Raw genomic sequence first — 230,686 nt, 5'->3', positions numbered from 1 at the left:
GTGCAGAGCGGCGCGCTCCAGTTTGTGCTTTCTTCTGATTTTTCGGGTCCAAACGATCGCCGCAAAACCCACGAGTACGAGGGTCACTACGAGCACGACGGTTTTCAATATCCAGATATACTCTTCTTGTTCCAATTGTCGGAGGCGTTGTTCTTGTATGATTTGTGCTTGGCGCTCTTGCTCTTCGCGGTATTTGTCTTTGATTTCCAATAGGAAGTGATTGTTGGGACTTTTGGCACTGTAGAGCCATTGGTCGAGTGCATACGCTGTCTGCATGTAGGTGTTGGCTGCTGTGGGGTTTTGCAGGACGGTCATGACCTTGGACAATTTGAAATAGGTGTCGGGGACAAAATTAAGGTGTGCCAAATGGGTTTTGGCGGAGTTGAGTGCCAGATGGTAGTGCGTCTGTGCTTTGGCGAAAGCCTCCCACGCAACGTACAAGTCGCCAAGTAGTGAGTGATAGATCACCAGATAGGAAGGAAGGAAGTCTGTGAGCTCTGCTTGGAGAGTAAGCAACAGTGCTTCTGCTTCTGGATAGTGGTGCGATTGGATCAGGAGGTAGGCCCGTTCGGCTTTGACTAGGGTATTGGCATAAGGACTTTTTAGAGGGATACTTTCACAACTGTCAAGGTAGGCATTGGCAAGAGACACTTCGTTTTGATATCTAAAATGGATCGCTAAAGCGAAATAGTTGTCTCGCAATTTGAGAGAGTCAATTTCACCCGCAGCGAGTAATCGCTTGTTGATGGTGAGGGATTGGAGGTAGCTGTCCAGAGCGGCGTCTCTTCGTTCGTAGAGACTGTAGAGGATTCCCAGTCCGTTGTAGGAGTCTGCTTGGGTACGTTTGTCACCGACCTGTTCTGCCAGCAGGAGCGCTTGCCAGTAGCAGTCATAGGCCTGACTGTAGTCTACACGGTTGCTATAGCGCATGGCGAGCTTATTGAGAGCAGGTATGGCTTGCAGGGTGTCCCCTTTTTTTAGCCATTCACGTATCTGGTTTTCTTGTTGGGTAGTGGTGCTGTCTCCCATTTGACTTTGAATGAATCTGGGCGTGATCAGAAAGGGTAAATCTGTAGCAGTTGTACTGCTGCTGGACTGTGCAGACCTACATCCTATTGCTAACAAAAAAATCAAGCAGAGTCTATGTGTTATTTGTCTTGTCATTTGGTCTTTTCGAGTGAAAACCTTTTCAAAACTGCATGAAATGCATTTTTGAAGCAATATAGATAGATTAAAATTTGCTTCTGTCTATATGGAGTCTATATCGAATATTAGGCTTGGTAGGCTGATGATGTCATCTTTGGGATAGTCAAATTGTAAAAGTGAAAAGTGAATTTTCAAAGCATGAAGAGGACAAATACATTACAAAACCTATGGCGTACGATGTGTAGGTATATCTTGGTGATCATCGGGTTGTCAGCTTGTCAGCCAGACTTGCCCGAAGAAGTCGCCGTAGCTTATCAAAGCCTGCCCCAAGAGTTGGATTTTAACGTTCATGTCAAGCCTATTTTGTCGGACAAGTGTTTTGCTTGTCACGGACCAGACAAGGGGAAGATAGTAGCAGGGCTACAATTGCATGAAGCAACGACAGCCTATGCGGAACTCCCAGAGTCACCAGGCAAGTATGCCATCGTGCCAAGGAATTTGGCCAAGAGTGAGGTGGCTCATCGTATTTTGAGTTCAGATCCAGAAGTGATCATGCCCAACCCCGAATCTAACCTGAAACTGACGGCTTATGAAAAGGCAATTTTGGTCAAATGGATAGAAGAGGGCGCAGTGTACAAACCACATTGGGCATTTGAGGCACCGAAGGAAGTAGCGTTACCTGCCGCGGGACAACAGTGGGCGACCAATGCCATCGATCGTTTCATCAGTGCTAGATTGGAGCAGAAAGGCTTGACCCCTTCTCCGCAAGCGGACAAGGAGTTGCTCTTGCGCAGAGTATCGCTTGATTTGACAGGTTTACCACCCACACCACAAGAGATAAAGGCATTTTTGAGCGATGAGCGACCCGATGCTTATGAAAAACAAGTCGATAGGTTGTTGGCCTCTCCGCACTATGGTGAGAAGATGGCGGTGGACTGGCTTGATTTGGCTCGCTATGCAGATACGCATGGCTACCAGATCGACCGATACCGTGACATGAGTCCGTGGCGTGATTGGGTGATCGAGTCATTCAATGCCAACATGCCTTACGATCAGTTCTTGACTTGGCAGTTGGCTGGGGACTTGTTCCCTGATGCATCGCGCGAACAGATTATCGCGACGGGTTTCAACCGTCTGCATCCTCAAAATGCCGAAGGAGGTATCGTGGATGAGGAGTTTCGAGTGGAGTATGTGGCGGATCGTACTGCCGTATTGAGTACTGGCGTGATGGGACTCACCGTGGCTTGTGCCAGGTGCCATGATCACAAGTACGATCCGATTTCCCAAAAGAACCATTACGAATTGTTTGCCTTCTTCAACAATATCAATGAAACGGGACAAATCTCGTGGGACGCTGATGATATTCCTGTACCCAACATACTTGTACCTACCAAAGAACAAGAAGAGATCATTAGTTACGTAGAGTCATTGATTGATCAATCCGAAGAGGGTTTGGCAGAGGCCAAAGAAAAGGAACTTGGAGAGGTCAATGCTTGGATAGCGGAAGGGAAATACACTCAGCTGAGCAAGAAGGAGTTGCTAGAAGGGGCTGTGGCCAAGTTTGATTTGGATCACAACCTGATGGATCAAATCAGTGGACAGTCGGGCAAGATGGGATTGATGTATCAGCAGGCAGGGCCAGCGACATTCGCAGCGGGCAAGCGAGGCAAGGCCATCGATCTGGATGGGGATGCTTGGTTGGATCTGAAACCCGTAGGCATTTACGACCGCAGCGAACCTTTTAGCATTGGGTTGTGGGTATATGTGCCAGACTCTGTGAAGGAGGGCGTGATTTTTCACAAAAACATCGCCGTGATGCTGCACAGCAAGAAGGGCTATCATTTGTATCTCAAAGACAACAAACTTGAAATGGTGATGGCACATACATGGCCAGACAATGCCATCGAGGAAGTAAGTCAAATGGAGCTGCCCAAGGAGGAGTGGGTACAATTGACCATGACTTACGATGGATCGAGTCAGGCAGAGGGATTGCGTCTCTACATGAATGGGAGGGAGTTGGTCACCCAAGTGAACATTGATAATCTCTACAAGGACATCCTGTTTCATGACTATGAAGACCAAATCTATGCTGAGCCGATGGAGCCAGGTTTGATGATCGGTGCACGTTGGCGGGGGATTGGGTTGAGAAAGGGTCGTGCAGATGAAGTGACTGTATTTGACCGTACGCTTTCTGCTTTGGAAGTAGCGGCACTGGCGGAGAGCGATCAGTTGGGTCAAATACTGAGCAAGGCTCCTGCAGACCTGTTGGCGGAGGAAAAGGCCATCCTACAAGAATATTACCTTTATAGAAAATCAAAGGCATATCGAGCCAAACAGACGGAATTGATGGCTCAGCGTAGCAGACTCAACGAGGAGGTAGAACCCGTCAAGCAGGTCATGGTGATGAAGGAAATGGAAACACCTCGTCAAGCCTATGTTCTGGAGCGGGGACAGTATAGCGCGTATGGTGAGGAGGTATTTCCCAATACACCCGAGAGCATCTTGCCGTTCCCAGATAGTCTGCCGCGCAACCGTCTGGGCTTGGCCAAGTGGCTTTTCTTGCCTGAGCATCCACTGACGGCACGCGTAGCTGTCAACCGTTATTGGCAGAACTACTTTGGGCGAGGAATTGTCCGTACGACGGAGGATTTTGGCAATCAAGGTGAGATGCCGAGTCACATGGAACTGCTGGATTGGTTGGCTTTGGATTTTATGCACAGTGGATGGGATGTCAAGGCGTTGCAAAAGAAAATCGTGATGTCGTCCACTTACCGCCAAAGTTCCTACTGTGATGCCCAGCTACGTGAGCGAGACCCGTCCAATGTCCTCTTGGCTCGCGGGCCTAATGCGAGGCTGACCAGCGAAATGATGCGGGACAATGCCCTACTGGCGAGTGCGCTACTCAATGATACGATAGGTGGCCCGAGTGTCAAACCCTATCAGCCAGAGGGCCTCTGGCAAATGAATGCCAATACCTATGTGCCTGACAGTGGTAGTGACATGTACAGGCGAAGTTTGTACACCTTCTGGAAGCGTAGTGTGCCGCTTCCGACGCAGGGGACTTTTGATCAGCCCGATCGAAACGAATGCACGGTGAGACGACAAAAAACCAATACGCCACTGCAGGCTTTGGTACTGCTCAACGATCCAGCTTATGTAGAAATGTCTAAAAAAATAGGTGCAGAGATCTCACAAGCAGACAGTGCAGAGCAGGGGATACGATCCGCTTTTGTCTCGTTGACGGGACGAGAAATCAAGGAAGAAGAACTCGCCATTTTGCTCCGTCTCAGAGAGCACGAATTGGAGAAGTTTTCTCAGAATCCAGACAAGATGAAAGGTTGGTTGGAAGCAGGGCAATATGTCGTGCAGACCGATTTGGATCAGCCTACAGTGGTTGCCAATGCGGTGGTAGCCAGTGCGATTATTAATTCAGATGCAGCGATAACAAAAAGATAAAACCATGTGTGATCATAAACCAATACGATCCAATAACAAGGATTTACAAAAAGTAGAAAGAAAAATGGACCGTCGCAATTTCCTGACCAAGACTTCCATGGGGTTGGGAGCTGCGGCACTCGGGTCACTGTTGGGAGCTGAAAGGCTTTTTGCCAATGCTACATCTCCTACTTTTGATGGGGGATTGGGCGATTTGCCACATTTCTTTCCCAAAGCCAAGCGAGTGGTTTACCTCTTTCAGAGTGGAGGTCCCTCGCAGTTTGAGACTTTCGATTACAAGCCCAAATTGGTCGATATGTTTGGCAAAGAACTCCCTGCATCCGTACGCCAGGGCCAGCGATTGACAGCCATGAGTGCGCAGCAGTCGTCTTTGCCTATTGCTCCGTCAGCCTACAAGTTTGATCAATATGGGGAGTCTCGTGCTTGGGTCAGTGAGTTGATGCCACATACCGCAGAAGTGGTCGATGATCTTTGTTTCATCAAATCGATGTACACCGAGCAGATCAATCATGATCCTGCGATTACGTTTTTTCAAACGGGCCATCAATTGCCTGGGCGACCATCGATTGGTTCGTGGATGAGTTATGGATTGGGTTCGGACAACAAGAACCTGCCTTCGTTCATCGTATTGGTGTCCAAAAATAGTGGAGGGCAGCCGCTCTACTCTCGCCTTTGGGGCAATGGGTTCCTTCCTACAGAGCATCAAGGGGTGCAGTTTCGCTCAGGCAAAGACCCTGTGCTCTACTTGACCAACCCTGAAAACTATGACCAACAGGATCGCGGGGAGATGCTCAAGTACCTCAAAGAACTCAACGAAGTGCAACATTCGGCGTATGCCGATCCAGAAATTAGCGCACGTATCGCACAGTACGAGATGGCCTTCCGTATGCAGACTTCTGTGCCCGAAGTGACGGACATGTCGGACGAACCAGATCATATCTTTGAGATGTATGGCAAAGACAGTCGTGATCCTGGAACCTATGCCGCCAATTGCCTGATGGCGCGTCGCTTGCTAGAGAAGGACGTCAAATTTGTACAACTCTATCACAGAGGGTGGGACCAGCACCTCAATCTGCCCGGTGGAATCAAACATCAGTGTCAGACCACAGATCAAGCGACAGCAGCCCTGATCAAAGACCTCAAGCAACGAGGAATGCTAGAGGATACCTTAGTGGTATGGGGAGGCGAGTTCGGTCGTACGGTCTATTCACAGGGACAGCTGACTCCCAACAATTATGGGCGTGACCACCACCCAAAGTGCTTTACCATGTGGATGGCTGGAGCAGGAGTCAAAGCAGGATATACGCATGGAGAGACGGACGATTTTAGCTACAACGTAGTGAAAGACCCAGTACATGTACACGATTTTCATGCGACGATGATGCACCTGATGGGAGTGGATCACGAGCGATTGACCTACAAGCATCAGGGTCGCCGTTTCCGCTTGACGGATGTGCACGGCCATGTGGTCAAAGATATTTTGAGTTAGATAACTAACCCTCTAAGGGTTTTGAACCCTTGGAGGGATGTTGATACATATACATGAAAACAAGACGAAACTTCATCAAGAAGACTTCACTGGTGGCTGGACTGGCAGCGGCCCTGCCGTCGATGAGCTTCAACGTGATCACCAAGCGCGCCGAACCGGAGCTGATCCTGGGGCACGGAGATTACCAATACAAACTCGTACGCGATTGGGCGCAGCTCAGTGCCGTGCGCAATCCTCTGCTCAACTGCCATGAGATGGTGATGGACAGCAAGGGCCGATTGATCATGATGGGCGATCATCCTAAGAACAACATCCTGATTTTTGACAAGTCAGGCAAACTGCTGGATTATTGGGGTACAGCCTATCCTGGAGGGCATGGATTGACCTTGTCACAGGAGGGCGAGGAGGATTTTCTCTACCTGACGGACTCAGGCTGGTTTCTCAACAAGGAGGGGCAGTGGACGCCTCACAATGGTCGGGTAGCCAAGACGACTGTCGATGGTAAAGTCATCTTCGATATCGGGCATCCGCAGACGATCGGGGTTTACAAGGAAGGAGATCCATTCCGTCCCACGGAGGTGGCCGTCGCACCCAATGGCGACATCTATGTAGCGGACGGCTATGGCATGGACTACATCATCCAGTACAACAGCCGTGGCGAGTACATCCGCCACTGGGGTGGGCATGGCAACAAAGATCCGAATTACAACCTGAAAAATGCCCACGGGGTGACCCTCGACCTACGCGACCCGAAGCAGCCCATGGTGGTGTGCTCGTCACGCAACGAAAGCACCTACAAGTGGTACACCCTTGATGGAAAATTCGTGAAGAAGGTCTATTTGAACAACATGTTTATGTGCCGAGCCGTGATCGATGACGACAACCTGTACGCTGGCGTCTGCTGGTCGTCACCAGAGGCCAATGGCTATTACAATTGGCTCCTACACACGGGATTTGTGACGGTACTGGAGGGCGACAAGGTGGTGTCCAATCCCGGCGGTACCGCACCGGAGTACAAAAAGGGAGCACTGCAGCCTAGTTTTCAGTTGCCCGAAAAGCCAATATTGCATGGCCATGACGTGTGCATCGACGAGGACAAAAACCTCTACATCTGCCAATGGAATGCAAATAAATCTGCACCGCTAAAACTAGAGCGGGTGTAGTTGGATGAAGTAAGCATAGCATAAAGAACAATGGAAGAATCAAACTTAATACTCTTTTTCGGGCGGTTTCACCCGCTGATCGTACACCTGCCGATTGGTTTTTTGATGATCGGAGCACTGATGGAGGTCGCCGAGCGACTCGGCTGGCTGACCAACGTTCGCCCCGCCATTATATTCTCATTGCTGCTCGGGGTAGCCAGTGCGGTAGCGGCCAGTGTGCTGGGCTACATGCTCGGCACGAGCGGCGACTATGCACCCGATATGCTCGACGCACACATGTGGGCGGGGATCATCACTACGGTGGTTGCTGCAGCGGCACTGTTGCTCAAGACGCGTTGGGTGGATTTTACCAAAGTGCAGACTCAGCTCTACCTCGGCCTGCTGGCGGTGATGATGATCGCCATGAGTGCCACCGGGCATCTGGGCGGAAACATGACCCACGGCTCGGACTATCTGACCAAATATGCGCCTTTCATCCCTAAGCCAGTAGATCCACTGGCCAGGCCGAAGGTGACCGACATCCAACAAGCGCAGCTCTTTGGTGATGTAATACACCCAATCATGCGGGATCGTTGCATGAGTTGCCACAGCAGTGAAAAGCAGAAGGGCAAACTTTCTTTTTCCTCCATAGAGGAATACCTGAAAGGCGGAGAAAGCGGTCATCTGATCGTGGCGGGCGATGCCTCAGCCAGTGAACTTTTCAAGCGGATCAGTCTGCCTGCGGGTCATGACGACATCATGCCGCCAGAGGGCAAAGAGCCCTTGACCGAGGAGCAACAGTTATTGATTAAATTTTGGATCGATGGGGCAGGAGCCAACTTCGACACCCTGCTTTCTCAGGTGGAAGTACCCGAGGAGGTGATGACGGCTGCCAGTCACTACCTGGGCTTATCGGGTGATGGAGAACAAATGTTGGCGTTGGATTCCATTGCGCCCAAGGACTTGGAGCAACTGCGCTTGATGGGATTTGAGGTGCGCGAACTGGCGGCTGGTAGTTATGCGCTAGATGTGACTTTGCCGTCTGGCAAAGCCAACCCTTCTGATATCATGCGCTATCTCGATGCACTCGATAAGGTCAGGGAGCATGTCATTTGGCTGGCTATGGACGACAGTGGACTCAGCGATGAATATTTGGTGCACTTTGCGGGGTACCCGAATTTGCGAAGTTTAAAATTGAGTAACAATGCAATCACTGATGCAGGAATAAAACAACTCTCAGGGCTCCCTGTTTTGGAAAAACTCAATCTGTATGGTACGGGAGTCACGGTGAGTAGTATGGATCACTTGCGCAGACTACCTGCACTTCAGGTCGTGTACGTATGGCAGACGGGTATAGACGAAGAGGCAATTCACGAGTGGCATTCGGAACATGAAAAACCGAGATTGGTCTCAGGATCATAAATACAGACGCGAGCAACTCACCCCAATTAGACAACTAGCCTAGTTTTAGTTTTATATATTGTTGTTTATCACCTACTGGATTCCTTGATTCTATGAATTATTAAATATATAGATGGAATATTTATATTTAATAAAATGACTTATGTGTCTAGTTGTCTGTCGGTCAGAGCGATATGGATGTACTTGCTACAAGTTGTCTTTTTTTAGCGTATAGCCATGATTTTGATCTGATTCGAAAAAGTCCAAGTAGCAAATCTGTCGTGTCATATTCTTGTTGTCCAGTTGTAGCTATTCAGTTTTTGTCTAGTGTGTTTGTTAGGAAATGGGGCAGAGATAGATCAATTTGACTTTGATTATTTTGAGAAAGACTAACATGACTGTACCCCTCATACCGTATGCCCTATGGTGTCCTTTGGACACGGGCTATCAGGAGACTTTGAATCATGCGTCTCTCTTTTCACTAATCTGTAAAAAACATAAGGCCCACCAAGTAATGACCGGAAAATCAAAATCATTGGTAGACCTATGTCTAGAAATTAACTGTAACTTCTAAACCGCGAATATCTATGATTCTATAATTACTCACGCACACTTTCTGCTTTAATCTCTTGAAGTAGTCAAAGACCATCTGTCCCCTAAAGTCCAAATAAAATGTGGGTTGGTTTGCACACATAGGAACATCCTGTTCCTAGCTATCACTGGTATGCCCTTTTGGGTAGCCTGTTGCATGAAAAATGATTATAAAAACTAAATGACTAAACATGAAATATTCATACTGGAAGAAGTGTGCGCTTCTTCTACTTACAATACCTATACTGGAGCAGTTGTCTGCTCAAAACGTTGAAGTAGATGTCAACGTCAACATCAAACATGAAGTAGGTGGTGTCTCTGATTTTGGGCGAGAACGCCATATTACATTGCACGCAGCATTGTCAGAGAGTGACTGGGCGGGGGAAGAAGAAAAAATGGAATACCTTCTCAATGACCTGGATGTCTACCTCGGTAGGGACAACGGTTCCTCTACTTGGAAGTTTCAGTATTCTGCCGAAGACCCCGACAACAGGAGCCATCATGACCCGGATAGTTTGTCGAGTTTTGCAGGTTGGTGGCTAGAAGAGTACGAAAACATCATAGAAACTAATGGTACCAAACAGTACGAAAACCGATCTACAGGAAAGATCTGTGGAACCAATCCGCACCCGACCTATCCGACCTTGTCGTACTGGCACATGTGTGGATCTGAGTGGGGTAGAGCCAATGGATACGCTTGGCTGCCTCAGGATATCGAGACGTCTGCCGACTGGGTGACTCAGTATTTGGATGAGTTTTTTGTAGATGATCTGGCCTCAGAGGGTGAGTTGATGCCAGAGTATTGGGAAGTGATCAATGAGCCTGATATGCTCATGAATACTGGTGCTTTCATGGTGACGAGCTGGGAGGATATCTGGGAGTATCACAATCTCGTCGCAGAGGGAGTACGAAACCGACTCGGCAATCGGGCTCCTAAAATTGGCGGGATGACTTGGGGACTCCATGACTTCTTCGCCGATGATCTACACCGGTCACGTACGGTAGGGTATTCGGATGCCTACTACGGCAATACTCCTGGTGATGAAATCGCCAAGGCCTATGCTCGTGAGCAAACAGAGTCTGCTTACCTCAATCAAACGGGTCCTTGGACACAATGGGATGTCCTTTGGAAAGGCTTCATGGACAATGCGGGGGACAACATGGATTTTTACTCTGTTCATATGTACGATTGGCCGACCTATGGATCAAGTGGTGGAGCGACACGTTCTGGAGGTCATGTAGAAGCTATGCTGGAGATGATCGAGTGGTATGATGTTACAAAAAATGGAGTGAACAACCGCAAGCCTTTGGTCATCTCCGAATATGGAGCGGTACAGGGTGCATGGACTTACCTCCCTCATGATGCGAGATATGACTGGGAGAGCTTGAAGCCCTTCAACGCCATGATGATGCAGTTTCTGGAGCGACCAGATTACATCGAAAAGACGATGCCTTTTACTCCTATCAAAGCCCAATGGGGAGATGTAGATCAAAACGGTGATGGTACGCCAGAGTATGTCTACCAGTACAAGATGATGCGAGATGATGACCATGACGGCAACTGGGAGTGGAGTGACTACATCAAGTGGTTTGAGCTATGGGCAGAAGTCAAAGGAACAAGAGTGGACACCAAGTCAAGTGATCCTGATATTCAGGTGGATTCTTATATCGATGGCAGAGACATGTATCTCATCCTCAACAACCTCGAAGGTGTAGCGAAGAGCATCAACTTGAATATGTTTGGCAACAGACCGACTCTTCAAAATGTCAACACCAAGCACTTGTATCTGCAAGGAACTAGCACAGTGAAGCTGGATGATACCAATGCCAGTTCGGCTCCTTCCGCTGTACAATTGGCGGCTGATGGTACCATGATATTGAAATACACGTATGCCAACAACGTCACAATCAACCAACAGTCTGTGGAGAAGAAGTTCTACGGAGAAGCAGTCAGCAGCAACGAGCGAGTAGATATCCAGTCGGGTATGAATACGTTCTATGTCAACGATGTAGCAGTACCTCAGGATGCCAGCAAGGCAGAAGCCATGCTACGCATCACGGTCAATTTGTTTGACGCTGAGGATGACCAAGTGGGCTTCTTATCGATCGATGAACTTAGAGTCAACGGGGTGGCAGTAGAAGCGCCACTTGATTGGAGAGGAGGGAGCCAAAACAGAAGCCGATGGTTTGGTACTTTGGAAATTCCCGTTCCAGTCAATTTGCTTCAAGCCAACAACCAAATCGATGTGGATTTTCATCATTCGGGAGAAGTGTGCGTCGTGAACCTCTCTACGTGGGAATTCACAACTGCCCCTGGTCGTACGATCGGTACAGACCCAGGTCCGTCTGTCGCTGTGACGGGAGTCAGTGTATCTCCGACTCAGGTTACCCTGACGAGTGTGGGAGCTACGCAGGCACTTACTGCCACGGTCGCACCGACCAACGCCACCAACAAATCGGTAAATTGGTCATCTAGCAACAGCAACGTCGCTACTGTCAATGCCAACGGTGTGGTCACTGCAGTAGCCAACGGGACGGCCACCATCACGGTGACTACCGTCGATGGTGCCAAGATCGCAACAAGTCAAGTGACGGTAAATACTTTTAGTCAGACGATTGCAGTCACGGGAGTATCTGTTTCGCCTACCTCACTTTCTCTCAATGTCGGGCAGAGTACGGACTTGTCCGAGACGGTGAGTCCTGCCAATGCGAGCAACAAGGCTGTTTCTTGGGTATCAAGCAATACCAACGTAGCTACTGTCAATGCCAACGGGTTGGTGTCAGCTGTGGGAGTAGGGAATGCGACCGTTACAGTGACTACTGTGGATGGAAACAAAACAGCCACTACTGCTGTGACCGTTTCTGCGGGTACGCCATCGGGTACTACGATCGTGATCGAAGCAGAGTCGTTTGCCAGCACTGGAGGCACGTACAACGACGGTCATGTGCCCAATGGTGTGAATCAAGCGACAGGGTTGGGTATCAACTATGTGAATGCAGGCGATTGGGCAGAGTATAGCATCAATGTAGGGGAGGCTGGAGTGTACAGTATCGTGTACCAAATCTCTACTCCTATGACCAATGCGCAGATTCAGATAGCCATAGATGGCGACAATGTCTCGACAGACAATGTCGCCAACAATGGGCAGTGGGATAGCTATCAGGGACTCACTGCGTCCAACAATGCTACACTGACAGCAGGTGTACATACCGTGCGAATCACAGCCTCGGGAACCAATGCTTGGCAGTGGAACCTGGATAAAATTACTTTGACGAAAGTCGGAGAGTTGCCAGGTACTGGAGGAGGAAACCCTGTTTCCTTGACCATCCAGGCCGAGGATTTTGCAACGACAGGAGGGACATACTCTGGCTTCTTGACCTATACTGTCGGGAGCGTGATGGCCATCAACTACAACCAGACGGGTGATTGGGCAGATTACAATGTCAATATCCCCGAGACTGGAGATTACAATGTCGAGTATTTCATGGGGACGACTGTCAACGGCGCAGCGGTAGAGCTGTCAGTGGACGGGGTAGCTCAGCGTACCGATGCTGTGCCTAGCAATGGCAATTGGGATGCATTTGCCTCTGTCGTAGCAGGGGGGACGATTCATCTGAGTGCAGGATCACATACGATTCGCCTCAAAGGAGCCGGTACCCATGGCTGGGAATGGAACATGGACCGCTTCATCTTGTCCAAAGGCGGAGCAAGTGCTAGAACTATTGCGTCAAAGCTGACTTCACAGCAAGAGTCTTTGGCGCTACAGGTTTATCCAAATCCAGCGGCCGATCAACTCAACCTGAAGGGATTGACGCCTGGGCACTATCAAGTCGTGTTGTACAACTTGACTGGTGGAGTGGTGATGGATCAGCAAATCGATTTTGGTTACAACCATCAGGTCAATGTAGCCTCACTTCAGTCTGGTCTTTACCTCTTGCGAGTAAAGGGAGAAGGAGTGGATGAAAAAGTAAAAGTGAAAATACAATAAACAAAGGGGGAGGCTGTCTTTGCAAACAGCTTCCCCTTTATTCTATAAAATACTACAAGCATGATGAAAAAAGTACTATACAGCGTATTGGCCAACATGGTCTGTTTTGTGGCCGTATGCCAGGAATGGAGCGGAGTGGCTATCCCTGCCAATGCAGGATCAGGAAAAGAATGGCAGCTACAAACGGCACCTTCAGATGATTTCAATTATACCTTCAATGCGACCAACCAACTGTCCAATTTTGGCAACAACAAGTGGTACAATTTTTACCACAATTCTTGGAATGGCCCTGGATCAACCTACTGGCAGTACAATCACACCGCGGTGGACGGTGACAACTTGGTGATTCGTGCTTCGAGAAATCCGAGCACTTCCAAAATGGGGGTGCCAGGCATCAATTCGGGCTGTATCACTTCCAACAACAAAGTGAAATATCCCGTGTTCATCGAAGCAGCAGTGAGTGTAGCCAATATTTCCTTGGCATCTGACGTGTGGTTGTTGAGCCCAGACGATACGCAGGAAATCGACATGATCGAGTGCTACGGTGGGGCAGACAATGGCAATGCTTTTTTTGCCAAGGACATCCACTTGAGTCATCACTCTTTCGTGAGAAATCCGTTTCAGGACTACCAACCCCGAGGACACAACAGCTGGTGGACACGCAGCGACATCACGACTTCTTGGGGGGATTATTGTTGGAACAACGGCAACCGAAAGTATGTAAGAATCGGTGTGAACTGGATCGGTCCCAAGCATTTTGAATACTACGTCGACGGAGAACTGGTGCGGGTACTGTACGACAAGGCATGTGCCACCAAGAATGGAAACACGTGGTACTATACCTATCCTAGCATGACCAATGGTCAGTTGGATTTTGATAGTGATGGCTATCAGACCGAAAATGCCTTTGCGACCAGCGCAAATTTCACGTTTGCGACTTTGCAAAATGCCAGCAATACATCGAGCGTCAGCGTGATCGACCCGTACAATTTTCAGGGCGGAGTGGGATTCACCAAAGAACTAGACATCATCATCAATGTCGAATCACAGGACTGGCATGTGGCAGCTGGACGTACACCTGGAGATGCTGAACTCAACGATGCTACTAAAAATCAGATGAAAGTGGATTGGATTCGTGTGTACAAGCCAGTAGCTACAGGCGATACAGGAGGAGGTAGCACTGGAGGCGGAACGTCTACAGGTGGGACTGAGATCATCATCGAGGCGGAGAGTTTTGGCAGCACAGGCGGGACATACAGCGACGGCTTGGTTCCCTATGGATTCAACAATGCGGGTACGATCGTCAATTATGTCAATACGGGTGACTGGGCCGAATATGCCATCAATGCAACGGAAGCAGGGGAGTTTGAGATCAAATACAGCATCGCCACGCCTTCGGACAATGCACAAGTACGCATCAAAGTAGACGGGCAAACGGTATCGACCGACAATGTTCCCAACAATGGGTCTTGGGGTGGTTTTGCAACACTCAGTGCATCACAAAATGTGTCGCTTACAGCGGGTAGCCATACCGTACGTATCGAAGCTTCTGGAACGAATGCATGGCAATGGAATCTAGACAAGGTGATCTTGACCAAAGTCATTTCGAGCGGAGGAGGCACAGGTAGCGATGTGTCTGTTGTCGTGCAAGCCGAAAATTTCACCACGACAGGAGGAACCTACAACGACGCTTCGTCTGGAGGCCCAGGTTTAGGAGCCAATACATCAGGTACGATCATTAACTTCGTCAACGGAGGAGACTACATGGACTATGTGGTATCGATCCCCGAAGCAGGGGCTTACGAAGTAGTGTACAACTATGCGACTCCATTGTCTGGTACATCGGTAGATTTTGCGGTGTCTGGGACCTACTATTTCAGTACCAACTTTGTCAGTACGGGTGGATGGGGGACTTATCAAAGCCAATCTGCCACTCAGACCGCCAACTTCACTGCAGGGAATCATACGATCCGATTGACTGCAGGAGCAGCAGATTGGCAGTGGAATTTGGATCACATCACCTTGACACGTGTTGGCAACCCATCGTCACGCACCCGAACCGAGGTGGATGAAAAGTTGTCCTCCGAGTCTATCGTGACTTATCCTGTGCCGGCGAGTACACAAGTACGATTTGCGGGGTTGACAGAGGAGGCCTATCAGGTGTCAGTATATGATATGCGTGGCAAAAAAGTCATCAGGGGTATGGTTCATGCATCCGAGGACTATGTATTGGATGTGAGACACCTAGAAGCAGGGATTTATGTCACAAGGCTGTATGCTCAAGGACAAATACAGACGATGAAAATCAATGTGAGAAGATAACACGAATTTGCTCATGTATCTTTAGGCCAAGAGGTGTGATGCCTCTTGGTTTTTTAGTACAAACAAAGTGTGTTTCTGTTTACGATGGAGCGAGCAGATGGACTGGTTTCAAGTCGGTTGATAGCTCTACGAGTTTTTGTTTGTCGACTTTTACGCCTTCCTTGATAAACTTCGTACCGATCACATACGCTTTGGCGTTGTTGATCGCATCGACAGCCAGTAGCTGATCGCCACGAAAGTACCAGGCAGAGAACTTGCGTTCACCTTCTTCCTCACGGATCAAAAGCTCGTCGTACCCTTCGGACAATCCTACCATTTGTAGTTTGACATCAAACTGATCCGACCAAAACCACGGGAGACTGTTGTAGCTTGCCTGCTTGCCAGCGATCACTGCAGCGGCTACTTTGGCCTGATCCACAGCATTTTGTACCGACTCCAGACGCACCCAACGGTCGTAAAGCGGATTGTGGTGAAAGCTACAATCGCCTATTGCGTAAATGGCAGGATCACTGGTCTGTGTCTGCGCGTTGACTTTGATGCCGTTTTCAATCTCCAACCCCGCATCCTTGGCCAGCTCCAGATTGACACGAATGCCAACCCCTACCACGATCAGGTCTGCTGGGTATTGACTGCCATCTGAGCAATGTACGATGTTGCTTTCGTCAGCTTTTGCGATGGATACCACATTTTTATTCGTCAGTACATTCACATCCTGCTCCGCATGCAATTGCTGAAAGAATGCGGACATCTCAGGTGCCGTCACACGTGCCAGTACGCGCGCTTCGCGCTCGAGTACGGTGACCTCAGCGCCCAGTTTCTTCATCGATGCAGCGATCTCCAGACCGATGTACCCACCGCCGATGATCACTGCACGTTTGCCCTTACCGTCGCCCAGTGCTGCTTTGATTTGCTGCACATCATGGGCCGTTCTTAACGGATAGAGCTGATGTGCTGTGTCCATGCCGGGGATCGGGGGCATGAGGGGACGTGCTCCTGTCGCCAAAACCAGCTGATCGTACACCTGGGTTTCACCAGTATCCGGTGTGATGGTTTTGGTGTCACGGTTGATGGAGATGATGCCTACACCCAGGCATAGTTCGATATGCTCTTTTTCGTAGCTTTCCGCTGACTTGAGTGAGTGCTTTTCGATGGGATCGTCGCTGGTCAAGTAGGCCTTGGAGAGCGGTGGGCGGTGATAGGGCAGTACAGGGTCTTTGTCGAAAAGCACGATACGGCCTTCCCAGCCTTCTTTGCGCAGCGCAAAGGCAAAGTTGACGCCCGCATGGCTCGCCCCGATCACGAGACAGGTTTTATCTTTTGTAGACATAGTTTGAGAGACGAACCCTCCAAGGGTTTAGAACCCTTGGAGGGTTGTTATGTTGATATAAATTTTAATTCACTACATGGAGCGTCACTCCGTCGATCGCATCGCTGATGTCGATCTGACAGCAGAGGCGACTGTGCTCGTTGTAGTTGTCTTCGAGCTCCAGCATGTCTGCCTCGATCTCTCCGGGAGCTCCTACTTTGTCAAAATCCCCTGCCGCTACATGCACATGACAGGTCGCACAGGAGCAAACGCCCCCACAGTCTCCGTCTATGCCGTTGACGTTGTTATCCTTGGCCAGCTCCATCACAGAGCCGCTGTTGGCTTCTGCTACGATCGTTTCGTTATCGCTAGTGATAAATGTAATTTTTGCCATTGTTGTATTTTTTAATGTTGATTGAACTTCCTCCCCCTATCCCCCTCCTGAGGAGGATAGGATTATACCTTTGGCTAAGGAAGGTTAGTCCTTTCCATGAAATTTTACCTGAATACTGTCGTACCCCACTTTTCGTTGGAATTCGCCCCAGTCCTCGATATTGTCCTTTTGCTCTAGGATGTCGATGGATTTCACTTTTTGCGCAAGCACACCGAGTAAAACTCTCAATACCTGACGGGCGTGGGTAGCGCCTAGGCATTTGTGTATCCCAAAACCAAAGCCTACATGAGGATTCATTTTGCGATCGATGACTATTTCGTTGGGGTTTTCAAACGTCGAGGCATCTCTATTGGCGGAAGCCCAGCAAAGCGACACTCTAGTATCTGCTTTGGCGGCATGTTCGCAGACCTGGGTGTCTTCGGTCACCACTCGACCCATGTGGGTGAGTGGAGAGAAGTAGCGCACGAGTTCCTCCACGGCGTGAGCAGTGATCTCAGGCTCATTGTCCAGTCGGGTGAGTGATTCGGGATGCTCTGCGAAGTAGGCAATGGAGTTGGTCACCGCATTGATGACGGTGTCTCTGCCACCCGCAAAGGTCAGGATCATCACACCTTTGACTTCCTCTTTGGTCAGCTTGCGGCCTTCAATTTCGGAATCTAGCAGCACTGAGTAGAGGTCATCTCCCGGGTGCTCGATGGCCTTGTCGATTTGCGCATCGATGTAGTCGTAGAGAATGGCCGCCTTGTCTCCGTCTAGCGCAGATTCTTCACTTCTGAATACATGCATCCCCCAACCAATCCAGGTTTCGGATTCTTCGTACGGGATGTTGAGTAGCAGTGTCAGCGCACGTGACTGTAGCTTCAGTGCAAATTGCTCCATCACCTCGAGGCTGTCCGTTTGCAGCGCTTCGTCTACCAATTCAGTGATGATCTCTTCCAAACACTCGCGATAATCTGGCTGCTCGGGTCGCTTGAACCAGTCTTCCAACAAAGCCCGGTACTCACCGTGCATCGGTGGATCTACCTCGAAAGGAATCTGTCGGGTATCGCGTATGCTTACCTCCGACGGCACCACGATACGCCCCGGAGCAGCACCAGACTGAAATGTCTTCGTGTCTTTGGCTGTCTTACGGACGTCTTTGAGGCGGAGTAGCATGGTGACGGGATCGTTTTGATCCTCTACTGTGCCATAGCCTTTGGCTTCTCGGGCTTGTGCGAATGGATCGGGCAGTGCGCTTTTTTTCATGTCAGCTCTTGTTTACTCAGTTGTGTAGATCGATGCCTTCTAGACACCTTCTATCTTACTAGCAAATTACGCGAGTGGCACCTGATTAATCTTCCTTTATTTTGATGTATTTATATGCTATTGTGTTGATGCAATTTAGTTAATCGATATTATTTTGTTCAAATAGTGTATAAATCAAAAAGTAGCTGCTAAAATCAGTGCGTGGTTGATTTGTACGCATGTTTGAATTTTTCAGTATCTTTGATACATGAGGCTTGAAGAAGTAATATTGAGCAACCACGATATTTTTAAATCCATTTGCCAGCAATATGGGGTTAAATCACTTTATGCTTTTGGTTCATCCATTACAGACAAGTTTAACAACGAAACGAGTGATATTGACCTATTGGTAGAGGTTGACGCAAATGACCCAATTGAAAAAGGTGAGGCGCTGATGTCTCTGTGGGATTCGCTAGAAGTTTTCTTTCAACGTAAAGTTGATTTGCTTACCAACGAGTCTTTGACAAATCCCATTCTGCGTTCTTCTATTGACTCGACAAAAAAACTTATATATGACGGAACAGACGAAAAAGTACTTGTCTGACATATCCCACTGCTTAAGTATGAAATAGTGAAATTATCTCCTTAAGACCAATCTACGAACATACAATTTCAAATCCTCCGATACATCTTCCTAAACTCCAGTGGCGTGTAGCCTTTGAATTTTTTGAACTGCTTGTAGAAGAAAGGCAGGCTTTCATAGCCGCATTGGTAGGCGATCTCTGCCATCTGTAGGTCGGTCTCCAGGATGAGTCGGCTGGAGATATTCACCCGGTATTCGTTGAGAAAGACGAAGAAGGGCTTGTTCATCGTCTTGCTGAAAAAACGCGAAAAGGACTGCTCACTCATGCTTAGCTTATCGGCAATATCGGCCAATTTGATTTTCTCCTTGAAGTGTGTTTTGACGTAGGATTGCACCACTTCGAGGCGGTTCGTAGTGGCGCTGGTACCGTCGTACGAATAGGAGGCGCCAGCGATATAGTCGTAGTGCGCATGGCGTGCGATGTAGTCCAGAAGCTCCACAAAACCAAGATATTGCTCAACCCCCGTACAGTCTGTCAAGGCATGCATACGACTAGCGATCTCAGACCGATCTTTGGGGTGAATGAACAAGCCTCTCTGCGCACGATGCATCAGTTCATGGATTTGGTCGAAAATCGGCAGATGGCTGATGATCTCCTGGCGCCACTGGATCACCAGCGATTCGCTAGGGCCGGTTTTATCATCGATATTTTTCCAACAATGCGGCAGGTTACTGCCCAGCAGCACCAAATCACCTTCGTTGAAATCTGAAATATTGTTGCCCACGTAGCGGATGCCAGCACTTCGGAGGATGAGGGTCAATTCATACTCGGGATGAAAATGCCAAGGCGCATCAAAAACCTTTTTGGAATAGCGAAAGGCACGAATACTGTCCTGTTCGGCAATGGCTACTTGCTCTAGTACGGCTTTCATTTGTATTCTATTTCCTTATGTATTGAATTCATTTGAATATTTTGATTACAAAATAGCATATTTTTCAATCAAAATAAGCAACTAGAGCGACTCTGATTCTCGTCATATTTGTATTCTGTACTATTTAAGTCAATAAGGAAGTAAGAGATATGGCCATTCAATCCAAAGCGGCAATAGCCAAGGGAGACGGGAGTTTCGTCATCGATACGGTATCGGTCGCTGATCCCCGAGCCGATGAAATACTAATAAGAGTGAAAGCAGCGGGACTCTGCCACACCGATCATGACTCCCTCAACTGGGGCAAACCCATTGTCATGGGGCACGAAGGTGCAGGAATCATCGAGAAATTGGGAAGTGAAGTAGCCGATTTCCAAGTCGGAGACCAAGTCATTCTCAACTGGGCGACACCTTGTATGCGATGCTTTCAGTGCGAGGAGGGCAACCAGCACATCTGCGAAAACAACTCGCCTGTGACTGCCGGAGGCAATGGCTATACGCCTGGTCACGCCCACCTCGATGGCACGAAGTGGAATGACAAAGCCATCGAGCGCTCCTTCAACATCGGGACGCTCTCAGAGTACACGTTGGTCAAAGCCTCTGCCTGTGTGAAACTGTCCAGCGACATGCCCATGCCCTCGGCGAGTATTATCAGCTGCGGCGTGATGACGGGCTACGGCTCGGTCGTCAACTCCGCCAAACTCTCTGCTGGCAGTTCGGCTGTGGTACTCGGTACTGGCGGGGTAGGTCTCAACGTCATCCAAGGGGCTCGCATCTCGGGTGCAGCCATGATCATCGCGATCGATATCAAACCTGAGCGACTGGAAATGGCCAAGGCCTTTGGGGCAACCCATACGATACTGGCTGATAAGGAAGACAAAGGGCTGATGAAAGCCGCCGAACAAGTCAAAGCCATGACCAAGGGACGCGGGGCGGACTATGCCTTTGAGTGTACAGCTATACCCGCGCTGGGCGCAGCACCGCTGGCGATGATTCGCAATGCCGGTACTGCCGTGCAGGTCAGTGGAATCGAAGAAGAAATAACTATCGATATGCGGCTCTTCGAATGGGACAAAATTTACATCAATCCCCTTTACGGAAAATGCCGTCCGCAGATAGATTTTCCTAAATTGGTGAGTCTGTATGACAAGGGCGACTTGATGCTCGATCAGATGATCACCCGCACCTATCCGCTCGATGACCTGCAGCAGGCCTTCGACGACATGCTGGGTGGTCGCAATGCTAAAGGCGTAATTGTATTTGACTGATGAGTAAATTCAAAACAACCGAACTATCCGATCCGCAGTTTGAGATTGGAGGCCTACGCTTCATCACTGTGAAGACACCGAACCTAAAGGGGCGCGGCGATATCTGCGTTTTTGTCCCTGAGGGCGAAGACCTCCATGACCTACCCATTGTCACGTTGATGCACGGCGTGTACGGCAGTGCTTGGATCTGGGCGATGAAGGGCGGTGCAGCACAGACAGCCGAGCGACTGATCCGCGAGAACCAAATCCGCCCAATGGTACTGGCCATGCCCTCCGATGGACTGTGGGGCGACGGCTCGGCCTATATGGCGCACGATGGCTGTGATTTTGAAAAATGGATCGCGGAGGATGTGCCAGCTGCAGTGCGAGAACTGATCCCCCAGACTTCTGACCAATCACCGCTGTTCATCTCGGGGTTGTCGATGGGTGGATTTGGCGCTTTGCGAGTAGGTGCCAAGCATGCGAAGCAATACGCGGGTATCTCGGCACACAGCTCCATCACAGAGGTCGGACAGATGAAACTGTTTGTGGAAGAAGCCCTTGAACACTATCGACAGCCTTCACGCCTCGATGAGGATGCCTTTACCGCTATGGCGGAAAATCGAAATGACCTGCCCCCACTTCGCTTTGACTGTGGCAGCAGCGACTTGCTGATCGAGTACAATCGCCAGTTGCATGCCGACCTGGACAAGGCAGGCATTGCCCATACCTATGAAGAATTTGAAGGTGGTCACCAGTGGGAATATTGGCAGGAGCATTTGGTGGATACATTGCTGTTTTTTGATCGACAGATTTAGGATAAGATTAACAAATTGTTTGGCCTTGAAGAAAAGGCGTCAAGAAACTGGATTCCTTGGAAGAAAAGAAAATTATACTGTTTGAGAAGTGAAGTACGAGCTTCGAGTTTATAATTTCCCCGACAAGGGAGTAAGTTTTAATAATTTTCTTCACAGCCTTGATTTCTTTGCTTACTTTCTTCCTTAATGAAGAAAGTAAGGCTCTGCCGGTGAGGCAAAAAGAACTTGACAAGCGGAAACAGAATATCATGACCAAAAAACAAAGCATCTCCATCATCGGACCCAAAAACCTCAGTGACCTCCGGCTGACAGCTCCACAGCAATACGCCGCAGGCATCCCCGCCGTGAAAGTGGCCCTCGATCACGCCATGAAGGAAATGGGACTCACTCGCTCCTTTACCACCCTATCCAAGCTCAATCAGGAGGAAGGCATTGACTGCCCGGGCTGCGCCTGGCCTGATCCCAAGAAGCGCTCTTCGCTAGGGGAGTATTGTGAAAATGGCGTCAAGGCCATTGCCGAAGAGGCCACCACCCATCGGGTGACGCCTGACTTTTTCGCAGAGCATACGGTAACCGAGATGTCACATTGGACGGACTACAAGATTGGCAAAAGCGGCCGACTCACACACCCAATGGTGCTGCGAGAAGGCAGCGAACATTATGAAAAAATCTCTTGGGAAGAGGCATTCACCCTGATTGGCAAGCAATTACAGGCGTTGGATGATCCTAACGAAGCGATCTTTTATACCTCGGGTCGGTCGAGCAACGAAGCGGCCTTTCTCTATGGACTCTTCATCCGCGCCTTTGGCACCAACAACATGCCTGACTGCTCCAACATGTGCCATGAGTCGAGTGGAGTCGCTCTAGGCGAAACACTGGGGATTGGCAAAGGATCTGTCACATTGGAGGATTTTGGGGATGCAGAAGTGGTCATGGTCATCGGTCAAAACCCGGGCACCAATCACCCGCGCATGCTCTCCGCGCTGGAGAAGTGCAAAAGCCATGGCGGCAAAGTCATTGCGATCAATCCGCTCGAAGAAGCAGGATTGATCCGTTTCAAAAATCCGCAGGAGATCAAAGGCATCATGGGCGGTACTGAGCTCACCGACATTCACCTACAAGTCAAAATCAACCAGGATGTGGCATTGCTCAAGCTCATCATGAAGCGACTCGCCGAGCGAGAAGAGCGTGAAAGTGGTGTTTTTGATTGGGAATTCATCAACCAAAAAACAAACGGAGTAGAAGCGCTATTGGCAGATTTGAAGCGACAAGACGAAGCACAGCTTTTGGCGCAATGCGGCATCTCTGAGGAGAAAATCAACGAAACCGTGGAGCTGCTCGCTCAGCGTAAACGAATCATCATCTGCTGGGCGATGGGACTTACCCAACACAAAAACGGGGTAGAAAATATCAAAGAATGCGTCAATCTACTCCTGCTCAAAGGCAGCCTCGGCATCAAAGGAGGCGGCACCTGTCCCGTCCGCGGACATAGCAACGTACAGGGAGACCGCACCGTGGGCATCATGCACCATGTATCGCCCAAACTCAATGCCTCCTTGGAACGAGTATTTGGCTTTACCCCACCTGATCAGGAAGGGTTGGATACGGTGCATGCCATCCAAGCCATGCACGAGGGGCGTGCCAAGGTCTTCATTGCCTTGGGGGGCAACTTCCTATCGGCGGCATCTGATACTGCCTATACAGGTGAGGCCTTGCAGCGATGCGACTTGACGGTATCCATCAGTACCAAGCTCAACCGTACCCATTTGATCACAGGCAAGACGGCGTTGATATTGCCGACTTTGGGACGTACCGAGAAGGACCACAAAGCAGGGAAAGACCGATTTGTGACGGTAGAAAACAGCATGGGAAGAGTCCATCAATCACATGGGAGATTGGCACCAGCCTCGGATCAGCTCATGAGTGAGCCCGAGATCGTGGCGCGCATGGCGCAAGCCTATTTTGGGGTGGATGCCAAGATTCCATGGCAGCAGCTAGGTACGGATTACGACCTGGTGCGTCAAAAAATATCAGAGGTATTCGACGGTTTTGACAACTACACCAAGCGATCTCAGCAAGCAGGTTTTGATCTGCCCAATCACACACGTGTGTGGGACGAATCCAAATTGCCAGGAGGCAAGGCACAGTTCACCGTGTGTGGACTGCCACAGCACGACTTGGCCGCAGATGAGTTTCTATTGATGACGATCCGATCACATGATCAGTTCAATACCACGATCTATGGCATGGACGATCGCTACCGCGGCATCTACAACGAGCGCCGAGTGGTTCTGATCAACGCCAAGGATGCTGAAATGATGGGATTAGAAAAGTTTGATAGAGTAGACTTAGTCAGTAGATACGCTGGCATTGAGCGCAAGGCAGAAAACTTCCTCATCATCCCCTACAACATCCCTAAGGGCAATCTGGCCGCTTACTTTCCAGAAACCAATGTACTGATCCCTCACGATCAATATGCTGACAAAAGCCACACGCCGATCAGCAAGTCGGTTCGGGTGAGGATTGATGTGAAACGCTAATTTTTGGCTTGTCTAGTGGCAAAATCCCTCAACATAGCGAAAGCCACCAAGCAGCAAACCCGTGACATAGAAAGCATCGTCGAGACAATCCAGTCCATCGTGGTGATTGCCGAAGAAACGGCCGCAGGCACGGAGCAGATTGCGAGCTCCGCTGAGTCCCTCTCGGAGGGGATGGAGAAATATTCCAGCAAGAGCAAAAACGTACTGGGTATTGTCAATCAGCTCACTCAAAAGGTGGAACGATTCAAATTGAGTTAAAGAAGAAAGGAAGAATGAGACTCCAAAAGAGGAGGGGGTACAAGACGGATCGACTGATCATGGGGCATCTGGCCAGTGCAGTAGGTGGAGACGATAGGTTCACGATATTTGTCACCCCACGAAAATACCCACGACTGGTGACGTGGGCAGGGGATTGAGCGGAGTTCAGCTATTTGCTTCTCGTCTTACTACTTAAAAGTACACCGGGCACAACCCGTCACGGCGATTGGTTTTGAGTTTGATGCGGTAGTTGAGGAAGATCTCATGCGAACCTGCCGTGTAACCGTAGAGATCACTCGTAGGGATATCATAGGCATATCCGATGCGGAAGTTCTCGTTGAGGACCAGTTGAGTCATCAGTGAAAATGAATCTTGGAATCGATAGGAGACCCCTGCATAGACAATCTCGTTGATGATCAAGTTGACATTGACATCAAAGGCAAAAGGTGAATCGTCTTGCAACCTCAAGAGGACCGAAGGATTGATCTTCAAGTGACGATTGAGGTCCTTGACGAATCCTGCATTGATGTAGTAGTAACGAGAAGCTTTGGCTTGGGAGGTCACATTATCCACTTCCTTGAATACCGAAGGAGCCAAAATATAAGGGATCGATGCGCCAATGAAGTAATCTCGGTTGGCATAATACAGCCCTACACCGAAGTTGGGATTGAAATCCTTGACGTAAGCTGTAGTATATGGACCGTTTTGGTCAAACCAATCCAGTTCGTTGAAGTTGGAAGTGCGTTGGTCAAATCCTGCTTGCAAGCCCATCGATAGGATGGCTTTCTGCATGCGGATTTTGTAAGCAAAACTCCCGTACAAACTATACTGTTCATGCACTCCGACTTGGTCACGGACCACGTTGATACCCGTACCTACTTGATTCTCCTTGAATACCGTGTGAGCAGTCAGTGATTGATACACGGGAGCTCCATCGATATTTACCCATTGGTTTCGGTTTGTGAAGATGGCCGAAAACAAGTTCAAACTACCCGCATAGGCTGGGTTGAGTGACAAACCATTGTACGGGTATGTAGAAAAGACAGGCCGCTGCTGTGCAGCGGCTGTCAAGCTCATACATATGACTAGGGTTACTAGAAGTATTCTAAGTCTGTTCATTCGTTTTTATCTTACCAGTTCGAGGTAGCCCTGCTGGACATCTCCCTCTTCGCCTGTTCCTTTGTCAAAAATATAGAAATAAGTACCCGCTGGCAAACCATCGCCACCTCCACCTACACCGGCGTTGCTCTTTCCTGTAAATACTCGGCCGTTGACGTTGTCTTCATAGTGATCTGCTTGGTAGACCAAAGTACCCGCACGGTTGAAGATCTTCACGCTGTTGTTCGGGAACTTGTCCGCACACGTGATACGGAAGTAGTCGTTGAACGAATCGCCATTGTCAGAGACACCGTTGAAAATTTTGATGTCTGTACTGATTGTGAAAGTACGCTCGTAGGTACACTGATTGTCGTCTACGACGAGGACACGGTAAGTGTCCGGTGTCATACCCGAGAACCTTTCGTCTCTGCTGAGGTGACTACCTATATCCGTAGTATCGATTTCAGCTCCTGTGTTGAACGTCCAGTAGGTCTCTTCCACAATCACGTTGTTTTGGAAGACAAGATCCGCAGTACCGTTGCCCACGTACTCTTGTGTGCCGAGCTGTAGTTCTGTACACTGTGAGTCAGTAGTTTCCACTCTGAAGAGTGGCAACACACGGTTGTCAACGATGGTTTCTGTGACAGGGTCAGAGACACATCCTGTATTGATATCTGTCGCTGTGACTTGATAGTCACCCATATCTAGTCCAGAAGCTACGTTGGTGCTACTGATGGTATTGTCATCGATATCCAACCACTCAAAGGTGTATCCGCTGATCTCATTGTTGATGGTAGCAGACAAGATTCCATTTGGTGTCACACAGTTGGTGCGATCGTTGACCAAGGCAATCACTGGCAATGGCACCTCTTCGGCCTCATTGTCGATGGTGATTTGCTCGGTGATCGTACAGCCTGTGTAGCGGTCTACCATCTGTACCGTATAGGTCTTGTCGATCAGTTGATGTACCGTGATCGTCGAGTCCATCAACGGATCAGAGAGGCTTGGCCCATCGTACCAATAGAAGGTATATCTCGAAGGCTCATCAGGAATCGACACGACTGTCGCTTGTCCATCTGCTCTGGTCAAATCACACTTGGTCAGCGGGTGATCTTGTGTGATCAACATGTCCATAGAGTTGGTGTTGGTCATGTCGCTGATGTCGATGAAATTCGGATCAGAGCTACAACCTCCATCTGTATCAAGTACCATGATCGTGTATCTTCCCATATCGAGGTTCGATGCAGTGTTGCCGTTGATGTTGTTGGCTGCTGCTGTGATGGTCGCTTCGTCCGTGATTTCTCCAGCTACCAAGTAGTATTCAAATACCGCGGTAGTATTGGTGGAGTTGAGTACAGTGATCGCCAATCGTCCATTCGGATCGATACAGTTTTCGTTGCCTACTGTAGAGATACCCAATTCGATCGGTTCGGCAGCTTCAGATGCCATACCATAGGTCTCAGTAGTGATACATCCAGTGGTCAAATCTGTGACAGTCACTGTATAGTCACCTGGTCCGATGCCTGCATAAGTTGCGGTCGCTGGACCACCTGTCCATTGGAAGCTGTAGCTGGTGAGATCACTTGACCCATCAGCCAATACACTCAGCATACCGTTTGGATTGCTCGCATCACAGTTGGTTTGGAGCGCAAAGCTGTCCAAGGTCACTACTGGAGCGACACTTTCATCAAGTACTTCTACTTCGAAGACTTGTGATGTACATCCTGAAATGCTACTGATCGCTTCGATGTAGTAGGTATTGGCATCTAGCGAAGAGAATAGGGTAGTTGCACCCATGTCTGTACCGCCACCTGCTGTGTAGCTGCCTGTGTGCAGCGTGAACGTGTAGTCCGTCAAAGCGTCTGGTGTAATGCCCGTAATCTCGATGCTGCCGTTGGCTGGCGTACAAGTGGTCATATTCGTCACGGTGATTTCTGTATCCATGTCGATGAGTATATCCTCAGGCATGAACGGGATCACATAGTCGCTGGTGACCGTACATCCAGTCACTCCATCGACAACAGTGACCGTATAGGTCGCGTCATCCAAACCTGTGATCGTAGCAGTCGTAGCACCAGTGGTCGTAGCAGCTCCTGTAAAGGTCGCTGTACTGCTCCATGTGATGGTTGGGTTCGATGCATTAGTCGATACCGTCAAGCTACCGTTTCCACCTGTACACCACTGGTTGGCCTGGTTCAAGGTGAAGGTCACTGTAGGATCTACTTTGGTATCTCCAATCACCACGTCTTGTCCATTGCCATCGCACATGCTGCTGTTGTGACTGATGAATACCTCATAACTACCCGGTGCCAGACCACTGAAGGTAGTACCTGTACCTGTCGGCGTATAGACCGTACCTGCTGCATCTGTAGCAGAGAAAGTGAAGTCAGTCAATACATCTGCCACACCGTCCGTCGTGACGCCTGTGATTTCGATTTCACCGTCATTGCCTACACAGTAGGTGTTGGGTGTGTTGGTGAAAGTAGTGATGGCATAGACTGGGATCTCTTCGTCCAACATGTCTGGGTTGCCACTGCCGTCGAGTAGGGTTGCCTCTACAAAACAGCTGTTGCCTGGGGTAGCCAAATCTGTCACAAGTAGGACATAAGCTCCTCCGTCGATTCCTGATAGGGTGCCGCTTGTGATGGTACCCGAACCAGAAGCTCCAGTGATGGTACCATTGTCTACAAGCGCTGTACCTGCCGCTACCGTAGTCCCTGCGTACCATTGGTACGAGTAGTTGCCTGCGTCTGCATTGGTGATGCTCCAATCCAGGGCACCGTTTCCTTCGTGTAGATCTGGATCACAACTCGTATCGATGACGTTGACAGAGATCGTAACCTCTGGTGCGACAGATTGATCTTCAATCTCGACGAGTACCTGTCCTGTATTACATCCAGTAGCGATGTTGGTCGCTTGGACGTAGTAGACACCTGCCTCTAGACTAGATAGTGTAGCACCTGCTGCCCCCACTACATTTGTCATGCCTGCGATGGCTACTGTAGGATTGGATGTATACCATGTGAAGCTATAGTCTGCGACATTGCCCGCACTCAAGTCAGCATCTGATATCGTCACTGCACCATTGTTTCCTCCACAATCCGTCACGTGTGTCAAGCTTGCTGGATCGATAGTAAGTGTATTGACCACCGGAATGTTGTTGATGGTGAAAGTCTTCGTAGACGTACATCCATCGTTGCTGTCGTCTCCATTGGTATCGGTGACGATGACTGTGTACGTACCTGGAGCAAGATTTGTCAAGCTTTCACCGTTTGTACTGATTATGGCTGAGCCTTTGTTTGCCCCAGCGGACAATTCATTGTCTGCTATGGATGTATCTGTACCTCTGTACCACTCGAACGTGTAGTCTGTCACAGCAGCACCTCCTTGGAGGGCGATCGTCAGCGTACCGTTGCCTTCGTAGACAGCTGCCGTACAATTGGTGTCAGGCGTTTTGTTACTCAAGATGGCTACAGGATCTACAGTCACTTCTTCTACTTCGAAGAAGTAAGTTCCGCTTGTACAACTGGTCGTTGTACTGGTGATGATCACTTGGTACTCACCTGCACCAAGGCCACTCGCGACAGCTCCTGTTGCAGAAGCTCCTCCATCTAGTACTGCACCACCCTTTTTCGCAAAGGCGAAGGTGTATCCTGCTGTGCCTCCATTGGAGACACCGTCTACAAGTACATCGTCGATGGTGATCGTCCCGTTGTTGCTGTCACAGTTGGTGTCATTGGTGACGGTATATTCTGTTTCGTTGAGCGTGATCGAAGCTTCTTCATTTGGCACTTCAAATACTGCTATTGAATTACAGTTATTACCAGGGCTATTAGTGTCTAATACTTCAAGAGTATAAAAACCAGCAGAAATGTTTGCCAAAGTACCACCTGTGGTTAGGACATTGGTTGCTGAGATTCCCGTGATTCCAGCCCCACTAACTTCATTTCCAGTAGTTGCAGTTTTGCCTGAATACCACTGATAACTATAGTTTCCACTTGGGATAGTCCAATCAAGAGCTCCGCTACCTCTATCTTCATCAGATATACAATAAGTGTCTGCAGCATTTAAAGTAATAGTTATGTCTGGTTCTACAGCATTGTCTAGAATCTCAAATCTGATATCTGAAGAGACACAAAGTGTAGCATTATTAGTAATTCTGACATAATAGACTCCAGAAGGTTGACCTTCAATAGTTTCATCGGTATCTGCTAATGGAGACCCAAAGTTTACATCATCATCCCATACAATGGTGTATCCACTAGGGAAGCTGCTATCAGTAGTGCCATTGATTAAGAGATCTGTGATTATAACAGAACCGTCCAAAGGATTACAATCTTCAATATGTGTGATGTCCAAGGTTGCAGAAATGGTTTGCTCAACATTGTCGAGTACTCTAGTAGCAGTAGTCTCACATCCGAGGTTGTCATCTCCTCCGTCATTGTCTGTAACAACCACGAAATAAGTATTGGCGGCAATACCAGAAAGTGTAGCGGAGTTTGTTCCTACTTCATTTCCAGCAGCAACTGCTGTGTGATACCATTGGAAGTCAAATCCAGTAGCGACTCCACCGTTTACGACAGCTTGTAGTTCACCGTTTGGTGTTCCACCACAAGAAGAGTCATCTTCAATAATGTTTATTGAAACGGTCGGAGCTACGGAATTGTCGAGAATTTCTACCTCATAGAATGTAGTAGGGCAATCGGATAATTTACCTGTTGCTTGTATGTAATATATGCCTGCATCTAGTTGATCAAATACCATAGAAGTAGTAGCCGTTGTTTGAGCATCTTCAATTTTATCTGAAGGATCAGTTCCATTCAAATACAAATCAAATTCCCAGTTAGAAACATCTCCGTCTGCTATATCTGCATCATTGATAGTAATAGATCCATTTAATGGATAACAATCAAGCTTATGTTGTGGTGTAGCTAAACTAACCTCCGGTGTTTCTGGCTCATCATCAATCGTATACGTTGCTGTAAACACACAAGTATTAGAAGTTGGTCCAGGTAGACCTACTCTGATGACTTCTACCGTGTAATCTCCACCTTCTAGATCTTCAATGGTGGATGTTAATGTATTGTCATCGTCATCTTTAATGGGTGAGCCTGATACGGAACTCCCTGCATACCAGTTAATGTCAAAATCATTGGGTTGCAGAGAATCATCAATATCCTTAGTAACCGTCACTGAAATAGATCCATTTCCAGCACTAGATGAACAATACGAGTCCGATATGATATCTACGTCATTGGGATCAATATATCCAGCATATCCTTCTTGATCTACTGTCCCTGTTTCATAATCTGTCCAACAACTGGTTCCAAAGATGCCAATTTTTTGCTGGGCAATTGCTGTGTATTCTCCAGCAGGTAGCCCAGTGAATGTAACAAACCCATCTTCAGGATCAGATGCTAAATTCCCATCTATTTCATCAAAGTAATTACTGAAATCAGCTGGAATTCCTGTTCCTGTATATAGGTAGAATACATAGTTGTCTGCGTTATCATTATCTGTAGATGGGTCTGAGTCAGCACCCAAAATACCTACTTCAGCTGTTCCATTATTAGGATCACACATTGTACTTGGAGTAATGTTCAGTGAAGTAGCCTCTCTTTGGTCGTTGTAAGGCATATTAAATGTATATTGGAACCTACATCCAGTTGGTGTTCCTCCATCCATATCAATCGCTACCACAGTATAGATAGTAGCAGCAATATTCTCTATAGTTGTTGAAGTTCCAGTACTAGATATCTGAGGGTTACTAGATAGACCAGAAGGAGTTAAAGAGCCAGAGACCAGTTCAGTGCCATACCCAGGGATATACGCACTATCGGCATAGTTTTTTGATCCCTCATACCATTCAAAGTCCCAGTTTCCTCCATCGGTAATACTAATAGTAACTTGTCCAACTTCATCAGCACAACTTGCAGGGGTTACGATAACATTTTCGTCCCATGTAGGTTCAGCCGGGAGATCATCATCTACTAGTGTGATGGTCAATACGTTGTTTGAGATACACGCACTTTTTGTGTCGGTAACTCTGACAGTATAACTTCCTGGAGGTATACCTGCCAACACATCTGTATCTGCTCCTGAAACTGTCGATCCATAAGAAAGTACATCCCCATTGCTAATAGGTGTTGAAAAATCATTCCCTACAAACCATTCGTAAGCATAACTAGGAGGAGCTGGATAGCCTATACCCCCACTTGTAAAGTTAGGACCTGTTACGTCTACTTCGGCTGTGCCATTCGAGGCGTCACAATCATCCGGATCGAATACTGTACCTTGTGTCAGATCGAAAGTTGGTATATCATCGATGACTTCAATGAATGTTGTGCTGAAACACTTCGTAGTATTGTTCTCTACTTTTATAGTGTAGAAACCAGCAGCTAAAGAGGCAGGTGTTGATAGACCAGTTGTTCCAACAACGGCAGGATCTGTAATCAATGGAGTGCCGCTTGTTGTTTTTCCTTCATACCAGCTGAAAGTATAGTCAGAAGCAGGTTCTCCACCAGCAGTTGATGCGGTGGCAGAAACTTGGCCTTTTGGATTAGCAAAATCACAAGAGTACTGATTAGCCACTATAGTTGGAACAATTACAGGTAAATCAAGTGTTTCACCAACAGTAACAGTAACGGCAGCAGAGACACATCCTCTATCGGTATCCGTGACTATTAATGTGTAATCACCTGATTCGACATTGTTTAGCAGTATATCTGTATCAATAGCAGCTACGGTAGTGTTTGTGCCTGCGTACCAAGCATAAGAATAATTTGCAGATCCACCAGAGACAGTAGTGGTGGCATCAGCCTCTCCATCAAAAGGAGCACCGCATTGAGTATTGTCTGAAGTAGCAGCTTGTAGAGCTGTTTCGTCAATGACAGGAATATCGGTTTTATCTTCAGTTACCTCAATTTCTTGGGTACTTGTACACTTTGTATCATTATTAATTACTTCAATGGTGTATATGCCTTTACTTAGATTAGCAGTTGTAGCCAAACCTGTCGTTCCAATTATACTGGAAGTAGTAGCAATTGGTGTACCAGATGTAGTTTGTCCCTGGTACCAGTTGAACGTGTAATTTAGTGTAGGTTCCCCTCCACTAGTAGAGGCCGTGGCTGATACTTGACCATTGCTAAGTGCAGGTGTACAAGCTGTTTGGATTGCGTCGAGGTTTGTTACAATTACAGGAGCATTCAAATCTTCACCAACAGTTACAGTGATTGCATTAGAAGTACACCCTGATAAAGAGTCTAATATAACGACAGTATAATTTCCGTCATTTAACCCCGTAATGTTATTCGTATTCGCTCCATTTATTAGGCTGTTTGCTATTCCGGTAATTCCCTTTTGGTTGAAGATGTCATCTCCATCATTTAATAGTTTCGCGGGATCTACAGAGTTACCATAGTACCAATAGTAACCTAAAGCTCCGGTAGGAGCAGAACCGTCTACAGTAGCATTCGCAAGAGTAACGCCTCCGTTTGGATATGATGCAGCATCTTCACACACTGAGAGAGGTGTAGAGATTACGTTACCAGCTACTGATACATTTAAATTAATAGTTTGTACATCATCCACTATGCTATAAGTCTCCACTGCTTCACAACCAGTGGTAGTATTGGTGACTTGTACCGTGTAGTCTCCACCTGGGATGTTTTCCAGTACATTGTCTGATTCGGTAGCTGTGGTGAGTACAGTCGCTATTTCTTGTCCCGCTACAGCGTCGGTACCGGCGTACCACACCCAAGTGTAGTCGCTTACGGCAGTGCCAGTAGGAGGGTTCAATGTGATCTTGCCATCGTGGGCACTGGTTGTGTTGACTGTAATGTCACATACACTGTTGTTGAGAGTGTTGGCAGCATCAAGTGTAGCGTCCAGCACGATAGGTGTGGCTTCTACTTCGATGGTGACTGGATCTGACTCACAACCTGTATAAGACCTGACAGCTACTACAGTATAGAATCCTGCATCCAATCCCGTGATATGATGAGTTGTCGCACCTGTGATTGTTTGCGAAGCAGCAGGAGTTTTTCCTTTCAATGTAGCGATGTCTTCTCCATCATTGATTGGAGTTCCCGTGTCAGATGAACCAATGTACCATCGGTACACAAAGTCCGTGAGCACTGAGCTACTTGCATCAGCCACATCGACCAATTCGATACCTCCATCGGCATAGGTTGGGCTGCCTTCACATACCGAGAGGTCAGTGATTACCGCAGTGGTTTCTACCACTACGGGGTCTGAAGGATTGTTATCCAAAGTGATGGTTGCGGTATTGACACAGTTGCCCGGGTCCGTCACACGCAATGTATAGGTTGCATTGGATACTGGAGCGTTCAAACCAGTGATGGTTTGGTTGCTTGCGCCAGAAAATCCGACATTGGAGCCGTTGCCTGCATCGTCACCTGCCGCAAGCGGAGTGCCTGAATCATCCGTGCCGACGAACCACTCGAATGTATACCCGTCCGTGACGTTGGTACCGGTAGAGGATACATAGACATCTGCAGTCAATGAACCATTGGCAATGCTACAACCTGTGTTTTCCGCCGCTTGTGTCAAGTTGATTTGAGGAGCGTCAGGTTCGTCTCCTACGGTGATTTCTAAAGTAGGAGTAGCACAACCCGATAGGGTGTGAACTGCCGAGACGAAGTAAGTGCCGGGAGCGACCTCTATCATGGTGTTGGCGTCACTATGGACGCTACCATCGAGGTTTTTCTTGTGTGCGATGGAGTCCATACTACTGTCAAACCAGGTCCAGGTATAGTCCTCCTTGCTGTCTCCAAATACATTGATAGAGAGGAAGCCATTGGGCGTACCGCTACAGGTTGTATTGGGTGAATTGATCGGAGAGGAGAAGTTCGGAGAGTCCGAATTGTCCAAGATCGTAATGGACGTTTGTTCACTACAACCATTGTCAAGGTTGGTAACTGTGGCAGTGTAGCTGCCTTCGGAGAGACCGCTGAAGGTATAATCTCCAGAAGCTTGTACAAAAGGTCCTCCGTATGGAGTCGCTGTGAGGTCTGTGCCTGTGTAGATATTGAACTCATAACCTGCTGCAGGTTCGCTCAAATCTGAGCTTGTCGTCGCGGTGATGCGCTGTGTACCACTACCACCGATACAATACTCATCCGCTGTTTTCAGTTGACGAACGATGAGTGGTTCTTGGTCCGCTTCTTTGACGACTACTGTGATGTCGTTCATCGGACAGCCTGAAATGTTGTTGAAGATGGCAATGGTATACGTGCCTGCATCCAAATTTTCAAATACAGCTGTTGTGTTTTCTTCAACTAGTTTGCTTGGGTCACTGCTGTTGCTACCTTCGTAGAGTTGGTAGTAGTATTCGGCTACTTCGAAGACGATACCATCCAGTAGGTTACCTACAACGTTGCTTCCGTTTTCAGAAGAAACAGCTTCAAACGCGAAACGAGTAGCAGTTTGTCCTGCTGGTATGACGTATTCACCTTCGTAATAAGCCCAGTTGTTATGTCCTGAATTGTTGAGTTCGGAACATTGACTACTAATGACGAGTCCATTTTCCCCTTCAGAAATATCGTCTATTTTGAGCGCAATACAGTCAGTACCACTCACCCGTGACCTGTGAGCAAAGCCCCATTTCATACGAATACCGGGTTTGGTGACCACATCGAAGTACAGTGTACTAGGATAGTGAGCATTGAGTTCTGCCCATTGCTGTCCTTCATACGGCTGTTTGCCTTCAAATCCCGCTGGGTGGATTTCAATCACGTTGCTATACGTTTCTCCCGCATGGTTGTTGTAGGTGCTCCATCCATCAGTACTTGCCTGATCTATGTAAAACCAGTTGGTAGCACCGATGCCTCCACCAGCTACGACAATACTAGAATTTGCTGCGTCTTTTGTGTCAGGGACTTCAAAACTACCGTTCTCGACTACTTCATACTCATGCGTATCGACAGGGTCCAAAGTTAGTACTGAGGCATCTATTGAGCCTTTGTTGATTTCTGTACCGTTGCAGGTCGTCACATGCTGGATAATGATGTCATCTTCAGGATTGACTGGATCGGTAGGGTAGGAGATGTTGTCTGCGATCGTAAACTGCTTTCTTCCTTTACATCCTGTGCTGATTTCTTCGGCAATCACGAGGTATTGTCCAGCGGATAGTAGGAGTGCACTTTGTCCGTTGCCACCAGATACGGTGGTGATTATGTTGGAACTTATTGCACTGCTTCCTGAGTAATAAGTAAAGTTGTAGAATGAACTGGCAGATCCTGAAACTGTAGCGGTCGCACTACCACTGCCATTTTCACTACATGATTCGTTGTCTCGAGTAGAGACATTGACCACAGGAGCTGTCGATTGGTCTTCTACTTCTACCGTGATAGGAGCAGAGAGACATTTGGTTTTTTTGTTTTGTACCTCTACGGTATAAAAGCCTGGTTCTAGATTTTGTCTTCTTTGTCCAGATACGCCAGAGCCATTGTTTCCAGAGGCACTCCAGTCTGGGACGGCCTTGATGGACGTACCGTCGTACCAGTTGAAGGTGTATTCGGAGTTGGCTTCATCAGAGGATACGGTGATTTCTCCTGAGTTGGTGTCGGTACAATCTGTGATATGTACGATGTTGTCCACACTGATGCCCGGGGTAGCCAAGGAAGTACCCACGGTTGCAGAGAGTATAGATTCACAACCAGAAAGCTTGTCTTTGACAACTACTGAGTAGGTACGGTCCAGGAGACCAGTTGCTGTAGCGGTCGCACTTTGTACGAAAGTGAAATCATTGCCAATGTACCAGGTGAAGTCATATCCTTCGGTAACTTCCACACCTGCTTCGTCCACGTAAGCTCTCAATTCTCCGTCAGGAGTCTCACAGTTTGTCAAATCACTCTCATTGACGATGACAACTGTAGGGAGTACTTCTTCTTTGAGTATGGTGATTTCTTCTGGTGCGGACTGGCAAGAGTTGGTCTGGGAGGACGCGATGACTTGATAGGTTCCCTCAGCGAGTGACGCGATACGGTTGCCGGTGTAGAGCGTATCTGTGTAGTTGTTGTTTTTGAACCAGTGGAAGTCAAATCCTGCGGTGATTTCGCCGGTTTGTTCGTCTGTGATGCCCTCGATGAGTACATTGTCGATGTAGTAGAATTCATCGTCACTGTTGTTGTTGGCTCTGGCGATGATTTTGAGCGTGGACCCTGTGATGCCCGTAGCGGTGGCAGTAATTGCCCCAGTGTTGCCATTGTGTATGCCATTGGTGAGGCCAAGTTCTGCTCCACCATCCAATACGTAATATACTTTTATGTAGTCATCGGCATTCTCGTTGGTGGCACTGGAGTTGAGGTCAATCGATAGATTGACTGATTCTTGACCTGAGATATCGAGCGTTTCAGTTTCCCATACAGCTTCACCGTCGGTATCGGCGAAGAGAATTTTTTTGGAGGTACCCGTAGAGGATACTCCTAAAAAGTCTGCTCCAGAAGGGGATGTAGTGAAACTCCATGCGGTAGCACCTGTGTCTTCGTGATCTCCTGCAGAGAGGTCTTCAAAGTCTTCGTCCCATAGATCCGTGATGGTAGAGGAAATTGTGCCAAAGTAATACACTTTAGCGTCTCCATTGTCTGGGAAGGTCGGGTCACAATTTTCGTTGTGACTGATGATCTCACTCGTCAAATCAAAGGCCAGAGAGGTGACTGGAGTAGAGACTATGTTGTTTATATCGTTACATTCTGGGATAGGTCGGATGAAGTTGGTGACGGGCGTTTCTTGTGATCCGTCATCGTTGACCGAAATGTATAATTCAAAATCACCACCTTGGCCAATGACTTCCGCAGTGATGTCCATTGTTTCGCCAATCTCGAAACCAGCGATGGGTGTCACCACCGTGTTTAGTTTTGTAGAAGTAGCCTCTGTAGGGGTGCCGTTGTAAAAGGTGATGGGGAGCAATCCTGCCAAGACGACGTCTCCTGCGTTTTGGATGGTGACGGTGACGTTGAAGTTCACTTCTGGACATTGTGCTTCTCCGATAGCACTGATATTCGTGACCTCTATGTCAGGAGTGACAAACGACGGACACCCATCCTCGTTGAGGTAGGGCGCTTGGTTCAAGAAGGTGTTGAGGGGACGGTTGTCTCCAGCGGTACACACGTTGCTTGAGAATATCTTGGAAGGGTTTTGTTGAATCGTAGGGATGGTCAAGTCATCATTGACGTTGACGTTGAAATATCCGTGTTGGTTCCAGACAGCACGGGAAGGCTGCCAGTTTTCTCCTCCATCTGCTTCGAAGACACGAATCTGACCCCATTTCCCGTTAGAGTAAGGACTGAACGGGGTGTTGTCATCAGTCGAACAAGCGACACAAATCTCACTTGCTCCATCTCCATCGACATCTGCGACGACTGGGTATTCTTCAAAAGTTCTTGAGGTACATTTGATTTGTTTCAAAGATTGGTGCGTCACTCCATCGATGATGTGGACATAGTTTTCTCCCCGGTAGATGATCTCCGCAGCTTTGTCGTCGTTGAAGTCAAATACGGTACAGCCTGTGAATCCAGACGAGCCTTCGTTGACGTCTTTGTACCATAGCTGATTCATGTTTTCGTCTAGGGCATACAGTCGTTGTTTAGAGACGAAAGTACAGTTGAGTTGACCATCACCATCGATATCTGCGATATTGATTCTACCCGTGGCATTGCCATGGTTTTGTGGTACGGTAAATATCTTTGCACTGTTGTTGGTGACATCCCAAAAGAACGCCGAGGTCTTGAGGCTACCACTGATGTATTGTCCACCACTGAAGAGTACATCGATGTTGCCGTCTAGGTTGTAATCGGCAACAGCCGCTGCATTGAAGTTCCATGAACTGTACTTGATGGCATATTGACCATCAGCAGGTAGGATGTCATTTATTTCTTTGACGAGTGTTCTTGTCCCTACAGGAGTGACTGTGTTGTCTGTCTGCATAGGGATGTTGACGGAGTATATTTTGCCTCCATCTACGATTTCCAATCCTGCACAATCTGCACAGGCTGCATCCGGTAGGATGTCGATAGCTAGTGTTCCGTGGGTGACATCTGTTTCGAAATCACCCAATCCTGCTACGATGACTTCTCCTGTGTGTGCATTCCTGATTTCATTACCATGAAGGAGTTCAACGACACCATCTCCATTGAAATCTGCCAAAGAGATGATTCCTACTTTTCCTCCTGTACTTGTTTTCTTCGCCCATATCTGATTTAGGTCGCAATCATACATTTTGATGTTGTTGTTGCGGAAACCTCGAACAAATATCTCTGCACAATCGTCATCATTGAGGTTGGCTATTGCTACTGTCTTGGCGATATCAAATCCTACATTGAAAGGTCCTTTTTCTGCAAATCCTGTAGCTCCATCCAGCACAGTGAGGGTGTTGTTCTCCCTGTTGGTGCTGACTACTTCTGGTGTGCCGTCTCCGTCGATGTCTCCGATAGCAGGAGTGACCGAGTTGAAAGCCGTTTCATTGTCAGAAGCCCATTGTAGCTTGATATTGAACGCAGGATTCTGAGTCGCAGCATCCTTACATTTGACCGAGTTGCCAAAATAGAAGTCGCGACACTGATCGTCACCGGAGCATTCTCCGTCATAACAGTCAATGAAGCCATCTCCATCATTGTCTATTCCATCGTCGCATATTTCTTGCGCTGACGCGAATAGGGAGGCCAAAAGTAGTGGAAGGATAAGGATTATCTTTCTATAGCTATTCATAGGATTGAAAAAAGTGTTCTAGTTTGTATGCTTGAACTGGCACAAAAGTAACCAGCTCCATTTCTCTCTACTGCTTGTAGAGAATCTCCATTATACACATAATGTAACAGTATCACAGGGCTAAAATATACAATGTGTACTATTTCTATATTGAATATGACAAATAGAAGTGTGGTTTTCGATGAATTTACGGTTTTTGCTTACCAACTAGGTGATATCCCTATATCAAATTAGCGAGCTAAAAAAATCGCTCCTGCGCTCTGATTTTCACTGTTTTCGCAGCTCATCATGTAGTAATAATTGCCGTTGGGTAGATCTCGTCCACTGGAGGTTTTGCCGTCCCAAACACAGTCGTCTCGGCTCTCACTCGGAGAGTAGCTGAGTTCTCTGATGCGTCGACCTTTGGTGTCGAAAATGATGATGCTACAGTTCGTGTCGTTGATGTTGGAGATTTGCCAACAGTCATTGATGCCATCACCATTTGGTGTGAAACTTTTGTCTGCTTGTACACCAGATTTGATGAGTGTGACACTGTCTGATTCTTGGCACCCGAGGATATCAATTCCTATTACCTCGATGAGCTGTTTGGCATTCTCTGGTGTGGCGACTACCGTGTTGGCTGTTGGGTTGTCGAGGTATAGCGAGGGCTCCCAAGTAGGACTAGTCGCATCTACGCTAAGTGTGACCGCATATTGATCGTCTTGCAATTCGATGATCTTGCCGAGTACAGCATCTTCTGTGACCTGGTTGGGACTCGTCGTAGTGATGGAAATCCCTCCGTTGGTGTAATTGGTGACCAGGACGGGGTTGGCCTCAAAGGCACACTGTAGATCATCCGTCAGTGAGACGGTTACACTTTCTTCTGCACCTACTGAAGCGGTCGTGGTGGTAGAGAGAACAGTACCTGTAGTGGTTTTCCACTCGTAGCTTGTGTACGGGTCTTGCACACGCAAGAGCAAACTTGATTCTGCACATTTTTCATAGTTCTGCGGGTCTGTATTGTCCGATCGAATCAAGTCTAGTTGTGTCCCAGTAGGAGTGGCTGTGATGGTCATCGTCTTGGTGTCTGGCGTGTAGCTGCAGTTGTCGACACCTACATAGGAGGCCGTGAGTGATGCCGTGTAGCTGCCTGATGCAGGGTAGGCGTAACTGACACTGTTGCCTGTCTGTGTGGTGCTGCCATCTCCAAAATCCCAAGTGTTGACTATGTTAAAAGCACCTGTAGAGGTAGCGGTGAAGTCGATGACGGCTTCTTCACACAGTGTAGTGGCAGAGACGGTAAACGAAGAGACCGGCGGATCGACTGTTGTCAAGAGACGAGGTTCGCTGGTGTGGCTACATCCACTGCCCAAGATGGTGACCGTATAGGAACCTGCTACAGTAGCGTTTAGTTGTGAGGGGTCTGTCTGCGCGGGTGAGAAGCTTGCTCCGTCGAGTTTCCATTCGTAGGCGTACCCTGCAAACGTACTGGTAGACAGTGCGACAGTGGTTCCAGTACAAAATTCATCTGGCAAGGGGTTGTTGACCGTTACGGTGGGGAGTACCGTCACTGATAGCGCAACCGGTACAGAGGATTTGGCGCACCCGACTCCACCAGAGGTAGTCGTCAAGGTGTAGTCTCCAGAGTGACTCGCATCTACTGCATCGATTTTGAGATCAGAGAGGGATGTAGTACTGATGAGGAAACCGTTGGGACCTGTCAGTTCATAACTGGCTGTACTCGGGTCTGCAGTCACTTGGAGCACGACATCTCCCCCCACACAAGGGGCTGATATGTCAAAAGTGAAGCTAGGTTGTGCATAGGTCTCACTCAGTGATTGTACGACGATAGGAGCAGAGTCTGTAGCGCATACATCATTGGCAGCTACAGTATAGCTGCCTGCCTCGCTTCCAGAGATAGTGAGGATGTGACTTGTTTCGCTTATAGCTACATTGTTTTTTTTCCAGATATAGGTCATGCCAGTGATGGGAGCGACCAGATCGACTGTTTCACTATCACACAATTTCAAACTACCCGTTGCGGTGATTTCTGGAACGAAACAGATTTCATTGAATTTGACGGCCATGGAGCCAGGCAGTCCAGAGCCTGAGTTGTGCGTAAAGACAAAATCTGCTTTTGCGTCACCATCCATGTCTGCCAATTTGATGTTTCGACTGTTTTGAGAGATGACTACATTGCTGATGTCAAAGCTAGCTGCCGCAAAAGTTCCTGGATTGTTGTTCATCGCAACATAAAAATTGTTACTACCAAAGGAGGCTACCGAGATGTCTAAGTCTCCGTCTCCATCGATATCTCCTAAATCCAACCCCCAACTGGTACTGACTCCAGGGAGTTGAATAGGGCTGCCAAGTGAGATGTCACTTCCTATGTCGGCTGTGGTATTTTGTACGATTTCGATCAAATCTATGGTCACGTCCGAATTGGTCAAGACCAAGTCCATGTATCCGTCATTGTCTAGGTCGCCTGCTTTCAGCATACGAATGCTCGCATTGGTGGTGAAGTACGCGGCATCTTTGAAACCGTAGGAGCCAGGTTCACTGTCGTTGTGAAAGATGTAAAAACCTGCTTCTGTGTAGTTGGAGGTTATGATTTCAGGGAATCCGTCGTTGTTGAGGTCCGCTACTTCTAAGCCTCCCAAGCCTGACGTGCCAGAGTTGATGCTGGCGGCAAGTTCGCTAGGCGTCGGGTCGAAACTGATTACGTCTGGTGTCGTACCCCGGTCAGAGGTGTTTGAGAAATAAAAAACCAAATTTTCCCCTTCAATAGCAGTGAGTACTTCGGGATGACCGTCGAGATCAAGGTCTCCCATAGCAATACGTGTGGGCTTACGGAAGGTGCCATCGCTTTGATTGGGGATGAGAAGTGACTGCAGGGCATCAAAGGATATGTTGTCCGTAGCGCCAGCGGTTGCTGTATTGTTTCGGTACACGTAGAGAGTACCTTCATTGCCGACTTGATTGGCAACTAAATCGGCATATCCATCTCCATCCAGGTCTCCACAGATTACATTCGCTACTGGAAAACTATTGGTGATGGTGCTTCGACTGAAATCTACATCCGCACTTTCAGTGCTGGTACTGATATTGGTAAATACTGCAAGATTACTAGAACCTACGCTCGATACAATCACATCTAAGTCCCCATCCTTGTCAAAATCACAGGTGCAGAGGTCTTGTGCCTGTGTCGTGCTAGTGGCAAAAGTGAGTTTGTCACCGAGGTGACTGTTGATGTCGGCAGCAGTTGTACTTTGCCCATCAAAGGAAGGAATAAACTTCTCACTAGAGTAGGCAGTCTCTCCAGTTGCTGTATTGATCACGGTGATCTGCTCTGTGGTAGCCCCCAAAGGAACGGTAGCCTTGATCAGTGAACTGCTGGCTTCTACGTTTGTAGAGATGGCTCCTCCAAAAAATACCACCACATTGGTCGTAGGGAAATTGCTTCCAGAGATATTGACCACTTCTCCTGGAGCGGCATAGCTTGGTAAGATACCGTTGATGTAAGGGGCCTGTGCTGAGGCTACCAGAGCCAGGGCAGTCAGTGCCAGTGTCAGTGCTAGACTTTTACTTTGGATATATATATGATTCAGCATGTTGTTTTTAATTCAATACATTCAAAATGTAAACGTGATCGAGATTGTGTCGAGAACTCCAAACCTTTTGTTCTTCTTCGGCTTGTCTCATGGTCGCTCCTTTGTGTACGACGACTACATATTGCTTCATAGAAGATACATAGCCTACGATAGCGCCATGGTATCCCATCTCGAAGATTTCGTCACTGTAATCTTCGGCCGCTTGAAAATCGTCAAATTCTCCTGCCACAACGTGGTGTCCAGCAGGCAATTCGAGGAAGTGCTTTCCTTTTTTGACAGTGTTTTCGGGCAATTGGGCTTCTGAGTCAGGGGTTTCAGTCAAGGCATGGTGCCATTTGACTGTAGACTGAGTCGTACTGTCTTTCATGGTTTGAATGTAGGTCGCGCCTAGTTCCCATTCGCCTCCGGAATTGGTGCGGTGCTTGAGAGGGATGCTCTCATCGATAGTTTCGCTAACGACAACTTCACTGGCAGGGAGAGCCTCTTCGATGGTTGCAGGTGCAGTGGCTACTGGCATCTCTTCTTCGACAGGAGCTTCTTCTTCTACAGGTGCAGTTTCGGTAGGGGCAGCTGCTACTGCAGCGGCTTCTGCTTCTGCAGCGCGTTGAGCAGCACGCTGCTCGGCAAGTTGTTGTCTACGTTGTGCTGCACGTTGTTCTTGCGCTCTTGTTTTCTTGAAGTTTTGAATGAACGATTGTGCTTGTTTTTGGTCTTTCTTTTTGTCTCCAAGGTTGAAGCCAAGACTGACCTCTATGGTGCCAGAGGAGTATCCTTCGAGTTCTGTTTTTCCATATTCATAGGAGAAGCCTACTGCCCATTTTTCTTGGACCTTGAAGCCTGCCAATAAAGCCATGCCGTATTGCTCACGGTAGTTGAGTCCTGCCCAGACGATGTGACCGATGTGGGCGATGGCCGCTATTTCATATTGAGGCATGTTGACTGTCGAAAAACGATAGAGCACATGAGGTTCAATGGCAAAATTCTTGTCGATCAAAAATCGATAGCTCCCTTGCAAAAGCAGGTTTTCATAAGGTTTGAGTTGTATTTCACTGAAGCTGTCCGTACTGACGACATCTCTGCCTATCAAGTTGGGGACTGCTAGCCCTAGGGTGAAGTTGTTGTAAAAGTATGCAATGCCTAAATCAGCGGTAACAAAAGAGGTGTTGGCATCTGCAAGTGCAGCTAGGGTAGGATCTATTCCAGCGTCTACATCATATCCAGTGTAGCCCCCACCTATAGATAAGCCAAATCGTAAGAATTGCTTCCTGTCAAGTTGGAGGAGATAGCCACCAGATACTTTGGCTCCAGACGTGCTGATTGCATTGGCTTTGCCATTGTAGGCCATGGCTCCTATCGAAAGGTTGTTTTTGAGTGGGGTATTGAAGCTGACGTGTGAGTCCATCGGTGCGCCATCTAGTCCAACCCATTGTTGGCGGTGCACACCAAAGATGGTGGTATACCCCGTAGAGCCAGCATAGGCGGCATTGAGGACATACGGATTCATAAAAAATTGGCTGTACACACGTTGATCTTGAGCAACGAGCTTAAATGTCGCCAATAGGACAATCAGCGACAGTGATAATATCTTCTTCTTCATACAAAACACCTGACTATAGAAAACAAAATATTCGCGGTGGCTTATATTTTGTTTTAAACACACATAGTTATCAAATCTAATTCAAAATTCATAAAGATGAAGGGAGGAGTCGTGTGTCTTGGGGTTGAAATAATTAAATTTTATGGTGAAAAAATACAAAATCAGAGAGTTGGTTATGAAATTGAGATTTATATGTATTTTTTTGTACTTTGCTTTTTGAAGAACAACAGTTGTAGAATGAGATATAGATTGGTAGTGTTGGTGTGCGTGATGATGTGGTCTACATCGTCTTACGCACAATTTTGGTTTGGTCCAAAGTTTGGAGGACAGTTGATTACACCGCAATACGAGCATAAGGCGCATGCGGACAGTTTCAATACCTCGTCAAAAATAAATTGGCACGCGGGGGTAGCTTTTGATTATTCCACCAAGAGCAATTTTGAAGTACATACCGAACTGGTATACATGCGGGTCAATAATAGGAGTGTGAGTACTTCGAAATATGAAACGCCTATCGATGATGGAGGTCTGGGAGGACAGGTCGTAGATAGCAAGACAGTCAATCACTACCTGTCTGCGCCGCTGATGGCGAGATTGGTGTTTTTAAAGGATAGAAACATCCAGTTGATGGCCCAAATGGGTCCGAGGCTGAGTTATTGGCTGGGAGGCACGGGGACACTGAGTACCGATGAGTTGGAGAGTTTTGGTGAAGATCAGATTGATTACCAAGTCAAGTTTATGGATTTGACCGAAGAAGAATTGGAAGAGATCAACGAGCCAGGGACTTTTATTATTTCCAAACCCAACCGTTTGCAGTATGCTTTAGACTTTGGGTTTGGGATGATCATCGAACCGTCCCCGATGAGTCGTATCATCCTAGATGTCAAGTATAGCTTTGGACATTCGTTCTTGGCGTTCAATGAGGGCAACAAGATGTCGGATGCCTTGTTGTACCAAGAGGATACAGAGTACCGTACCAACATGCTTGTCCTGTCTGCGGCCTATATGTTTGGGTATGATTCTAGACTGAGTAAGAAAGGAAAGAGTACCTCAAAGGTCAAAACCAAGAGGAAGTAGTAAGCCCAAGTATGTTTGTCCTAGTCAAGAGCTAGTTGCGAGGGATCAGATGTTCGTCGGCAATGCTTCGGAGAAAGTTTCGGTTGGTGCTGATGTTTGGGTCACTGTATACATAGGCAGACAAATCAGCAATTACTCCTGGCTTGTAGCCCAATTTGATTGCGATTCGTTCACAGAAATCGATTTCGGATTGGAATACCTTGCCGTCTACTTTCATCAATTGTACAATGTTGAAGAGGTATTCAAATTTTACCTCTGGTTGCAAATTGCTCAGGTCTGCTATGGGCAGAGGATTGTCTATGATCGTTTCGATATCGTCTTCGGTCAGTCCGTGGAGCGACCCGATGTAGTGGATCATTTTGGTCTCGGGCTCTGCGATGAAATTGTCGACTTTCGAGAGATGCACGAGTAAACTAAGGTGCTCTTTGACATTAGCCATAGGGATAGGTTTAGTGTTTGGTTTGTATTGCCTCTCGCTCTCTAGTTCAAGCAGGGCAATAGCATGGGTCGTGTATGAAATCTACGTATTACGTATGGTCTAATTTATACAACTTCTCAAAAATGTGACGTATGATAAATGAAATATCTTCATATGATTTTGACCTTGGTCTGTAGGAAATGTAGAAGGAGAGGGTAAAAATAGAGGAGAAAATTTTGCGCTTTGGTCGGACTGAGATATAATTGCAACAATGAAAATGGTAAACAAAAATATGACTTGGTGGTGGTGCATTTCTAATCAGAAGTGAACACAACGAGTGTGTATTTTAAAAGATATAACATTAGCCTTGACGTTCACAGTCAGGGCTTTTTTTTTGCTAAAAATTGATGAAAGAAGTTAAAATCTATTCCAAAACCAAAGAGATACTTGGAGATCTGGTCACCCCAGTGAGTATCTACCTTAGAGTCAGAGAAGCCTACCCCAATTCTTTTCTGCTAGAGAGTTCAGATTATCATGCCAAGGAGGGGAGTATTTCCTATATCGGGTTTCAGCCTGTTGCGGAATTTCGGGTAGAAAACGAACACCTCTACAAGAGATTTCCTGAAGAGGAAGAGCAGTCCGAGCGGCTTGGAGAGGTTGATTTACGTGATGAGTTCATTGCGTTCTCAGAGTGCTTCAAACCTCAGGATGATAAACAGTATTTTACCAAGTCAGGTTTGTTTGGCTTTACGAGTTATGAGGCGGTACAGTATTTTGAAGATATTTCTTTCAATCCTGCCAAACCAAAGAATTTTGAGACACCTCTGATGCAGTATTTCTGTTTCAAGTATGTCATTGCCTTCGACCATTTTCGTAACAAGCTATTCATTACCGAAAATAGTGGCGACCCAGTAGTCAGCTATGCAGGGATCGAAAGCGTAGAGGAACTGATCTTTTCGTCCAAGACGCCTCAATTTGAGTTCTCTTCATCAGGGGAAATCGAGTCTGATATGACAGATGAGGAATTTCGAGCCAATGTCCTCAAAGCCATCGAACACAGTCAGCTGGGAGATACTTTTCAAATGGTGCTCTCACGAAGCTTCAAGACCGATTACCAAGGGGATGATTTCTTCTTGTACAGGGCTTTGCGCAGTGTCAACCCCTCACCATATTTGTTTTATTTCGATTATGGCAAGTTCCGCATCTTTGGCTCCTCACCAGAGGCACAGTTGGAGGTCAATGACGGAGAAGCGGCGATCTTTCCGATCGCTGGGACCTACAGGCGTACAGGCAATGACGAAGAGGATACTCTTGCTGCCAAAGCGCTCTCCGAAGACGAAAAAGAAACCTCAGAGCACGTCATGCTTGTTGATCTCGCTCGGAATGATTTGAGTATTTCGGGGGACAAAGTGAAGGTAGAGAAGTTCAAAGAGATTCAATTCTTTTCACATGTCATTCATTTGGTATCTAAGGTGACTACTGTGTTGCGCAGTGGGAAATCAGCCATAGATTTGGCTGCAGATACTTTTCCAGCGGGAACACTTTCTGGCGCTCCCAAGTACAAAGCTATGGGATTGATCGATGGGTATGAAGCGACAGTACGTGGGTACTACGGCGGCATGATTGGCTTGATGGATTTCTACGGTAATTTTAACCACGCCATATTGATTCGGTCTTTTCTTAGTCAAGACAATGAGCTGCATTTTCGCGCAGGGGCGGGGGTAGTCGCCAAATCCAATCCAGATAGTGAAGTGCAAGAAGTATACAATAAAATAGGGGCTTTGCGTACAGCCATAGAGAGAGCCAATAGTTTGAATAAAGCCCAAATCATAGCAAAATGAAGACCTTAGTTTTAGATAATTACGATTCGTTTACCTACAATCTTGTGCACATTATTCGTGAACTCGAAGGAGACGAGAACTTAGATGTATACCGCAATGATCAGATTGCTTTGGCAGATGTTGCCAAGTATGATCGTATCTTGTTGTCTCCAGGTCCTGGTTTGCCCAAAGACAGTGGGATCTTGATGGATACAATTCGCACCTACGCTCCTGATAAGAATATCTTAGGGGTGTGTTTGGGGCATCAAGCCATCGCCGAGTGCTTTGGCGGAGTGCTTTACAACTTGCCCGATGTTCTTCATGGTATTGCTACCAATGTAAATGTGATGTCGGATGATGCTTTGTTTGCTGGCTTGCCACAGCAGTTCAAAATCTGTCGCTACCACAGTTGGGCAGTAGACCCAAAGCAGACTGGAGAGGTAGAAGTGACAGCGGTAGATGATAGCAACGAGGTGATGGCGCTCGTGCACAAAAAGTATGACGTCAGGGGGGTGCAGTTTCATCCCGAATCCATTCTGACTGAGCATGGAGTCCAGATGATGGAAAACTGGATGAAGCTTTAGGCTGTCGTCAAAGCAAAGAAAACAAGAAGTGGTGCTCATGTACGAGTGTCACAGTAAAGTCTAAATCCAGCGAGGTGCTGGGGAGAATACAATCGCAATGAAAGAAGTATTACAAAAACTCACAGAGGGCTATGTGTTGAGCAAAGAGGAAGCACATGCAGCACTCAAACAATTGGCATCAGGAGAGTGTAATCAGAGTCAATTGGCAGCATTTCTTACCATATATTTGATGCGAGACATCCATGCGCACGAGTTGGCAGGTTTCAAAAATGCCATGCTTGAATTGTGCCGTCCCATAGATCTGAGTGCCTATGATGCCATGGATATGTGTGGTACAGGTGGAGATGGCAAGGATACCTTCAATATCTCGACCACTTCCTCATTTGTAGTGGCAGGTGCAGGGCAAAGGATCGCCAAGCACGGCAACAATGGGGTGTCCTCCAATTGTGGCTCTTCTAATTTACTAAGTCATTTTGGCTATGTGTTTCCTTCGGATGAGGGCGTGCTGCAGCGTAGCATGGAGAAAGCCGGTATTTGTTTCTTGCATGCGCCGCTCTTTCATCCTGCGATGAAGAATGTAGCTCCAGTGCGGAAAGAAATGGGTTTGAAGACCTTCTTCAACATGCTTGGCCCTTTGGTCAATCCTAGCAAGCCGGCCAAGCAATTGATGGGGGTGTATAGCTTGGAAGTGGCACAGCTCTATCAGGACTTGCACAAGGCAGAGGGACGGGATTGTGCCGTCGTACATGCAATGGATGGCTATGATGAGGTTTCGTTGACGGGAGATTTCAAAGTGTATACTCGTGATGGCATTCAGACGTATTCGCCAGAGCAAATTGGACTGGGAGTAGTGCAGCCAGAGGAGATATATGGAGGAGAAACTGTGGAAGATTCGGCGAAGATATTTGAGCAAGTACTCAAAGGAGAAGCAACAATGGCTCAAACAAACGTGGTGTTGGCTAATGCGGGATTGGCACTCTACATGGGGCAAAAATTGGAGAGCTACGAAGCAGGTATCGCTCAAGCGAAAGAGTCGATCGATTCGGGAGCCGCATATCATTGTTTTAAGAAGTTTATCGAAGAAGTATCATGAATGTATTGGATAAAATAGTTGCGGAAAAGCACAAGGAAGTCGCCGCACAAAAGGAATTGTTTAGCATCGATCAGTTGATCAAGATGCCTGGGTTTGCTAGGACGGGGATTTCTACTGCCGAACGGCTGAAGCGATCGGTGTTGCCGGGGATTATTTCCGAATTCAAGCGCCAGTCACCATCCAAAGGGGTCATCAATGACCAGGTAGATGTGGTGAAGGTGACAAAAGGGTACTGTGAAGCGGGTGCTTCCGCTGTGTCCATCTTGACGGACGAGCCGTTTTTTGGGGGGACGATAGAGGATTTACAACGTGCGAGACCGCATGTGACTTGCCCGATATTGCGCAAGGACTTCATCATCGATGAATACCAGATCTATAAGACCAAAGCAGTAGGCGCAGACCTGATGCTGTTGATCGCGGCGATCCTGACCAAAGAAGAGATAGTGCATTTCACGAAAGTGGCGCATGATTTGGGCTTGGAAGTGCTGCTGGAGATTCACAATGAAGAGGAATTTCGACAGGCTTATATTTCTGAAGTGGATATTTTGGGGGTGAACAATCGTGATCTGAAACGGTTCAAAACAACGATCCAAAACTCCATAGATCTATCAGCAATATTGCCCAAAGAGCAGCTGAAAATTTCAGAAAGTGGAATCTCCACTACCCAAGATATGGTACAGCTTACTGCAGCAGGCTACAAGGGGTTTCTCATCGGTGAGCAGTTCATGAAGCACGAAGACCCTGCTGCTGAGTTGAAGAAGTTTATGACCGAAGAACTAGTGTGATGCAAGTCAAAGTATGTGGGATACGAACACAATCCAATCTGTCTGAGTTGAAAGCTTCAGAGGTGGATTATGTGGGTTTTATCTTTTATCGCAAGTCCAAGCGTTTTTTTTCGGATGGGGACCTGTCACAGGATGCTCTACATGCTCTAGACAAACGAAAGGTAGGGGTGTTCGTCAATGAAGCCGTGGATGAAATACGATCCATCGCTGAGGCTTATCGTCTCGATGTGTTGCAATTGCATGGTGAGGAATCGCCAGAGGATTGTGCGGCACTGAAGAAGGGAGGTTTTGCAGTATGGAAGGCATTTCCAGTGTATGATGCATTGCCGGCTCAGTTGGGAATGTATGCAGACTGTGTCGATGCGTATTTGTTTGACACCAAAGGAGTAGACCATGGTGGCAATGGAGTCAAATTCGATTGGAGCGTATTGAGTCAGTACCGTGGGGAAGTGCCGCTGGTTTTGAGTGGTGGAATTGGCCCTGAAGACGTAGCGCGCCTGCGTGACTTGAATATAGAACAACTGATAGCAATAGATGTCAATAGCCGGTTTGAGATTGAGCCGGGGCTAAAGGACGTGGATTTGCTCAATAAATTTATAAGCGAAACGAAGAAGCAATAGAAATATGAAAACTAATTTGAACCCAGACGAACGGGGTTATTTTGGGAGTTTTGGTGGGGCGTTCATTCCTGAGATGATGCAGGCCAATGTAGCAGAGCTTCAAGAGAAATACGTGGAGATCATGGAATCTCCTGAGTTTAAGGCGGAGTTTGACGTGCTGCTGAGAGATTATGTGGGACGACCGAGTCCTTTGTATCTCGCGACACGTCTTTCGGAGAAGTATGAGACCAATGTATACCTCAAAAGAGAGGATCTAAATCATACTGGTGCACATAAAATCAACAACTCACTTGGGCAGATTATCTTGGCAAAAAAACTTGGTAAGAAACGCATCATTGCGGAGACAGGAGCAGGGCAACATGGAGTGGCTACTGCGACGGCTTGTGCGCTGATGGGATTGGAGTGTACGGTGTTTATGGGGGAGTTGGATGTGCAGCGCCAGGCTCCAAATGTCGGGAGGATGAAGATGCTCGGAGCGACGGTTGTGCCGGTGTCTTCTGGGTCCAAAACACTCAAGGATGCGACCAACGAAGCAATGCGTTATTGGATTGCGAATCCCTTTGATACCCACTATATAATCGGCTCTGTCGTAGGGCCTCACCCGTATCCTGATATGGTAGCCAAATTCCAATCCGTGATCAGCGAAGAGATCCGGAAACAGCTCAAAGAAAAGACCGGGTCTGAACTGCCAGATGTGGTCATTGCATGTGTCGGCGGTGGGAGCAATGCAACGGGTGCGTTCTATCATTTTTTGGAGGACGAGAAGGTTCGTTTGATTGCAGCAGAAGCGGCAGGAAAAGGGCTCGAATCAGGATTCACTGCAGCAGCTACTTTCAAAGGAGTAAGTGGAATATTGCATGGCAGCAAGACGCTCTTTATGCAAACTGAAGACGGTCAAGTGGTAGAGCCACATTCGATATCTGCAGGGTTGGATTACCCTGGTATTGGTCCAGCGTTGGCGCATTGGTTTGAGACGGGGCGTGTCGAATATCAGGCTATTACAGATGATGATGCGATGAGGGCTGGATTGGAATTGTGCAAATTGGAAGGGATTATTCCTGCAGTAGAATCGTCGCATGCCTTGGCCGTTTTGGACCAGACAAAGTTCGGCAAAGACCAATCGGTCGTTGTGAATCTGTCCGGTCGAGGAGACAAGGATCTAGAGACCTATATGAAATATTTATAATCCTAACGAAGCAAAGAAAGATGAGTAATAGAATAAATACAGTGTTGGATTATAAAGATAATATCCTTTCGATATACTTTACAGCAGGCTATCCAAAATTGGATGATACCGTGAAGATTCTTCAGCAATTGGAGCGGAGTGGAGCGGATATGATCGAGGTAGGAGTGCCTTTCTCTGATCCGATAGCAGATGGCCCTACCATACAGCATAGCAATACCGTGGCACTAGAAAATGGGATGTCTGTACAGTTGCTTTTTGATCAGTTGACAGGAGTGAGAGAGACGGTGAAGGTTCCTTTGATTATGATGAGTTCACTCAATCCGATCATTCAATATGGCTTTGAACGATTCTGTCAAAAATGTCAAGAGGTTGGAGCCGATGGCTTGATCATTCCAGATCTGCCGGTCGAAGAATATATCAGTGAATACAAAGCCATCGTAGAGCAGTATGGCTTGCGCAATATTATCTTGATTACTCCCTCTTCTACAGATGCCAGGATTCGCCTGATTGATGAGCACACGGATAGCTTTATCTATATGGTTTCGTCTGCTGCTACGACAGGAGTCAATAAGAATTTTAGTCAAGATTTCGAGGCGTTTGCATCGAGACTTCAAGCGATGAATTTGAAGAATCCATTGGTGACTGGATTTGGGATCAAGGACAAAGAATCCTTTGATCAAGTGACAAAGTTTTCCAAAGGAGGGATCATTGGAAGTGCCTTTGTCAAGGCAGTGGCAGAAGTAGGGGATGCTGGGAAGGCTACAGCTGATTTTATGCGCCAATTTGCTTGATATATAAATTTAGGTTTGTCTAAAAATGGATGAGTATATTATTTAAAATCAGTGAGTTAAATTGTTTTGATGTTAGTAATAATTTAGTTGTATTTTAAAGAAAATGTCTTGACAAAATGAAACATGCTTTGCAGCGTTTTTTTACCTACTTGAAAGGGGTGTCGGCTCTTGATCTTCGGTCCTTGGCTCTCTTTCGTGTCTGCTTAGGTGTATTGGTCTTGATCGATATGTTTGTTCGGTTTCAAGACTTTACCATGTTCTATACAGAGGGCGGAGTACTGTCATTGGAACAACTGCACAAAGGGTATGGTTCGTTGTATACTTGGTGGGCATCGGAAGAGTGGTCAATGTTTTTGTTTGGCTTCACAGCGTGGTGTGCGTTTCTGCTTTTGATAGGTTGTTGGACGCGTGTTGTGACGGTGTTGTTGTACGTGTTGATGGTGTCGGTACAGTTGCGTGTTTCGTTGGTCAATAATGCTGGAGATTTGTTGCTTTCTTGTGTGCTGTTTATAGCTATTTTTCTCCCGTTGTCTGCAGTGTGGTCGGTAGATGCTTGTCGCGAAAAAGGAAGTTCCTGTCGCTTGGTTTCTGAACGGTATGCTTATAGTTCTCCATGGACCTTAGTTTATTTGATACAGCTCATTGTGCTCTATGCGATGGCTGGATTTTCTAAAAACAATGGAACATGGAATTATGATGGTCTTGGGATCTATTATGCTTTGAATTTGCATACCTATGCCAAAAGTAGTGCGTCATGGTTGTTGGATTATTCTGTGTTGTTGTGGGTTGGTAATTATCTCACTTTGATTCTGGAACGCTTCCTTTGGATGGGGTTGATGATCCCTGTACGCAAGGATGTGATTCGTACTGTATTGGTCCTTTCTTTTGTCGGTTTTCACTTTGGGTTGTTTTTGTTTATGGAGCTTGGGACTTTTCCTTGGTTAGGTATGATTGTCTGGTTGGCCGTGATTCCAAGTGGACTGTGGAACCGTGTCCAGTCAAGAGGTGAGTTGGTGCGTGTCTTAGATAAGTGCAAAATGGATATGTCCGCTTGGGAAAGGAAATGGGTACTCGTTGGGGCCACTTTGTTTTTGGTACTGATGACGTGGAGTGGCCTGCGTGCGAACAAATTGATTGGCTACAATAGTTACTTGGGGAATGTAGTGAGCGCAACTCGATTGCGCCAAAGTTGGAAATTGTTTAGTGGGCCGAAAAAAGAAGACGGATGGTTGGTAGTAGCGGCCGAACTACAAGACGGGACATGGGTAGATTTGCTGCGAGAGGGTGAGTCATTGAATTGGGATAAACCTGCTGTTTTTTCGGCACAGTTTCCGAACCACAGACAACGGAAATATTTCAAAAACATTCGAACATCCTACGTTAGCCATCGAGGGTATTACTTGGATTGGGTCGTGAAAAAGTGGAATCAAAACAACACAGAAAATCCCGTGAAGAGTGCCACTTTTTACTACATGAAAGAAGGGGTTTTGCCAGGGGGGGGATTCGCACCAATAGAGAAGGAAGAATTGAGGGTTTGGAAAATCAAACCTGAGAAATGACCGCTGGTCAGAATTGATACTTCTATTCTGTGATTTATTGTTATTTTGGCATTTGAAATGATAATTTGAATTAACCCAAAATAGAGATGAGTACGGTAGTAAAGAATGAAAAGGAATTGTTTGGACACCCGAGGGGGTTGGCTGTATTGTTTTTCACAGAGATGTGGGAGCGGTTTAGTTACTACGGGATGCGAGGGTTACTTGTGCTCTATTTGGTTGATGATATTGCCAAAGGTGGGTTTGGATGGAGTCAGGTAGAAGCTCTGTCTTTATACGGTACTTATACGATGATGGTCTACATCATGGGGATACCAGGAGGAATACTGGCTGATAAGTACGTCGGGCAAAAGAAAGCCGTGATGATTGGTGGGGTTTTGTTGGTAGTGGGGCATGGAGTCATGGCTTTGCCAGGGGAGATGATGTTTTATCTCGCCATCACCTTGATAGTCCTCGGCGTGGGTGCGCTCAAAGCAAATATCTCTACTATGGTTGGGCAATTGTACAAGCAAGGTGACCCTAGACGGGACAAAGGATTTACTATTTTCTACATGGGAATCAATATGGGGTCGGCGTTGTCTTCGTTGATTGTAGGTTATGTAGGGCAAGTATACGGATGGCATTGGGGATTTGGCTTAGCGGGTGTAGGGATGCTCTTCGGGCAAATCCAGTTCATGTTTGGAGGTAAGTATCTCCAGGGAATCGGAGAGTTCAAGAAATCAGAAGCGAATGAAGACGCGTCATCAGATTCGTCGATTCATCTTTCGCGACTCAAGAAAAACCCATTGTCTTGGGTGGTGATTGCATTTGTGGCTGCTTTGGGAGTTTATGTCTTTGTGAATGCCAGTTACCTTTTTGGTGCGATGATTATCATCTCGTCGGTGTTTTTGGGAGTAGGTATCAATATTTATAAATACGAGCTCAATAGTATTGAGCGAGATAGAGTTGTGGTTCTTTTGATTTCCTTTTTGATGGTTATTGCTTTCTTTGGCGCCTTTGAGCAGGCAGGAGGCTTGATGAATCTCTATACAGATCAAAAAACAGATAAAAGTGTATTTGGTTGGTTTGAAATGACTGCAGCTCAATTTCAATTTTTCAACCCTGGTTTTATCCTGTTGTTCGGTATTCCTGTGGCGAGTTTTTGGGCATGGATGACCAATCGAGGCAAGGAGAATTCAGCTTTGTTCAAAATGGCTACAGGCAATATGATCATGGGGCTGGGCTTTGTGCTCATGGTCGGTGCTACGATTCAAGCAGCAGGGGGAGATCTTGCGAGCATGTGGTGGATTGTCGGTGCTTATTTGCTTCATACGATCGGGGAGCTGTGTTTGTCCCCTGTTTCGCTATCCTTTGTGACCAAGTTGGCACCAGTCAAGTACGGATCGATTATGATGGGATTGTATTTTGCCATGACTGGTTTAGGCAACAAGGTCGCAGGGCTTTTGGGAGAGTCAGCTTCTCACTTTGGTGAGTACGAGGTATTTGCAGGGATTGGTATCTTTTCGGTAGCCTTTGGATTGTTGCTCATTGTGTTTTTGAAAAAGCTCAAAAAGCTCACCCATGGGGCAGAGGATATTGTATTAGAGTCCTAATTTCTATTGGATTCTTTCTATTAAATCCGATGGGATGACTAGTTTTGTTTGTAATTAATTCACTTAATAAAAATCAATCATGAAAAAATTATTAGTTGCAATAGCTTTAGTAGTAACAACCGGAATGAGTGTGCAAGCACAAGAAATAGGTCTTAGAACGGGCATCGCAGGAGGGAATCATGCGGCTGTAGATGCGCTATTTTCTGTAGGGGAATTTAGTAGACTTCATGCTGATGTATCTTTTGGCGGAGGTGTAGGAGCTGATTTACTTTGGGACTTTTTCTACCGCCCGTTTGATGTGAGTGGAGAAGAAGGTTTTGGTTGGTACATGGGGGCTGGACCTTCGCTTTATGCTGGAAACAGATGGGGACATTGGGATGATGATATTGACAATGACAATATTTTCTTGCTTGGTGCCAGCTTCGAAATAGGTATTGACTACCATTTTAAGTTTCCATTGGCTCTAGCGATAGATTATAGACCTACCTTCTGGATTATAGAAGAAACTGATTTTGATGCAGGTGGATTTGGTGTCATGGCTAGATACGTATTTGGTCAATAGAAATTCGAGACAAGAAATGAATGAAAGCCCGAAGGGATCCAATCTCTTCGGGCTTTTTTGTACATTCCAAACAATGAATAAATGAGGAAGCAATGCATGTTGTCCGTGGTTGTGGTGTTGTGCTTGACTTGGGCTGCTCAGGCGCAGGAATTGGGGATACGTCTCTCTCCATCCAATAGTGTGTCGTCTGCTGTAGAAGGTGCATTGAATATAGGAGAGGCCATGCGTCTGCATGGCGATGTAGCGTTCAGCAATGATGTCGTGGGATTTGATGTACTGTACGACTTTTTTTATAGTCCTTTTCGTATAGGAGACTGTGCAAATTTCATGTGGTATGCGGGAGTAGGAGGGGCCTTGTACGTGTCCAATGATTCAGAATTTGGCATCAGTATGGAAATTGGTGTGGATTACCGGTTTGATTTTCCTCTTGTCGTGGGAGTGGATTATCGTCCGACCTATTGGGTGGATGAGTATGACAATGTGTTCAATATCGGTGGTTTTTCGCTCATGGCGAGGTATGTCATGAGGAAGAGGTGAGTGCTGTATTGATAGTTTTTCAACAAAGGTAAAAACAACAAAGCGGCAGCCCTGAACCCAGAGCTGCCGCTTTGTTTACAATGATTTGTGTTTTTTAGAATCCGAATTCTACTTCGCCTGTCGACAAGCTGTAGTACCCAGATACGATTTCTAAGCCGTCATTATTGACTGCATTTTTGATGATGTCTGATTGTTCCAAGAGTGTAGTGATCGAGTGGTTGGCGTTCTCTTTGATGATGTCTGCGATCGGAGCATCCTTACCTAGCTTGTCTACGGACGGCTGGATGTAGCTTACTAGTTTGTTGAGATTCGGGCCATTGTCTCCTCCTGCTACTGCAGCTCCAACTGCTCCACAGCTTTCGTGTCCCATCGATACGATGAGTTTGGAACCTAAGTGTGCTACAGCATACTCGATACTAGCAATGGTCGAAGTATTGGCGACATTGCCGGCGACTCTGAGGACAAACAATTCTCCAAGACCCGCGTCGAAAGCTAGCTCAGGGGCTACACGACTATCGGCACACGAGAGGATGATCGCGTAAGGACTTTGACCTTTTGTCAAAGGTTGTCTTGCGTCTTGGTTTTGAGCAGTTGTCGTCGGTTGACCTGCTACGAATCGGCTGTTGCCTTCTTTTAGTCTTGTTAATGCTTCTTGTGAATTCATGTGTCTAAGATTTCGATTATTCCTTTACTACGATTAAAATTAAACCACAGGATGGGAAATACCCTCTCCTTTGGCTTAAAATCCCGAAATCTAATCAGATTCTAATCCTATGAAGTAATGATTGAGTTTTTTACCCATCAGAGCGTTTAGGTTAGCCTTGTCGGAGGGAGTCCACGGGGCTTTTGAGTGAGGCACGAATGGTTTGCAAACAGATGGTCAAGGAGCCAATCACAAAGACGATGAAAGTCGCGAGTACATATACCCATAGGCTGACGGTCCATCTGCTGGCAAAGTTTTCCAACCAATAATTGGTAGCGAGATATGCGATAGGCCAAGCCAGTAGGGTAGCCCACATGATCCATTTGATCACTTCGATCGAGAGCATACTGACCAAGGAGCGTGTGCTTGCTCCTAGAATTTTTCTTATACCGATTTCTTTTTTGCGAATAGCGAGAGTGTAGGTGATGAGTCCTATCAACCCAAGGCAAGCGATAAATATCGACAGAAAGGCAAACAGCATGAAAACACGACCTGTGGTGGATTCGGATCGATAGAGGTTTTGGTAGTCCTCATCGAAGAAAAAATACTGCATGGGTTTGCCATGGCTGTATTGTTTCCAACTCGACTGGATGTAGTCTATAGTTTCGGGGATGTTTTCAGTATGGTTGACTTTGACACAGGCATAGCCTTCATAGTTGTGTGGCATATGCATGAGTAGGGTGGGTTGGATTTGTCGGTGCAAGGATTCGAAATGATAATCATTCACTACACCAATGATAGTTAAGTAGGAGAGGTGTCCATCCTTGTTTTTGGGTTGAATGAATCGCTTTCCGATCGGATTGTCATAGCCGAGGGCCTGGGCGGCAGAAGCGTTGATGACGATTGCACTGGAGTCGCTCGGGATGTCTGGTGAGAAAAAGCGCCCCTGGATCAGTTGGAGTCCTAGCAATTCTGCATAGCCAAAACTGACCGTGTTTTGATAGAAGGAGTAGGGCCTGTCAGGGTAGTCTTCGGTGAAGAAGGCATTGTTGCCGTATCGGTCTTTGCCAGGGATGGATACAGAATTGGCTACTGCGACGATATTTGGGTTTTGCAGGAGTCTATTTTTGAATGCCTCCAGGTTGTCTTTGAGCACGTCGGGCCGTCGGATGATGATCATTTGATCTTTGTCAAACCCGAGGTTTTTGGTGATCATGTATTGCGTCTGGTAGTAGACCACCAAGGTGACAATGATGATCACGATGGATGCTGTGAACTGTATAGTGACCAGGAGGTTTCTAAGCCAGCTCGACTGAACTCCACTACGAAAGGTGCCATTGAGTACTTTGATAGGTTGAAAATCAGCCAGGACAAAGGCTGGGTAAAAGCCTGCCAAGATGCCGATCACAAGTGACAAAACCAACATGCCCCCCCAAGCGAAGTAGTTGGTGCGAATGTCTATGCAGAGGCTTTTGCCAATCAACTCCGAAAAGTAGGGAGTCAAAAAGATGACCAGTATGTAGGCCAGTGCGGTAGAAATCATCGAGACGATGATGGATTCAAGGATGAATTGGTAGATGAGTTCTTGACGAGAGGAGCCAGAAACTTTTCGGATGCCGACTTCCTTGGCACGAGAGGAGGATTGGGCAGTCGCCAAATTGATAAAATTGATCATGGCAATGAATAGTAGTGCCAAGCCTGTCGCGCCATAGATATAGATGTAAGATATACTGCTGTTGTGCTCTAGCTCGGCTTCTACGTCGGAGTATAGATGTATGTCTGCGAGGGGCATCAGATAGTAATGAAACGAATTTCCTGATTGTTCATAGGCTGCCATGGTTGTGCCGAGCGAAGATTCCAGTTGTGGGCCTATGTATCGAGTGATCATTTCTTGAATTTTGGTTTCAAAATCCCACCGGTCGACCTCTGGATGGAGTGTGATGTAAGTGTAGATGTTGTGGGAGATCCAGTGCTGGTTGTTCCAGAAAGGGTAGGAACTGATAGAGCCGAGCATGTCAAAGTGCAGATGTGAGTGGTCGGGTATATCTGCCATGACTCCAGTGATGGTGTACAATAAGGTGTCGTATTCTACGGTGATTTGTTTGCCTAGTGGGTCTTGATCGCCAAAGTACTTTTTGACATAACTCTCCGTCAGGATCATCGAGCGAGGGAGGGACAGTGCGGTGGTTGGGTCGCCAGCTAGCAATTCAAAATCGAACACATCAAAAAAATTGGAGTCTGCGAAGAGTACTCCGTCCTCGTTGAATTTTTGATCACCATAGCCAATGTACCATGCGCCACTTTCTTTGATTCGTGTGACATGTTTGATTTCTGGGTAGTCACGCAGCATGGTCTCTGCCATGGGAGAAGCGGTCACAGCCATGTCCATGTTTTGACCATTCATTGTACCCGAGACGTGGACTCTGTAGGTGTTTTGGTAGTTGTAGTGAAATCGGTCATAGCGGAGTTCGCCGTAGACATACAGTGCGATGAATATGAAACTGGCTATGCCAATGGCCAAGCCACTGATGTTGAGCAGGAAGTAGCTCCTGTGCTTGAGTAGGTTGCGTATGGCAGTGATGTAGTAGTTTCTTAGCATGTCGCTGCGTATGGAGTATGTTTTGGATTTTGATGACTGTGTATTGGACGCAGATTTTAGTGCTTTTATTACAGCTGATTTCAAATATAATCCCTTAGGGTGATATCTTAGCAGTCTGATGACAAATGCAAAACACTGGAATATACTGGTACCCAATGGAGGGGGGAAAGAGGAGTTGATCAAAGCACTCATGACAGATTCGTCTGGATTGGATGATATCAAAGGGAAATCAATAGTGCTATATTCTGCGATTGTTTTGGGAATGTATATCCGTGAGGAAGAGGTACATGATGTTTTCGTAGTGACTAACGAACGAGGGCAGACGCTCCAGTCCATGTCTAGTGGGGAACGCAAAAAGGCTTTGCTCCATCATACATTAAAACAGCACCCAGAAGTGATTGTTTTGGACAACCCTTTGGATAGCTTGGATGTCGAGGGACGAGAAGATTTGCTCGCGCGACTGGAAAACCTCTCGGACCAAGTGTCATTGGTCAACGTGGTGAGTCGGGCAAGAGATTTTCTGCCTTTTGCAGAGTCACTCAAGTATCTCGACAAGCAGCTGATCAAGCAAGAGCATAGTGAGTCGTCGGCTCTGGTACGGTTTGATGGTGGGATCCCTGCACCCATCCATGAGGATGAGTTGGCAGAAGAGACCTTGATTCATATGAGAAACGTGCAGGTGTCATATGGTGAGCGATGCATTTTGAAACACATTTCTTGGCAAATCAAGAAAGGAGAGTTTTGGCAACTCAAAGGACCAAATGGAGCGGGGAAGACGACATTGCTCACGATGATTACCGGGGACAACCCGAAGGCCTTTGGCCAAGATATTCGCCTATTTGGTTATCAAAAGGGTAGTGGGGAATCGGTATGGGATATCAAACGGCACATCGGATACTATACTTCGACGATGACGCATGATTTTTGGCGCAATCAGAGCATCGAGTACATGATCATTTCAGGGTACTACGATTCGGTGGGCTTGTATGATCGCCCGACTGAGTTGCAGCGCAAGCGTACCGAAGCGTGGTTGGATTTGATTGGTCTCAAGGACAAACGGGACAAGCCATTCGTCGATCTGCCGATAGGCTGGCGTAGACTCGTTTTGATCGTAAGAGCAATGGTCAAGCATCCTGCACTATTGATCCTTGATGAACCTACTTCGGATCTCGACGATGAAAATACACTGTTGGTGACGACTCTAATCAATAAGATAGCTTCAGAAAGTCACTCGGCGATACTCTATGTGTCGCATCAAGACGAGCCTGGCTTGAAACCGGACATGGTCTATGAGCTCTTGCCAAGTCAGGGCGGATCAATCGGTCACAAACGGTGAAGCTTGGAAGGGTAGCTGAATCCACAGCTTCATCTCTATATGCTTTCTTTTTTGCCCAATCATGTAGTGCTGTAGAGGAGTGTGCTTTCATTCTCCTCTCAACGTGTGTTGCTTTCAGTCTATTGTGTTTTAGTTTTGTCTCATGTCTGAATCCAAAGGAATACCTATATATAGCCTGGATAAGTTCAAGCCCGTGGCGGGTTCGGCCTTGCCCTTTCAGGTAGAGGTGTTTGATGCCAATCGCCACTTTGAGGTGCAGTACCCGCACCGTCATGATTTTTTTGAAGTGCTGTTTTTGACACAGGGCTCAGGGATTCATGTGATCGATAGCAACGAGTACGAGATCAAGCCTCCTTGTGTGTTTTTTCTGAGCCCGGGACAGACACATAAGCTGGAGTTGTCCAAGGATGTCGATGGCTATATTTTTCTCTTTACCGCTGAGTTTTATCTCCTAGATCGCAGCAACAAGAACAAGCTGCTGGAGTTTCCCTTTTTTTTCAATCTCAAACAAGAGAACCCTCCCTTGCTTTTAGTAGAGGAGAGTGATACGCAGTTTCTCAAGGGGCTTTTTCGGCAAGGGGCTAAGGTCATGGAAGAGGAGAAGAGCCAGGAGTTTGCCAACTCCCTACTCGATCTGATCCTCAATACTTGCGAACGCCTCTACCCACGAGAGCAACGTGCCATCGCAAAAGGAAAAGGTCATCTCATGGTCAAACGTTTTCGTGAGTTGATCGAGGAAAAATACCAGTTGAATCTCAGTATCAAACAGTATGCTGAAGAACTGAATGTAACCGAAAATCACCTTACACATACGGTAAAAGAGTTGACGGGTAAGACTTCTAAGGAATTGGTTTTTGACAAGCAAGTGCTTGAAATTAAGCGTCTTTTGAAGCATTCAGATTTGTCTGTCTCAGAGATATCTATGCAGTTGGGATTCAAGGATCAATCCTATTTCAGTAAATTTTTCAAGAAGTTTACCGGGCAGACTCCCAATGCCTACCGAGAGGAATCGTTGAAAAGTACCTAAACTTTTCTCATTATCACCATAAGGATACAAATCGGATGATACACCTTTGTGTTATCGATATTTGATAGCATTATAAAAACATTAGATAAATGGGAAATTATTTCAACACACTACCGCTTAGAGAGCAACTCAATCAGCTCGGCGTATGTGAATTCATGGATGGTTCGGAGTTCAACGATGGCGTTGAGGCTTTGAAAGGGAAGAAAATTGTCATCGTAGGTGCTGGTGCACAAGGCCTCAATCAAGGGCTCAACATGAGAGATTCTGGATTGGATATCTCTTATGCATTGCGTCAAGCAGCGATCGATGAGAAGAGAGCTTCTTTCGTCAACACTTCTGAAGCAGGGTTTACAGTTGGTACGTATGATGACTTGATCCCTACGGCTGATTTGGTGATCAACTTGACACCAGACAAGCAGCACACCGCTGTAGTGAAGGCTGTGATGCCATTGATGAAAAAAGGTTCTGCGCTTTCATACTCTCACGGGTTCAACATCGTGGAAGAAGGTACAATCATCAGAGAAGATATCACCGTGATCATGGTGGCGCCTAAGTCTCCTGGATCAGAAGTAAGACACGAATACCAAAGAGGATTTGGTGTACCGACATTGATCGCAGTGCACCCAGAAAACGATCCAGAAGGTAAAGGTTGGGCGTATGCCAAAGCGTATGCTGCTGCAACTGGTGGACACAGAGCGGGATGTTTGAAATCATCATTCGTCGCAGAAGTAAAATCTGATTTGATGGGAGAGCAGACGATTCTTTGTGGTCTGTTGCAGACTGGATCTATCCTATGCTTTGACAAGATGACCGAGAAAGGTGTAGACGCGGGTTGGGCATCTAAATTCATCCAATACGGATGGGAAGTGATCACCGAATCACTCAAGCACGGTGGCGTGTCTGGTATGGTAGATAGATTGTCTAACCCAGCCAAAATCAAGTGTTTTGAGATCTCTGAGGAGTTGAAAGACATCATGAGACCGCTATTCCAAAAGCACCAAGACGATATCATGTCAGGTGAGTTTTCATCTACGATGATGAAAGATTGGTCTGAGGATGACAAGAACCTATTGAACTGGAGAGCTTTGACAGGTGAGACCAATTTCGAGAAAACCGCAGCTGCGGACGTAGAGATCACTGAGCAAGAGTTCTATGACAAAGGTCTATTGATGGTTGCTATGGTGAGAGCAGGTGTAGAGTTGGCTTATGAGACGATGACTGAAGCAGGAATCAAAGGTGAGTCTGCATACTACGAGTCACTACATGAGACGCCATTGATCGCCAACACGATCGCTAGAAAGAAATTGTTCGAGATGAACAGAGTGATCTCTGATACTGCGGAGTATGGATGTTACTTATTCGATCACGCATGTAAGCCACTATTGGGAGACTTCATGAAGTCAGTAGATACGGATGTCATCGGCAAGGATTACAACGAGACTGTAGATGGTCAGGTAGATAATGTGACTTTGATCCAAATCAATGAGAAGTTGAGGTCACATGATATCGAGAAAGTAGGGGCAAGATTGCGTAAGGCAATGACCTCTATGAAGCAAATTGCTTTGGGATAATCTGATTTGGATTGTTCAAAGAAGACTTTTAGTTAAAACTTGGAAGCTCATACCGATTCGGTATGAGCTTCTTTTTTTGCTCACTTTGTCGACAGAGAGGAATCAGGTGGTGGGGTCGATCCCAGCATCTTTGACCAGCATTTCGATGAATTCATCTAGGCCTTCGTGATGTATCGAATGTTCCAAACTTTCTTGTGCGGCTTGTTGTAGTTTACGTATGTTGTCTGGGCTGGCGTCAGCCATGTCTGATGAGTAGCTGTTGCGCAGGTCGTTGGGGACATCAACCCTTAGGTATTGCTTTTGTCCCTTTTTACTGAGGGTATTGAAGATGCTCTGTATCTGATAGGCTACCGTATCCGCACTGCCGTCCATCATGATGTTGGGCACGTTTTCGGCCCATTTGAGGATCCCCCATTCTTTGCTGCGACTGACTCCTCCGATTTTGAGATTGCCACCTCCTGTGCCTACGGAGAGGATCATCATGTCTTGGGCGGAAGGGGCTTGTATCGGACCTTCTTTGGTGTCTCGTACTTCTGCATAGGCACACATGGTAGGATTATTGGCAAACACCCCTCCATCGAGATTGATCATGTTGTGAGCAGGGTCTACGAGGTTTTTTATTTTGGCTGGAGGAAAGTAAGTGGGAGCGGCAGAAGTAGATCTTGCCACGTCACGGACATAGAATTCCCGTTTTTTGGATTCTGGTTCTCGGCTAGAGAAGAAGAAGGTGCTTTCCGTCTGTAGGTTGTAGGTGGTGATCATGGCAGGTTTGAGCAACTGGCGGAGCTTGAGGTCTCCAAAAGTTTCTTTGGCCACTTTTTCTAGGTACTTAGGACTGTACTGTGTTGCGTTGAAGAGTCGTTTGATGCTGTAGTTTTTGACTTTGGACTGATTGAAGATACCATAGCCGTGCTCTAGGTAGAAGTTGAGTGCATCTGCGGCGGAGTACTTGGCTGAGACCCCATCGGTATCAGGGGTGAGGTAGATACACGACAAGATGCCCCCAGTACTGGTACCTGAGATGAAATCAAACAAGTCCGAAACACGTAGTTTGGGGTTGTTGGTGATCTCCTGTGCTTTTTCTTCGACATACTTGATGAAGGTCGCCGGGATGATTCCTCGGATTCCGCCTCCATCTAGACTGAGTACTTTTACTTTTTTCATGCGGATTAGGTGGGTTGGTGATGATTGTGTTTTTATCAACTAATCTAAGGCAATTGATATGCAAGTCAAATGATTGATAGGATTTATGTGTTCTGAGTGCCTGTGTCGTGTGTCTAGCCCACAGTCTTGTTCATGTCTTTGAATACCTTCCATACCCGAAATTTGAGAATCACAATGGCACAGAGCATGCCTGAGAGCATCGCCCCAGCTACACCTACGAGAGTGATATCCTGACCGACGAGTTTGAGTCCTTTGATTTTGGTTTGGGGTCGTAGGTAAGGTAGCTCGAACCGCTCAGGAGTGTGGGCTAGTCCGTAGATCTCTCCGGTCTGGTAGCCAGTGAAGTGTCTTGTGGATAGCGGAGTACTGACCTCTGCATAGGTCACGTGTCCTTTGATTTGTGGGACGAGCTCGTAGAGTTTTTCCAACATGGTGGTTTTGAAGTGCTCCTTTTTTTGCTGGTATTTTTCTTCTCTGTTGCGCCAGGGCTGTTGGTCGTAGGCCTGGAACCATTCGTATCGGCCTACGGAGATCGCTTGGATCGTGGCAGTGTTGGGGTGTTTTTTGCCCCACCGAGGGTCTTTGGCCGACGGGAAGGAGACATAGGAAAATTTCTTAGCGGTGTTGTTTTCAGTGATACTGTTGATGTCTGCAGAGTAGATTTGGGTTTCGTAGCTCCAGATATTGTGTTTAGGAAGATTCAGTTGTTCGTCCGATTGATCGAGACCTATATAGAGGCATAGATGTGCACTCGAAGCTTTGGTTTCGTTCGGGGCAATGACTTGTTGTTTTCGAGCCTCTTCGTTGAGGAGTTTTCCGAAGGTGTTTTTGATGCCCACATTGCTAATCACACTGCGACAAGGGATGAATTTGTCTTTGATGCGGATGCCGGAGACTCGTCCTTTGGTAGTGATGATTTCTGTTACGGGGGCGTTGATGAAGGTTTTTCCGCCAAGTCGGCGAAAAGTCTCCAATGCACAATTGGCGATCTCTTCGCTCCCTCCGTGAGGATAGTAGCCCCCCTCCATGAAATGACCAGTCACCATAGCGTGTGCGGCGAAACTACTCTCTTTTGGAGGAAGACCGTAATTGCCACATTGCCCGCAGAGCACGGCAATCAATCGTCGGTTGGTTGTGAGTGTTTGGAGTGTCTCGAGAGTAGTCTTACGGTAGTATTGGGCGTATACTCCTCGAAACAGTCTGCCCAGTGTTTGACTCAAAAATGGTTCGAAACTTTTTTCAAAGAAAAAAGCACTACCCCATGCATTGGCTTTTTTGATCAAAGAAAGGTACGCGTCGATGGCTTGATGCTCGTCTGGGAAGTACTCCTTCATTCGTTGACGAAAATTCTCTTCACCTGCGGGGATCTCGTATCGATCTTTTCCGATGATGACTACATCGTAGATCTCTCCCATGGATGCCCAGTCGAGTTGACGATTGGTGAGGAAGTCCATGAGTTTGCGCAGACCGTGCCCCTTGTGCATGTTGCCCATGTAGTGGACTCCCACATCCCATTTCATACCGTCTTTTCGTTTGAAGGCATGCGTGAACCCACCGGGCACATAGTGCTGCTCGAAGATGGCGACTTTTTTTCCTGCTTTGGCGAGCCAAGTACCGAGCGTCATAGCTCCCATACCCGAACCGATGATGAGGTGATCGAATCCCGTATGGTCATCGGTGATGGAGAAGGAAGCGTATGGTTTATTTTGCATAGATGTCAGTACTTCGAAGGTGGTAGATGCCTGTCCCTGAAGTTCGTTCCAAGATAGGGGCTAGCGCACCGATATGCTACACTTGCACCAAATAGTTCTAAGACTGGTTTCCGAGAGATGAACTTTTAGTCTATGCAGTTGAATGTTTTTTTGATCGTTATGGGTTGGGAACCAACGAATTTTGGAGTGGTTTCAACAGGTTATATTTCTTCATGGGGCTTTATTTATTCTAGTTTTTACAGTTTGAAATTGGGCACAGCATTCAAACCATAGGCTAGAGGTATATAGGCTAATTGCTTGAGTTGGAGACAAAAGCGATTTTCTTGCTGTCAGGAGACCAGCTCGGTACGTTGATAGTACCTTGCCCGCCATAGAGGTAACCGATGACTCTCGGTTTGCCACCCTCGTAGGGTATGATCCTGAGTAGACAATGCTGGTAGAAGGGGTGGTCGTTGGGATCTATCCCTTTGGGGAAGGAGATGAATACTATCCATTGCATGTCTGGACTGATGTGAGGGAACCAGTCGTTGTATTCGTCATAGGTAAGTTGTGTTTGATTTTTACCTTTGGCATCCATTCTCCATAGTTGCATGGTACCTGTACGCACTGAGTTGAAGAAGATATATCGGCCATCAGGGCTGTATTCAGAGCCGTCATCGAGTGTTTTTTGATTGGTGAGCTGTTTCTCTTTTCCAGACAAGACTTCTACTTCATAAATATCGTATTGTCCGTTTCGATCTCCTGTGAAGAGAATTTTTTGTTTGTCTGGTGACCAGCCATGTAGATAGGATGCACCTCGGCCTGACTGGGTGACTTGAGTCGGTGTATCACTGCCAGTGGTGGGGAGGTAGTAGATGGTCGAGTTGCCTTGGTCTGCATCGTTGTGATGACTGATACCGATCAGACTACCGTCGAAGGTCAGTACGTGATCGTTGTTGTTGCGCGTTGCAAATCCAGTGTTGAGCACTTCGATTTGTTTGGAGGCTAGCTCGTAGGTATAGAGACGGCCTTTGGAGTTGAAAACTAATTTTTCGCCATCAGGAGTCCAATTAGGGGCTTGTATGGAGTGGGCAGATTCGTAGATGATCTCGCGATGACCCGTAGCGACATCCATGAGCTCTAGACGACTACCGAGGTAGTCTTGGTAGGGGACGAGACTGGCGGGGGCAGGCTTTACGATACGTACGTTTCGGAATGTTGCAGTTTCTACGATATCGGAGTTGTGAGAGCAGACATATAGTCCTACATATACCTCTTGATCCATGACCATCTCGTCCAGGCGGACGGTAGTGAATGGCTCACCAAACCTTGCTGTAGATACAAGGAAGGTGTTGCCGCGTCGTTCTAGTTGGATGACTTGTGGGTGTGAATCGGTAGAAACGATCTCTTGTGTGTCTCCAGTATCAGTAGGGCGGTATTGAAGCGAGGTGAGTCCGTCACCGTGTAGGCTAGCGTTGACATGTTTGGTGTGAGGGAGGAGGTCGTTTTTGATGATCCATCCTGCTTTGCGATGTGGGTCTACGCCGTATCCATGGAATGAAACTTCTGCCCGAAGGATGAAATCCCCCTGGAGGGTTGTCCATAGATAATGAAACTGATCAGTATTCCCCCACATGTTGACTCCTGACCCTCCGATCGTGTAAGTTTGGTTGGCTGGGCTGTAAGAGGCGAACCCTTTGTTTTGGCATGTCCCAATGTCCGTACTTTGGTCAAATAGGCCCAGCATGCTTTGCCCAAAGGACAGTGTGGCCAGCAGGAGGCTGAGTAGGAAGAGTGTCAGATGTTTCATTGTTTCGAAATTGCTCAGTATCAAAGATCGGTGAGTATACTAAGATTAGGGAGGAGAAATAGCACAAATAGCGAGGCGTAGTAATTCAACCGCTACAAGTTGATAGTGTCATCATATGTCAGAGAGTTGACGATGAGGTGATCGTCAGAGAAATTGCAAGAACTACGTAGACGGTATCAGGCCATCTGAGATGATTGTATATATTAGCAAATCCAAAAAAATGATAAAGATTATGAACGAGGCGAACGTACAAGAAACACCCCAACTGATGGGACATCCCAAAGGACTTTTCTATCTCTTTTTTGCTGAGTTATGGGAGCGATTTAGTTTCTATGGCATGCGGGCTTTATTGATGGTGTACATGACCGAAGAAGTGTATCGTTCGCTCGTCGAGCGTGATGCCATAGCATCTACGATCTATGCGGCCTATGGGGCGCTGGTGTACGCAACCCCTGTCATCGGAGGGATGCTCGCTGATCGCTTGCTGGGTTATCGTAGGGCGATATTGTTGGGAGGTGTTGCGATGGCACTGGGGCATTTTGTCTTGGCTTTCGACAACCAAATCTGTTTTTTCTTGGCGTTAGCCTTGTTGATCGTAGGCAATGGCCTTTTCAAGCCGAACATTTCATCTTTTGTCGGGGCACTCTATCCAGAGGGAGACAAACGCCGTGATTCAGGGTTTACGATTTTCTACATGGGGATCAATATTGGTGCTTTCGTAGCACCACTGATGTGTGGCTGGTTGGGTATGGCCTATGGCTGGCACTATGGTTTTGGTGCAGCAGGTATCGGTATGTTGGCTGGATTGGTTGTGTTTCAGTCTGGTTTGAAGACAGGTGTGTTTGGCTCGCATGGCTATGCACCTGACGAAGACTATTTGAATCAAAAGTTCGTAGGGGTCGCGATCAAACGATGGGTTCCCATCGTAGCGATTGTGCTCGTACCTACGATCGCTGCGATCATGTATTATGGAGAGATGACCTTGCCATGGTTGGGGACTTTTCACTATGAGGGACAGATTGTTGAGTATATTTTCTATGTGATTTTGATTGTGATCTTGGGGGTGATTTTCAGTACGATGGCTCAGGTCAGTAGACCAGAGAAACAAAAGCTGTTGGTGATCGTGCTACTCACGATGTTTATGACAATGTTTTGGGGCGGGTATGAATTATCGGGTAGCACACTGACTCTTTTTGCTCTTCGCAATGTTGACCTAATAGGAATCAATGCCTCTCAGACCAATTCGATTACAGGGTTGTACATTATCATGATGGCAGTGCCATTTTCATGGGTATGGGTGAAGCTATCCAAGATGAAAGCCAATCCTTTTACTCCGTTCAAATTTGCTTTTGGGCTATTGCTGCTGGGAGGAGGATTTGCCGTGTTTGCATGGAGTGGTAGCTTTGCCAATGAATTGGGCAAAGTGCCAATGATTTTTATGATGTTGGGTTATTTGTTGTTCTCTACGGGAGAACTATTCATGTCTCCTGTAGGTTTGTCCAAAGTCACCGAGTTGTCACCCAAGAAAGTCGTGGGTTTCATGATGGGGGTATGGTTTCTCTCTTCTGCATTTGCTTTTCGAATCGTCGGTGCGGTGGGCAAACTCTTGGCTGTGGGGGGGGCTGCCGAAGATGCCGATCCATTGGTGTCGCTGCAGGTCTATACCGATGGGTTTGAGAGTATTGCTTTCATTGTCCTCAGTGCGGCGGTACTGGCTTTTGTTTTGGCTCCTTTGATGAAGAAAATGATGCATGGCATTCATTGATGCTTGTTTTTGGTATGATATTTTCTAGGGATGTTAAGGAAAGGTTTCTATTGGACCAAACCCTGTGAATGATGCCCTATTTTAGAACAACACTCTTTTCATTTGTACAATTCCATATTTTTTTAGCTGCACTGTTTCTGATGACTATGTTGTCGGGGAGTGCTTTTGCACAAATGAAGCCTGGGTTTGCTCCAGACGAAGCGAGGGACCTTGTCGCTTTGTGCAATAGTTTCGGTTTTTTGGAGATGTATGATAGCGATGCAGACATCATTCCGGTCGGTTACCAGAGGGTGTTTAGTTCGGGGGTATTCGGGATGGACAACATGTATCAAGTCTACATCAAGGGGCAAACAGGGGTGATCAATTTCAGAGGGTCAACCGATGATCAAAAAAGCTGGTTGGCCAACTTTACGTCGGCCATGATTCCTGCCCAGGGAGAAATGATGTTGCGAGACCGTGTGTTTGCTTATCACATGTCCGAGGACACCACAGCTGCTATACATTCAGGATATGCAGTCGGGTTGGGCTTTTTGCAGGAGTCTTTGTTAGGTCAAGTCCAAGCGCTAAATGCCCGAGGGATTTATGATATTTATATCACAGGGCATAGTCAGGGAGGAGCGTTGGCTATTTTGACCATGGCTTACTTGCATGGACTTCCAGAAGCCACACTTTCTTCCCAAAACCGATTCAAGACCTATGCTTTTGCCAACCCAATGGTGGGAAATAAGAGTTTCTCGATCGATTACAACAGACGGTTTGCTGATACAGGATGGAGTTTTAGTGTCGTCAATTTGGCTGATCCAGTACCTAAACTACCCGTGAGTTATATGGAAGAAAAGGCTTTGTCTAGACAGGGGATTTCCTCTCTTCTAGGAGCCGAAGAAGGCTTTGATACGGGTGAATTACTCAAGAGTGCTTTTTTACAAACTTTTGAGCGCAAAGCCACTCAGTATCTGCAATCCTTCAGTTCGCATGCCAATCAGCGCATTGCAAAGGATTTGGGAGAGGTGATACTGCCTCCCTATGTGGACGACATCAACTACTACGTGACAGGGGTACGCAAAGAATTGTACCCTTTTGAGTACCCCAAGATACTTCGAGATTCGACGATTCTTGAGAACGATTCGTTGATGGCCGTGCTGCCTAGAGACAAGCAGGGCTATTTTGTGGACGAGAGTCTGTATCAAAAATCACCAACTTTTTACCAACACAAGCCACATAATTACTACGTGGCTGTATTGAAAGCCTATTTCCCAGAAGACTATCAGACCTTGTCTGTGAAGTGTCTTCCTGAAAACCTGTAGCGGCTATTTTTTTCGTTTGACTCCACGTATGGCCTGTTCTTGCCATGGGTCTTCGGGCCAGACGTGTTTAGGGTAGCGGCCTCTGAGGTCTTTGCGTACGTCGAAGTAGGCGTTGTTCCAGAAACTATTGAGGTCACCTGTGATCTGCACAGGCTTGTATCCGGGAGACAATAGATGCATCAAGACACTGGTTTTCCCCTCGTTAATTTTAGGTGTGTCAGCCAGCCCAAACACCTCCTGTAGGCGTACTGCCAATATCGGTGCACTGCCATCAGCAGCATAGTCCAATTTGATCTGCGAACCACTTGGTACACTGATCTTCATGGGTGCCAGTGTGTCGAGTTTGCCCTGGAGTGCATAGTCCAACGAATGCTTTAGTACCAATTTTAAATCTATTTTTTTGAGTGCCTCGGGTTTTTTGATGCCATCGAGGTAGGGTGCGAGCCATTCGTGGGTGGTGACGAGTAGGGTAGGTGTACTGACGTCAGGCCATGCTTGGCTAGGGTTCCATTTGCGTAGACTGAGTACACGATTTTGCCATTGGGTTACGCTTTCATCCCAGTTGAGGAGGCGTTCACCTTCTTTTTTGAGTGCGTCGCAGATCGCTTCTACTAGGCGAGACTCGTCGGGATCTGGCAGGGGAGTAGAGCGCAAAGTGATGCTTCCTATACGCATGTCCAGAGAGGCGATCAATCCCCCTTGGCGCGTGTCCCATGTGATGATTTCCTTTTCCTTGACGAGAGGCATCAGATCTCTCGGGTTGAGCGGTGATGCCATGAATATCTTGCCCATGCCGTCACGAGCATCCATGTGCGCTATGGCTAGCCAAGGTTCATTGGCTAGATCGTCGCGGTGACCGAGCATGGCATATTTTCCATTGGATAACTGAAACTGCGCATTGTTGCCTGGTCGGGCAAATGCGATACGTTCAGGATAGGCGTAGGAGAGCAATATACCGGTCTCATAGGAGTCGTGAGGTTCATTCTGTGCTTCTAGATCAAAGAGCTGTCGATATTGGTTGGCGATTTTTTCGATACGGGAAAACTTCCTACTTAGACGGTTTTCTCCACGTAATCTTCGTAGGACGTTGATGCGTTCGTTGATGTCCGTACCAGCTTCACGCCCGAGTGGATCACGCTCGTCTAGGAGTGCCGCAATATCACAGGCGAGAGGTACTAGCTCTTGTTCTTCTGCCATGAGTAGCATGTGTGCGATCCGCGGATGGCAGGGTAGCTCATGGAGACGTTTGCCATGGTCAGTGATCTTGTTATCTTGGAGTGCTTCGAGCTGATGCAGAAGGTCTTGGGCCTGGAGGACTGCGGCTTTAGGAGGAGGTGTGAGCCAAGTCATCTCGTGGATGTTGCTGATACCCCACTGCGCCATGTCGAGTACGAGGTTGGCGAGATCGGCTTCCATGATCTCTGGGGTGAGGTGCTTTTGGAGCCGATCTTGTGTGGCTTTGCTCCACATGCGGTAGCAGACGCCGGGACTGAGTCGTCCTGCACGTCCCGCGCGTTGATCGGCAGAGTCTTGGCTGATGTGTACCGTTTCGAGTTTGGACAGCCCGGATTTGATGTCAAACTTGGATGTACGTCCAAAGCCCGTATCTACGACGATTTTGATGCCTTCGATGGTCAAGCTTGTCTCAGCAATGGAGGTGGCTAGGACGATCTTGCGTTTGCCATCTCGGTTGGGCAGGATGGCGGCCATCTGTTTGCCGTGTGGCAAAGAACCATAGAGGGGCAGGATGGCAAAATCCCGCATGTCTTTGCGGAGGATTTCTTCACACTTCATGATTTCTCCCTGTCCAGGGAAAAAAGCAAGTACATCTCCCTCGTGTTTTTTGGTTGCTTTGCTGATGACTCGTGCGGCGAGCTCGGCCATCATCCATTCGTCCTGCTGGTCTTCATAGTAAACTTCAACAGGGTATTGCCGGCCTTTACTCTCCACGAGAGGGGCTTGGAGTAGCTCTGTGAGTTCGGTGGTGTTGAGCGTAGCGGACATGATCATGATCTTGAGATCTGGGCGTAGCACGTTTTGTGCTTCGCGACAGAGAGCAAGTGCTACATCCGCATGGATACTGCGCTCGTGAAATTCATCGAAAATCACCAAGGCCACATCTTCGATGGCATTGTCACTGTGTAGCATACGCGTGAGGATACCCTCCGTGACTACTTCGATCTTGGTGTGTTCACTGACTTTGTTGTCAAATCGAATGCGGTAGCCTACTGTTTTGCCGACAGGCTCCCCGATCAGCTCCGACATGCGTACAGCGATGGAGCGTGCGGCGAGTCGTCTTGGCTCTAGCATGATGATTTTTTTGCCTGTGAGCCACGACTCTTCTAGCAGTGCAAGTGGTAGCAAGGTACTCTTGCCTGCTCCTGGAGGTGCATGTACGATGAGGGTGTTTTCTTGAGCAAGGTGCTGCTGGGTAGGGGCTATGACCTCTGTGATGGGGAGGTCGATTTGGTATGGGTCAAAAGACATGTTGTTCGCTTAGCTATGAAGCTGCGAAATTACACAGACTGGGGTACAAAAGGTAACAACTCTTAGGAAGAGTGCGATGGAGAGTTGTGATGGGATCGATGGGCTGGCGCTGGAGTGATGTCAGTTGATGGTGCAGCTTGTAGTGAGATAAAAAAACGCCACTCGAAAGGAGTAGCGTTGTATGAAATATCGTTTGATCTATGTGCTTAGTGTTGGTGTCCACCCTCACCGTGTACGTGACCGTGATCTAGCTCTTCGGCTGTTGCTTCTCTCACTTCGATCACTTCGCCAGTGAAATAAAGGTCAACGCCAGCCATTGGGTGATTGAAGTCCATTTTCACATTTTCTTCATTGATCTCTAATACGAGCCCTTGCATGGGATTGCCTTCTTGGTCGTTCATAGGTAGGAAGGTTCCTACTTGCACTGCGTCAGCAATTTTGCCGTCTTCTCCTTGGAAGATATTGATGGGTAGGTCAACGATTGCATCAGGATTGGGGTCTCCGTATCCGTCTTCACTCTTGATGCCAAACTCAAAGCTAGCACCTATTTCTTGGTCGATAAGGTTTTCTTCGAATTGTGGCAATACTTGATTTGCACCGAACAGGAATACGAATGGCTCCTTGTTGTCGACTTCTTGGATGATTTCACCTTCTTTGTTACTCTCTTTTAATTGGTAAGTGATCGTTACCACTGAATTTTTTGAAATTTTCATGACGCGAAGTTAGGCTCTTTGGCTACAAATACCTTCCAAAATGAGTTTTTATGCCCTCATGTGCAAAATGGGCATAATACCTATGGGGTCTGGCACATCTCTTGGTAACTGCCTCACGTATTAATCACTGACTTAAATAATAAATACCATGAATGTGACAACAAATAGAGAAATAGAAAGATTGGCGATCCACAACATCGTCAAATGGGTAGGTGAAATTGATGAAAGAGAAGAGATCCTCCCACTCGGTAACCGAGAAGAAATGATGGCTTTGCTTGAAAATGCGAAAGGGCATGAGCTCAACAACGAAGAACGAATGATCGCAGCAGAGATGTTGGTCAACTCGGTAGTCAACTGAAGCAAGGGGCCGCTGGCTACACCTTGTCCACTCTATATAGACAAAAGGTGCGTTAATCCTTCCTGAATCAGGTGGATGGACGCACCTTTTTTATTGGCTACTAACTGGTCGTATGAAAAATTGGCCAGTGTGTATGGAGCTAGGGAGACTGGATCGAGATTGGTAAAACTTTTTTGAAAGATAGCAGTATGTAGTTAGGTGGCTGCATGTGGGGTCACCTTTATTCTTACATTTCTTTTCGTTTATACAGATACATTTCATGAGTAAAAGCTTCAAAAAAATTCCCTTGTCTGTTTTGGATTTGGCCGTGATCCGAGAGGGGTATGGACCAGCCGATTCGTTCCGTTTGGGATTGGATATAGCGCAGCGCGCCGAGCAATTAGGGTATCATCGGTATTGGCTTGCAGAGCATCACAATATGCCGAGTATTGCGAGTTCGGCTACTTCGGTGCTGATCGGTCACATAGCAGGAGGTACATCTTCGATTCGGGTAGGGTCTGGGGGAATCATGCTGCCCAATCATGCGCCGCTGATGGTGGCAGAGCAGTTTGGGACTTTGGCGTCTTTGTATCCAGACCGGATTGATTTAGGACTTGGTAGAGCGCCAGGAACGGATCAGCACACCGCAGCAGCCCTACAGCGAGATGACCAGGCGGCTTACAAGTTTCCTCAATCAGTGAGAGAGTTGCAAAACTACTTTTCTATCGATAACCAGCATGGTCAAGTGAGGGCCATACCAGGCGAAGGAGTAGATGTGCCTATGTGGATTTTAGGCTCAAGTACAGATAGTGCACATTTGGCGGCCTCTTTTGGTTTGCCTTACGCTTTTGCAAGTCATTTTTCCCCGACACAATTGCATCAGGCACTCAAAATCTACCGTGATAGTTTCAAACCCTCAGAGTACTTGAGCGAGCCCTATGCCATGGCTTGTGTCAATGTCATCGCAGCGGATCGTACCGAAGAGGCACAACTGATCGCTACTTCTATGCAGAAGGTATTTATGGGGATTTTGACTAGAGACCGTAGACCGTTGCAAGCTCCCGACCCAGGGTTTGTCTTGCCTACTGAATTTGAGTCGGTTTTGCAGCAGTTTTTGACCTATAGTTTTGTAGGAGATGCTACAGGAGTAGCACGAGATTTAGAGGAGTTTGTGCAGGCGACTCAGGTGGATGAGCTCATGGTAGTGTCGCACATATATGATCATGCAGCCAAAATACGGTCGCACGAAATCCTAATTGAAATCCAAGAAAAATTGTAGTATAAATCTTGGATCAATTTCTATCAAAAGGCTCAACAATACTGCGGCTTCCACGTAACTTCGCTTGGACGCATATTAGCCATTGATTGTATGAAACAAGCCATAGAAAATGTAGAGCTGCAATACCTCACACTTGACGATTATCAGGAACTGAAACGGGCCATGATAGAGGCCTATTCCAACTTGCCCAATTCATATTGGCAAGAAGAGCATATCAAGATTCTTATCAATAAGTTTCCAGAAGGACAGGTGGTCATCAAGGTCAACGGGCATTTGGCTGGTTGTGCATTATCGATCATCGTCAATTATGACAAGTTTGATGAGCATCATACGTATAGAGAGATTACGGACGATTATTCGTTCAAGACGCACACGAGTAAGGGAGATGTACTGTACGGGATCGATGTATTCATCAAATCAGAGTTTAGGGGCTTACGGTTGGGGCGCAGGCTATATGATTACCGCAAAGAACTCTGCGAACGGCTCAACCTGAGAAGTATCGTGTTTGGGGGACGTATCCCCAACTATCATAAGTATGCCAAGGAGCTTTCTCCCAAACAGTACATCGAGAAGGTGAAGCGCAAAGAGATTCAAGACCCTGTCTTGAATTTTCAGATATCGAATGATTTTCACCCCTCGAAAATCCTCAAAGGTTATCTCGAAGGAGATGAGGATTCCAATGAATTTGCTGTGCTTCTTGAATGGGACAATATCTACTATGAAAAAAAATCCAAGGTCGCGACTTCTCAAAAGAAAATCGTACGACTGGGATTGATTCAGTGGCAGATGCGTCCATACAAAAACCTAGAGGAGGTGATGCAGCAAGCAGAATACTTCATTGACGCAGTATCTGGGTATCGCTCGGACTTTGCCTTGTTTCCTGAGTTTTTTAATGCCCCGCTCATGGCGGAAAACAACCATCTCTCTGAATCAGAAGCGATTCGCGAGTTGTCTAAGCATACTGAGAAAATCGTTGAGAGATTTTCGGAGTTGGCAATATCCTACAATATCAACGTGATTACAGGCAGTATGCCCGAGATAAAGAACGATTTGCTCTACAATGTAGGATATCTCTGCAAACGAGACGGAAGTACAGAACGCTATGAAAAGCTGCACGTCACGCCTGATGAAGCGAAGGTTTGGGGTATGCAAGGTGGGAGTCAGTTGAGGACTTTTGATACAGACTGTGGGAAAATTGGCATTTTGATCTGCTATGACTCAGAGTTTCCAGAACTAAGTCGCATTCTTGCAGATCAGGGAATGGACATCTTGTTTGTGCCGTTTTTGACCGATACACAAAACGGCTACTCACGGGTGAGGCATTGTGCCCAAGCACGAGCCATCGAAAACGAATGCTATGTCGCTATTGCAGGAAGTGTAGGCAACTTGCCCAAGGTGCACAACATGGATATTCAGTATGCTCAGTCTATGGTGTTTACACCCTGTGACTTTTCGTTTCCAGCCAATGGCATCAAGGCAGAAGCAACCGCCAATACAGAGATGATTTTGATCGCAGATGTCGATATCGATCTCCTAAGAGAGCTCAATCAGTTTGGTAGTGTGCGCAACTTGCGCGACAGACGAAAGGATGTGTTTGATCTGAAACTGAAATAAGGGAGCTGTAAAATTATCGCTAAACACGTGTGTGAATTCAAGAATAAAAATTGAATACATGCACGTGTTTTTTTGAATAGCCCATCCGAAGATACTCATCTACCTTAGTGGATATAAATTCTACGGATATGAATGTAAAATTGAAACTTTCCTTGCTTCTAATTGTATTGGTATTGGGTTTGACCGCTGCGGTACGTCAACCCAAAACTGTGACGGTCTACCTCATTGGGGACTCGACCATGGCGGATTATAATCTCTACGAGGGGGATTACATGACTACACGGTATCCCCTCACGGGGTGGGGGCAGGTGTTTCAGCCTTTTTTTGTCTCAGATAGCTTGTCGCTAGTGCGTGGACTGATCTCCGCGGATAGTGTCAGGATAGATGATCGAGCCCGTGGGGGACGAAGCACGCGGACTTTTTTCCAAGAGGGAAGGTGGCGTGGCGTGTACGAAAGTCTGCAACAGGAGGATGTGGTACTGATGCAATTTGGTCACAACGATGCAGCAGTTGATAAAACGGAACGCTACGTGGATGTAGAAGGCTACAAGGAGTTTTTGCGCTTGTATATCAGTCAGACACTTGCCAAAGGTGCTATTCCGGTCGTTTTGACACCCGTCGCGCGCAATTATCCGTGGGAAAACGAACACCTCGAAAACGTACATGGCGATTACCCTCAGGCAGCCAAAGATGTCGCTGCTGAATATGGAGTGGAGCTGATCGATCTCAACCAACTGTCCATGGATGCTTTCAGTAGCAAAGGAAAAGTGTATGTCACGGAGAATTATTTTATGAATTTGTCTGCAGGACAATACGGCAATTACCCAGAAGGTAAGAGTGACAATACACACTTTCAACCAGAGGGAGCGCAAGCTGTCGCTCAATTGGTCTTCGACGCACTACAAGGGATCACTCGATGAGCACTCATCGTTCATCTCGACGTTGGTAGCTCATGGTGATACAGTATCTTGTCTGAATTGCCAGATTTGGAGGAGTGATCAAATAGCTGTTTAAACAGTTTAAAGTGCTTTTTTTGATTTTGTTCCGTATTAATACGGAGGATTATTTACCGTTATTCTCAGATTACTATTGAGGGGTGAGGGGGCTATCATTGTAAGAAAAATGAAACATTATGCACTTATTTGATGTCGTTGCTTTCCTGATCTTCCTGTCCGGTTTGTTTATTTTTTTAAACACCTTTTATCTCAAGATGCCTACTTCTGTTGGGTTGATGATTTTGACCTTGTTGCTGTCACTGACAGTGATGGTGCTGGGACATATGTTTCCCGAATATCACATCGCCGAACATGTCAAGGCTTTTGATTTTCGAGATGTCCTCAACCAGATTGTGATCAGTGTGATTCTATTTGCAGGAGGTCTTAAGATGAACATGAAGAAACTCGGTTCGCTCAAATTGACAGTGATTTTGTTGTCGATCGTCAGTGCCTTGATCTCAACTTTTGTGATTGGTTCGATTCTCTACGTTGTTCTTCATCAGCTAGGACTGGGAGTGAGTTACATGTACAGCTTGGTTTTTGGTGCGGTCATTTCATCTACTGATCCTATTTCGTCTGCCAATATCACGGGCAACTTCTATTTGCCCAAAAAACTGGAAACGAAAGTGGAGGGAGAGTCACTTTTCAACGGAGCTTTTTCGGTGGTGTTGGCTTTTGTTCTTTACCATGTCATGATGGTCTCAGAAGGGCACGATATGATTTTTACAGAGGTGACTCGTGTCGTATCCATCGAGATCTTGGGTGGTGTAGGGATTGGTATCGGGATGGGCTACATTGGATACTTGATTCTCAACTATATCGACAATGACGAAATGCATATCGAGGTGTTGATTACTATCGCATTGGTGATGGTTGGATCATTTATTTCGGAATACTTTGCGATCTACTCCAAACTTGTGGCCCTCATCATGGGATTGATGATAGGTAATCTCGGTCGTGTCGATCAAAAGAATCCCGATGCAAAGGGAGTAGTCAATGCCTATGTTTACAAGTTTTGGAACTTGATGGAGCAAACCATGGCTGTCATGCTCTTTGTATTGATGGGTTTGGAAATGCTCGTCATCGAGTGGCGGATGGATTGGTTTGCCATGGGGTTTCTGGCCGTCAATATTGTGCTGTTTGGCCGATGGTTGAGTATTTTTATACCAGTCAAGATCATGTCGATGACCGTGTCGTTTGATAAGGATACCGTGTCGGTGATGACTTGGGGGGCATTCAGGGGAGGTTTGCCGATTGCCTTGATTTTGGCTTTGGGAGATTTTGCGGGCAAAGAACTCATGATCACTATGACCTATGTGGTGGTGGTCTGTTCGATTCTTTTTCAAGGCTTCACTCTGCCTATCATGATGAAGGAAAAATTCTTGGGTCGTCGAGGCTTTGCCACCAAGGGACCACATATCAAAAAATACTTTTCATAGCCTATCAGAACCATCAAATACTGCGCAGAATTTTGCGCATACTACTCTAGGATAGTTCTATAGTGATGGAGGACCGTTTCACAAGCGTTTGAATCTTTCTAGTCCAAAGATTGCTTATGAAACGGCCTCTTTTTTTGTGAGTCAACTCTGGTTAGAGGTTTTCTTCTTCCAAATTGTCGAAACTTTCTTCGCCATGGTACCCTATATCCATACCTTGATCTTCAAGGGCACCTTCGATACGTCCGCCTCCTGTGATCAATGTAGTGAACCAAAACAGAAGGGCTGAACCTAAGCCCGAAAAGACAATGGTAGTGCCTACGGCGACCAATTGAGGAATGACTTGGCCAGGATTCCCGTAGAACAGTCCAGTCTCTCCGTTGATATCAGGGTTGGCTAGTAAGCCTGTGGCAAGCGCTCCAAAAATTCCGACGAGCCCATGGATTCCAAACACGTCCAAGGTGTCGTCATAGCCTAGCCACCCCTTGAGTTTGACGACACCATAGTAACCGATGACCCCAGAGCAAAGCCCAATGGCCAAGGCACCTGATACATCCACATAACCGGAGGCTGGAGTGATCCCCACGAGTCCAGAGACGACCCCAGAGGCTGAGCCAAGTAGAGTAGGTTTCTTTTCGGAGGTCAGCCATTCGATCATGAGCCAGGCGAGTCCACCAGCTGCTGCAGCGACATTGGTGACGAGTATGGCGTTGGCAGCTATGTAATCTGCAGCAAGTGCACTGCCACCATTGAATCCAAACCAACCGAACCAAAGTAGTGAGCTACCCAATAGCATGAGTTTGGTCGACGAGGGTCTATGCTCGAGTTCTTTGTGACCTCTCCGGTTGCCGAGCATGTAGACGAGCACGAGTCCTGATATGCCTGCATTGATGTGGATGACTGTACCACCCGCAAAATCCAATTCACCATGGTCACTCAGAATACCACCGCCCCATACCATGTGTGCAATCGGGGAGTAGATGAACATCACCCATAGAATAGAAAAGATAAACCAAGTGGAGTATTTGACCCGCTCGATGATTGATCCACTCACGAGGGCCACAGCGATCGCAGCAAAGGTGCCTTGAAACATGACAAAGAGTAGGTGAGGGATGCTGCCCAGTAAATCGTCGATTCTGATGTGGTGTAGCATGAAATAGTCAAAACCTCCAATGAAACCATTGCCATCACTGAAAGCCAAACTATAACCAATCACTACCCATACGATGGTGGCAGTACAAAAAGCCGTATAACTCATGCCAATGGTGTTGAGCACACTTTTGCGTCGAGTGAGCCCTCCATAAAATAGCGTGAGACCAGCTGGGGTCATGAGTACGACGAGTGCAGTGGCAATCAGCATCCAGGCTGTGTCACCCTTGTCGAGTCCTGTGTCTTGTGCGAATCCTAGCATAGGTATGCCAAGTGCGAGAATCAGTAGCGTTATTGATTTTCTAGTCATTGAAAACAAAAATTATTGTATCTAGTAGTTTAAAACTTGGTTTGGTGCCCAAGCCAACCACAAGAATAATAATTTCTCTATACATACAGGAAATAATATGATTTGAGACAGTGTAAAATATGTTTAATTTGAAATAACTTATCTGTTTTGATGGTGTCATCGAGTTGAGTGGGGATAAGCAGTTGCTGTTGTTTATCTCTGTAGTTGTGATAATTTTGAGGACTGCGGAAAGTGGAGGGAAGTCCTGCCGGTATTAGAAGATTTAATAAGAAGATGAAGAGTATTAGTATTCGACTTTGGACCATAATCATGATCAATATGCTTATCATATTGACCGTGTCTGTACTGTCGGTGTTCTTTTACATGCAGTTTCAGAAGGCACTCAACGAAAGGGTATTGCTTCATTTGGCCTCTATCAAAAACTTGAAGTGCGTCCAAATTGAGCATTACCTTGACATGGAGTGGCAGGGTTTTATGGAGCGGACGGAGGAGGCACGTGACTCTGACTACAAGGATAGCAAGCTCTATACCGAACACCCCAACGACTTGACATGTGAGGCGTATCGCTTTCCGAAAGGGCCGATCAAATCGGGGGTCTATGACATGACTCCTTGTGATGAGGAGGGCAAGATTAGACTGGCCTTCTTGCGCAACTTAGAAAATGGAGGGTACTTGGTAGAGGTCAAGCGCATGGATAGGATCCAAGAGATTTTGTTGGAGCGTACAGGTATGGGAAATAGTGGGGAGACTTATTTGGTAGGAGGGGATTCTTCTTTGCGATCCGTGTCACGGTTTTTCCCAGTGGAGATCCCGTCGCGTATATTGGCACATACTCAGGGAGTCATCAAATCCCTAGCAGGCAAGGACAGTACGGGGATGTTTATGGACTACCGTGGGGTAAAGGTGTTTAGTGCCTATCAGAAAATCCATGTTCCACAACTCAAATGGGGCATACTCTCTGAGATTGATGTGTCTGAGGTCAATAAGCCCTTGCAAGAGATGCGCAACAACCTCCTTGTGATTACGCTTTTGGTGTTGTTTATGTCGATTTCCTTGTCGGTGTTTTTGACGGATATATTTTCCAAGCCCTTGATGAAAATGAGAAATCTGCTACACAGTATGGCTGTGGGCAATTACAATATAGATACAAATGAGTCGTATCCTGCACGCGAGATTACACAGATGTTTACTGCACTCGCAGAATTGAAGCGATCCATCAACGGGGCAATTTTGTTTTCGCATGAGCTAGGTCGGATGAATCTCGAAGCTACACATGAGCTGTCTGGTAAAAACGATGTTTTGGGTAAGTCGCTGATAGTGATGCAACAACGACTGAATGAATTTAAGAAGAAGGAGGCGCAAAACCGGCTGCTGTCCAAGCAATCCCTCATTACTGGACAAGAAAACGAACGAAAGCGCCTCTCTAGGGAGCTGCATGATGGACTTGGGCCGCTACTGACCACACTTAAGATGAGCGTCCAGTCTGCACACCTGGATGACGATGAGAAAATGAAGCTAAAGCGGATGGTAGACGATACCATTCAGGAGATTCGACGTATGTCGTACAACTTGATGCCTCATGCATTGATTGATTTCGGTGTAGGGATGGCTCTAGGCAATTTTGTAGAGATGATTCGCCGCTCGTCGCAGCTCGATATTCAGTACGAAAACTCCACTGATGAGGAGGATTCAGATTTGTCACCTGAGGTGCATATTTGTATATTTAGAGTCTGTCAAGAGTTGTTGAACAATACATTGAAACATGCTGAAGCAAAGAAAATTAGGCTTTCTTTGACAGAATTCGAAGATAAGCTATCCTTGTACTACTATGACGATGGCAAGGGCTTTGAAGTAGACGAGTCTAACCCTGGTTCTGGTTTACGCAACATTCGTGAACGTATTGAAGTATTTAATGGGTACTGTTCCATTCAATCCAGTGAAGAGGGGACAGTAGTCGAAGTAGAAATCCCGATTAAGCCATGAGTATGATAAGAATAGCAATAGTAGATGATCACCAGTTGTTTCGTGACGGTATGTCCGCTTTGTTGACTTCCAATGAGGATTTTGAAGTAGTAGCTGGTTTGAGCAACGGGGTTGAGCTGTTTGAATTTTTGGCAAATGATGACGAAGAACCACATGTACTGCTGCTTGATTTGACAATGCCCGAGATGAACGGGTTCGAGGCGCTCAAGAAACTGAAAAAGGAATACCCTAAGATCAAGACTATCGCTATCTCGATGCATGACGATGGCAATTATATTGTCAAGTGCGTCCGAAGTGGAGCGTATAGTTATTTGCTCAAAAATACCGACGAAGATGAACTAGCTCTGGCTATCAATACGGTCTACAAAGGGCAGAAGTATTTTAATCATGAGATCTCGGAGCGCATGATCAATATCATGGCTATGGAAGGGACTCAGCCCAAAAAGCTTTCGGCGAAGGAATCTGAAATTCTTGAATTGATATCCAATGGACTAACCACCAAAGAAATAGCAGCGAAACTCTTCATCAGTACCCGAACTGTGGAGACACATCGCGTCAACATGATGAAGAAGCTCGAGGTGAAAAACAGTGCTGAATTGATCAAAAAGGCTGCCAAGCTGAGTATTATCTAAATCATCCGTATTTATACGGATGATTGTCCTACCGATAAATCCGTATCTAGATTTACCATTTTTCTTAGAGGCTCGTGCCTAAACAATAGGCGTATAATTGTATACAAGATTTAAACGAAGGTTGTAACTAAATTATAGAGCTATGAAAACTTTAATGATTGCCGTATTATTTTCTTCTATGGCACTGGTAGGCCAAGCACAGAGTAATAATCTCAAAGGTCCTGCAGCTAAAAATCACAAGCCTTGGAAGAATGACGTAAAGACTGAACAAACTGTAGTGATGAAGTCTGACGCTTCAGATAGAGTACAAGGCCCTGCTGCCAAGAACCAAAAAGCTTGGAATCAAAAGGAGGAGTCAGAATTCGAAACTGTAGCAGTAGTTTCATCTAGACCTGATTTGAAAGGTCCTGCTGCCAAAAATCACAAAGTTTGGAACAATGACGAGGTAAACAATTTTGACAGTGTGGCGCTTGTCTCTGATGAAGAAGCGTTAGAGTCAGAATCAAAGTAATTGCTCCCTTTATTGGATTGAAGGAGGGGTAGCGATATCTAGTAGTTTTGCACTTAGTTCGGGTTATTAGCGTTCCCGGATTGAGTGCTTTTTTGTAGGTAGGTCTGTCTTGCTTTGAACAGTCGGGTCTGGATTGACAATGCCTAATCCCTCTACATACACGATCCTGCTACTTCATAATTGTACTGAGATCTTTGATGGCAAACCCAACCCGAAGCATGTTGATGTGTTGTTTGTAATTGAGCAGTGACTCTGCGTATCCATTGTAATATTGCAAGTAGATGAATTGGTCTGCTTTTTTGGTTATTCGGTAGCTGATAGACAGTTGCAGTTTACCTTTCCAATCCTTGGTAAACGACTTTCTCATTTCTGATTGAAAAATCCACTTTGGACTTTTGCTGTAGTTGAAGCCGAGCTCGAAGTAGGAGGTGTAATCCAGTAAGTCGGGGTTGCCTTCTAGTTTGCCAAAGGGTACCCATGCTTTGAGGCTTGCACTGAGGTCTTGCCGGACTTTGGTGACGTAGCGAAGCGAAACGAAATTCCACCCACGTGAATCGTCTCCTCCAAGCCCGTTGGACTGATGCTCCAGGGCTAGCCACAGCCCACCATGCAGTGAGCCGTTATGGAAGAGTAAACGCCCTAGTCCAAGGCTGGGGTTAAAGTTGTGGTCTTCGAACGGGTATGATTTTTTGTAGATGTTCCAGATGGAGAGCTGCCGATACGTAAAAAAGAGGTAAGTCTGTCCAGGTAGCTTGTGATCTGTGAGCCGTTGTTTGAATCCAAATTGCAATTTAGCATCACTGTTGTCTGCGGTAGGTGTCTCTCCTAGGGTTGTACCTGTGATGAGGTAGTTGTCTCCATAGATCGTGAATGAAGGCAAATGCTTGACACTGTCCATGTATATTTTTTGGATTTCCTCGTCACTTTGGGCTTGAATAGGACTTGGCCCAAACCACAGGCCTGCCATCAATAGTGAGATTGCAAGCCAGGAGATAGGAGTAGAGCGGTGTTTCAAAGTGTGAGGGTTTAGAGGTGTTGTTTGGATGGAGGGGTGTCCTAGGGTTGGTTCGGATAGTGGCGTACGCCAAAGATGGTACTGCCCACTCGGATCATGGTACTGCCGTTGGCAACAGCTAGTGGGTAGTCACCGCTCATTCCCATGGAGAGTTCGGTCATGGAGAATCGTTCGTGTTGGTAGCGCTGCTTTAGTTCGTTACGCAGATGGGCTAAATCAGAAAATTCTGTAGCTATTTGTCCCTCGTCCTTGGTATGAGTTGCCATGCCCATCAGCCCTTGTATAGAGACATGTGGAAGATGATCTAGGGGCTGTGTATCAAGCCACTTATGGATTTCTTCAGGGCTAAACCCAAATTTGGTTTCTTCACGAGCGATGTGTACTTGTAGCAAGCATGGGATGATTCGCTCGTTTTTCTCTCCTTGTTTGTTGATTTCTATGAGCAATTTCTCTGTGTCCACACCGTGGATTAAGTGAATGAATGGCGCGATATACTTGACTTTGTTGCGTTGCAAATGACCAATCATGTGCCATTCAATGTCTTTAGGCAAAGCCTCATGTTTGTCGACAAGTTCCTGTACTTTGTTTTCACCGAAAGCTCTTTGTCCAGCTTCGTATGCTTCCAGTAAGGCTGCTATAGGTTTGGTTTTGCTCACAGCAATGAGGCGAGCATTGCTGCCTTCTAGACTTGCGTTGATTTTTTGGAGGTTGTCAGCGATCTCAGATTTCATTTTCGATCCTTTCATGATTTGGTAATGATGGATTAACAAAATAACCACTAACTTATGAATATAAAAAGGGAGAAATAACTCTAAGTTTGATAATCTAAACTAAGCATGGAATGGTTTATTGACTATGGCATTTCTAGGTAAATTATTAAAGAAAGGCATTAAGCTTCGGGAGACTCTAGAGCAAGATTACACATCACCTCTTGATCTCCAAAAGAGTGAGCTTCGCAAGTTGCTCATCGCAGCAAAGGATACATATTTTGGTCGTTACCATTATTTCAAGACGATTTTGAATGGTTTCAAGAATCAAGACCAAGATTTGTTTTATCAATTTTACAAAAGCAACGTGCCCATCTACTCCTACGAGGAGATCAATGAGACTTGGTGGGCCAAATCTCGAGAAGGGATCAAAGGCGTGACTTGGCCAGGAAAAGTCAAGTATTATGCCTTGAGTTCGGGGACATCTAGCGCCTCGTCCAAATATATCCCTGTGACCGCTGACATGATCAAGTCTATTCGCAAGACAAGCGTGCGGCAGCTACTTTCTATTTCCAAATATGATCTTCATTCTGATTTTTATGAGAAGGGGATTCTGATGGTGGGGGGGAGTACCGATTTGAAATTCAATGGAGTGTATTTTGAAGGGGATTTGAGTGGGATCACAACCTCACAGGTCCCGTTTTGGTTTCAACATTTCTACAAACCGGGCAAGAAAATATCAGCCGCGCCGGATTGGGAGCGCAAACTCACTGAGATGGTGGAAAAAGCAAAGGCTTGGGATATCGGAGTGGTAGTCGGCGTCCCTGCCTGGATACAGATACTGCTAGAGCGCATCATAGAGCACTATCAGGTTCAGCATATTCATGAGATTTGGCCCAACCTACAAATTTTCGTTCATGGAGGAGTGTCTTTCAAACCTTACAAAAAGGGTTTTGAGAAACTGCTGGGTAAGCCTATGCTGTATTTAGAGACCTATTTGGCTTCCGAAGGCTTCATTGCATTTCAGGATGACATGCAGTCCGATGCGATGAAGCTGGTTTTGAATAATGGGATTTTTTATGAATTTGTACCATTCACGACGGAGAATTTTGACGGTGAAGGACAGATCAGAAAAGGGGCGGAGGCTTACAAAATCGATGAAGTAGTAGCAGGAAGGGACTATGCAATCCTACTTAGTACCAATGCAGGTACATGGCGATATCTCATTGGCGATGTAGTGCAGTTTACGAATGTAGAGGAGGTAGAAATTATCATTACAGGTCGTACCAAGCATTTTCTAAGCCTCTGTGGCGAACATTTATCTATGGATAATATGAATCGAGCGATGGAATTGACCGCAGCAGCACTCAATATTGACATCAAAGAGTTTACTGTGTCTGGAGAAGAATGTGATGGACTCTTTGCTCATCGTTGGTATGTGGGAACAGATGATGCGGTTGATTGGGTGCAGCTCAGGGCTGTGTTAGATGAGTACCTTCAATCCCTCAACGACGACTACCGAGTAGAGCGTACAGCAGCGCTCAAAGAGGTATATGTCAATGTCGTGCCTTCCGAGGTGTTTTACCAATGGATGAAAATCAATGGAAAGGAAGGAGGTCAAAATAAGTTTCCGCGAGTTCTGAAATCGGAAAGGTTGCAATCATGGAAGGACTTGGTGGAAAACAGTGTATTTTAGCCGAAACTAACTAATATCGATTTGCCACCATATCTCATTGGACTCTCGACAGGTCTGATTTTGGCCGTATCTACAGGGCCTGTCTTCCTTACTCTTATTCAGAAATCACTGGATCACGGATACAAGAAAGCATTGTTCTTTGTGCTAGGTGTAGGGATTGCTGATACGGGTATCATAGCCATCACTTGGTTTGGGATGAGTAAGGTGTCCGGCGAAGAACCGAATCCATGGCTCTCTTTGGCGGGTGGAGTTCTACTCATTGTGTTTGGGATTGCTTTTTTGGTCAAAAAGAAGACAGAAAGTGAAGAGCTGAAAGAAGCTGTAAAAACGAGTAATAAGTTGGCGCATGCAGGGATGTTTACTCAGGGCTTCATGTTGGGTGCTATCAATCCAATTGTTTGGGGGTTTTGGGCTGCCATGTCTAATTATGCGATCGCTACCTTTGCGAGCACTCGTGACGAATTATTCTATTTCTTCGGAATATTGAGTACCGTATGGGTGACCGATACACTCAAGGCCTATTATGCAGAGAAGTTGCGTATCTACCTGAGTGCCAAAATTCAACGTTATTTGAAAATCGGAATCGGAGTAGTTTTGATCCTTTTGGGACTCAAATTGATCCTAGAAAACCATTTATCTATTTAGAGCAAAATTTGGTTGCAAGTCAATCATTGGCTAATTTGATGTCTTATATCAACTAAAGATTAGAACATGAAATCACTTTTATTTATTGCTGTACTTATTGTATCACTTCCTTTGGTATCTTTCGGGCAGTACACAGGACCAAATACCAAACATCAAGCGTATACTGTTGCTCAACTAGAAGGAGAAGTCAAGACGCTCACTAAGTCAGAAAAGACTTTTGCTGTGGCTGGATTCATTATCGAACAGTTACCTCAAAGGAATATGTACCTGTTTCAAGATCATACGGGGGTTTTGAATGTTGAAATAATTCCTGACAATCTGCCTAATATTCCTTTTGATGAAAATTACAAAGTCATGTTGATCGGACATTTGAAATTCAAAAAGGATGTTTACATGTCTGTTTCTAAGACATTGGTGATTGCTCACAAAACCAAGCATATCGAAAATCATCATGGAGAGGTCATCGCTCCACTTGAAGTAGAGGCAACTCCTGAGGATGCTATGGAAGCAGAAGAAGAGATGATGGAAGAAGAGACTGAGGAAGATGAACTGGAAGAAGTCATCGAAGAAGAGGAGGAGAATTGATCCAATACGGTGCCCGATAAGAAATGCAATAAGCCATCATTGATTCAATGATGGCTTATTTTTTTGTTTCTTTTAGTTTTTGTAGGTCGAGCATTTCGTCACGGAGACGGGCTGCTTCCATAAAATCCAAATCTTTAGCGGCTTTTTCCATGAGCTTTTGGGTGCGTTCGATCATTTTTTCTATGCCTTGTTTATCCATGTATGCGACTACTGGGTCTGCTGCGACATCTGCAGCTTCTACTCCTGCATAATATTTTCCTTTGGTGTCTTTTTTGGAATCAGCCACAGAGGTTTGCCCCATGATGGCTTCTTTTGATTTCTTGACTGTTTTAGGAGTGATACCGTGTTTTTCGTTGTAGGCGATTTGGATGCTGCGCCTTCGGTTGGTTTCGTCGATTGCTACCTCCATAGAACCTGTGACCTTGTCAGCATACATGATGACCATGCCGTTTTCGTTTCGTGCGGCACGACCGATGGTTTGTACGAGAGACCGGACATTTCTCAAGAAGCCTTCCTTGTCTGCATCGATGATGGCTACCAAGGATACCTCAGGTAAGTCCAGCCCTTCTCTGAGTAGATTGACCCCCACCAGCACGTCAAATACCCCTAGCCTCAATTCACGCAGGATTTCAACTCGATCTAGTGTATCCACTTCAGAGTGGATGTAGCGAGTTTTGATGTTGAGATTGTGCAGGTATTTGGTCAGTTCCTCAGCCATGCGTTTGGTGAGAGTAGTGATGAGTACACGTTCGTCACGCTTGATACGTTCGTCGATTTCTTCCATAAGGTCATCGACCTGATTGGCGCTGGGCCGCACTTCGATGATAGGGTCTAGCAGTCCTGTTGGACGAATAACCTGCTCTACGACTACACCGTCCGTTTGGCGCAATTCGTAATCAGCCGGAGTAGCACTTACGTAGACGGTTTGACGCACGAGCCCTTCGAATTCTTCGAAAGTCAATGGTCGATTGTCCATGGCAGAAGGGAGCCTGAATCCATGATCGACCAGATTGACTTTTCGGGCACGGTCACCTCCCCACATCGCTCGGATTTGAGGTAGGGTTACATGACTTTCGTCAATGATCATGAGGAAATCGTCTGGGAAATAGTCCAGCAGACAGAAAGGCCTAGCTCCTTTTTCTCTACGGTCAAAGTAACGAGAATAGTTCTCTACACCCGAACAGTAGCCCAGTTCTCGCATCATCTCGATATCAAATTCGGTACGTTCTTTTAGACGTTTTGCTTCCAGAGGTCTGTGCTCGTCTTGAAAGTACTGCACTTGAGCCATCATGTCGTCTTGGATTTCATTGATCGCTTGGTAGAGCGTGTCCTTGCCCGTGACGAATAGGTTTGCAGGGAATATGCTGATGATTCTTTCCTCAGATAATTTTTGTCCAGAGATAGGGTCTATCCGTTGGATAGTCTCGATCTCATCTCCCCAAAAGATGATGCGGTAGGCGAAATCTCCATACGCAATGAAAATATCAACCGTATCTCCTTTGACTCTAAAGTTTCCTCGTTTGAAGTCTGCTTCCGTTCGACTATAGAGAATGTCCACTAGTAGAAATAGTAAGTCGTTTCGCGAGATTTGTTGTCCTACTTCGAGGTGTACGACGTTTTTACCAAACTCTTCTGGGTTGCCTATACCGTAGATGCAGGAGACAGACGCTACGACGATTACATCTCTACGGCCAGTGAGGAGTGAAGAGGTTGCTGCAAGGCGGAGCTTTTCAATTTCTTCGTTGATACTCAGATCTTTCTCGATGTAGAGTCCAGTGGTCGGTAGAAAAGCCTCCGGTTGGTAGTAGTCATAATAACTGATGAAGTACTCGACGGCATTTTCAGGAAAGAACTGTTTGAGTTCGCCATAGAGTTGTGCTGCCAATGTCTTGTTGTGGCAGAGAACTAGCGCAGGTTTGTTGGTCTGTTGGATGACATTGGCCATGGTGAAGGTTTTACCTGATCCTGTCACTCCCAGGAGTACCTGGGCAGGTTCTCCGTTGTTGATGCCTTCTGTCAATTTGGCAATTGCTGCAGGTTGATCTCCTGTTGGTTCGTATTCGGATGTGATTTTGAACTCCATATTTGCAAGTATAATCATGTCCTACGACAAGTAGAACAAAATGATATCGTGCACATGTATTTCTAGACTTTCTCTGACCTGTGAGGATTATTCTTGGGAGCTACTCATGTATTTCTACCAGTGGGTCAGTATCAATTGGCTCAGGGAAGTCTGGCATCTGTGCATAGCTTCCCTCTATGGATCCCATGCACTCTTGTCCGGAGGCCTTGTCTATGAAGTAATGTCCAAATGCTAGGTCATTATCAATGTTGATACGGTACATGTCCACCTCTTCTATGATGCTATTGTTAAAGCCCATCCGGGGCATACCAAAGGCTTGGATGACGAAATTGATTTTTTCTTGGTCCTCAGGTGTGGGGATGTAAAAGCTGTCCATGCCCCATGAGTCAAAAGGAGAGATGCTCTGCTCGGTTAGGTTTACTTCGAAATCATAGGTTAGGTTATCTTCCTTTTTCCTCAAAGGAGTGAAGCGGATGATTCGTCTGTATCTAACCAAGGTTTTTTCGGTGTTGGCCCAAGCAGTAATTTCGTATTCACTCGTATCAAATATGAATTCGGGGTATTGGAATTCGAGGGTTTGCTGTGCCAAGTCAATCAACGAGTCTTTTGGAAGATCAAAAGAGGGAGGGGTAGAGGAGTTCATCTTTTGTGCAATTGCAATGTGGTGTAGAGGGAGGAATACAGCGGAAAGTAGAAGGCTTTTCAACAAATGAGTTGTGTATAGAAGCATAGGTTTAATCCAGATTTAGAGTATGATCCAGTTGTACATGCCTAATGTACGTTGTTTGTATTGATAATCTGTCAAGCCTAGGCACTAATGAGACGAGCTTGCTCCACTGTGAAGGCGCGACTTTTAAGGTGTCACCGATCAGCTATTCCAGATTTCCCATGACTTTTCGGCTTGTCCGACGAGCATAGTGTAGCCATTTTTGATTTTTGCACCTGCATCTAACCCTTTTTGTAAGAAGGCGGTCACTTCGGGGTTGTACACCAAGTCAAATAGGCAGTGATCTGCTGAGAGCTCTTCGTAGGGTAAATTGGCTTTGCCTTCCACGTCAGGGTATGTTCCTAGAGGTGTGGTGTTGATGATGAGATGGTGCTCGCGTACGATCGCAGGGAAATCCAACAGTGTTTCGTAGGACAGGGTTTTGTCAGAGGCCGTACGGGAGACCATCTGATAGGGGATGCCAAGATCACTGAGTGCTTTTTCGATGGCTTTGGACGCTCCGCCTGTACCTAATACAAGTGCCTTTTTGCCTGTCAAGTCCCAAGTCTCAATCGAGCTTCTGAATCCGTAATAATCGGTATTGTAGCCTTTCAGTTTGCCTTCAGGTGTGAACTTGACGGTGTTGACTGCTTGTATGGCCTCTGCATGGCTATCTATCTCATCCAAGTATTGCATGACATCCAGTTTGTAGGGGATGGTGACGTTGAGACCACTGAGAGTGTCTTTGTGTTGTGCGATGAGCTGCGGGAATTCAGAGATGTCGTTGAGTTCAAATAACTCATACTGACAGCCAGGGATTTTTTCAGTCTTGTACTTTTGCGTAAAGTAGTTCTTGGAAAAGGAGTGTTTGAGAGTTCTCCCAATTAAGCCAAATAGCTTCATGATTTTTGTGGTGACTTGGAACTGTTTTTCATCATCAAAGCGATTTTTTCGATCACAATCACAAGCATGAAGCCCAAGGCCATGAACAAAACCGCATGCAAAATCAAGGGCTGATTACCTGTCTCTTCGAGGTAGTGAGTGGGCAATATGTTTTTTTCGAAGGTTGGTATTTGTTCACCGTTGACCCAATCAAAGCGGATGGCCTTCTTCCAAGGCCATATTTTGTTGAGCGAACCTGCCATGAAGCCCGCTAGCAAAGCAATCGCATAATTGTGAAAGGTCTTCAGAAACCAAGAGATCGCCCGAGAAAAGGAGAATAGTCCTGCTATACAACCGAGAGCAAAGACAACGATCACGCCAAGGTCCATTTCGTGTAGTGCCTTGACGATGTAGGCGTATTTGCCCAATATCAATAGGATGAAACTCCCTGATATGCCTGGCAAAATCATAGCACAAATGGCTACTGCTCCACAGATAAATACAAACCAGAGTCCGTTGGGTGTGGTAGCAGGAGTGATCACTGTGATGAAATAGGCAGCTAAAACACCGACAATACCTGCCAATATCACGAGTGCATCCCATTTCTTGATTTCTTTGGCGACCGAGATGGATGAGATGATAATCAGTCCGAAGAAGAAAGACCACAGTTCGATGGGGTGCGAGTCCAAGAATTGGGAAATGATCTTCGCTAAAGTCACGACACTAAGTAGTATGCCCCCCAAGAGTGGGAGCAAGAAGCTTCCATTGACATGCTTCCAGAAATCCTTGAGTTTGAAGCTTGTCAACAACTGGAATGCTGTCAAATCAAACGAATTGATCGATTGTAAGAGCTCTTCGTAGATGCCAGTGATGAAGGCAATCGTACCCCCTGATACACCAGGTACCACATCTGCACTGCCCATCCCCATTCCTTTGAGGAACAATAGTAAATAGTCTTTCGGTGATTTCATGACAGGTGGTGTGGTGCTATTGGTCGCCTTTGTAAAAATGATCAAAGGTGTCTCCCCTCAATCCCAAACGAATGGTTTCTAAAGGAATCACTTCGTTCGGTGCAATGTTACCTAGGTTGACGTTCGCTCCGAGCAATTTGATGAACCAAACTTGCTGCTCTTTTTGTGGGGCTTCCCACAAAACTTTCTCCATAGGAATTTTGGTCAAAATCTCCTGAACCAATCCAGAACGTACCTCACCTGTTGATCTGAAAAGACCAACATTACCACCTTCTCTTGCTTCACCGATGACTTTCCATGAGCCAGCATCGAGTTCCTTTTGCATAAGTTCAATCCACTTGTATGGAGGGATGATCTCTGCAGCATCTTTAGATCCGACTTCAGAGAGTACGGTGACTTGTTGAGTCAATGTACGAATGTATTCGCACTTTTTATCATGGTCCATAATGAGTGAACCGTCCGATACTTCGGCATGACTTAGGTCGTATTTGTCCAATACACGGCGGTATTCGTCAAACTGATTTCTAAGAATAAATGCTTCAAATAGGGTGCCTCCAAGGTATACAGGGATGCCTGCAGCCTTATAGATAGCTAATTTTTTGTCTAAGTTGGCGGTGACATATGAGGTCGCCCAGCCGAGTTTGATGATGTCAATATGCTCCGATGAGGTTTCGATCATGTCTTCTGCTTGACGAGAGCTTAGCCCCTTGTCCATGACCATTGTAAACCCTAATTCTCTTGGTTTTGCTGTTCTACTTGGTAGACTATCTATGTTGTAATTCATTCAAATAATTCAAAAATTCCTATTGCACTGGTCTTTTTTCGACTTGCAAATAAATCCATTTATACCATAGAACCAAAGCGATTTGGTGATTGATTTTGAGAAGGGAAAAGTCGGCTACTTATACTGTTGGATGATTTTGTAGAGTGCTTTTTGAGTTTCCAGATTGGGGAAGTAATCGTAAAGCAAAGTATGCCCTTCATAATCAAGGTATAATCCTTTCTCTAAGAAGCCAAAAGCTGTTTTGTATTTGCCGCTCTCGATGTAGTATACCACGTTCAAGTAATAAAGAGAACTGTCGTCAGGGATTTCATTGATACCGTCGGACAATATGCCAATGGCTTGTTCGAAATCACCTTGTTCAAAGTAGATTTTGGACCAATCCTTCCATATATCCGCATTTTTTGGGCTGAGCTGGCTAGCCTCATCATAGGCGTCTATGCTAGATATTGTGTTGCCTACTTTGTATTCAGCTTTCGCCAAAGCCATCCAGTAGTCTGCATTTTCGATACTTAGTTTGAGTGCCTTGTTGAAGAAATGAACCGCTTCGTACCATTTGTCTTGGTGTCCGAGGCAGATACCTGTACAATACCAAGCCTCATCATAAAATTGGTCTAGCTTGGTGGCCTTGCGAAAATAGCGGATGGCTAAATCGTACTGTTCGATGTTTTCATAGACCGAACCTATACTAAAGTAAATTTCAGGAGTAGGGCCTTCGAGCTCTAGGGTTGTTTTGAATGCGTCCAAAGCCAACTCGTTCTTTTTGAGCATCATCAGCGAGTTGCCCATGTTGTAGAAGGCTGAGCTGTATTTTTCGTCAATAGCGATGCAATACTCATAAGCATTGATGGATTCTTCGTACTTCTCGAGTTTGTTGTATATGATACCAAGGTTGTACCAGGCATACTCTGAGTAGGGGTCTTTATCAATGAATTCTTGGTAGTAGGAGATACTTTTGTCTAGCTCACCGACTACATCGAGGCAATAGGCCAATTCGTAGAGTGCCGATTCGTTGTTGAGATTTTCCTCGAGCGATAGTTTGAAGTATTTGATGGCTCCTTTGTAGTCCGCGATGTTTTGATAGGCCAAGCCGATAGAAAAGTGAATCTCGTCTTTGTCTTGATTGAATTCGAGTGCTTTATGAAAACACTCCAATGCTTCTTCATGCTTGCCTTGCATGATGTGTATATTGCCTTTGATCAAGTAGATGTCGCCATCCCCAGGATTGAGGTTGGAAGCCTCTTCGAGTAGTTGTACGGCGATACCATACTCTTCCAAACTGGAGTATGTCTGAGCCTTTAGGATCATGAATTCTGCAGCGTATGGGTGCTGATCCAATGCGAAATTGATCGCTTTTAACGCCTTCCTGTAGTTGGAATGCTCGAGATAGTGATGAATGATGTGTTCGTATTCATCTGTTGAAAAGTAAAACGCTTCTTTGTTCTCCTTGTGTGACTCGTACCTTTTGATCAGGTCTTTTCCCTCGTTGCGTTTCTTGAAATTTTCTTCCATGTACTTTTTCAGTATTATGCAAAGATAGATGATATTTCACAATCATCTCTGTTCATCAATAGTGTATGAATATAATTAGAAAAGATGCAAAAAGTAAGTATTCCACGCTAGTTTGTCTTTTCGGAATTGAAGAGGTTTGGAAGTGATTGTATGTAAAATATTTGAACTCAATCAGTTAAGTGTCGGGGTGGTCGGGCTTGTTTTTTTGCATAAAAAAGAGCCAAGACTTTACAGGATCTTGGCTCTTTTGGTTTATAAAACTGAGAGGTACTGGGTGTATCTCAGGATAGGTCTTTAGGGACTTCAATGTTACTTAAAACGGAAGGTCGTCCGCGTCAGAATCACTGCTGTTGTTGAGCCACTCTGGTTCGGCAAGACTTTCGCCTGCTGCTGCATTGCCTCCCTGTGCTGGAGATGGGTTTGCAGAGATGTCGTTGGCTGCTGATAGTCTCCATGCTTGTAGCGAGTTGAAGTAGACCACTTGCCCTTGTGGGTTGGTCCATTTCCTTCCTTTGAGGTTGAACGCTACGTTGAGTTCCTGTCCGACGTTGTATGCATCGAGTTGCTCACATTTGTCTTGGATCAATTCAAATTTGACAAATTCTGGATATTGCGGGTTTTCAGCATATTCTACTACAAATTCTCTTTTTTTGAATCCACTGGCGCCAAATGTCGCTGTGTCGTATTTTTCTAAAAGTTTCGCTTTGATTTCCATGAGTAATTGTTTGAATTGAAAAATTGGGTGGCAAATATGATGATTCAGTAAAGAACAAGCAAGTTGATTTTTGTTTGATTCGTATAAAATTGATTTCATCACTCTATGGATGACAAAAAAGCCCTTGTTCGATTGCGAACAAGGGCTACATAACTAAACAATATGAAAAAACGGTTCTAACTAATTTTCTTAATCGTCAACTCTAAAGAAGGAGACGAGTTCTTTGAGTGTTTCGGCTTGGTTGGAGAGCTCTTCTGAGCCACTGGCCATCTCTTCTGAACTCGCCGAGTTGCTTTGTATGATGTCGTTGAGTTGTTGAATGGCGACATTGATTTGTTTGGAAGATTCGTTTTGTTCCAATGAACTGTCGGCAATTTGTTTGACGAGGGAGGCCGTTTTGTTGATTTCTGGTACGAGATCTTGCAGAAGCACACCTGATTTTTCGGCCACTGATACACTTGATCGTGACAATTCGTCGATTTCTCCGGCGGCTTTTTGCGAGTGTTCTGCAAGTTTTCGGACCTCTGCGGCGACTACCGCAAACCCTTTTCCTTGTTCTCCGGCTCTAGCAGCTTCTACCGCTGCGTTGAGCGCGAGGATGTTTGTCTGTCTAGCGATTTCGCCAATGATGGTGATTTTTTCGGCGATGGAAGTCATGCTCTTGACTGTGTCGCCTACAGCGGTGGACGCGTCGGTTACACTCATAGAGGCTGAGTCGGCAATGCGCTCCGTTTCGCTGGCATTGTCGCTGTTCTTGACAATGGTTTCGGTCATCATGTCCATGGACGAATTGATTTCTTCGGCAGAGGCTGCTTGTTCGTTGGCTCCTTGAGAGAGACCGATCGAGATGTTGGTGAGTTGCTCACTGGCAGAGGAGAGGTTCCCTGCTGATGAGACTACTTCAGAGATGATTTTTCTCAATTCCATGACCATCAATTTAAGGTCTGCGTAGAGGCCTTGGTTTCGGTCATCAAATCGGATGTTCAAGTTTCCTTGTGATAGGTTTTTGGCAATATCCGCTGCTTCAGTAGGTTCGCACCCAAGTTGGCTGACGATACTACGTGTCAAAACAATGCCCGAACTGATCATCAGTAGTAGTAAGCCTCCAAAAAACACAAAGGCAATTTGTCGTACCTGGATCGAGCGATCGATGCTTTGACGGAAGTGTTGTGCAGCTTCTTTCTCACTGATCTCAGTCAATTCGTCTATGGCAGTGCGGAGCGTATTGAAGGCCGTTACGAAATCTTCGAAATAGACTTGTTTGGCTTGTTCTATATCTCCTGCTTTGAGGTTTCTGCCAATTTGTGAGGTATAGGAAAGTAGTTTGTCGTACTGAAACTCAAACGATTGGAACTGAACCAAATCACTTTTGCCTGTAGAGTTGATGTAGATGGTTTTGAAACTTTGGAATCGCTCATTGAGCTGTTGGATATTTTCATCCACTATGGCAAATTTTTCTTCAAGTTTGCGTGAGTCGACGTTTTCACTGTCAAAGGTGACCAGTATCTCGCTAAACTCTAGCCTCGCTTGGTAGCCATCCCTGTCTGACTGGAGGAGATAGCTGATACTCACCAGCCAATCCTCGTAGATCGCTTCGATGTTGCCTTTGATGAGTGAGAGACTGTTGGTGTTGTATAGGATGTTGGAAATGTACAACACGATGATGATTGCAAAGACCGAGAAAACTCGCGTGGAGACCTTAAAGTTCGTTAAGAATTTCATGAGACTGATGTTTGAAAAGTAGAGTTTAGTTAAAATGTCAGGTTTAGGAATGTCGGTTTCACAGTGACGACTGCATAGATGGTCGATGATCCGTCGGACTGGGTGGTGTCGTAGTAGCTGAGGTAGGTGTCTGTCACCCACATATGGCTAAATCCAAGTGTAAGCTTGGTGTTGTTGCTTTGCTTGAAATGCCACCTCAAGTCCAATTCGGTACCGTAGTAATCGTTCAGCTTTTCAGTTTGTGTTTCATTGTAAATACTCGCTTGGCTGAAAAAACCGTGTAGGTCAACGTCCAAACTAGAACGATCACCGGTACTGAAATTAGATTTTATGTAGTAGTCTTCTAGCCCTGTCACGGGCCATAGTTTGGTATAGAAATAATCGAGGTATCCAAAGTGCCCATGACGTAAGCCAAAGAGGATGTCAAAGTCGTTTCTCTCTCCATAGTTGGGGTTGGCAGCATCTCTAGTGGAGGTGCCAGATACCACGTCTGTACCGATGGTGAGCGAAACCTTCTTGTTGGGTTTGAAGTGGGCCTGAGCCGAATAGAAAAAAGCATTGATCTTGCGATTGGATCCTACAGTGTCTTTTCCGAATTGATGGTAGTAAATTCCCTTGAGTTTGAGTTTGTCGGTGATTTGGTATCCGATATTGGCCCCTGCCGTCTGGTCGTAACGAATTTCTAAGTCGCCGCTATGTTCCTCTAGTCCTCTGTTGAGAAATACCGCAGATGCAGAAAGTCTGTCCGTGTCTTTTTGCAACCATATAAATTGCATGTTCTTATGATTTTGATAGGTGTATCTTTCGTGTTCGAGGGTGAAGCCGGTGGAATGATAGGCGAGAGCCAAATGCGCTTTGAAGCCACTTTTCTCGTATTTGATCAAGGCAGCATCATGGGCCATGTTGCCTCCCCAGTTGAGCCCGCCAAGGATGTACTGATCGCCATAGATGAATCCCTGACGACCGAATTTGACGGACAGGTGATTTACAATTCTTTTTTCTACCCAAGCACGGTATATACTCAGGTTTCCTGCTTGGCCGTTGGTTTTGTAGGTGCCCCACGCTCTCAAGTCTTGCAAAATAATTTCTGCTGACATGTCGTTTTTTTTCTCATACTGCATGATGACTCGGGTTCGCTGACCAATGTAGCCTTCGGCGGTTCGATTGTCGACCATTGGAATGCGGTATCCATGAGAGTAGAGTGGGTTGAGTCTGAATTCTCCTTGGAATGTAAAGGTTTGGTCTTGAGCAAGTGTCTGGGTGGCTGCAGCCATTAGCAACAATAGGTGTAGGAAGAGTACTTTATTGAATTTCATCTATATCATTGGTTTTGATATTCCAAAATTGTCGTGCTTAGAGGGGAGATTCAATCCTGTTTAAGTTGTAATTTTTTCTAGGTAAAAAGGCGTAAGTCTAGACTAGGAAATAGGAACTGAACAAGCTCGGAGTAACGAATAGAGGGGGAGTTGTGTAGTCAAAATAGCCATCAGGCTTGTGCGAGTGGTTCGGTTGTCGATATGTTGAGGAAAGGTGACTAAGCGGTATTACTGATAAGAAAGGAGTGATGTGGCTTGTATACCATTCTAAAAGCAAAAAAAGCTCAGACAAATGAATGTCTGAGCTTTGCGTTATAACTAAATGTCCGTACTAACCTGTCGGACGAAAAGGCTTGTGATATTACATCATGCCGCCCATGCCGCCACCCATTGGAGGCATAGCTGGAGCACCTGCTTCTTCTGGCTGATCTGCTACGGCAGCTTCAGTGGTCAAGAGCAATGATGCGATAGAAGCAGCATTTTCTAAAGCCAAACGAGTCACTTTAGTAGGATCGATGATACCTGCTTTGAACATCTCTTCATAGACGTCTGTTCTCGCGTTGTATCCATAGTCTCCTTTGCCTTCTCTTACTTTGTTGACAACTACAGAAGGCTCACCGCCAGCATTGCTAACGATCGTTCGGAGAGGAGCTTCGATACCCATTCTTACGATGTTGACCCCTGTGTTTTGATCTTCGTTTTCCAAAGTCAAACCATCGAGAGATTCGATCGCTCTGATAAGTGCTACACCACCACCAGCTACGATACCTTCTTGTACAGCAGCTCTAGTCGCGTGGAGAGCATCGTCTACTCTGTCCTTCTTTTCTTTCATTTCGACCTCAGTCGCAGCACCGATATATAGGATGGCTACACCACCTGACAACTTTGCCAAGCGCTCCTGGAGTTTTTCTTTGTCATAGTCAGACGAAGTGTTTTCCATTTGCTGCTTGATTTGGTTGACTCTTGCGACGATGTCTTCTGCTTTTCCAGCACCATTGACGATAGTAGTGTTGTCCTTGTCGATGTTGATTTTCTCAGCAGTACCGAGGTACTCCAAGGTAGCATTTTCTAGGTTGTAGCCTCTTTCTTCGGAGATTACTGTACCACCTGTCAAGATCGCGATGTCTTCCAACATAGCTTTTCTACGGTCACCGAAACCAGGAGCTTTGACAGCTGCTACTTTGAGTGAACCTCTGATTTTGTTGACAACCAAGGTAGCGAGAGCTTCGCCATCTACATCTTCTGCAATGATCAATAGCGGTCGTCCTTGTTGTGAAGTAGCCTCGAGTACCGGTAGCAACTCCTTCATTGTAGAGACCTTCTTGTCGTAGATCAAAATGTATGGATTGTCTAGCTCTGTTTCCATTTTCTCTGTGTTGGTCACAAAGTACGGAGAAAGGTACCCTCTGTCAAACTGCATACCTTCTACAGTTTTGACTTCTGTTTCAGTTCCTTTGGCTTCTTCTACGGTGATTACACCGTCTTTACCTACTTTGTCCATTGCATTGGCGATCATTTGACCGATCTCTGCATCGTTGTTGGCAGATACTGTAGCTACTTGAGCTACTTCTTCCGAGCTTTTGATTTCTTTGGACTGCTTCTTGAGGTTTTCTACTACGGTAGAGACCGCTTTGTCGATTCCTCTTTTGAGGTCCATTGGGTTGGCTCCTGCAGCTACGTTTTTGATTCCATGAGCAAAGAGAGCTTGAGTCAGTACAGTTGCTGTAGTCGTACCGTCTCCAGCATCGTCAGCCGTTTTAGAAGCTACTTCTTTGACGAGTTGAGCTCCCATGTTTTCGATAGGTTCGCTGAGCTCGATTTCTTTGGCTACAGATACACCGTCTTTGGTGACAGTCGGAGCGCCAAATTTCTTGTCAAGTATTACATTTCTACCCTTAGGTCCCAATGTTACTTTTACTGCATCAGCGAGTAGATCAACGCCTTTTTTGAGTTTGTCTCTTGCGTCAGTGTTGAAAAAAATGTCCTTTGCCATTATTTTTATGTATTAAAATTCGAGTTGAATAAATTGATTAAAGTGTTCCGAACACGTCTGAGTTTCTCATGATGAGGTACTCACTTCCCTCCAAAGAGATTTCTGTTCCAGAGTATTTACCATAAAGAACTTTGTCTCCTACCTTTACTGTCACAGGCTTGTCACTTGTTCCTTCACCCACAGCAACTACTACGCCCTCTTGTGGCTTTTCTTTGGCAGTGTCAGGAATGTAGATTCCAGATGCAGTTTTTTCTTCTGCAGCAGCAGGTTCAACCAAAATTCGGTCCTCGTTTGGTTTAAAGTTAACTTTTGACATTTTACTTTTCGTTTATGATTTTTTGAATAAAATAAAATCTTATTGCTTCTCTACTATCACTTCTTGTGCCAAAACCTATTCACTGACAAAAGGGGTGTCTAGTGCTGACAAAATAACAGAGCAGGGGATTGGATGCTGACAAGGCTGACAGCTTTGCAGTGGGTACAAAAAAAAGTCCTGACAGATCTGCCAGGACTTTCGTTTCAATTTTATTGTTGTACGCTTATTCGGCGTCTTCTTCAGGTAGTTCTTCCAACCCTGGGAGAGCTTCTGCAGGTTGCTCCTCCTCGATACCAAGTGTTGGAGTAGCTGCCTTTTCTTGTGCGCTTTCGACGTTAGGGCTGATGAATTCGTTACTGTCGTTTGCACTGCCTATCAAAAATTTGGTAGACATAGTCAAGAGGATCAGTACTATGGCCAATGTCCATGTCATTTTTTCCAAAAGGTCGCCTGTCTTTTTGACTCCCATCAATTGAGACGTACCCGAACCACCAAATTGACTTGTCAATCCGCCACCTTTAGAGTTTTGTGCAAGGATGACTAGGATGAGGATTATTGCCACTATGACAATCAATGTAATAACAGTTGCAAACATTATAATTTCTTTAGTTTTTCAATTTGAGACGCAAAGTAAGCCTTTTTTTGAGGATTTTTCAAAATTAATTTTTGGTAGATCTCAATGGCCCTTTCTGTTTTTCCTTGTTCAGTAAGTATGGTTGCTAGATTTTCGGTGACCAGCTTGTCAGGGAATATAGAACTATGGATGGATAGATCTTCGTTGCTGACAGGTTTATCCTTCTGATCTCTAGATACTTCAATGCTTGGGTTGGTCTGGATGAATGAGTCAATCAGTGAGTCCTGTAAATCCTTGGGGATTTTTTCAGTATTTAGTTTAGGCTCTTTTTTTTTTACCTCCTCGTCATCTGGAGTTTTTTTGTCCTTCGGGGGCTTTTTAGAAGTGAGTTTTTTGGAGGTTTTGATACTCGCCGATACCCTGAATTTAGGGGAGCTTTTGAGTTTGTTCTCAGGTTCCTCCTCAGGCTCTTTTGCTTCCTTTTTCGGTTTGGTAGTTTTGGTTGTGGTCGTTTTTTTCTTGGTTGCAGCTGTTTTTTTGCTCGCCTTTTTAGTTTCTGCTTTTGCCTTGGTTGTAGCAGCTTTAGAAGCTTTTGGTTTTGCGGTTGTTTTGGCTGTCTTTGTGGTTGGTGCTTTCTTTTCTTCTACAGAGGGGGCTGTTTTTGATACCTCTGAAGTTGCCTTTACTTTGGTTGCTGTTTCCTTGTCCTCCTTCTTTGGTTTGGTGAAGTTGTGCGGGCGTTTCATGATTGATAGACGAAACTTTTTGTCGCCTTTGGAGGCTCCTGGGACAAGTTTTAGTGTCTTTCGTTCTTCGTCGTATTGATTGAGTTCCGTCTCAGAATCATCTTTGGATAAGTCCAATTCTTCGTTAAGCTCTTCTTCGTCAATTTCTACCCTAATGCTTTGCTCCTTTTTGGGAGGAGTGGTGGCAACTTTGGCTTCTTTGTTCGTTGAACTTTTTTCTTCATTCGAGGTCTTTTCGACCTGAGAAGGCTTTTCTTTTTCCTCCAGTTGTTGGGCAACCTCAGATGAGACATCTTCTGGCAAGCCAGTGGTATCCATGTTTTCCACTTCTTCACTGACTTGATCTACGATTTCTGTCAGCTCTTCCGAGGAGATCATCTCTTCTTTTACTTCTTCTGAAACTTCTTCCGTTTTTTGCTCTTCGGGCGAAGGTGAAGGGGTGGCGGTCTTTTTGCTTTTGAATTCTTCGGGTAGCTCCTTGGGCTCGGGGATGCTGTTGAAGTTGTATATCGTCTCCTGGTCCAGTTCTATCACATCTTCATCCACAATGGGCGAGTCCGAATCATCATCCATTATGGGGAGATCTGGCAACTTGTCGGCTTTGATGGTGGTTTTTGGAGCTGGACTTTCTGCTTTTTCGGGTTCTTCTACCTCTTTTTGTTTCTCTGGAGGAGTGATGTGAGCAATTTGACTTTCGAGATCAGCCATTTGATCGTCAAGGTCTTCTATATCAGGTGCAGAACTGTCCTTCTTTTGGTCCGTTGGAGTTGAAGGAGGGGTGTCTTTAGCTTCTGCTACTTCTGGAGTAGGGTTAACTGTTTTTTCCTGCTTTGGTTGTTTGGTGTCAATACCAGTGACTTCAGCTACTTTGGAATCAATAGCTGCTTCTATCTGGTCTAGCTCTTCTTCTAGAATCGTCTCTTTAGTACTAGCCTCTTTTGTTTCCGACTCCTTTTCAAGGAATGGTTCTGGACTAGTTTCAGTAGCAATATTAGGCAGGTCTTTGGCTTCTTCGGCTTCTACTTCGTCTGCGACTTGACGCTTTAATTTTTCGTAAGTATCCTCTTCATGTTCCTTGTGAGTGACTGGTAGAATGACTATTTCTTCAGGATGTTCCTTTTCGTAAGCCAGATAGTTTTCACGACTTGACTTTAAGTTTTCCAAATTGGCATATACTTCTTGGATGAACTGGTCCAAGTTGCTTTTAGCTACTGCAGGAGCTTGTGGAGGAGGGGTAGGAGATTTTGGGGTAGAAGTTGTAGGTTTGACTGGCTTCTCAGCGGAGGTCATAATGTCTTTAAATACCGCTCTATTGGTTGCATAAACCGCTGCAGTACTTGTCAATTTTTGTGCATTTGGTAAGCCCAATTGCTTACTCAATTTCGCTAAAAGAACATGTCCGTTTTGAAAGAAAGGATACTCATGAACCAACTTGTTAAGCTCCTTTGCCTCTGCTACAGATCCTCTCTCTGTTGTTCTTACTAACTCAATAAACTTCTGCTTATTCAAAGATTTGTTTGGTTTATGCTAAACGCTAAAGTTAATAAAATTTACCAATTAGCCACAGAGCTGTTAAATATATCCAGAATGATTTGATCGAAGATTTCTTCGACAAATTGATCTTCGTTTGATGACAAGTCTTGACTGTCCTGATCAAAGTCTATGAAGAATGAAAAGGTCTTGTCAAAATCAAAGGTATCGTCTTTTGTGTTGACATATGCTGCGTTGACGAAAATCGTGAGTCGCGTCAAGCTAGTGAGGTCAATGTTGCTGTCGTCTTCAGCAGCTGATACTGCGACAGGGGAGAGGGTATAGTTGGTGATGCTGCCTTCGAGCTGAAGATCACCGTCTGAATCCACGAGTACCAAGTTGGTGTTTTGGATATAGTAGTCACGGACCATCTCTGTGAAAGTGATACTCATATTGGACGGACCCAAAGGAGCGTTGTTGTAAAACGTAGGGATAGATATCGTTTTGACATCTGCCGAGATGGAGGCTCCAGTGAAGGAGTAGACCCCACAGGAGGTGTGGAGTGCACATCCTAGCACAAGTAGGATCACATTAATCTTCCAGTTCATATTGTTTGATTTTTCTGTAGAGTGTTCTTTCCGAAATGCCTAGGTCTTGAGCAGCATACTTTCTTTTGTTCTTGTTTTTTCGCAGGGCCTTTATGATCATTTCTTTTTCTTTTTTTTCTAGCGAAAGAGAATCGTCATCTTCGGTCTCATGGGCAATGTCTTCGATTTTATCCAATTCGTAGGTGGATAGATTGGTATTGGAAGAGGATGAGATCAAAATTGGTTCTTCGGAGCGTTTGGGTTTCGGTTTGTCATGGAAATCTTCATCGACGATTTCCATGTTTTGAAATAAACTCCTGTGTTCTTTGAGGATTTCTGTATTGGTTGCCTCGTTGTTGAGCATGTCATGAATCAATTTCTTCAACTCTGTGACATCATTTTTCATATCAAATAGGATCTTGTACAAGATGTCTCGTTCTGAAAAACCACTGTCTTTGCCTGTGTTGGATTCTTTTTTGTCAATAGTAGCAGGCAAGTAAGAATTGTCCATCGGGAGGTACGAAGCAAGTTTTGCCGCGTCCAAGGTGCGCTCTAGTTCTAGGACAGAGATCTGCTCTACGATGTTTTTGAGTTGGCGTATGTTGCCAGGAAAACGAAACTTGTTGACTAGATCCTTAGCGTCTTGAGTCAATTTGATTGGTTCGACGTGGTATTGCTCTCCAAAATCATAGGCGAATTTGCGAAACAAAAGTTCGATATCTGATCCTCGCTCTCTCAACGGTGGGACATAAATAGGTACAGTATTGAGTCTGTAGTATAGATCCTCTCTGAATTTTTTGTTTTGTACAGCTCCGAGTAGATTGACGTTGGTGGCAGCAATGACGCGTACATTGGTTTTGAGTACTTTGGATGAACCCACCTTGATGAATTCTCCATTTTCTAACACGCGTAGTAGACGTGCTTGTGTGCCGATGGGCATTTCGCCAATCTCGTCGAGAAAGATTGTTCCGCCATCTGTCACCTCAAAGTAGCCTTTGCGAGCCTCGTGCGCTCCAGTAAAGGATCCTTTTTCGTGTCCAAAGAGTTCTGAATCAATGGTGCCTTCTGGGATAGCTCCACAGTTGATGGCTATAAATTGTCCGTGCTTTCGCTTGCTCAGCGAATGAATGATTTTGGAAAAGGATTCCTTGCCACTACCGCTTTCACCAGTGATCAATACACTCATGTCAGTAGCAGCTACTTGTGCGGCTACATTGATCGCTTGGTTGAGCAAAGGCGAATTGCCGATGATACCAAATCGCTGCTTGATGGATTGGATGTCAGATTCTTTCAAAACTATTTATTCGTTTTCGATTAGGGTGCCAAATAGAGTGCCAGTAGTACTGTCGTTGATTTTGACGTGAACATACTCACCTTTTTTGTGGGAACCTTTATCGAAAATCACCACTTTGTTGGTGGTGGTTCGTCCAAAGAGTTGCTGGTCAGATTTTTTGGAAATGCCTTCGATGAGTACTTCATATTCTTTGCCTACATCTCTGCGGTTGGTTTCACGCGAACATTCATTTTGGAGCTCTATGATTTCGTTGAGTCGACGTTTTTTGACTTCCAATGGAATGTCATCCTCAAACTTCTTCTCTGCAAGTGTCCCAGGTCTTTCGGAGTAGAAGAACATGTAAGATAGGTCGTATTTGACGTACCTCATGAGTGATAAAGTGTCTTGATGTTCTTCTTCGGTTTCTGAGCAAAATCCTGTGATCATGTCACTTGATAGTCCACAGTCTTCTCCTAGTATTTCTTTGATTTTGTCTACGCGATTGATGTACCACTCACGGTCGTATGTACGGTTCATCAAGTCGAGAATTCTAGAGTTTCCACTCTGAACGGGCAGGTGGATGTATTTGCAGATGTTGTCGTATTCCTTCATGGTATACAGTACCTCATCTGTGATGTCTTTGGGGTGCGAAGTGGAGAACCTGACCCGAAGCTTGGGGTCTACTTTGGCTACCATTTCGAGGAGGTTGGCAAAATTGATGACCTCTTGGATGTCTGATTTTTCTAGCTTGGCTTTATTGTTTTGTTCAGCAGACCATTTGTAGGAGTCTACATTTTGGCCGAGCAAAGTGACTTCTCTGTACCCTTTGTCAAAGAGGTCTTGAGCTTCACGTACAATTGAGTACGGGTCACGGCTTCTCTCTCTGCCTCGGGTGAAGGGAACAACACAAAATGAACACATGTTGTCACAGCCACGCATGATTGAGATGAAGGCAGTCACTCCGTTGGAATTGAGGCGGACAGGACTGATGTCTGCGTAGGTTTCTTCTCTTGAGAGGAAAGTATTGACTGCTTTTTGACCAGAGTCTACATCTCCTAGCAAATTGGGTAGGTCGCGATACGCGTCAGGACCTACGACGAGATCCACAATTTTTTCTTCTTCGAGAAATTTGGACTTGAGTCGCTCTGCCATACATCCGAGCACACCTACGACCATTTCTGGGCGTTTTTTCTTGTGCGCATTGATGTGATTGAGCCTGTTTCGGACAGTTTGCTCAGCTTTCTCACGGATCGAACAGGTATTGAGGAAAGTAACATCGGCATCTTCTATAGAAGCAGTGGTAGTGTAGCCCTGTTCCTTCATGATAGAAGACACGATCTCACTGTCAGAGAAGTTCATTTGGCAGCCGTAGCTCTCGATGTATAGCTTCTTCTTGCCAGTATTCCCTTCGTCTTTAGTGATGCGTACCTCTTCTTGCTTCTGTTCTTCGCCACTTAGAATGTCTAAATCACTGATCAGTCCTTTCATTCTTTCGTCTCTTTATCTATTGGCTTGCGCCGTATTCTTTTCCAAAAGCAAAGATAGAAAATCAGGACATATTGTCAGTTTATAATCTCATTATCTTAAGGAAATAATCCACCCTTTGGTCTTGGTGTAGCGAATGATGAATAAGGGAGGGAGTAGGGCAAAGAATTATGTCGTAATTTTGTGATCGAAATGAAGAGAGATAGTTGACTTGAAAGTGTATAGACTGATCGGTGTAGTGTTGCTTTGGGGCTGCATGTTGGACTTGTTGGGGCAGCAGAAGGTGGTATATGTCAAAATCAAGGAAGCGGCTGTAGCACAGGGGCGTATACGGAATATTCTCAGCATGGATCAGCTCAATAATCACGAGATGGTGCATTCGCTTGTTTCGCTACAGGTTCAATCCAAGATTGTGACACAAGCTAGGGTCACTTCGACCCCCAAGAGTAAATACCTAGACGGCATCTATCGGTTGAGCGTTTCACAAGATGGAGCTGAAGAGTTTGTCCAAGAGTTGCAGTCCTATAGCAACGTCGTGGCTGTAGAATTGGAACCGCAGTTTGAGGTACTTCTTGTTCCCAATGATGAATGGATAGCCAATCAAGATTATTTACAATTGATAGAGGCGTACGAGGCTTGGGATATCACGCGAGGAGACGAAGAGATAATCATCGGGGTGAGTGATACCGGCTTTGATTTTGAGCATGAGGATATGGTAGACCGAGCTTATGTCAATTCTTTTGACCCTATCAATGGTGTGGATGATGACGGTAATGGTTACATTGATGATAATCGTGGGTGGGACTTTGGAGATGAGGATAATGATGCGAGTTATGCCAGTAATGAATCTGTGTCTCACGGTGCGCATGTAGCGGGGATAGTTTCTGCTACGCCCAACAATAGCATAGGAATCGCAGGAGTGTCCTATAGTAGTCCATATTTGCCAATCAAAGTCGCTCAATCCTCGAATGGTGAGTTTCACAATGCGTACGAATCAATCATCTATGCTGCTGATATGGGATGTGCGGTGATCAATCTGTCATGGGGGGGAGTTTTTGGGTATTCTGAGATTGCTCAGTCCGTGATCAATTATGCCGTGTTGGAAAGAAATATGGCCGTAGTAGCTGCTGCGGGCAATACGGATGCAGAATTGGATTTTTATCCTGCGAGCTATGACCATGTGTTGTCAGTAGGTAAGAGCAACGCAAAAGATGAAAAAGCGAGCAATGCAACGTGGAGTTACCAAATTGACCTCATGGCTCCTGGTCAGGCTGTCCTGTCGACCAATATCAAAGATGGCTACCTCTCGGAGAGCGGGTCGTCTTTCTCTGCTCCGCAAGTGGCGTCTACGGTGGCTCTGGTTAAAAGTGTTTTTCCTGAATTGAATGCTATTGAGTTGATGGAGCGTGTCCGGATGACTGCTGATGATATCTACGCTGTTGGGAGTAATTCGCAGTATTGGGGGCAGTTAGGCAAGGGAAGACTCAATGTTTTACGTGCCGTCTCGGAGGTTCAAGTCGCTTCGATTCGTAGCTTTGGTATGCAGTACCATTCGAAATTTGACGGGAGCATATTTGCTGGAGATACGGTGGATGTTTCTCTTGGTTTTGTGAATGTACTGAGAGAGGTGTCTGGCGCAGGTGTAGAGATTGTGAGTGAGTCTCCTTATGCTGAGGTCGTCAATCCTGAACTGGTTTTGGGAAGTATGTACAGTTTTGATTCTATCAATGATGTAAGTGTAAAGGTGTGGGTGTCTCCGGATGCCCCTGCAGATACACGTTTGAGCTTTCGGATGAACTACTTCGATGCGGCAGGGTACGAAGACTTCGAGTACTTTCATTTGTACACGGCCCCTCCTTATGTGACGATTGATAATGGGCAAATTAGCCAAACGATTGGCGCTAATGCTAATTTGGGGTATAGTGAGGACGTGTTTCAAGGTGGGCATGGGTTGAATCATAATGGGGTCAGAGTGGCGTATGAAATGGGTATTGCGATAGGCAATGCGAGAGATACACTGTCCAATAACATCACCAATAGCTGGGTCTCTCATACTCGGGATCAAGATTTTGAATCTATCGAGAATATACGGCCTTATGAAAGTACGGAGGTGGATCGCTATGCCAGAGGATCCTTTGTGGATACAGGGGCTGAGACTGTTCAGGGCTTACGGATCGAACAAGAGTTTATGCTATGGACAGATGAGCAACAGGATGGTTATATGATACAGGAATACCGTGTGACCAATACCTTGGATAAGATGAGACCAGGTATGTCTATGGGGTTATATGTTGATTTTGGTGTTGGGGCTGTGGAGGATAATTTTTCCGAATGGAATGAGGAGAAGAAATTAGGCTATTGCTATAGCTTGGTAGATGGAACGCTAATGACTGGCGTGGCTTTGTTGACAGGACAACCGTCTGTGTTTCGAGCGATAGATCTATACGATAGTGAGGGGGAGGCGCTGGATATCACCGAAGGATTTAGCGATAGCTTGAAGTATGCTTATATGATAAATCCCAAATGGACTGCTGGAGGAACCAATGGAAACGATGTGGCACAGCTATTGACAGCTCAAATGGGAGATTTGGCTCCATATTCATCGCAGAAGGTTGCGTTTGTGACGGTGTTTGGGTACTCATTGGATGAATTGATGGCGAATGTTGAAAAGGCTCAAGTTCAATATGATGCTTTTTTGGAGCAGCCACAGGTCAGTTGGATTGAACAAACATGTACAGGAGTGCCTGTTTCTTTGGAAAATGAAAAGGTATTACACATCTATAGTGACTCTAATGGGATGGACTTGGTGAACTCGGGAGTAGGGTTGATGTTGACTGGTTTGGATCGAGATTCTATGTTTTACTATACGGTTCAGGAGACAGGGTATACCAGTGACCTGTATGCGATGCAGGTAGAGGTGGCGGATCCAAAGGTTCAGTTTAGGAGTGAGCCACAGGAATTTTACTTGGGAGATACGGAGCAAAACAAGGTCCAGTTTGTGGATGAGACTTTGTCTGCAAGTTCATGGTCGTGGGATTTTGGCAATGGCTTTTACTCGGCTGCCAAGAACCCTTTTACTCCTTTTAATACGGTTGGAGAGTATGCGGTGAATTTATCTATTGTCACGTCTCAAGGTTGTGCGGCATCTGGGGCTCGTGTCTTCAAGGTAGGAGAACGGGGAGAGATGCCAAATGTAAAGGATCAGATGGTGTGTGCTGGACAATCTGCGAGAATCACTGCTTCCAATTCTGAAAGTTTGCGGGTGTATGCTCATGAGAATGATGAAGTACCCGTGGGAGAAGGGAGTGAATGGAGTACGCCCATGTTGGATGAAACGACAGTATATTACGTGAGTTCGATCGAGACGACCAACGAAAGTGTGAGGGTGCCGGTCACGATAGTTGTAGATCCTGTTCAGGCTGCTTTTGAGTACTCTCCTGACACGACCGATTGGTCTGGTAGTGAGATGATCCACTTGCAGGACGTGAGTACTGGAGCCGAGTTTTATCAATGGCAAATAGATGGGGAGGATTGGGGCCAACAGTCAGTACTGGTGATTGATGTGTCTACGAAGAATCAGATGGAAGTTGTACTGGAAGCAAAGAGTAGTACTGGGTGTACATCAGTAGTGAGTCAGCGAGTGGAGTTTGCTACTAGTACTCAGCCAGGGATCAACCAGAATACCCGGCGTACGGTCTGCAAAGGTACAAGGGTGTTTTCTCAGCCCTTGCACGGTGAGTATTTTGTATTCTACAGTGATGCGTCTCTCACGCATATTGTTGCAAAAGGGTCTGAGGCATGGCTTGGCCCAATCGAATCTGATACCTCTTTCTTCATTACCAATGTCAGCGATTATCATGAGAGCAACGCAGTAGAGCTGGAGTTGAAGCGTGTGGTTTTTGATCCAGTATGGTCTGTCATGCCAGAGGTCATGGTGTTGGAGCAGCAGTCTACTGCGATTTTTAAGGTTAGTTCAGAGACTAAAGTTGTATCATATCGGTGGTCGATAGATGATGCCGTGGTGGGAGTTTCAGATCAGTTGGTGTATACGTTTTTTGAGGAAGGAGAATATCTGGTGGCTGTGAGCGTATCGAGTGAGTTAGGTTGTGTGGATACATTGAGGAGACAGTATCAAGTAAAGACTCATGATGTCTTGGGACTGGTAGACGGTAAAGGCTTTGTGATTTACCCTAATCCAGCCAGTGATTGGCTCTACTTGGATGCACAGTTGGGAGATGTGAATTGTTTTGAATTGTTTGATGTCTTTGGGAAAAAGTGGGATGTGAGTATGAACAAGGACGGCAAACAATGGGTCGTGGATGTGCGTACTTTTCGTCCCGGCTTGTATGTTTATCAATTTCAGATAAAAGGCCAGGAGTACAGGGGGCTACTGTCTATCAATTAGATAACCGTCAAGAATAGAATTTTAACAATATAGAATGTTAAAATCTTTGGAAGTAGATTTTTTTCCTCTTACCTTACCGTTGTATTCAATTCAAAGGTGTTCAAAATGAGTTGTTTTGGACTGTTCTTGGTGAAAGTATTTAAGAAGAATTGAGGTTGAAAAAAGAATTTTCGGCACTAAGCCAAAATAAAGATATTTAAAACTAGGTTAGGTTAAAGTAGGTCAACTACGCCCTGATTCCAGAGGTGGAATCAGGGTTTTTTTTGTCCAATCCAAACTCATTCCTTTTTTCGTCGTTAATTTAGCTTTCGTTTGTAGCAGACTAAAATTGCAGAACATAATTTTCTATGAAATTGACATTACGAATTGCCGCCTCTCTCTTTGTTTTTTTACCCTTATTGTCTTACTCTCAACAACCCAAACAACCTAATTCGGGAGAATTACTGCATGACCTGCAGGAATTGAATGTATTAGGCTCAGTTTTGTACGTGGCTGCCCATCCAGATGATGAGAACACGCGTTTGATCACCTATCTCGCTAACGAAAAACATTACCATACAGCATACTTGTCCGCCACTCGAGGAGATGGAGGGCAAAACTTGATCGGACCAGAGATTAGAGAAGCTTTAGGAGTGATAAGAACTCAAGAACTATTGGCTGCTAGGCGTACGGATGGTGGTCAGCAGTATTTTAGTCGGGCCAATGACTTTGGTTATTCCAAAAATCCAGAAGAAACATTTACAATATGGAATAGAGATGAGGTACTCTCTGATTTTGTGCGAGTGTATCGCAAACATAAACCCGATGTAGTGGTGACCCGTTTTCCCGAGGATGGACGTGGGGGGCATGGACATCATACGGCCTCTGCAATTTTGGCCAGAGAGGCTTTCAATCTGGCAGCTGATCCTACAGCGTATCCTGAGTCTGCAGAGATGTATGGTGTATGGCAGCCCAAAAGGCTATTGTTCAATACGCACCCTCATTTTTTCAAAGGGAAGGATGGTGAATTTCACCCAGAAGGACTGTTGTCATTTGATGTGGGAGGCTACAACTCCTTGCTAGGTGAGTCCTACACGGAGATTGCAGCGCATAGCCGTAGCATGCACAAGAGCCAAGGGTTTGGTACAGTAGGAACCAGAGGTACGTCTATGGAGTATTTTATTCCAGTGACTGGAGAAGAGGCCAAAGAGGATCTTTTTGATGGTATAGAGGTGACTTGGGCTAGAGTGGAAGGCGGAGATAAAGTGGGGTATCATATTGATAATGCACTGATGGATTTTGACCCGGCTCATCCCGAATTGATTATTTCTGATCTGGTATCGGCGTACAATGCCTTGCAAAATATAGAAGATAAATACTGGCGTCAAGTCAAAGAGAAACAAATCCAGGATTTGATCAAAGCCTGTGCAGGGTTGTATATGGAGGTCAAAGCCAATGAAAATACCTACGCTCCGGGTGACGAGTTGGAGCTAAGTATTGAAGTGATCAACCGGTCTGATGCTGCACTTGTTTTGACTGCTATTGACATTGAAGGGATTCAATCCTTTCGTGTCGATCAGAAGTTGCACTACAACCGTCCGATCCATATGGACAAGCACTACGACCTAAAAGATAACGTAGACTATTCACAACCATATTGGTTGAAAAAGAAGGGCACATTGGGGATGTATCGAGTCGACGATCCTGCGCTGATTGGCAGTCCCGAAAATGAGCCCGCCTTGAGTGCTGTATTTACCGTCCAAATAGGGGGAACCTATTTGGATTACAAGATCCCTGTCGTGTACAAAATCAGTGACCCTGTAGAAGGAGAAGTGTACAAGCCCGTGGTGATTGCACCACCTGTTTTTGCGAATATCGAAGGTCAAGTGATTGTGTTTTCGGAAGGAAAGGAAAAGGAAGTGAATGTCAAAGTAACAGCTGGAGACGATAAGACAAAAGGGCAATTGAGATTGAATGTGCCAGAGGGCTGGAGTGCTAAGCCCAAAGTACACAAGTTCAGTATGGATGCCAAAGGACAAGAACAGGTATTTGCATTTACATTGACGCCTCCTAGTATGCAATCTGAAGGGTATGTCAAGGCAGAGGTGTCGGTAGGTTCAGAGCAATACAGCTATGCGATCGAAAAGATAGAATATGAGCACATTCCTACACAAACCCTGTTGCCTGAAGCTGCAGCGAAGGTGGTGCACATTGATTTGAAACGTAAGGGGGATAACCTTGGGTACATAGCAGGGGCAGGGGATGATGTGCCGGCGAGTTTAGAACAAATTGGGTACCAGGTAGACATGCTTGACGATGAACAAATCACCTTGGATAATATGAGTCAATATGATGCAGTTATTCTAGGTATTCGAGCTTTTAATACACGGGACAAGTTGAAGTTTCAAAACAAGGTATTGATGCAGTATGTCAAAGAAGGAGGGACGGTCATCGTGCAGTACAATACCTCACATCGTCTTGTGACAGAGGATGTCGCTCCCTATGACTTGCAGCTATCTCGAGATCGTGTGTCAGTAGAGGGGGCAGAGGTTCGTTTGTTACAGCCAGAGCACCCTGTGCTCAATACACCCAACAAGATTAGTTCTGATGATTTTGACAACTGGGTACAAGAGCGAGGGTTGTACTTTCCGAACAAATGGAGTGGAAAGTTTGAAGCCATCTTGTCTTCCAATGACCCAGGGGAGCCCGCCAGAGACGGTGGTTTGTTGGTGGCTAAGTATGGGGAAGGGTACTATGTGTACACGGGCTACTCTTGGTTTAGAGAGTTGCCTGCAGGCGTGCCAGGAGCCTATCGTATCTTTGCCAATATGATCTCATTGGGTAAGTAATCGTCATGCAAGAAATAGAAGAAAAACCGCCATTTTTCAAACGATGGAGCCAGATGTATTGGTTCGTTCTTTCGACTCTTTTGGGAGTTATCGCGTTGTTGTACTGGTTTAGTCAAGCATTTATATGAGTGGATTGGATTTGTTGGTGTTGTTTGGGACACTGGGACTTATCGTGGGGTATGGTGTGTACAAGACCCTTGGTACGAATAGTATGCAGGATTATCTCCTTGCAGGAAATAGTATGAAATGGGGTACGATTGGTCTTTCGGTGATGGCAACTCAAGCGAGCGCGATTACTTTTATTTCTACTCCTGGGCAAGCGTATGAGAGTGGTATGGCCTTCGTGCAAAACTACTTTGGACTACCGATCGCCTTGGTGATCGTTGCTTTTGTTTTTATACCTATCTATTATAGACTTAAAGTGTACACGGCATATGAGTACTTGGAGTCGCGTTTTGACAAGAAGACTCGGTTATTGGGAGCTTTTTTGTTTTTGATCCAACGAGGATTAGCTGCAGGGATTACCATTTATGCTCCAGCGATTATTTTATCGACCATACTCGGATGGGACTTGGTGTATACGGTTTTGTTGGTGGGGCTTTTGGTCATTATCTACACGGTGAGTGGAGGGACCAAGGCCGTGAGTATTACCCAAAAGCAGCAAATGGGGGTAATCCTCTTCGGTATGGTGGTTGCCTTTGGCTTTATCGTATATTACCTGAGCCCTTTTGTTAGTTTTACAGAGGCTCTGCATGTTGCTGGGAATTTGGATAAACTCAATGCTGTGGATTTTTCTTTTGATATAGAAAAAAGATACACTGTTTGGTCTGGTGTTTTGGGTGGTTTGTTTTTGGCTTTGTCGTACTTTGGGACAGATCAGTCACAAGTACAACGCTACCTTGGGGGGAAAAATACTGCTGAAAGCAAGATGGGGTTGATGTTCAATGCGGTGATGAAGATTCCTATGCAGTTCTTTATTCTGCTTACCGGAGCAATGCTTTATGTGTTTTACATTTTTTACCCATCTCCCGTGCATTTCAACGAACGGTCCGTAGAAGAACTGCATGTCGTGGCTCCCGAACAAACGGATCAATTGCTTTCCAAGCATGAAGCACTTCATATCAAAAGAAGAGAAGCAGTTTTGTCCTTTGTGCAGACGGATATGGAGACCCCACAAGGTCAGATCGGGATAGAAGAGATGAAAGAATCGACAGAAGCACTTGAACAAAATCGTCAAGACATGCGCGAGTTGATCTCAGCACATGATGCTTCCATGAAAACCAAGGATTCAGATTATGTGTTTTTGACTTTTATTCTCAATTATTTACCCGAAGGGCTGATCGGTTTGCTGATTGCAGTGATTTTTTCGGCAGCTATGTCATCGACCTCTGGTGAGCTCAATGCGTTGGCTTCTACGACGACTGTAGATTTTTATAAAAACATTGTCAATCCCAAAGCAACTGACCGACAATACGTCCGTGTCTCCAAATTGTTGACTGCCTTGTGGGGGTGTCTAGCGATTGGGTTTGCTTTCATGGCCCATCAATCCGAAAACTTGATTGAAATGGTCAATATTTTGGGTTCTCTGTTTTATGGCAATATTTTGGGGATATTTCTTGTAGCGTTCTTTGTGAAATTTGTCAAAGGAACCGCGGTGTTTTGGGCGGCTATTGCTTCACAGTTGCTGATTTTGGCTTTGTTTCAGTTTACTGAGATTGGGTATCTCTGGTTCAATCTAATCGGTTGTGCTGGGGTGATTGGCGTTTCGGTGTTGATTCAGTTGTTTAGGAAAGGAGAATAGGTTTAGACGTGATAGAGCAACAAAAAAGCGGTCCAAAACATTGGTTTTGGACCGCTTTTTTGTTGAGGACGTGTCCCGTCTTCTTGTTTATGAATCTTCTTCTGTACTAGTTTCAGCAGGTTTTGGTAGGATGTTGGTGACGATCTTGACACGTTCTGGATTATTGGTGGCATTGCTAGTGATTGTGATTACTTTGTTTTGATGGCCAATCTTTCCTGTACTGTTGAATGTCACATCGATCTTGCTAGATGCTCCAGGTGCGATAGGTTCTCTTGGCCAGCTGGATGCAGTGCAACCACAAGTGGTTTGGACATTGGAGAGGATGAGTGGGGTGTCTCCATCGTTGGTGAATTCAAACGTGTAGTTGACTCGGTCACCTTGTGTGATGTCACCAAAATCGTATACGGATGTAGCGAATTTGATGTGTGGTCCAGGAGCAATGATCTCAGCCCCTTCTTGTGCCAATGCAGAGAGTGTGCTCACAAAGAGTGAAAGGATTATCAGTGTCTTTTTCATATCTAGTTTTTGTTATAATGATCGTTTTCTAGCGATTGTTTAAAAGAATTTGGCGTTAAAATTAACGAGAAATAATTCGTTTTTTGCCCTAGTCATTGCAGTATATGCCCACCGTATGAAATCGCGTTGTTCAAAATCCTCTCCCAAATAGCCCTGGTCTACAAAAACCGCATCCCATTGTCCGCCTTGAGACTTGTGACAAGTCAGCGCATAAGCATATTTGACTTGTAGCGCATTGAGATATTTGTCTTCTTTGACGGCTTCCTTTTGTTTTTTCTTGGGTAGATCAGCATAGTCCGCTAGGACGCTGGTGTACAAGGCTTGGTTTTGTTCGCGCGTCAAAGCTGGGCTATAGCTATGCAAGCCGTCTAAAATTATTTTCACTTCAAAGGGTTTGACATCAGGGTAGTCTACCAGCTGGACCTCTAGGTCTGCAAAGCGCAAACCGTGTAGCTCTTCATCTCTTTTGATTTTGAGTATTTCGATGAAGTCTCCGTTGGCGAGGAATCCCGAGGGAATATCCTCTTGTCCAAAGGTGTAGTTGTTGCGAGCGATCATGAGGAGGTCGCCCGCATCGAGTTCGTCTTCCTTGTAGAGGAGGCTGTTTCTGATGTAGTGGTTGTACATCACTGCATTTTTGTTGGACCGACAGATGACAAGCGTGTTTTCTATTCCATATTTGTCATGCGCATAGCGAAGGCCGTCTTCGAGTTTTTCGGAGGTCATCCGGTAGATGTCCTGATGATCCTTGGTATGGAAGTGAAACCGCAACTCTTTGGTATTGAGTGCATCCCTTAGAGCCGTGGCATTGACTAGGATGCCGCTATCCGCTGCTTGACGTGTGATTTGCGTCAGTGTAGTGCCATATACATGGAGCTTGTATACTTCTTGGAGATAGCTGCGGTCCAGTGCCAAGCTCGACGTTTGATTGACAGGAGGGAGTTGTGCCGTATCTCCGATCAGTATCAGTTTGTTGTTTTGGTTTTCGAAGACATATTCGATGAGGTCGTTGAGCAGACTCTTGCTTTTGAACTCCGCTTCCGAACCGATCATAGAAGCCTCATCTACGATGAAAATGGTGTGGCTCTGATAGTTTTTGGTTCTGCTAAATACAGGTCCAAGATCATCTTTGTCATTTTTGGTTTTGTATATTCTTTTGTGAATCGTAAAGGCTGTTCGTTTAGCGTATTGGCTGATGACTTTGGCGGCTCGGCCCGTAGGTGCGAGTAGGACGAATTTGTAATTAAAGAGAGGCAGAATTTTGACCAGAGTACCAACGATGGTTGTTTTTCCTGTGCCGGCATATCCTTGCAAGACGAAGGTGGTCTTAGGGTCATTGGAGGCAATGAATCGATCAAACTCCGCAAACATTTGAAGCTGGCTTGGTGTAGGCTCGTGTTCAAATTTATTTTTTAATATTTCTGAGGGTAGTGGCAAACCGATTTGTTTAATTTGGAATTACAATAATAGGTATCCCAATACTATGACCTCTGAAGAAATTGCAAGTATTTTTGGCAACAAAGTCCGCGTACGCGTGATGGGGTTGTGGGTGCATGACCACAAAGTATTGCTACTCAATCATAGTGGACTCAATACTGAGAACGAACTATGGTTGCCACCAGGTGGAGGTGTAGAGTTTGGAGAAGGATTGTCGGAGGCCTTATCGAGAGAGTTTCGCGAAGAGCTACGGGTTGAAGTGACAGTGGGGGATTTTTTATTTCTTCACGAGTTTCGATCAGAGGCATTGCATGCGATCGAGCTTTTCTTCGAAATCAAGGCGGTAAGTGGTGAATTTGTCCTAGGTATAGATCCAGAATCGGGTGACAATCAAAGCCTTCAGGAGTATGCGTTTCTGAGTATAGATGACATCCAAAAGAAGGGGGAGGAGTGCTTTCACCCGGTCCTGAGAAATCTTCAAAATATGAATGAATTGTTAGGCTATCGGGGTTTTTTTATATTTGGGAAATAATGTCTAAAATAGCATTTGCTTAGAAGCAGAATTACTCTAAAAATATTTATACTTGCAAAAAATTGAATCGCAGAATGGAGAAAACTAAAATCATATCAGTTGCCTTTTTGGTAATATCCTTAGGCCTAGCGTACTACCTAGGAGATAGTATCTATAAGTCAATTGATGAGTCTAACCGTATCGAAAGAGGGGAGAAGGCTATCATAGAAAAATTGACAATGATCAGAGAAGCTCAGATCGCATACCAAGCAGTCAATGGACAATACACCAGTGATTGGGCGAAATTGAAAAGCTTTGTCGACTCTGGACAGTTTTATATCGTAAACAAAATCGAGCATATCATCACCTTGGATTATGGTGCAGATAGTGTCTATGTAGAGATCGATACGATCGGTACTGTAATGGTAAAAGATTCTGTTTTCTCTAAGAAAAAATTCCCTAAGTTTGACTTGGCTACATTGGACAAAGTGCCAGGTAGTGAAACAGCGACATTTGACATGTGGGCTGACGAAATTGACAAAGGTGGGGTGAAGGTAGATGTAGTAGAAGTCAAAAGTACTGCGCCTATCAACCCTGCAAGGAAAGAAGACAACGAGGCCCGTACCAAGAAGCCTTTAAGATTCGGTTCAAGAACAAATATCACAACAGCAGGAAACTGGGAGTAAGAAACTTTGGAGACAGCAAGATCCACTTCATATAAACTAATTCATAGAGTAAAGGACAGTAGATTCGATGTAGATAAACTACACGACTACTGTCTTTTATTGCAAATTGGTATTCGTGACATTCAAATTTGTGTGACCGATAGCAAGGACGATTCGTGCTTGCTCGTCGAGGACTATATGCTGCTCGATATCAAGACGGTTAATGCTCGTTTGCAAGCGTTGATGAGTCTGTTTGAAAATCATCACCTGTTGAAGGCTGGGTTTTGGGATTCGATCAAGTTGTCCTTGAAGAGTCATAAGTTCTCTTTGGTGCCTAGTGCACATTTTATTCCCGACTCTATAGGCGAGTATTTGAAATTGAACTGTGTGGTCAATCCAAATGTAGAAGGCGAGTATTTCTACCAACATAAAGCAACAAATGTGGTCAATGCCTTTGCATCGGACAAGCGTTTGGTAAACTGGGTTCAGTCGTTGTATCCCAACAAGAAAGTGACTGTGTTGCATCAGGGGAGTGCCTTGATCGAAGCTGTACTTAGACAGAGACCTCAGTCAGAAGGTAAACAAGTCTACTGTATTCTTGATCGAAATGTCCTGCACGTGTTTGTCGCACAAAATGGACAGTTGCATTATTACAATCAGTTTTCGATCAAATCGAGCCAAGAACTATTGAAATATGTCATGCTCGTATTCAAGGAGTTTGGTTTGGATCAGCGTACTCAGTCTGTTGTGTTTTGGGGAAGTTTGTCTGAGAAGGGGGAATCCTTGGTTTTGCTGCGTAAGTATATTCGAAATGTGACTTTGGGTAACAAACCTTCGTTCTTGAAGTTCAATTATATGTTTGATGAGATCCCGGATCATCATCACATCGATTTGTTTAGCATGCACCTTTGCGACTAATGTCACGGTCATGGCTGACAAAAGAATAGCACTTTTCCCAGGGTCATTTGATCCGTTTACCAAGGGCCACCAAGACATTGTGTTGCGTGCAAATTCCTTGTTTGATGAAGTGATTGTAGCTGTAGGACACAACTCTAAAAAGCAGCGGTATTTTGAGATTGACCTCATGATTGACAAGATCAATGAGACCTTTGCTGATCATCCTAAAATCAGGGTGATTACCTACAACGAACTGACAGCTTCTCTAGCAAAAAAGTATAAAGCAGGGTATTTATTGAGAGGGTTGAGGAATACAACGGATTTTGAGTACGAAAATAGCATTGCACAGGTCAATCGCTACCTCAACGAATCCTTGGAGACCGTGTTTTTGATCACTTCTCCTGAATTTGCACACATTAGCTCTACAATCATTCGTGAAGTACATAAGTACGATGGAGATGTTTCCCCATTTGTGCCGTACGAAATCTAAGGGGCCTTTTTCTAGGCTTCAATACTCATCAATTCGCGGTATTTTTTGACCACTTGTCCGATCGTTTTATAGGAGTGGTACATTGCAATGTCGAGTTCTTCTTGATTCATCCAAACGACTTCCTGAATGTTTTCTTCCTTTTGGGGTTTGATTTTGGAATCGTCGAGACATTCCATACGGTACCAATGTGTTTTCTTGATTACGTATTTGTGGTTCATGAGGTAGGTGTGCCATGTTGCGCCAATTTTCTCGATGATTTGTACCTTGGCACCTGTTTCTTCTTCGACCTCACGCTCAGCTGCATTTTTTCGTTTTTCGTTTTTTTCCAACTTGCCTTTGGGAATGTCCCAAAGGCCGTGTCTGAGTATCATCATGACTTTGTCATCTTTCTCTACCAGGCCACCTGCTGCTTCTACGAGGTTGAAGTGGGAGATGAGGTATTCTTCTGCTTTGAGCTTGTTTTTGACCACAATTTCCACACTTTTTATTTTATGATGCTTCTTATTGGTCATGATTTTGAGAAGCTTATCTATGGCGCTGTGCGTCTTATTTTTGATCAAAACATGCCCCTTTAACTTGGCGAGAGGGATCATACCTTCTGCGTCTATCAGTTGAAGATCATACTCTTTCTCCTCTTTACGTCTTGAGTCTCTTATCCTTACCGGAATATCGTTGATATAAATCTTCATATGTATAGATAGTAGAAGCACAATTATAGAAAAGTCTAGAGAATATAATTATCAGATTAGGTTAAAATATTGCTAATTTCGCAGCATGAGTAACCAAGGATCAAACCCCGCTCTTCGATCAAGAATCGCGTCGGAGCTTTTGAAAATCAAAGCCATCAAATTGAGTCCCAATGACCCGTTCAAGTGGAGCTCAGGGTGGAACTCACCTATCTACTGTGACAACCGCATGACGTTGTCTTATCCTGACCTGCGTACCATGATCAAAAATGCCTTCGTTCAGGATATCAAATTGAGATATCCAGAGGTAGAGATGATAGCTGGTGTAGCTACAGCTGGTATTCCTCAGGGAGCAATCATTGCCGAAGCGATGAATTTGCCCTTCATTTATGTGCGTGACAAGGCCAAGTCACATGGGATGACCAATCGTATCGAGGGACAGGTGAGAGAAGGTAAGAATGTCGTGGTGATTGAGGACTTGATCTCTACAGGCGGTAGTTCTATTCGTGCTATAGAGGCCCTGAGAGAGGCTAAGATGAAGGTGATGGGACTAGCTGCGATCTTTACATACGGCTTTCCAGATGCAGATACCAATTTGTCTGCTGCGGAGGTAGACTATTTTACTTTGTCAGGGTACGATGTTTTGTTAGATATTGCGATCCAAGAGAACTATGTCGATGCGCAAGCATTAGAGTCTCTGAAGGCTTGGAGATTGGACCCTTCGACTTGGAAAGTCTAAAATTTCTCCATTACACCTAAGCCAAATAGGGCAAAGTCGTATTTTACCGGATCAGTGGGGTCCATTTTGCGGAGTTGGTCAGTTAGCTCTTCGGCGGCCTTCCAATCACTTTGTGTACGTTTGAGTAGCAATAGTTTGTGTGCGGTACGTTGTACGTGAATATCGAGAGGACAGATGAGCTCTGAGGGGGAGAGTGTGTGCCATAATCCAAAATCTACACCTTGTTGGTCTTTTCGTACCATCCATCTGAGGTACATGTTGAGGCGTTTGCAAGCTGATTTTCGGGCTGGTGTAGAGATATGTTTTTTGGTTCGATCTGGTGCATAGTCCAAACTGAAAAATTGCTCATGGAAATGTTCTAAACCAGCCTTGATTCCAGATAGGTGCGGGTGTACAAACGCTGACTCCAATGATTCATGCTGACTGTAATGTTGTCGTAAAAACGCGATGAAATACAAGGTGTCTGTGGGATTGAAGGTACGATGCTTGAATTGCAAGAAAGGTTTGAGGTCCTTTGTAGTATGATGGATGATGAAGTCGTATGGAGCATGATCCATCATAGCGAGTAGTTCATTGCATTTTTTGATGATGGTTTTTCTCAAGCCCCAAGCAAGAGTCGCTGCAAAAAGCCCAGCAATCTCTATATCCTGTGACTTACTGTAGGTATGAGGGATAGATATGGGGTCATCTGCGATGAAGTCTGGACAATTGTAGTGTGAGACTTTTTCGTCCAGAAAGTCTTTCAGTTCGTCACGGATCATATTTTCGTATAGGATGCTATGACTGGGACTTTGAAATCCAAAGCGCCTAACCCTTTGAATGCGGCGTTGGAAATGCGCATCATGACGTTTTTGTTTAGTCCTGTGTTTTGTAGAGTGCCTACGACACGAACTTCTACTATTCGACCATTCATTTGATTTTTGACTCTGATGACAGTACCCAAAGGAGCACTTTTGTGTAGGGCGAGAAATTTGCTTGTGTGGTCGGTGTCTTCGATTTCCATGATGAAACCCTCTTCTTGAATTTCAGTTTCTCCATAGCTATTGACGGTGGACTTGGTTTTGATAGGCGCATTGTCCGTTTCTACAAATATGGTATCAAGAGCAGGGTTCTTTTTGGGAGGAGAGGGCAGTGCTACGTTGATGGGTGATTTGATAGTGTCCTTCCTCCATGCAGGAGCATCCTTGGCAATGATGAGCTTTTGGCCAATGTCTAGATTGTAGGTAGCCAAGTGGTTCCATTCTACCAAATCATCTAGTGAGAGGTTGTAAGTTTTCGAGATGCGAAACAAGGTTTCGGAAGGTTGTACCACATGGTAGAGTGCCGTGTCTACTGGTTCTGCCGATGTAGTCATTGTCGGTTGGGGACGGGTAATAGGCTGGGTGATCAATCGGATAGTGTCACCAATCCCAATATTGTTGGAAGAGAGTTGATTGTACTCTCGTAGCGAGTCCACAGGGGTGCCATAGAGGCGTGAGAGAGCAAATAAAGTTTCTCCTGGCTGCACGATGTGAATCTTCTCTTGAGCTTCGACTGAGGGGGTAGCACTTGGAGGCAATGATGTAGCTTGCTGTTCTTTGTCGTTTTTATTTTTTTCAGAATAAGGAATGAATAACTCTGCATACATCTTGAGACCTTCATCTTTGATCGTGGGATTATATTTCTCTAGTTGTGAGATTTTCACATTGTAGCGTTTGGAGATAGCATAGAGAGTCTCTTTGGGCTCCACGCGATGAACGATGAATCGCTTGCCTTTGATTTTCTCGATGCGCAAACTATCAAGAGGACTCGCTAAGACCAAGGAGGTCATGAGTGAGAGAATCATTACAAAGAGCAGTGATTTATAATTCGATGACATTCAGTATGTGTTTATCTGTGACGAAAATAAGTTGGTTGTGCGTAAGGAAGAAGGTGTCTTTTCCAATCCCCTTTAGTCCACCCGCTAACAAAAATCTATCCAATGCTTCCCCTTTCTGGTTCATGATGAGGAGATAATTCAATAATTTTTTGTTTTCGATGACGTAGTAGGATAGTACTAGGGTGTCTTTGTGTTTTAGGTACTCACAGGATTTGACTGGTGTATGGTCGTTTTTGACGAGTAGTTTCTCAAACCAATCAAAATATTGGGATTGGTCTGAGTAGGCTACTGGGAATTGTACGTGTGATGTTTCGTAGGGTGATGCGGGTAGGGTTTTATCAGTCGATCGTCCTGTAGTCAGGTCGATGAAGACCGTTTTACCTTGGAAATGGGGGTGAGGAGTCTCGATCCAGCCTGCACCGTGTGTTAGTATTTGCGAGTCTATCTGGACAAATGTAGGTTCAGGGTTGTTCCATTCGAACTTGAAGATTTCTACGGAGTTGGGGTTGTTTTGATCCGAAAATCGTTGCGTCAAAATGTAGTCCTCGGAAAAGGAGTGTAAGACGATGTTTTTATATTCTGAAGCGACGTGCAGTTCTTTGGTGATGGCTTTTTGGTGCAAATCAATCCAGTAGAAAACAGGAAGGTCGTCTGCTAGAAATTCAACGACAAGGTGCTGGCCCGATTCGTCAGGCAATAGGTACAAAATGGGGCCAGAAAGAGCGAGTTCGAGATGTGAAAGCGGAGTGGTCTTCGACAAAATTTGCTATAGCTTAAATTAAATGGACAAATTAGAGCATTATTCGATAGTATTGCTATCGTATTTTCAAATTTATGACAACAATTCGGATGAAGACAATGAGATGCTTTTTTTTCGTTATTGCCAGTTTGTTGGCAGGAGTTTCGTTGGGATATGCTGAGGGAGACAGTACGCTGGTGTTTCGAATGAAATTGGACGCTGAGATCGATCCGCGGGCAAACCGATATACCCAATTGGCATTGGAAAAGGCCCACGAGATCGAGGCAGATTATGTGGTCATCGAGATGGATACTTATGGCGGTGCACTCAATGATGCCGATGACATCCGTACGCTGGTGCTTGAGTACGAGCAGCCCATCTATGTCTACATCAATAAAGATGCTGCTTCGGCAGGAGCATTGATTTCTATCGCTTGTGACAGTATCTATATGGCTGCAGGAGCTTCGATTGGAGCAGCGACCGTCGTGACACAGGATGGCGCGGCTGCCCCAGATAAGTACCAATCCTACATGCGGTCCATCATGCGATCTACTGCGGAGGCCACGGGACGCAACCCACAGATCGCTGAAGCGATGGTGGATGAAACGATTGAGGTTGACGGGGTCTCCTCTACGGGTAAAGTGATTACTTTTTCAACTACAGAAGCAATCAAATACGGTTTTTGTGAAGCGCAAGTGAGTGGGGTAGACCAAATCATGGCGCGATCGGGAGTCGAAAAGTATGAGGTATACGATTTCGAGCTGAGTATTTCAGATCGTGTGATCGCGATCTTTATCAATCCTTTTGTGAGCGGCATTTTGATTTTAGTGATTTTGGGAGGAATATATTTTGAATTGCAAACGCCAGGAGTAGGTTTTCCAATATTGGCAGCATTGGTTGCGTTGGTATTATATTTTGTGCCCTACTACCTCAATGGGTTGGCCGAGTACTGGGAACTGTCTCTGTTTTTTATAGGAGTCATCTTGATTGCACTGGAGATATTTGTGATACCAGGGTTTGGTGTGGCAGGGATCTCTGGAATCTTATTGACTACTGGGTCCTTGGTTTTGGTAATGCTCAACAACGACCTGTTTGACTTTTCTTTTGTCCCAGCGGAGAAAGTCGCCACAGCTGCTTTGACGACTTTCTTGGGGTTGATTGGAGGATTTATAGTGATGTTTGTCGGAGGCGTACGCTTGACGCAATCCAAGGTGTTTCAGCGGGTAGCTTTGCCCGACGTGATGAAAGCTTCTGCTGGGTATACTTCCAATTTTAAGAAAGAGTCTTTCATTGGACGACAAGGCGTTAGTTACACGATATTGAGACCTAGTGGCAAAGTCATGATTGATGGAGATATCCACGATGCTTTTAGTAGAGGGGAATATATAGAGAAGGGCTCACCGGTAGAGGTTATTGGCGAAGAAGGTAATTCATTGAAAGTAAAAGAGGTGAAAGAATGAGATATGGCGTAATGTTTTTGTTGATGTGGGTGTCATCCATGGCTTTTGGACAAGAAAAAGAACTTGGTGAGCTCCTTGATGTGTGGCATGATGCCGCGGCACAAGCGGACCTAGAGGCATATATGGAGTTGATTGCCGAGGATGGATATTATTTAGGAACAGATGCTGCCGAAGTATGGACCAAGGCTGAATTTTTGGCGTTTTGTAAACCTTATTTTGAGAAAAAGGAAACCTGGGCCTTTGATCCTGTACGTAGACAGGTGTTTTTGTCAGAAGACAAGAAAATGGCATGGTTTGAAGAAGTACTTGATACTTGGATGGGGCCATGTCGTGGTTCGGGCGTTTTTTTCTATACCGACGAGGGCTGGAAACTCAAACAGTACAATTTGGCCGTTTTGCTATCCAATGACCATATAGGTAGTTATTTGCAACTAATCAAAGAACGAGGAAAATGAATATAGTGAAGGTATTGACGGTGTTGTATTGGGTATTGTTTGCCGTGACCATCTGGACGTTTTATGTGAGCTTGCGGTCAGAAACTCTTGAACTAGAATATGCCCTGATTGCTTTGGGGACGTGGGTGGCGGCTTTTGGCGTGAAGTGGTATATCAAACGTATCAAAAACCACTAGAGCTAGCGATAGTTACTTATAGAAGTTATTGCTATCTTTAATTTATTAAATCAACCTATTGCCTTATGCGCACAACCCTGTTTAAATTGATCCTGTTGTTTGGTCTGGGATTCTTGTTGAATTCTTGCTACTATGATGAAGTTCCTGAGTTTGATCAAGGAGAAATTGAAGGCTATAAGCCTATCTATGGTGAAGAGCAGCTTCAGATCGAAATCACTGATCCGGTAGATTTCGAGAACCCTCGCAATATTTATAAGTATCAACACTTTATTTTTATCTCTGAGTTAGGGGATGGTTTTCATATTTTGGATAATACAGACCCTACTAGCCCTAAGAATATTGGTTTCTTCAATATTCCGATGAATCAAAACATCGCAGCGAAGGGCAATGTGGTTTATGCTGATTCAGGACAAGATCTTTTGGCATTGTCCATCAATGCAGAGGAGAGTATTGAAGTCAGGCGCATAGAAGGTGTGTTTGGAGGGGATGATCAAATAGATTTGACTATTTTTCCACCTGAGCCAGGGTATTATTTTGATTGTGTCGAAGATGAGAAGGGGATAGTTATTGGCTGGGAAAAGAGCGTATTGTCCAATCCTAAATGTTACTATTGATATGAAAAACCAACTTAAGAATATTGTGAGTATACTTCTTTTGGGAATACTCATTTCATGTAACGAAGGAGATGCGGACTTTAGTTTTGATCAACAAGCGGTCTCTACGAGCGGGTCTATCGCTAAGTTTTATATTGATCAGACACACTTGTATGTGATTGAGAAATCTTCTCTCTCGGTTTTTGATGTGACGGATTTTGAAAATGTAAAGCGCGAGGTGAAGTTGGACGTGGACAGAGAAGTTGAGACCATCTATCGGTTAGGAGATGTGCTTTACTTGGGCACGACCACAGCAGTCTTGTTTTATGATGTCAGTAACCCTATTGACCCAAAATATTTGTCTTCGTATGAGCATTTTACGGGATGTGATCCTGTAGTATCAGATGGTAAGTATGCCTACACTACGCTTCGTACGAGTGCGGGTTGTGGTGGAGGCAATGATGTACTGGATGTTGTTGATTTGACCGATGTGATGGCTCCTACTTTGGTTCAGTCTGTCAATGTTTCGTCTCCATATGGCTTGGTGTTATTCGATGATTATTTGTTTGTGGGACAAGGAAACAACGGTATGCGTGTGTTCAATGTAGCGGATGTCAACTCTATACAGTCTATTGGAGCTTATGGAGATATCAAAGCCATTGATTTTATCCGGGATGAGGACAACTTGATCATCACTACTGAGACAGGATTGGTGCAAGTCAAGGTGCAAACGGATGGGAGTTTTATCATATTGAGCCAAATTAACTACTAAGTTATGAAAACCAACTATACTCGTAGAGTAGCCCTGTCATTAGCTTTGGTCTGTGTCACTTCTCAGTGGATAATCGCACAACAGGATACAACAAATGTCCATACGGTCATTCAAAGTAAAAGAAGTGTTGCTGGAGGGGTGGCTGTCAATTTGTTTTCTCTCCTGGGTAACTATAGTACTTTTATGCTGTCTGGGCAAGTACGTATCAATGAACAATGGAGTATGGAAGTAGGAGCGGGTCCCGTGCTGGATTCAGAAGTTTGGGCTAGGAACAATTTTTTTAATGATGGATTGTTTGGTGTCTTGTTTGTCCCCTCTGCACTTTTTTATGAAGAGCCAGAATTAGAGCAGAAACAGGGCTATGCAGTCTCTGGAGAGACAAAGTACTATTTCTTGTCAGGAAATCATCAACCTTTCTTAGGTGTGGGGTATTCTTATTTGAATTCGAAATATGATTATAGCTATATTTTACGTATTGAAGAGGGAGGTTCTCGTTATTACAAGAATGTAGATCAAGAATATCAAGCCATTGTACATACAGTGTATTTCATGTTAGGCTATCGATTGACCTTTGCAGAGGACAAGCTGTTTATAGAGGCAGGGGTTAATTTCAGGCGTAAGTTCAAGGATATTTCACCAAACATAGAAGCACAATCAGGGATGGTGGTCTCTGGAACAGGGCTTCATGATAATTTCGATAATTATCCGTTGCCCATTTCCTTTGATTTGAAGATCGGAGTAATGATCTTTCGTTGATGAATCCATTGTTTTCTGGGGAGTGTGAAGCCATTTTGTTTGATATGGATGGGGTGATTATTGATAGCGAACCCATCTGCAGAGAGGTGGTAGATGAGATGCTTCATGAGCGAGGAGTCGCTATTACTGCCGACATACACAATACATATGTAGGACAAAAAACTTCAGTCATGTGGAAGGATTTTATTCTGCGGTTTGCGTGGCAGGAGGATTATCGGTCGTTGACTGAGGAGTCCGATCATCGGTACCTGACCTATATCGAAGAGCGCAGTTTGGCACCGATTGCTGGTATTCTTGATCTCCTAGAGCATTTCCAAAGCCTACACAAAAAAATGATCGTAGCTTCTTCTGCTACAGGGTATAATATTCGTTTGGTTTTAGATAAATTTGGCATCTCAAAATACTTCACCGGGTATGTGAGTAGTGATGAGGTAAAACAGGCAAAACCCAATCCTGATATATTCTTGTTGGCAGCAGAAAGACTTGGCTTGAAAGCTCACCAGTGCGTGGTGATTGAGGATTCTCACAATGGAATTCTAGCTGCGCAAGCTGCGGGTATGCAGTCTATTGGTTATCAGAATGTCAATTCTGGGAAGCAAGACTTGAGTCAGGCCACTGTAGTAGTCAACGCACTGTACGAAATCAAAGATATCGTTTGCTAGGAGAACGATAATTTTCAAACTTAAAATACAATTGCATAATGTTTCCAAAAGTAAATCCAGCGCAGACTGATACTTGGGCTGACTTAGAAAAACACTTCGACAAAATCTCTGGAGAGCCCATCATTGAGATGTTTGTCAATGACCCACAACGATTTTCTAAATTTTCTATTACGTGGAAGGAGTTTTTGGTGGATTACTCCAAAAATATCTTCAGTGATGAGACGAAGGGATTGCTCATGAAACTCGCAGAAGAGTGTCAGTTGAAGGAAGCCATCGAGGCGATGTTTACAGGGGAGAAAATCAACGAAACTGAAAATAGAGCGGTATTGCACACGGCTCTGCGTAGCAACAGTACCGAACCACTTCTAGTAGATGGGCAGGATGTGAGACCTCTCATTCAGACTGAACTCAACAAGGTGAAAGCCTTTGCAAACAAGTTTCATGCTGGAGAGTTGAAAGGATACTCGGGCAAGACACTCAATACTATCGTCAATATCGGTATCGGTGGGTCTGATTTAGGGCCTTATATGGTGACAGAGGCATTGAAACCCTATACAGTCGAAGGCATCACGGCGCACTTCGTGTCCAATGTAGACGGATCACACTTGCATCAAGTGTTGCAGAAAGTGAATCCAGAAGAGACCTTGTTCATTGTGGCGTCCAAGACCTTCACTACCCAAGAGACTATGACCAACGCTCAATCGGCGAAAGATTGGTTCTTGGATTTTGCTAAGTCAGAAGCGGAGATAGCCAAGCACTTCATCGCACTGTCGACGAATCAAAAGTCTGTAGAAGCTTTTGGTATCGATTCAGCCAATATGTTTGAGTTTTGGGACTGGGTAGGCGGTAGATATTCACTATGGTCGTCGATCGGCGCATCTATCGCATTGACCGTAGGGTTTGACAATTTTAAAGAATTACTCAATGGAGCAGAAGCCATGGATTTGCATTTCCGAGAGACGGCGTTTGAAGATAATCTACCCGTGATCCTAGCAATGCTTGGTGTGTGGTACAACAACTTCTTCGGTGCAGAATCGCATGCGATATTGCCATATGATCAATACTTGCACCGTTTTGCGAGCTATCTACAGCAGGGAGACATGGAAAGCAATGGTAAATTTATCGACCGAAATGGCGAGCCAATTGCAATTCAGACGGGACAAGTGATCTGGGGAGAGCCTGGGACAAATGGTCAACATGCTTTTTATCAGTTGATTCACCAAGGAACGAAGTTGATTGCGTCGGATTTTATAGCGACAGCTCAAAGTCAAAACCCAATGGGTGATCATCACCCCAAGTTGCTAGCTAATTTCTTTGCGCAGACTGAGGCTCTAATGAAGGGGAAATTGGAAGAGCAGGTGGTCAATGAACTACTGAAGGAAGGGAAGTCAGAAGAGGAGATCGATTTATTGATGCCATTCAAAGTGTTTGAAGGTAATCAACCTACCAATTCGATTTTGATCAAAAAAATGACCCCATTCAACTTAGGCGCACTGATTGCTATGTATGAGCACAAGATATTCGTACAAGGGGTCATCTGGAACGTGTTTAGTTTTGATCAATGGGGAGTAGAGCTAGGTAAGCAATTGGCTGGACAGATACTTCCTGAGCTGCATGGGGATGAAAAAGTGGAATCACATGATGGATCGACCAATGGCTTGATCAATCAGTGGAAAGCTTGGAAATAAGCTTTATTATTGAGGAAATAGAGTCGCAGTTCGGTCTTGATTGAGTAGCGACTCTAAACCCAATTGTCAAACACTAACGATACGAATACATGAAAATAGCTGTAATTGCTCATGATGGAATGAAAGCCGAAATGGTCGGTTTCCTCCGTGAGAATCAAGACAAACTAGAAGGTGCAGAATTGGTAGCTACCGGGACGACGGGGTCACATGCCGAAAAAGGAGGCTTGAAAGTACACAAATTTCTCTCAGGTCCACTAGGAGGGGATGCTCAGATTGCAACGCTCGTGGCGGAGAAGAAATTGGATTTGGTGCTTTTTTTTCGTGACCCGCTTGGCAAACATGCACATGAACCAGATATTCAGATGTTGATGAGACTGTGTGATGTACACAACATCCCACTAGCCACCAACCCTGCGGGAGCACAGTTGCTGCTAGATGGTTTGCACAAGAAGCATAGCTAATCATTTCTAGAAAAGCACGAACAAAAAAAGGAGTACTGATTCAACAGTACTCCTTTTTTTGTTCGTGTTAGTTTACTTCTTTGCTATGCTTGGAGGTTTAGTTCCAAGGCCAGCTGCCCCATGCTTCGCAGAAGTTGCCTTTGTCGTTTGGCCCTAGGAAGTTTCGGGATTCTCCGATGTAGAGGGCGTTCATGGTGTTGACGGGTTGGTAAACGTAGGTAGATAGACCTGTTTCTGTTTCATGGAATACTTGCAATATGCCAAAGTGACCTAAGTTGAGCGTGTGGCCAAATTCATGCAGAATGACTGATTCGAGATCGATACCTCCCTGTCCTACACCGTCGGCCCAGGTGAATCCGTCGTTGAACCATACTTCTGTGAAAGCCTTGTCTTCTTTGCCACGAGTGGATTTGATGGGGTCACCATTTTCGTCTACAAAGACAAAAGAAAAAGCTACCCCAAGGATGTTTTCTGCACCTAATACGGCTTCAAAGATTGAAGCTGGCAAGAAACCGACGACTGAAATGTCCGCAATCGGATTGCCTGTACTAGGCAATCCAAAATCAAGAATAAGACTTGGGTTGCCCATGGAGAAGTCGTAGATCATCTCGTCTATTGTCACAGTTTGGCAATACCCGTCGTTTTGCCATTTGGTATACATGCTGCGATAGATGGGCTCAGCATCATACAATCCGTTGGCCGTAGCAAATGGAGTGAAAGATACCCAGTCTATATCGTTGAGATCTCCGTCGGCGTTCCAATCTCGGTTGCTATCACCTGGCACCCATCGTGAAGGCAAGGTGCTCTGAAATTGTTGGTCTACCGTCTCTACTGTCGTGTATGCATCTGCAGCTTTGAAAGCATGAATGTCCTGGACTTTGATGTTGGATTGAGCAAACAAGCTGTTGTTGAGTGCCGCTTTGAGAGTCACAGGAGTGATTTTTTGACGCGAAGCGGCCTGATATTCGGTCAGAATATCCGGTATTTTGATGGATATTTTTTGCGAAGGATCTACAGTCTGTTCGGAGAGCTGGGAGTCTTGACAAGATACTAGGAGAAACATAGCACAAAGTGCTGAAAGTACATTTTTCATGGTTAAAATGTTTAGGTTGGAAAGAGCCTCGTTTGAGACCCGTTATCTGTCATCAAAATACAAGTAAAGCACTAGAGATGCAATGAATAGGTGCTGAAAATTGTTTGTAAGGTACTGATATTTAGCAGGTTGATTTGTTTTATGGGAGACGTCATTAATTATTGTGGGTAATGGCATGTAATGTAGTAGCGAGAGGATGTCGAGCGCGAAATGAATAATAGCAATAGGAGACGGGGTTCATTTATTCGTTCGCATATGCAAAAAGAATGATGGGTGGACGAATTAGAATACCTTTGCCTCATGGCGAAAAAAATCAAAGATCAAAAAGCGATTCTAGACAAGTTGGGAATCGAGGCTCTCAACCCTATGCAGGTTGCTGCGCAAGAAGCAATCCGTAAGCATGCGGATGTAGTGTTGCTATCACCAACGGGTACGGGCAAGACTTTGGCTTTTTTGTTGCCTATCATCGAAGGGTTAGATCCCCAGAGTGATCAGATCCAAGTACTCATAGTGGTACCATCTCGTGAATTAGCGATTCAGATCGAACAAGTCATCCGTGAGATGGGGAGTGGATACAAAACCAATGCAGTATATGGAGGACGCTCAGGATCCAAAGATCGAATGGATCTCAAGCATGCTCCGGCGATTTTGGTAGGGACGCCTGGTCGTGTGGCAGATCATATCAGACGGGAGGCCATATATACTGAGGATATTCAAACTCTAGTATTGGATGAGTTTGATAAGTCGCTGGAAGTGGGGTTCGAATTGGAGATGCGTGAGATTATAGATGCAATGCCAGGATTGAAAAAAAAGATTTTGACCTCTGCTACACAAGGCGTAGAGATTCCGTCTTTTGTGAGGTTGTACGAGTCACAGCAGTTGGACTTTCTAGGAACGACCAAGAGTCAGTTGCGCATCCAGCGTGTACTGTCCTCGTCGCGCAACAAACTCGATGCACTCGTACAGCTCCTTGCGCATACTGGTGAAGGCAATGGGATTGTTTTTTGTAGCCTCAAGGATACGATACAGGGGGTGAGTGACTTTTTGAGACAGCATGGTGTCGAGCATGTTTGTTTCTATGGAGGGTTGGAACAAATAGATCGTGAGCGGGCACTGATTCAGTTTCGAAATGGTTCGTCTCGTCTCTTGGTGGCTACAGATTTGGCAGCTCGAGGGATTGATGTGCCGGCATTGGATTTCATCATTCATTTTGAGATGCCATTCAAAGAGGAAGAGTTTACGCACCGCAATGGCCGTACAGCGCGGATGAATAGCCATGGTACTGCTTATGTGCTTCAATGGGAGAATGAAAAATTGCCAGATTTTGTCCTAGAATCTGAAGAGATCCAACTGCAGAGTGGGCGCGTGATTGAAAATAGCCCTTGGGAAACCTTGTATTTGTCAGGTGGACGCAAAGATAAAATTTCAAAAGGAGATATAGCGGGGTTGTTTCTCAAGCAAGGAGGCTTGCAGCGTGACGAGCTGGGCATGATCGAACTCAAGCAGGATGCTGCTTTTGTCGCTGTACCTAAGAGTCAATCTTCACGATTGATTCAGCAACTCAACAATGCCAAATTGAAAACCAAAAAGGTACGTATCGGTAGATTGTCCAAATAGTCTAAATAGTCTAAATACAGGAGTGAGCTTCATCCTTTGATTGGTCTGTTTCATCCATTGTTTGTGGTGCTTCATCCTTTTCCATGAATTTGTATTTGTATTTTCTCTAAAATTGAATCCATTAGAAATGGAAGAGATTATGAAAAGACAGATACTAATGGTTCTATGTGTAGCCTTGATGATGACAGGGTGTGATACGAAGCAGGATCAAACAGAAGCATACGACCCGATAGGTCGTGACAATGTCGCGTACAAGTGGGGTGAGATAGCACTAAAGGCGACCGCTAATGATACGGACATGTTCAAGCCTAGACCGACGATTACCAGTCGTTTTTTGGGGCTGATATTCACCGCGGTGTTCGATGCATGGACACGCTACGATGAGAAGGCATCTCCAGTCTACCTCACCGGTGTAGAGCGCCGACCAAGTATAGAACTCACCACACGAAACAAGGAAATAGCGATCAGCTATGCTGCATACCGTGCCATGTCGGAGTACTACTACTCGGATTCTACCATGTACCGTGAGTACATGCTGTCGCTCGGTCTAGATCCCAGCGATGAGTCTTTGGATCCTACTACACCTGTTGGAATCGGTAATTTAGCTGCCAAAGCAGTCATCGCTTCTCGCCGTAATGATGGTTCCAATCAATATGGAGAGCTGTCGCCCGATGGCAAGCCGTACTACGATTATACCCAATATAGCCCGGTCAATTCGGTAGAAGAAAACGTGGCGTTGCAACGCTGGCAACCCAAATATTTTGCAGATGGAAAAGGAGGGAAGTTTGCTCCTAGCTGCCTGACACCTTATTGGCAACTTGTGAAACCACTTATGTTAGATTCCTCTAGTCAATATCGACCTGCTCCACCTCCTGCTGTAGGTTCTGAGCAACTGGCGCTAGAGGTCAAAGAAGTAATTGATCTTCAAGCCAATCTTACAGACGAGAATCGAGCTTTGGTGGAGTTTATGAGGGATGGCCCTCAGTCGGTACAGCAGGCGGGGCATTGGTTGAATTTCGCCCAACAAGTATCACTACGTGATCATCATACCTTGGACGAGGACGTCAAGATGTACTTTTATGTTGAAGCCGTGGCGATGGATGGGTTTATTGCATGCTGGGATTCGAAGATGTACTATGATTTTGCTCGCCCGTTTGCATTGGTACATGACTATTATCGTGACCAGACCATTACAGCATGGGGTGGGCCTGATGTTGGGATGACTCAGATGAAGGGGGAGGAGTGGAGACCGTATTCTCCGAGCACGTTTCTGTGTCCTCCGTTTCCGAGTTATGTATCTGGTCATAGCACCATCAGCGGGGGGTGTGCTGAGGCACTGCGTTTGTTTACAGGCAGTGACGAGTTTGGCTCGTCTGTGGAGTTGATACCGGGTAGTATGACCGAGCCCAACAACCTTGGAGAGAAGGTGACTTTGCATTTTCCAACCTTTACCCAGGCAGGTGAAATGGCAGGTATCTCTCGCGTCATGGGAGGCTACCACATACAGGCCGACAATGTCGAAGGATTGAACCTTGGACGCAACGTGGCACAAGATATTTGGAAAAAGTATCAAAAGCTCCTTGGGGAGGAAGATACGATGAGTCAAGTGCAAGCAGGGTTATAAAATTGTCATGATGAGTGTAAAGGAACTATCCAACCGAATAGACTTGTGGGTGCAATACCTCGCTGATCGATATGGGGTGGTGTTGTTGGAGTCTTCTATCGGTGTGATCTACTTGTGGTTTGGTGTGTTGAAGTATTTTCCGAATAGCAGCCCTGCTGAATCTCTTGCAGCGGATACGTTGGGACTTATGACCTTTGATTTGATTGTGCCGAGTGTTTTAATCAAAGTACTTGCTACATGGGAGGTTGTGATGGGGCTACTGCTGATACTGAGAGTGCGTACTCGATGGTTGATGTATTTTCTGCTGGGGCATCTTGTCGGGACACTGTCGCCAGTATTGTTATTTCCTGATCAAGTGTTTGTTTACCCTCCGTTTGGCTTTAGCCTTTTAGGCCAATACATCATTAAGAATTTGGTAATCCTCAGTGCTGCCCTAGTGATCTATGCCAAGGGTAAAAAGTAAATGTTTGCAATTTAGAAGTGTTGGTAATATCTACGGAGCTACTCTTAATTCCCTGACAAGGATTCGGAGTAGCTCCCATGCTTGCATAGGAGGGTAGTGAGTCTAGGTCTTTTACTGGATCAGTAGGTGTTTCGGATCAGTTTGTGAAATTGGGGATACAAATCAATCTTCGAGATGGAGCATGCGATATTCATTATTCCAATCATTCAAATTTTACCTCAAAAATGCATAATAGCTGGGTGTTTTATAAAAACTCAATAGCGAATTTCGAACAATGAATATTGAAATGATCTATTGGCTTTCCCTCAGCAATACGGAGTGATCCGTTTTGCCCGATCAAAGTAGTAGTCATAATCGGTAGTTAGGAATGGGTTCTTGAATAGATAAGGATGTAAAGTGCTTGAGTAGGCTGATACGCCTTTTCAATTGTGAAGGTGTAGTCCGATTTGCCGGTGTATTCTGAGGGAATTGTCTTTTTCCCTGCGCCAATAAGATATTCCATTTCCTTCGGTATGACCAGAAAATCCAGGGACGGTCCAGTCTACATAGAACCCAGCGTATTTGATGTATCCATTTTTCACCTTGTCATAAGCATACGTCGTGACTTGGATAGAATCTATTTTCGCTGGGTGATGATAGTACGCTTTGTAATGATCCAACAAAGTTGATTTTCCTGTTTGGATTGTGTCAGCAAATGGAAGGTACATTGCATTCTCAGAATAGGCATTGGCAGACTTTTGAGGGATTCTGTCCATGACGTTGGTTTCATTCAGTGCGTTGTAGGCTTCTAGTTCCCAAGGGATGGGTATAGCTCTAGGTATAGAGGGGCTTGCTTGAGCCACTACTAGATTGGATGTGTTTTCCATCTGATTTAGGTACCCAAATGATTCGGCTCGCATTATGAGTCGTCCTGTGCTGTCTATTTTCCAAACATTGAAATATTTGCCTTTGATTTTTTCTGAGTTGTTCAGTGTTTTGGTAAATAAACCTATTTCAATGATTCTGCTATCAAGATCTAATACGTCGACAGTTTGTCTAGAGTATTCTTTGATATTCTCTCGGGAAAATATAGTGTCATAGTATGTTTTGATATTGTTTTTGGAAAAAATCATTGGGTTGTACTCTGCCATCAAGATGGATTCTTCATCATAAAAGGCGCTTATTTCGGCAAACGATTTGACTTTTGCGGCGTGGGTTATTTTATCGTTGTACTCTAGTAAGTAGCGTTCAATGTGTCGGGATGGTCTGGGTTCATTTGAGCTAGAGTCTTGATGCTTTTGACAAGCTGATAGTGTCAGCAGGGCAAGGGCTAAGTGTAGATATGGTCGCATGTTTCTAGGTATTGGTGGCAATGAATATGTCGATTGAGCACTGAGAGTTTTCGGTATATGCTCGAATAGAAAGGTAAACTGATTCGAGTCAAAATACAAAATAGCGTTTGGCCTATTTTATGGTTTTACTATAAATGGGTATTGGTTAAATCGTTTTTAATCAGTTTGTTGGGTGTTTGAGTGCCTTGTGATTCACTACCTTGGCTGGTGACATACCTTTCGTGTTTGTTTGTGACAGTACTGTGGTATGATTAGTTTTAGGGTCGTATGACTGGCCATGGCTCATCGATGATTGGAGGAGGATGGTTGTAAAAAAATCTATGAGTAAATGACTATGAATCTGCTACAAACTACAAGAAGGGCCGTTCCCTTTACTACTAAACTTTTTTTTGGTCTTGCTTTGTTTGTCGGACTGATCATGGTCCTAGGTGTCTATCGTGGTAGTTTGGCTACTTGGTGGCTTTTGTGTGTTGGACTGGTGATTGGCAGTATGCTGTACAGGATGGTGGCTCGGTCTCGTGTCCAGCAGGTGAGGTTTGAGGATGCGTGGCGTGAAGTACTTGTGGCTAAGGTGCCTTTCTATCAACAGTTGGACGAGATAGGACGCGTTGCGTTCGAACAGCGAGTGACTCATTTCTTTGAAACGATCAAGATTACAGCCGTAGATTTCGAGCTGGATGATGAGTGTCGTGTGTTAGTGGCAGCTAGCTCCATCGTGCCATTTTGGGATTTGCCTCAGTGGCAGTACGGTGAATTGCAAGAGGTGATTGTGTATTCCAGTCATTTTGACGAAAACTATCAAGTAGGTTCGGACCATCATATCCTCGGGATGGTAGGGAGTGGCGGGAATATGGACCATGTTATGTTACTTTCCAAGCCGGCCCTTTATCAGGGGTTTGACAACAAAACCAACAAACATCACGTGGGTTTTCACGAGTTTGCGCATCTTTTGGACAAGTCGGATGGGGATGTCGATGGCATACCGGAATTGTTCCTACCCAAAGAGATGGTCAATCCATGGACCAAGCTGGTTCATCGAGAGATTCAACGCATACGAGACAATCAATCGGATGTAGACCCATATGGGGCAACCAATGACGCAGAGTTTTTTGCGGTGATATCGGAGTACTACCACAAGCGGCCGCAGTTGCTAGAAAAGAAACACCCTGATCTATATAAGATGTTGCAGATGATCTATCATCCTGCCAAGGTAGAGGTGCTTTAACTTGCTATGCTGCAAGGATTTCTCATGGAAGGTCGGTCTCATGGCGTGGTTTCTATTGCATAAAAAAAGCCATACATCGTATGATGCATGGCTTTTGATGTTTTGAGAGGAACTATTGCTAGTTTCTGCGGTTGAGTTCGTCACGGATCTTGGCGGCTTTTTCATAGTCCTCTTCGCTGAGAGCTTGATCGAGTAATTTTTGCAGCCCATCGATGCTCTGATTTTTGAGGTATTCTGGAGATCCGATAGGAGCATCTTCTTCTTCGTCATCGTTGACGACCATGGTGTCAAGTTCTTCTTCGAACTCATCGGTCACTACGATGCCTGCCTCTTCCATCACGGAGGCATTGGTGTAAATGTCCGCATTGAAGCGTATGCCGATGGCGATGGCATCCGAAGGTCTAGAGTCGATTTCTACGACTTTGCCTTCAGTGTCTTCGCAAATGATTCGAGCAAAGAACACGCCTTCTTTCAAGTCAGATATTAATATTTGTTTGATCTTGATGTTGAAATTTCCTGCAAAGGATTTGAATAGATCATGAGTCATGGGCCGATTGGGAGAGATTTTTTCGATCTCTATAGCGATGGCTTGCGCTTCAAACATGCCGATGATAATGGGTAACCTTCTTTTGCCGTTGCTCTCACCAAGTACCAGTGCAAACGATCCTGATTGCGCGTGACTAGACGAGAGACCAACGATATCTAACTTTATTTTCTCCAAACTAATTTATCCGTTTATCGCTTTAATTGCTTCAGTCAATTTAGGGACGACTTCAAAAGCATCTCCTACGATCCCATAGTCAGCTGCCTTGAAAAATGGTGCTTCTTCGTCTTTGTTGATTACGACGATGTATTTCGAACCATTGACACCTGCGAGATGTTGGATTGCTCCTGAAATTCCGACCGCAATGTACAAAGAAGGAGCCACTTTAATACCCGTTTGACCAACATGTTCGTGATGAGGTCTCCAATCCATGTCAGATACGGGCTTGCTACAACCTGTAGCAGCTCCTAGTGATTTGGCTAGGTCTTCGATCATACCCCAGTTTTCTGGGCCTTTGAGTCCACGTCCACCAGATACGACAATATCCGCTTCTGGAAGTAGTACATCTCCTGTGGCTTTTTCTTGAGAGAGAATTTTGACTTTAAAGTCATTCTCCTGTGACGTGGGAGTGAAGGTCTCAATTGTAGCAGGACCACCATCCTCTTTGAGAGTAGTCGCATTTTTTTTGATGCCTAGAATGCGTTTTCCTTCTGTCATATCTACGTTAGCGAAAGCTTTGCCGGTGTAGATGCTTCGTTTGACAGTGAAGCCATTGGTGGTGTCGGGGAGTTCGATGACATTGCTGGCAAGTGATGCCTCCATTTTGATAGACAACCGAGCTGCTACGGGGTCACCAAGCGAAGAGTTGGCTAGGATTACAGTATCTGCAGATTCCTGTTCAGCTGCCTGGGCGATGGCTGTGGCATAGGCTTGGATATTGCCTTCGTTGTATGCTGTATCACTGACGTGTAGGATTTTAGTCGCTCCTGCTGCTCCTGCTTTTTGCAATGCTTCTTCAGTGGCTTGGCCGAATGCGATGGCTGTGACAGCAGTATCCATACCCGCCGCAAAACTGACTGCTTCGAGTGATGTTTTCTTGATTTCTCCTTCTGATATTTCTATGAATGCTAATGTTGACATGTTGTTTTGGTTCTTTGTTTGAAAAAATGACTTGAACGAGAGACTAGATTACCTTCGCTTCGTTTTTCAAGAGATTGACCAATTCTGCGACGTTGTCCGCATCGATCATCTTGACAGCTCCCTTGGCAGCAGGTTGTTCGTAGGCTTTGAGTAAGGTACGTGTACTGTCATCTGAGGGATCTATGACTTGTAGTGGCTTGGAACGAGCCGTCATGATGCCACGCATGTTTGGGATTTTCCATTCGGCGATGGGTTCTTGACAGCCGAGTACCAGAGGGAGTTGGGCTTCCAGAGATTCTTTGCCTCCTTCGATTTCTCTGGTCATTTTGGCAGTGGTGCCGTCGATTTCCAAAGTCATGATTGGAGAGAGAGAGGGGATGCCGAGCAGTTCTCCGACCATACCGTGTACTACACCGTTGTTGAAGTCAATGGACTCCCGACCCATGAGGATCAGGTCATATTGGCCTTCTTTAGCGATTGCAGAGATTTGGTTGGCTACATAGTAGGAGTCTTTGGGTGCAGCATTGATTCGGATGGCATCATCTGCACCAATAGCCAAGGCTTTACGTAGCGTGGGTTCTGTTTCTGCTTCCCCGACGTTGAGTACAGTGATGCTGCCGCTGGTCTGTTCTTTGAGTTCTACCGCTCGCGCGAGGGCATAGTCGTCATAGGGCCCGATAATGTATTGTACGCCAGTCTTATCAAACTGTGTGTTATTTTCTGTAAAGGCGATTTTGGATGTCGTATCGGGTACGTGGGTTATACAAACGAGTATCTTCATGCTATTTGATTTAGTGTTAACGTTGTGTAATAATTTAATCTGGATTCAATCGAAAGGGATGCGAGTGATGTAGGCACTTGAGTATTCGCTCCCTGTCTCTTGACCTCTAATATAGTCAATGATGCGAAAAAATTGGAGGCTGCCAAAAGTCATATTCTAAAATTAATATATGACAAGGCTAAGTGTCTCAATCACGTCGTATTGTGTTACTCGGTCTTGCTTTAGGGCTGAGTAGGGATGGAGATGACTTCATTTTCAGGTTTCTTTTTGAGGATGACTTGATCTTCAAAAAGGCTCTTGACTATGGTCTTGGCATACTCATCTATTTGAAAATTTTCTTGTATCTCTTTGCTGATTTGATAGTGTGAAATCCAAGCCAACCCACTTCCATCAAAATCATTGTAGTCCATGATCATGTAGAAGTTGGACTCGAGGATCGCAAACAGCTCTTTGTCTGCAGTGAGTGCATCGGTGTACCTCACTTGAAAGTATTCTCCAAACTTATAGATTCCTTCAGAATAATGCTCCAGTTCCTCGTCTGTCATGTCTTCGTTCCCGTCGCTGTGCAGTAGAGTTGAGGTCAGTATGCCATCAAACCCTAAGGAAAACATGTAGCGTTTGAGGTGAGTAGAGTTGATTTTTCCTTCGGTATGTATATCGTATATCTCGTGTCCTGCTATTGCTTTGATGCCTTTGGATTTGAAATATTTGACGGCTTTGTTTTCATACTCTTCATTGTCTTCTCTGTTTTGGGTGAGCCCAAATACAGCAATGTTTCTGTAGTACTTTGGTTCATAGATATCGTTTTCCCAGACTGCATCCAATACCAATCCTTTGGTACTCATGCAAGAGCTAGTCAGTAAGGAAAAACCAATGGCAAATAGAAAATAAAGTGACAGATTCTTGAAATTCATAGTATCAGTTGATTTATAACCAAGATATTCATGGAGGGGGGAATTAAAAAGAATCCCGATTATAATATGAGAAAAAAATGTTTCTATATTCGAACGTATAGGCTGTGGAGGGTCTTCATTGAGGTTCTTGTTTCAGCAATTGGTCATTTCAAAAATGGATATGTTGTTTCATACCAAGTACAAAGAACATCCAGTGATGCGCTACCGCTACATCATTCTATTTGTCGTTATTTTGGGCAAGTTGTTCATCCCTGTTATTCTCAATTCTAATTTGGGCAATCGCTACATTGACCCGCTCTTTGATGTGCTGCTTTTCTGGGCATCTATGCTTATAGTACAGAAGCTTCGTAGGGCAGTGATGGCTATTGGTGTATTGGGGGCTGTGGGGCTATTGTTCAACTTTATGGGGCGGAGCACTGATAAGTTTGGCTTGTGTCTGTTTTCTATTTTTATTGCGATTGTGACCTACGAACTGTTTCGTGATTTGGTAGGAAAAAAGAGTATCCAAATCAACGAGATTGTGGGAGCCATGGATGGTTACATTTTGGTTGGGTACATTGGTTCACTGATGTTTTTGCTCATTCATCTTATTTATCCCAATGCCTTTTCTAATGTATCGCCAGGTAGGGCTGGGATGAGTGATTTGATTTATTTTAGTTTTGTGACCATGCTTACTATTGGGTACGGTGATATTGTGCCTCAGGTACCTGCAGCTAGGAGTTTGGTGATTATGATTGGGCTGGTCGGACAGTTCTATTTGGTGATCGTCATAGCAACTTTCGTGGGCAAGTTTTTGATGAACTCGTCCAAGAGAGGGTGAGAGAAGGTAGGGACATGCCGATCAGTGGTAGAGTAGGGTTTCATTTTTGACAAGCACTGGTGAAGCTGCTTGTAGAAGAGCCTTGTGTTGGTCAAGAAAGCCATGGACCTTTGATTTAGTATCGGTGATTTCTATGATGTGTGGATGTTTGAAATGTCGAATTTCACCAGAAGCCCATTGGATTTTTCCCTTGTCAAAATAGCCCTTGTCGACGTGTAGGTGCAGGGCCTGTTGCAAATCAGAGGCTTTGGCATGCTTCAACAGTTGTGTGGCAAAATCCGAAGCAAATAGGTTTTTCCACCATGACTGAGAGTGGATTTTCTGCCCATTTTCGAAATAGATGCGTACTGTGATGAAGTCTTTCATTCCTGTTGTCTTTTTTTCTTGACCTGAGAGAGGGGCAGCCCTTTCTCTTCTTGTAGGTTTTCGTGTTTGGGGCTACCAATGATTTGTGAGCTATAGACACCAGAGTGTCCTGAAAACAAATAGGCTGTACCGCATGCTAGCGCAATGAATACACCAGAATCTATTCCAAAGAGCTCTATTCCCATGACGGTACAAGCGATTGGTGTATTGGTAGCTCCCGCAAAAACTGCGACGAATCCCATACCTGCTAGTAGACTCATTGGAAGTGGGATGAACCAGATGAGGACGTTGCCTAGCGTTGCGCCTATGAAAAACAAAGGGGTCACTTCACCACCCTTGAAACCAGCTCCTAGAGTAAAGGAGGTGAAGAGGATTTTGAGGACAAAATCATAGGAGTTGAGTTGGATGTCAAAGGCATCGACGATCATGGGGACTCCTAGCCCTATGTATTTGGTCGTCCCAAGCAGGTATACGCTGAGAGCAATTACGCTACCTCCGATCACAGGGCGAAGTGGGGGATAGGCTATGTGTTTGCCAAATAAACGTCCCCAAAAATGGGTGATTTTAGAAAAAGACATCGCTACTAGCCCAAAGATGATTCCTGCCAATAGAGCCCAAAGGAGGTGGGCAGGAGTCATTGCTGGAACATGGTTGATGTGGTAGTGTGTATGCGTGGCACCCCATAGCTCACAAGTGTAGTTGGCTAGTATTGCGGCGATAAAACTTGGGACAATGGCATCCAATCGGATCCTGCCTAGTACCAAGACTTCTAGTGCAAATATGCCGCCCGCTAGGGGTGTGCCAAATACTGCGGCAAACCCAGCACTGATGCCTGCAATCAATAAAATTTTTCGGTCGCTTTTGGGGAGACGGAGTAGTTTGGTGAACCGATCTGCAATGGCTCCACCCATTTGCACGGCAGTGCCCTCACGACCAGCGGATCCTCCGAATAGGTGGGTTAGGATCGTGCCAAACAACACCAATGGAACCATCCGAAACGGGATGATTTTGCTGGGGGAGTGAAACTCTTCCAGTAGGAGGTTGTTGCCCTTGACGACACTCGTTCCGTAAAGGTGGTAGAAGAGTCCAATGATGAATCCACCTAGAGGTAGTAAGGCTATGATCCAGAGATGGGCTTCCCTCCATGTAGTGGCCCAGTCCAAACTGTAGAGGAAAAAGGCTGAAATACTCCCTACCGTAGCCCCAACTAGTGTGCAGATTACGAGCCATTTGATCAAGTAGATCAATGTAGGGATTTGCTCCATAGAGCGTAGGTGACGCTTGATGTCGTTGCTGTTCATACACTTACTATAAGTACGTAAGATGACCTTGATCTTTAGGGTGTAAAACTATAGCAAAAATTGCTTTGATGATTCAAAATCTGACTACGCTGCTTGGTAGTGTTTTGAATGGATACCCCTCTCTCAGAGCGGGACAGGTTACGACCCGTTGGGGTCTTTAGAAAGTCTACTCTTGATGGTCCGTTCGGATTTGAGTTTGATTTGTAGTCCGTTGAGGAAATTTCTTAAGAATTGATCTTGACAGGAGCGGTATTGCGGTTGTTTTGGATTGCGAAAAAAGGCACTAAGTTCGTGCTTGCTGATATTCATCTCGGCAAGGGCATATAGCGCTAAAATATCGGTATCTGTTAGGTTTAGCGCTATCCTCAACTTTCGAAAGATGATGTTGTTGTTGAGACGAGGAGTATGAGTGGGTTTAGCACCTTCTTTTTTGCCTCTTTTTTCTGTGATCAGTCCATCCAAAAAAGTGGACAGATCAGTGTCAGAAAGTTCAACGAATTCTGCTTCCTCGTTTCTCTTTAACCAATTCTTTATCTGTGGTTTGGATACTTCCATGCCTTCATGGCCAAATATGGCTATCATATGAGAGTCTTTGTAGTCTAGAGCAAATCGAATTCTGCGCAGGATATCGTTGTTTGTCATATAATTATGTTGCTGCTGGTCGTCCCAGTTTTCTATATGTGAAAATGTATTCGTCAGAGGTCGGTGACTATAAGCTCGGTTCGGCGGTTAAGTTGATGATCATCTTCAGAGCACTCGTCTTGACAATCAATGATAGGGTCTGATTCTCCCATTCCGACGGGAACGAGTCGGTCCTCACGAATACCTGCGTTGACCATATAATCTACCACAGACTGGGCACGGCGCTTAGAGAGACGCATGTTATAGCTTTCATTTCCTCTTGTATCCGTATGAGAATGTAGTTCCGCTTTCATGGTCGGGTTGTCCTGAAGCATCACGATGAGGTAGTTGAGTTGAAATTTGGATGAGTCCCGAAGCGTTGCTTTGTCAAAATCGTATAAGATATCCTTGAGAACCATGGACTTGCCTACTTCCATAGAGTCAAGAGGGACTGGCCAGTCCAGTTCTCCATTCATCTCACTTCCGGATTGAAAACTTACTTTGTTGGTGAAATATTGTTGTTTGGCAGCCAAAACGGAGTATTCTACACCTGTATCTAGGACATAGACGAACGTGTCGTTGCGTACTTCTATCGGTGCGAGGTAGTTGTTGTCTCGTGTGTCCACCACATTGATGGATGCGTTGTGTAGGACTTTGTATCGGGAACTGTCGACTGCCATACTGTCGACACTAGGTTCGTATTGTGTGGTATCGACGGCATAGACGTAGGCGATGAGTTTGTCATCGTTCTTTTTGGTGTAGGTATAGTTATAGATTACGTCATGGAGTTCGTTTCTTCTGTTGGAGACGAAATACCCCTCTTTCCCTGTACGAGTGATCATGCCAAAATCATCTTTGTTGGAGTTGACTGGAGCTCCTACATTTTTGATGGCCCCTGGTTCGCTACCTGATAAGATGGTCTTGTACACGTCGAGACCACCTAGTCCAGGACGACCATTGGATGCGAAGTAGAGCACATTTCCGTTGAGAGAAGGGTAGACGTCTCGCTCGGTTGTGTTGATTTTGGGGCCGAGGTTTTTGGGCTCGGTCCAGGCTTCACCGTCCCAATGGGTGATGTACAAGTCTGCTTTACCAAATCCCCCAGGCATGTCTGAAGAGAAGATCATAAAAGATCCGTCTTCGGATACGGCAGGGTATGCCGTGTTGTAATCTGGACTGTTGTATGGGAAAGGCTTTACGTTCTTGATTTTGTCATCGATGATGTCTGCTAGGTAGATGCTTAGGGTGTTTCCCCCTTCTGCGTTGCGGAGGATTTTACCTTTGTTGTCGAGAGTGTTTCTTGTTATGGCTAGCTTGGATCCGTTTTGGTATGCACACAAGGGACCTTCATGAAATTTGATTCGACTCTTTTTACTGAATATTACAGCTTTTTCAAAACCTCCATCGGGACGCTTTTGTGTATAGAATATTTCAAAATAGTCCTCTTTGGTTTCTTTGGTTTTGCTCCTAACGATCACTTTCTCATGAAGGTTCGAGATAAACAAAAAACCATCGCGGTAGTAGGCAGGACCAAAATCAGACCGGTTGTTGTTTTGCGTCAAATGAGAAACGGTATAGTATTTCTGATCTTTGTAAAAACCAGTATGCTCAGCATACGCAGATAATCTAGCAAATTGTTCTGGGTTGGAGTGTTTAAGTGTTCTGTATTTTTCAAACCAAAGGCTTGCTTCGTCATACTTTTTGTTACTTGCCAGTACTTCTATGAATGCATAGAGAATGTCTGCTTTGATGGAGTCTGGAATATTGAGTTTTGCAGAATCCAAGGCAGCACTTGCTGATGCCAGGTCCAAATGGGAAATGTAGGTCCGGAAGTGTGGTTCTGCTTCAATGTTGTCATTGATCTTGCGGTAGCTCCTCGCAATTTTTAGTTGTACATCGAGGTTGCTTGAGTCTTCTTGTAGTGCGTATTTGTAGTATTTGATAGCTGCGACATAGGACTCGTTGTCCCACTCGGTATCCCCTTTGTCTTCACTTGATTTACCGAGGTACTTGATTTCAGCATAGTTTTGGGCATGGGATGCGAAGGGGACCCAAACGATGCATACAATGAGTAAAAATTTGAATAACTGGATAGTCATAAGTTTAGAAGTATCTAGGAGAGGTGATGTTGTCTTTCTTAAATTCTATTCGGTAGTTGAGCATCAGCTCGTGCGAACCTTGACTGATGTTGTTGAGGTCGTTGAGGGTGTAGTCATAAGCATACCCTAGTCGTAGGTCACTTGTAATCAAAAGTTCCACGAGGAAGTCGATACTCTCACCATTTCGGTAAGAGACACCAACCCATACAACCTCATCGATGAGTAAGTTGGCATTGATATCAAACTGGATTGGTGCTCCAGCTACATATTTGAGCAATGTGCTGGGTTTCAATTTGAAGTGTGTGCCTAGGTCAAAGACATACCCCGCGGTGAGGTATGTGTGCCTTTTTGAGGTACCACTCTTGTACGTCAAATTGGAATCATCGATATCAAAAGAATTGATGGTTGAGTTGAACAAGGTAGGTAGAGAGAGTCCTATGTAGTACCGATCACTGTAAAAGTAAGCACCAGTACCCATGTTGGGCTTGAATGGCTCATGTACATTTTCACTCAAGGCAACATCATCAAGGTCAAAGACGGGATTGAGGGCTGTGACATCAGACTTGTAACTGGAAAAACCTAGCTGTAGTCCCATTGAGAGGGTGGCCTTTTCGAAATTGATGCGATATGCTGCTGAGACAAAAGTGGAAAAGGTGTTGGATACTCCAATGTTGTCGTTGTAAAGCTGTAGCCCCAAGGCAATGCGGTCCTTTTTGAAAGGGGCATGTGCCGAGAAGGTCTGAGTGTTTGGGGCACCATCTATTCCCACCCATTGGTATCGAGTGAGAGCTGTCAAACTCAGTGTCTCTTGTGATCCAGCATAAGCGGGATTGAGGGCTAGCCCATTGAACATATACTGGGTAAACATTCCTTGCTGTTGTGCATGAAGCGGTAGTGATCCCAGTGTACACATTAGGAACAAGGCTATTGGTAAAACGATATTTTTTGGTTGCTTTCTCATTATCTCTTAATCACTACATAGCCTGACAAAATTTCTTTTTCACCAGTGATACTGATGTGGTAGAAGTATGTGCCATCTGGCAGTTCTTTTCCACCAGGTACCAAACCTGTATTGGCTGTACCATCCCACACTTCGCTGGTGTTGTCATAGTTGTGCCCTTCGTAGACTTTGGTACCCCATCGGTTGAACACCTGGACATGGTTCGAACTGTAATCAGGGTCAGTGATCTGCGGGATTCTCCAAAGATCGTTGGACCCATCCCCATTCGGGGTGAATACATTAGGTATCACCAATAGTGGGCCATCACAACCGTCATGGTCATCTATGAAGTTGGGTATACCATCTCCGTCACAATCACAATCTGCTTCACCCGCCGTAGTTCTGCTACACTCATCGATATCTGGCCATCCATCATGATCCTCATCATCAGAATTGTCAAGGTAATCTGGCTTGGTGTCAAGATCCGTGTCATCATCTTGAGGGTTCTGATTACCATTGATATCTTCTTCTCTAGTAGGTATGTCATCGCCATCATCGTCGGTATCTAGATAATTTGGAATGCCGTCTGCATCTGTGTCGTCATTTCTAGGGTCACCATCGGCTTGTGCCCAAGTGCCGTCCGCATTGAACCAAGGGTAGGTTGCTTCCTCCAAACGTCCAGTTGTATTGATGTCTTCGTTGATAGTCAATACCCAGTCTCCATCATCGTCATTGTCAAGATAGTTGACGAGTCCATCTCCATCCGTATCGTCATCTACAGGACTACCGTCACCGTCTATGTCCTCATTGATCGTCAATACATTGTCTCCATCATCGTCATTGTCGAGATAGTTGACAATCGAGTCTCCGTCCATATCATCATTGGTCCAGTCTCCGTCACCGTTTTGGTCTTCGTATTGTGTCAAGACACTATCATTGTCATCGTCTGTGTCGACATAGTCACGTAGGCCGTCACCGTCGGTGTCTCTCGGGTCTCTTGATAGTGTATTGGTAAATGATCCATCTGGGTTGTCGTATACATCGTCGATTCCATTGCCGTCAAGGTCTTCGCCAGAAGGCAGGATATTCCCACTTTCGAACATATCCAGTACCCCGTCATTGTCCGAGTCAGTATCCAAATAATCAGGCTGACCGTCTCCATCACTATCCAATGGGATGAAATTGACCTGTAAACTGAGTACTCTTTCGTTTTCTAGGAGTGCTTTGTTTTTGTACTCAAAATAATCGGCAATTCCGTCATTGTCCGCATCCTTGTCTAGGTAGTCAGGAGACCCATCACCGTCCGTGTCTACGGGGTTGTCTGGATCATCACCTACTTCGATCACATCTAGGATTCCATCATGGTCTGAATCCAACAAGATTGCTGTGACAATAATATTGACTGTTGCTTGTGAGCATTCGGACACTTGCGGAGCAGGAGGACTATCACAGACTTGGTAGTCAAAGGTGTCTTCTCCGTTGTATCCCGAGTTAGGTGTGTAGACGAAATAGCCGTCATTGTTGAATTGAACCGTACCATGGCTTGGGTTGGTCAACAGGAGGTAGGTCATAGGATTGCCCTCAGGGTCCGAATCATTTTGTCCGACATAGGCGGCTAGTTCTTTGTTGCTGTTGACTTGGAAGTTGTCATCTATGGCAATCGGAGCATCGTTGACTGGATTGACGGTGATGATTACTTCCGCAGGGCTGATGGCATACAGGCTACCATCCGATCCGTTCCACTCAAACCGTACTTGACCATTGTAGTTGGTGACAGGTACGAATGAGAGGTTGTCAATGTCTGATACAGCAATTTCTTGATCAACGGCTACCGCTACATCACTGAGGTAGATGATTCCTTCGGATGCTAGAGGTAGAGATTGGAAACGGATGCTTGCAAGCGCTTCGTCTTCGAGATCTGTATAGCTAGCGGTGAAGTCTGCTTGCGCGAAAGTCAAAGTCACTTCCTCATCGGTTGTTTTCAATACATCACTCACTTCAGGGGCATCCTCTACTTTCAGGATATTGATCTTCATGGTGTAGTTATCGATACTTGTTTGTGTGTCTGGGTCTCCTGAGTTGTCTTGTACCTTGAAGGTGAAGAAGTCAAATGGAGAACCATTGCCATCGAAGCTTGGGAGATATCTAAACAAGCTTCGCTGTGGATATGGAGTGGCTGTGACTACATCCGAAGCGGTCACAGGGTTGCCAGAATAAAACAAGACACCTTTCACAGGTAGGCTGGTGATAATGACTCCCTTGAAGGCGTCGTTGTCCGGATCTTCGAAGTAGAAATCACTATCTGCAAAGACTGTAAGATTGTCCTCCATGCCGTTGACTGTAGCGTCTTGACTAATCGGCGCACAACCTACGTCTGCAGTGATGGCATCAATGGTGACAATGGATTCACATTGGGTATCATCTCCATAGTAAGCGACAGAGTATATGTCGTATGTACCGTCTGATGTAAGGCTGTTGGTTGTCAGTGTAGTGGTCCCTGTCGCGTCAGTGGTCACCACTTCAGCTACTGTACTGCCATTGTTGTCATACGTAATCGTATAGCTGACATTGCTCTCCAGTCCACTCAAAGTAAGTACTGGAGCGTTGTTTCTACAGATGGGGCTCTCTACATCAAGAGCAACTGCTGATACATCAGGTAGGTTGTCTACCTTGAATGAGGTGGAGGTTGAGATTTGGTCAGCGGTACAAGACAAGTCTGTGTTGTAGGCGATTTCCGTCAAGGTCACTCCATAACTCCCCACTGTCGAGATCAAGGTCTGGTCGATGGTGAATGACGTGCTGCCAGCAGATACGGTGACGGCTGAAGTCAAGCCCGTTGTAGTAATCGGCCCGCTCACGTTGTAAGTGATTAAATAGGAACCGTCCTTGAGTGTGGTCGACGTACCGTTGGCTATTGCGTCAGACCCTTCGCAGATGTCGTTTATTGTGATTTCGAAATCTGTTGGGTAAGGTTTCTCTGCGACCTCAATGACGCCTTGTACATTGACTGGGAGTCCACATTGTCTACCGTCTGTGAATCGAATGTAGGACATGGAGATAGTGGTCAACCCTGGGTTTTGGACGAAAGTTGTCGGGATGTTAATCACGACATTTCCATTGCCAGAGTTTACTTCTCCTACTGCGGTACTCTCTGCTTTGGTGTTCGCACCAAAAAGCTCATAGGTCACTTCGTAGCGTCCATCGACTAGGTTGCTACTTAGTATTACAGTAGTAGCCTCACCTTCACAAGTAGACTGGGTGAGGATTTGCATGCCAGCTATGTTGGGTAGGTCTTCGATTGTGAATTTATCCGCCATACCCAAGCTGCTGACATTGCAAGCATTGCCACTGGTGTTGGTCACTGTCGTCACTACGAATGTCATCTCTCCAGGGACAGGTATATCTGCTGTGGGGATATTGAAGCTCCCTGAGCCATCCGCTGCGATGGTTACGAGTTGAGTGCCTGCGGCTGCATTGGCTCCATAGGTCACATAGGTGAAATTGTAGTCTGCTGCTGGAAGTGTACTCGTGATTTGTATCGTGGCATCTTCGGTTTCGCAGATGTTGTCTACTTGGACTACCAATTCTGAGATGACAGGTATGTCTTCGACATCAAAGGTTGCTTGTGGGGTTCCGGCAGGATTGATTACTTCACAAGATTGTCCTGATTCGAAGCGAATCGCAGTGATCGTTGCTGTAGTACTGCCTGGAGTACCCAATTGGCTTGCAGGGATTTCTACTTGACTCGTCCCGTCCCCATTGTTGAAGACAACTTCGCCGGAGTAATTACCTGAATTGGCACCAGTCAAAGTGTAGTCAAAGATGTAGTCGTCATCCGTCAGGTTGCCAGTGATGTCTACTACTGCATTGTCATTCAGACAGATGTTGGCAATCGAAATACCAAAGCCAGTGTCATCCGGCAAAGGTTGGACCTCTAAACTTGTGGAGGCAGATAATCCTGAACTAATACACGACATTCCAAAGGTGTAGTTGACATCTGTGATGGTGACGATGGTCGTTCCTGTGGTTGTCAATTGACTTTCAGGCACTCTAAAGAATGCATTGCCTTGACTGTTGACGATCACGGTGGTTTCTTGGTCTGTTAGGGTATTGGCTCCTGCCAAATCATACGTGAAGACATAGACTCCTGCGGACAATTCACTGGTGATATTGATGCGTGTATTGCTGCCCAAGCAAATGTCAGAGGTAGTAATGGCAAGGTTGGTGGTATTCGGCGTGGTTCGGGCATAGAGAGTGGCTACATCAGAGTTGACACTACATGTGATTCCCGTCATGACTTCTACATAGTACTGTTCACCGTCATGGCTTGCTGTATTGGCTACATCCAGTTGATTGGCAGTGATAGTGTAGTCTCCACTCGTAGATAGCGTAGTGCCAGAACCTGGAGTTCCTAGATACCATTGGTAGGATAGAGTACCATCACCAGAATTGTCTGCCGTGACAGTGAATGTGGCTGTGCCCGAACAATCGTAGTTGTCAGTAGGCTGTGTCGTGATGGTAACAGGGCCGTCTACTTGTACGGGAACATTGTTGGTCATGTCGACGGTAGCACAAGAAGCACCATTGCTGTCTACGATATTTGGAGTTGCTTTGACGTAGTAGGTCAGTGAAGCGGAGGGGGTGTCTTCAAGTGTTTTGTTGACACCATTCTCTCCCAAAATGACTTGACCCGGTATAGCAGTAGCATCTCCATACAATTGGTATCGAACATCGTCCTCGGTATCTTGTATAGTGATCTCTACTAGGTCATCGGCACATACTACTGTAGGTACTGCAAGGATGGTTTTGCTCTGATCTGGGGCCAAGATAGGAGTGGCTGTAGAGGTGCTTGATAGGGTAGTGGTACTACAGCCTGTTACGGCAGTGTTGTCCGCTACTACATAGTAATCTGTAGGCGTAGCTACTGTAGGGATTGATGAGAATGTAATTGTGCCCCCTGTACCTAGTACAGCAGGTACGACATCTGCATCTCCTATGCTGTACTTGAGCTGGTAGCTCACTCCAACTTGTGAATTCGTCATACGAATACCAAAGGCATCTCCTTCGCAGAAGAATGGATTCGTCAATATTTGAGTTGTAGAGATTGGGTCACTCAATATCTCGAAGCTATCTGATGCACCAGTAGTGGTAGTTGGGCAGGTAGTGGCTCCTGTTGTCGTCACTACAGTGACGGTCACAGTAGTCGTTCCTTCTGTTGCAATATTCACTTGTGGAATGGTGAATGTGCCGTTTCCAGTCGTGATGGTCGTGGCAGCTGAAGTGAAAGATCCTGTGTTGGCACCACTCAGGGTGTAATCGAATGTGTATGTGTCATCCTCCAACGAACTCCCTGCGATAGTTACAGCAGCGTCTACTGTGTTGCATACATCGTCTACCGAAATATCGAATGTAGTCAGGTCTGGATTGGCCAATACATCGAAAGTAGATTGAACTCCAGGATCAGCAGCGCATGTGCCACCCAAACTGATCTCAGTGAAATCAATGGTGTACTCATCTACAGCTGCTATCAAGGCCGCATCGACAATGAAATCCCCTGTGCCATCACCTGAAGTCAGGTTGACAGTCGCGGTGTAAACCGCAGGAGTACCTGTCGAAGTAGGCGTGATTGTGTATTCCAAACTGTAGGTGCCATCCAAAAGATTGCTAGTAGTCAGGGATACCACGGCATCCTGCCCTTGGCATACGTCAACACTTGATAGTGTGATCCCTGTCACGTTTGGTGTAGACATGACACGTAGGGTTACTTCGTCAGAGTAGTTGTCACAATCCGTAGTGAATGCGTGCAAACGGTAAATGTTGCCATCTAGCCCAGTGACGTCTCCAATCGCTAGGTCTTCATTGGTTTCTCCAGATACGTTTGCGAACGTAGTCCCTCCATTGGTACTGACCTCCCATTGGAGATCTGTAGACCCGAGAGGGTTAGAGACTTGGGTGGTGAAGAGAACTGGAGAACCTTCACATATCGTAGCATCCATAGGTTGTACATCGAATGTGATCGGTCCGTCTACCACTACTGTTGCGATTTGGTCGAGCAGCTCAGTAGTACAAGTGGTTGATCCGCCGACGTATGGAGTGGCTGTCACTCGATAGTTGGTAGATTCGGTTGGGTTCTGTACAGGGAAGTCTTGGCTGCCAGACAACCCTACGATGACGGCACCTGGTACATTGACTTTGTTGGCTTGGAGCTGATAGGATACTGCTGCATCTGCTGCATCGATGGTAATAGTCACTGGTTCGCCAGCACAGGTTTCTGTGTCAGAAGCAGTGACAGCAATACCATCTGTTTCAGGTACGGGTACTACTGTGACTGTGGTGGTAGTCAACGTCTTGATCGAGCAGGTCGCAGAAGCACCATTGGCGTAAGCACGGAGACTGTAGACACGAGTAGCTGTCGGAGTAGGAGAGATCGCGAATATCAACTCACCACTGACCGCATCGGTCGAACTGAGAGTGTCGGAGACAGCCCCTTGCCCTGCACTTTGTAAGAAGTAGCTAAATCCAGTTTGGTATCCCGTCAAAGTGATGCTGACACTTTCTCCAATACATATTTGTGGAGAGGAGAGACTTTCTCCATTCAAAGTAGGATCGGCAAGTACAGTGAAGTCTGTTTCACTCATGACATCTGCTGTACAATTCTCGCCAGAAGCATTGGATATAGAGACAATTTCGAAATTGGTCAGTCCAGTATTGGTGAGATTGCCTGAAGCGATCAAGGCAACTCCCTCACCACCAACGATAGTCAGCGGAGTAGTTGCATTACTCACGGAGTTGGCACCTGAAAGCGCGTAGGCCACTGTATAATCCCCGTCTTTCAAGCTGCCTTGAAAGAGTACTTCGCCGTTGCTGCCAAAACATATGTCCGAGGCACTCAAATTGACGTTGTTGACTTTCGGATTGCTCTCCACCTCAAATGTTGAGGCTGCATTGAGACCAAATACGCTGCATTCTTGTCCAGAGAAGTAATCTACTTTGGTGATCGTCACGACGGTAGTTCCTGTATTAGGAATTTCAGAGGCAGGGACAGTGAAAGAGCCAGACCCATTCCCACTAGCAACTTCTACACGAGTAGTAGTCGGCCCGTAGTAGTTGTTTCCAGTGATGGTATAGGTGAATTTGTAGCTGTTGTCAGCTAGAGTGTTGCTAGTGAAATCAACGACTAGGTCTTCTCCGACACACACGTTGCTCGTAGTAGCGGTCAAATCATCTACATCTGGTAGGGTAGTAATGTTGAGCTGAGCGGCATCTGTAGTCAGGTTACACTGGGTAGTTTGCATGGACAGCCTATAGTACGTTTGATTGAGACCCGTATTATCCAATACTTGAAGCGTTTGGGTGTTTGTACCGCTATACACTGCACCATCTTCGATGTCTGCGTAGCTGCTGTTGTCTGTACTGGACTGCCACTTGAAAGTGGGCGTTCCACCATCTCCGTTGTTGACTATATCTGCGGTGAAGATCACTGTGCCACTGGTAGAACAGATGGTCACATCGCTTGGCTGTGTGTTGATGACAATTGGGCCATCTACTTGGATAGCGACTGCATCGATGAGTCGAATGCCAGGGCATGTGACACCATCACTGTTTTGAGTAGTAGGAGTAGCAACTACCGTGTATACAGCCGTGCTAGAAGGTACGCCACTGAAACTCTGGTCGCTACCGTCTCCGATGAGGACAAATCCATCTACCGAAGAACTGCCGTTGGCTTGAAGTTGATAACTGACCCCTGTTTCTGTGCCTTCTATTGTGATTGATGCTTGGTCTCCATAGCATGCGATTGGGGTGTCGCTAGTGACGGTTAGGTCAGGGCTTGGAGTATTGATGATTGTGGCTGTTGCCAAATTGCTAAGTTGTGCGCCATCGCATGATTGTGTAATGATGGACGAGGTAGCAAAGACATTATAAGTGGTGTTGGTAGCAGGAGTTACGGAGAAAGTAATATCTCCTCCATTGCCCGGTAGTGGCAATCCAATCTCTGAATCGTCGCTATTGTCACGAAGTTGATAATTGACCCCTGTTTCAGAATTGTGCATGATCAATGACCCTGTAGACCCTTCACATAGTACCAGGTTATCAAAGGTTGGAGTGACCGTGTCCGGCGCACTGATACTGTTGAATTGCGTGTTGGCATTGACATCTGTAGTAGCACATCTTTCGTTGGTGATGTACTGTACTTTAGAAATTGAGATTGTCGTTGAACCACTATTGAGAATACTCGCACTTGGAATAGTGAAGCTACTTTCTCCACTGATAGTTGCAACATCAGCGATTGTACCCGTGGCAGTATTGGCACCACTTAAGTTGTAGGTGAATTCATAAGAACCGTCAGCCAAGTTGCCAAATATTTCTACCATGACGTCATTGCCCACACAGATGTCATCAGCGACGATGCTAAGACCTTCTACGTTTGGCAATGGGAATACAATGAAATTGTCTTCTGCTGTAGTTGTTACACCGCAGGCTTGCCCAGCAGTGTAGTCCACATGTGTGATAAAGAAGGAGTTGTTGCCGACATTTGGGATTAGCTCCGCAGGTACTGCAAATGTTGCTGAGCCACTCACGACATCTACGTTTACATTTTGGTCAGTGACGGTGTTAGAGATCGTGATATTGTAGGTCAATTGGTACGATCCGTCAGTTAAACCACTGACTGTAACATTGGCATCTTCTCCCACACATAGGTCCTCAACTAAGAAGGAGAACGAAGAGATGTCTGGAATGGATGAAATGTGCAAGGCCGCATCATCGGAGACGAGTTCACATGTGCCGATGGTTGCCACCAAATGGTAGATCATGCCGTCTAATCCGTCAGTGTCTGTTAGAGTTAGATTTTCAGTGTTCACACCATTGTATACAGCATCATCTGCAAGATCAGTGAAACTGGTCCCGTTGTCAGTACTGATTTGCCATTGTAGTTCGGGAGCTCCACCATCTCCCTCGTTGGATACAAGTGCTACAAACGAGGTAGAGTTACCAGAGCAAAGTGTTTTGTCTGTCGGCTGCTGGTCGAACACTATTGGTCCTACGACGATCACGCCGATGGATTGTGTCAACAAGACCGAGCCACAAGAAATGCCATCAGAGTTTTGCGTGCTTGGGGTCGCCAGAACGGTATATACTGCGGATGCAGTAGGTGCGTCTGTAAACTGAAGCGCAGTTCCGTCTCCAGAGATAACGCTACCTAAATCATCGCCATTCTTTTTGGGTTGATAATCTACACCAGCTTGTGTAGCTAAGGTAAAGGTGACTGTTTCACTAGCACATACAGAGTTTTGGTCTACAGTGAAATCTATGCTGGCATCTGGTGCAGGAATGACAGTGACTACTGCAGCGTCTGACAAGTCCACCGTAGCACAGTCTGGCACCAAAGTGGAGGTAGCAGCTATATGATATGTAGTCGTAGCTACTACTGAAACGGTGAAATCTATGTCAGCACCAGTTCCATCCACTGGTAATCCAACATTGGACCCATCGGCTTGTACCAATTGGTAGCTCACATCGGTATCTGAGTCTGTCAAAACGATGGTAGCTTCGTCACCTATACATACGAACGGGTCACTGACCGTTTTGTCTCCAGGGATTGGCGCGACGGTCACTATGCCTTTGTCATCCAATAAATAATATGGACATACACCTGCATCGGCACTTTGCTGTGCACGGGCATACACTTCATAGGTTGTCGTGGTGGTAGGTGCAGTGATTGCGGGGAAGGAAATCTTGCCACCTGTACCTGCAACAGGAGTAAGCGCATCAAGATCCGCAAGATCCGTACCTGCTTCTGCGAGTCGATAGTCAACCCCCACTTCTGTGTTGGTCACTGTAAATACCAAATCTGTAGGGCTTGCCTCTTCGCAATATTCAAAATCATTGACGACAAGTGAAGCATCACTTGTCGGGGTATCTACCACATCTACAAGAGATAGATCAGTTAATATGTATTCGCTACATAACCCTTCGTCACCTGTGATTGTGGATTGTGCTACGATGCGGTAAGTCTGGTCTATGTCTGTCTCTACTTCGAAAGCAATCGGGTCGCCCGTGCCGATGATTTCCGTAGCAACTGGACTGATAGCTGGGTTTCCGTCTTCCAACTGCACGGTGTATTTGACATCTACTTCGGAGGATGACACCTCGATGATGGCATTTTCTCCTTCACAAATGATAGGGTCTGATACGGTAAAGGTCGTGTCAGGAATAGAAATAATGGTCACTGTCGATAAGTCCAATAGCTCTACTCCTGCACAGGCAGAACCCGTACCGTCGAGTACAGTAGAGGTTGCCAGGACATTGTAGAGAGTTGTCTCGTCTGGTGCGTCAAATTCAAAAGTGAGATCACCAGCTGTGATACTTTGTGTGGCAGAAGCAACGACTGTATTCCCGAGGTCTTCCCTCAAGACGTAATCGACATTCGTTTCGATATTGGATACGGTGATTTCAACAGTACGTGGGAGTGTTTCTTCGCATACCGTGGGGTCAGAGACTGTTAGTGTTTTGTCTGGGGTAGGAGTTATATCGAACGAACCTGTGTTGTCAAGAGGGGTGCCACAAGCACCGTTGATGACGAATACTTGGTAATTGAACGTGCCACTGGTTGGTAACTCGCTACTCGGGATACTGATGACGAGACTGCCTCCATTGCCTGTGCCTGTAGCGACGATTTGGTCACCATTGTCGGTGTCTTGAATTTGATATGTGTAGTCAGATTGGGTGTTGGATATGGTTACTTGTCCATTGTCACCGTTACATATAGGGTTGATGTCATTAATGGCCAAGTCTAAAATCGGTATCTCATTGATATATACAGTATTGAGAGGGAAGTCTCGGGTGCAGATTCCGTTGGTGACTTCCACGATATATTCGAATTCTGTTTCGCCATTTGGCAAATCTGCATCCGAGACTGTGATGTTTAAGTCTCCACCATTTCCTGTTGCTGATGCGACCAGCGCATTGCCATTGTCTGCATCAAGTATATCGTAGGTGTAACCATTTTCAGAGTTTTGGATGGTCACTACCAAATCGTCGTCTTCACAGACAGGGTTCGCAGATACAGGGAGGTCAGTTTTAGGTGCCTGTGTGACATTGATAGCCATACTAGCACTCCATACTGTACAGGCTACATCCCCAGTCGAGGTGACTGCTCTTTTGTAATAGGTAGTTTGTGTGAGAATGCCTGGTGAGTAGGTTTCATTGGTTGCACCACTGATATCAACAAAAGTAGTATTGTCTGTACTGGACTGCCATTGGTAGCTATATGTATCTGTACCAGCTCCACCAGAAACTGTAGTAGCAGAGATAGTACCAGGGTTGACATCCGAACAAACGTCTATGTCAGGGTCTATATCGTTTCCTGCGATTTGGTCCTGCACGCTGATGGTGACTGTGTTGCTGTATTGGGCGTCACATGTCCCGCTTTTGATTTGTACTCTATAATATGTGGTCCCGGTAAGGTTCGTGTAGGTGTATGAGTTGGTAGTAATACCTAATGATGTAGAGCTTGCAAACGAAGCGTCAGTAGATGATTCCCAATCTATTATCTCACCACGTTGCCCACTTATTGTAAGAGTTGTATTGTTATTGTTATAGCATTCGTTATGATCACCGTCTAGTGTGCCAGGTATAGTGCTAGGATCTGTGATGACCGTGAATACCCCTGAGGTGACATAGCAATTGAGCGAGCCTGTCGTCCTTTGGTAGTACAAGGTTGTTTGTGTCTCTGGATCACTCGGAGTGATTGTATAGTCTTCTTGATTGTTGGTCCCTGGGGCGTCTGTCCAGGTGTTTTGGTCAGTACTCGTTTGCCATAGATATACGTAAGGCTCGGAAGTCTCTCCTCCTGTAGGCGTACTGGCGTCTAAGGTTGGTGTATCGCCAGCACAGATGGTTTGAGTGGTTCCTATGGTGTTGTCTGCAATAGCTCCTACGATTTCAATCGTCTCGGTAGTTGTGCCGATACATCCTAGTTCGGTGGTGACCGACAGGCTGACGGTATAGGTGCCTGCTGTTCCGTAAGTGTAACTAGGGTTTTGTTGGGTAGAGGTAGAACCATCTCCGAAATCCCATGCCCAAGCGGTGATTGTATATCTCGAATCGATCAAACCTCCCTGTGCCTGTGTCTGATCTGTGAATTTTACAGCCACATTTTCACAAGTTTCATTTTGTACCGAATTGGATGTGAAAATTGGTTCTGGATCATGTGTGATGGTCAAGTCTGGTACATCCGGTACATAGACGAATGCTCCACAAGCCTCTAGGTTTTCGGGATCATCTGCAATAGTCAATTTTGGTTTGAATGTGCCAAAAGACTGGTAGTCATGCTCTATGATAACTGGATCTCCATTGTTTGGATTCAAGGCATCGTCAAATTCTATTGACTCTACAGCTGTCCCATCCCCAAAGTCCAAACGCAAAGTCTTGGTGTCTTGAAGTCCTGTAATGGTAAATATTGCATGTGGGTAGCGGTTTTCATCTTCGTTGATGCAGGGTTGATCCAAAGTGTAGCTAAAGTCATCATACTGCGGCCCATCGACAATGACGACAGCCTGCTCAGTCACGGTCTCTTGACAACCACCTATGCTGGTAGTCGTCAAAGTGACGTCATAAGTGCCTGGATATACATAGGTAAATGTTGGGTTTTGCTCGGTGGAGGTAGAATTAAAACTGTCTCCAAACTCCCAATACCAAGCGACGACATCCGTAGACCCATCTTCGAAATGCACATCCAACGGTGCACAACCTGTTTCACTTACTCCTGGGAATGAAGCATTGGCAACATAGATTTCCACATCTTCGGAGTGAGAGTCTATACACTCATTTACGTTTGTGATCGTCAAGGAAACTGTTTTGGTGCCTCCCGTAGCATAAACTACAAGAGGAGGGTATTGCTCGGTAGATGTTTGGGGAGTTGCGCCGTCCCCAAAGTTCCATTCCCAGGTCGAGATCTCACTTAACCCTTTTGTCGAAGATTTATCGATGAAAGTGATTTCCTCGTTCGTACACATGTCACCAGGTGCAATGATAAAATTAGCTGTAGGTTCCACTACTTTGATTTCATCTTGTTTAGTCTCTGTAATTTCACAGCCTCCGTCGTCCTCTACAGTTAGAGAGACTGTTTTCGTTCCTGACGAAGAGTAAGTGACATTGATGGGATCTTCGTTGTCCTCTGTGGCAGTGGTAGGGGTAGCGCCTATTCCAAAGTTCCAGGTCCAAAGGATGTTGGTGTTTCCATTGGAGGTACTGATGCTGGTGAACGTAAGTTCTTCGTCCGATCCTAAGCACTCCACTTCTGGGTCAATATTGTCCGATTCTACAGTGAAATCCACAATTGGTCCCCTGACGTCAATGAAGTCAGATTTGACTCGAGTCTTGTCTGGACATCCATTGTTTTCGTTCATGGTAAGCTTTACCTCTTTCAGTCCAGGAGTGTTGTAGGTGATCAACGGAGGGTTTTCACCAGTGTAGGTAGCGGGATTGGCTCCCTCTCCGAAATCCCATGTGTAAGTAGGGTTGGAAGAAATGGCCACTGATGTATTGTTGATTTGAATTTGATCTGTCGAGTGACAGACTTGTACATCATCCGTTGTGAAATTTGGAATACCAAAGGTTACTGGAATTACTTCGGAGAATGTGTCTTCACATCCGCTGCTGTTGTTTTTGACATAAAGTGTGACAGTGAAGTTACCCACTGAGTTGAAAGAATGCGTGGTGGACGGATCCGAGCCTGTCGTATACGTGGAGGCATCAGGTCCAGGTTCGAATGTGCCATCTCCAAAGTCCCAACGATACTGGTCGACACCTTCACTTAACGTAGAACCATCAAGTGCTGTGAACGTCCAAACGTGATCATTGAATTCGTTGTCTGCAAAACAATAGCCGAGATCTGGGTACTCGAATCGTGCAACAGGATACGTAATGTTAATGTTGTGAGTAGCAGGGGTAGAGGGACAACCGTCACTGTATACAATCAAAGTCACTGTATATCCACCGGCTGGCGAACCGTCCTCGGTATCGTCCCCATAGGCATGGCTGGGGGTGTTGAGGCTAGGGTCTGTAGTCGGATCACCACTGATCACTGTACCGTCACCGAAATCCCATACTATACTATCGATAGGTTGAGTACTCAATGGGTTCAATGTTGATGTATTGGTGAAGTCAATGCTAGTGTCCACACACTCTGTTGTTTTGGAGGTGTTGAAGGAGGCGGTAGGAGCATAGCCTCTACTGATGGCTTCTTCGTAGACAACTGTGGCACTACAGCCGTCGGCGGTTTCTATGGTGAGACTGACGTCAAAATTCCCTTCTTGGTTGTAGGGGATGTCGTCTGCAGTAGCGTTAGCTCCTTGTTGGTCTATCGTTCCGTCATTTTCAAAATCCCAAATGTAATTGGTGATATCATTGTTGCCAGTAGGTAGGTTGTTGGTGGAGCCACTCGCGGTGAAGTCTGCTACATCTCCTACACAACCGTCAGCTCCTTCGAGAACTACTAGGTCTGGTTTTGGGAATTCTACCTTGATACTGGAATACACGATTTGGTCTTCACACCCGACATCATTGGATGCTTTGACCAAAACATCATATTCACCCTCATTGAGGTAAGTGTAGGTGACAGTATTTGTTGTCGTGCTTTGGTCAAAATCTTCCGTCTGTCCATCATAATCGAAATCCCATAGGTATTCTATTCCTCCTGGAGAAGCGGTGAAGGTAATGGCTTCTCTTTGACATAGTTCGTCCTTGTCTACGGTGATGTTTGGTTCTACGACAGGCGCAACAGTGATCAAATCTGTTTTGGTAGAAGTTTCTCTGCAACCATTGCTAAACGTGACCGTGAAACTAACAGTATAAGGGCTACCTATGTTGTCAGTATAAGCATAGGAAGGGTTCTGCTCTTGGCTTGTATTACCATCTCCAAAATCCCATTCATATGTAGATGGCTCCCCGTCAAGACCATCTACAGATGTATCCGTAAATTGAATGACCTCACCCTTGCATACATTTGTTTTGTCTTCGGTAAAATCAGTCGTGTTAGGGTCGAATGAAATCGACTGGGTCGTAGAGTTGGTGCATTCTCCAGGGCTATTTTTGACTTCAAGCGTGATGTCGTACGAGCCCGCTGTATTGATGGTCATGGTTGGGTTTTCTTCTGTGCTCGTCGCGACGACTTGATTAGCGTTGGTGTCCGTGATTGTCCAAGTGTAGTGGTTGATGCTATTGGAAGGGTCTGTGGATGTATTGGTGAGGTTTATGTCTAGAGGGAAACTGCAATCTTCGGAGTACGAGTAGTCAAAATCCGCTGTGGGCTCGGGATACAAACTAACGGCTTCAGGTACGAAGTAAGAGGCAGTACAGCCATTGTCATCTAATACATCGACCACTACGTTGTAGGTGCCATAGCTGTCATAAGAATATGTGATGTCTCCGTTGTTGCCGTCAGCTGCAAGTAATACAATAGGTGGTTTGGTGTCTCCCATGTTCCAAGTCCATTGCACGATATCTCCACCACCTACTTGGTCTACCCCAGTGTAGGTGAAGGTTACGTCAAATGTCGTACTGATACAGTCTGAAGCTCCAATTACTTCAAAATTTGGGACAGGTTTGGCAAAAATTGTGATGTTTTGACTGGAGGTTTCAGTTCCTCCATTGATTGTAAGTGTGACCGTGTATACACCAGGGTCAAGGTAGGTTGTTCCAGGGTTGGCAGTGGTGCCATGGGCTTCACCATTTCCAAAATCCCAGTCATATGAAGTGATCCCCGTTTCATCCACTACACTGAAGTTGACAGAGCTGGACCCACAGTTTTCATTATTGGTTAGGTCAGTAGTGAATTCTGCAGATTGAGAAAAGACAGCAAAGGTTGTGAAAACCAGTAAAAGGGAGAATAAACTGCTACGAGTCATATGCGTTTAGGCGTACGTGTTGATAGTTGGTGATCCAATGAGTCACACTCATTAGATATTTGAAAATAATACGAATTTAGTGGATTATTAAGTGATACTAAAGTTTTTTTCAAGTGATAAAGGATGAGTTGACTTTTGGTTGATCAAACTAATTGAATACTAGCGAATTATGAGCTTGTAAAGGGAGGCAAAAATAAACCTCCTAGGAAGGAGGTTTTTACTTAGGATAACTAGGTGACTTCCAAAGCTTTCATTTAGTCAGGTAGTATCAAAGTATTAAAAGGAGATGGATTAAAATCGTTATCTATGATTTAGACTTCTGTTGTTTTCGTATTGTTGCATAACTAATTTACTATGCTTTTTTGGTTTAATCAAGAAGTGTGTAAGTATAATGTATTGGATGTTAAAAAGTTATGCGCTGGAAGAAAGGAAAGGTAGTCTTTGAATGGCAGTGGTTATTACTGCTTGCGGTCATGTTGGGGTGCTTGCCCAACAAGGCTGAAGAAGGGTCTGACCAGTCAGTTGATGGGTTGTACGTAGGGGTATTGCCTTGTGCGGATTGCCCTGGTGTCAATACTCAGTTGGAATTGAGAGAAGAGGGAAGCTATCGTTTGGGAAGACAATACCTCGGCGAAAATAAAAAATGGTATTGGGAGTCTGGATATTGGATGATAGAGAGGGAAGTAGAATTCAACTTGTTGACGCTAGTGGCAGAGAGACAAGGGCTCAGTACATCTGGAGTGTGGGAATGTTGACTCAGCTGGATCACAATGCAGAAAAGGTATCTGGTGATTTGGAAGCTTTGTACCAATTGGAAAAAGTACAGAAGGAGTTGGCTCAATTTGCCTATTTGATAGGGACTTGGAAGGTGGTCGGTCAGCCTGCATATGAAACGTGGGAATGGAAAACAGGTAGAGAATTGGTTGGGCACGGGTATGCTATGCTGGATGGGGTTGAGGTGATTCGGGAGCGATTGTTGATTGTGTGGCTAGATGGAGAGGTGTCTTACTGCGCTACAGTACTAAATCACAACGAAGGGAGAGAGATATGTTTTCGTCACAATCTCGGTCTTGAAATTGAAGATGTTTTTGTCAATCCAGCACATGATTTTCCCAAGCGCATTGTCTACAAACGCCTGGAGGAGGACAAGATTTTAGTTGTTTTGTCTGACGAACATGAAAAGGAAGTTCGTTTAGAGATGATTTTGTACCCTTAATTTTTTATTAGTCTATATTGATGCCATGTCTATACGCTCTGTACAAGTTGATATCCCAAAAATTTTCTACTGTGATTATACTGGAGGACCTTTTGAGAAGTGCATTCAGTGCGAAAGGCAACTTAGGGAAGAAGGGATACCTTATTTGATCGAAAAGGCATTGAAGCCATATGGACGGTATGCGTCCTACGCTACGATATTCGAATATGCGGTGTGTTTGACGTGTGCAGATGGTATGAAGTCCATGTTGTCCAAAGAGTCCTTGACCAATTTGATGGAGTACTTTCAACAAAATGTTGGATTTAATCCACATCGTCAGCTTTTGGTGAGCTCGGAAGATTACGATCCAATCAAATGGATTGAGCATTGCATGGTTAGTGGGAGGCATGTAGAGCAGTTAGCAGAGTGCCAAATTTATGCTTATTGTGTGGGGGAGCAGCTGGTCTTTACAGAGTTTCCTTATATGATTTCTGGACCAGTGTTGGATGAAGTTGTAGACCTCTTGTCTGCCGAAACCAAGGATGAATTGGATAATTTCAAGAACGAAGTAGTAGACGGACCTTCGGAGTTTCAAGACCTCTTGAAAGCTGGTCCAAAGGTGTTTATCTGATTATAGGAACATGTTAAGAGAAATGATCTTCAAGTGATCTTCATTTTTTTCGATATTTTCTATACTGTCCTCTTTGAGAATTTTTTCTATTTTATCGATTGCTTTGGTCAGTTCTTTGTTCAGTGACTTGAGGAAATTGAGGTCTCGTTGGAGATTGTGGCCGTTTTTTAAATCCAAGCCAATCTCAAAGACAATACTATACATGTTGGCGATGGGTCTGCGCAAAAAGTGAGAGACGTTGAATTCAATATCTTTTTTGGGGAAGGGGTGGTCCTGTAGGTTGAACTTATTGATGAGCGAAGCAGTTTTCTTTTGTCCACATTTCAAAAGGCTTGTGAGTTGATTGGAATTAAATGGGTTCATGATTTTTCTGTTTAAGTTGTTGCTAGGTGGAAAGAATGGTTTGCGACGATCCTTCATCCAGAGGGTTACAAGCATGATGCCAAATTGTTTTAGCTGTCTATTCCTTCGACGAGTTTTAGGAATTCATCGATGAATGAGGAATGGTTCGTTTTGGGATCTCTGGTTACTTCGTTTTTTCCTCAAACTTTTTAACTTTAGTTTTGGGAAAAACTACATACTCATGAAACAATCGATCAGTTATATACTCATTCTCATCTCTCTTGTATTCGTGCAAGGTGCTATGGGACAATCTACAAACCTAGAGCTAGAGTTTAAGAAGGCCTATAAAAATGGTGTGACAGCCTACAAAAAAGGTGATTACAAAGAAGCTGTGACGCAGTTTGAGACGGCTCTTAAATACAAAAGCTACCATGAAAACTCATGGTACTACGCAGGGATGGCTTTTATGAATGACCACAACCCCGAACGTGCGGTGTATTGTCTCAAAAGGCTAGAGGATATCAATCCAGATTACAATCCTTGGATATACAGCTATATAGGTAACGCCTACATCCTCATGGATGATCTACCAAAGGCGCAACGCTATTTTGAGAAGTTTTACGATTTCATACCTAAGGAGCCAAAAGATGTGTCTACACTGCATTTGGCCAGAAATAGAATTGAATATACCAAAAGAAGTCCTGAGATCAGAGGGTCTAAGAATAGTGAAGACCAGCCACAACCTTTGGTGAATGTTAACAGTAGTGCACATGACTATACACCTCAAGTGAACCCCACAGGGACGAGGCTATACTTCACTAGTGTACGACAAGGTGGGTTTGATAATGTCAAGGATAGTTCTCGTGCCAATCATTATGGAGAGGATGTTTACTTCTCGAATTTTGAAAATGGGACTTGGCAGGCGCCAGTGTTGATGCCTGAACCTATCAATTCTACGACGGATGATTTTGGTTCGTCATTCACCGGTGACGGTCAGACGATGGTCTATGTACGCTGTGGTACCGAGGAGAGTATAGGAGGGTGTGATTTGTATATCGCCTATCTCATAGATGGACAATGGACTGAACCTACCAATATGGGTAATGTGGTCAATAGCAGCGCTTGGGATTCTCAACCTACCATCAATTCGGATGGCACGAGGATTATTTTTTCGTCGACACGTGATGGAGGGTATGGCGAATCGGATTTGTATGTGACCTCTCTCAATCAGTACGGGGAGTGGGGTATTCCGTCCAACCTTGGTAGTGTTGTCAATACACCATTGAGTGACAAGAGTCCGTATATTGCTTCGGATGGGAAATCTCTGTACTATGCCTCAGAAGGACATCCAGGGTATGGCGAGTCAGACATCTTTTACACTTTGTTTGACAATGGTAAATGGGGTGTGCCAATCAATGTTGGGGCACCAATCAATTCGTCTGGTGATGATACCAACTTTAGTATTTCTGCCTCGGGGATGGGATACTTTGCTTCGTCACGCTTGGATGCGAATAATTATGACTTGTTCGAAATGGAGTTGCCAGACCATTTGAAACCTAAGCCATCGATTGTTGTGCAGGGAGTTGTTTCCAATGCCAATACTGGTGCGCCGATCGGGGCAGTGGTATTGATAGAGGATATGGTGACAGGTGAGCTGATCGCACTCAACAAAAGTAATGATGAGACGGGGGAGTATTTGATAGTCTTGCCGGCTGGACGAAGCTATAGTGTGTCTGCTAGCAAGGATGGTTATTTCTTTTATTCACAAAGTTTTGATTTGCCGAAGGATACAAACTACATGGAGATTTCAAAGGATATATTGTTGGAACCTATAGAAAAGGGAACCAAGGTGGTATTGAATAATATTTTCTTTGAATCAGGTAGAGCAGAATTGAAGCCCATTTCTTATGTCGAACTCAACAAGGCCGTGCAGCTCTTGACTGATAACTCGACAATGGTGATCGAAGTAGGAGGACACACAGACAATGTAGGGTCTGACGAACTCAACCTGAAGTTGTCTCAAGCCAGAGCCGATGCAGTGGTAGCCTATATGGTACTCGCTGGTGTGGAAGAGACGAGGCTCCAGTCCAAGGGGTATGGCGAGTCTGTGCCGATTGCTGACAATACAACCGAGGAAGGACGTAAGGCCAACCGTAGAACTGAATTTGTAATCGTCGAATTTTAGTCTGATTCAATGATCTTGATATACAAGCTGTTATTCTGTGATGGAATAGCAGCTTTTTTGTTGCCCATCGTATAGCTGGATGGGTGAGTGTTTTCTTTTCAAAGAGGCAAGTAATCAGTGAGTTAGGAGAGAGCGGTGATTCTCAAGGAGCGTAGGTTCTGTCTTCTGAACAAAGGGGTAGAGTTGTAGTGGTTGGAGGCAGGATAGGTTTTGAGCGATTCAAAACGAGTTTATTCGTCGAATAATTCTTTATCCTCCCGATCAAATCGATAAGCCATTATGAATTATGATTATCTTTCTTTTAGATTTTGATTGTTCATGATGCAGCATCAATCAGTAGATCATTGTAAGCTTGGATTTCTTCAGGTAATATCGAAGGGATTGCTAAGGTGATTTTTTGATTCAAAAAGAGTATGACTAAAGCCTATATCCGATTTTCCCTTGCCCTTTTTTATGTAATTGTTTCACAGCTGTGGGTAGACTATCGTGCGTATGCCCAAGAGGGCGATCCAAGTCTGTCTTTGAGCGATCTGAGTATTTCACAGTGGACGACCAGTGATGGGCTTAGTTCCAATAATCTTACTTCTGTTTTTCAAGATTCTCAAGGTTTAATATGGGTGACTTCATTCAATGGAGTAATGATTTACGACGGGGAACGTGTCGAGATTTTTGATAAAAACAGCTTGTCCATTCTGAAGACCGATGGTTTTCATTGTGTGGCGGAGCGAGCTTCAGGTGAGCTCTTGCTTGGTTCGCAGGGAAATGGTATAGTGTCGTACAAATCAGGGAAATTTGCTTTGCTAAGACCGAAAATTGGTCGTATTCCTAAGTCAGTGAGAGATATCATAGTGATGAACCAAGGGGAAGTGTATGCTGGGACAGACAATTTTGGCTTGTATCGTGTGCATCAAGATACTTCACAAGCTGTATTGATAGAGGAGCTTTCCAATGTCACGGTCAAGGCTTTGCATGGAACGGCCTCTGGGGATGTTTGGATTGGTACGGAAGGAAAGGGCGTCTATGGGTTGACCGAAACAGATACCTTGCATTTTACCTTGGCCGATGGTCTGAGAAGCAATACCGTCAATGCGATTGCTCAAGACCAAGCCGGGAGGATTTTGATCGGGACAAACGGCGGATTACAGTATTATACGCCAGAGGAAGGTCTGCAAGATGTCGTATCCTTGTTTGATATCTATGTCAATTGCATCATGGTTGATTCTGACAATTCCATTTGGGTGGGGTCTGAGCTTGGGGTATTGAAGTATGATCAAGAGACAGGTACTTTGGAAAACTTGTATCAGAAAAGAGGAGTGGAATTGGTACGAGTGTCTTCCCTTATGATGGATAAAGAAGATAATATCTGGGTGAGCTCAAATAGAGCGGGGTTGATTCGACTCAAAAGAAGTTTAGCGACCAATTTGATCGTGCCTGATATTACGAGCAATCGCGTCTATATTGTTCATGAATCATGGGATGGTAAACTCTACATAGGGTCAGACCAGAACCTGATTGATCAGCGCAATGGAGACAGCAACAAGCGAATTAAGGTAGAGTCTAAATTGTATGATAATGGAGTTCGAGATATCTACCATGACTCAGATGGATCGTTGTGGTTGGCGACTTATGGAGGGGTCGTACATAAGCGTTTACAGGGTGAAACGCGCTATTCCATACAGACGGGCATGCCTGCCAATAATTTCAGAACGGTACTCAAAGATGGGCGAGGAGATTATTGGTTTGGTAGTCGCTCTGGCGGTTTGGTGAAGTTTAGAGACGGACAAATACAGCGGGTCTATACCAATGGTAAAGGAATGAAGTCCAGTTTCGTTTTGGCAGTAGAGGAGAGTGTCAATGGAGAGATATACGTTGGGACTCACAGCGGGGGATTGACGATTATTGATCCAGAAGGACAGACTCGAACCTACCCTTTGAATGAAGATGATTCGGGGATGCTCTTGTTCAATATGGAATTGCATGAAGACGGGACGGCTTTATTGACTTCTACGGTAGGGTTGGTGTATTTTGATGGTCATCGTTTGTCATTGGTGGAGTTGCAGTCAGACGGTAAGAGCAGAACGTTCTTTGATGTGATGGAGGATGATTATGGACATATTTGGGTGAGCTCCAACAAGGGGGTCTTGAAAATCAGTAAAGAGGAATTTGAGTCGTACCTGCGAGGCGAAGTAGAGCGAGTAGGTTTTTTTGTGCTAGACGAGACCAACGGGATGAACAACGAGGAGTGTACTGGAGCGACGCGCATGACGAAACTCAAAAATGGCGAGATCTATGTGCCAACGTTAGGAGGGATATGCATCGTTGATCCGCTCAAGGTCAAACAAAATCAGTTTCAGTCTTTGCCACTCATTCGACACGTGATGGTAGACAATGAAGAAATGGACTGGCATGGGGAGGATGAAATAGAGGTGTCAGCAAGTGTCAAAAGGATGACTTTTCAATATAGTGCATTGAGTTACCTTGCACCGGAGCGGAATTTGTATAAATTCAAGTTGGAAGGATTTGACCATCAATGGAGTAAACCGTCTACTGTAGGAGCTATCGAGTACACCAATATACCTCCAGGTCATTTTACCTTTCGAGTCATGAGTAGTGTAGATGGGTTGACATGGAGCCCCTCAGAGTATGCTTTTTCATTTGAGGTTTTGCCGTTTTTTTATGAAACTTGGTGGTTTTATGCCTTGGTTATTTCTATGCTAGGGTTGATAGTAGGGGGAGCGTACCGTTGGCGTGTGGCATTTATCAATCGTCAAAATGTGGAGCTGAAGAAAGTGAATGCTGAACTGGATCGGTTTGTTTACAGTGCGTCGCACGAAATGCGTTCGCCATTGTCTTCTATTTTGGGCTTGGTGGCTGTGGCTAGAAATGACAAAGAGACAGACCAAGAGGTATATTTTGAGCACATAGAGGCGAGTGTTATGCGTTTGGATGGCTTCATCAAAGACATCATTGACTACTCAAGAAACGCACGACTGGGTGTGCAAGTGCAATCAGTCAAACTCAATAAGATGATTCAGGAGATACTAGATGATTTGAGTTTTACGGGTAATTATAAAAAAATCAGGAGGCAACTAGATTTGGGTGATAAAATGGTGCTGAATACGGACCCTAGTCGCTTGAAAATTGTACTAAGTAATTTGATTACCAATGCTTTCAAACATCATGCTCCTGACGATGTGATGGACCCTTTTGTCTCGATAGTTCTGCAAAAAACGATACGAGGGGTAGTGATGATCGTCACAGACAATGGTCCAGGAATTGATAAAAAGTACCACAAGGATATTTTTAAAATGTTTTATCGTGCTACGACTCGAAGTGAGGGCTCAGGGTTAGGTCTATACATGGTGGCAGAGATCATTGCTAAGCTTGGAGGGGAACTTCAAATTGATTCGGTGTTGGGCAAAGGCTCTACTTTTACTGTGGAACTTCCCGACTTACCCCTTACTAAACTTAAATAGTGCGAATCTCCTTGATTTGTTTCGCGTACCCTTATCTTTGAGATAGTGGTTTTTCTCATTTTTGGACAAATGTCTGAAAAATCATCTTTGAAGCAACCATGAAAGGAACTCACTATAGGACACAATTGATACTCATGGGCTTCTGCTGTATTTTCATATTGAATGTAGCAGTGCCTCAGTGGCTTGAGATGGAGCAGGATGTGCTCATCGAGAACAATGATGTCGAAGAGACGGAGAGTGAAGAGAAAAATGAAGAAGTGAAAGGAAAGATGCATGCCGAGGAATTGTTCTGTATGCACTTAGATTTTTCCAATTTTTTCTTGCTGTCAAATGATTATATGTCTCGGTACTTGTTTCTTCTTTGCGAAGGCTCTATTGCTGTTGCCAAGCTCCCCCCAGACGTCATGCTCTGTCTGGTTCTCTAGTTTGAGATCTCATCAAATATTCTGTTTTTTATCATGCTACATGGGTAGCGATTAACTTTATCAAGACATGAGTAAGTCAAATAAGTCAGGGTTATTGTCCAATTTGGGTAGTGACTTTCCGGCAAGTTTTGTGGTTTTTTTAGTAGCGGTACCGCTTTGTTTGGGTATTGCCTTGGCCTCTGGAGCCCCCTTGTTTTCAGGGATCATTGCGGGGATCATTGGAGGGATAGTGGTAGGTTCTATCAGTGGTTCACACTTAGGAGTGAGTGGTCCTGCGGCGGGACTGGCCGTCATAGTGCTCAATTCGATTACGGATTTGGGAGGGTTCGAAAATTTCTTGCTCGCAGTAGTGATTGCGGGCGTGATCCAGGTGCTGATGGGAATAGCCAAGGCCGGTGTGATAGGATATTATTTACCTTCTTCTGTGATCAAAGGAATGCTGTCCGGTATTGGTTTGATTATTATTTTGAAGCAAATTCCTCACTTGTTTGGGTACGATGATGACCCAGAAGGTGACTTAGGTTTCTTTCAGCCTGATGGGCACAATACCTTTTCTGAATTGCTTTATACGTTAGACAACTTCACACCAGGGGCAGTGGTGATTGGTCTTTCGGCTCTCGCTATATTGATTTTGTGGGACCGTCCATTTATGAAGAAAATGCAGTTTACCAAATATATCAATGGGCCGTTGATTGTTGTGCTGTCTGGTATTGGTTTAAATATGGCTTTTCAAAACAATGCGTTTTTCTCGTTGGCTGGAGAGCATGTTGTCAATATACCAGTCTCAAAATCATTTGGGGAATTTACCGAGATGTTTGCGACACCAAACTGGGGGATGTTTGCAGATAAGAAAATTTATGTTGTAGCCTTTACTATAGCGGTTGTAGCCAGTTTGGAGACACTGTTGAGTGTAGAGGCAGCGGACAAGTTGGACCCACAGCGGCGGGTGACCCCTACCAATCGCGAGCTAATCGCACAGGGAGTAGGCAATTCTCTTTCAGGATTGATTGGTGGTCTGCCTGTGACACAAGTGATTGTACGCAGCTCAGCCAATGTGCAATCTGGTGGACGTACCAAGGCATCTACCATCATGCATGGTGTATTGATGCTGATCTGTGTGGTGATCATTCCTCAAGTGCTCAATTTGATTCCACTTGCTAGTTTGGCTGCTGTCCTTATTATGGTGGGGTACAAACTTGTCAAACCTTCCATGTTCAAAGAAATTTATTTCACGGGCAGAGCTCAATTTTACTCGTATATCACCACCGTGCTAGGATTGGTATTCACAGACTTGCTCATGGGGATTGGTATGGGGCTCGTGGTGGCTATTATGTTTATTTTGTGGAATAATTTTAAGACACCGTATCATTTCGACCCCAATAAGATCAAGCCAAATGAGCCAATTAAGATTCCACTTTCAGACAACGTGAGCTTTCTCAACAAGGCAAGTATGATCAAGACTTTTGGGTTGATTCCCGACGGTAGTGAGGTCATCATCGATGCGACACGTACTACTGATATACATTGGGATGTATTGGAGCTAATTGATGATTTTAAAATCAGCAGCAAGAGCAGAGGGATTACTTTGTCTTTTCTAGGGTTTGAAAAATTTGATACCAAAATCCAACGTGCGGAAACGTAAGGGCTTCACTTTGGAAAAGCGTAAAAAGGGCGTCAATTACTGACGCCTTTTTTTGTGTCCAAAAAATTCATCACAACTATTTGCAACATGATTGCAAATAGTTGTAGCTTTGCAACTATGCTAGTTTATTCAGAATTGAGACAAATGCTCAAAGATCATGGTCTGAGAGTGACTGATTGCCGCCTTGATGTACTTTCTATCTTCAAAGCGTCTAAACACGCTTTGACTTCTCGTCACTTAGAAGATGAGTTGACAGGGTACGATCGTGTGACATTGTTTCGAACGCTAAACTCCTTCATCGAAAATGGCGTGGTACACAAGATACCGGATGATTCGGGAATTGCTCGCTATGGGATTTGCGATGAACAATGCGCACCTAAGGATCATCACCACGATCATGTACACTTCAAATGTACGGATTGTGGCCATGTCGATTGTTTGCCCAATTATAGTGTTCCGCACATGGATATCCCAGGGTATCTCATACATGAGACCAAGATGATAATGAACGGGTTGTGTAAATCTTGTTATTCCAAGTAGGACATGAGGGATTTGGTGATGCTAAGTGCATTCCTTTTGATGGGGAACGGTGCATGGGGGCAGTCGGTGTTGGAGGGTAAGGTAATTGATGATCAGACCAGAGAAATACTCATAGGTGCTACGGTAGAGATTCATGAACTCAATCAGGGGATGATTACTGATGTGGATGGCGAATTTCGGTTCGAGAACGTTCGTGAGGCTAGTTATCATCTCCATGTCAGTTATGTGGGGTATCGAGCGGTGACTGTATTGGTGGACTCTGATGACCTGTCTACATATCTGATTGTGCCTTTGTCTCAAACCTCCCTCGAGTTGAGTGAGATTGTCGTAGAGTCCAATTACTACAAAAATGGTCCGAAAGAGCAGACTCTGTCTATGGAGATGCTTGATTCGGAATATTTGATGAAAAATCAGAGAGGTTCTTTTGTCAACTCTCTAGAAGACCTTCCTGGAGTCAGTGCTATCAGTACCGGTGTGGGTATTGCTAAACCTGTGATACGTGGAATGGGGTTCAATCGTGTGATCGTCAATGACAAAGGAGTCAAACAAGAAGGTCAGCAGTGGGGGGGGGACCATGGCTTGGAAATTGACATGTTTGACCCAGGCAGAGTAGAGGTAATCAAAGGGCCAGGTTCGCTGATGTATGGGTCCGATGGACTCGGTGGTGTGATCAATATTTTCCCTCCAGCTATCCCTCAGCAGCAAGGCCTGTCAGGAGGTTTTCAGATGCTGTACAAAACCAATAATCAGCTTGTGGGGACATCCACTCATATTCAAGGGAGGAAGAAGGATTGGGTGTATCGGGTGCGCTTGAGTACGCAGGATTTTGGGGATTACCGTGTACCCGCAGATGAGTTCAATTACAACGGCACCATCTACAATATCTATGACGAGCACCTCAAGAATACCGCAGGTAAGGAGCGTGACGTGAGTCTGATGTTGGGTGTGAAAAAATATTGGGGGTATTCTACCTTGACTCTGAGCAATTTTCATCAGGAGGTGGGTTTGTTTGCTGGAGCAGTGGGCATACCTAGTGCAGTATTGTTGTTGCCCGATGGCGATAATAGGAATCTAGATAAGCCAAAGCAGCAAACGAACCATTTCAAAATCATCTCCAATACCAACTTGCTGCTCGGGAAGAACTGGTTGGAACTGGATATAGGCTATCAGTATAACCTGAGAAAGGAAATATCTAACCCTCACACAGGGCAGGTTGTGATTGGGGATTCAGATCTTGCACTGCGTCTGGATTTGCAGACTTTCACATTAAATGGGCGGTACTTTTTGCACAAGAGCAAGAAGCGTAGCAGTATCCTAGGAGTCCAAGGACAGTATCAGGTCAATCGAAAGGGAGGGTTTGAGCATTTGATTCCTGATTTTCATTCTTCCGCCATTGGTGTGTTTCACTACGAAGAGTATACAGTACAAGACCGATGGACTATGACAGGTGGGGTACGACTAGATTATGCCAATCGAAACATAGACGCTTATGAGCAACCGATCTATGACCAAAATCAAGATGTGGTGAGATACTATGAGAGAAATCCTGATGTTAGTAAATGGTTCCTCAATTATTCTGCGGCGTTGGGGGTGTCTTATTATCCTACTAGTTCGTTCAATACCAAACTCAATCTAGGGACAAGCTACAAGGTGCCAACAGCTACGGAGATGAGTATCAATGGTATCCATCACGGGACATTTCGTCACGAACTCGGTGATGCAGAATTGATTACCGAGCGAGGATTTCAAGCTGATGTGAGTTTGAGCTATCAGCAGACCAATTTAAGTCTTGTGGTTACTCCTTATGCATCTTTCTTCAAGGATTACATTTACCTGGCTCCTTCGGCTTTGTTTTCCAACAATCTCGATCCGGATGCCTTTTACGAAAGCACGCAAGTCTACCAGTATCAGCAGAATGATGTGTTTTATGCAGGGACAGAAGTATCCGTCGAGTATCACCCGATACAAGCACTGCATTGGAAAGTAGCCTTGGAATATATATACAACTACAACCTCGATACGTATCTGCCTTTGCCATTGACACCACCTCCGTCGCTGTTTTCGGATTTGGAGTACGAGTTTGCACTCAGAGGAGCATGTGTCAAAACACTAGAGTTTGGATTCAATGGCAAATGGGTGTTGGATCAAAACCGAGTGGATCGCAACGAACGAGCCACAGAAGGTTACTTCGTGTTGGGAGCGAATGTCAATACGCAAATAGCATGGGGAACGACTCAGTTGCGTGTGTTTTTTAGTGTCAACAACTTATTGGATCAAGAATATTTTAATCACCTGAGTAGATATCGTCTACTCAATTTGCCAGAGCAGGGGCGAAACTTCTCTGTATCTGTGCATGTGCCATTTGGAAAAAAACAACTAAATAAATAATAAGATGAAAAAGAACTTTTGGATTGCCCTATTTGCTGTCACGATGATCTCAGCTTGTGAATCGGATGACAATACCCCTGATTTGACCGCTCCAGTGATTGAGATGGAAGAGCCCTTTCCAGGGGATAGTTTTGCTGCGGGTTGGACTATGCATGTTCTCGGAGAGATTACTGACGATGAGGGGTTAGCGAGTTATAATATTACGATTCATGATGATTTCGATGGGCACACACATGGTCGTGTGTTGGAGGCGTTTAGTTACGATCAGAGCTTCGTTGCGTCAGGGACTATGCAGGAAATCGATCAGGAAATTGAAATTACTGAGACTGCTACTGCAGGTCCTTATCACTTTGTGGTACAAGCCATCGATGAAGCAGGTAATACTACGAGTTTTGCAGATGGGTCGACCATAGAAAGTGAAATATGGATTACAAATGATGAAATGGCTCTCATTCATTTTGAAGATGCCAATGGAACCGAGGTAGACGAGTATGAGGCAGAGTTGGGAGTGTCACTTGCTTTTTATGGACACATAGAAGACCAAGAAGGTGCGCTAGACCATGTGGATATACAGGTAGGACATGTCGAAGAAAGTGAAGAACACGATCATAGTCATGAACGTGTACTGGAAGATGCCATATATGACGAAGAGTTTGAGGTGGAGGGTGCAACGAGCGTTACTATCGAATCATTACTCGCGAATGCGAATATCGTGGTGACTCAGTCGGATCTTGATGCACTCGAAGAGGGTGAACACCTCTATTTGATCATCACTGTCAAAGATGAAGATGGCAATTATTCCAAAAATCAGATTGCCATTCATTTCGATTGATCCGAAAGTAGAAGATTAGTTGCTTGTTGATACGAGCTAAAAACGCCTCATGTCAAAGTGAAACTTTACATGAGGCGTTTTATCTTAATTGACAGTATTCAATACTATTTTACTGGAGGCTGACTTGGTCTCACTTCTATTTTGGAAGGGAGAGTTCTTGGGTCGAGTTTTAGCATATCTACTACCATTTGTCCAAGGTCTTCGATTTGAATTTTCCAATGATCCTCTTCGTTTGGTGTGTGGTTGTTGAAGTAGGTAGCGACAGAGCCAGGCATGATGGTGGATACATTGATGCCCTCGTGTCGGAGATCTAGCATCATGGCTTGAGTGAAACCAACCAATCCAAACTTGCTCGCGTTGTAAGCAGTGCCTTTTGCGAAGAAGTTCGCTCCTGCTAAACTTGCGATGGTGAAGATGTATCCCTTCGTGTCTTTGAGTGCAGGAATGGTAGCTCTGACTGTGTTGAATACCCCGGTCAAATTGATGTCTATTGTTTCGTTCCATTGCTCGTCGGTGAGTTCGGTGATTGATCCGAAGTGTCCTACTCCTGCGTTGGCAATGACCACATCGAGTTGCCCCCATTGTTTGACTATCAGGTCCGTCGCAGCACGTAGAGCTGCAGCATCCCGTACGTCAGCGACGATGCCTACAGCTTCTCCATGTTTAGACAAATCAGCGAGAGCTTTGTTTACTCCTTCTTGGTTTCGCCCTGTGATGGCTACTTTCATGTTGGCTTTGAGCATGGCTTCTGCAATACCATACCCTATTCCTTTTGTGCCTCCCGTGATTAGGGCTGTTTTATTTTCTATTGATCTCATATTTTGTTTCGATTTACTTAGTTCATACTGTTTTGAAGAATGGGTGTTTCAATCCTAAGGCTATTTTATGATTTTAGTCATGTAAACACAACTTTGAACCACACGTATGCTAGAGTTATAGGATGATTTAATTTTATTCGTGCCATGAGGAAGAGTGATATCACATCGAGACAAGATATAGAGTTATTGGTCAATGCCTTTTACAGTAAGGTACGTGAGCATGACATGCTTGGTCCGATTTTCAATGGAGTGATTCAGGATTGGCCAGAGCATTTGTCTAAGCTTGCGGATTTTTGGGAAACCAACCTGTTGTATGTGCAGAAGTTTCAGGGCAATCCGATGAGGGCACATCTAGAGGTCGATGCAAAATACAATCACTCGATTTCGCAGGAGCATTTTGGCAATTGGCTACAGCTGTGGTTCGAGACCTTGGACGCACTGTTCGAAGGAGAGAAGGCGATTCTTGCCAAAGAACGTGCACGCAACGTGGCACACATTACATTCATGCGCTTGTTTCAGGCGAGGCAAGCCAAATCCCCACAATAACTATGAAAACAGCCATCAATCAAGCCATCTGGACAGAATTGCTGGAATCTGACAAACCAGTGGTCAAAGTCATTGAGAAAAGTGAAAACCTCAGAATATTGGGAATAGGACTCAAGCAAGGAGTGATACTCACCGAGCATCAGACTCCCTACGTGACCAAGTTGGTCTTAGTCGAAGGGGAGGTAGAGTACGAGCAGGGGGAGACCAAATACTTGCTGCGCAAATTTGACGAGTTAGACATTCCTGTCAATATCAAACATCAAGTGACGAGTCTTTCGAATAGCTTGTTTGTACTGATCCAAGAGTTGTCCACCGACAAATAGGTGAATGAATCCATGAGGATCGTATTTATCAAATTCATTAAATCAAGAATATAATTTTGTTAAAATTTCAATTATCACTTTAATCATCGCCATTATTCGAACTAAACCTCTGAAATAACACACAATACCTTACCTTTGCGCTTCGATTTTGGGTGATTTATATAATCATGCCATCGAATGACTTGATTTAATATTTAAAAAATTCATAATTATGGGCAAGACGTTGTTTGACAAAGTGTGGGATTCGCACGTAGTTAAAAAGATTGAAGGAGGACCAGACGTTGTGTTTATCGATAGACACATGGTACACGAAGTGACTAGTCCAGTTGCTTTTCTAGGATTGAAAAATAGAGGCTTGAAAGTTTTACATCCAGAGAAAACTTTTGCGACAGCTGATCACAACACACCGACGATCAACCAACACCTGCCTGTGGAGGATCCATTGTCTGCGAGTCAATTGAAGGCCTTGGAAACCAACGCGAAGGAGCATGGAATCTCTCACTGGGGCCTGGGACATGAGAAAAACGGTATTGTACATGTGGTAGGGCCTGAGTATGGTATCACTCAGCCTGGTGCTACGATCGTATGTGGAGACTCGCATACTTCTACGCACGGTGCATTCGGTGCGATCGCTTTCGGTATCGGTACATCGGAGGTGGAGATGGTGCTCTCGTCGCAGTGTATCATGCAGCCTAAACCAAAGAAAATGAGAATCAACGTCAACGGTACGCTACAAAAAGGAGTGTCACCAAAAGACGTTGCCCTTTATATCATCTCTAAGCTGACGACTTCTGGTGCTACAGGGTACTTCGTAGAATATGCTGGTGATGTGTTTGAAAACATGACCATGGAAGGTCGTATGACTGTATGTAACCTATCGATTGAGATGGGAGCACGCGGAGGTATGATTGCACCAGACGAAACTACCTTCGAATACGTCAAAGGCAGAGAGTTTACTCCATCAGGAGCTGCGTGGGACAAAGCCATGGCTTATTGGGAGACCTTGAAGACAGATGCAGACGCGTCGTTTGATCAAGAATATACCTACGATGCGAGTGATATAGAGCCGATGATTACCTATGGTACCAATCCAGGTATGGGTATGGGTATCAGCAAGAATATCCCGAATGCAGCGGACCTGGATGGCGGTGTGTCTACTTACGAAAAGTCACTGGGATACATGAATTTCAACCAAGGAGACTCGATGATTGGTAAGAAAATCGACTATGTATTCCTCGGTAGCTGTACCAACGGCCGAATCGAAGATTTTCGTGCATTTGCCGAACTCGTCAAAGGAAAGAAAAAGGCCGATCACGTGACGGCATGGTTGGTTCCAGGCTCACACAAGGTAGAGGCTGCTATCAAAGAAGAAGGGCTTTTGGATATCTTGACCGAAGCAGGTTTCGAATTGAGAGAGCCAGGTTGTTCGGCATGTCTCGCGATGAACGATGATAAAGTGCCAGCGGGTAAACTCGCCGTGAGTACGTCCAACCGTAACTTCGAAGGGAGACAAGGGCCAGGCTCTAGAACACTATTGGCGAGCCCATTAGTTGCCGCTGCTTCTGCTGTAAACGGTGTAGTGAGTGACCCGAGAGAGTTGATCGCTTAATTGGCTTTAAGCTTAGCGCTATTCGCTTTACGCTGCAACTACAGTGAGAGATTATAGGAAGTATAAGGTATGGGAATTGGGTCATGAGTTGACTCTTGAAATTTACTGAGTTACTTTGGAGTTTCCTGCAGCTGAAAAGTTCGGAATAGTTAGTCAGATGCAAAGAGCGGCTTATTCAATTCCATCCAACATAAGTGAAGGCTGTGGAAGAGATAGTGATAAAGAATTCGCTCGTTATTTGGTAATAGCCAAAGGGTCGGCATCTGAATTAGAATATTTTTTACTCTTGAGTAAAGATTTGAAATATTTGAATGAAAAGGATTATGATGCTCTTTTTGATATAGTCAATCAGGTCAAAAGGAGTTTGTATAACTTGATTAATAAGATAAAATAGGCGTTTAGCGATTTGCGTACAGCGAATAGCCCGACACCCAAAGCAAATAAATATGGCATACGATAAATTCGAAATATTGACAAGTAGTGCAGTTCCATTGCCAATCGAAAATGTGGATACTGACCAAATTATTCCAGCGAGATTCTTGAAAGCAACTGAGCGTGTAGGGTTCGGTGACAACCTGTTCAGAGACTGGAGATACAATACGGACGGTAGTCCTAAGCAGGATTTCGTTCTCAACAACCCGACTTATTCAGGACAGATCCTAGTAGGTGGCAAGAACTTCGGTTCAGGATCGTCGAGAGAGCACGCGGCATGGTCGGTGTACGATTATGGATTCAGATGTGTGATCTCAAGTTTCTTTGCAGATATTTTCAAGGGCAACTGTTTGAATATCGGCGTGTTGCCTGTACAGGTGAGCGCGGAGTTTTTGGACAAAATATTCAAGGCCATCGAAGCAGATCCTAAAACTGAGATCAAAGTGGATCTTCCTGCTCAAACAGTCACACTTGTGTCTACTGGCGAATCAGAAAACTTTGATATCAATAGTTACAAGAAGGGCAACATGCTCAATGGTTTTGATGATATCGATTATCTACAAAACATCAAAGGTGAGATCGTAGAGTTCGCCAAAGAACTGCCTTTATAATATTTTTGTCATTTCGACGAAGGAGAAATCTAAAGCAATAGGTGTTTTGGATTTCTCCTTTTGTCAAAATGAGTCGCTGCACTGGCGTATTGTTAGGTGCTTAATTTGTATCCATGTCTAGAAAAGTAGAAATTCTCGATACCACCCTACGTGATGGGGAGCAGACTTCTGGGGTGTCTTTCACCGAAGGGGAAAAGTTGCGCGTTGCACAAATGCTACTGGCCGAACTCAAGGTTGATAGGATAGAGGTGGCTTCTGCGCGGGTATCAGATGGGGAGTTTCGCTCGGCGAAGATGATTCTCGATTGGGCCAATGTCCATGGTTACGGCGAAGCAGTAGAGATATTAGGGTTTGTGGACGGAGATATCTCGCTACAGTGGATCAAGGACGTAGGGGGGCATGTGATTAATTTGCTATGCAAAGGTTCTCGAAAGCATTGCGAAAAGCAACTCAAGAAAACCCTAGAGGAGCATCTAGCAGATATCGCTAAGACCGTCTCTATCGCACAAGAGATGGGGATCAAAGTCAATGTATACTTGGAGGATTGGTCCAATGGTATGAAAGACTCTCCAGACTATGTACTCGAAATGGTACAGGGACTAGAGAAGATGGCGGTCAACCGTATCATGCTCCCAGATACTTTGGGGATGCTCAATCATATCCAGACAAGCGAGTACTGTGGCATCATGACCAAGAATTTTCCTGATATGAAGTTCGATTTTCATGCACACAACGATTATGACCTGTCGGTAGCCAATGTGTATTCTGCTTTAGAGTGTGGATTTACTGGTGTGCACACGACGCTCAATGGGCTCGGGGAGCGTGCTGGCAATGTGCCGCTATCGAGTGTGATCGGTATTGTCAAAGATCATCTCGGTTATGAGATGAAGGTGGATGAGTCTAAATTGTATCAGACCTGTAAGCTCGTAGAGTCTTTTTCGGGTATCCGAATTCCCGCCAACAAGCCCTTGATCGGGGAGTTTGTGTTTACACAGACGAGTGGCATTCATGCCGATGGAGACAACAAGGACAACCTGTACCAAAACAGTATTAATCCTGAGCGGTTTGGACGGACATACTCATATGCCTTGGGCAAAATGTCTGGCAAAGCGAGCATCAAAAAGAACTTGGACGAACTCGGGATTCAATTGAGTCCAGAGGAAACTAAAAAAGTGACCGCTAAGATCATCGAACTGGGTGATAAGAAGGAGTCGATCTCCAAAGAAGATTTACCTTTCATCATCAAGGATGTATTGGGTACACAGGTAGTAGATCCATCGATCCGTATCATGAACTACTCACTTTCCGTTGCGCAGGGTTTGAAATCCATGGCAACCCTGAGTATAGAGGTCAACGGCAAAGTGTATGAGAAGACTGCGGGTGGGGATGGACAGTATGACGCGTTCATGAATTCGCTGAACCTGATCTATCAGGAACTGAACAAAGAACTACCAAAGTTGGTGGATTATGAAGTGCAGATTCCTCCAGGAGGTGAGACCGATGCTTTGGTGATCACCACGATTACTTGGCAGGGAGACAAGCGATTCAAAACCAAAGGCTTGGATTCGGATCAGACGGTCGCGGCGATCAAAGCGACCATCAAGATGTTGAATATCATAGAGAATAACATATAGTCGAGGGCAGATTTGCAACCTTGACCTTTACATATTGAATTTTAAACTAAGAATAAATGGAATTTAAAATTGGCGTATTGGCCGGTGACGGTATCGGACCAGAGATCGTAGAGCAAGCGATCAAAGTAATGGATGCAGTAGCAACCAAGTTTGGTCATCAGTTCAACTATACAAAAGCACTCGTCGGTGCGATCGCGATTGATGAGACGGGCAACCCATACCCAGATGAGACGCACCAGGTATGTTTGGATTCTGATGCTGTGCTGTTCGGCGCGATCGGTGATCCTAAGTACGACAACAACCCTGCAGCGAAGGTGAGACCTGAGCAAGGATTGTTGGGGATGAGACAAAAGCTAGGACTATATGCCAATATCAGACCTGTAGCTACTTTTCCATCATTGATCGACAAGTCTCCGTTGAAAAGAGACATCGTACAAGATGTAGATTTGGTCGTGATCAGAGAATTGACTGGGGGTATCTATTTCGGTGCTCGTGGTAGATCTGAGGATTTGACTTCAGCTTTTGATACATGTGTGTACACGGTAGAGGAAGTGGAGCGTATCTTGAAATTGGCCTATAGCTATGCTGGCAAGCGTAGCAAGAGGGTGACTGTAGTGGACAAGGCCAATGTATTGAGCTCGTCTAGACTTTGGAGAGAGGTCGCTCAGAGAGTTGAAAAAGAATATACAGATGTCGAGACGGACTACATGCTCGTCGACAATGCGGCGATGCAGTTGATCCAGTGGCCAAAGAAATTTGATGTCATGGTGACCGAAAATATGTTCGGAGATATCCTGTCGGACGAAGCATCAGTGATCACAGGTTCTATGGGTCTATTGCCTTCTGCATCTGTCGGTAGAGAGACTTCTGTTTTTGAGCCGATCCACGGGTCTTATCCTCAGGCTGCGGGCAAAGATATCGCTAACCCACTAGCGACTGTGCTTTCAGCGGCGATGTTGTTGGAGTCTTTGGATTTGCTAGAAGAAGCCCAAGCCGTAAGAGATGTAGTCAACAAGTCACTCAATGAAGGTGTCGTTACTGAGGATATTTCGGGAGAAGGTAAAGCATACAAGACCTCAGAAGTAGGGTCTTGGTTGGCTGAGAACATTTAATTTCCGAAAGGAAAGTGTGCCAAAGCCTTGATTTCCATAGGAGATCAAGGCTTTTTGCTTTTATTGGGTAGAGGTATTCGTACAAACTATTGGTAATTATTAGATGAATGGGTTGTTATCCAAATATAAAGACTACCTTTGCTTCAGAAATTAATAAGAATACTTCTTTCAGAGACTTCTCGAATACACTTCCAGACATTTCTTAGCAGTACCAAGTTTGTTTCTCATACAGATGAAAAGTCATTTGTAGGGTAATTGAATTCATCAAAATGTAATCTATGAGTAGGTCTCAAAACAGCTTTATCAAGTTCCAAAAAGAGAAGAAGAAACGAATGAAAAAGAAGGATAAGGAGGAACGAAAGCTAGAGAGACGGGAAAGTAGCAAAGGAGGTGATTTGTCAGAAATGATCGCCTATGTTGATGAATTTGGGAATATTACCTCCACTGCTCCCGAACCTATGGTTCAGAAAAGCGTAGAGGGTAGGGCATGAGGAGTGAGAGCTCTCGTGTCAATTGAATTTGTAATAATATAAATAATAATAATGCAACAAGGAGTAATTAAATTTTTCAATGATTCCAAAGGATTTGGATTCATTAAACCAGATGACGGTGGTGATGATATTTTTGTTCACACTTCAGGTCTAGTTGACGAAGTAAGAGAAAATGACAAGGTCGAATTCGACGTTGAAAGAGGTAGAAAAGGAATGAATGCCGTAAACGTAAAAGTGATCGGTTAATCATAGATGACATTTTGTATTACATGAAAGCGGACTTTTAGTCCGCTTTTTTTATGTCCAAATTTTGAGAATACTCGATTTTGCTTGGCTAGGATTGCTGTATTTATGCTTATCTTGAGAGAAATTAACGAGTAAAGCGATGCGTAGTATAAGTCTTTTATTTGTGTTGTTGATGACGTTTGCGTGTGACGGAGTGGAACAGTACAGGAAACCGATTGAGGACCTGAGTACCGACTGGCAGGATTTGGTTCTGGAAACGACGGAATTGTCTGAGGGGGTAGCTGAGGAGATCAAGAGCTGGCAAGGAATGTATCATAGCATGTACGCCAATGAATCCAATATCGAAGACGAACAGCCGCAAGAAGTACTTGATGAAATGAACGAGCTCAAGAAAGCGTGCTTGGGACATGGTGATGTTTATGTTGAGATACAGGAGGTTTTGGATGGTCGTTTCAAAACAATAGAAACCAAGGGGATAGATATCCAGGAGTTGATGTTGGGCTTAGAGACAGGTAAGCTTCCGGAGGATGTCGGGGGGCGTATCGATAGCTTATCACAGTACTTGGACGAAGCTCGTGCTTCAGTAGCTGACTGGAAGGACCTCATGAAAACTACCAAGGCAGCATGCTCTGCTACTTGTCAAGAGTACGTTTACTTGACTACTTCTTTGGATAAATAGAGAGGTCAAAACTTCATATGCGTCCATACGCTTGTATTTGGTCTTGTTTGATATAAGCTGCCTGAATGTGTGTTCAGGTTTTTTTATGGACTTGGCTAGAAGTGTTGGTGCCCTACCATCTAGATGAGGGATGTTTTGCCCTCTTCTAAACCTAAGGGGATGTATGTCTAGAAATGCTTGCGTTTGACTTTCTCCTAGATAGTCTGTATATAATTATGTTCTGTAGGACATATATTCTAACTTCGTATTGTCATTAAATATCTTAGAAGATGAGTTGATCATAGGGTTGCTGTTGGTTCAGAGCCTATGGGGACACCACATATTTATCGAAGGTTTTAAAGTACATATCTCCGTCATCGACAGTGTCGAGCTACATGAATGCACCAGATCATATCTGGTCATGAACCGACTGGGGCTGCCAGTGTGTGAGTCATTTGACGGATACCTTTCATCTAATTTTCAATTTCTTTTTAACAAAAACTTGCTGAGGATAGTGGGTTCACTTTTTCTGTTTCAGAAAAAGGAGGATTTGCTATGCCCATTCTATGCTGTAGAAAAGGAATTGGTGTTTTAATTCAATCGCTAAGATGTCTGACCCTATCGTGCGTAGAATCGTTTCCTGCGCAGGATATGCCAGTAGAGAATGGAAGCGAAATACATGGACTAAAACAGGAGAGAGATGGGAAAGAAGAACTTTAATGCATTTGTCAAAAGACAGAAAGCGGAGAAAAAAAGAAAGAAGAAGGAAGAGAAAAGGCTGAAACTAGAGGAAAGAGAAAATGGAGGGGGTACGCTCAACGAAATGATTGCCTATGTAGATGAGTTTGGCAACATAGTGGATGAACCTCCTGAGGAAACACCCGAAGTAAAAAAAGAAGAGGACAAAGAAATTGAAAAATAATGGTCTCAAAATTATCCCTTGCCCTAGGAATCTATTGTTGGGCGATGAGTGTGGTCCAAGCGCAAGAAGTAGAGTTCGTAGGAGAATCCCTACAGGTAGCACCGAGTGGGTACATACAACTCGATTGGTCAGGTGAGGCAGAGTTCTTTTGGCTGGAACAGGCCGAAGACTCTCTGTTTGAGGAAACCAAAGTCATCTACCGTGGACCTGACAAGGCGAGTTTTGTTTCTGGTCTCTTGGACGGGCAGTATTACTACCGAGTCAAAGCCAATGAGGGCGAGTGGTCGAATGTGTTGCAAGTACAAGTGCAACATCAGTCGCTAAATCTAGCGTTGACTTTGTCAGGCTTGGGCTTGCTTGTATTTAGCCTGACGTCAGTTGTTATCATCAAAGGTTCACGCTCAACACCCTCTACGTCATGAATCATCAATCTTTTATTATTTCGCCTGAGACGGGATGGATACTACTGGCCGTACTCAGTGCACTGTGGATATTTTTAGGTGTCTACTGGGGCAAGAAGGCCAAAAACATGGATGGGTTCATGCTCGCTGGACGCAATGTGGGGTTGGCTTTTGGTGCTGCCACGGCCATGGCGACATGGGTCACATCCAATACCACGATGCTCGCGCCACAGTTTGCGCTGCAGCTTGGGATATGGGGTATGATTGCCTATTCCACTGCTTCCTTTGGGTTATTTCTTTTTGCGCCTTTAGCGAATCGAATCAAAGCACTGATGCCGACGGGCTACACGAGTGGGGATTTTATCCGTCTACGATATGGCAAGTTTACCTGGTATGTCTTTCTAGTTATCAGTATCTTTTATGGTTTTACATGGCTGGTGAGTATGGGCATGGCGGGAGGGATCCTGATGAATGCCATCGCAGGTATTCCGTACGAACTGGGAATGACAGTGATCCTTGGTGTATGCGTTGTTTATACCTTGTTTGGTGGTTTGTATGCTGTGATCGGGACGGATTTTATTCAATCTCTGATTATTTTGATTGGTATAGTGGTCGTGGGTGTTGGTGTATTGACACAGGTTGATTTTGGTCACATATATACCAATGTATTGGATGAAAAGCCCATGCTATTGAATGCACTCATGCCTGCAGCGATCATGTCCGTATTTAACAACCTGCTTTTTGGGCTGGGGGAAGTGTTTCACAGCAACGTGTGGTGGAGTCGAGCCTTTGCTATGCGCGAAAAAATTGGAAAAAAGGCTTATTTGTTATCGGGTCTGTTTTGGTTTCCTGTGCCGATTGCGGCAGGATTTATCGCTTTGACGAGTGGTTCGCTGGGTGTCAATATCACTAGTCCGGATATGGTGGGGCCGTTGGTGGCGTCTCATGTGCTGGGGCAAGCAGGTGCGGTGATTGTATTTGCTGTATTCTTTTGTTCGCTCGCATCCAGTATTGACAGTTTATTGGCGGCTACCTCTGATCTTATTACCGAAGATATTTACCGCAAGATGATTAATCCGAAAGCTGGTGAAAAGCTGCTGAGAAAAGTTTCGGCAGGAATCATTATTGGCTTGGGGGTTCTGGCATGGGCGTTTTGTATGCCACGCATTGGTACGCTTGCTACGGTGTTGTTTTTTGCAGGGCCTATGGTGGGGAGTACGATTTGGCCCATCGTGACAGGTCTATTTTGGCGCAAAGCCAGCGCCAAAGGAGCGATGCTCGGAATGATACTGGGTAGTAGTAGCGGCCTAGTGGCTTATTTTCAATTGGGCTGGTACACCGCCTCATTGATTGGAGCAGCTGTGTCTATGGTGACGGTATTGGTCTGTACCTATTTGTTTCCAGACGATTTCGAATGGAACACACTCAACGAATCTAAATCTCAAGAATAAAGCCTATACCATGAACTTTTCTGAACTATTTTTAAGTGTATTGATTGGGACTTCTTTGCTAGGAATCACCGTGACAGTGATAGCCTTAGTATGGCTATTGATTAGAGACATTAAAACCAAACAACTATGGTAAGTGATAAGTTTGATCCAGGAAAAAATGCACTGGACAAAAACCCCTTAGCGTCGGACGGTCTCAATCCCGATCCCGAAAAATTACTCCAAGAAGACCCGATCAATATAGAGGTATTGAAGCGGCTCACTGGACAGAGTATCCTATCTGTAGATCAGTTTGACAAAGAACTGGTCTTGGAAATCTGCAAGTTTGCTGCACTACTTGAGAGCACGGAAATTGCAAAATCTCACCCCCTTGATGGGAAAATTATCGTGACAGCCTTTTTCGAAGCAAGTACACGGACGAGGCTGTCTTTTGAGAGTGCAGTATTGAGATTGGATGGCAAGATCATCAGTATCTCGGATGGCAAGAGTACAGGTCAGGCCAAGGGCGAGTCATTGCTCGATATCGGAGAGATGTTCAATGCATATGGGGATTGTGTGGTCATGCGACATACCGAGACCTCAGCGATCGAAGAGATTTTGCCTAACCTACGTGTCCCACTCATCAATGCTGGCAATGGTTCGGGAGAGCATCCCACACAGTCGCTGGCCGATTGGTTTGCGATCCTCAAGTGGAAACCTCAACTCAAGGGAGTTCTGAAACCGGAAGAGAAAATCCACCTGGGGATTCTAGGTACGCCAGGGAGTATGCGTGCAGTCAATAGCTTTTTGCGCATGTCGCTCCTTTTCAAAGACGATATCAAGCAGATCTCTATCATCTCAGAGATGGCTGATCCTCTCGGCGAAGAACTGAATGTCAAAGCAGAAGCCTCGGGGATCAAAATTCACATTACCAATGATATCAACGAAGTAGTCGAGGATCTCGATGTGATCTATATGAATTCTATTGCCTTTTTGGGGGATAGCTACAAGTCACTGGATAGTCGATTCAAACTAGACGAAAACACGAAATTGAAAGAAGATGCGGTGGTACTTCATCCTTTGGCACGGCTCGATGAGTTGGACCCGATATTGGACGATACCCATCACAACCTATACTTTACTCAGGCACACGGAGCGGTCTTTATCAGGCAGGCCTTGTTTATCTCCGTACTCAATCGATTTAATAAACTCCCAAAAGACAAAATACCTACAGCGTAATATGTGTGGAATAACAGGATATTGGAAAGCCGGTGCTTTAGAATCATCTGCCCAGCAGAATTTAGAAAAAATGACCCAAATGCTCTATCACAGAGGTCCAGATGGCTATGGCTATCACCTTGATGAGCCAAAGGGCTTGGCAATGGGGCACGCACGCTTGTCCATCATTGATTTGGAGACAGGACGACAGCCTTTGTTTGCCAACGAAAACAAGCACGTCTTGACCGTCAATGGGGAGTTCTACGACTACAAACGTATTCGTACCAACTTGAGACTCGAAGGTTTTGACTTCACGACCAAGAGTGACAGTGAGATAGCTTTGCCGCTGTACAAGAAATATGGATTAGATTTTGTAAGTCACTTGCGCGGTGAGTTTGCCATTGCGATGTACGATGAGGACGAAGAGCGCCTTGTCTTGGTGCGTGATCGTTTTGGGGTCAAGCCACTTTTCTATCACATTCAAAACAACAATGTGTTTTGGGGTTCGGAGATCAAATCACTGATGGTGCACCCAGAGGTGCCACGTGCCTTTGACAGTGAAGCAGTATTGCATCAATTGATGCAGACCATGGTGCCGGGTACTACGGCTTACAAAGATATCCAGGCGCTGCGTCCGGGGCATATGCTGATCATTGAGCGCAAAGGAGGTAACTTAGAAGTCAAAGATCACAAATACTGGGATATGGACTTCCCAGAAGAACAAGATCGTGACATGGGTAAGTCAGCGGAGTACCACATCCAGCGTGTACAAGAAGAGCTCGTCGAGGCAGTAGAGCATAGGTTGGAGGCAGATGTGCCCGTGGGGTGTTATTTGTCCGGAGGGATAGACAGTTGTTCGATGCTCGGTTTGGCGTCATCGATGCAGCAGTCTCCTGTGCAGGCATTTACGATTAGTTTTGACAACAAAGACTATGACGAAGCACACATCGCCAAAGAAATGGCAGATCGTGTCGGAGCAGATCAGGAACAGATCAATCTCTCAGCGGCTGATCTATACGGGGAGAATTACCTCAAGACGGCGTACCACTCCGAACGTACGTTCTACAATACCCTAGGAGTGGCCAAATGGCAGATGAGTAAAAAGGTCAACGAGTGTGGCTACCGTGTGGTCGTGACGGGCGAGGGGTCTGATGAATTGTTTGGTGGATACCCACAGCTCAAGCGGGACATGCTCAAGTATGGCTATCAAAACATCGAAGGGTCAGGGCATACGCAGGACGAGGTAGATAGCTACCGCGAACTGATGGAGAAAACCAATTCGCTGTTCAAAGGGGCGATACTCTCCGAGGAGCATGTTTCACACCCTGTGATGGAAGAGATTTGTGGATTTACACCTTCATGGATTCAGCCATGGATGAATACCTTGGAGATTGCACGTCCGCTCTTGCACAATGATTTGATTGAGGAGCTCAAGGATTATGATCCGGTAGCGACCATTGCACAGAGTTTTGATACCAATCAGCTCAACAACCGTCATGTGCTGGACAAGGCACAATACACTTGGAGCAAAACCATGCTCGAATGTCAGATTCTAAACTGGGGAGGTGACAGGGTAGATATGGCCAATTCTATGGAGTCACGTCCGGCGTTTTTAGATCATCATGTGGCTGAGATGGCGCGTGAGATACCACCACACTATCGCATCAAGGGAAATACAGAGAAGTGGGTACTGCGTGAAGCCATGAAGGATATTTTGCCGACAGTGTTGTATGAGCGAGAAAAATTTGCCTTCATGTCACCACCTGCGCATACCGAAGAAAAGAAAAAGAATGCGCTCAATGAGTTGATCGAGGAATACTTGAATGAAGATGCTTTGCGTCATGCAGGGATCTTTGATACAGGGCGTCTCAAACGGTTCATTACCGAGTATCAAAACGACAAAGACCCTGTTTCGCTTGTGCGGAAGGACGCTTTGGTCAATCATATCCTCGGACTTCAAATTTTGCAAAACCAGTTCATCGATGGGAAGATGTTGAATTTGTAAACGAGCAAAGATTTTATTTTTTGTGTATAAGAGAACTCCTTCCATTCATTTGGGAGGGGTTTCTTGATTTAAAGACATAGACTTATGGTATTGACAATCAATTTTGAGCGGTTCAAGGCAAATTTCAACGAGCTAGCAGCCATCGGAAAGAAGGAAGATGGAGGGATCTATCGCATGGCTTTCAATGCCGACGAACTTTTGGCGAGGGATTGGTTGGAGGCGAAGCTAGAGGCGTATGGCATCCCTACACGTCGAGATGCAGCACTCAATATCATTGGGCGCTACGAAAATGAAGCAAATCAAGATAAACCCGCAGTGGTCATCGGTTCGCACATCGATACTGTACCGAATGCAGGTGCATTGGATGGAGCACTAGGGGTACTGGTAGGGCTGGAGTGTTTGCTGTGTATCAAAGAACAGAGTATCCAAACAGCCTATCCATTAGAAGTGATTGCATTTAGTGACGAAGAGGGGAGGTTTGGCGGTATGTTCGGTTCGCGAGCTTTTGCAGGGCAACTCAACCCTAGGATCATAGAAGAGTCTCAGGATCTGGATGGTATTATGCTATCGGATGTGCTCCAGCAATTGGGAGTCGATCCGTACCAGGCCTTGTCTGCTTCTCGTCCCAAAAAGGAGATCAAAAACTATCTTGAACTCCATATCGAGCAAGGACCCGTGCTTGATGCAGAGAATGTCTCCGTAGGAATCGTCTCAGACATCACGGGGCTGTTCAAGTGGCAGGTACGTCTGCTTGGTGCAGCCAATCATGCAGGGACTACCCCGATGGAGATGCGCAAAGATGCCTTTATGGGTTTGGCGGATTTTGCACATGAGATACCGCGGATTATCGATGAAAATGGTGGGGAAGCGTCCCGGATTACTATAGGGAACGTAGCGCTTTATCCAGGTTCGGCCAATACGGTGCCTGGGGAAGTGGATTTTAGTATCGATGCACGTGACGTGAGCCTAGAGGTGATGAACGAGCTCAAAGACGCTTGTCGCAAAGCGCTTTCGGCGATTGCGAGACGGCGGCAGTTGAGTTTTGATTTTACAGAAGCCAGCATGATCTATCCTGTAGCATGTGACAATCAGATGCAGTCGTCTCTCGAAGAGGCAGCACAGCAGCTAGAGATGTCTTACAAAGTGATGCCGAGTGGAGCAGCTCATGATGCGCAGATGGTCGCCAAGATTGCACCCATCGCCATGATTTTCGTGCCGAGCAAAAATGGCATCAGCCACTCGCCACACGAATGGACCGATTGGCATCATCTCGAAAGTGGTGCGAATCTAGCGCTCAATGCATTGGTGAAAATTGCTGGACTCTGCTAGGTTTTGCTTGCTAGGAGTTGTTTTGCCTTGTGATCAGATTTAGTGCTTCCAACCTTGGACTTTCAACTGTATACTTTCTATTTTCATTTTTTTTACTTTCAAATTTTAATTTTCCTCCATGACAGACATACACAGAGACCTACGACCTGAAGATTCCTTAGACCCACTCAAGGAGTACTATCATGAGATCGTTGATGATAGCTCGGTTGAGAGACAGGAGCACTTGGAGCATTTAGAAGTCGCTTTGCTCATTATTGATATTCAGTATCTGGATGCAGCACGTGGCTATGGGGTGTTCAAGGATGTGGCGACTTCAGGAATACCTGTAGAGCAACAGGAGTATTATTTTGATACGCTCAATGGTCATGTGCTCCCCAATGTACGGCGGTTACTCGAGACGTTTAGAAACAAAAAGATAGAAGTGATTCATACTCGTATACAGGCCATGACCCAAGACGGGAGAGATCGTAGCAATGGGCACAAAAGGCTGGGGCTTCTCGCTGCTCCTGGTTCCAAGGAAGCTGAATTTTTGCCTGAAGTAGCTCCGCAAGGTGACGAGATCGTGGTGAATAAAACAGCTAGTGGAGTCTTCTCATCTACCAACCTTAATTATATTCTACAAAATCTACGTGTCAACGAACTCATTGTGGCAGGAGTGTATACCAATGAGTGTGTGGAGACAACCATTCGGGATGCTTGTGATCTTGGATATCTCGTCACGATGGTAGAGGACGCCTGTACGACTGTGACGCCAGAGCTCCAACAAGGCACGATCAATAGCTTGAAAAACCGCTATGCATCTGTACTCACTACGGACGATATCATAGAAAGATTTGCAGGGGCAAAACAGCATGTGGTCAATCCTGATGAGTTATCTTTGAACAGAGGGATATAATTCTAAGTGTATGAAATCAATGTTTAAGCCATTTAGTTTGAGAGAATTGGGGCTGTGGAAAACGGACAAACCAGCAAGCCAAGCTGTGCTCAAAAAAGGAGCAGCGCCTGGTTCTTTGATCTTCGTCGGTCAAAAGAAGATGGACAAGCCGTTGATTCAGGTGATTCGGTTCGATGAAAAAGTGTGTGAAGAATATGATTTTGAGAAAGTAGAAGAGATTTTTGAGAAGATTGATGCCAAGGGTAAGAGTTGGGTCAATATTGATGGGGTACATGACGAGAAGTTGATTGAAATGATCGGTTCGCGGATGAATATGGACTTACTCCTTCTTGAGGATATATTGGATACATCTCAGCGTCCTAAATGTGAGGATTACAACGGTAATTTGTATGTCGTGCTACGTATGATTCACTACGATGAGGCAAAGGATGTCACAGTGTCGGAGCAGTTCAGTATGGTGCTCGGTGAAAACTACTTGTTTACGTTTCAAGAAGTGCCTGGAGATGTACTCAACCCCGTTCGAGAGCGCATGCGCAAGCCCAAAGCTAGAATTCGAAACCGTACGATGGATTATTTGGCGTATGCTTTGTTAGATGCGATCGTCGACAACTATATTTTTGCCATTGAACAGTTCGGAGAAAAAATCGATCAGATAGACGAAGAGGTACTGATCAACCCCGATAAATCGGTTTTAGAGAAAATCAATTTCTACAAAAGGGAGATCAATTATTTACGTAAAGCAATCCGTCCAGTGCGTGAAGCGGTGATTCAATTTGAAAAGTCTGATTTTATTGACAAGCGCAACAAACATTTCCTGAAGGATTTGTTGGACCATGTCACGATCGCAACAGAATCGATTGAGACATATCGAGAATTGCTCTCAGATCAGCTCAATATCTATCATACCAGTATGTCCAACAAACTGAATGAGATCATGCGGTTGTTGACAATTTATACCTTGATTTTCAGTCCTTTGACATTGATAGTGGGGATATATGGTATGAACTTTAAGTTTATGCCAGAATTGGACTATCAGTACTCTTATCCTATCATTTGGGGAGTGATGGTGCTGATCACTGGTTCTATGTTTGTATATTTCAAGAAGCGCGAGTGGCTCTAAAGCCGAAATGTAAATTTATTTTCTACGTCTATGAAATTATTTGGTAAGCAAGCAGAACCCGAGAGTGGTCATGACAAACCCAAGGAAGTCAAGCAAATCTTGGAGGAACAGATAGATGCTAGTCTCAAGGAATTCAATCGGTCTACTACAGGATTGTTTATGTCGGCGTTTACGGCGGGTTTGGAGATTGGGTTCAGTATTCTGCTGATGGGTACTATTTTTACTATGTTTGGTAGCGAGATGGACCCTACGACGCTCAAATTGGTACTGGCCATGTGTTATCCACTGGGCTTTATTTTTGTGATTATCGGACGCTCAGAGTTGTTTACCGAACATACGGCTCTTGCGATATTGCCTGTTCTCGATGGATCGGTAAGCCTCAAGAATTTCTTTACACTTTGGGGGTTGGTCTATTCAGGTAATTTGTTGGGTGGTTTTTTGTTTGGATTGTTGATTTCCAAAATCGGTCCTGCTGTAGGGTTTATTCACCAGAATGCATTCTATCACTTGGCTCATGAGCTCATAGAATACCGGTGGGACGTGATCTTGCTCAGTGCTTTGTTGGCAGGATGGATGATGGGTTTGTTGGGGTGGCTGGTGACTTCTGCACAAGAAACTATCAGTAGAATCCTCTTGATCGCTATGGTCACTACGATCATTGGTGTGGCTGGTTTGCACCATTGCATTGTTGGTTCGATTGAGGTATTTACAGGCATGATTACCAGTTCGGAGATCACATACCTGGACTACCTCCATTTCCAGTTTTGGGCGACAGTCGGAAACGCCATAGGAGGGTGTGTTTTTGTAGCCATTTTGAAATTTAGTCATGTGCGACTAAAGAAATAATTATAAAGGCAGACGATAAATCATGAATCCTAAAGTTGATGAGTTCTTTGATAACCTCACGAAGTGGGAAGAGGAGATGGAGTTGCTGAGAGTGCTTGTGTTGGAGTGTGGACTGACTGAAGAACTTAAATGGCGTGTCCCATGCTATACTTTTCAACAAGCCAATGTTGTACTGATACATGGTTTTAAGGAGTACTGTGCGTTGAATTTCTTCAAAGGAGCTTTGATCCAAGACACGGATAAGCTGCTCACCCAACAGACCGAAAATGTGCAGTCGGGGCGTCAAATTCGTTTTGTCAGCAAGCAGGAGATTGTCGAAAAGGAGGCGATTCTGAAGACCTATATTTACCAAGCCATCGAAGTGGAGAGAGCGGGACTCAAGGTGGATATGAAGAAAACAGAAGATTTTGATACGCCAGAGGAGTTTCGAAAGGCAATGGAAGGTGATCAGAACTTGAAGAGTGCTTTTGAGGCTTTGACTCCAGGAAGGCAGCGGGCTTACAAACTCTATTTTGCAGGAGCCAAACAATCGAAGACCCGAGAAACGAGAATCGCCAAATATACTCCACGCATCCTTAAAGGAATAGGGTTGAATGATTGTGTATGTGGCTTGTCAAAAAAAATGCCGAGTTGTGATGGCTCACACAAGTCGCTTGCCGTGGATCCGAGATAATTTCCCCGTAGAGTTGTGGCAGTTTAGGAGAGATGGATGTCGATTCGTCGCTCTGAACGCATTTCGAAAAGTTTTCTCGGTGTAGGATACCATACCGAAACCGCGTTTTTGCTATCTTGCGACCGAATTCTCATAAAGCTACATAGTTTCGTCCATCGAAACGTGACGTGGGTACACATTAAACATCTAAAATGGCGAAATCGCAACAAACATTCAATAAGAAAGAAAAAGAAAAGAAACGCTTAAAAAAGCGCCAAGACAAACAGCAAAAGAAAGAAGAGCGCAAAGAAAATGCGAAGAGCTCTGATCTCGAAGATATGATCATGTATGTCGACGAGGATGGGAATTTCACAGATACGCCACCAGACCCGACGAAAAAGAAGAAAGTAAATGCGAAGAGCATCGAAATCAGCACTCCCAAAAAGGATGACGCAGACGTTGATCCGGTACATGTAGGGCGAGTAGATTTCTTTGATCATTCCAAGGGTTTTGGGTTCATTATTGAGCAAGATACACACGACAAATACTTCGTACACGTCAATGGGACAACAGAGGAAATCAAAGAGCATGACAAGGTGAGCTTCGAGTTGGAGCAAGGCTTGAAAGGTTTGAATGCAGTGCGTGTAAAGAAAGTATAACAATCCACAGGACTACTGGTGATGCAAGGTCTCTGGACAATCGCGTATCACCAGCTAGCCAGAGGGCTTCTTCTAGATAGATATTGTGAGGCATTGTTTATGTCACGTGATAGGTAATCATTTCAAAAAATGAACAACGAAGAGTCGGCCATTAAGACAACCTATTTTAGTATAGTTGGAAACCTTAGTTTGGCTTTGATCAAAGGTGCTGCGGGGTTCTTTGGCAACTCCTATGCGCTGATAGCTGATGCGATCGAGTCGTCAGCGGATGTGTTTTCGTCCCTATTAGTATGGCTAGGACTCAACTACGCCAAACGCCCTGCAGACAAAAATCACCCCTATGGGCATGGGAAAATAGAACCTGTTGTCACACTGTTGGTAGTGGGTTTTTTGGTGAGCTCAGCCCTGTATATTGCCTATGAAAGTATCATTCATATTCAAACACCTCACAAAATCCCACACCCCTGGACTCTGATAGTTCTGGCAGTAATCATTCTTTGGAAGGAAGTTTCGTTTCGAATTGTCATTCGAAAAAGTAAGCAAACCAATAGCAGTTCGCTCCGTGCTGATGCATGGCACCACCGCAGTGACGCCATTACCTCGGTGACTGCATTCATTGGGATTTCTATAGCCTTGATTTTTGGCAAGGGCTATGAGACAGCGGATGATTGGGCTGCTTTGCTGGCTTCTGTTTTTATTTTATACAATAGCTTTTTGATCTTTCGCCCAGCCATAGGAGAACTTATGGACGAACACCGCTACGATGATTTGATAGAGGAGATTCGAGAGGTGTCGATCTCAGTAGAAGGGATATTGGGTACAGAAAAGTGTCTCATACGGAAAGCGGGGATGAAACATCACGTTGATTTGCACGCTTGGGTCGATGGTAGTATCTCTGTCAAAGAAGGCCATGATTTGGCTCATCGGCTTCAAGATGAGTTGCATGTGCAAATTCCACACCTTGGATTGATTTCCATCCACATAGAGCCCAATGAGCCTATAGCCTGATAAGTCACGTTTGGGTATGATATCCATTTCTGAAAAAGAAGAGGATGTTTTCATGTGATAATGTACATGCGGTCCAATTCTTTCAAAATTAAATGCTTATCGGGCTTTCAAAATATCGAAAAGTGCAAGATTGAATTAAGAACAATTTGTAGCTTTAGAAAAACTTGACTTTAGCCTGTGCATTGGGTTAAAGTCAGTTTAATTTTACTTTGTTGTAAGACGAATTTTATCATTTAAACCTGTCATATCCTATATGGATCATCTCAAGAATCTAAGACCTATCAAGAAGCTCCTAGTTGCCAATCGAGGAGAAATTGCCATCAGAATATTGCGTGCTGCCAACGAACTCGAGATTCGGACCGTGGCGATGTACACGTACGAAGACCGCTATTCGCTCCACCGATACAAAGCAGATGAAGCGTATCAGATCGGTGCGGATGATGATCCTCTCAAGCCGTATTTGGATATCGATGAGATCATCGCAGTAGCCAAGGCCAATGACGTAGACGCTATCCACCCAGGGTATGGTTTCTTGTCAGAGAATGTGACATTTGTTCGTAAGATTCAAGAAGCGGGGATAATTTTCGTCGGGCCAGATCCAGAAGTGATGGAACGGCTGGGAGACAAAGTAGCTGCGAAGAAAATCGCCATTGCTGCTGAGGTACCTGTGATCGAAGATAGCCAGGAGGATATTACGTCAGTGGAGATCGCGATGAAGGAAGCCAAACGTATTGGTTTTCCAGTGATGGTCAAAGCGGCTGCTGGTGGTGGTGGACGTGGTATGCGTGTAGTACGCGAAGAGTCTAAACTTGCCCAGTCTTTCAGCGAAGCACGGAAAGAAGCTTTGATGGGGTTTGGAGACGATACGATATTCATCGAAAAATTCATTGACAACCCCAAGCATATCGAAGTGCAAATCATGGGGGATAGGCATGGCAATTTGATTCACCTCTTTGAGAGAGACTGCTCGGTACAGCGTCGCTTTCAGAAGGTGGTAGAGGTCGCTCCTTGTATTTCGATCAAACAAGAAACCAAAGACAAACTCTATAAATACGCGCTCAATATCACAAAATCTGTGGAGTACAGCAATGTGGGTACGGTAGAGTTTTTGGTGGATCAAGAAGAAAATATCTACTTCATCGAAGTAAATCCACGAGTGCAAGTGGAGCACACAATCACTGAAGAAGTGACGGGTGTTGATATTGTCCGTTCGCAGATATTGATCGCGATGGGACACAAACTTTCCGACAAGGAGATTTTCATCAAGTCACAAGAGGATGTAGAATGTCATGGCTATGCAATCCAGTGCCGTATCACGACAGAGGACCCTGCTAACAACTTTAGTCCAGACTATGGACGCGTGATCGCTTACCGTAGTGCCAGTGGATTTGGGATTCGTCTCGATGCGGGCAACTGCTACTCGGGCGTGAATATCTCACCCTTCTTTGATTCGATGCTGGTGAAGGTGAGTTCATGGGGTAGAACGCTCGAAGGAGCGTCTCAGCGTCTCAGTAGAGCGCTCAAAGAATTTAGAATCCGTGGAGTCAAGACCAATATTGGTTTTGTCAACAAGGTGATCACGCACCCTGAGTTCTACAAAGGGAAAGCAACGGTCAAGTTCATCGAGGAACATCCAGAACTATTTGATATGCCGCGTCGCAAGGATAGCGGTACCAAACTGCTCCGCTACCTCGGCAACATCTCTGTCAATGGCAACCCAGATGTGAAGCGTGTAGATGAGCAAAAAGTCTTTAGAGCACCTATCATTCCTGAGTTTGACAAAGCAGGTGCGTATCCTGAGGGTACTAAAGATAAACTCACTGCATTGGGCAGGGAGGGATTTGTGGATTGGTTGAAGAACGATACGAAAATACACTATACCGACACGACTTTTAGAGACGCGCACCAGTCGCTATTGGCGACTCGTATGCGTACGCAAGATATGCTCAAAGTCGCAGAGGGCTTTGCGAAAAATCACCCGAACATCTTCTCGATGGAAGTGTGGGGTGGAGCGACTTTCGATGTGTGTATGCGTTTCTTGAACGAAAATCCATGGGAGCGATTGAAATTGCTACGAGCGGCTATGCCTAACGTACTGCTCCAGATGCTGTTTAGAGGATCGAATGGTGTGGGATACAAAGCCTATCCAGACAACCTCGTAGAGAAGTTCATCGAGAAGTCCTGGGAGAATGGTATGGATGTATTCAGGATTTTTGATTCACTCAACTGGATAGAGGCCATGAAGGTCAGTATCAAGGCTGTGACGGAAAGAACAGGCGCGCTGGCTGAAGGGTGTATCTGCTATACAGGTGATGTATTTGAGAACAACTCGAAATACAACTTGGACTACTACCTCACACTCGCTCGTCAGCTCGAAGATGAGGGGGTACACATGTTGGCTATCAAGGACATGGCAGGTCTACTCAAGCCTAAGAGTGCAGAGCTGCTAATCACCGAATTGAAGAAGGCGGTGGATCTACCGATTCACTTGCATACACATGATACATCATCCATACAGTCAACGACCTATCACTCAGCAGTCAATGCAGGAGTGGATGTGGTAGACTTGGCGTTGGGCTCTATGTCAGGGTTGACTTCTCAGCCCAACTTCAACTCCTTCTTACACGTGATGGAAGGGCATGAGAGAGCGCATCAGTTTGATGTAAAATCACTCAACGACTATTCTAATTATTGGGAGGATGTACGTGAGTATTACTACCCGTTCGAGTCTGGATTGAAAGCTGGAAATGCTGAAGTCTACGACCATGAGATCCCAGGAGGACAGTACAGCAACTTGCGTCCACAGGCCGAATCGTTGGGCTTGGGAGACAAGTTCCAAGAAGTGAAAAAGAACTACGCCATCGTCAACAAGATGTTTGGAGACCTTGTCAAAGTAACCCCATCTTCTAAGGTGGTCGGTGACATGGCGATTTATATGACCTCTAACAATCTAACTCCAGAGGATGTGATGACCAACAAGTCATTGTCATTCCCAGAGTCGGTAGTGAGTTTGTTCAAAGGAGAGCTTGGTCAGCCGGCAGGTGGCTTCCCGATGGAGCTGTCAAAGGTGATACTAAAAGGGGAGAAGCCCTTTACCGAGCGTCCCAATGCACATCTCGAGCCAATCGATTTTGATGTAGAGATGAAGGCGTTTCAGGAGGAGTTCGACGAGTACTGTGACGAACTAGACTTCTTGTCATTCAAACTCTACCCCAAAGTATTCAAAGATTTCTACAACAGATGGAAGATGTTTGGCGAGGTGATGAAGTTGCCTACTAGAGCTTTCTTCTTTGGATTGAAAGAAAACGAAGAGATTTTGGTAGAGCTGGAAAAAGGAAAGTCTATCATCATCAAGTTCTTATACCAGTCCAAACCAGATGAGTCTGGTCAGTGTGATGTGTATTTTGAGCTCAATGGCCAGACACGAATGATTCGCGTATTGGATCAAAACCAGACTGCAGCTAAGCCCATCAATAAAAAGGCAGAAGGAGACTTAGAAATAGGTGCTCCGATACCTGGCAAGTTGGTTGAAATCAAAGTGAAGGCAGGAGATCGAGTGAAAGACAATGACCCACTTTTTGTGATTGAGGCGATGAAGATGGAGACCACGATTACTGCAACTGAGACTGGCGTGGTGAAAAAAGTGTACCTCAGTGCAGGTGACTTGGTGGAGTCCAATGATATTGTAATTGAATTTGAATAAGTAAAGAATTGATGAAAGTACAAGTATATATGCTAGGCCTACTGGTCTTGTCGATGGTCTCATGTGCGACCAAAAAAACAGATCCTATTAGTCTTGAGTTCAATGAACTCAAGACAGAAGTGATGGATATTCATGATGTGGCCATGGCTGAAATGGGAACTATCATTCAACTCAAAAGTGAATTGGTAGCACAAGCAGATAGTGTCGAGGTGGACAGTGCACGTGTGCAGCTCATCCAAGAGTTGACAGATGCACATGATGGCATGATGATTTGGATGAGAGACTTGTCCAACGATTTTAGTGGCGAGGAGTTACTCAACGGATTGCCTGAGTCCTTGGATGGTGAAGAGGCCAAAGCACAAGCTAATCGTTCGCTGGAAAAGATGAAAGCGCAAAAAGTGTCCGCTCAAGCCATGAATGCTAAGATTCAAGAAAGTATCTCAGCTGCAAAGGAGGCATTGGGGAAACAATAATCTAGTGAACGGATTCAAAAAGGTATTCTTCATGGTATTGATAAGTATTGGTTTATTCATTGCCTTGGTGGTAGTAGGGGGTGGGTTGTTTATTCGCTTCAGTCCGGAGTTTGGAGGCAAACAATCACCTGCTGATCTGGAAGCATATGATCGGCTTGATCATCACGAAAATGGAGGCTTTGTCAACTTGATTCCTACGGAGATGGATATGAGTGTTGCCAATATCATGAGTATACTCAAGGATCAGTTTTTTGGCAAGGCAGAGCGTGCACCGCACACGAAAATCATCCCTGAGCATTTGGATTCACTGGAGGTGGTGCGGAACCAGAAAACCAGAGTGACATGGTTTGGTCATTCAGCAATCTTGCTGGAGATGGATGGAGCCAAAATACTTATTGATCCAATGCTAGGTGATGTACCTGCACCACATCCGATGTTGGGCAAGTCTAGATTTACAGAAGGGCTGCCTTTGGCGATAGAAAAAATACCACACCTGGATGCGGTGATTATTTCACATGATCATTATGATCATTTGGACTATGGCTCGATCCAAAAACTCAAGGAAAAGGTAGGTAGGTTTTATGTTCCTCTGGGAGTAGACGCCCATTTCGAACGCTGGGGTGTAAACCCAGACCGAATCGAGGTGCTCAACTGGTGGGATGAAACGAGTCTGGGGAGTATTGGTTTGGTGCTTACTCCCTCGAGACACTTTTCGGGCAGGGGTCTGGGAGATCGCAATGCTACGCTGTGGGGGTCGTGGGTTTTTAGAGGAAAGCACGAGACGATGTATTTCAGTGGAGACAGTGGGTATGGACCCCATTTCAAAGCAATCGGAGAGAAATATGGCCCTTTTGACTTTGCAATGATGGAGTGTGGACAGTATGATCCGCGCTGGAGTGCCATACATATGTCTCCAGAAGAAACCGCGCAAGCTGGAGTAGATGTCCAAGCCAAGGTGATCATGCCGATCCATTGGGGTGCGTTTGTGTTGGCTTTTCACGATTGGAGAGATCCGGTTTGGCGGGTGAGTCAAAGAGCCAAGGAGTTGTCTCTGTCTTTGATTACTCCACAAATTGGTCAGCCCATCACCATGGATTCCCTCGATGTGCTGTACCCCAAATGGTGGGAGTCTTATCCTTAAACTATCGATTGATGAAGAATTTGCTTGGATTGTTGTTGGTATTTGTTTCATTGATAGTTTTTGAGGGAAAGGCTCAAGGTACTCAAGAAGAGCTGTCTGAGACCATCTCATGGCTTGAACGGAAAATAAATATCACATACTACAATGCTCAGACCCAAGAGTGGTGGAGCAATCGTTTTTTTTACAATGCGGAAACGGGTATGGTGAACATCAAGAACACGTCTTCGGATGTCCCTACATTGGTCAATCGCAAATCACACTACGATCGAAAAGTACTACTGGCTGACCTAGATGCGAACAGTATCCTTGTGGAGGATATCAATGAAGACCAAGGGCGTATTGTCTATGGTCAGGTAGTTCGTGTCTATGTCATCGGTCGACAAAAGAAAATACAGCGGACCAAAAATGGGATGGCTTCTTTCAATGAATTCTTTTTGCAGATTCCCGTCCCTCATACGTTTGATAGCACGAGACAAACGGCTGACTCAATTCGTACCAAACTGGCATTGGCTATCGAATTGTCTTCTAAGATCAAACCGACTGGAGATGAGGAGCAAAATGCGCGAAAAATACTGGCCATGCTTCATGGTTCATTCAAAGGGACAGATGATACACGGATTCATTTCAATCAAATCTACGAGCATGCCTTTGAGATAGAACACAAAGATGGAGAGGCTTACTTAAGGGAGGGACTCATAGGTTTTGACGAGATCAACAACAATTTTTACCTATGGACCATCAGTCGTGGCAAGCGAGAGCGGCTTATTTTGACCATTCAGTCGGATCAAAATATCGCTTTGACTTCTAGTGACGAGCCCTTTGGGATCACCATACAAGGGGTCAATCATTTCACTTTGCTAGAGAGTGGTGTCACGACGGATTTTTATCGATCAGAAGAGTAGGCGCCAGTGTGGCGGGCGTTTTGTTTGGTGCTCTTATTGTTTATTTCCTTCTCGAATAGTTTCATCAGTTTTAATTCTTCTGTATGCCAAAGGGCCTTTTGTGCGCCTTGATTCGGTGGAGTACTTGTAACGGCGGTGTGTAGAAATGCACGTATTGCGTTTGGGTCAGGAGAGTTGAAATCGACACCAAGCCCCAGTCCATTGTCATGGATAAACGCTTCCCAATGACAGCCTGACTCGTAAAGGATGGGCAGTTTTCTTGCACAGTATTCATAGACTTTGGTAGGCATGCAACGAGCATTACTTGGGTTGATAGAATAGCTGATGATCCCTACATCTGCTTGTGCGATTGCATGTTCGATCTCGTAGTAAGGCAGGGGAGTTTTAGAGATGTTGAGTTGTAACCATGGTGCTTCGTGTTGCTGGAGCTCTTTGTAGAGCGCCTCTTCCGAGCAATGTCCTACAATATGGAGTTCTATAGATTCAGAGTCAGCGATGGATTGAGCAATGCGTAGAGCTTGTAGGATGCCAGTGTTGGCTGTGACCGTACCGCTAAAGAGCAGACGAATAGGAGCGTCTGACTTACGGGGCCTCTTGTGAACTACAGCTGAAGGAAGTGTTTTGTTTTCTAGAATCGTGTATCTGTCGCGGAGGTAGGAGAGTTCTTGTTTGTAGCATTTCTCGGCAAGGAGATAATGATCAAAAAAAGGAGCTAGCAATCGCTCTTTGCTACGTACCAATACAGCCAAGGCGTGACGAATGATTGGAGGATAGACTTGCTGATGCCAGAGGTTGTAGAAGTAGTTTTCTTGGATGTCGTACCAGATTTTGCTCCCAAAGCAAAGTTTGATGAGAACAGTCGTGAGCAACAATTCAGGAGAGTTGACGATGATGAGTTTGGGTTTTAATCGACAGAGTTGCCACAGTACACGAATAGGAACCAATAATCTGCCGAAGCTGAGTCTACCAAAATAAGGGTGCGGGTGGAAACGATATGGCGCTTCAGTTTCGTGGGAGGTTTGGCTGGGGTAACCTATGAGGTGAATTTCGCCTGGGTACTTCACTCCAATAGAACGGGCGATCTTTTGATAGGATCGTATGTCATCTACAGGTTTGAGTAGGGAAATGATTGCGATTTTTTCCTTCGGCATGAATTCAAATGTATGTAATATTGCGGTGCTTTTACGCAGGAATGATACTAAGTCAATTTTTTAATTTAATACCAAAGATAAGATGGAAGACATCAAGAAACTAGTAGAGGATACTTGGGAAGACCGATCAAAATTGAGCCAGCCAGAGGTGGTGCAGGCGATTGAATATGTAATCGAAGAATTGGACAAAGGTAGATTGAGAACTGCTGAACCTACTGCGGAAGGATGGAAAGTGAATGACTGGGTGAAGAAAGCGGTGATACTGTATTTCCCATTGAGAAAAATGGAGAAAATAGAAGTTGGGTGCTTTGAGTTTCATGACAAGATGGCTTTGAAGAAGGACTATGACAAATTGGGTGTACGAGTAGTGCCTCACGCTGTAGCGAGATACGGAGCATACATCTCACCAGGTACAGTACTGATGCCTTCGTATGTCAACATCGGAGCGTACGTGGACGAGGGGACCATGGTGGATACTTGGGCAACTGTGGGTAGCTGTGCGCAGATTGGTAAAAACGTACACCTCAGTGGTGGAGTGGGTATCGGAGGAGTACTCGAACCTGTACAAGCAGCTCCTGTGATCATCGAGGACAATGCCTTCATCGGTTCGAGATGTATCGTAGTAGAAGGAGTAAGAGTAGGCAAAGAAGCAGTACTTGGATCAGGGGTTAACTTGACCATGAGCTCGAAGGTAATCGATGTGACTGGAGATGAGCCTGTCGAGTACAAGGGCTATGTGCCAGAGCGATCAGTCGTCATCCCTGGGTCGTACGCCAAAAAATTCCCTGCAGGCGAATACAACGTTCCATGCGCTATCATCATTGGTAAGAGAAAAGAAAGTACTGACAAGAAAACATCTCTCAACAACGCGCTGAGAGAAAACAACGTGGCAGTCTAAAATACACTATGAAGCAATCTCTAAGTCTGATCCTCTGTTTATGTAGTACGCTGAGCTATGCAGCTGAGCGGGTCACTTTCAAGGCAGCGGATGGCGTAGAGGTCGTGGCGGATTTGCATATGTCACACCCTGCTGCTGCTCCTATGATTGTCTTGTTCCACCAAGCAGGGTGGAGTCGGGGAGAGTACTTGGAGATTGCTCCTACATTGAACCGTCTTGGGTACAATTGTCTCGCAGTGGATTTGCGCTCTGGCAATTTGGTCAATGGTGTTCGCAATGAGACCAACCAAAATGCTCGCGCTATGATGCGACAGACGCGCTATGTGGATGCCTATCAAGACATAGAGGCGGCTATTGCATATGCCAAAACACAAACCTCCAATAAACTCATCATTTGGGGAAGTAGCTATTCATCAGCACTAGCGCTGAAGTATGCGGGGGATCGTCCCTATGCTGTACAAGCTGTACTGGCATTTTCTCCTGGAGAGTATTTCAAATCACAAGGCAAGCCAGGGGATTGGATCAGTCAAAGTACTGCTCATATCACTTGCCCTGCTTTCATTACCTCTGCCCAAAACGAAAGACCCAACTGGGATTCTATCTATGAGGCGATCCCAATTGAGTCTAAATACTATTATCTACCCGATACCTTGGGCAATCACGGATCGAGCGCGTTGTGGGTGCGGTATAGCGATCATCAAGGCTATTGGTCCGCGGTAGTTGATTTTCTCAAGACATTAGAAAAGAAGTAATCGAGATCAATCGTTACGAACGCAACGGATGCTGTTGCGGTGCGAAGCATTGATGTGATCATCTGTGAAGTAATCCACTCCATTGTGAATCGTGATCAAGCCCGGGGCCTGATCGTTGAGGTTCTTTCTTTTCCAGTAGTATCCATTGACGCCTACATCTATATAGGCCCCGTTAGGTTCGCCAAAGCCTGCCATGAGTAGGTTGAGCCCACTTTCCCCACCTTCTTTGAAGGTCGCACCAGCCGATTTTTTGCCTCCATGCTTGTTGGTCATGGCTTCCCACTCTGCATCGACAGTCATATGCCACCCTGCGGGACAAGCTTCTAGTGCACCTGCCCAAGTGTACAAACGACCAAAAGTATCACAATATTCTTCGTAGTTGTTGTAGCAATAGCTCCCTTCAGAAGCGTAGTTTAGGTTTTGAGCCATCCACTCTTTGGTGATGGAAACACCTCCTTCGAGCTCGAGTTCGATAAACACAGTTTCGTATTCCTGACCATCTCTGGGATCAAAGAAGATGCCGTTTGTTTCCTGAGCATAGAGCTGAGGGGTTGATATCAGTATTGTGACGAATAGGGTCAATACAGCCTTCATGCTTTTAAAATTTATGTCCATTGAATAGTTTACCTGTTTTGATCTTTACAGTAGGGTACTTGACACAATGATTGCCGGAGGTTTTGTGTCCATACCCATCGTGTGCGTGACTATAGTGGGTAATGATCAGGTTACCTGTTTCCTGTCTGTTTACTTTGTAGATATAGTCTTTGTATATTTTTTCTTTGGGGTACGACTCGACAATTTCCTTGATTCTCAATCCTCCGAAAATGAAGGGTTTGATGTGGCTCTGGAAATTGCTTTCCTGCATATTTTGAGTGAAGTGACTAGTGATCTCTTCGTCTATGTTGAAAAACTCCTGATGGTCAAATAAATAGGTTCTGTATTTACCGCCTCCAAAATCAATTTTGCTGATGGTTCCCTCAACGATGTGATCGAGAGAATAGTGCTTGGTTTTACCTTCTTCTTGGAGCATTTTTTCGGGCTGACTGTAGTTGAAGTAGTCCGATGGTGTGATATTGAAAATGGCGTCTTCTCCATTGTTGTATCCCCATAGGTCTCGGGCATGGCTTTCTTTGCTTGGCAACCCGTGTTTTTCGATATAGTCAAAGCCCATGTCTCGGGTTTCTCCAGCCGTGGTGAGTATTAAACTGTCTAATTTTAGACGGTGCGTGAGGAGAGGATTGCTTGTATTTGCATTGCTCTTGAATTGCGAATAGACAAACCGAGCAGTCACGATAGGGTTGCCTCCTTGTATGATTTCGAGCTGATCGAGTTGTTGTCTACGGTGTCCTTCTGCTGTCTCAGTGATGTAGCGATTGGTCCCTGCTCCGTAGGCATCTTTGTGTGTACGTATGCCTACTTGTTCTGATTTGGTAAAATGAGCCACGTATTCTCCCAATTGTATGGATTTGAGATAGACATCAGCGTGGAGGTACTCAGAGGTGATCTGGACATTTTCGACATGCTCAGGAAAACAGTAGGACGTGTAGTGTACATCCCAAACTTCTTCGTCGTTGATGTTCATTTTTTGATAGGCACTGTTGCTGAGGTAGGCTGATTCTCCGTCAATATTGATGTCATATTTGAATGTTGCTTCGACTCCTTTTGGAGAAATGATCTTACTCATGTACCATGATGTGGTAGCTTTTTGACTATAGAAGTCAATTTCAACTTGAGTTGAGTCGAGTCTTTGGTCGATATAAGTGCTGAGAGATCGCGTGACCTCTCTGTATTTGAAATGGTATTGATAGCCGAGCTGGTCACTGATTTTCCATGTGTTATCATTCAAATCAAATTCAGCTGTCATTTTTCGAGGATGAAGGAGTTCGATGGCTAGTACGTCGGTTGTACTATCATGATCTGGTGTCATGAGAAATTTCCCTTTCATTCCTAGTATGTTGAAAAAGAATATGTCAGGATCTGAATCTATCTCTCCTGCACAAACTTTTGCATGAAATGCTGCATTTTCATTCTCTTCACAGTCATCAAAACAAGGTTTGATGTGCTCGAAAGGGTAGCCTAATGCCTTACTGTTTGGTTCGTCTATTCGGGCCAAGTCGTTTTCTCCACGAACTATGCGCGTGATTGAACCACCCGCTTCTAGGTTCCATCCTAGTCCAGTCCATGTTGCCTCCTCTTCGACTTTGATGCCCATAGCGTGGTAATTCATACTGATAGGGATGTAGAGGTCATCCTTGATGAGGGTCCGGATAGGAATTTTGATTTTTGGGACACCGTATTTGACTCCTACAGGGTGATCACAGTGTTTGATGATGGCCGCTGCGTTAAACGACGGAGGGATCACTCTGTCTACGCGTAATTGTGCTTGAATAGCTGTAACGGTGCAGGCCAATAGAAGGATTATACTGTATTTTATGCAGTGATTCATGTGTTAGAAATTATCCAAATAGTTTGTGGCGGGGTATATTCTTCTTATTGGTTAACTTCCTTTTGTCTCAAATGCATTTGAGACGTTCCAATGAAAAAGTTGGCGTTCTTCAAAGAAAACCACATTTGGTGAGGAATAAAAAAAAGCGATGACCTTTTTGGGTCATCGCTTTTTGATCGGATGGGAGCTGGCTTACTTGAGGGAAGCAATCAGTTCGTCATTCTTTTTGATATAGCCAAAGTCACCATTGGGTGAAGCGGTAGCCAATTCTTTGGATTGTTTGGCTGTTTTAATGGCGTTTTTTTTGTCGCCTTTCTTAGCTAATATTTGTGCTTTGAGGTAGATATTCCAGAATTGCTTGTTGTTGTCTCCGGCAGCCAAGTAGGCATTGATCCACTCCAAAGCTTGGTCCATGTCTCTGTCTGTATCGTAGTAGTATCTCGCAGCAGCAGCATAATTGCCAGGATTGACTACAGTGTTTTTGGCGATAGAAGCCATGATCTCCTCGTCGAAAGATACCTCTACAGGGATGTTGATGGCTGTGTTTTCCCAAGCCATTTGGATGTTGGCATTTTGGCTGTTTTCGCTGAGGTCAGTGATCTGGTAGGTTAGTGTTTGCACGGCTTCCGTGAGTGGACTAGTGGCTACTTTTGTTTGTACAGTGATTTTGTCTGCTTCTGTTCCGTTGACGTTTGCCCCTAGTGATTTGTCAGAGTATAGGATGATTTCCCACTCAGATGCACTAGGAGTCAGGATCAATAGGTATTCGCCAGCGGGTACGTTTTGTCCTGCTACTTTGACGTCATCTCCGAAGGTGATCACGGTCCCCGAGTTAGCTCCCGCTCTCCATTTTTGACCGAAAGGCACAAGGAAATCAGAACCCTCACCGAAAATTTTTCTACCCTTCATTTGTGGTCTGAAATAAGAGATTTCAATATCCGTCAAGCCTACTGTGGTGGAAACTGAACCAGCTGGGCTAGGACGTGGAGTGCTGATCTGTGCTTGTGAGCTGAGTGTCGATAGTGTCAATGCACTTGCGATAGCAAATGCGATGAGTTTGATTTTTTTCATGGTTATTCAATTATTGATTTAAATTTCTGATCGAATATACGGCTAAATTGTCGTGCGGTTATTGAAATATGTCAAACAACACTACACTACTTCCTAAATCCTTTTACTTGCGTGAAGATGTCGTCTTGATAGCTAGGGAGTTGCTCGGCAAGGTACTAGTGGTGCGTTGCAATGGAAATCTCTTGCGTGCCAAGATTGTAGAGACGGAAGCATACTGTGGTCAGAATGATTTGGCCTGTCATGCCTCCAATGGCAAACGAACACCTCGCACCGAAACGATGTATCGGGAGGGAGGTTGTGCCTATGTTTATTTGTGCTATGGCATTCACCACTTGTTTAATGTGGTGACCAATACCGTCGGCAAGGCTGATGCAGTACTGATACGGGCGGTGGAGCCCCTATCACCTTGGGGCGCTGAGTCCACGGCGACCGACGGGCCAGGGAAATTATGCAAAGTCATGGGCATCAATCGGTCAGTTGATGGGGTGTCGTTGCTAGAGGAGGCGGTGCATATCGAAGATGCATTGCCTGTAGAAGATGCGGAGGTAGAGGTGTCTGCACGCATTGGAGTTGCATATGCAGGTGAGGATGCTTTGTTGCCATGGCGCTTTCATATTCGCAACAACGCTTGGGTAAGTAAAAAGTGAAATGGTGACAATAAAAGCTGCTTCGGTTTGAAGCAGCTTTTAGTAGGATGTTGTTCTTTGTTTAAGGGTTAAGGATCCTATCTATGGCAGCATCCAAAATTTCATCTTTGGTCAAGTCGGACCAGTCGAAGCTAACTACTACATCTGGTGGTACACCTCTTTCGAAGTTCTCTTGGTTGATGATATCTTCGAACCCTGCCTCTAAACTATCGGCTTGAGCAACACTCATGGCTTGAGTCACAGAGAAACGATAATCCCATCCGTTTGGCAATTGACCTCCATTTGGTAACCCGAGCCCTCCACCAGTAGTGTCTCCCATCAGTGTGATATTGGGGATGGCTTTGGTAGAGAGTGAAGTGAATGAACCTGCACTGTAGGTTCCTCTATCACACAGGAAGATGACAGGTTTGTTTGTGTATCTAGGGCCATCTGCTGGCTCAGCGATGGCTTCTTCTAGGTCAGAGAAGTCACTGTGGTTTTTGCCGTTTCTGATTCTAGATTTGTAGACGACCGTTTCGTCATCGATGAATCGAGCAAGGATATTGAATACATCAGTTACCGCTCCTCCACCGTTTTCGCGAATGTCAAAGACTAGTCCTTCTACTTCATCGACACTGTACTTGTTGATGATATAGTCCAAGTTGACATCATCCACTGTACCTGTAAAAGAAGAAAAACGGATGTATCCTACTTTTCCATCCGCGATAAAGTTGTGAATAAATGGCCCTGATTTGATCCAACGATCGTTGAGGTAGTTGTCTTCGACGATCCTAAAATCAAAATTGTCAGCATAGTGGTATCGTACTCCATAGTAGGAGTAGTTGACCGCAGAGAGTAAGTTGGTGTGGTCGTCTCTCAGCTCAGAGATCATGCTGCCCAATACGCTAAATAGCGAATCTTCGGACATCTCTGGATAGAGCATCGCTTCATGTCTCGTGTAAGAGTCGTCCCAATCTATATTTTTGACTTCAAAGTATGAGTATTTCAAATCTGCTTGTTCCCACAAGTAATTGAAGTTTTCATATGGTTCACTTTCTGACTTTATATCCTCAAAGAATATTTTTTCACATGAGGACAATAGAAGAATAGCTAAGATTAATATTAATGCGTTTTTCATGAGTTGGCTATTTTATACTGAACAAGAATGCGAAGGAAAGCGTGTGGTGCGCCATTTCGAATGGGTTGATGTCTTCGCCTGATTTGTACATGTCCCAGCTGTATGCGTATCTGAAGGCGTTATTACTGCTTCTAAGGTGTGAAGTGTAAGCCAGCTGAGAACTCATTCTGAATCCTGAGAAAGAATTGATTTCATAGCCTTTGAATAGTCCTGCGTCGTTGAGTACAGCATCTTGACTGATGTAGTTGTAGCCATTTCTAGCGTTGTTGTTGACGATGCCTACATTCAAGTTGTACGACAAATCTCTCTTTCGAGGCTTGGCAGTGTACTTGATGAAAAGAAACTTCTTGCTTTGCTCACTTTCTCGTGACAAATCCAAAGTGACCTTTGCAGAGCCCATGATATTGACAAACACCTCATAGCCTAATTGTGCATTTTGTAGCGATGGATTGATCCGGAAGTTTCCAGTAGTGTTCAGTTGTCCGCCTGCTTTGATATTCCATTTGTCAGATGAAATGGCTTTGATCTCAAACAAGTGCATATAATATAATGCCAATGTTTTGACCTGGGCTAAAGCCACTTGATCACCAACGACACTACTGTAGTTGCCGAAGTTGAAAGATGCACCGTAGCTGATATCCTTTTCTTTGTTGAAGGACAGGGCATTGAGGTGCACATGTTTTGGAGCACCACTGTATACAAGTGGCGAAGTGCCAAAATCTCTAAAGTTGCTAAAGTCAAGTCCTAAACCAATATCGATGAAGGTGCTTCTTGGGGCTTTTGTGGTTTGCCCGAGGGTTGGAGAAAGGCATGCCATAAAAAGGCATGCCGATAGTATAACGTGTTTCATCTAAGACGGATTTACAGTGAGTGAATTCTAAATTAGTAGTTGACCGTCAGTGTAGCAATCCCCATCGTGAAGTTTCGGTTTGGGTTGTCAAATTCACCTTCACCATCAGTCGTCCAAATTTGATATACTACTGATTTGCCATCTTCGATTTGTTCACTGTTGAGCACAGGAAACGGAATCACTAGATCAAAATCATCTTGATCGTGCGAATCAATAACTAAAGAACCATCGCTGAGTGCATTGTCTGTCAATTTGTGTGCTTTGACACCTGCTCCATCTATGTTTTGATTAGAGTAGAGGCGCTCCATGTTTTTGTCTGCATCAGTAAATGTCAGTCGTACATAGAATTCATCTGTTCTATTGGCTAGATCTGCAATGTCTATTGTTTCGGAGACATCTCCTGTATCATCGTTTACGATGAATTGAATGTCAACTGCATCACCTGATTTGTAATCAAACTCGCTGCTGATAAGTGCTAGTTCATCGTCGTCTTTACAAGAGAATGTAGCTACGACCAATGCAGCAAGGAATGCTTGTGATAGGTATTGTTTTACTTTCATGGTAGTATTTGTTTGGTTATATCAATAACAAATATAATCCAATCATTGAATTGACTAACCTGTTTATCAGAATATGTGAATCAATCAATAGTGGTTCAAAATAGTGTAAAAAACGTTTAATCAGTTGTTTAAATATATTTCTGATTACAAGTGTAAGTATTTTTACAGGTCAGAGTTGCTTGTGAATGAGCTGTCCATAGGGCAGTCTAGGAGTGACTGATTAGTGTTTCGGATCAACCTCATTTTGTTCAGTTTTTACTCGTGCTCAGGGACATCGGTATTTCACCTATTTGTATGATGTAGGTATTTCACTATTACACAGCTGGAGGAATCGTGGCACCTTTGTATTGTAATCAAACGAGATACACAGCGAGTCAAGGAGGCTGGCGAAAAATATAGGTTGGTTTTTGGAAGTTAAACGAGGGGCTGAGTGTAGAGGAATCGTGAAGGAGCAGCCCCTTATTTTCAAAGCAAACCACAAGAAACAAGATCTTGACCAGCTAACATTCCTAACTAGGAGTGATGATAGATCAAAGCCGGCTCTTAGAGTCGGTTTACAGTACCAAAGAGCATAGGTTGGTTTTTGTAAGTTGAGGAACAACGTGAAGTTGATACAGGTGAAGTGGAGTTCCTCAGCTTTTTTTATCAGCCAAGATATGATGTATGACTCGATCATTAAACAACAAAGGGCCTAATCTTTGCATGAGTCAGCAGTGAGAAATTAAAGATAGGTTAGGTTGGTTTTGACCGGGGAATCGAATGGCAAAGGTCATATAGATTTCCCGGTCTTTTTATGAGAAATGGATTCTACTTATAATGATCGACTTTTTTGAAGTCGCATTACCTTTTAGGATAGGAAGTTGCGGTACCTCGTGCTTCCTATTTCTTTTTACAGCGTTATTTTCGGAGGACTTTGTTCGCCTGTTGTCTGTTTTTGTTTTAATTTCAAACTCCATTTAAACGCGATGCCTGTGACTCAAAATTCGAATGACCAAGCTTTGGTTGGTGTATGCAACGCCATCACCGAGTTGATCGTGAACCCAAATTTTGAAGAGGCTTTGGACGTGTCTTTGAAGCATATAGGGGAGGTGTTTGACGTAGATGTGTTCGTCTCGGAGTTGCTACATACGAAGGAGGGAATGGTGATGACGGTCAAGCATCACTGGATGAAGGTCTACGATCAGAAGCGTATCGATCTCAACACTTCTAATCATGTCGGGCAATTTGTTTCCCAACATACGAGTGTGCACAAAGGAATCATGTTCTCGTTTAAGAAGAGTACTGCACCACCTGAAGTTATCGAACACCTCGAGCAAACTGGAGGTAAATCGGGCTTGTTGGTACCTATTTTCGTAGAGGATCAATGGTGGGGAGTTTTGAGTTTGGCAACTGTAGAATATGAGCGTGACTGGAGTGAGTCTATCATATCTGTGTTGCAATCACTAGCGAGTGCCATCGGAGCGACGCTCTCCAAAATCATTTACAGAAGATCACTGGAGCATGAGGTTGTGCAGCAAGCCACGCAAATCATCGAACGAAACCATCAATATGAATCTTTGGTGCGCAATATCCCTGGAATTGTGTTTCGTTGTCTGATGGATCAGCAATGGACGATGAAATATATCAGTCCTTACGTCAAGGAATTGACAGGGTACGAGCCGGATGAGTTTACGGATGTACGCACGGAGTTGACGTTTGCGCAGCTCATTCACCCCAATGATCAAGATTATGTGTGGACAGAGGTCAGCCGTCAACTCAAGAGAGGAGAATACTATCGTGTCAATTACCGTATTCGGGACAAAAAGGGCAACGAACGCTGGTTGTGGGAGCAAGGAGTGATTCAGCAAAGCAGGCATGGAGAGAGACTTCTCGAAGGATGTATCATTGATATTACGGATCGAGTCAAAAGTCATGAGAAAGTCGTAGCAGCTACTTTGGAGACTGAAGACCGAGAAAGAAGCCATTTTTCACGTGAGATACATGACAACCTACAGCAGGTTTTGACCACAGCACATCTCAATTTGGAACATGCCAAGAAATTGGTGTCTCAAGATGATGCCATGAGGTATTTGATCAGCGCATCGGGGTCTCTCAAGGAGGCGATTGTTGAAACACGCAGTTTGAGCCATCGTTTGATGCCCAAGACGATCGAGGACTATGGCTATCATGCAGCGGTTGAGTCTATGCTCGAAGGGTTGGCTGATCTGGTCGAGACCAAGTTTGAATTTTTGAACAATATCCCAGACAAGCGATTGCCTATCAACGTAGCGTTGTCTTTGTTTCGCATAACTCAAGAGGCAGTGACCAACATCATCAAATACGCTCATGCCCATAGTGCTACTATCCAGCTTATGCGTCATGAGGGTTCGCTGATATTGACGATAGATGATGACGGAGTAGGGTTTGATACAGAAGATGTATTGGATGCTGAGCATGGGTTTGGCATCAACAACATGAAGAATAGAGCGACCTCTATTGGAGGACAGTTGCATATAGATAGTGCCAAAGAAAGGGGCACACATATTTTAATCGAAGTACCATACCTAACAAATAAAGAAGATGTCTCAGGATAAGTTGAAAATCCTATTGGTGGATGATCACAAGATGATTCGAGAAGGAATAAAGACCTTTTTGGATGATAATACCAGTTATGAAATTGTGGCAGAGGCGGCTGATGGGAAAGAAGCGCTAGAGAGCTATACCAACGCTCAGCCAGATGTGGTGATTGCGGATATTCTCATGCCAGAGATGACAGGGATCGAGATGACAGAGAAGATCCGAGAATACGACGCAGAGGTCAAAATACTGGCCTTGACCATGCTCAGCGAGAGCCATCACATCAAGCAAATGATGAAGGCAGGTGCCAATGGGTATTTGTTGAAAAACTGTACCGAAGAGGAACTCTACGAAGCGATATCAGCTGTGGTGGCTGGCAAAACCTATTACTCGCATGAGGTGACGGATATCATCGTGCATGATAGCAACAAACGTCCTGATGTCAAGCAGCGCTTGAGTCTGGAGATTCCTCTCACATCCCGCGAACAAGAGGTCTTGCACCTCATTTGCAAAGAATACACCAACGCTGAAATATCTGAGGAATTGTTTATCGGGATGCGTACGGTGGATGCTCACAAGCGCAACCTACTGGAGAAGACAGGGTGCAAAAATGTCGCAGGATTGGTTGTGTATGCGATAGAGAGAGATTTGTTTGATGATTTGTAGAGATTCAAAGCACAATCCGTAGCACTATTCATTTTCTTCGTTCAATTCCTTTTCTGTAGACCTCAACTTGTCTTGACAAATTTTGACCAATGCTTTGGCACGTTTGACTAGATCGGTGAGTTGATCGATGTTGGCTTCTCCGCTTTCCAATTGTTCTGAGATTGCTTGGAGTTCTTCGTAGGCTTCTTGATAAGATATTGTTTTTTTCTTGCTCATGATTCTTTGTTTTTTGTGAATCGGACAGTGTTTATTGTACTGGTTATGTGTGCGTCCTCTGTAGTCGTTTCTATTTGATCACCTGGGCCAACGGATGTCACATCAGAGAGGTAAGCGCCATTTATTTGAGTGATGCTGTATCCTTTTCTCAATATGCGTTTGGGGTCATGTGCATCGATTAGTTTATCGATGGATGATAGTGCGAGTTCATACGTCTTGATCAGTTCAGGTGGCTTTCTCTCAATAGTTTGTTGGATTCGAGCTAGTTCATACCCGCACCGTTGGACGGTGTTTTGAGCTTTGATATCTATCACGTGTTTGGATTGGACCAGTCGTTCTTGATTGGATTGGATGAGACGTTGGGCAAATTTAGAGATTTGGTCGAACAGTCCGGTGATGTCCGATTCGAACTGCATCATGCCATTGAGTAAGAATTCTGCTACTGCCGTAGGCGTTTTGAGATGGACATTGGCTACCAAATCAGCGATGGTTTGGTCCCGTTCATGGCCGATTCCAGTGACGATTGGCAAGGGGAATTGTGCGAGGTGAGCGCACAAATTGTAATCATCAAAACAATCCAAATCCGTTTGAGATCCACCCCCACGAATGAGTACCACTAGATCAAACTGTTCTTCGATTGCATAGACCCGATGTAGGCTATCAATGATCGACTGTACGGCTTGGTCTCCTTGCATCGTCGCTTGAAACAGCCGTAGATCGGCGCTGTATCCATAGGGATTGGTGGTGAATTGATTGATGAAATCACCGTACCCTGCTGCGCTCTCGGAACTGATGATAGCTATGCGCTGCGGAACTTGCGGAAGGATGAGAGACTTGTTGAGATCTAAAATCCCCTCTCGCTCTAGTTGGAGTATGGTTTCTCGTTTCTTTCGTTCTCTTTCACCAAGGGTGAAATTGGGGTCTATGTCCTTGATGTTGAGGCTAACGCCATATACCTCGTGAAATTCAAAACTAGCATTGAAGAGCACTTGCATCCCTTTTTTGAGTGGTGTGCCCGCGATGTGTTCGAAGTGGTTGTGTAAGCTGGCGAAGGTATAGGACCATATGGTCGCTCGCATTTTAGCTTTGATGAAGTTGTTTTCCTTCTCAACCAAATCCATATAGCAATGTCCCTTTTGCGCTACGTTCATTTCTCCAATCTCCGCCACGATCCAATAGGAAGGAGCCAGGTGATTGGACAAGGTTTGTTTGATTAGAAGATTGAATTCGGAAAGACTAAAGTGCTCCACTGCGCATAGGGTTTGGAATCAGCTCCAAAACTAAAGATGATTCCGAATAGTTGGGGCGTAGATCGTTCGAAGATTTTTATGGATCGTTTTTTATTCATGCATATCATTGATAGTTTGCTTGTATAATGAAAATCGAACACATTGGACTTTGGGTCAAGAACCTAGAAGAAATGCGCACTTTTTATCAACAGTACTTTGAGGCTAGTTGCAATCAGAAATATGAAAACTCAACCAAAGGGTTTTCATCCTATTTCTTGAGTTGGACAGAGGGAGCGAGGTTAGAGCTGATGATGCGCCATGATGTCACCGCTTCTAATTCCGAGGTAGAAAAACTAGGCTGGGCTCACTTGGCTTTGTCTGTGGGTGATCGCGGCGCGGTGGATGAGTTGACCGAGAAGCTGCGAACAGATGGTTATCAAATATTGAGTGAGCCACGTAGTACTGGGGATGGATATTATGAGAGTGTTGTGTTGGATCCAGAAGGCAACCGTGTCGAAATTACGATATGATAACGGATGAATTTATTTTCTAAGATAGGATCAAGAGCATTAGGGACTTAATGAGTGTAGAGCTGGCCTCAAGTGAGATATCTAAATAATAAGTAGAGTCAACCTTTGTTATTGATAGGATTGACCTAAATTTGCTCCCCGTAACTACAGTTTTGAAATCACATCTTAATGACATCTACAAAGTACATTTTCGTTACGGGCGGAGTAACATCATCTTTAGGGAAAGGAATTATTTCTGCTTCATTGGCTAAACTTCTACAAGCCAGGGGCTTTTCGGTCACTATTCAAAAATTCGACCCATATATCAACGTCGATCCTGGTACACTCAATCCCTACGAACATGGAGAATGCTATGTGACGGATGATGGTGCAGAGACCGATTTGGATTTGGGTCACTACGAGCGATTCCTCAATGTGCCGACTTCTCAAGCCAACAACGTGACGACCGGTCGTATCTATTACAACGTGATCAAGAAAGAAAGAGAAGGGGAGTTTCTTGGAAAAACGGTGCAAGTAGTGCCGCACATCACTGATGAAATCAAAAATAGTATCTACAAACTGGGAGAGACGGATCAGTACGATTTCGTGATTACCGAACTTGGTGGTTGTGTAGGTGATATCGAGTCTTTGCCTTTCATAGAGGCAGTGAGACAAGCGAGATTCGAATTGGGCCCGACCAATTCACTCAACATCCATTTGACTCTGATCCCGTTTCTCAATGCGGCAGGTGAACTGAAAACGAAACCTACGCAGCACTCGGTCAAGCAATTGCTCGAAGCGGGTATACAACCAGATATTTTGGTCTGCCGCAGTGAGCATAAGCTACCTAAAGACCTGAGGAAAAAAATAGCATTGTTTTGCAACGTGCCACACAACTGTGTAATAGAGGCTATGGATGCTGAATCCATCTACGATGTGCCACTGCTGATGAGAAAAGAAAAACTGGATGAACGTGTATTGTCTAGAATGAAATTTTCTTACAAGAAGGAGCCAGGCTTGGAGCACTGGAAAGAATTTTTGGGACGATTGAAGAACCCTACAGATGAGGTGAGATTGGCCCTCGTGGGGAAATATGTAGAGTTGCAAGATGCCTATAAATCTATCAGCGAGGCATTCGTACATGCTGGAGCGACCAACGAATGTAAGGTCAATGTGACTTGGATTTCTTCAGAAGAGATAGATTCTAGTAATGCCGAAAAACTCTTGTCCAATGTGCACGGCCTGTTGGTAGCTCCTGGGTTTGGAGAGCGAGGGATCGAAGGCAAAATCGAATCGATAAAGTACGTCAGAGAAAATAATATCCCGTTTTTTGGCATCTGTCTAGGGATGCAATGTGCCACCGTCGAGTTTGCACGCAATGTGCTCAAACTCAAATCAGCCCATTCTCGGGAGATGAACGGGGAGACCGAAAATGCTATCATCGATCTCATGGAGGATCAAAAGAATCTGACTGAAATGGGAGGAACTATGAGACTAGGAGCCTATGAGTGTCAAATCAAAAAAGGGACAAAGGCTTACCAAACTTACGGTCAATCCAAAATCACGGAGCGACATAGACATAGGTATGAATTCAACAACAAGTATTTGGCTGATTTTGAGAAGAATGGCATGATTGCTTCGGGGATCAATCCAAAAACAGGTTTGGTAGAGATTGTCGAGCTCAAGGATCATAGATGGTTCGTTGGAGCTCAGTTTCATCCTGAGCTCAAAAGTACAGTACTCAACCCACACCCCTTGTTTGTTAGGTTTGTGAAGGCAGCTCTACAGTACAAATCAGAAATCACATCAACCGATAGTTAAACATCAGATAATTAGAGATTATAAATGGATAGGAATCAAATCATAGGGATCGTCGTGATGCTCGCGCTCATGACTGTCTATTTTACATATTTTACCCCAGAGGTACCTCCCGTAGTAGAGGAGACGACCGAAGCACCATTGACTACTGCATCAGCTGGATCTACTACATCTGTTCCACAAGTATTGGACCCAGTAGAGGGACAGGATTCTTTGGCGACCGTCATGCAGAAGGAACGATACGGTTTGTTCTCTGGCTTTGCCAATGGTATACAAGAGGACATAGTCTTGGAAAACAAAGACGTCAAAATTGAACTTTCGAATCTTGGAGCAAGTGTCAAAAAAGTCGAACTGAAAGGCTACAAAACCTACGACAAGCAAAAACTAATCTTGTTGGATGAGAAAAGTAGCAAAATTGACATGGTCTTGATGAGTAACTACAAGGCAGTCAATGTGTCTGAGCTCTACTATAGTGCGACTCAGACGATGGAGAATGATACGACCGTCTTGAGTTTTGTCATGGCCTTTGATGAGACGAGATATTTGGAACAGAGGTATTCATTGCCCAAGTCAGGATTTCAGCTCAAGTATGAAGTGAACTTCGTAGGCTTGGATGGTATTGTGGACAACCAAGACGTACAATTTTCATGGATCAACGACATGAAGAGGGTCGAGGAGACTTTGAAGGACTCTAGACAAAAAACGACCATTTACTACAAGTTGAATGGAGAGTCAGTGGATAATATCGGTTCGGGCAACGACAATGAGACTGAAACGCTCACTGCACCGGTCAAGTGGTTTACCTTCAAACAGAAGTTCTTTGCAGCAGGGTTGGTTGCAGATCATCAGATGTCTTCTGCGGCATTTACTACCTATGCAGACGAGTCAGATACGACTGTTGTCAAACATGGTGCTGCCAATGTGGTGCTACCTGTTGGAGACCTGAAGACAGGCAAGGGGAAATTTACCTTCTACTTTGGTCCTAATGACTACAAGATCACCAAGAAGGTGACAGAAGGATTTGAAGAAAACGTAGATTTGGGTTGGAAGCTTTTTCGATTCGTCAATAAATGGTTGATCATCCCAGTCTTTAACTTTTTGGAGCAGTACATTTCCAATTATGGAGTGATTATCATTCTTTTGGTGTTTATCATTCGTTTGATTCTAGCACCGCTGACATATAAATCACATATGTCTATGGCCAAGATGAAAGTCTTGAAACCAGAGATGGATGTGATCAAAGAGAAGAATGGTGGAGATCAGCAGAAGACACAGCAAGATACGATGGCGCTCTACCAGAAGGCTGGAGTCAATCCGCTCAGTGGTTGTATCCCTATGTTGCTACAGTTCCCATTTTTGTTGGCTATGTTCAATTTCTTCCCGAACTCGATCGAGTTGAGACAGGAGTCGTTTTTATGGGCACATGATTTGTCTACTTATGACAGTGTATTGGATTTGCCATTTACGATCCCGTTTTATGGAGATCATGTGAGTTTGTTTACGCTGCTGATGACTGTATCTACTCTGGCAGTGACATGGACCAATAGTCAAATGAATACGCAGATGCAAGGGCCAATGAAGAGTATGCAATACATGATGCCGATCATGTTCTTGTTTATCCTGAACGGCTACTCAGCAGGTTTGACATTCTACTACTTCGTGTCCAACATGGTTTCGTTTGGTCAGACGGCATTGTTTAGAAAACTTGTCGATGAAGACAAGATCAAAACGGTCATGGAGGAAAATCGCAAGAAGAATGCCAACAAGAAAAAATCAAAATTCCAACAAAAATTGGATGAGGCTATGAAGGCAAGCGAAGGAGCTCGAAAGGATAAGAAGAAAAAGAAGTGATAAAAATAGAGCCCTGACTATCGTGTCAGGGCTTTTTGTTTGAGTAGGATTTATCAACATTTTAATGTGGACAAATTTCTTAGGTCATTTATCATTAATGTGAAAACGAGACATATATTTGCCACGTTCAGTAGTATGCTAAATGCTGACTAGGATAGTTAAATAAACAGAAACCAAGCTTTATGGGCAAGATCATATCAATTGCAAATCAAAAAGGAGGAGTAGGCAAAACCACGTCTTCCATCAATTTGGCAGCTAGTTTGGCTGCACTGGAATTTAAAACATTGATAGTGGATGCAGATCCACAAGCCAACGCTACTTCTGGTATAGGAGAGGATCCCAAACAAATCACTGCAGGTATTTATGAGTGTATGGTAGATGGGGTAGATCCTTATGATTGCATTGTGCAATCTGATCTTGACTATCTGGACTTGTTGCCTTCTCATATCAACTTGGTAGGAGCAGAGGTTGAGTTGGTGGATTACGAAGAAAGAGAACAACGGATGAAGCAAGCCCTTGAGCCGATCAAGGATGATTATGATTTCATCATCATCGATTGTTCCCCGTCTTTGGGTTTGATCACAATCAATGCCTTGACTGCTTCTGATTCTGTTATTATTCCTGTACAGTGTGAGTATTTTGCATTGGAAGGTTTAGGTAAATTATTGAACACCATCAAGATTATTCAGTCTCGACTCAATCCAGAGTTGGAAATTGAGGGGATTTTGTTGACGATGTACGACATGAGGTTGAGGTTATCCAATCAAGTGGTCGAAGAAGTCACTACACACTTCAAGTCCATGGTCTTTGATACCTTGATCCCAAGAAATATCAAATTGAGTGAGTCGCCTAGCTTTGGTTTGCCAGCGATCGCACACGATGCGGAGAGTAAAGGAGCAATTAGCTATTTGAATCTGGCACATGAGATAGTAGCCAAGAATCAGTTGGTAGTAGAAGAGGTAGATTAATCACATAGAATAGGATACGTAGATGGCTGGGAAAAATCCAACAAAACGAAATGCATTAGGGAGAGGTTTAGGTGCGCTGCTCAATGATTCTGAAGATACGGGATCAGCGGTGGATAAATCTGTGAGAAAACCTCTCAGAGAGAGGAGTGCTGCTGTAGGTAGTATCTCAGAAGTGCAGTTGGACCAGATCGAGGTGAATCCGTTTCAGCCTCGTACGGACTTTGATCAGGAGGCTCTTCAGGAACTTTCCGACTCGATCAAAGTACAGGGTATTATACAGCCCATCACACTTAGAAAATTGAACAACAACTCGTTTCAGTTGATCTCTGGAGAACGGAGGTTCCAAGCGAGTAAATTGGCTGGGCTCAAGAAGGTGCCGGCATATATCCGTACAGCGGATGATCAGCAGATGCTGGAGATGGCCTTGATCGAAAATATCCAGCGTCAAGACCTCAATGCGATGGAAGTTGCACTGAGTTATCAAAGGTTATTGAGCGAGTGTGATCTCAAGCAGGAGCAATTGGGCGATCGAGTTGGAAAAAAGCGCTCTACAGTCAATAACTATCTTAGGTTACTGAAGTTGCCGCCAGATATTCAGGCGGCTGTGCGTGATGGTAAAATATCGATGGGACATGCTCGTGCATTGATCAATATTGAGGATACTTCCTTTCAGTTGGATCTACTCAAAAAGATTCTCAGCGAAGATTTATCTGTGCGGAAAGTTGAGGCATTGGTCAAGCAAGCGTCTTTTCCTGACGCCCAAGAGGAAAAAACTCCCAATAAAGAGGAGAATAAAGAAATAGTAAAAGTACAAGATAAGCTATCTTCGCATTTCGGGACGAGAATCAAAATCGCCGCGAATGACCAAAATAAAGGAGAAATCAAAATTCCATTTTCTTCGGTGACGGAGCTCAATAGAATTTTGGAAATTATCGATGCTTGATACCTTGATTAGAAAATCGGTTTACTCTATCCTACTTGTCCTGTTTGTACACTCTGTGTATGCGCAGGAGGATATCATTCATGAGGACTCTTTGTTCATAGAGTCTCCAGGAATAGAGTCATTCCGTAGCAAGTCCAAATTGGACCCTAATAAAGCTGCTTTGTACTCCGCGGTATTTCCAGGTTTGGGTCAGATGTACAACAAACAGTATTGGAAGCTTCCCATTGTCTATGGAGGGGCGATTCTGATCGGTTACCTTGTCCAATACAACCAAGATTATTATACTGCGTTTAGAAATGCTTGGATTGCCGAGACAGATGACGATGAGAGTACAGTGAATCCTTTTCCTAGATTCAATGCCTATTCGCTTCAGCGTAAGGCAGAGCAGTTTCAGCGCAATCGTGATTTTATGATTATCATCGGAGCGGTGTATTATCTACTCACGATAGTGGATGCACACGTTGCAGCGCACCTAATAGAATTTGATATCAACGATGAGCTGGCAATCATGCCATCGTACAAGCCACAGACAGAATATACAGTACGAAACGTAGGGATGTCCGTGGTATTTAATTTGAGCAAATAACATGAAGGTAGGACTAGTAGGTTATGGCAAAATGGGCCAAGCCATCGAAAAGATTTTGATAGAAAGAGGACATCAAGTGTCTAAAATCATTACGGTAGATAACCCTGCCGAACTCAACGAGATCGCACCAGATAACACGGATGTCGTAATTGAATTTACTGCACCCGAATCTGCTTTTTACAACATCAAAACTTGTCTGCAAAATGGAGTTCCTGTAGTATCCGGTAGCACGGGTTGGTTGGACAAGTTTGAAGAGGTCTCTGCAATAGCCATTGAGAATCAAGTAGGTTTTTTCTACGCATCCAACTACAGTTTGGGGGTCAATGTGTTTTTCAAACTCAATGAGTTTTTGGCCAAGATGATGAATGGTAAAGGGTATGATTCATCGATGGTGGAAATACACCATACCCAAAAATTAGATGCACCGAGTGGTACGGCCATTACTTTGGCCGAAGGCATGATGAAGCACTTGGAAGAGAAAAAGAATTGGGTCAATGAGAAAACACAGGCAGCGGATGAATTGGGGATAGTCTCCGAACGAATCGAGAATGTGCCAGGTACACATGATGTGCAATATGATTCAGAAGTAGATACGATCAAGATCAGTCACGTAGCACATAGCCGCAAGGGTTTTGCCCTCGGTGCGGTGGTCGCTTCAGAGTGGCTGGTGGGTAAATCTGGCGTTTTTTCTATGGATGACTTGCTACAACTTTAATATTTGAAACGATCAGTATGAGTATATTCAATATTTTTAAGAAAAAAGAAAAGAAGAAAAAGGGGGCGGTTCGAGAGTGGGTGGATGCGATTGTGTTTGCTGTGATCGCGGCAACTTTGATTCGTTGGGCTTTCATGGAAGCATACACGATTCCTACTCCTTCGATGGAAAATACACTGCTAGTAGGTGATTTTCTCTTTGTGAGCAAAATCAACTATGGACCAAGAACACCAAAAACACCTCTTCAAGTGCCATTGACGCACGCAAAATTATGGGGGCCTTTGAGTGATTTATCATCTTACTCTGATGCGATTCAGTTGCCACAGTTTAGGCTTCCTGGCTTGGGTGATGTCGAGCGAAACGACGTAGTAGTTTTCAACTATCCGCCAGAGTTTGAGCATCCGACAGATCTCAAAACACACTACATCAAACGATGTGTCGCTGTAGGTGGAGATACGTTGGAGATCAAGGATACACAAGTCTACATCAATGGAGAGAAGGGCGAAAATCCCGCCGATATGCAGTTTTTGTATTTCATAGCCTCAGACAAGACGATCAATCAGCGTGTGTTCGAGCAGAATGGGGTTTGGGATGTGAGACCTTACGATGGTGGCTGTTACATACAGGCAAGACCACAGGATGCACAGAAATTCGAATCTCTGCCATTTGTCAAGCGAGTGATACCAGTCAGACATCAAGAGAGTGACGTAGAGCCTAGGATTTTTCCAGACGCTTCTCGTTTTCCTTGGAATGTAGACTACTACGGGCCATTGGTGATTCCCGCAGAGGGGATGACGATCCAGCTGGACGAAGATATGGTAGCTACCTATGGTTCGACGATTCGAGATTACGAAGGGTTGGAGGATGTCAAAGTACAAGAGAATAAATTGATTATTGATGGTAAAGTAGCTACCGAATACACCTTTCAGCAAAATTATTATTTTATGATGGGGGATAACCGTCACAACTCTGAGGACTCAAGGTATTGGGGGTTTGTGCCTGAAGATCATATCGTGGGTGAAGCGTCTTTTATTTGGATGTCCATTGATCCCAATGCAGATTTACTGGGCAAGATTCGATGGTCTAGGCTGTTCAGTGGGATCAACTGATCCAATCATTGTTACAAAATGGGAAGGCTTACCAGATGATTTCTGGTAAGCCTTTTTCTTTGAGGTATATATTGGTTTTGCTGAAGTGTTTGTTGCCAAAGAAACCTCGATAGGCCGCAAAAGGTGAGGGGTGTGCAGATTCCAAAATCAAATGCTTTTTAGAATCAATGATACGGCCTTTTTTTTGCGCATACGCTCCCCATA

General features: G+C 45.2%; 178 protein-coding genes (2 of these 178 only partly in view). 112 read left to right on the top strand and 66 right to left on the bottom strand.

Annotation, left to right across the window (positions count from 1 at the left end; translation table 11 throughout):
* Positions 1-1,029, bottom strand: the 5' portion of a protein-coding gene (locus BFP72_RS09660; RefSeq protein ID WP_099598941.1) for a tetratricopeptide repeat protein. 456 nt of this gene lie to the left of the window's left edge; the window shows 1,029 of its 1,485 coding nt (coding positions 1-1,029); its start codon is at positions 1,027-1,029; the stop codon falls past the left edge of the window.
* Positions 1,030-1,383: 354 nt separating this feature from the next.
* On the opposite strand from BFP72_RS09660, the gene BFP72_RS09655 reads away from it, so the two are divergent.
* The 6 genes from BFP72_RS09655 to BFP72_RS09630 all read left to right on the top strand — a co-directional run bounded on the left by BFP72_RS09655 (position 1,384) and on the right by BFP72_RS09630 (position 15,536).
* On the top strand, positions 1,384-4,602 hold the full coding sequence (locus BFP72_RS09655; protein ID WP_099600744.1) for a DUF1553 domain-containing protein: 3,219 nt from the start codon (positions 1,384-1,386) through the stop codon (positions 4,600-4,602).
* 4 nt (positions 4,603-4,606) lie between these two features.
* Positions 4,607-6,091 (top strand): DUF1501 domain-containing protein, encoded by a 1,485-nt coding sequence (locus tag BFP72_RS09650; protein WP_073124369.1) that lies wholly within the window; start codon positions 4,607-4,609, stop codon positions 6,089-6,091.
* Positions 6,092-6,144: 53 nt separating this feature from the next.
* Positions 6,145-7,254 carry a 6-bladed beta-propeller gene (locus tag BFP72_RS09645; protein ID WP_185123724.1) on the top strand — a complete coding sequence of 370 codons (1,110 nt, stop codon included), beginning with the start codon at positions 6,145-6,147 and terminating at the stop codon, positions 7,252-7,254.
* Between the two features lie 30 nt (positions 7,255-7,284).
* Positions 7,285-8,655 carry a c-type cytochrome domain-containing protein gene (locus BFP72_RS09640; protein ID WP_099598940.1) on the top strand — a complete coding sequence of 457 codons (1,371 nt, stop codon included), beginning with the start codon at positions 7,285-7,287 and terminating at the stop codon, positions 8,653-8,655.
* Between the two features lie 761 nt (positions 8,656-9,416).
* The gene (locus tag BFP72_RS09635) at positions 9,417-13,214 is read left to right on the top strand and encodes an Ig-like domain-containing protein (RefSeq protein ID WP_143520015.1); all 3,798 of its coding nucleotides are present in this window, start codon (positions 9,417-9,419) and stop codon (positions 13,212-13,214) included.
* Between the two features lie 60 nt (positions 13,215-13,274).
* On the top strand, positions 13,275-15,536 hold the full coding sequence (locus tag BFP72_RS09630; protein WP_143520014.1) for a carbohydrate-binding protein: 2,262 nt from the start codon (positions 13,275-13,277) through the stop codon (positions 15,534-15,536).
* A 79-nt stretch (positions 15,537-15,615) separates the two neighbouring features.
* Here the strand turns inward: BFP72_RS09630 and BFP72_RS09625 are convergent, their stop codons facing one another.
* The 3 genes from BFP72_RS09625 to BFP72_RS09615 form a co-directional block, all read right to left on the bottom strand.
* A complete protein-coding gene (locus BFP72_RS09625; protein ID WP_099598937.1) occupies positions 15,616-16,863 on the bottom strand; it encodes an NAD(P)/FAD-dependent oxidoreductase in 1,248 nt (415 codons plus the stop codon).
* Between the two features lie 64 nt (positions 16,864-16,927).
* The gene (locus tag BFP72_RS09620) at positions 16,928-17,236 is read right to left on the bottom strand and encodes a 2Fe-2S iron-sulfur cluster-binding protein (protein WP_073124382.1); all 309 of its coding nucleotides are present in this window, start codon (positions 17,234-17,236) and stop codon (positions 16,928-16,930) included.
* A gap of 84 nt (positions 17,237-17,320) precedes the next feature.
* Positions 17,321-18,481: a cytochrome P450 gene (locus tag BFP72_RS09615; protein ID WP_099598936.1), complete on the bottom strand. Its 1,161-nt coding sequence runs from the start codon at positions 18,479-18,481 to the stop codon at positions 17,321-17,323.
* Positions 18,482-18,728: 247 nt separating this feature from the next.
* On the opposite strand from BFP72_RS09615, the gene BFP72_RS09610 reads away from it, so the two are divergent.
* A complete protein-coding gene (locus BFP72_RS09610) occupies positions 18,729-19,064 on the top strand; it encodes a nucleotidyltransferase family protein (protein ID WP_099598935.1) in 336 nt (111 codons plus the stop codon).
* A 68-nt stretch (positions 19,065-19,132) separates the two neighbouring features.
* Here the strand turns inward: BFP72_RS09610 and BFP72_RS09605 are convergent, their stop codons facing one another.
* On the bottom strand, positions 19,133-19,975 hold the full coding sequence (locus tag BFP72_RS09605; RefSeq protein WP_099598934.1) for an AraC family transcriptional regulator: 843 nt from the start codon (positions 19,973-19,975) through the stop codon (positions 19,133-19,135).
* A 149-nt stretch (positions 19,976-20,124) separates the two neighbouring features.
* On the opposite strand from BFP72_RS09605, the gene BFP72_RS09600 reads away from it, so the two are divergent.
* The 5 genes from BFP72_RS09600 (at position 20,125) to BFP72_RS19200 (ending at position 24,993) form a co-directional block, all read left to right on the top strand.
* Positions 20,125-21,240: a Zn-dependent alcohol dehydrogenase gene (locus BFP72_RS09600; protein WP_099598933.1), complete on the top strand. Its 1,116-nt coding sequence runs from the start codon at positions 20,125-20,127 to the stop codon at positions 21,238-21,240.
* Positions 21,240-22,037, top strand: a complete 798-nt coding sequence (locus tag BFP72_RS09595) for an alpha/beta hydrolase family protein (protein WP_099598932.1) — start codon at positions 21,240-21,242, stop codon at positions 22,035-22,037. The genes BFP72_RS09600 and BFP72_RS09595 overlap by 1 nt, the downstream gene beginning before the upstream one ends.
* 248 nt (positions 22,038-22,285) lie before the next feature.
* The gene (locus tag BFP72_RS09590; protein WP_099598931.1) at positions 22,286-24,577 is read left to right on the top strand and encodes an FdhF/YdeP family oxidoreductase; all 2,292 of its coding nucleotides are present in this window, start codon (positions 22,286-22,288) and stop codon (positions 24,575-24,577) included.
* Positions 24,578-24,580: 3 nt separating this feature from the next.
* Positions 24,581-24,835, top strand: a complete 255-nt coding sequence (locus BFP72_RS09585; protein WP_221406500.1) for a hypothetical protein — start codon at positions 24,581-24,583, stop codon at positions 24,833-24,835.
* 14 nt (positions 24,836-24,849) lie between these two features.
* Positions 24,850-24,993 carry a hypothetical protein gene (locus BFP72_RS19200; protein WP_158233360.1) on the top strand — a complete coding sequence of 48 codons (144 nt, stop codon included), beginning with the start codon at positions 24,850-24,852 and terminating at the stop codon, positions 24,991-24,993.
* Positions 24,994-25,027: 34 nt separating this feature from the next.
* On the opposite strand, the gene BFP72_RS09580 is transcribed toward BFP72_RS19200, so the two are convergent.
* The 4 genes from BFP72_RS09580 to BFP72_RS09565 all read right to left on the bottom strand — a co-directional run bounded on the left by BFP72_RS09580 (position 25,028) and on the right by BFP72_RS09565 (position 44,848).
* A complete protein-coding gene (locus BFP72_RS09580; RefSeq protein ID WP_099598929.1) occupies positions 25,028-25,954 on the bottom strand; it encodes a type IX secretion system membrane protein PorP/SprF in 927 nt (308 codons plus the stop codon).
* A gap of 6 nt (positions 25,955-25,960) precedes the next feature.
* Positions 25,961-39,661 carry a gliding motility-associated C-terminal domain-containing protein gene (locus tag BFP72_RS09575; RefSeq protein WP_099598928.1) on the bottom strand — a complete coding sequence of 4,567 codons (13,701 nt, stop codon included), beginning with the start codon at positions 39,659-39,661 and terminating at the stop codon, positions 25,961-25,963.
* Positions 39,662-39,891: 230 nt separating this feature from the next.
* A complete protein-coding gene (locus BFP72_RS09570; RefSeq protein ID WP_099598927.1) occupies positions 39,892-43,251 on the bottom strand; it encodes an FG-GAP-like repeat-containing protein in 3,360 nt (1,119 codons plus the stop codon).
* Between the two features lie 7 nt (positions 43,252-43,258).
* Complete coding sequence (locus BFP72_RS09565) at positions 43,259-44,848, bottom strand: PorP/SprF family type IX secretion system membrane protein (RefSeq protein ID WP_099598926.1); 1,590 nt, start codon at positions 44,846-44,848, stop codon at positions 43,259-43,261.
* Positions 44,849-45,085: 237 nt separating this feature from the next.
* Between BFP72_RS09565 and BFP72_RS09560 the strand changes: the two genes are divergently transcribed.
* Positions 45,086-45,925 carry an outer membrane beta-barrel protein gene (locus BFP72_RS09560; RefSeq protein WP_158233359.1) on the top strand — a complete coding sequence of 280 codons (840 nt, stop codon included), beginning with the start codon at positions 45,086-45,088 and terminating at the stop codon, positions 45,923-45,925.
* 31 nt (positions 45,926-45,956) lie between these two features.
* On the opposite strand, the gene BFP72_RS09555 is transcribed toward BFP72_RS09560, so the two are convergent.
* Complete coding sequence (locus BFP72_RS09555) at positions 45,957-46,364, bottom strand: TerB family tellurite resistance protein (protein ID WP_099598924.1); 408 nt, start codon at positions 46,362-46,364, stop codon at positions 45,957-45,959.
* A gap of 386 nt (positions 46,365-46,750) precedes the next feature.
* On the opposite strand from BFP72_RS09555, the gene BFP72_RS09550 reads away from it, so the two are divergent.
* The 11 genes from BFP72_RS09550 to BFP72_RS09500 all read left to right on the top strand — a co-directional run bounded on the left by BFP72_RS09550 (position 46,751) and on the right by BFP72_RS09500 (position 57,469).
* Entirely contained in the window at positions 46,751-48,184 is a 1,434-nt protein-coding gene (locus BFP72_RS09550) for an anthranilate synthase component I family protein (RefSeq protein ID WP_099598923.1), read from the top strand.
* Complete coding sequence (locus BFP72_RS09545; RefSeq protein ID WP_099598922.1) at positions 48,181-48,747, top strand: aminodeoxychorismate/anthranilate synthase component II; 567 nt, start codon at positions 48,181-48,183, stop codon at positions 48,745-48,747. Before BFP72_RS09550 ends, BFP72_RS09545 begins: the two co-directional genes overlap by 4 nt.
* Before the next feature lie 97 nt (positions 48,748-48,844).
* Complete coding sequence (trpD, locus tag BFP72_RS09540; RefSeq protein ID WP_099598921.1) at positions 48,845-49,840, top strand: anthranilate phosphoribosyltransferase; 996 nt, start codon at positions 48,845-48,847, stop codon at positions 49,838-49,840.
* Positions 49,837-50,625, top strand: a complete 789-nt coding sequence (gene trpC, locus BFP72_RS09535) for an indole-3-glycerol phosphate synthase TrpC (protein WP_099598920.1) — start codon at positions 49,837-49,839, stop codon at positions 50,623-50,625. The genes trpD and trpC overlap by 4 nt, the downstream gene beginning before the upstream one ends.
* Complete coding sequence (locus BFP72_RS09530; RefSeq protein WP_099598919.1) at positions 50,625-51,245, top strand: phosphoribosylanthranilate isomerase; 621 nt, start codon at positions 50,625-50,627, stop codon at positions 51,243-51,245. The genes trpC and BFP72_RS09530 overlap by 1 nt, the downstream gene beginning before the upstream one ends.
* 4 nt (positions 51,246-51,249) lie before the next feature.
* Positions 51,250-52,431 (top strand): tryptophan synthase subunit beta, encoded by a 1,182-nt coding sequence (gene trpB, locus BFP72_RS09525; RefSeq protein WP_099598918.1) that lies wholly within the window; start codon positions 51,250-51,252, stop codon positions 52,429-52,431.
* A gap of 20 nt (positions 52,432-52,451) precedes the next feature.
* A complete protein-coding gene (gene trpA, locus BFP72_RS09520; RefSeq protein ID WP_099598917.1) occupies positions 52,452-53,222 on the top strand; it encodes a tryptophan synthase subunit alpha in 771 nt (256 codons plus the stop codon).
* A gap of 116 nt (positions 53,223-53,338) precedes the next feature.
* Positions 53,339-54,781, top strand: a complete 1,443-nt coding sequence (locus BFP72_RS09515; protein ID WP_099598916.1) for an HTTM domain-containing protein — start codon at positions 53,339-53,341, stop codon at positions 54,779-54,781.
* A gap of 86 nt (positions 54,782-54,867) precedes the next feature.
* Positions 54,868-56,370 (top strand): peptide MFS transporter, encoded by a 1,503-nt coding sequence (locus BFP72_RS09510; RefSeq protein ID WP_099598915.1) that lies wholly within the window; start codon positions 54,868-54,870, stop codon positions 56,368-56,370.
* Positions 56,371-56,449: 79 nt separating this feature from the next.
* The gene (locus tag BFP72_RS09505; protein WP_099598914.1) at positions 56,450-56,932 is read left to right on the top strand and encodes an outer membrane insertion C- signal; all 483 of its coding nucleotides are present in this window, start codon (positions 56,450-56,452) and stop codon (positions 56,930-56,932) included.
* 81 nt (positions 56,933-57,013) lie between these two features.
* On the top strand, positions 57,014-57,469 hold the full coding sequence (locus BFP72_RS09500) for an outer membrane insertion C- signal (RefSeq protein WP_143520013.1): 456 nt from the start codon (positions 57,014-57,016) through the stop codon (positions 57,467-57,469).
* Positions 57,470-57,563: 94 nt separating this feature from the next.
* Here the strand turns inward: BFP72_RS09500 and BFP72_RS09495 are convergent, their stop codons facing one another.
* Both BFP72_RS09495 and BFP72_RS09490 read right to left on the bottom strand, forming a co-directional pair.
* Positions 57,564-58,133 (bottom strand): carbonic anhydrase, encoded by a 570-nt coding sequence (locus BFP72_RS09495; protein ID WP_099598912.1) that lies wholly within the window; start codon positions 58,131-58,133, stop codon positions 57,564-57,566.
* Positions 58,134-58,284: 151 nt separating this feature from the next.
* Positions 58,285-60,711, bottom strand: coding sequence for an ABC transporter permease (locus BFP72_RS09490; protein WP_158233358.1), 2,427 nt, complete (start codon positions 60,709-60,711; stop codon positions 58,285-58,287).
* A gap of 118 nt (positions 60,712-60,829) precedes the next feature.
* Here BFP72_RS09490 and BFP72_RS09485 point away from each other — a divergent pair, with 118 nt between their 5' ends.
* From BFP72_RS09485 to ilvC, 3 genes are all read left to right on the top strand, one after another.
* Positions 60,830-62,047: an ATP-binding cassette domain-containing protein gene (locus BFP72_RS09485; protein WP_099600742.1), complete on the top strand. Its 1,218-nt coding sequence runs from the start codon at positions 60,830-60,832 to the stop codon at positions 62,045-62,047.
* Between the two features lie 142 nt (positions 62,048-62,189).
* Entirely contained in the window at positions 62,190-63,074 is an 885-nt protein-coding gene (locus BFP72_RS09480; RefSeq protein WP_099598910.1) for an AraC family transcriptional regulator, read from the top strand.
* Positions 63,075-63,163: 89 nt separating this feature from the next.
* Positions 63,164-64,645 carry a ketol-acid reductoisomerase gene (gene ilvC / locus BFP72_RS09475; RefSeq protein ID WP_099598909.1) on the top strand — a complete coding sequence of 494 codons (1,482 nt, stop codon included), beginning with the start codon at positions 63,164-63,166 and terminating at the stop codon, positions 64,643-64,645.
* A gap of 102 nt (positions 64,646-64,747) precedes the next feature.
* Here ilvC and BFP72_RS09470 read toward each other — a convergent pair whose 3' ends face one another.
* From BFP72_RS09470 to BFP72_RS09460, 3 genes are all read right to left on the bottom strand, one after another.
* Positions 64,748-65,809: a patatin-like phospholipase family protein gene (locus BFP72_RS09470; protein ID WP_099598908.1), complete on the bottom strand. Its 1,062-nt coding sequence runs from the start codon at positions 65,807-65,809 to the stop codon at positions 64,748-64,750.
* Positions 65,810-65,922: 113 nt separating this feature from the next.
* Complete coding sequence (locus BFP72_RS09465) at positions 65,923-67,521, bottom strand: NAD(P)/FAD-dependent oxidoreductase (protein WP_099598907.1); 1,599 nt, start codon at positions 67,519-67,521, stop codon at positions 65,923-65,925.
* Positions 67,522-67,810: 289 nt separating this feature from the next.
* Positions 67,811-69,310 carry a PD40 domain-containing protein gene (locus BFP72_RS09460; protein ID WP_099598906.1) on the bottom strand — a complete coding sequence of 500 codons (1,500 nt, stop codon included), beginning with the start codon at positions 69,308-69,310 and terminating at the stop codon, positions 67,811-67,813.
* A gap of 232 nt (positions 69,311-69,542) precedes the next feature.
* Here BFP72_RS09460 and BFP72_RS09455 point away from each other — a divergent pair, with 232 nt between their 5' ends.
* Both BFP72_RS09455 and BFP72_RS09450 read left to right on the top strand, forming a co-directional pair.
* Entirely contained in the window at positions 69,543-71,075 is a 1,533-nt protein-coding gene (locus tag BFP72_RS09455) for a peptide MFS transporter (protein WP_255397187.1), read from the top strand.
* Positions 71,076-71,143: 68 nt separating this feature from the next.
* The gene (locus tag BFP72_RS09450; protein WP_099598905.1) at positions 71,144-72,379 is read left to right on the top strand and encodes a hypothetical protein; all 1,236 of its coding nucleotides are present in this window, start codon (positions 71,144-71,146) and stop codon (positions 72,377-72,379) included.
* A gap of 3 nt (positions 72,380-72,382) precedes the next feature.
* On the opposite strand, the gene hrpB is transcribed toward BFP72_RS09450, so the two are convergent.
* Both hrpB and BFP72_RS09440 read right to left on the bottom strand, forming a co-directional pair.
* Positions 72,383-74,866 carry an ATP-dependent helicase HrpB gene (gene hrpB, locus BFP72_RS09445; RefSeq protein WP_099598904.1) on the bottom strand — a complete coding sequence of 828 codons (2,484 nt, stop codon included), beginning with the start codon at positions 74,864-74,866 and terminating at the stop codon, positions 72,383-72,385.
* A 206-nt stretch (positions 74,867-75,072) separates the two neighbouring features.
* Entirely contained in the window at positions 75,073-75,579 is a 507-nt protein-coding gene (locus tag BFP72_RS09440; RefSeq protein ID WP_099598903.1) for a peptidylprolyl isomerase, read from the bottom strand.
* 148 nt (positions 75,580-75,727) lie between these two features.
* Between BFP72_RS09440 and BFP72_RS09435 the strand changes: the two genes are divergently transcribed.
* The 5 genes from BFP72_RS09435 (at position 75,728) to BFP72_RS09415 (ending at position 81,243) form a co-directional block, all read left to right on the top strand.
* The gene (locus tag BFP72_RS09435) at positions 75,728-75,937 is read left to right on the top strand and encodes a hypothetical protein (RefSeq protein WP_099598902.1); all 210 of its coding nucleotides are present in this window, start codon (positions 75,728-75,730) and stop codon (positions 75,935-75,937) included.
* Positions 75,938-76,196: 259 nt separating this feature from the next.
* Positions 76,197-77,195 (top strand): LLM class flavin-dependent oxidoreductase, encoded by a 999-nt coding sequence (locus BFP72_RS09430; protein ID WP_099598901.1) that lies wholly within the window; start codon positions 76,197-76,199, stop codon positions 77,193-77,195.
* 90 nt (positions 77,196-77,285) lie between these two features.
* Positions 77,286-78,809 (top strand): carbon-nitrogen hydrolase family protein, encoded by a 1,524-nt coding sequence (locus BFP72_RS09425; RefSeq protein WP_099598900.1) that lies wholly within the window; start codon positions 77,286-77,288, stop codon positions 78,807-78,809.
* A 128-nt stretch (positions 78,810-78,937) separates the two neighbouring features.
* Positions 78,938-79,729, top strand: a complete 792-nt coding sequence (locus tag BFP72_RS09420) for a rhamnogalacturonan acetylesterase (RefSeq protein ID WP_099598899.1) — start codon at positions 78,938-78,940, stop codon at positions 79,727-79,729.
* A 212-nt stretch (positions 79,730-79,941) separates the two neighbouring features.
* Positions 79,942-81,243 carry a sodium:proton antiporter gene (locus BFP72_RS09415; protein ID WP_099598898.1) on the top strand — a complete coding sequence of 434 codons (1,302 nt, stop codon included), beginning with the start codon at positions 79,942-79,944 and terminating at the stop codon, positions 81,241-81,243.
* 151 nt (positions 81,244-81,394) lie between these two features.
* Here BFP72_RS09415 and BFP72_RS09410 read toward each other — a convergent pair whose 3' ends face one another.
* Complete coding sequence (locus BFP72_RS09410; protein WP_099598897.1) at positions 81,395-82,699, bottom strand: ammonium transporter; 1,305 nt, start codon at positions 82,697-82,699, stop codon at positions 81,395-81,397.
* Positions 82,700-83,017: 318 nt separating this feature from the next.
* Here BFP72_RS09410 and BFP72_RS09405 point away from each other — a divergent pair, with 318 nt between their 5' ends.
* The 3 genes from BFP72_RS09405 to BFP72_RS09395 all read left to right on the top strand — a co-directional run bounded on the left by BFP72_RS09405 (position 83,018) and on the right by BFP72_RS09395 (position 85,825).
* Complete coding sequence (locus tag BFP72_RS09405) at positions 83,018-84,682, top strand: sensor histidine kinase (RefSeq protein WP_158233356.1); 1,665 nt, start codon at positions 83,018-83,020, stop codon at positions 84,680-84,682.
* A gap of 2 nt (positions 84,683-84,684) precedes the next feature.
* The gene (locus BFP72_RS09400) at positions 84,685-85,314 is read left to right on the top strand and encodes a response regulator transcription factor (RefSeq protein WP_255397186.1); all 630 of its coding nucleotides are present in this window, start codon (positions 84,685-84,687) and stop codon (positions 85,312-85,314) included.
* Positions 85,315-85,456: 142 nt separating this feature from the next.
* Entirely contained in the window at positions 85,457-85,825 is a 369-nt protein-coding gene (locus BFP72_RS09395) for a hypothetical protein (protein ID WP_143520012.1), read from the top strand.
* Between the two features lie 169 nt (positions 85,826-85,994).
* Here the strand turns inward: BFP72_RS09395 and BFP72_RS09390 are convergent, their stop codons facing one another.
* Positions 85,995-86,840, bottom strand: coding sequence for a phospholipase A (locus tag BFP72_RS09390; protein ID WP_143520011.1), 846 nt, complete (start codon positions 86,838-86,840; stop codon positions 85,995-85,997).
* A 41-nt stretch (positions 86,841-86,881) separates the two neighbouring features.
* Positions 86,882-87,586: a YggS family pyridoxal phosphate-dependent enzyme gene (locus BFP72_RS09385; RefSeq protein ID WP_255397185.1), complete on the bottom strand. Its 705-nt coding sequence runs from the start codon at positions 87,584-87,586 to the stop codon at positions 86,882-86,884.
* A gap of 109 nt (positions 87,587-87,695) precedes the next feature.
* Between BFP72_RS09385 and BFP72_RS09380 the strand changes: the two genes are divergently transcribed.
* The 3 genes from BFP72_RS09380 to BFP72_RS09370 all read left to right on the top strand — a co-directional run bounded on the left by BFP72_RS09380 (position 87,696) and on the right by BFP72_RS09370 (position 90,473).
* A complete protein-coding gene (locus BFP72_RS09380) occupies positions 87,696-89,243 on the top strand; it encodes a GH3 auxin-responsive promoter family protein (RefSeq protein ID WP_099598892.1) in 1,548 nt (515 codons plus the stop codon).
* A gap of 21 nt (positions 89,244-89,264) precedes the next feature.
* Positions 89,265-89,888 carry a LysE family translocator gene (locus BFP72_RS09375; RefSeq protein WP_158233355.1) on the top strand — a complete coding sequence of 208 codons (624 nt, stop codon included), beginning with the start codon at positions 89,265-89,267 and terminating at the stop codon, positions 89,886-89,888.
* Positions 89,889-89,954: 66 nt separating this feature from the next.
* The gene (locus BFP72_RS09370) at positions 89,955-90,473 is read left to right on the top strand and encodes a NirD/YgiW/YdeI family stress tolerance protein (protein WP_099598890.1); all 519 of its coding nucleotides are present in this window, start codon (positions 89,955-89,957) and stop codon (positions 90,471-90,473) included.
* Positions 90,474-90,528: 55 nt separating this feature from the next.
* On the opposite strand, the gene uvrB is transcribed toward BFP72_RS09370, so the two are convergent.
* From uvrB to miaB, 16 genes are all read right to left on the bottom strand, one after another.
* Positions 90,529-92,556: an excinuclease ABC subunit UvrB gene (uvrB, locus tag BFP72_RS09365; protein WP_099598889.1), complete on the bottom strand. Its 2,028-nt coding sequence runs from the start codon at positions 92,554-92,556 to the stop codon at positions 90,529-90,531.
* A 100-nt stretch (positions 92,557-92,656) separates the two neighbouring features.
* Entirely contained in the window at positions 92,657-93,262 is a 606-nt protein-coding gene (locus tag BFP72_RS09360) for a hypothetical protein (RefSeq protein ID WP_158233354.1), read from the bottom strand.
* A 162-nt stretch (positions 93,263-93,424) separates the two neighbouring features.
* A complete protein-coding gene (locus BFP72_RS09355) occupies positions 93,425-94,165 on the bottom strand; it encodes a shikimate dehydrogenase (RefSeq protein ID WP_099598887.1) in 741 nt (246 codons plus the stop codon).
* Positions 94,162-95,115 carry a DUF368 domain-containing protein gene (locus tag BFP72_RS09350; RefSeq protein ID WP_099600739.1) on the bottom strand — a complete coding sequence of 318 codons (954 nt, stop codon included), beginning with the start codon at positions 95,113-95,115 and terminating at the stop codon, positions 94,162-94,164. The genes BFP72_RS09355 and BFP72_RS09350 overlap by 4 nt, the downstream gene beginning before the upstream one ends.
* Before the next feature lie 16 nt (positions 95,116-95,131).
* The gene (locus tag BFP72_RS09345; protein WP_099598886.1) at positions 95,132-95,899 is read right to left on the bottom strand and encodes a phosphosulfolactate synthase; all 768 of its coding nucleotides are present in this window, start codon (positions 95,897-95,899) and stop codon (positions 95,132-95,134) included.
* A 114-nt stretch (positions 95,900-96,013) separates the two neighbouring features.
* Positions 96,014-97,408, bottom strand: coding sequence for a lipopolysaccharide assembly protein LapB (locus BFP72_RS09340; protein ID WP_099598885.1), 1,395 nt, complete (start codon positions 97,406-97,408; stop codon positions 96,014-96,016).
* 313 nt (positions 97,409-97,721) lie between these two features.
* Complete coding sequence (locus BFP72_RS09335; protein ID WP_099598884.1) at positions 97,722-98,123, bottom strand: DUF3127 domain-containing protein; 402 nt, start codon at positions 98,121-98,123, stop codon at positions 97,722-97,724.
* 189 nt (positions 98,124-98,312) lie between these two features.
* A complete protein-coding gene (locus BFP72_RS09330) occupies positions 98,313-99,845 on the bottom strand; it encodes a methyl-accepting chemotaxis protein (protein WP_099598883.1) in 1,533 nt (510 codons plus the stop codon).
* 29 nt (positions 99,846-99,874) lie between these two features.
* On the bottom strand, positions 99,875-101,161 hold the full coding sequence (locus tag BFP72_RS09325) for an alginate export family protein (protein ID WP_099598882.1): 1,287 nt from the start codon (positions 101,159-101,161) through the stop codon (positions 99,875-99,877).
* A 361-nt stretch (positions 101,162-101,522) separates the two neighbouring features.
* Positions 101,523-103,154 (bottom strand): chaperonin GroEL, encoded by a 1,632-nt coding sequence (gene groL / locus BFP72_RS09320; protein WP_099598881.1) that lies wholly within the window; start codon positions 103,152-103,154, stop codon positions 101,523-101,525.
* A gap of 37 nt (positions 103,155-103,191) precedes the next feature.
* Complete coding sequence (gene groES, locus BFP72_RS09315; protein ID WP_099598880.1) at positions 103,192-103,470, bottom strand: co-chaperone GroES; 279 nt, start codon at positions 103,468-103,470, stop codon at positions 103,192-103,194.
* Between the two features lie 223 nt (positions 103,471-103,693).
* Positions 103,694-104,065 carry a preprotein translocase subunit SecG gene (gene secG / locus BFP72_RS09310; protein ID WP_099598879.1) on the bottom strand — a complete coding sequence of 124 codons (372 nt, stop codon included), beginning with the start codon at positions 104,063-104,065 and terminating at the stop codon, positions 103,694-103,696.
* Complete coding sequence (locus tag BFP72_RS09305) at positions 104,065-106,299, bottom strand: hypothetical protein (RefSeq protein ID WP_099598878.1); 2,235 nt, start codon at positions 106,297-106,299, stop codon at positions 104,065-104,067. Before BFP72_RS09305 ends, secG begins: the two co-directional genes overlap by 1 nt.
* Positions 106,300-106,340: 41 nt before the next feature.
* The gene (gene lptE / locus BFP72_RS09300) at positions 106,341-106,868 is read right to left on the bottom strand and encodes an LPS assembly lipoprotein LptE (RefSeq protein ID WP_099598877.1); all 528 of its coding nucleotides are present in this window, start codon (positions 106,866-106,868) and stop codon (positions 106,341-106,343) included.
* Positions 106,852-108,141 (bottom strand): sigma-54-dependent Fis family transcriptional regulator, encoded by a 1,290-nt coding sequence (locus BFP72_RS09295; RefSeq protein ID WP_099598876.1) that lies wholly within the window; start codon positions 108,139-108,141, stop codon positions 106,852-106,854. Before BFP72_RS09295 ends, lptE begins: the two co-directional genes overlap by 17 nt.
* 6 nt (positions 108,142-108,147) lie before the next feature.
* On the bottom strand, positions 108,148-109,608 hold the full coding sequence (gene miaB, locus BFP72_RS09290) for a tRNA (N6-isopentenyl adenosine(37)-C2)-methylthiotransferase MiaB (RefSeq protein WP_099598875.1): 1,461 nt from the start codon (positions 109,606-109,608) through the stop codon (positions 108,148-108,150).
* Positions 109,609-109,822: 214 nt separating this feature from the next.
* Here miaB and BFP72_RS09285 point away from each other — a divergent pair, with 214 nt between their 5' ends.
* The 3 genes from BFP72_RS09285 to BFP72_RS09275 all read left to right on the top strand — a co-directional run bounded on the left by BFP72_RS09285 (position 109,823) and on the right by BFP72_RS09275 (position 118,639).
* Positions 109,823-114,010, top strand: coding sequence for a S8 family serine peptidase (locus BFP72_RS09285; protein WP_255397274.1), 4,188 nt, complete (start codon positions 109,823-109,825; stop codon positions 114,008-114,010).
* 347 nt (positions 114,011-114,357) lie between these two features.
* Complete coding sequence (locus BFP72_RS09280; protein WP_099598873.1) at positions 114,358-116,838, top strand: PIG-L family deacetylase; 2,481 nt, start codon at positions 114,358-114,360, stop codon at positions 116,836-116,838.
* Positions 116,839-116,962: 124 nt separating this feature from the next.
* On the top strand, positions 116,963-118,639 hold the full coding sequence (locus BFP72_RS09275; protein WP_099598872.1) for a sodium:solute symporter: 1,677 nt from the start codon (positions 116,963-116,965) through the stop codon (positions 118,637-118,639).
* Between the two features lie 87 nt (positions 118,640-118,726).
* Here BFP72_RS09275 and BFP72_RS09270 read toward each other — a convergent pair whose 3' ends face one another.
* Together BFP72_RS09270 and BFP72_RS09265 are read right to left on the bottom strand one after the other, a co-directional pair.
* Positions 118,727-119,155, bottom strand: coding sequence for a DUF1573 domain-containing protein (locus tag BFP72_RS09270; protein WP_099598871.1), 429 nt, complete (start codon positions 119,153-119,155; stop codon positions 118,727-118,729).
* Positions 119,156-119,194: 39 nt separating this feature from the next.
* A complete protein-coding gene (locus BFP72_RS09265) occupies positions 119,195-120,526 on the bottom strand; it encodes an ATP-dependent RecD-like DNA helicase (RefSeq protein ID WP_099598870.1) in 1,332 nt (443 codons plus the stop codon).
* A gap of 112 nt (positions 120,527-120,638) precedes the next feature.
* Here BFP72_RS09265 and BFP72_RS09260 point away from each other — a divergent pair, with 112 nt between their 5' ends.
* The 4 genes from BFP72_RS09260 to coaD all read left to right on the top strand — a co-directional run bounded on the left by BFP72_RS09260 (position 120,639) and on the right by coaD (position 123,155).
* Positions 120,639-121,124, top strand: coding sequence for an NUDIX domain-containing protein (locus tag BFP72_RS09260; protein ID WP_099598869.1), 486 nt, complete (start codon positions 120,639-120,641; stop codon positions 121,122-121,124).
* Positions 121,125-121,198: 74 nt separating this feature from the next.
* Complete coding sequence (locus tag BFP72_RS09255) at positions 121,199-121,789, top strand: hypothetical protein (protein WP_099598868.1); 591 nt, start codon at positions 121,199-121,201, stop codon at positions 121,787-121,789.
* A 6-nt stretch (positions 121,790-121,795) separates the two neighbouring features.
* Positions 121,796-122,686: a DUF3822 family protein gene (locus BFP72_RS09250; protein WP_099598867.1), complete on the top strand. Its 891-nt coding sequence runs from the start codon at positions 121,796-121,798 to the stop codon at positions 122,684-122,686.
* Between the two features lie 10 nt (positions 122,687-122,696).
* Positions 122,697-123,155 carry a pantetheine-phosphate adenylyltransferase gene (coaD, locus tag BFP72_RS09245; protein ID WP_099598866.1) on the top strand — a complete coding sequence of 153 codons (459 nt, stop codon included), beginning with the start codon at positions 122,697-122,699 and terminating at the stop codon, positions 123,153-123,155.
* Between the two features lie 11 nt (positions 123,156-123,166).
* On the opposite strand, the gene BFP72_RS09240 is transcribed toward coaD, so the two are convergent.
* Entirely contained in the window at positions 123,167-123,844 is a 678-nt protein-coding gene (locus BFP72_RS09240) for an NUDIX hydrolase (RefSeq protein WP_099598865.1), read from the bottom strand.
* An 85-nt stretch (positions 123,845-123,929) separates the two neighbouring features.
* Here BFP72_RS09240 and pyrE point away from each other — a divergent pair, with 85 nt between their 5' ends.
* Complete coding sequence (pyrE, locus tag BFP72_RS09235) at positions 123,930-124,580, top strand: orotate phosphoribosyltransferase (protein WP_099598864.1); 651 nt, start codon at positions 123,930-123,932, stop codon at positions 124,578-124,580.
* Here the strand turns inward: pyrE and BFP72_RS09230 are convergent.
* From BFP72_RS09230 to BFP72_RS09220, 3 genes are read right to left on the bottom strand one after another with little or no spacing between them, the layout of a single operon-like run.
* The gene (locus BFP72_RS09230; protein WP_099598863.1) at positions 124,577-125,341 is read right to left on the bottom strand and encodes a TIGR02757 family protein; all 765 of its coding nucleotides are present in this window, start codon (positions 125,339-125,341) and stop codon (positions 124,577-124,579) included. The genes pyrE and BFP72_RS09230 overlap by 4 nt on opposite strands.
* The gene (locus BFP72_RS09225; RefSeq protein ID WP_099598862.1) at positions 125,338-126,438 is read right to left on the bottom strand and encodes a LysM peptidoglycan-binding domain-containing protein; all 1,101 of its coding nucleotides are present in this window, start codon (positions 126,436-126,438) and stop codon (positions 125,338-125,340) included. Before BFP72_RS09225 ends, BFP72_RS09230 begins: the two co-directional genes overlap by 4 nt.
* Positions 126,422-127,198 carry a hypothetical protein gene (locus BFP72_RS09220; protein WP_099598861.1) on the bottom strand — a complete coding sequence of 259 codons (777 nt, stop codon included), beginning with the start codon at positions 127,196-127,198 and terminating at the stop codon, positions 126,422-126,424. The genes BFP72_RS09225 and BFP72_RS09220 overlap by 17 nt, the downstream gene beginning before the upstream one ends.
* An 89-nt stretch (positions 127,199-127,287) precedes the next feature.
* Between BFP72_RS09220 and BFP72_RS09215 the strand changes: the two genes are divergently transcribed.
* The 9 genes from BFP72_RS09215 to BFP72_RS09175 all read left to right on the top strand — a co-directional run bounded on the left by BFP72_RS09215 (position 127,288) and on the right by BFP72_RS09175 (position 134,200).
* On the top strand, positions 127,288-128,637 hold the full coding sequence (locus BFP72_RS09215; RefSeq protein WP_255397184.1) for a nodulation protein NfeD: 1,350 nt from the start codon (positions 127,288-127,290) through the stop codon (positions 128,635-128,637).
* The gene (locus tag BFP72_RS09210; RefSeq protein WP_099598860.1) at positions 128,634-129,092 is read left to right on the top strand and encodes a nuclear transport factor 2 family protein; all 459 of its coding nucleotides are present in this window, start codon (positions 128,634-128,636) and stop codon (positions 129,090-129,092) included. Before BFP72_RS09215 ends, BFP72_RS09210 begins: the two co-directional genes overlap by 4 nt.
* The gene (locus BFP72_RS09205) at positions 129,089-129,268 is read left to right on the top strand and encodes a hypothetical protein (RefSeq protein WP_099598859.1); all 180 of its coding nucleotides are present in this window, start codon (positions 129,089-129,091) and stop codon (positions 129,266-129,268) included. The genes BFP72_RS09210 and BFP72_RS09205 overlap by 4 nt, the downstream gene beginning before the upstream one ends.
* Before the next feature lie 65 nt (positions 129,269-129,333).
* Complete coding sequence (locus BFP72_RS09200) at positions 129,334-129,882, top strand: hypothetical protein (protein ID WP_099598858.1); 549 nt, start codon at positions 129,334-129,336, stop codon at positions 129,880-129,882.
* Position 129,883: 1 nt separating this feature from the next.
* Positions 129,884-130,633: an LVIVD repeat-containing protein gene (locus BFP72_RS09195; RefSeq protein WP_099598857.1), complete on the top strand. Its 750-nt coding sequence runs from the start codon at positions 129,884-129,886 to the stop codon at positions 130,631-130,633.
* A gap of 3 nt (positions 130,634-130,636) precedes the next feature.
* Entirely contained in the window at positions 130,637-131,389 is a 753-nt protein-coding gene (locus BFP72_RS09190) for a hypothetical protein (protein WP_099598856.1), read from the top strand.
* Positions 131,389-132,051, top strand: a complete 663-nt coding sequence (locus tag BFP72_RS09185) for an HAD family phosphatase (protein ID WP_099598855.1) — start codon at positions 131,389-131,391, stop codon at positions 132,049-132,051. The genes BFP72_RS09190 and BFP72_RS09185 overlap by 1 nt, the downstream gene beginning before the upstream one ends.
* Positions 132,052-132,089: 38 nt before the next feature.
* Positions 132,090-133,739, top strand: a complete 1,650-nt coding sequence (gene pgi / locus BFP72_RS09180) for a glucose-6-phosphate isomerase (protein ID WP_099598854.1) — start codon at positions 132,090-132,092, stop codon at positions 133,737-133,739.
* An 89-nt stretch (positions 133,740-133,828) separates the two neighbouring features.
* Entirely contained in the window at positions 133,829-134,200 is a 372-nt protein-coding gene (locus tag BFP72_RS09175; RefSeq protein ID WP_099598853.1) for a methylglyoxal synthase, read from the top strand.
* 97 nt (positions 134,201-134,297) lie between these two features.
* Here the strand turns inward: BFP72_RS09175 and BFP72_RS09170 are convergent, their stop codons facing one another.
* On the bottom strand, positions 134,298-135,293 hold the full coding sequence (locus BFP72_RS09170) for a hypothetical protein (RefSeq protein ID WP_099598852.1): 996 nt from the start codon (positions 135,291-135,293) through the stop codon (positions 134,298-134,300).
* A 273-nt stretch (positions 135,294-135,566) separates the two neighbouring features.
* On the opposite strand from BFP72_RS09170, the gene BFP72_RS09165 reads away from it, so the two are divergent.
* The 3 genes from BFP72_RS09165 to BFP72_RS09155 all read left to right on the top strand — a co-directional run bounded on the left by BFP72_RS09165 (position 135,567) and on the right by BFP72_RS09155 (position 138,997).
* Positions 135,567-136,910, top strand: a complete 1,344-nt coding sequence (locus tag BFP72_RS09165) for a DEAD/DEAH box helicase (RefSeq protein ID WP_255397183.1) — start codon at positions 135,567-135,569, stop codon at positions 136,908-136,910.
* A 139-nt stretch (positions 136,911-137,049) separates the two neighbouring features.
* Positions 137,050-138,534 (top strand): vanadium-dependent haloperoxidase, encoded by a 1,485-nt coding sequence (locus BFP72_RS09160; RefSeq protein WP_099600737.1) that lies wholly within the window; start codon positions 137,050-137,052, stop codon positions 138,532-138,534.
* Between the two features lie 7 nt (positions 138,535-138,541).
* Entirely contained in the window at positions 138,542-138,997 is a 456-nt protein-coding gene (locus tag BFP72_RS09155) for a doxx family protein (protein WP_143520009.1), read from the top strand.
* 422 nt (positions 138,998-139,419) lie between these two features.
* Here BFP72_RS09155 and BFP72_RS09150 read toward each other — a convergent pair whose 3' ends face one another.
* Complete coding sequence (locus tag BFP72_RS09150) at positions 139,420-140,328, bottom strand: hypothetical protein (protein ID WP_099598849.1); 909 nt, start codon at positions 140,326-140,328, stop codon at positions 139,420-139,422.
* Between the two features lie 328 nt (positions 140,329-140,656).
* On the opposite strand from BFP72_RS09150, the gene BFP72_RS09145 reads away from it, so the two are divergent.
* Positions 140,657-141,553, top strand: coding sequence for a zinc-dependent peptidase (locus BFP72_RS09145; protein ID WP_099598848.1), 897 nt, complete (start codon positions 140,657-140,659; stop codon positions 141,551-141,553).
* 118 nt (positions 141,554-141,671) lie between these two features.
* On the opposite strand, the gene BFP72_RS09140 is transcribed toward BFP72_RS09145, so the two are convergent.
* The 4 genes from BFP72_RS09140 to BFP72_RS09125 form a co-directional block, all read right to left on the bottom strand.
* Positions 141,672-142,274 carry a bifunctional nuclease family protein gene (locus BFP72_RS09140; protein WP_099598847.1) on the bottom strand — a complete coding sequence of 201 codons (603 nt, stop codon included), beginning with the start codon at positions 142,272-142,274 and terminating at the stop codon, positions 141,672-141,674.
* A 6-nt stretch (positions 142,275-142,280) separates the two neighbouring features.
* A complete protein-coding gene (locus tag BFP72_RS09135; RefSeq protein WP_099598846.1) occupies positions 142,281-143,237 on the bottom strand; it encodes an electron transfer flavoprotein subunit alpha/FixB family protein in 957 nt (318 codons plus the stop codon).
* A gap of 43 nt (positions 143,238-143,280) precedes the next feature.
* The gene (locus BFP72_RS09130; RefSeq protein WP_099598845.1) at positions 143,281-144,018 is read right to left on the bottom strand and encodes an electron transfer flavoprotein subunit beta/FixA family protein; all 738 of its coding nucleotides are present in this window, start codon (positions 144,016-144,018) and stop codon (positions 143,281-143,283) included.
* Positions 144,019-144,239: 221 nt separating this feature from the next.
* On the bottom strand, positions 144,240-144,932 hold the full coding sequence (locus BFP72_RS09125) for a hypothetical protein (protein WP_143520008.1): 693 nt from the start codon (positions 144,930-144,932) through the stop codon (positions 144,240-144,242).
* Positions 144,933-145,092: 160 nt separating this feature from the next.
* Between BFP72_RS09125 and BFP72_RS09120 the strand changes: the two genes are divergently transcribed.
* Positions 145,093-145,752: a potassium channel family protein gene (locus BFP72_RS09120; RefSeq protein WP_221406498.1), complete on the top strand. Its 660-nt coding sequence runs from the start codon at positions 145,093-145,095 to the stop codon at positions 145,750-145,752.
* 21 nt (positions 145,753-145,773) lie between these two features.
* Here the strand turns inward: BFP72_RS09120 and BFP72_RS09115 are convergent, their stop codons facing one another.
* The 6 genes from BFP72_RS09115 to BFP72_RS09090 form a co-directional block, all read right to left on the bottom strand.
* Positions 145,774-146,118, bottom strand: coding sequence for a DUF190 domain-containing protein (locus BFP72_RS09115; protein WP_099598842.1), 345 nt, complete (start codon positions 146,116-146,118; stop codon positions 145,774-145,776).
* A complete protein-coding gene (locus BFP72_RS09110; RefSeq protein WP_099598841.1) occupies positions 146,115-147,419 on the bottom strand; it encodes a voltage-gated chloride channel family protein in 1,305 nt (434 codons plus the stop codon). The genes BFP72_RS09115 and BFP72_RS09110 overlap by 4 nt, the downstream gene beginning before the upstream one ends.
* A 138-nt stretch (positions 147,420-147,557) precedes the next feature.
* Entirely contained in the window at positions 147,558-148,061 is a 504-nt protein-coding gene (locus BFP72_RS09105) for a DUF1456 family protein (RefSeq protein WP_099598840.1), read from the bottom strand.
* A gap of 53 nt (positions 148,062-148,114) precedes the next feature.
* A complete protein-coding gene (locus BFP72_RS09100) occupies positions 148,115-150,139 on the bottom strand; it encodes an OmpA family protein (protein ID WP_099598839.1) in 2,025 nt (674 codons plus the stop codon).
* A gap of 4 nt (positions 150,140-150,143) precedes the next feature.
* Positions 150,144-151,052 (bottom strand): type IX secretion system membrane protein PorP/SprF, encoded by a 909-nt coding sequence (locus BFP72_RS09095; protein WP_158233353.1) that lies wholly within the window; start codon positions 151,050-151,052, stop codon positions 150,144-150,146.
* 47 nt (positions 151,053-151,099) lie between these two features.
* On the bottom strand, positions 151,100-166,987 hold the full coding sequence (locus tag BFP72_RS09090) for a PKD domain-containing protein (RefSeq protein ID WP_099598837.1): 15,888 nt from the start codon (positions 166,985-166,987) through the stop codon (positions 151,100-151,102).
* Positions 166,988-167,400: 413 nt separating this feature from the next.
* On the opposite strand from BFP72_RS09090, the gene BFP72_RS09085 reads away from it, so the two are divergent.
* The 3 genes from BFP72_RS09085 to BFP72_RS09075 are packed head-to-tail and all read left to right on the top strand — an operon-like array spanning position 167,401 to position 168,813.
* Complete coding sequence (locus tag BFP72_RS09085) at positions 167,401-167,742, top strand: copper resistance protein NlpE N-terminal domain-containing protein (RefSeq protein ID WP_099598836.1); 342 nt, start codon at positions 167,401-167,403, stop codon at positions 167,740-167,742.
* Positions 167,736-168,203 (top strand): hypothetical protein, encoded by a 468-nt coding sequence (locus BFP72_RS09080; protein ID WP_099598835.1) that lies wholly within the window; start codon positions 167,736-167,738, stop codon positions 168,201-168,203. The genes BFP72_RS09085 and BFP72_RS09080 overlap by 7 nt, the downstream gene beginning before the upstream one ends.
* Before the next feature lie 25 nt (positions 168,204-168,228).
* Positions 168,229-168,813, top strand: a complete 585-nt coding sequence (locus tag BFP72_RS09075; RefSeq protein WP_099598834.1) for a hypothetical protein — start codon at positions 168,229-168,231, stop codon at positions 168,811-168,813.
* Here the strand turns inward: BFP72_RS09075 and BFP72_RS09070 are convergent, their stop codons facing one another.
* Positions 168,814-169,176, bottom strand: a complete 363-nt coding sequence (locus tag BFP72_RS09070; protein WP_143520006.1) for a hypothetical protein — start codon at positions 169,174-169,176, stop codon at positions 168,814-168,816.
* 220 nt (positions 169,177-169,396) lie between these two features.
* Here BFP72_RS09070 and BFP72_RS09065 point away from each other — a divergent pair, with 220 nt between their 5' ends.
* The 7 genes from BFP72_RS09065 (at position 169,397) to BFP72_RS09035 (ending at position 180,643) form a co-directional block, all read left to right on the top strand.
* Positions 169,397-171,340, top strand: a complete 1,944-nt coding sequence (locus BFP72_RS09065; RefSeq protein WP_158233352.1) for an OmpA family protein — start codon at positions 169,397-169,399, stop codon at positions 171,338-171,340.
* 413 nt (positions 171,341-171,753) lie between these two features.
* Entirely contained in the window at positions 171,754-174,816 is a 3,063-nt protein-coding gene (locus BFP72_RS09060; protein ID WP_099598831.1) for a sensor histidine kinase, read from the top strand.
* A gap of 98 nt (positions 174,817-174,914) precedes the next feature.
* Positions 174,915-175,241, top strand: coding sequence for a hypothetical protein (locus BFP72_RS09055; RefSeq protein ID WP_099598830.1), 327 nt, complete (start codon positions 174,915-174,917; stop codon positions 175,239-175,241).
* Between the two features lie 67 nt (positions 175,242-175,308).
* Positions 175,309-176,883, top strand: coding sequence for a SulP family inorganic anion transporter (locus tag BFP72_RS09050; protein WP_099598829.1), 1,575 nt, complete (start codon positions 175,309-175,311; stop codon positions 176,881-176,883).
* 144 nt (positions 176,884-177,027) lie between these two features.
* Positions 177,028-177,423 carry a Fur family transcriptional regulator gene (locus BFP72_RS09045; protein ID WP_255397182.1) on the top strand — a complete coding sequence of 132 codons (396 nt, stop codon included), beginning with the start codon at positions 177,028-177,030 and terminating at the stop codon, positions 177,421-177,423.
* A 3-nt stretch (positions 177,424-177,426) separates the two neighbouring features.
* Positions 177,427-179,811, top strand: a complete 2,385-nt coding sequence (locus BFP72_RS09040) for a TonB-dependent receptor (protein WP_099598827.1) — start codon at positions 177,427-177,429, stop codon at positions 179,809-179,811.
* A 4-nt stretch (positions 179,812-179,815) separates the two neighbouring features.
* Entirely contained in the window at positions 179,816-180,643 is an 828-nt protein-coding gene (locus BFP72_RS09035; RefSeq protein ID WP_099598826.1) for a DUF4625 domain-containing protein, read from the top strand.
* Between the two features lie 104 nt (positions 180,644-180,747).
* On the opposite strand, the gene BFP72_RS09030 is transcribed toward BFP72_RS09035, so the two are convergent.
* On the bottom strand, positions 180,748-181,461 hold the full coding sequence (locus tag BFP72_RS09030) for an SDR family oxidoreductase (RefSeq protein WP_099598825.1): 714 nt from the start codon (positions 181,459-181,461) through the stop codon (positions 180,748-180,750).
* A 144-nt stretch (positions 181,462-181,605) separates the two neighbouring features.
* On the opposite strand from BFP72_RS09030, the gene BFP72_RS09025 reads away from it, so the two are divergent.
* From BFP72_RS09025 to BFP72_RS08895, 27 genes are all read left to right on the top strand, one after another.
* Positions 181,606-182,007 carry a group III truncated hemoglobin gene (locus BFP72_RS09025; RefSeq protein ID WP_099598824.1) on the top strand — a complete coding sequence of 134 codons (402 nt, stop codon included), beginning with the start codon at positions 181,606-181,608 and terminating at the stop codon, positions 182,005-182,007.
* Between the two features lie 2 nt (positions 182,008-182,009).
* The gene (locus BFP72_RS09020; protein WP_099598823.1) at positions 182,010-182,330 is read left to right on the top strand and encodes a hypothetical protein; all 321 of its coding nucleotides are present in this window, start codon (positions 182,010-182,012) and stop codon (positions 182,328-182,330) included.
* A 211-nt stretch (positions 182,331-182,541) separates the two neighbouring features.
* On the top strand, positions 182,542-183,939 hold the full coding sequence (gene leuC, locus BFP72_RS09015; protein WP_099598822.1) for a 3-isopropylmalate dehydratase large subunit: 1,398 nt from the start codon (positions 182,542-182,544) through the stop codon (positions 183,937-183,939).
* A gap of 115 nt (positions 183,940-184,054) precedes the next feature.
* Positions 184,055-184,333: a four helix bundle protein gene (locus BFP72_RS09010; protein ID WP_255397181.1), complete on the top strand. Its 279-nt coding sequence runs from the start codon at positions 184,055-184,057 to the stop codon at positions 184,331-184,333.
* 52 nt (positions 184,334-184,385) lie between these two features.
* Complete coding sequence (gene leuD / locus BFP72_RS09005; protein WP_099598821.1) at positions 184,386-184,982, top strand: 3-isopropylmalate dehydratase small subunit; 597 nt, start codon at positions 184,386-184,388, stop codon at positions 184,980-184,982.
* 113 nt (positions 184,983-185,095) lie between these two features.
* Positions 185,096-186,616, top strand: coding sequence for an alpha-isopropylmalate synthase regulatory domain-containing protein (locus BFP72_RS09000; RefSeq protein WP_073118508.1), 1,521 nt, complete (start codon positions 185,096-185,098; stop codon positions 186,614-186,616).
* Between the two features lie 56 nt (positions 186,617-186,672).
* On the top strand, positions 186,673-187,728 hold the full coding sequence (leuB, locus tag BFP72_RS08995; RefSeq protein ID WP_099598820.1) for a 3-isopropylmalate dehydrogenase: 1,056 nt from the start codon (positions 186,673-186,675) through the stop codon (positions 187,726-187,728).
* 278 nt (positions 187,729-188,006) lie between these two features.
* Positions 188,007-188,219: a cold-shock protein gene (locus tag BFP72_RS19195; protein WP_099598819.1), complete on the top strand. Its 213-nt coding sequence runs from the start codon at positions 188,007-188,009 to the stop codon at positions 188,217-188,219.
* 51 nt (positions 188,220-188,270) lie between these two features.
* The gene (locus BFP72_RS19190; protein WP_099598818.1) at positions 188,271-188,465 is read left to right on the top strand and encodes a cold-shock protein; all 195 of its coding nucleotides are present in this window, start codon (positions 188,271-188,273) and stop codon (positions 188,463-188,465) included.
* 139 nt (positions 188,466-188,604) lie between these two features.
* Positions 188,605-189,144: a hypothetical protein gene (locus BFP72_RS08980; protein WP_143520005.1), complete on the top strand. Its 540-nt coding sequence runs from the start codon at positions 188,605-188,607 to the stop codon at positions 189,142-189,144.
* A gap of 247 nt (positions 189,145-189,391) precedes the next feature.
* Positions 189,392-189,718, top strand: a complete 327-nt coding sequence (locus BFP72_RS08975; RefSeq protein ID WP_143520004.1) for a hypothetical protein — start codon at positions 189,392-189,394, stop codon at positions 189,716-189,718.
* A gap of 105 nt (positions 189,719-189,823) precedes the next feature.
* Positions 189,824-190,045, top strand: a complete 222-nt coding sequence (locus tag BFP72_RS08970) for a hypothetical protein (protein ID WP_073118402.1) — start codon at positions 189,824-189,826, stop codon at positions 190,043-190,045.
* Complete coding sequence (locus tag BFP72_RS08965) at positions 190,045-190,467, top strand: hypothetical protein (protein WP_143520003.1); 423 nt, start codon at positions 190,045-190,047, stop codon at positions 190,465-190,467. The genes BFP72_RS08970 and BFP72_RS08965 overlap by 1 nt, the downstream gene beginning before the upstream one ends.
* Positions 190,464-191,897 carry a sodium:solute symporter family protein gene (locus tag BFP72_RS08960; protein ID WP_099598814.1) on the top strand — a complete coding sequence of 478 codons (1,434 nt, stop codon included), beginning with the start codon at positions 190,464-190,466 and terminating at the stop codon, positions 191,895-191,897. Before BFP72_RS08965 ends, BFP72_RS08960 begins: the two co-directional genes overlap by 4 nt.
* 126 nt (positions 191,898-192,023) lie before the next feature.
* Positions 192,024-193,112 (top strand): aspartate carbamoyltransferase, encoded by a 1,089-nt coding sequence (locus BFP72_RS08955; RefSeq protein ID WP_099598813.1) that lies wholly within the window; start codon positions 192,024-192,026, stop codon positions 193,110-193,112.
* A 1-nt stretch (position 193,113) separates the two neighbouring features.
* On the top strand, positions 193,114-195,096 hold the full coding sequence (asnB, locus tag BFP72_RS08950; protein ID WP_099598812.1) for an asparagine synthase (glutamine-hydrolyzing): 1,983 nt from the start codon (positions 193,114-193,116) through the stop codon (positions 195,094-195,096).
* An 84-nt stretch (positions 195,097-195,180) separates the two neighbouring features.
* Complete coding sequence (locus tag BFP72_RS08945) at positions 195,181-196,425, top strand: Zn-dependent hydrolase (RefSeq protein WP_221406497.1); 1,245 nt, start codon at positions 195,181-195,183, stop codon at positions 196,423-196,425.
* A gap of 118 nt (positions 196,426-196,543) precedes the next feature.
* Positions 196,544-197,320 carry a cysteine hydrolase family protein gene (locus tag BFP72_RS08940; RefSeq protein WP_099598811.1) on the top strand — a complete coding sequence of 259 codons (777 nt, stop codon included), beginning with the start codon at positions 196,544-196,546 and terminating at the stop codon, positions 197,318-197,320.
* Between the two features lie 10 nt (positions 197,321-197,330).
* The gene (gene corA, locus BFP72_RS08935) at positions 197,331-198,440 is read left to right on the top strand and encodes a magnesium/cobalt transporter CorA (protein ID WP_221406496.1); all 1,110 of its coding nucleotides are present in this window, start codon (positions 197,331-197,333) and stop codon (positions 198,438-198,440) included.
* Positions 198,441-198,470: 30 nt separating this feature from the next.
* Complete coding sequence (locus tag BFP72_RS08930) at positions 198,471-199,286, top strand: formate/nitrite transporter family protein (RefSeq protein ID WP_099598809.1); 816 nt, start codon at positions 198,471-198,473, stop codon at positions 199,284-199,286.
* Positions 199,287-199,308: 22 nt separating this feature from the next.
* On the top strand, positions 199,309-199,959 hold the full coding sequence (locus tag BFP72_RS08925) for a DUF1801 domain-containing protein (RefSeq protein ID WP_099598808.1): 651 nt from the start codon (positions 199,309-199,311) through the stop codon (positions 199,957-199,959).
* A 191-nt stretch (positions 199,960-200,150) separates the two neighbouring features.
* On the top strand, positions 200,151-200,597 hold the full coding sequence (locus BFP72_RS08920) for a cold-shock protein (RefSeq protein WP_099598807.1): 447 nt from the start codon (positions 200,151-200,153) through the stop codon (positions 200,595-200,597).
* 129 nt (positions 200,598-200,726) lie between these two features.
* Positions 200,727-201,605, top strand: a complete 879-nt coding sequence (locus BFP72_RS08915; protein WP_099598806.1) for a cation diffusion facilitator family transporter — start codon at positions 200,727-200,729, stop codon at positions 201,603-201,605.
* 253 nt (positions 201,606-201,858) lie between these two features.
* On the top strand, positions 201,859-205,308 hold the full coding sequence (locus BFP72_RS08910; protein ID WP_099598805.1) for a pyruvate carboxylase: 3,450 nt from the start codon (positions 201,859-201,861) through the stop codon (positions 205,306-205,308).
* 11 nt (positions 205,309-205,319) lie between these two features.
* On the top strand, positions 205,320-205,781 hold the full coding sequence (locus tag BFP72_RS08905) for a hypothetical protein (protein ID WP_099598804.1): 462 nt from the start codon (positions 205,320-205,322) through the stop codon (positions 205,779-205,781).
* Positions 205,782-205,812: 31 nt separating this feature from the next.
* Positions 205,813-206,922: an MBL fold metallo-hydrolase gene (locus BFP72_RS08900; protein WP_099600735.1), complete on the top strand. Its 1,110-nt coding sequence runs from the start codon at positions 205,813-205,815 to the stop codon at positions 206,920-206,922.
* An 11-nt stretch (positions 206,923-206,933) separates the two neighbouring features.
* Positions 206,934-207,824: a hypothetical protein gene (locus BFP72_RS08895; RefSeq protein WP_099598803.1), complete on the top strand. Its 891-nt coding sequence runs from the start codon at positions 206,934-206,936 to the stop codon at positions 207,822-207,824.
* Here the strand turns inward: BFP72_RS08895 and BFP72_RS08890 are convergent.
* On the bottom strand, positions 207,806-208,975 hold the full coding sequence (locus BFP72_RS08890) for a hypothetical protein (protein ID WP_099598802.1): 1,170 nt from the start codon (positions 208,973-208,975) through the stop codon (positions 207,806-207,808). The genes BFP72_RS08895 and BFP72_RS08890 overlap by 19 nt on opposite strands.
* A gap of 82 nt (positions 208,976-209,057) precedes the next feature.
* Between BFP72_RS08890 and BFP72_RS08885 the strand changes: the two genes are divergently transcribed.
* Both BFP72_RS08885 and BFP72_RS08880 read left to right on the top strand, forming a co-directional pair.
* The gene (locus tag BFP72_RS08885; RefSeq protein WP_099598801.1) at positions 209,058-209,873 is read left to right on the top strand and encodes a 2,3,4,5-tetrahydropyridine-2,6-dicarboxylate N-succinyltransferase; all 816 of its coding nucleotides are present in this window, start codon (positions 209,058-209,060) and stop codon (positions 209,871-209,873) included.
* Between the two features lie 8 nt (positions 209,874-209,881).
* Complete coding sequence (locus tag BFP72_RS08880; protein WP_099598800.1) at positions 209,882-210,625, top strand: alpha/beta hydrolase; 744 nt, start codon at positions 209,882-209,884, stop codon at positions 210,623-210,625.
* A 6-nt stretch (positions 210,626-210,631) separates the two neighbouring features.
* Here the strand turns inward: BFP72_RS08880 and BFP72_RS08875 are convergent, their stop codons facing one another.
* From BFP72_RS08875 to BFP72_RS08865, 3 genes are all read right to left on the bottom strand, one after another.
* Positions 210,632-211,219: an FISUMP domain-containing protein gene (locus tag BFP72_RS08875; RefSeq protein WP_158233350.1), complete on the bottom strand. Its 588-nt coding sequence runs from the start codon at positions 211,217-211,219 to the stop codon at positions 210,632-210,634.
* 4 nt (positions 211,220-211,223) lie between these two features.
* Positions 211,224-213,071: a hypothetical protein gene (locus tag BFP72_RS08870; RefSeq protein ID WP_143520002.1), complete on the bottom strand. Its 1,848-nt coding sequence runs from the start codon at positions 213,069-213,071 to the stop codon at positions 211,224-211,226.
* Positions 213,072-213,263: 192 nt separating this feature from the next.
* On the bottom strand, positions 213,264-214,142 hold the full coding sequence (locus tag BFP72_RS08865) for a DUF2911 domain-containing protein (protein WP_099598797.1): 879 nt from the start codon (positions 214,140-214,142) through the stop codon (positions 213,264-213,266).
* 68 nt (positions 214,143-214,210) lie between these two features.
* On the opposite strand from BFP72_RS08865, the gene BFP72_RS08860 reads away from it, so the two are divergent.
* Complete coding sequence (locus tag BFP72_RS08860; RefSeq protein ID WP_099598796.1) at positions 214,211-214,789, top strand: DNA-3-methyladenine glycosylase; 579 nt, start codon at positions 214,211-214,213, stop codon at positions 214,787-214,789.
* 61 nt (positions 214,790-214,850) lie between these two features.
* Here the strand turns inward: BFP72_RS08860 and BFP72_RS08855 are convergent, their stop codons facing one another.
* The 3 genes from BFP72_RS08855 to BFP72_RS08845 are packed head-to-tail and all read right to left on the bottom strand — an operon-like array spanning position 214,851 to position 217,316.
* Positions 214,851-215,906 carry a S41 family peptidase gene (locus BFP72_RS08855; protein ID WP_099598795.1) on the bottom strand — a complete coding sequence of 352 codons (1,056 nt, stop codon included), beginning with the start codon at positions 215,904-215,906 and terminating at the stop codon, positions 214,851-214,853.
* A gap of 7 nt (positions 215,907-215,913) precedes the next feature.
* Positions 215,914-216,756 (bottom strand): hypothetical protein, encoded by an 843-nt coding sequence (locus BFP72_RS08850; RefSeq protein ID WP_143520001.1) that lies wholly within the window; start codon positions 216,754-216,756, stop codon positions 215,914-215,916.
* Positions 216,757-216,788: 32 nt separating this feature from the next.
* Positions 216,789-217,316, bottom strand: a complete 528-nt coding sequence (locus BFP72_RS08845) for a hypothetical protein (protein WP_099598793.1) — start codon at positions 217,314-217,316, stop codon at positions 216,789-216,791.
* A gap of 965 nt (positions 217,317-218,281) precedes the next feature.
* On the opposite strand from BFP72_RS08845, the gene BFP72_RS08840 reads away from it, so the two are divergent.
* Both BFP72_RS08840 and BFP72_RS08835 read left to right on the top strand, forming a co-directional pair.
* Entirely contained in the window at positions 218,282-219,889 is a 1,608-nt protein-coding gene (locus BFP72_RS08840; protein WP_099598792.1) for a PAS domain-containing protein, read from the top strand.
* The gene (locus BFP72_RS08835; RefSeq protein ID WP_099598791.1) at positions 219,876-220,538 is read left to right on the top strand and encodes a response regulator transcription factor; all 663 of its coding nucleotides are present in this window, start codon (positions 219,876-219,878) and stop codon (positions 220,536-220,538) included. Before BFP72_RS08840 ends, BFP72_RS08835 begins: the two co-directional genes overlap by 14 nt.
* Before the next feature lie 24 nt (positions 220,539-220,562).
* Here the strand turns inward: BFP72_RS08835 and xseB are convergent, their stop codons facing one another.
* On the bottom strand, positions 220,563-220,754 hold the full coding sequence (xseB, locus tag BFP72_RS08830; RefSeq protein WP_099598790.1) for an exodeoxyribonuclease VII small subunit: 192 nt from the start codon (positions 220,752-220,754) through the stop codon (positions 220,563-220,565).
* Positions 220,751-222,004 carry an exodeoxyribonuclease VII large subunit gene (gene xseA, locus BFP72_RS08825; RefSeq protein WP_099598789.1) on the bottom strand — a complete coding sequence of 418 codons (1,254 nt, stop codon included), beginning with the start codon at positions 222,002-222,004 and terminating at the stop codon, positions 220,751-220,753. The genes xseB and xseA overlap by 4 nt, the downstream gene beginning before the upstream one ends.
* A 125-nt stretch (positions 222,005-222,129) precedes the next feature.
* Here xseA and BFP72_RS08820 point away from each other — a divergent pair, with 125 nt between their 5' ends.
* The 8 genes from BFP72_RS08820 (at position 222,130) to lepB (ending at position 230,482) form a co-directional block, all read left to right on the top strand.
* Entirely contained in the window at positions 222,130-222,513 is a 384-nt protein-coding gene (locus BFP72_RS08820; protein WP_099598788.1) for a VOC family protein, read from the top strand.
* Positions 222,514-222,681: 168 nt separating this feature from the next.
* Complete coding sequence (locus BFP72_RS08815) at positions 222,682-224,313, top strand: CTP synthase (RefSeq protein WP_099598787.1); 1,632 nt, start codon at positions 222,682-222,684, stop codon at positions 224,311-224,313.
* Positions 224,314-224,337: 24 nt separating this feature from the next.
* Complete coding sequence (gene yidC, locus BFP72_RS08810; RefSeq protein WP_099598786.1) at positions 224,338-226,161, top strand: membrane protein insertase YidC; 1,824 nt, start codon at positions 224,338-224,340, stop codon at positions 226,159-226,161.
* Positions 226,162-226,343: 182 nt separating this feature from the next.
* Positions 226,344-227,129, top strand: coding sequence for a ParA family protein (locus BFP72_RS08805; RefSeq protein ID WP_099598785.1), 786 nt, complete (start codon positions 226,344-226,346; stop codon positions 227,127-227,129).
* A 22-nt stretch (positions 227,130-227,151) separates the two neighbouring features.
* Positions 227,152-228,072, top strand: coding sequence for a ParB/RepB/Spo0J family partition protein (locus BFP72_RS08800; RefSeq protein ID WP_099598784.1), 921 nt, complete (start codon positions 227,152-227,154; stop codon positions 228,070-228,072).
* Positions 228,065-228,658: a DUF5683 domain-containing protein gene (locus BFP72_RS08795; protein ID WP_099598783.1), complete on the top strand. Its 594-nt coding sequence runs from the start codon at positions 228,065-228,067 to the stop codon at positions 228,656-228,658. The genes BFP72_RS08800 and BFP72_RS08795 overlap by 8 nt, the downstream gene beginning before the upstream one ends.
* A 1-nt stretch (position 228,659) precedes the next feature.
* A complete protein-coding gene (gene dapB, locus BFP72_RS08790) occupies positions 228,660-229,373 on the top strand; it encodes a 4-hydroxy-tetrahydrodipicolinate reductase (protein ID WP_099598782.1) in 714 nt (237 codons plus the stop codon).
* Positions 229,374-229,390: 17 nt separating this feature from the next.
* Complete coding sequence (gene lepB, locus BFP72_RS08785; RefSeq protein ID WP_099598781.1) at positions 229,391-230,482, top strand: signal peptidase I; 1,092 nt, start codon at positions 229,391-229,393, stop codon at positions 230,480-230,482.
* 28 nt (positions 230,483-230,510) lie between these two features.
* Here the strand turns inward: lepB and ung are convergent, their stop codons facing one another.
* Positions 230,511-230,686: the end of a uracil-DNA glycosylase gene (ung, locus tag BFP72_RS08780; RefSeq protein WP_099598780.1), read on the bottom strand. It continues 487 nt past the right edge of the window; 176 of the gene's 663 nt are visible here — the last part of the coding sequence; its start codon lies off the right edge, out of view; it ends in the stop codon at positions 230,511-230,513.

Source organism: Reichenbachiella sp. 5M10 (assembly GCF_002742335.1).
Taxonomy (GTDB): domain Bacteria; phylum Bacteroidota; class Bacteroidia; order Cytophagales; family Cyclobacteriaceae; genus Reichenbachiella.
The sequence above is the reverse complement of the archived record's forward strand: the minus strand, read 5'-3'. Positions and strand labels throughout refer to the sequence as shown.

Bases quoted from the DNA above. Each gene is read 5' to 3' on its own strand.
- BFP72_RS09655 (WP_099600744.1), top strand. From the start codon at position 1,384: ATGTGTAGGTATATCTTGGTGATCATCGGGTTGTCAGCTTGTCAGCCA.
- BFP72_RS09650 (WP_073124369.1), top strand. From the start codon at position 4,607: ATGTGTGATCATAAACCAATACGATCCAATAACAAGGATTTACAAAAA.
- BFP72_RS09645 (WP_185123724.1), top strand. From the start codon at position 6,145: ATGAAAACAAGACGAAACTTCATCAAGAAGACTTCACTGGTGGCTGGA.
- BFP72_RS09640 (WP_099598940.1), top strand. From the start codon at position 7,285: ATGGAAGAATCAAACTTAATACTCTTTTTCGGGCGGTTTCACCCGCTG.
- BFP72_RS09635 (WP_143520015.1), top strand. From the start codon at position 9,417: ATGAAATATTCATACTGGAAGAAGTGTGCGCTTCTTCTACTTACAATA.
- BFP72_RS09630 (WP_143520014.1), top strand. From the start codon at position 13,275: ATGATGAAAAAAGTACTATACAGCGTATTGGCCAACATGGTCTGTTTT.
- BFP72_RS09625 (WP_099598937.1), bottom strand. From the start codon at position 16,863: ATGTCTACAAAAGATAAAACCTGTCTCGTGATCGGGGCGAGCCATGCG.
- BFP72_RS09620 (WP_073124382.1), bottom strand. From the start codon at position 17,236: ATGGCAAAAATTACATTTATCACTAGCGATAACGAAACGATCGTAGCA.
- BFP72_RS09615 (WP_099598936.1), bottom strand. From the start codon at position 18,481: ATGAAAAAAAGCGCACTGCCCGATCCATTCGCACAAGCCCGAGAAGCC.
- BFP72_RS09610 (WP_099598935.1), top strand. From the start codon at position 18,729: ATGAGGCTTGAAGAAGTAATATTGAGCAACCACGATATTTTTAAATCC.
- BFP72_RS09605 (WP_099598934.1), bottom strand. From the start codon at position 19,975: ATGAAAGCCGTACTAGAGCAAGTAGCCATTGCCGAACAGGACAGTATT.
- BFP72_RS09600 (WP_099598933.1), top strand. From the start codon at position 20,125: ATGGCCATTCAATCCAAAGCGGCAATAGCCAAGGGAGACGGGAGTTTC.
- BFP72_RS09595 (WP_099598932.1), top strand. From the start codon at position 21,240: ATGAGTAAATTCAAAACAACCGAACTATCCGATCCGCAGTTTGAGATT.
- BFP72_RS09590 (WP_099598931.1), top strand. From the start codon at position 22,286: ATGACCAAAAAACAAAGCATCTCCATCATCGGACCCAAAAACCTCAGT.
- BFP72_RS19200 (WP_158233360.1), top strand. From the start codon at position 24,850: ATGAGACTCCAAAAGAGGAGGGGGTACAAGACGGATCGACTGATCATG.
- BFP72_RS09580 (WP_099598929.1), bottom strand. From the start codon at position 25,954: ATGAACAGACTTAGAATACTTCTAGTAACCCTAGTCATATGTATGAGC.
- BFP72_RS09575 (WP_099598928.1), bottom strand. From the start codon at position 39,661: ATGAATAGCTATAGAAAGATAATCCTTATCCTTCCACTACTTTTGGCC.
- BFP72_RS09570 (WP_099598927.1), bottom strand. From the start codon at position 43,251: ATGCTGAATCATATATATATCCAAAGTAAAAGTCTAGCACTGACACTG.
- BFP72_RS09565 (WP_099598926.1), bottom strand. From the start codon at position 44,848: ATGAAGAAGAAGATATTATCACTGTCGCTGATTGTCCTATTGGCGACA.
- BFP72_RS09560 (WP_158233359.1), top strand. From the start codon at position 45,086: ATGAGATATAGATTGGTAGTGTTGGTGTGCGTGATGATGTGGTCTACA.
- BFP72_RS09555 (WP_099598924.1), bottom strand. From the start codon at position 46,364: ATGGCTAATGTCAAAGAGCACCTTAGTTTACTCGTGCATCTCTCGAAA.
- BFP72_RS09550 (WP_099598923.1), top strand. From the start codon at position 46,751: ATGAAAGAAGTTAAAATCTATTCCAAAACCAAAGAGATACTTGGAGAT.
- BFP72_RS09545 (WP_099598922.1), top strand. From the start codon at position 48,181: ATGAAGACCTTAGTTTTAGATAATTACGATTCGTTTACCTACAATCTT.
- trpD (WP_099598921.1), top strand. From the start codon at position 48,845: ATGAAAGAAGTATTACAAAAACTCACAGAGGGCTATGTGTTGAGCAAA.
- trpC (WP_099598920.1), top strand. From the start codon at position 49,837: ATGAATGTATTGGATAAAATAGTTGCGGAAAAGCACAAGGAAGTCGCC.
- BFP72_RS09530 (WP_099598919.1), top strand. From the start codon at position 50,625: ATGCAAGTCAAAGTATGTGGGATACGAACACAATCCAATCTGTCTGAG.
- trpB (WP_099598918.1), top strand. From the start codon at position 51,250: ATGAAAACTAATTTGAACCCAGACGAACGGGGTTATTTTGGGAGTTTT.
- trpA (WP_099598917.1), top strand. From the start codon at position 52,452: ATGAGTAATAGAATAAATACAGTGTTGGATTATAAAGATAATATCCTT.
- BFP72_RS09515 (WP_099598916.1), top strand. From the start codon at position 53,339: ATGAAACATGCTTTGCAGCGTTTTTTTACCTACTTGAAAGGGGTGTCG.
- BFP72_RS09510 (WP_099598915.1), top strand. From the start codon at position 54,868: ATGAGTACGGTAGTAAAGAATGAAAAGGAATTGTTTGGACACCCGAGG.
- BFP72_RS09505 (WP_099598914.1), top strand. From the start codon at position 56,450: ATGAAAAAATTATTAGTTGCAATAGCTTTAGTAGTAACAACCGGAATG.
- BFP72_RS09500 (WP_143520013.1), top strand. From the start codon at position 57,014: ATGAGGAAGCAATGCATGTTGTCCGTGGTTGTGGTGTTGTGCTTGACT.
- BFP72_RS09495 (WP_099598912.1), bottom strand. From the start codon at position 58,133: ATGAATTCACAAGAAGCATTAACAAGACTAAAAGAAGGCAACAGCCGA.
- BFP72_RS09490 (WP_158233358.1), bottom strand. From the start codon at position 60,711: ATGCTAAGAAACTACTACATCACTGCCATACGCAACCTACTCAAGCAC.
- BFP72_RS09485 (WP_099600742.1), top strand. From the start codon at position 60,830: ATGACAAATGCAAAACACTGGAATATACTGGTACCCAATGGAGGGGGG.
- BFP72_RS09480 (WP_099598910.1), top strand. From the start codon at position 62,190: ATGTCTGAATCCAAAGGAATACCTATATATAGCCTGGATAAGTTCAAG.
- ilvC (WP_099598909.1), top strand. From the start codon at position 63,164: ATGGGAAATTATTTCAACACACTACCGCTTAGAGAGCAACTCAATCAG.
- BFP72_RS09470 (WP_099598908.1), bottom strand. From the start codon at position 65,809: ATGAAAAAAGTAAAAGTACTCAGTCTAGATGGAGGCGGAATCCGAGGA.
- BFP72_RS09465 (WP_099598907.1), bottom strand. From the start codon at position 67,521: ATGCAAAATAAACCATACGCTTCCTTCTCCATCACCGATGACCATACG.
- BFP72_RS09460 (WP_099598906.1), bottom strand. From the start codon at position 69,310: ATGAAACATCTGACACTCTTCCTACTCAGCCTCCTGCTGGCCACACTG.
- BFP72_RS09455 (WP_255397187.1), top strand. From the start codon at position 69,543: ATGAACGAGGCGAACGTACAAGAAACACCCCAACTGATGGGACATCCC.
- BFP72_RS09450 (WP_099598905.1), top strand. From the start codon at position 71,144: ATGATGCCCTATTTTAGAACAACACTCTTTTCATTTGTACAATTCCAT.
- hrpB (WP_099598904.1), bottom strand. From the start codon at position 74,866: ATGTCTTTTGACCCATACCAAATCGACCTCCCCATCACAGAGGTCATA.
- BFP72_RS09440 (WP_099598903.1), bottom strand. From the start codon at position 75,579: ATGAAAATTTCAAAAAATTCAGTGGTAACGATCACTTACCAATTAAAA.
- BFP72_RS09435 (WP_099598902.1), top strand. From the start codon at position 75,728: ATGAATGTGACAACAAATAGAGAAATAGAAAGATTGGCGATCCACAAC.
- BFP72_RS09430 (WP_099598901.1), top strand. From the start codon at position 76,197: ATGAGTAAAAGCTTCAAAAAAATTCCCTTGTCTGTTTTGGATTTGGCC.
- BFP72_RS09425 (WP_099598900.1), top strand. From the start codon at position 77,286: ATGAAACAAGCCATAGAAAATGTAGAGCTGCAATACCTCACACTTGAC.
- BFP72_RS09420 (WP_099598899.1), top strand. From the start codon at position 78,938: ATGAATGTAAAATTGAAACTTTCCTTGCTTCTAATTGTATTGGTATTG.
- BFP72_RS09415 (WP_099598898.1), top strand. From the start codon at position 79,942: ATGCACTTATTTGATGTCGTTGCTTTCCTGATCTTCCTGTCCGGTTTG.
- BFP72_RS09410 (WP_099598897.1), bottom strand. From the start codon at position 82,699: ATGACTAGAAAATCAATAACGCTACTGATTCTCGCACTTGGCATACCT.
- BFP72_RS09405 (WP_158233356.1), top strand. From the start codon at position 83,018: ATGCTTATCATATTGACCGTGTCTGTACTGTCGGTGTTCTTTTACATG.
- BFP72_RS09400 (WP_255397186.1), top strand. From the start codon at position 84,685: ATGATAAGAATAGCAATAGTAGATGATCACCAGTTGTTTCGTGACGGT.
- BFP72_RS09395 (WP_143520012.1), top strand. From the start codon at position 85,457: ATGAAAACTTTAATGATTGCCGTATTATTTTCTTCTATGGCACTGGTA.
- BFP72_RS09385 (WP_255397185.1), bottom strand. From the start codon at position 87,586: ATGAAAGGATCGAAAATGAAATCTGAGATCGCTGACAACCTCCAAAAA.
- BFP72_RS09380 (WP_099598892.1), top strand. From the start codon at position 87,696: ATGGCATTTCTAGGTAAATTATTAAAGAAAGGCATTAAGCTTCGGGAG.
- BFP72_RS09370 (WP_099598890.1), top strand. From the start codon at position 89,955: ATGAAATCACTTTTATTTATTGCTGTACTTATTGTATCACTTCCTTTG.
- uvrB (WP_099598889.1), bottom strand. From the start codon at position 92,556: ATGGAGTTCAAAATCACATCCGAATACGAACCAACAGGAGATCAACCT.
- BFP72_RS09355 (WP_099598887.1), bottom strand. From the start codon at position 94,165: ATGAAGCTATTTGGCTTAATTGGGAGAACTCTCAAACACTCCTTTTCC.
- BFP72_RS09350 (WP_099600739.1), bottom strand. From the start codon at position 95,115: ATGAAATCACCGAAAGACTATTTACTATTGTTCCTCAAAGGAATGGGG.
- BFP72_RS09345 (WP_099598886.1), bottom strand. From the start codon at position 95,899: ATGAATTACAACATAGATAGTCTACCAAGTAGAACAGCAAAACCAAGA.
- BFP72_RS09340 (WP_099598885.1), bottom strand. From the start codon at position 97,408: ATGGAAGAAAATTTCAAGAAACGCAACGAGGGAAAAGACCTGATCAAA.
- BFP72_RS09335 (WP_099598884.1), bottom strand. From the start codon at position 98,123: ATGGAAATCAAAGCGAAACTTTTAGAAAAATACGACACAGCGACATTT.
- BFP72_RS09330 (WP_099598883.1), bottom strand. From the start codon at position 99,845: ATGAAATTCTTAACGAACTTTAAGGTCTCCACGCGAGTTTTCTCGGTC.
- BFP72_RS09325 (WP_099598882.1), bottom strand. From the start codon at position 101,161: ATGAAATTCAATAAAGTACTCTTCCTACACCTATTGTTGCTAATGGCT.
- groL (WP_099598881.1), bottom strand. From the start codon at position 103,154: ATGGCAAAGGACATTTTTTTCAACACTGACGCAAGAGACAAACTCAAA.
- groES (WP_099598880.1), bottom strand. From the start codon at position 103,470: ATGTCAAAAGTTAACTTTAAACCAAACGAGGACCGAATTTTGGTTGAA.
- secG (WP_099598879.1), bottom strand. From the start codon at position 104,065: ATGTTTGCAACTGTTATTACATTGATTGTCATAGTGGCAATAATCCTC.
- lptE (WP_099598877.1), bottom strand. From the start codon at position 106,868: ATGAACTGGAAGATTAATGTGATCCTACTTGTGCTAGGATGTGCACTC.
- miaB (WP_099598875.1), bottom strand. From the start codon at position 109,608: ATGAAAGGACTGATCAGTGATTTAGACATTCTAAGTGGCGAAGAACAG.
- BFP72_RS09280 (WP_099598873.1), top strand. From the start codon at position 114,358: ATGAAATTGACATTACGAATTGCCGCCTCTCTCTTTGTTTTTTTACCC.
- BFP72_RS09275 (WP_099598872.1), top strand. From the start codon at position 116,963: ATGAGTGGATTGGATTTGTTGGTGTTGTTTGGGACACTGGGACTTATC.
- BFP72_RS09270 (WP_099598871.1), bottom strand. From the start codon at position 119,155: ATGAAAAAGACACTGATAATCCTTTCACTCTTTGTGAGCACACTCTCT.
- BFP72_RS09265 (WP_099598870.1), bottom strand. From the start codon at position 120,526: ATGTTTGCGGAGTTTGATCGATTCATTGCCTCCAATGACCCTAAGACC.
- BFP72_RS09260 (WP_099598869.1), top strand. From the start codon at position 120,639: ATGACCTCTGAAGAAATTGCAAGTATTTTTGGCAACAAAGTCCGCGTA.
- BFP72_RS09255 (WP_099598868.1), top strand. From the start codon at position 121,199: ATGGAGAAAACTAAAATCATATCAGTTGCCTTTTTGGTAATATCCTTA.
- coaD (WP_099598866.1), top strand. From the start codon at position 122,697: ATGGCTGACAAAAGAATAGCACTTTTCCCAGGGTCATTTGATCCGTTT.
- BFP72_RS09240 (WP_099598865.1), bottom strand. From the start codon at position 123,844: ATGAAGATTTATATCAACGATATTCCGGTAAGGATAAGAGACTCAAGA.
- pyrE (WP_099598864.1), top strand. From the start codon at position 123,930: ATGAGTAACCAAGGATCAAACCCCGCTCTTCGATCAAGAATCGCGTCG.
- BFP72_RS09230 (WP_099598863.1), bottom strand. From the start codon at position 125,341: ATGATCCGTGACGAACTGAAAGACTTTCTGGACGAAAAAGTCTCACAC.
- BFP72_RS09225 (WP_099598862.1), bottom strand. From the start codon at position 126,438: ATGTCATCGAATTATAAATCACTGCTCTTTGTAATGATTCTCTCACTC.
- BFP72_RS09215 (WP_255397184.1), top strand. From the start codon at position 127,288: ATGAAGACAATGAGATGCTTTTTTTTCGTTATTGCCAGTTTGTTGGCA.
- BFP72_RS09210 (WP_099598860.1), top strand. From the start codon at position 128,634: ATGAGATATGGCGTAATGTTTTTGTTGATGTGGGTGTCATCCATGGCT.
- BFP72_RS09205 (WP_099598859.1), top strand. From the start codon at position 129,089: ATGAATATAGTGAAGGTATTGACGGTGTTGTATTGGGTATTGTTTGCC.
- BFP72_RS09200 (WP_099598858.1), top strand. From the start codon at position 129,334: ATGCGCACAACCCTGTTTAAATTGATCCTGTTGTTTGGTCTGGGATTC.
- BFP72_RS09195 (WP_099598857.1), top strand. From the start codon at position 129,884: ATGAAAAACCAACTTAAGAATATTGTGAGTATACTTCTTTTGGGAATA.
- BFP72_RS09190 (WP_099598856.1), top strand. From the start codon at position 130,637: ATGAAAACCAACTATACTCGTAGAGTAGCCCTGTCATTAGCTTTGGTC.
- BFP72_RS09185 (WP_099598855.1), top strand. From the start codon at position 131,389: ATGAATCCATTGTTTTCTGGGGAGTGTGAAGCCATTTTGTTTGATATG.
- pgi (WP_099598854.1), top strand. From the start codon at position 132,090: ATGTTTCCAAAAGTAAATCCAGCGCAGACTGATACTTGGGCTGACTTA.
- BFP72_RS09175 (WP_099598853.1), top strand. From the start codon at position 133,829: ATGAAAATAGCTGTAATTGCTCATGATGGAATGAAAGCCGAAATGGTC.
- BFP72_RS09170 (WP_099598852.1), bottom strand. From the start codon at position 135,293: ATGAAAAATGTACTTTCAGCACTTTGTGCTATGTTTCTCCTAGTATCT.
- BFP72_RS09160 (WP_099600737.1), top strand. From the start codon at position 137,050: ATGAAAAGACAGATACTAATGGTTCTATGTGTAGCCTTGATGATGACA.
- BFP72_RS09155 (WP_143520009.1), top strand. From the start codon at position 138,542: ATGATGAGTGTAAAGGAACTATCCAACCGAATAGACTTGTGGGTGCAA.
- BFP72_RS09150 (WP_099598849.1), bottom strand. From the start codon at position 140,328: ATGCGACCATATCTACACTTAGCCCTTGCCCTGCTGACACTATCAGCT.
- BFP72_RS09145 (WP_099598848.1), top strand. From the start codon at position 140,657: ATGACTATGAATCTGCTACAAACTACAAGAAGGGCCGTTCCCTTTACT.
- BFP72_RS09135 (WP_099598846.1), bottom strand. From the start codon at position 143,237: ATGTCAACATTAGCATTCATAGAAATATCAGAAGGAGAAATCAAGAAA.
- BFP72_RS09130 (WP_099598845.1), bottom strand. From the start codon at position 144,018: ATGAAGATACTCGTTTGTATAACCCACGTACCCGATACGACATCCAAA.
- BFP72_RS09125 (WP_143520008.1), bottom strand. From the start codon at position 144,932: ATGAATTTCAAGAATCTGTCACTTTATTTTCTATTTGCCATTGGTTTT.
- BFP72_RS09120 (WP_221406498.1), top strand. From the start codon at position 145,093: ATGTTGTTTCATACCAAGTACAAAGAACATCCAGTGATGCGCTACCGC.
- BFP72_RS09115 (WP_099598842.1), bottom strand. From the start codon at position 146,118: ATGAAAGACTTCATCACAGTACGCATCTATTTCGAAAATGGGCAGAAA.
- BFP72_RS09110 (WP_099598841.1), bottom strand. From the start codon at position 147,419: ATGAACAGCAACGACATCAAGCGTCACCTACGCTCTATGGAGCAAATC.
- BFP72_RS09105 (WP_099598840.1), bottom strand. From the start codon at position 148,061: ATGACAAACAACGATATCCTGCGCAGAATTCGATTTGCTCTAGACTAC.
- BFP72_RS09100 (WP_099598839.1), bottom strand. From the start codon at position 150,139: ATGACTATCCAGTTATTCAAATTTTTACTCATTGTATGCATCGTTTGG.
- BFP72_RS09095 (WP_158233353.1), bottom strand. From the start codon at position 151,052: ATGTGTACACTGGGATCACTACCGCTTCATGCACAACAGCAAGGAATG.
- BFP72_RS09090 (WP_099598837.1), bottom strand. From the start codon at position 166,987: ATGACTCGTAGCAGTTTATTCTCCCTTTTACTGGTTTTCACAACCTTT.
- BFP72_RS09085 (WP_099598836.1), top strand. From the start codon at position 167,401: ATGCGCTGGAAGAAAGGAAAGGTAGTCTTTGAATGGCAGTGGTTATTA.
- BFP72_RS09080 (WP_099598835.1), top strand. From the start codon at position 167,736: ATGTTGACTCAGCTGGATCACAATGCAGAAAAGGTATCTGGTGATTTG.
- BFP72_RS09075 (WP_099598834.1), top strand. From the start codon at position 168,229: ATGTCTATACGCTCTGTACAAGTTGATATCCCAAAAATTTTCTACTGT.
- BFP72_RS09070 (WP_143520006.1), bottom strand. From the start codon at position 169,176: ATGAACCCATTTAATTCCAATCAACTCACAAGCCTTTTGAAATGTGGA.
- BFP72_RS09065 (WP_158233352.1), top strand. From the start codon at position 169,397: ATGAAACAATCGATCAGTTATATACTCATTCTCATCTCTCTTGTATTC.
- BFP72_RS09060 (WP_099598831.1), top strand. From the start codon at position 171,754: ATGACTAAAGCCTATATCCGATTTTCCCTTGCCCTTTTTTATGTAATT.
- BFP72_RS09055 (WP_099598830.1), top strand. From the start codon at position 174,915: ATGAAAGGAACTCACTATAGGACACAATTGATACTCATGGGCTTCTGC.
- BFP72_RS09050 (WP_099598829.1), top strand. From the start codon at position 175,309: ATGAGTAAGTCAAATAAGTCAGGGTTATTGTCCAATTTGGGTAGTGAC.
- BFP72_RS09045 (WP_255397182.1), top strand. From the start codon at position 177,028: ATGCTCAAAGATCATGGTCTGAGAGTGACTGATTGCCGCCTTGATGTA.
- BFP72_RS09040 (WP_099598827.1), top strand. From the start codon at position 177,427: ATGAGGGATTTGGTGATGCTAAGTGCATTCCTTTTGATGGGGAACGGT.
- BFP72_RS09035 (WP_099598826.1), top strand. From the start codon at position 179,816: ATGAAAAAGAACTTTTGGATTGCCCTATTTGCTGTCACGATGATCTCA.
- BFP72_RS09030 (WP_099598825.1), bottom strand. From the start codon at position 181,461: ATGAGATCAATAGAAAATAAAACAGCCCTAATCACGGGAGGCACAAAA.
- BFP72_RS09025 (WP_099598824.1), top strand. From the start codon at position 181,606: ATGAGGAAGAGTGATATCACATCGAGACAAGATATAGAGTTATTGGTC.
- BFP72_RS09020 (WP_099598823.1), top strand. From the start codon at position 182,010: ATGAAAACAGCCATCAATCAAGCCATCTGGACAGAATTGCTGGAATCT.
- leuC (WP_099598822.1), top strand. From the start codon at position 182,542: ATGGGCAAGACGTTGTTTGACAAAGTGTGGGATTCGCACGTAGTTAAA.
- leuD (WP_099598821.1), top strand. From the start codon at position 184,386: ATGGCATACGATAAATTCGAAATATTGACAAGTAGTGCAGTTCCATTG.
- BFP72_RS09000 (WP_073118508.1), top strand. From the start codon at position 185,096: ATGTCTAGAAAAGTAGAAATTCTCGATACCACCCTACGTGATGGGGAG.
- leuB (WP_099598820.1), top strand. From the start codon at position 186,673: ATGGAATTTAAAATTGGCGTATTGGCCGGTGACGGTATCGGACCAGAG.
- BFP72_RS19195 (WP_099598819.1), top strand. From the start codon at position 188,007: ATGAGTAGGTCTCAAAACAGCTTTATCAAGTTCCAAAAAGAGAAGAAG.
- BFP72_RS19190 (WP_099598818.1), top strand. From the start codon at position 188,271: ATGCAACAAGGAGTAATTAAATTTTTCAATGATTCCAAAGGATTTGGA.
- BFP72_RS08980 (WP_143520005.1), top strand. From the start codon at position 188,605: ATGCGTAGTATAAGTCTTTTATTTGTGTTGTTGATGACGTTTGCGTGT.
- BFP72_RS08970 (WP_073118402.1), top strand. From the start codon at position 189,824: ATGGGAAAGAAGAACTTTAATGCATTTGTCAAAAGACAGAAAGCGGAG.
- BFP72_RS08965 (WP_143520003.1), top strand. From the start codon at position 190,045: ATGGTCTCAAAATTATCCCTTGCCCTAGGAATCTATTGTTGGGCGATG.
- BFP72_RS08960 (WP_099598814.1), top strand. From the start codon at position 190,464: ATGAATCATCAATCTTTTATTATTTCGCCTGAGACGGGATGGATACTA.
- BFP72_RS08955 (WP_099598813.1), top strand. From the start codon at position 192,024: ATGGTAAGTGATAAGTTTGATCCAGGAAAAAATGCACTGGACAAAAAC.
- asnB (WP_099598812.1), top strand. From the start codon at position 193,114: ATGTGTGGAATAACAGGATATTGGAAAGCCGGTGCTTTAGAATCATCT.
- BFP72_RS08945 (WP_221406497.1), top strand. From the start codon at position 195,181: ATGGTATTGACAATCAATTTTGAGCGGTTCAAGGCAAATTTCAACGAG.
- BFP72_RS08940 (WP_099598811.1), top strand. From the start codon at position 196,544: ATGACAGACATACACAGAGACCTACGACCTGAAGATTCCTTAGACCCA.
- corA (WP_221406496.1), top strand. From the start codon at position 197,331: ATGAAATCAATGTTTAAGCCATTTAGTTTGAGAGAATTGGGGCTGTGG.
- BFP72_RS08930 (WP_099598809.1), top strand. From the start codon at position 198,471: ATGAAATTATTTGGTAAGCAAGCAGAACCCGAGAGTGGTCATGACAAA.
- BFP72_RS08925 (WP_099598808.1), top strand. From the start codon at position 199,309: ATGAATCCTAAAGTTGATGAGTTCTTTGATAACCTCACGAAGTGGGAA.
- BFP72_RS08920 (WP_099598807.1), top strand. From the start codon at position 200,151: ATGGCGAAATCGCAACAAACATTCAATAAGAAAGAAAAAGAAAAGAAA.
- BFP72_RS08915 (WP_099598806.1), top strand. From the start codon at position 200,727: ATGAACAACGAAGAGTCGGCCATTAAGACAACCTATTTTAGTATAGTT.
- BFP72_RS08910 (WP_099598805.1), top strand. From the start codon at position 201,859: ATGGATCATCTCAAGAATCTAAGACCTATCAAGAAGCTCCTAGTTGCC.
- BFP72_RS08905 (WP_099598804.1), top strand. From the start codon at position 205,320: ATGAAAGTACAAGTATATATGCTAGGCCTACTGGTCTTGTCGATGGTC.
- BFP72_RS08900 (WP_099600735.1), top strand. From the start codon at position 205,813: ATGGTATTGATAAGTATTGGTTTATTCATTGCCTTGGTGGTAGTAGGG.
- BFP72_RS08895 (WP_099598803.1), top strand. From the start codon at position 206,934: ATGAAGAATTTGCTTGGATTGTTGTTGGTATTTGTTTCATTGATAGTT.
- BFP72_RS08890 (WP_099598802.1), bottom strand. From the start codon at position 208,975: ATGCCGAAGGAAAAAATCGCAATCATTTCCCTACTCAAACCTGTAGAT.
- BFP72_RS08885 (WP_099598801.1), top strand. From the start codon at position 209,058: ATGGAAGACATCAAGAAACTAGTAGAGGATACTTGGGAAGACCGATCA.
- BFP72_RS08880 (WP_099598800.1), top strand. From the start codon at position 209,882: ATGAAGCAATCTCTAAGTCTGATCCTCTGTTTATGTAGTACGCTGAGC.
- BFP72_RS08875 (WP_158233350.1), bottom strand. From the start codon at position 211,219: ATGAAGGCTGTATTGACCCTATTCGTCACAATACTGATATCAACCCCT.
- BFP72_RS08870 (WP_143520002.1), bottom strand. From the start codon at position 213,071: ATGAATCACTGCATAAAATACAGTATAATCCTTCTATTGGCCTGCACC.
- BFP72_RS08865 (WP_099598797.1), bottom strand. From the start codon at position 214,142: ATGAAAAAAATCAAACTCATCGCATTTGCTATCGCAAGTGCATTGACA.
- BFP72_RS08860 (WP_099598796.1), top strand. From the start codon at position 214,211: ATGTCAAACAACACTACACTACTTCCTAAATCCTTTTACTTGCGTGAA.
- BFP72_RS08855 (WP_099598795.1), bottom strand. From the start codon at position 215,906: ATGAAAAACGCATTAATATTAATCTTAGCTATTCTTCTATTGTCCTCA.
- BFP72_RS08850 (WP_143520001.1), bottom strand. From the start codon at position 216,756: ATGAAACACGTTATACTATCGGCATGCCTTTTTATGGCATGCCTTTCT.
- BFP72_RS08845 (WP_099598793.1), bottom strand. From the start codon at position 217,316: ATGAAAGTAAAACAATACCTATCACAAGCATTCCTTGCTGCATTGGTC.
- BFP72_RS08840 (WP_099598792.1), top strand. From the start codon at position 218,282: ATGCCTGTGACTCAAAATTCGAATGACCAAGCTTTGGTTGGTGTATGC.
- BFP72_RS08835 (WP_099598791.1), top strand. From the start codon at position 219,876: ATGTCTCAGGATAAGTTGAAAATCCTATTGGTGGATGATCACAAGATG.
- xseB (WP_099598790.1), bottom strand. From the start codon at position 220,754: ATGAGCAAGAAAAAAACAATATCTTATCAAGAAGCCTACGAAGAACTC.
- BFP72_RS08820 (WP_099598788.1), top strand. From the start codon at position 222,130: ATGAAAATCGAACACATTGGACTTTGGGTCAAGAACCTAGAAGAAATG.
- BFP72_RS08815 (WP_099598787.1), top strand. From the start codon at position 222,682: ATGACATCTACAAAGTACATTTTCGTTACGGGCGGAGTAACATCATCT.
- yidC (WP_099598786.1), top strand. From the start codon at position 224,338: ATGGATAGGAATCAAATCATAGGGATCGTCGTGATGCTCGCGCTCATG.
- BFP72_RS08805 (WP_099598785.1), top strand. From the start codon at position 226,344: ATGGGCAAGATCATATCAATTGCAAATCAAAAAGGAGGAGTAGGCAAA.
- BFP72_RS08800 (WP_099598784.1), top strand. From the start codon at position 227,152: ATGGCTGGGAAAAATCCAACAAAACGAAATGCATTAGGGAGAGGTTTA.
- BFP72_RS08795 (WP_099598783.1), top strand. From the start codon at position 228,065: ATGCTTGATACCTTGATTAGAAAATCGGTTTACTCTATCCTACTTGTC.
- dapB (WP_099598782.1), top strand. From the start codon at position 228,660: ATGAAGGTAGGACTAGTAGGTTATGGCAAAATGGGCCAAGCCATCGAA.
- lepB (WP_099598781.1), top strand. From the start codon at position 229,391: ATGAGTATATTCAATATTTTTAAGAAAAAAGAAAAGAAGAAAAAGGGG.